The sequence below is a fragment of the Streptomyces sp. NBC_00659 genome (genome assembly GCF_036226925.1).
GTDB lineage: Bacteria > Actinomycetota > Actinomycetes > Streptomycetales > Streptomycetaceae > Streptomyces.
On the sequence record NZ_CP109031.1, the window covers coordinates 8613862 to 8840665 of the forward strand.

Sequence of the window (226804 nt, forward strand, 5' to 3'; positions counted from 1 at the left end):
CGCCTGTCGTACCGGTGGTATCCCGTCATCCTCTATTGGAGCCCGAACGGCGTAATCCGTCGCGTCGTGGGACGGTCGGGTTCGCCGCGGGAGGGGTCGCGTCCTGCGTGGGGCGGTCGTGCGCGCGCCGTCCGGGGCGTCATCCGGCGGTCCGGGAGGTCACCGAGAAGCGGGCCCCGTCGGGGTCGATGATGAGCGCCTCCACCGAGCCGATGCCCTGCTGGTGCGCGGCGCCGCCGTGGGCGCGCGCCGCGCGGACACAGGCCTCCACGTCGTCGACTGCGAAGTGGATCTGCCAGTGCGGCCGCAGACTCGGGTCGGGGGCGGCACCCAGCGCGCCGGAGTGGATCCGGGCCACCACGTCGCCGAAGCTGCGCAGGACGACCTCGCTCTCCTCGTAGTCGACCTCGCAGCAGCCCGGGACGGAGGAGGCCCAGCCCAGCACCTCGCCGTAGAAGATGGCGGCGTCGAAGGCGTCGCGGGTGTGCAGGCGGATGAAGGAGGGGGCCGCGTTGCGCCAGCGTTCCCAGCCGGACACCAGGTCGCCCTCCCAGATCCCGAAGACCGCGCCGTCCCGGTCGGCCAGCAGCGCGGCCCGGCCCGGGGGCAGCGAGATCGGGCCCACCGCGGTCGTGCCGCCGCGCTCCTGGCTGCGCGAGACGGTCTCGTCGGCGGAGGCCACGGCGAAGAACGCGGTCCAGGCGACCGCGGTGTTCGCCACGGAGCCGACCTCGGAGATCCCCGCGACCGGAACCCCGGCGACACTGGCGACGCGGTACTGCTCGCCCAGCCTGGTGCCCGGGGTCCACCTCCAGCCCAGAACCGCGGTGTAGAACTTCTGGGCGGCCATCAGGTCGCGGGTGGTGAGACTGACCCAGCACGGCGCGCCGAAGACCGCCTTGCTGGTGACGATACCGGTGTCGAGAGTTCCGTCGCTCTTCATCGCCGCCCGTCCTGACGCGATCGGCCGACAGCGGTCTCGCGGGGTGCGGGGCCCTCGTGGGGTTCCCGGACGTCGGTTCAGACCTGAGAGGCCCTCCGTGCCGGAAGGCCTCCGACGGCGTCAGTGGCACCTGCGGATCCGCTGTCCCATCACTCACAGCATCTCCCGCTTCGGCGCCGCGCGCACCACGCGAGCGTCAGGCGCGCGGTCGTTCCAGGGTGAGCAGCAAACCTTCCACGGCGCCGGGGCCTATGCGGCCCTTGACGTCCGCGGCCGTGATCGCCTTGAGCGCCCACCCGTCCTCGGCATGCTTGTTCAGGACCTTTTCCAGCTTGTCGCTGTCCAGCGCGTCGCCGATCAGCGACTCACGGAACGTGACGACCTTGTATTCGAAGGCGTACGGGGTGCTCATGGTTGCGGAGCTCTCCTGCGTGTTGGACGGTATGACCGGGCCCACCCAATCACTCTTCGCGGCCGCGGCACAGGGGCGAACCGGACGGTAGGCATACCTTTGTTGAAACTTCATGAAGTGCCGTGCCGGGAAGGCGTCCTGACGGCAGGCCGGAAGAGGAGCCGGGCCCGGGCGTCGTAGCGTGGACGCGGGTCGACGGGAACGGTGACGGCGGACGCAGGGGGCTCGATGTGCTGGAGTGCGACGGCCGATCTGGCGGCCGGTACCGGGGTGGCCGCGGTCGGCGTCGCCTGTGTGGTCCGGGCACGGCGCAGGACGGATCTCCCGCTGGCCGCGCTGCCGTTGCTGCTCGGCGCCCACCAGATCGTCGAGGCCCGGGTCTGGGACACCGGTGGCGGTACGGGTCCCGCCACCGTGGCCTGGGCCGTGATCGCCCTCCCGTTGCTGGCGGTGTGGGTACCGGCGGGCGTCCTGTGCGCGGTGCCGCGCCGCGCCCGGCGCCGGCTGCTGCTCCCGCTCGCCGCCGGTGTCGCTACCGCGGCCGTGCTCGCGCACTCCATGGCCGTCCGTCCCGTCAGGGCCGAGATCCGCGGCCACACCATGGGCTATGTCGTCGACCTGCCCCGGCCCGGACTGGTCATCGCGGGCTACCTCGTCGCCACCGTCGGCGCGCTGCTGGTCTCCGGCGACCGCGGGCTGGTGCTGCTCGGCGCTCTGACCGGGGCGGGCGCGGTGATCTGCTGGTCGCTGTGGGAGCTGGAGTTCGTCTCCACGTGGTGCGCGTGCGCCGCGGTCGTCTCGGTGACCCTGCTGGGCTGGGTGAACGCGCGGGATGCCGTCGGCCCGCCGGAGCGGGTGGATCACGCCTGATCCCGTCTCCCCGTCCGGAGCGGGTGGATCACGCGCGACGGCGCGGAGCCCGTCCGGGGACGAGCCCGGTGCCGTCCGGCGTCGAGCCCGGTGCCGTCCTGCGTCGCGTGGACTGCGGCTGATCCTGCGGAGGACCGGTGATCCGCCGCATCCTGGGTACGCGGCGAACCGTGGATGATCTGACGAGTTCCTCATATGTGTCGGCCAGGGTCGATACATGATCAACTCCGCACACCGTGTCCGGGCGACGGTCGTCGCCGCCTCCCTCCTGCTCGCCGGCTGCGGCGGCGGCCCGGCCGAGAGGCTCGGCCCCGGGGCCGGCGGCTCACCGTCGCGTCACGGCGAGGCGACACCGGCGCCCGGGCCGGCCGCCTCGCGCGCGGCGGCACCGGGGCGACTGCCGGGACTCGGCCCCAGGACGCTGGCCGCGATCCCGTCGCGGACCCGTCAGGCCGTCGTGGTGACCGGCCGGGACAGGAACTCCTCGCGGTCCACCGTGGTGCTGTACGAGCGCACGGAGGCGGGCTGGCGGGCCGGTCCGAGCCGGCCCGCGCACAATGCCCTCAAGGGCTGGACCGGCCACCATCGCGCCGGTGACCTGCGTTCCCCCATAGGCGTCTTCACCCTGACGGACGCCGGCGGGCTGCTGGCCGATCCCGGAACCCGGCTCCCGTACGACCGCTCGCGCGCCTTCACCTCACCCGGCACCGGCTTCGAGGGCGAGCCGCTGGCCGGCTCCTTCGACTACGTCGTCGCCGTCGACTACAACCGCAGGCCCGGCACCACACCCCTGGACTGGACCCGGCCGCTGGGCGCGGGCCGCGGCGGGGGCATCTGGCTGCACGTGGACCACGGAGGCCCCACCCACGGATGCGTCGGTCTGCGCGAGGACGACCTGGTGGAGCTGATGCGTGCCCTGGACCCCGCCCGGCACCCCGTGGTCGTCATGGGGGACGCCGCCTCCCTGGGGCGCTGACGCCCGCCGGGAGCCCCCAGGGCTGTCCCGGGATCCCCCGGGCCCGCGCCGGACCCCGGCCGCAGTGTCCTTCGAGGTTGTCAGGAAGGTGTCAGGGTGTGGGAAGCCCCTCTCACCGGCCGCCGCGCGGCCGGCAGGCCCTAGCATCGGCCGCGTGTGCGCATACGTGCTGGTGGCGGAGGACGACGAGAAGCAGGCGGAGCTGATACGCCGTTCGCTGCTGAGCGAGGGGCATACCGCGGCCGTGGTCCACGACGGCGCGGCCGCCCTCGCCGAGGTCCGGCGGCACCGGCCCGACCTCGTCGTCCTGGACCTGATGCTCCCGGTGGTCGACGGCTTCGGCGTGTGCCGGGCGCTGCGGGAGAACGACGACATCCCCGTCCTGATGCTGACCGCCCGCTCCACCGAGGACGACGTCCTGCTCGGCCTGGAGCTCGGCGCGGACGACTACATGACCAAGCCGTACAGTCCGCGCGAGCTCATGGCCCGTATCCGTACGGTGCTCAGACGCGGCGGCCGGCCCGCGGGCGGCCGGGAGGCCGATCCGGTCGTCAGGGCAGGGGGGATCGCGGTGGACCCGCGGCGGCACACGGTCCTGTGCGACGGCTCGCCGGTGGACTGCACCCCGGGCGAGTACGAGATCCTGCTCGCGATGGCCGCCGAACCCGAACGGGTCTTCTCCCGGCGGCAGTTGCTGCATCACACCCGGGGCATCGACCGGGCCTCGACCGAGCGGGCCATCGACGTGCACATCATGAACCTGCGCAAGAAGATCGAGGCGGACCCGCGCAGACCGGCACGTCTGGTCACCGTGTTCGGCGTCGGGTACAAGCTCAGGGGCGAGAGGGCGTGAGCCGTGCCGTGCCCCTGCGCAAGAGCCTGCTGGTCAGGCTGCTGATCACGTCCGTGCTCATCGCCGTGTGCTCCGTGGCCGCGACCGCCTGGCTCGCGGTGCAGACCACCACCCGGGCCATCCAGGAGGAGCAGGGTCAGGTGCTCGCCGAGGACATGGACATCCTCCGGCGGCTCAGCGGATACGCGGCCACCCACGACGACTGGTCCCATGTCGCCGGAACGCTGCGTACGATCTCGCAGCGGACGGGCCGGCGCATCGCGCTGACCGCCGGAGACCGCGTCCCCTTCGCCGACTCCGCGGCCCGCGGGACCTCCCTCCCGCCCCGCGCCGCCGCCACCGTCGATCCGCTGCGCACCGACACCTACACGGAACCCGGCGCACAGCTCACCGGTGTCGACCCACGTGTCGTCGGGCCGTACCGGCTGACCACGACCGAGCGTCTGTCGGTGGACAAGCTGGCCGTGGTGCGTCAGCTCTGCTTCTCCCGCAACGGCATACGGACCCGCACGGAGCGGATGCCCAGCGGCCGGACCGTGCTGAAGGGCGTGGACGGGACGGTCGACCCCGGCTATGTGCCGGCCGAATGCGCCGACGGCAGGCTCAACACCCCCACCCCGACCGAGCGGAAGGCCCTGGACGCCCTGTCGGCACTCACCCGGACCTGTCTGGACCGGCACAAGGTGCACCTCGACCACTTCGTGGCGCTGCCGCTGGAGGCCGCGAGCGGAGCCACCCCGGTCCCCTACCTGACGGGCAAGCGACTCGGCGACCAGGACGGGCCACTGGCCCGGACGGCGAACGCCTGCGTCGCCGAGGCCCGCCTCCGTCAACTCGACCCCTACGTCGCCCCGGCCGCCGAACTCTTCCTCGGCACGGGGGACAGGCCCGTTCCCCGCTTCGACATGTCGGCCGCCAACAAGGCCAAGGTGTTCGGTGTCGCCGGACTCGTCCTCGCCCTCACTGTGGCCGTGACCGCGCTGGTCGCCACCCGGCTCGTGCGCCCCCTGCGCGCGCTGACCCAGGCCGCGCGGCAACCCCTGGAGCGGCACGTACGCGTGCCCGTCACCACCCGGGACGAGACCGGCATCCTCGCCCTCGCCTTCAACGAACTGACCGAGCGCCGCGAGCGGATGGAGGCCCAGCGCAAGGCGATGGTCAGCGACATCGCGCACGAACTGCGCACGCCTCTCACCAACATCCGCGGCTGGCTGGAGGTGGCCCGCGACGGCCTCGTGGACCCCGACCCGGAACTGCTGTCCTCCCTGCACGAGGAGGCCGTGGTGCTCCAGCGTGTCATCGACGACCTCCAGGACCTCGCGGCCGCCGACGCGGGCACGCTGCGACTGCACCGCGAGGAGGTGCGCGCCGACGAACTCCTCGAACAGGTCGCCGCGGCACACCGGGTCGGTGCGCGGGCCGCCGGCATCCGGCTGGTGACCGAGGTGGCCGGTGCGCCGTGGCTGGACGCGGACCCCGTACGGATGCGGCAGGCGCTCGGCAATCTGGTGTCCAACGCGACCCGCCACACCCCGCCCGGAGGCACGGTCACGCTCTTCGCGCACCGCGAGGAGGACGAGGTCGTGTTCGAGGTGGCCGACACCGGCGGCGGTATCGCTCCCGGAGATCTGGCCAGCGTCTTCGACAGGTTCTGGCGGGCGGAGAAGTCCCGCAGCCGGCGTACCGGCGGCAGCGGTCTGGGCCTCGCCATCGTCCGTCAGCTGGTCGCCGCCCACGCCGGAACCGTCTCCGTCACCAGCGAGGTGGGCGCCGGTTCGGTCTTCACCCTGCGGCTGCCCGGCCCCCGGCCTCAGGCCTCGGCCACCGGCTCCGACTGAGGAACCGGAGGCGCCTCAGCCGGGCATCCGGGCTGCTTCAGCCGGTCACCCGGCTCCGGGTGCCCGGATTTTGCGCGCCTGGATTCCGGTCACCTGGATTCCGGTCACCTGGTTTCCGCGCGCCTGGATTCCGAGCGCGGGGAATCCGGTCACCGGAACACGTTGTCGGAGTCGTCCAGGATCGACGGGTCGCCGATCATCGCCTCCCGCGGAACCCGCGACGAGGTCTGGTACATCGCCTCGATCTCGGCCGCGTACCGCTGGGCGATCGCGTCCCGGCGCAGTTTCAGCGAAGGCGTCAGCAGCCCGTTGGACAGGTCGAAGGGTTCCGGGAGGACACGGAAGACCCGGATGGACTCGGAGCGGGAGACGGTGCTGTTGGCCGCCGCGACCGCGCGCCTGACCTCCTCGCGCAGCTCGTTCTCCTCCCGCGCGTCCCGGGCGGGTGTCTCCCCCTTGGCCCGGGCGGCGCGCCAGTGCGTCACGAACTCCGGGTCCAGGGTGATCAGAGCGCCCACACAGGGCCTGTTGTCGCCCACGACGGCCGCCTGATGGATGAGCGGATGGACCCGCAGGCGTTCCTCCAGAGCCGCGGGGGCCACGCTCTTGCCCCCGCTGGTGATGATGATGTCCTTCTTGCGCCCGGTGATGGTCAGATAGCCCTCGGAGTCCACCCGACCGAGGTCCCCGGTCGCCAGCCAGCCGTTGCGGAACGAGGCCGCCGTCGCCGCGGAGTCGTTGATGTAGCCCTGGAACACGGAGGGCCCCCACACGAGGATCTCCCCGTCGTCGGACACCTGGATCTCCGTGCCCGGCAGGGGGCGTCCGACGGTGCCGAACTTCTCCCGGCCGACCGGCTGGGCGGTGATCCCTCCGCTGGTCTCGGTGAGCCCGTATCCGTCGTGGACGAAGATGCCGATTCCCGCGAAGAACAGGGCGAGTTCACGGTTCAGCGGGGAGCCGCCCGAGACCGCGCCGCACACCCGTCCGCCCAGCGCGGCGCGCAGCCTCTTGTACACCGTCTTCTCGTAGAGCGAGTGCTGGAGCCGCAGATCGAAACCCGGACCCGGACCCGTGCCCAGCCGCTGCTTCTCCTCGGCGAGGGCGAAGTCCCGTGCCGTGCGCACGGCACGCTCGAACAGCACACCACGACCGGCTCGTTGGGACGCCCGCACGAAGTTCTTGTAGATCCTCTCGAACACGGACGGGACGGCGTACAGATAGGTCGGCCGGAACGAGAGCATGGCCTCGGAGAGGGTCTCCTCCCGCAGATCCGGTTCGTGGCCCATCAGGAGGCCGCCGCGCAGACAGATCCCCTGGACCATCAGCCCGTAGGCGTGGGAGAAGGGCAGGAAGGCGAGCACGGCCGGCTGCGTGTCCGGCGGAGCCGCCGTCTGCCTCCAGCCTTCGAGCAGCGTGTCGCAGGGGCTCGCCAGGCTGCGGTGGGTCAGGGCGCAGCCCTTGGACTGTCCCGTCGTGCCGGAGGTGTACGCGATGACCGCGGTGGAGTCGGCCAGCACGATCCGGCGCAGCGAGTCGACCGCGGTCGCGGGTATCGCCCGGCCGCGCTCCACCAGTTGGGCCACCGCCCCGGCGTCCAACTGCCAGACGTGGCGCAGGAACGGGAGCGCGGCGCACGCCGAGCCGACCGTCATGATGCCCTGCTCGTCCTCGACCACCACGCCCACGCAATGCGCGTCCTGAAGGATCCACGCGACCTGTTCGTGTGACGACGTCGGATAGACCGGCACGACCTCGGCGCCCACCGACCACAGGGCGTAGCTCAGCACCGTCCACTCGTAGCGGGTGCGCGCCATGATGGCCACACGGTCGCCCGGCCGGATGCCGGACCGGACGAACCCCCGTGCCACGTCGACCACTTCGGCCCACAGCTCGGCCGCCGTCACCTGGATCCAGCCACTCGAGCGGCCTTCGGCGCGGCGCGCGAGCTGCGGCAGATCAGGGGTGTTGAGCGCGGTTTCGCGGAGGCTGTCGGCGAGTCCCCCCTGGGTGGGCGCGGTCGGCGGTGCGGAAAGGTGGGACTGATGCATTCGCGCTCCGGGATTCTCCTCGACGCGACCTCACCCCCGGAGGCGCCGATGCCAAGGATTCCCGAATGTAGCCCACCCGGGCGCGGCCCGTGCCCTATTCCGGCATGCGTTCGCCCACCGCTGAGTCCCCGTTTCCCGGGGTGCAGGTTCGTCCGGCCGAAACCCGTCGGTCGCCGCCGGACACCGGCCCGGCGAAGGTGGCACCTCGCGCCGGCGCTTCATCCGTCACTCGGGCGACGGATCCCCCGTTCGCCCTATCGGGAAGCGGTCCCGGGCTGACAGACTCCGCTGGTGCGCGACTTCGACATGCTCGTCATCGGATCCGGCCCGGGTGGACAGAAAGCCGCCATCGCAGCGGCGAAGCTCGGCCGTCGGGTCGCCGTCATCGACCGCCCCGACATGGTCGGCGGGGTCTCCATCCATACCGGAACCATCCCTTCCAAGACGCTGCGTGAGGCGGTCCTGTATCTCAGCGGCCTCAGCCAGCGGGATCTGTACGGCCAGAGCTACCGGCTGAAGGAGGACATCACCGTCGCCGACCTGACCGCTCGCACCGAGCACGTGGTCAGCCGCGAGGTGGACGTCATCCGCAGCCAGCTCTCGCGCAACCACGTGTCCCTGTTCGCCGGCGTCGGCCGCTTCGTGGACGACCACACGGTCGCCCTGACCGAAGCGAACGGCAACGAGAAGCGGTTGAGCGCCGACCACATCGTCATCGCCACCGGCACGCGTCCCGCGCGGCCGGGCACCGTCGAGTTCGACGGTCGGACGATCATGGACTCGGACAACGTCCTGAATCTGGAGCAGGTGCCGCGCTCCATGGTCATCGTCGGCGCCGGTGTGATCGGCATGGAGTACGCCTCCATGTTCGCCGCCCTCGGATCCAAGATCACGGTGGTCGAGAAGCGGCCCGCGATGCTCGACTTCTGTGACGTCGAGGTGATCGAGTCGCTGAAGTACCACCTGCGGGACCTGGCCGTGACGTTCCGGTTCGGTGAGACCGTCGCCGCCGTGGAGCGCCATGCCCGGGGCACGCTCACGGTCCTGGAGAGCGGCAAGAAGATACCCGCCGACGCGGTCATGTACTCGGCGGGGCGACAGGGTCTCACCGACGAACTCGACCTCGGCAAAGCGGGGTTGTCCGCCGATCCGCGCGGCCGGATCACCGTCGACGAGCACTACCGCACCGAGGTGCCGCACATCTACGCCGTGGGTGACGTCATCGGTTTCCCGGCACTCGCGGCCACTTCGATGGAACAGGGCCGTACGGCGGCGTACCACGCCTGCGGTGAACCGGTGAACCGGATGCACGACCTGCAGCCCATCGGCATCTACACCATCCCGGAGATCAGTTTCATCGGCCGCACCGAGGACCAGCTCACCGAGGACTGCGTGCCGTTCGAGGTGGGCATCTCCCGCTACCGGGAACTGGCCCGGGGACAGATCATCGGCGACTCGCACGGCATGCTGAAGCTGCTGGTCTCGCCCGACGACCGCAAGCTCCTCGGCGTCCACTGCTTCGGCACCGGCGCGACGGAGCTCATCCACATCGGCCAGTCCGTGATGGGCTGCGGCGGAACGGTCGACTATCTGGTCGACGCCGTCTTCAACTACCCGACGCTCGCCGAGTCCTACAAGGTCGCCGCACTGGACGCGACCAACAAGATCCGTCAGATCGACCGGCTCAGGGACTGACCGCCGTACGGGACTTCGCGAAGGTACTGCGCGACACGGGCCGGGCATGGCACCGTGGACCCAGGGTCTGGCCCGTCGCTCCCCCCGTGGTGACGGGTCAGACCTCTTTGTCTTCCGCCGGCCGCCTTCCGCCGACCGCCGTATGCCCGCGGTCGGCCGTCGGCCGAAGACCGCCCGCGGCGGCGCGGGGCGCGAGCCCGGCAGGAAAGCCGCCGGTCCCGGAACTATCGTGAGGAACGGCCGGTCCGTGCCGGAGCACGAGGAACCGATGGGGACCGACTCGACGGAGGGCTGTGCCGTCCCGACGAGGAGGAACCGGATGAACGCCACGATGCACGCGGTACGCGGACATCGGCGCGGCGGGCCGGAGGAGCTGGTCTACGAGGTCGCGCCGAAGCCGGTCCCCGGTCGCGGGGATGTGCTGGTCGAGGTGCGGGCGGCGTCGGTCACCCCGGGCGAGCTCGACTGGGACGCGACCTGGACCGACAGCTTCGACGGCGGCAGCCCGCGCCTGCCGGTCGTGCCGTCCAAGGAGGTGTCCGGGGTGGTGGCCGAGCTCGGCCACGGCGTCACGGACTTCAGGCCCGGCGAGGCGGTCTACGGCCTGATTCCCTTCACCCGGGACGGAGCGGCGGCCGAGTACGTGACCGCTCCCGCGGCGGGGCTCGCCGCGAAGCCGGGGTCGCTCGACCACGAGCGGACGGCCGCGCTGCCGCTCGCGGGCCTGACCGCATGGCAGGGCCTGGTCGCCCACGCCGGCGTCACGCCGGGGCAGCGCGTGCTGGTGCACGGCGGAGCGGGCGGCGTGGGCTCGTTCGCCGTCCAGGTCGCGGCCGCGCTGGGGGCCGAGGTGACGGCCACCGCTTCGGCCGGGGACGCGGACTTCGTGCGGGGCCTGGGTGCCGAGACCGTGATCGACTACGCCGGACAGCGCTTCGAGACCGAGGTGAAGGACGCGGACGTCGTCTTCGACACCGTCGGAGGGGACACACAGGCCCGCTCCTGGGAGGTGCTGCGTCCGGGCGGAGTCCTGGTCAGTGTCGTCGAACCGCCGGCGCCGCCGGAGGGGGCGGACGCCCGCGCGGTGTTCTTCGTGGTCGAGCCGGACCGCTCCGGTCTGGAGGAGCTGACGGCCCTAGTCGAGGCGGGACGGCTGATCCCGCAGGTCGACCGGATCCTTCCCCTGGAGAGCGCCCCGGGGGCCTACGCGGCCCTCGAACGCGAGCACCGGCGCGGCAAGATCGTACTGAGGGTGTCCTAGGCAGGGTGTCCTGGGATCCGGCCTGCTTCCGGAGGCCGGGCCCCGACTGCTTCCGAAGGTCAGGGGCCGGGGTGCCGACTCTGCCGGGCACCGCTGCGTCGTGGGGGCCGTCACACGTGACAGCGAGGGTGAACAAGCGCTTAGATAGTGAGTCCGACCTCGCTCGCGCGTGCTGGAGGCCCCGTTGCTGTTCACATCCGTCGACGACGTCTGCGCACGCCTCGCCGACACGGGCTATCTGGCGTCGCCCGCCGTCGCGACCACGGTCTTCCTGGCCGACCGGCTCGGCAAACCCCTCTTGGTGGAGGGCCCCGCGGGCGTCGGCAAGACCGAACTCGCCAAGGCCGTCGCCCAGGTCGCCGGAGCCCGGCTGGTCCGCCTCCAGTGCTACGAAGGCGTCGACGAGTCACGGGCGTTGTACGAGTGGAACCACGCCAAGCAACTGCTGCGCATCACCGCGGGCCGGGACGAGTCGTGGGACGAGACGCGCACGGACATCTTCTCCGAGGAGTTCCTGCTGCCGCGCCCGCTGCTGACAGCCATCCGCGGCGACGACCCGAAGGTCCTGCTGATCGACGAGACCGACAAGGCCGACATCGAGGTCGAGGGCCTGCTGCTCGAAGTGCTCAGCGACTTCCAGGTCACCGTCCCCGAGCTGGGCACGATCAAGGCGACCAGCCGCCCGTTCGTGGTGCTCACCTCGAACGCCAGCCGCGAGCTGTCCGAGGCCCTGCGCCGCCGCTGCCTCTTCCTCCACATAGGCTTCCCCGACGAGGAGTTGGAGCGCAGGATCGTCCGGCTGAAAGTGCCCGGACTCGGCGAGGCGCTCACCGAGTCCGTCGTGCGGGTCGTCGGGGCGCTGCGGGAGATGGACCTGCGGAAGGTCCCCTCCGTCGCCGAGACCATCGACTGGGCCCGCACCCTGCTCGCGCTGGGCGCCGACACCCTCGACGAGAACGTCGTACGCGACAGCCTCGGCGTGATCCTCAAGCACCAGGACGACGTACTGAAGGCGGCGGCCAAGCTCGACCTGGGCGGCGTGTGAACGCCGTCGTGCCGGCGGACGGTGTCGCGGACCGGCTGACCGGACTCGTCGGCGCACTGCGCTCGCACGGCGTGCGGATCGGCACCGGCGAGACCGTGGACGCCGCGCAGGCGGTGGCGGTGCTGGGCTTCGCGGACCGGGACCGGCTGCGCGAGGGGCTGGCCGCCACCCTCCTCCACAACCCCGGACAGCGCCGGGTGTTCGACCCCGTCTTCGACGTGTACTTCCCGCGGGGCGTAGGGGCGCCGGACAGCGCGGCGCCTGCGGACCGGGACGAGCTGCGGGAGCGTCTCGCGGCCGCTCTGGCCGCCGACGACCAAGCCCTCATGGGGCAGTTGGCGATCGAGGCCGTCGACGGATTCGGCGGCTACGGCGGTACGACGGCGACGGACGGCTGGTCGTCGTACCAGACGCTCGACCGGTTGCGGCCGCAGACGCTGCTGGCCCGCGTTCGGGACACCGTCCGTGCGCGGGGCGGCGCGGAGGGATTCACCGACCGGTTGCTGGAGGACGAGATCCGCCGGCGCATCGAGGTGTTCCGCAGGCAGGTCGCGACGGAGGCACGGCGACGGATCGCCGAGCGGCGCGACCGGGACGAGATCGCCCGGCGAGCGGTGGCCCCGACCGCCGACCGTGTCGACTTCCTGTTCGCCGGACGCGACCGGCTCGCCGAACTGCGCAAGGCCGTCCAGCCGCTCGCGCGCAAACTGGCCACCCGCCTCGCCGCGCGCCGCCGCCGGGCCCGGCGCGGCACCATCGACCTGCGGCGGACCCTGCGCGGATCGCTGTCCACGGGCGGGGTGCCGATGCGCCCCGTGCTGCGCAGACGCCGTCCCGTGCGGCCCGAACTGGTGCTGCTGTGCGATGTGTCGGGATCGGTGTCGGGGTTCTCGGACTTCACGATGCTGCTCGTGCAGGCGCTGCACGACCAGTTCAGCAAGGTGCGGGTGTTCGCCTTCGTCAACCGGGTCGACGAGGTGACCGGTCTGATCGGGCCCGGCTCGGCCGACCCCGAGGGGCTGAGCGCCCGGATCCGCGCGGAGGCGGCGATCACGGGCTGGCACGGCAGCAGCGACTACGGCGTCGCCCTCGGCGAGTTCGCCGAGCGGTACACCGGCGCGGTCGGCTCCCGGACGACGGTCTTCGTCCTCGGCGACGCGCGGACGAACATGAGCGATCCCAACCTGCCCGCCGTCCGGCAGCTCACCCGGCAGGCCCGCCGCCTGTACTGGCTGAACCCCGAGGCGCGCTCGCAGTGGGGCACGGGCGACTCGGCCGCCCTCGCCTACGCCGGCCTCGTGGAGATGCACGAGTGCCGCAACGCCCAGCAGCTCAGCGCGCTGATCGGCCGGCTGCTGCCCGTCTGAACGCCCGCGGGCGCGACAGGCCCTAGGCCGTCACCGGGCCAGGAGCCTGCGCAGCCAGGCGATCCGGGCCGCGCGGGCGGTCCGGGCGAGCACGGTGCCCGGGGCGAAGGCGTCGAAGCCGTGGAAGCCGCCGGGCCACACATGCAGCTCGGCCACCCCGCCGGCCCGCCAGATCCGGGAGGCGTAGTCGACGACCTCGTCCCGGAAGGTCTCCGCGGAGCCGACGTCGAGGAAGGCCGGGGGCAGCCCGGACAGGTCCGAGGCCCGCGCCGGGGCGGCGTAGGCGGGCACGTCCGGGCCGCCGCGCGCCTCACCCAGCACGGCGGTCCACGCCGTCTCGTTGGCCGTACGGTCCCAGGCGCCGACGCCCGCCATCTGGTGCGCGGAGGGAGTGTCGTTGCGGTCGTCGAGCATCGGATACATCAGGACCTGCCCGAGCGGCCGGGGCCCCTCGCGGTCCCGGGTGAGCAGGGCGAGCGCCGCGGTGAGGCCCCCGCCGGCGCTGGCGCCCGCGACGACGATCCGCTCCGGATCGCCGCCGAGCTCCCCGGCGTGCCGCGCCGTCCACAGCAGACCGGCGTAGACGTCCTCCACCCCGGCGGGATACGGGTGTTCGGGCGCCAGCCGGTACTCCACGGACACCACGACCGCGTCCAGCTCCCTCGCCCACTCCAGGACGACCTCCACCCCGGCCCGGTTGTTGCCGAGAACCATTCCGCCGCCGTGGGAGTGGTAGATCACCGGGCGCGGCCCGTCCCCGGGCGGCGCCAGGGGCCTGACGACGAACAGCGAGACGTCGGGAGCGCCCTCGGGCCCCGGCACCGTCAGGTCCGTGGTCGTGAAGGCGCCGCCGTCGGTGAGGTCGTACGCGGGCACGACGGACTCCTGCACCCCGCGCAGGGCGGCGATGTCCGCCGGGCTCGGCCCGGACGGGTCGGACGGCCCGACCGCCGCGAGGGCGATCCCCAGTTCGGGGTCGAACGGGGGCGGTACCAACACCATGACGTCTCCTCGCACCGAGCACGGTGGCTCCCTGATCCCATGATCGGGCGCCGTGCTCCCGGACCGGGAGCCGCCGTACGGCGGAACCTGCCCCCGACCCGGCCTGCCATGCCCGCCGCGGTGACGCCCGAAGGTGTCACCGCGACGGACACGGGAACAGGTCGTGCGGAAGAGGGTCAGCCCACGATGCGGTGGGTCGTCCAGAACGACGTCAGGTCCGTGGTCGTGGCGGCCTGGGCGGCTGCCTTGAACTCGGCCGTGGTCGAGACGCCGTACCAGTGCGAAGTGGCGTAGCTCTTCAGCAGGTTGGCCATGGCCGTGTCGCCGAGCACGCGCCGCAGGTCGTGCAGCGCGCACTTGCCGTAGCCGTAGACGACGGTGGAGTAGCGGGACGAGTGCGTGTCCCAGTACGCCATCGAGTTGGTGATGTTCTCCGCGGTCGAGGCCCAGGAGACGCTGCTCCAGCAGCTGGTTCCGGTCTTGCCCTGGGCCAGGTCGGTGGCGTAGTCCGTGAACGACTCGTCGAGCCACGGGCTGGTGTACTCGTCGTCACCGACGATCCCGTAGAACCACTGGTGACCGATCTCGTGGGTGAGCGCCGTGGTGCTGACCAGGTCGAGGACGAAGCCGGGGTACTCCATGCCGCCGAACCAGTAGTTGTTGTCGATCACGGCGTCCAGCTCGCCGTACGGGTACGCGCCGAAGCGCGCGGCGTGGGCGTCCACCGCGGACTTGGCGGTGGTGAGCATCGACTGGGAGTCGGAGGAGCTGATGCCCGAGACGGAGTAGATGTTGATCGCGGTGCCGGCGGGGGAGGTGCCGGAGATCTTGGTGAACGGCCCGGCGGCCCAGGCGAAGTCACGGACCTTGGAGGCCGTGGCCGTGGTGACCGTACGGCCGCTCGATCCGGCGGTGTCGACCGAGGTGCCGGTGGCCGGGACGAGCAGGCTTGTCGGGTGGTCGAGGGTCACCTTGAAGTCGGCGGCCAGCGAGTAGAAGGACTCGCCGTTGTTGGTGTAGGGGTCCAGGTGCCAGCCGGTGCCGTCCTTGACCGCCAGGACGGGCAGGGCGTTGCCGATGTTGACGAAGGCGCCGTCGTAGCCGAAGCGGTCGGCGCCGCTGGGCACGGTGATGGCCAGGTCGAAGCCGATCGTCGCGCTCTGGCCCTGGGCCACCGGTGACGTCAGGCTGATCCGGAGGGCCGTGCAGCCGACCGAGAGGGCTCCGGCGGTGCCGCCGCTGACGTTGCTGACGGTGATGGGCATCGCGGAGCAGGTGCCGTGGTAGTTGTCCCACAGCCTCAGGTACACCTCGCTGAGCGCGGTGGAGGAGGCGTTGGTGAAGGTCACGCTCTCGTGACCGGTCCAGCCGGTGCCGCTCGTGTTGCTGGTCAGGCTGACCGTGTACCCCGGGGCGGCGGGTGTGCGGGTGGAGTCGGCCGGCGGGGTCGTGTCACCCGAGGTGTTGAGGGCGATGTCGTCGAGGACGAAGCTCGTCTGGAGGCTGGAGTCCTCGGTGCCGGTGAAGGCGAGGGTGACGGTCTGGCCCGCGAACGCCGAGACGTCGAAGGTCTTCTGGGCGTATCCCGAGGCCTTGTTGAGGTTCGAGTACGTCGCCAGGGTGGTGCTGCCGATCTTCGCCGTCAGCTTGTCGTAGGCCGTCGACGAGGTCGTCTCCGCCGTGTCGATGTGCAGCCAGAACGTGAGGCTGGCACTGCTGCACCCGGAGGGGATCGTGACGCTCTGCGAGAGCGTGTCCGTGTGGGTGCTGCCCACTCCGTCCAGCCAGGCGAAGGCGGTGCCGCCGTGGGCACTCTGGCCGGTCCGGCTGGTGATCACGGTGGTGGAGGACTGGGTCCAGGGCGAAGTGCCGCTCTCGAAGCCGCCGTTGGTCACCACCTGGGCGGGTGTGCAGGCGGCCGCGGCGGCCGGCGCGGTGCTCGGCGAGGCCCCCGCGGGGGTGCCGGGGAGCGAGACTGCGGCCAGGGCGGCGGCGACGAGAACGCGCGCCGCCAGGGCCTTGAGGGGGGTCGGTCTCACACGAAACTCCTTTGAGGCGGCCGGGATTCCGGCCTGCTCGGTGGCTGCCCGGGACGACTGGGGTGCGCCGCTGGGTGGCCGCGGGCCGCGCACGGGTGCGCGCGGTCGCTTGGTGAGATTTCCGTGCCGTCACCCTGGGGTCAGGGCGACGGCATCGGAAAGCCTCGCAGATTTGACCTAGACATGCCATCAAACCGGGGAAGGAGAGGTGAGCCGGAAGGCGGCCGGGGCAGGGGCCGCTCAGGAACCCGGATTGCTCAGGGCGGGCGTCAACCGCGACCAGGGGTTGGGGAGTTCGCCCGTCACTGGTCCGGCCACCGCCGCACCGCGGTCACGCGCGGTGCGAACGGCCAGTGGGACGAGCGTCTCGGGGACGCCGTAGACCAGATGACAGAACAGCTCGGGCGCGTGCCGCACGGTCCACGCCGGTCTGCTGAACGCCGTGACATAGGTGGACCAGTGGCCCTCGAACGTGACGAGCAGATCGGCGCAGCGGGCGTACCCCGGCGCCGGGTGGACTCCCATGTTCAGCACGACCGGAGCCGCGCCGAGCCCGCGCAGACTCCGCACCAGCCGCTCGCAGCCGGGAAGCGCCTTCGGAGTCGGCGCCACCCGGTCGAGGAAACACCCTTGCGTTCCGTACCAGTCCCGGTGCCGCAGGACCTCGTCCGCGATGAGATCCGGATCGCGCGCGCCGTAGTCGGTGTCGACGTACCCGAGCAGCCGGGCACCGGCCGAGCACAACGCGTCGGCCGCCGCGGCGAACGCGGGATCCGGGCCCTCGCCCGGCCCGTCGGCCGGGTTGATGACGACCCCGTACGTCCGGTCGGCCGTTTCGGTCAGCCGCTGCCAGGCGCCCGGGTCGTCGCCGGGGTGGACGTACAGCGGAATCAGCAGGCTCATGGGGTCCGTTCGCCTTCTCCCCGCGGGGTGGGACCGGTCCCCGTCGTGGCCGTCCAGAGGGCGGCCAGCGAGTCGTCGAGCGTCAGCTCCGGCCGCCAGCCGAGCGCCTCCCCGGCGGCGGTGATGTCGGAGCACTGCCACGACACGTCGCCCGAGCGGGCCGAACCGCCGCCGTTCTCCTCGATGCGCCCCCGGAACCCGGCGGCACGCGCCAGGCCGCACACCAGGTCACGTACCGGGACGGCCTTGCCGCCCCCGATGTTGAGGACCCGCGGCAGCGGCCCGGGGGTGGTCGCCGCGGCGGCCGCCGCCCGCGCCACATCGCGTACGTCCACGAAGTCGCGGTACGCCGAGAGATCGCCCAGCCGGATGACCGCGTCCGGGTCCGTCCCGGCCTCGCGGAGCAGTCCCGCGATCCGGCCCGGAAGCCCCGTGGACGGTGCTCCCGGACCCACGGGGTTGCCCACCCGCAGCACCACCGCGTCGAGGCCGGACGTGGTGACGGTGACCGTGCCCGCGAGCTTGGTGGCCCCGTACGGGGTGAGCGGACAGGTGGCCGCGGACTCGGTCGCGGCGGTGTCCCGGACGCCGGGACCGTATTCGGCGGCCGAGCCCAGATGGACCAGCCGGGCGCTCGGCGCCGCCTCGCGCAGCGCGGCGCAAAGGGCCGCCGGACCACGGGAGTTGACCTCGGAAAGGGTCACGGCGTCGCCGCCGGTCGCACCGGCGCAGTTGATGACGGCGTCGGGTGCGGCCGAGGCCAGGGCCGGGACCAGCCGCTCGCGGCGGGCGGTGGCCAGGTCGATGCCGAACTCGGCGGCGGGCGAACGCCCGCCGCCGAGCACCCGCACGCCCGGGAGCGTGCGCAGGTGCTCGACGACATGGCCGCCCAGATAGCCGGTGAAGCCCAGGACGAGAATGCGCATGCGGTGGTCAGGCTCCCTTGAGCAACAGCGACTTGCGCGTGGTGAATTCGGCGTTTGCCCGGTCGTAGTCGTCCGGGCGGCCGATGTCGAGCCAGTACCCGTCGAACGCGTAGGAGTGCGGCTCGCCGCCCTTCCGCAGCAGGTCGAGGACCAGCTCGTCGAAGCCCAGCGGCAGCCCCGGTGTGTAGCCCTCCAGCGCGGAGCGCGACAGACCGTACACGCCCATGGAGACGCGGTAGTCGATGCTCGGCTTCTCGGTGAAGGAGACCACCTTGCGGTCGTGGGTGGTCAGCACACCGAAGTCGATGCGTACCTTGCGCGCGTACGTCGCGATGGTCAGCGGCGCGCCCGAATCGCGGTGCCGCAGCAGGACGTCGCCGAAGTCGAGATCGGTGAGCACGTCGCCGTTCATCACGAGGAACGACTCGGGCAGCCGGTCGCGCATGGTCAGCAGCGGGCCCATGGTGCCGAGCGGGCTCTCCTCGGTGGAGTAGTCGATGGCCAGGCCCCATTGGGCCCCGTCGCCGACGTAGGCGCGGATGATCTCGCCCAGGTGACCCACGGCGATGGTGCAGCTCGTGAAGCCGGACGTGGCGAGCTGGCGGAGCACGATCTCCAGGATGGCGTGCTGGTCGCCGATGGGAACGAGCGGTTTGGGCAGGGCGGTGGTGTACGGCCGCAGCCGGACGCCCTTGCCTCCCGCCAGGATTACTGCGTGCATGGGGTTCTTCCTTCGTGGGACGTGCCGGTCGGGGTCAGATGTTGTAGATGCCGGTTTTGTAGCGGGCCAGGTTCGCCGGTTCGCGGAAGAACTCGACGGTCCGCGCGAGCCCTTGTTCCAGTTCGTGGGCGGGGCTCCAGCCGGTCGCCTCGGCCAGCCGGGTCGCGTCGGCGACCAGCCGCATCACCTCGGAGCCGGCCGGCCGGACGCGTCCCGCGTCCTCGCGCACGTCGAGGGCGGTGTCCATCACCTTGCCGATCAGCGCCACCAGATCGCCGACCGAGATCTCCCCGCCCGTACCGGCGTTGAAGGTCCTGCCCACGACCCGGTCCGCGGGCGCCGTGCCCACGGAGAGGAACGCCTGCGCGGTGTCCTCGACGAAGGTGAAGTCGCGCGTGGGCCGCAGATCGCCGAGGGTGATGGTGCGTTCGCCCGCGGCCACCTGGCCGATGACGGTGGGGATGACCGCGCGCATCGACTGACGCGGGCCGAAGGTGTTGAACGGCCGTAACGTCACCACCGGCGTGCCGAAACTCGCGTGGTAGCTGTCGGCCAGCCGGTCCGCGCCCGCCTTCGAAGCGGCATACGGGGACTGGGTGTTGATGGGGTGGTCCTCGGTGATGGGCACGGTCCGGGCGGTGCCGTAGGTCTCGCTGGTGGAGGTGTGCACGAGCCGGGGGGTGCCGAGCGCGCGCACCGCCTCCAGCACGTTGAGGGTGCCGGTGACATTGGTGTCCACATAGCTGTGCGGTGCCTGGTAGGAGTACGGGATCGCGATGAGCGCGGCCAAGTGGTAGACGGTGTCGGCGCCTTCGGCCAGAGCGCGCACCGAACCCGGATCCCGGACGTCGCCCAGGACGATGTCCACCTGGTCCAGGACATCGGGTCGCAGGGTCTCCAGCCAGCCGTACGAGGAGAAGGAGTTGTACTGCGCCATGGCCCTCACCCGGTGCCCGGAGGCGACCAGCGCCTCGGTGAGGTGGGAGCCGATGAAACCCTCGGCCCCGGTGACGGCGGCGAGCGGTTGGGTAGTCAACTCGTGGATCCTTCCGGTTGGTTGTTTCGTGTGATGGGTGTTGGGTGATGCGGACGAAGGCACGGTGGCCCTCCGGATCCGTCCGGAAGGGCTGTGCGGGGTGGTGGTTCAGGCGTGCGGGGCCGGTCGCCCCAGCAGCCGCACGGCACAGACCGCCAGACACAGGCAGGCCGTGCCGCAGGACAGGGCCAGCACGAGGGCGCCCGGCAGGGAACGGAGCATGATGGCCGCGGCGGCGCCGCAGGCCGCCGCCAGGCAGACCACGGCCGGCTGCCAGGCCGCCCCGAAGGCCTGGAGCAGCAGCGCGGTCCACAACGTGGCCGCGAGCAGCAGCAGCGGGACCGGCTCCGCGCCGGTGAGCAGGGCCGCGGGCAGCAGCGGGAGCACGTAGAGCAGCAGACAGAGGCCGAGGAAGCCGGTCGAACGCAGCAGGAAGGCGGCCGGAGTCGCGGTCGCCCGCAGCGCCGACACCGACATCCCGCGATACCGGTACAGCAGCCACTCCGCCGGACCCATGCTCACGGTCAGCACGACCACGGCGTACGGGTGCTGCCGGCCCTCCAGCAGCACCAGCACCCCGGCGGACAGTCCGAACAGGCCGTACGGCAGCGACCGCAGCAGCGGCGGACGGGACGCGTCCGGGACCGGTGAGGCGCCGAACGCGGACCGCAGCGCCCAGCCGGCCGCGGCGGCCGCGCCGAGCACGGACAGCAGCACCGGGGCGACGCGCCCCGCGGTCCCCGGGTCCCACCAGGGCAGCGCCGCCGCACCGGCGATCAGGGGGGTGAGCGCGGCCAGCAGCAGCCGCTCCCCGCCCAGGACGAGCAGCACCCCGGCCGCCGCCAGATACACCGACTGTGCCGCGGCGACCCCGATCGCGGTGCCGGACCCGGCGACCAGTGCCCCGGCCCCCGTCGCGGCGAGCGCGCCGAGCGGTGCCCCCTTGAGCAGGGTCCGGCCCGCTTCGCGACGGCCCGTGGCCATCCGCACATGGGCACGGTGCCCGAGTGCCTGGCCGAGCGCCCAGGAGACGAGGCCGGCCACCACCAGGACGTCGAGATCCCGGCCCGCGTGCCACAGCCGCCCGGTCAGCAGATAGGCCAGGCCCGGCAGAGCGAACAGCGCCCCGCGCAATCCGCAGCGAACAGCGTCCGGACGCCAGGGATCGGCCGGTCGCGGCGGCTCGGGAAAGGTGCGCGGCACCCGCTCGTACAGCGCGGAGGCGAGCGAGAAGAGGTCCGTGTGCCCGTACCGTTCCTGGATGATCTCGGCGGTCAGCCCCTCCGACTCCAGCAGGGCCGCCACCTCGTACGGGTGGACGGCCGGTCCGATCCCCTCCGCGAGCTCGGCGGCGAGCCGGTCGACGGCCTCCCCGTCCGCGCCGGGGCCGGACGCGGACCGGTCGGGCGTACGGGCGCCGGCGAGCCGCAGGGACAGCGCGTCACCCGCCGTGCCGCCGGGTTCCAGCGCCATGGGTCCGCTCATCCGGCGAGGCTCCTCGACGTGGACGCGGCGGCACGGCCACCGGGGACCGCGAGCGGGGCGTCGGCCGTCGCGGGGACGCCCGGGACGAGCCCGCCGAGCGCCGACAGTTCCCGGTAGATGGTCCGGAACGTGTCGACCGTCTGCCGCAGGGTGAACTGATCGATGACGCGCAGTCTGGCCGCCTCGCCCATCGAGGCGCGCCGCCCGGCATCGCCGAGCAGGTCAAGCGCAGCGGCGGCCATGGCGGCCGGATCGCGCGGCGGGACGACGAGACCGCTGTCCCCGACGGCCTCGCTCACCCCGCCCACGTCCGTGGACACGGTCGCCCGCCCGCAGGACATGGCCTCGATCAGGGTGAACGGGAAACCCTCGCTGATACTGGAGAGCATCACGACGCTGCCCGCGGCGTAGGCGTCCTTGATGTCGTCCACCCGGCCCTCGAAGGTGACCGCCTCCGCCTGCCCCAGCTCGGCGGCCAGCGCCTCGCAGCGTTCGCGGTAGGCCTCGCCCCCGCGCGGGGTGCCGCCGAACAACCGCAGCCGCGCATCCGGTAGTTGGGCCCGCACGAGAGCGAACGCCCGGATCAGGGTCTCCAGGTCCTTGATCGGGTCGACGCGTCCGGCCCAGCTCAGTGTCGGCCGCTCCGGCTCGGGACCGGCCGGCGGGAACGCGGCCGGGTCCACGCCGTTGTAGACGGTACGGATCGACTCGGGCGCGGCACCGCCCCGCTCCTCCCACAGCCGGTTGTAGCGGTTGCCCGGGGTGATCAGGGCCGCGCGCCGGTACGTCTCCTCGGCGAGCAGCCGGAAGAAGCCCAGCACGACCGCCTTGACCGGCCAGCGGTACGGGGCGGTGCGGTAGCCGAGGTAGCGCTCGCGCAGATAGACGCCGTGCTCGGTCAACAGCAGCGGGACGCCGTGCCGTTCGAGCGCGGCCAGACCCGGCAGCACGGCGACGCCGCCGCTGACCGCGTGCGCCACCCCGTGCTCGGGCAGCGGTGCGGTGAGCGGGCGCAGCGCGTGCTCCAGCAGAGCGGTCGCGGTGATGGCGTCGTGCAGGGTCGGCCGTGCCTCGCGGACGGCCAGACCCGGGCGGTTCCACACTCCGGTCAGGACGCCGATCGCCCGGTCGCCGCGCAGGAAGGGACTCAGCGTCCCGTCCGCCGCAGCCCGCGCCATCGCGTACAGGGCGGTGGCGAATCCGTCCTCGGCGCCCGGATCGACCAGTGCGGTCAGGAACTGCTCGTAGACGGAGGCGAGTTGCCTGCGGTGCCGCCCGCGCGGAGGGCGGCCTCCGGGCGCGGGTCCCCACATGGGGACCGTGACGATGTTTGTGATCTGCGCGGGGATGTCCCACACGATCGGTTCACGTCCGGTGCCGGTCACGGCGATGACGTCGAAGTCGAAGTCGGGCATCCCGTCGACGAGTTGGTCGCACCAGACACTGACGCCGCCGTGACTGTGCGGGTAGGTGCCTTCGGTGAGCAGGGTGACGCGCGTCGTACTGAGGCTGCGCGCGCCGCGGGGAACGTGCATGGATGTGCTCCACGGCCGAGGTTGGGGTGGTCGGGCCCGTCCCGTCCGCCGAGGCGCGGACGGGATCTTCGGTCGGTGCGCGGCTCAGTTGTCCGGGCTGTAGGGGACCTGCTCGGGTACTCCCGTCGGCAGGCCGTGGTTGTCGGGTACGTGCGCGGTGTTCGCGTGCGCCGTGCCGGCCGGTGGGCCGGACGCGATGAGCGCGCCTGCGATGGGCGCGGTCGCGCGAATGGTCCGCATCATGCGGTGAAGTCCCCTCCCCGGGCAGGGGTGAGTACCGCTCCCGTGGAGCCGACCACCCCCTGGCGCGACGCCACAGCCCCCTCAGACGTGGTCGTCGACGCGTTCGTCGGGTCACATAGTGGTGTCTCTGTGGAGCTTTCGTGTGCTTGCCGCGAGACATGACGGAAAAGCGCGTCCACCGAACGGGTGATCATTGAATGCCGCGATGACGATGTGATCGTCACCTTGGGCGTTCGATCGGCTACCCAGTGAAACGTTCCTGTGCTTGCGCGGCCCGGAGTCGACCACATCCGGAACGCCTTGGTCCGCCCTGTCGGGGTGTCGGTGGTCCAGGCCGAGACGAGTTTCGGCTGAGTCGTCGGATTCAGGCCACGCAAACCGCGCCTGTGAAGAACGTGTGTGCCGACGCAGCGCCCGTGACTCCTTTCCTGGAGCGCGAGGCGGGGGATGGCGCGAAGGTGTCCGCGGCGGCGAAGGGACTTCGGGGAATTTCCGGTGAGCGGGTGTCAGCGGCCCGGAAGGGGACACCCGTCGACTTCCGGCGGAAAGCGCGCCGGGACATGGTGACCGGGATCCGGTCACCGAAGGACGCGCCCGCGGATTCCTTCCGGGATCGCGGCGCGCGTCCGTGGACGAGTTGGAGGACTTCTTCGTGAACGAGAACCTTTGGGGTTACGGCCCGACCAGCGGGCACACGCCCGACGCCGATCTCTCCGGCTACCGGGTGGAGGCCGCCGACGGCCACATCGGGAAGGTCGACAAGCACTCCGACGAGGTCGGTTCTCAGTACATCGTCGTCGACACCGGCGTCTGGATCTTCGGCAAGGAGGTCCTGCTGCCCGCCGGAACGATCACGGCGATCAGTCACGAGGACAAGACGATCCATGTCTCCCGGACCAAGGACGAGATCAAGGCGGCTCCGGAGTTCGACAAGGAGAAGCATCTCGGCGATCCGCACTACCGCGACCAGCTCGGCGGCCACTACGGCTCCGGACACTGACGCGACGCCGACCGCCGGTGCCCCCAGCCCGGGGGCACCGGCGGTTTTTCGCTGTCTCCGGGCGACCGGGAAAGCGGGAGATCCGGGAAAGCGGGAGACCCCGGCTGGACGGGGGAGACCAGCCGGGGCCGCTTGTGTGCGGAGGCCGCTCCGCTCCACATGGGGGGAACATCGGGCGATATCCATCTATTCCGCCCAGGGTGACCGGAGTGGACGGGACACCGGCGTGGCCCGCATCCGCAGGGCGGGCCCGGCGGGAAGATCGGTTCAGGAGGGCGCGTGCGACGGCGCGGGGCCGCCGTCCTGTGCCCGGACCACCTCCGCGTGCCCACCGGCGCGCGGACGGACCGGCTGCTCGGAGGATGGTGCCCATGACCGCGAAGCGCGGTGTGCCCGATGTCCTGATCGTCGGAGGCGGGCTCGCCGGTCTGGCGTGCGCCCGCGATCTCGCCGGGTACGGCTTCGGGGTCCGGCTCCTGGAGGCCTCGGACGGGGTGGGCGGCCGGATGCGTTCCGACCCGCACGAAGGCTTCGTCGTCGACCGCGGCTTCCAGGTCTTCAACACGTCCTATCCACAGGTCCGGCGCCGGTTCGCCCTGCGCGATCTGAGACTGCGGCCTTTCACGCCCGGCATCCTCGTCCACACCGAGGACGGGACGCTGCGCTTCGAGGACCCGACCCGTGGCCGGCGGCGACCGGGTGACCTGCGCCCGGGGCGCCTCGCGGGAACCCGTGACCTGATCGCGCTGGCCGCGCTGTCCGGCCGGGACATGCTCGCCCCCGCCGGATGGCTCAGGCGCGGAGAGGACCGTACGACCCGCACCGCGCTGGCGGCGGCCGGATTCTCCGAGGAGTTCGTGGAGCGGTTCTTCCGGCCGTTCCTGTCCGGGGTCTTCCTGGAGGACCAGCTGGAGACGTCCAGCCGGGTGTTCCATCTCGTCTGGCGCAGCATGCTGCGCGGCACCCTGTGTCTGCCCGGCGCCGGCATCGGGGCGGTGCCGCGCCTGCTGGCCGAGGGTCTGCCCCCGGACGCCCTACGTCTCGGCACCCCGGTCACGCGGCTCACGGACGACGGGGTCGAGGTGGACGCCGGGGGCGAACTCACCGCGCGGGCCGTGGTCGTGGCCACGGGGCCGGGACCGGCCGCCCGGCTGCTGCCCGGGCTGAGCCTCCCCGGCTACCGCGTCGTGACGACGTACTACCACGCCGCGACCCGTTCACCACTGGCCGAACCCGTCCTGCTGACGGACACCAGAAGGCGTTTCCTCAACACCTGCGTCCTGAGCGAAGCGGTCCGCGGCTACGCCCCGCCCGGGATGTCGCTGATCGCCACCTCGGTCCTCGGGCACGACCAGGAGGGCCGGGAGACCTGGCTGCGCGACGCGCTCGCCGAGGTGTACGGCACCGACACCACGCGGTGGGACCTGCTGACCGTCCGCACCGTTCCCGACGCCCTGCCGGCGATGCCGCCCCCGCAGCCGCTCAGCCGGACCACCCGTGTGGCTCCCGGCCGCTATGTGTGCGGGGACCACCGGGCCACGGGCTCGGTCCAGGGCGCGCTGGCGTCGGGAGCCCGCGCGGCCCGCGAGGTCGCGGCCGACCTGGCAGCACGGTAGACGCCGCAAGCCGCAGGCCCCCCGCCCCCCGCACCCCGCATCCCGGACCCCGCGTCCCGTTCCAGACGCTGGCTGTCCGGCCCTGGGGAGCCCAGACCCTAGGGCAGCGTCTGTTCCGTCCAGATCGTCTTGCCCGGCGCCGAGTAGCGGATGCCCCAGTTGTGGCTCATCTGCGCGCAGATGAACAGGCCGCGGCCGCCCTCGTCGGCCGCGCGTGCGTGGCGCAGGCGCGGAGCCGCCCCGCCGGCGTCGCTGACCTCGCAGGTGATCGTGGCGTCCTTGATGAGCCGCAACCGGATCGGCGGCGCTCCGTACCGCAGGGCGTTGGTCACCAGCTCGCTGACGATCAGCTCGGTGGCGAAGGCGGTCTCCTCGCCCACCTGCCACCTGCGGAGCAGGTCCTGGGCGTGGTGCCGTGCCGCCGCCGGCGCCGTGGGCACGAAGTCCAGGGACCAGGTGGCGACGCGGTCCGGCGGAAAGGCGCGGGTGCGGGCCAGCAGCAGAAGGACGTCGTGATGGCCCGTCGTGTCGCGCAGCCGGTACAGGACATCGTCCCGTACCTCGCTGAGGGGGCGGTCCAGACGGGTCAGCGCGACGCGCAGCGCGTCCTTCGCCCGGTCGCCGTCCGGGCCCTCGGGAACCGGGAACGACGTCGTGCGCAGCGCGAGTACGCTGCCGTCCCGCACGGGCACGGAGGCGGTGGCGAAGGGAGGTCCGTCCTGGCTGCCCAGAAGGGGGCCCGTCGGGAGCTGCGGGACGTGCACGACACCGCCGGGGTGGGCCACGAGGGGCGCGGGATGGCCGGCGGAGGCCATGACGCAGGTCTCCTGGAGCGGGTCGTGGATCGCGTAGACACAGCCGGCTCTGAGCGGCTGCTGGTGCAGCGGATCGCTCGCCGGCAGGGACTCCCGCTCGTGGGCCAGCCGTACGACCGCGTCGTTGAGGCGGGCGAGCAGTTCGTCGGGGTCCAGGTCGAGCGCCGCGAGCGTGTGGATCACCGTCCGGATCTGGCCCATGGCGGTGGCGGCGTCGATACCGCTTCCGCTGACCTCCCCGATCACCAGGGCCGTACGGGCGCCGGGCAGACCGAAGGCGTCGTACCAGGTGCCCGCTCCCGCGTCGGCCGGGATGTGCAGCGGCGCGAATTCCACGGCTGTCTGCGACGGGGGCTCCGGCGGCAGCAGATGGCGTTGCAGCGCCGCCGCGATCGTGTGCTCGCGGGTGTAGCGGCGCGCGTTGTCGAGGCTCAGCGCGGTGTGCGCGGCCAGTTCCTCGGTGACGGCGAGATCGTTCTCGTCGAAGTCGTTGTGCGGTCGTACGCGATAGAGGCTCAGCAGCCCGAGTACGGCGCCCCGCAGCGTCAACGGGACGGTGAGCAGCACGCGGGCGCCGGAGGCGCGGATGGCGCGGGCCCGCTCCGGGTCGGCGTCCAGCCAGGGGGTGCCGCTGTCTAGCGTGACGGTTCGTGGCCGGAGATCGCTGAGCACCTGTGAGTACGGGGTCGGCGACGGCACGGCCCGCACGTCGCCGACGGGGTGGGCCTGCGCCCTGTGGGAGGGGCCCTCGATACGGAAGGCCGCGCGACGCAGCGGGATGTCGCGCCCGAGGGGGCTGAGCGGAGGATCCTCGCCCCGCACCACCGCGTCGACCACTTCGACCACCGCGATGTCGGCGAAGCCGGGCACCAGAGCGTCCACCAGTTCCTGGCAGGTCGTGACGACGTCCAGGCTCCGGCCGACCCGTTCTCGTACCGAGCCGAGTGCCTCCAGTCGCCTTCTGCTCCGCAGCGACTCCGTGACCTCGGTCATGGAGACGACCACGCCGCGCGCGTTCCTCAGCGGGAACGCCGAGACGTTCACGAAGCGCTCCCGCGAGGAGCCGTCCACCGGTTCGAGCTGTACGAGGCAGTCGCTGACGGACGTGCCGTCCGTGAGCACGCCCCGCAGGACGGCCTCGAACTCCTGTGGACGGGAGGGACGGCACACCTCGCCGACCGGCCGGTCGAGAGCCTGGTCCGCCGTGACGCCGGTCAGCGCGCGGGCCGCCTCGTTGACGCTGAGGACGCGCAGCGCGGGGTCCAGGACGAAGAACGCCTCGTGCGTGTTCGCGTGCAGGATGTCGAAGACCGCGGTCGGTGTGCCACGGAGGCGGGCATCGTCGCCGCCCGCCTCGAAGACGCCCCAGGCGACCGCGCCGTCGGAGAGCGGCATCACCCGGACGCGCAGGTCGACCGGGTTTCCGTCGACGTCATGGATGACCAGGGGTCCGGATCCGGGACTCGTGCCGTCGACGGAGTCGGCGCCGGCGGAGTCTCCGGTGTCGGGCGCGACCATGGCGAGGGCCGTTCGCCCCACGGCCTCGGAGTCCGAACGGAGCCAGATCTCGCGCGCTCTGCGGCTCCACCGGACGACGACGCCCTCGCCGTCGACGACCATCAGCGGAGTGGCGGCAGTCACCGGAGATCACCTCTGCTGTGCGTCCGGCTGAGCACCCTCGGGCCCGGGGACGACGTCGACGGCTGATTCACCGGGGAAGGCCGTATCGCGGACTTTGTCTTCTTTGTTCCCTGTGGTCCACAAAACCATCATTCTACGGCGCTGCTGAGCCGCACGCCGATGCGGACCGGCGCGTTCCCCGGAGGTTCCGCGCGGCAGTCGGCAGTCGGCCGTCAGTCGTCAGCCCCGGATGGCCCGGATAGCCGACCGCCGGCAGGGGGCTCGGGGGCGTGCTCGACGCCCGGGGGCAGCAGGGAGCGCAGGGCCATGTCCGTCAACCGGGCCTCCTGGGCGGCCCGGTCCGGCATCACCGCGGTGCGGAGCGGGCGTCCGGCGAGGAGCGAGATCAGCCACCAGGCTGCGGTGTCCGCGCTGATGTCGTCGCGGATGTCTCCTTCGCTCTGGCCGCGGCGGAGCAGGCCCGCGAGGGCTTCGGCGAAATTCCGGTGGATGTTCCGCGCCGCCTCGCCGAGGGCCGGATCGTGGGCCAGGGCCGCCGCGTCGGCGAAGAGGAAGCCATGGGCGCCACGCCGGTGGAAGCGGTCCATGTGGGCCGGGTCCAGGAAGGCGGCCAGTACGTCGGGGACGGGGCGCCCGGTGTCCGCGGCCTCGGTCAGGAGCGCGGTGACCGCCGTGGTCACGTGGTCGAGGGCCGCCTGGTAGAGGGCGGACTTGGACCCGAAGTTCTGGAAGACCACCGGTTCCGTGACTCCGACGCGCCGGGCGATGTCGGAGACCTTGCCCCGTTCGTAGCCGGTCTCGGAGAAGACCTCGGTGGCCGCGGCCAGGATCGAGGCGCGCCGCTCGGCGGCCGGCATCCGGGTGCGGGTACGGGCGGCCCTGCCCTGGCGGGCGGGAGCCTTGTCGGTGTCGGTCACACCCGCCATCGTAGGCCCGTTGCGAGTTTTCTTAGTCGAGACTAAGTTAGTGGTGTACTTAGTCGCAACTAAGTTAAGGGAAGTGGCCGGCATGTCCATCGGACGCCTCATGCAAGGAAAGCCGCACGCGGACACCCCAGGAGTGACGATCGGGGCCCCGCGCGCCTACGAACTGTGCGGCGCGTTCTGCTTCGCGGGCCGGCGGAACCGCGCCTTCTCCCGGCTGGCCGCGCTGAGCGGCGCCGAGAGGGGGGACCGCGTGCTCGACGTGGGCTGCGGCACCGGGTATCTGACCCGGCGGATGGCCGCCGTCGTCGGGCCGGAGGGAACGGTGACGGGCGTGGACCCGTCGTCCTCGGTGCTCGCCTACGCGCGACGCAGGAACAGGGCCGGACAGGGTGCCGTGTGCACCTACGGGGAAGGGGTCGCGGAGGACCTCGCCCACCCGGACGGGTCGTTCGACACCGTCGTCACCAGCTTGATGCTGCATCACCTGCCGGAAGAACTCCGGCCGGCCGCCCTCAAGGAGATGTGGCGTGTCCTGAGGCCGGGCGGGCGCCTGCTGGTCGTCGAGTTCCGGCCGCCGCGCAGCGCCGTCGGGCGCCATCTGGTGCACGGCGGCCTCGGTCACGCCATGTCCCACAACCGGACCGACCTGCTGGACGGGCTCGTCACCGGCGCGGGCTTCGGGATCCGGGGGAGCGGGGACGTCCGCCCGTGGCTGACGTACGTCCAGGGCGTACGGCCGACGTCCGAGGAGTCCGCGGAGCAGTCAGGTTAGGGACCCGCGGAGCGGCCGGGCCAGGAGCCCGGAGCCGTCGCCGCCGGACCGCGCGACCGGCCGCCGTCGCCCCCGGACACCCGGCCCGGCGGCGACTCCCGCACAGCGCCCCGCGGACGACGACACTCGCCGGTGCCGGTGCCGGTGCCGGTGCCGGTGCCGGTGCCGGTGCGGGGTCGGGCCGGGGTCGGGCCGGGCCGGCCAGGACGCGCCCTGGCCGCGCGAACGCCGCCCGGCATGGCGTCAGTCGTGAGCCATGTCCGACTCGGCGGAACTCGCCGCGGACTCCGCGCCGTCGACCAGCTTCTGCAGCCGGGCGACATCCGTGGACGCCGGGCCGGGCGACGCGGGGGCGTTCCCGATGTCACCGGTGCCGCCGCACGCGGTCAGGAGCAGCGCGGCCACGGCGAGGGCCGTCGCCAGACGTGCCGCGCGCATCAGGAACCGGCCCCGTCGTCGTGGCCGTCGCACCACTTCTCGACGTCCGCCAGATCCTTCTGGCGGCTCTCCAGCGTCGGGACGAGCGAACGCCGGAAGGTCAGCCGGTTGTCGAGATACTCCTCGATCTCCGTGTGCCCGGCGGACTTGGCATTGGCCACCCGCTGTTCCAGCCTGGCGATGGAACCGCGCTGAGAGGCGTCCCCGTTCAGCCGGTCGAGGATGCGGTCGATCCTCTGGTCGATCTTCGGCGCGCGCTTGCAGAGCGCCTTCGCGCCGTCCCCCGTCGGCGCGCCCGACGGCCGCGTCCCGGTGCCGTCGGCCGACGCGGCGCCCGCGGCGCCGAGCAGCGCGCCGACCGCCAGCAACGAGACGACGGTCGTCCTGGTCCTCGGTGCCGCCGGCTTCCTCGTTGTCCTCGTCATGCTGAACTCCTCATCTTTCCGGGGCGGTTGCCCGCACGTCCGGCACGCTAGGAGTCCTCTTTGTGCAATTCTTGTGGCCGGACACCGGCGGTCGTGATCACCCAGTTGCGCTGCGCCGGCAGCGTCGCCTCCATGCCGGCCCCGCCGCCCGGAAACGGGAGCAACGGGAGCACGACCTCGATCCGGGTCCCCGTTCCGGCCGGCGCGTCGAGGACGCGGACCCGGCCCCGGTGCAGGTCGATCTGCTGGGAGACCAGGGTGAGCCCGAGGCCCGATCCCGGACTGTCCGGGCGGCGCTCGAAGCGTTCGAAGACCGCGGCGCGACGCTCGGGCGCGATCCCCGGTCCCTGGTCGTCGACGAACAGGACGGCGCGGTCGTCGCTCGCGCGCAACGTGACCTCGATACGCGCGGGGCGTCCGTCGGCGCATCCGCCGTGCACCAGCGCGTTGGTGAGGAGATTGTCCAGGACCGTGCGCAGTCCCGGCTCCCAGCCGTGGACCCGCGGCCCCGGCGGACAGTCGACGGCGATGTGCGCGAGCGGATGGCGCCGCCGCTGCTCCCCCACGCTCGCCTCGACGACCTCCGCGAGATCCACCGGTCCGAAGGCGTCCGCCTCGACCAGGTCACCGCGGCCGAGCTCGCGCAGCATGACCAACAGCCCCAGCAGCCGGGCGTGTTCGAGGCGCAGGTCGCCGAGGACCTCGTCGCGGTCGGGAGCGGGCAGGGCCGGATGCTCGGTGAGGATCTCCAGGTTGGTCTGCATGCTCATCAGCGGAGTGCGCAGTTCGTGCGCGGCGGCCGAGGCGAACGAACGGGCGGTGGCCAGCGCCTCCTCGGTCCTCGCGGCCTGTTCGTCGTAGCGGCTCAGGACCGTCTGGAGGGTGTGCGCCAGATCGTCGACCTCGGCGATCCGGGCCGACGCGTGGTCGAGGCGGGCGGCGCTGGTCCGCGGATCCAGACCGCTCGCGCTGTCCCGCAGCCGTCGCAGCGGACGGCTCGCGCGCCCCGCCACCGCACCGGCCAGCAGCCCCGACAGTGGTGCGGCGAGCAGCGCCACCGTCACCACGCGCCTGCGCACCAGGCGCAGTTGGGTGTCCGCGGCGGTGTCCGGAGCGAAGAGCCACAGCGTGCCGCGCACCCCGGGGCGAGTACCGGAGACCCGCTGGGACAGGACCCGCCAGGAATCCCCGCCGGCCCGCAGCGTGACCGGCACCGGCGCGCTCGCGGGAAGCGCCGTCGCCCGGTCCGGCTGGGGACCGCCCGTGTACGTCTCCGACGGGCCGATCAGCCGTACGCCGACGTCCAGGGCGGAGGTGAACAGCCGCCTCTCGCGGGCCCGTTCGACCGCCGCCGACCGGTCCGCGGCGCTCGCGCGCAGCAGCCCACGGGCGTCCTTCGCCACGGCCGCCGCGCTCCGGCGCAGGTGTGCGTCCTGCTGGTCGTGCAGATCCGCCGCGACCAGCCGCAGCAGCAGCCAGCCGGTGGCCAGCACCAGGAGCGGCACGGCCGCTCCGACGGCGAGGGCGATGCGGGTGGACAGTCTCATCGTCCTCAACGTCCGGCCTCCGGCCCGTCGTCGCGCAGTACGAACCCCACGCCCCGGACGGTGTGGATGATCCGGGCCCGGTCCGGTGCCTCCAGCTTGCGGCGCAGATAGCTCACGAACGTGTCCACCGCGTCGGTGCGCACATCGAAGTCGTACCCCCAGACCCGGTCGAGGAGCTGATCCCTGCTGAGCACGATGCCCGCGTTGCGCGCCAGGACGTGCAGCAGCTCGAACTCCCGCCGGGTGAGCTCCAGTTGCCGTCCGTCCAGGCTGACCGTGCGGGCTGTCGGGTCCAGGGACAGTCCGCCCACCCGTACGGTGTCGGTGTCCCTCGGCGGCCGGCGCCGCAGCAGTGCCTGGAGCCTGAGCACCAACTCCTGGAGGGCGAACGGCTTCACCAGGTAGTCGTCCCCGCCGGCCTGGAGCCCCGCGATCCGGTCGGCGGTCTCGTCGAGCGCGGAGAGCATCAGGACGGGTACGTCGTTGTCCTCCTCGCGCAGCGTCCGGCACACGTCGATCCCGCTGAGACCGGGCATGGAGATGTCCAGCACGATCGCGTCCGGCGGCGTCCGCCGGGCCAGGTCCAGCGCGGGCCGGCCGCCGTCGGCGAGGTCCACGGTGAATCCGCCCAGCCGCAGTCCGCGTTCGAGTGACCGTCGTATCGCCGCGTCGTCGTCGACGACGAGGACCCGGCCCCGGTCTCCGCCCATCACCACTCCTCAGCTCGGAGCAACGGACCGGTCGGGCCGGCCCGTTTCGCCGCCCATGGTGCACCAGCGGCCTCGACGGAGGTCCCACGCGGGTCGCCTGGCGCGAATCTGTGGCCAGGCACGAAACGGTAACGAAGGACTTCGTGGCGGTTGATGACATGCCCGCGCGGCGTAATGTCCCGCATGTCCGGGCGCTCGTGGGGGGTGGCCCGGTGCGGGGAGGGGAGTGTCATGGCTGCCATGACGCGGGTTCGAAGAGTGCCCACAACTGTCCGGGTCCGGGTGGTCGCGACGGTCTGCGCGGGGCTCCTGTGCGCGTCCCTGGCCGGATGCGGGAACGACGGTACGGCGACGGCCGACGCCTCGACGGCGTCCGCCGACACGTTGGCATCCGCGGCGCCGTCGTCCGCCGCCGCGTCCACGCCCGAGGCGACGCCCTCGACGAGCGAGGCGGCGACGCCGACGGAGACACCGACCACGGAGGAGGCCACGACGGCCGCTTCCCAGGAACCGGTGTCGGCCGGCGGTTCGGAGGCGTCGGCCCTGTGGGGCAAGGCGTACAGCGGCAGCGCGAGCATCACGGTCGACGTCTACGACTACTGCTCCACCGACGGGTCCCGGCGCCTGGCGGGCAGCCAGACCTACTCGATGAACAGCACCCTCAACCTGGGCCGGCCGGAGTCCGGCGGCGACCAGACCGAGAGCAACCCGTTCTCGATGCTGTTCGCGGCGGGCTACGCCTCCCAGGCGGGCGCGGTGTCCTTCCAGTCGTCGGTGGTCAGCACGGTCTCGAGCCAGGACCTGGCGGGCAACTACCGGGATCCGAACCTCCTGCTGACGTACTGGAACATCGACTGGTCCGACGGCGAGCTCGACGCACGGCTCACGGATCCGCACGACCGGGAAGCCGTCGTCCCGAACCTGCTCAACTGGCCCGGCCTGCTCGTCGCCTGCCGCTCCGACCTCGGTCAGATGCCCGGCGGCTTCCCGCACGCGCTGGCCGCCGGCACGACGTTCACGGGCCGCCTCGACAGCTCCGGGGCGTCCCTCGCCGCCGAGGGAAGCACCACCGACGGCGTGGTCGCGTTCAAGTTCACCTTCGACGGCACGGCCTCGTGACACCCTTGTCGGCCCCCTTCCCGTGGACGGCCGTGACGGGACGGCGGGAAAGCGGGGCGACCGCACCGGGGGAGGCCGGATGACGACACCGGACCGGCTCGACACCTGGAGCATACGGATCGCCGAACGGGCCGCTCCCAAGGAGAGCGGGTTCGCGGCGCAGACCGCTCGCGCGTACGCCGCGGGCGGCGCTCCCCGCCGTAACCTCTTCTCCTCGCCCGGTCAGGCGGCCGGAGGCATGGGCGGCGGAGCGGTCGCCGTCCTTCCCGCCGTGCTGGACGGGCTCGCCTACGCCGCCGAGTCCCTCAAGTCGGCCCTGGGCAGCCCCGAGTTGAACAACCTGCTGTCCGCGACAGGACTGCTGGTCGGGTTACGGGCCCAGCGGCGCGCCGAGGCCGCGACCCGGCGACCGGGGGAGGACGACGGTACGGCCTTACCGGATGACGGCGCGCCGACCGGACCGCCACCAGCGCCGTCACCCGGGCCACCGCCGTCGCCGTCGTCGCCGGGGCCATCGCCATCGCCGCGGGCCGTGCCAGGCGACGACGAGGGCGGTGGGGGAGACCGGGACGGCGGGGCCGACGGCGACGAGGACTTGTCGTCAGCGTCGCCAGGAGCGAGACCCGGGGCCTTGCCGGGAACGGCCGCTCCCTCGGGCGGCGCGGCCCCCGGTTCGGACGCTCCCACCGTCGACGTCGTACGGGCCGCCCTGCGCATGAGCGGGCGGCTCCGGGCCCGGGGGCTGGCCCCGGCCGAAGCCGACGAACTGACGGCACGGCTCATCGCCCGGCTGGTCACCGAGGACGATCCGGAGGAAGCCGCGGCCTTCCTCGACGCACTGGTCGGCGACGAGGCGCCCCCGCCGCTGCGTGGCCCGGGCGCCCGGTGCGGGAAGCTGCGCCGACTGGGTTCGGCGGCGTCGGGCCTGCTCCTCCGCGCGGGCCGCCCCCGTACGACACCCCACGGGCCGCCGCCCGGTCCGGAGGGGACGAACCAGGGATGAGTACGCCGTCGGCCGCACGGATCCGCCGATCGTCCCGGCGCGCGGGCCGATCCGGTACGGCGTCATGACGAGGCCGCCGCCGCGCGGACCCGCCCGGTCGTGGGGGCCGCCGCCCTGGCTGTGGCTGACCCTGGCGCTCTTCCTCGCCCAGCTTCCCGCGCTGATCGGGCACGCCCTCGGTGTGGGCACCGATCTCGGCCGGTTCGGTGAGGCCGGACGCGGCCGCTTCGTCACCGCGGTGCTCAGCCTGGTCCAGCTCCTGCCCCAGTTCTTCCTGCTCGCCGCGGTCCTCGCGCTCCTCGCCCCACGGGCACGCTGCCGTCGCGTCGAGCGCCGTTACGGGCTCCTGGCCCCCGACGACCCGCTGATGGTGCCTCCGGCGGTGGTACCCGGGAGCCGGGACGGGAGTGCCGAGCCGCACTTCGCCGCCGCGATGACGGAGTTCGTCCACGCGCACGCCCCGGGTACCCGGCTGCGCCTGAGCACTCTGGACGGCCTCTCCGCCCGCGTCTACCCCGGCGGTCGGCGTGCCACTCGGATCGGGGTCTTCGCCCCGCTCGTCCATCTGTGGCACACGGACATCGAGGCGGCCCGAGCGGTGCTCCTGCACGAACTCGGCCATCTGCGCCGGGGCGAGCAGCACGTCACCGGGCTCGGCAGCCCCCTCACCGCCCTGGTCCGGGTCTGGCCGTACGTCCTCGCGGGCTTCGTCGTCCTGCCGGTCACGCTGCTGTTCGTCACGGGCAACGCGACCGTGGTCCTGACACTCGCCGAGGTCGTGCTGGTCCTCCAGAGCGTGCCGAAGGTGCTGCTCCTCGTGGTGGCGGCGTTGTGGTCCGCGGAGCTCGCCGCGGACCGCTTCGCGGCTGGGGCCGCGGGCGCCGACACCGTCGTACGCGCCCTGCGCAGCCTGGAGAAGGGCGATCGCGGCGGCCTCGCACGGCTCTACCACCCGCCCGTCAGGATGCGCGTCTGGTGTGTGTCGCGAGCGGAGACCACCCGGGGCCGGCTCCTGCCGACGCTGCTGTGGCCGCTGGCGCTGTTGGCCCAGCTTCTGCTGACGACGCTGGGGGCGTTTCCCGCGTACGTGCTGCTGGGCGCGTCCGGTGACCGGGCCGCCCGCCAGGTCCTCGCGCTGGCCCATGAGTCGCTGGCCGGGCAGCCCGCCTGGTGGGCGACGCTCGCCGTCGCACTGGTCTGGCCGTCGGCGACACGAGTGCGCCGGGCACGGGGGGACCGGTCGGGGAGGGTTCGGCCCGTATCGGCTCGGCCCGCGTTGGCCCGGCCAGCGACGGTCAGGCCCGAGCTGGTCAGGCCCGCGCCGGCCCGGTCAGCGGTGGTGTACGCGGCAGCCGTCCTCCTCCCGGCGGTCCTGCTGCTCCTCGGGCTGCTGCCCCTCGCCTCCCGCCCGGCGGGCGGAGTCTTCGCCGATGAACCGGCGGGGCCGACCGCCCCGGCCACGCGGGTACCGGGTGCTGGTGGAACCGGAACTGGAACCGGCATCGGTGGCGGAACCGGAGCCGAGAACGATGCCGGCGCCGGCACCGGGGCCGGCGCCGGGGCGACGACGACGGCGTGCCGCAGCCGTGCCGCACCGCGTGATCCGAGCCGTCCGCCGGGGCTCCCGACCTTCACGCCCGGGAAGCCGTCGTCGTCCGGCGGCGACCCGGATCACGCGCGGGGACCACGCACCTTCCGCACGCTCGGTGTCACATCCGCCGATCCCCTCTCGGGCACCCGCTCCCAGGCCCAGGAGGTGGCCGCCCGCCTGCGCGGGGCCCGCTGGACACTGCGCGACGACGGCACGCTGGCGGCCGACCTGGCCGAGGTCCCGGTCCTGCGCACCACGTCCGTCGACGCCACGACACGCCTGCTGACCGGGAAGCGCACCCGGCGCACGGACGTCAGCGCGACCACGACATGGACGGAGGCCCGTCTCGTCACCGGCGCGGGCCCGACGGTCCGGCTGGACCTCATCAGGGCCGCGACCGGGGTCACGCGGGCCGTGGTCGCCTGCCGGGAGTTCACCTCCACGTCGACCACCGCGCAGCGCCTGTCGCTGACCTTGGGAAACGACGAGCGGTCCGGTCCGAGCGAGCGGCCCCGGTGATCGGTACCCGGGGCGTCACCGTCGTGTCACAGGCCTGTACGCGCGTGAACCACGGAGGCCGTCCCGCGATCTACAGCGACGAGTGCCGGTGAACGTCCGGCACCTGAACATCGCCATCGGGGGACTTCATGCTGTACGGGATGCACTTCGGGTCGCGGGTCCGCGGGGCCGCACTGGCCATGGCGACCATGTCGGCGGCCACCCTTCTCATGACCGCGTGCCAGCCGGGCCCGGACAGCGCGGGTTCCGCCGCCTCGCCCTCGGGCACGGCGAAGAAGCCGACGGCCTCGTCCTCCGGCTCCCCGACTCCCACCGCGCCGTCCGGCGGGACGGGAGCCTCGGCCGAACCCGCGGGCGACTCCACGTCCAAGGCCCCGGCATCGGTCCCCGCCACCGCCACCGCGAAACCGGCGACGAAGACCAAGACGTGCGCGGCGGAGTCCTTGAAGGCGTTCATGTACCAGGCCGACGTACGGCCCCCGGGCACCGGAACCGGCGCCGCGATCGTCGAGTTCACCAACATGTCCGGAGCGACGTGCGCCCTCGAGGGGTATCCGACCGTGGCGGGGGCGGCGAACGGCTCCCCCGAGAAGAACCACCCGCTGACCGTGACCCGGACGGGCTCCTCGTCCAAGGTGACGCTCGCACCCGCCGCGAAGGCCTGGCTCAAGATGACGTTCGTCCAGGTGCAGGGCGAGGCCGACGGCTACTGCGTGTCCGGGACGACTCCGGTCACCTACCCGACCCTGGTGGTGGGTCTCCCCTCCAGCGGAGCGCACCAGCTCGCCCTCGAAGACGGCGTGCTGGCCGAGTGCGACAACAAGGTGACGGTCACCGCCGTCACCGCGACGAAGCCCTCCTGACCTGACCGTCACCGGCGCGCTGTCACAACCGTGCCGGAGGGTGGCCACGACCAGGGGGTGGGCCGCAAGAAAGGGGTGCGCCACGACCAGGGGGTGGCCCGCGACGGGGGTCGCTGAGGGGGTGTGCCTGCGAAGCCGTCCACAGGCTGCCGGAGCCGTGCCGTGCCGGTCAGGGCCCTGTGGGCGGTGAACGGCGCCGCCTGCCGGGGCCGGGCCTAGGGAACGGACCCGGCCCGGACCTGTGGAACGGGCGGGGCCGGTCACGTCGACGCGGCCCTCGGCGCGGTGACGGCCTCCGGCTGTGTCCGGGGTCCGGGAATGCCGGCACCGGGTGCGCTGTTACAGCTCACGTAACTGATTGGCATGCGCGAGTCAAGGCTCGTGTGTGGTGGACGAAGGAGAGCCTCATGGCACGCAGCAGCGCGCGCCCCGTCGTCACGCTGAGGTCGACGGCCGGTACCGGCGCCACGTATGTGACGCGCAAGAACCGAGGAAACGACCCCGACCGGCTGGTCCTGCGCAAGTACGACCCGCTGGCGGGCCGGCACGTCACGTTCCGCGAGGAGCGCTGACCTCACGACGGGCGTACCCGGCGGGTGCACTCGTCGCGTCACCGTCGTATCCGCAGACGAACCTGCCGTAAGCGAGGAGGGAACCCCATGAGGCCCCACATCCACCCCGAATCCCGTCCCGTCGTCTTCCGGGACCGTGCCGCCGGTGTCGCGTTCCTGACGCGATCCACCGCGCACTCCGCCCGGACGATCGAGTGGGAGGACGGGGCCGTCCATCCGGTCGTCGACGTGGAGATCTCGTCGGCGAGCCACCCGTTCTACACCGGGACCTCACGGGTCCTGGACACCGCCGGCCGGGTGGAGCGCTTCGAGCGCCGCTACGGCCGTACGGCGTCGAACTGGCACTGACCGCCGGAGCGCGCCGAGTTCGGCAGAAGGAGGACAGAACCATGAAGGTACGAGCGTCCTTGCGCTCACTGAAGTCCAAGCCCGGGGCCCAGGTGGTCCGCAGGCGCGGTGTGGTCTTCGTCGTGAACAAGAAGAACCCGCGCCTGAAGGCCCGCCAGGGCTGACGGTGTGTCAGGCCGAGGGCAACCGGTCCGGCGGACGCACCGCGCGTCGGCCGGACCGGCCGCGCGTGATGTGTGCCGGGAGTTACGATCACGATCGTGACGTGCCCTTCCTCCGCGGACGACGGATCGCCCGCGGAGGGTGGTGCGGTGGACACGCTGGATCCGATGCGTGAGGGTCGCGCCGGGCGAAGTACTCCGAAGGGAGCCGTTCGTGACCACGGCCAGGGACTTGTTCATCATCACGATGGACAAGGAGCCGGAACGCAGTGTCGGGCAGGGCGATCTGTCGCTCGCCCTCGCCGGAGCCGAGGTGATCGACCTTCTCGCGGATGAGGTCATCACGCTGGACGGTGACCGGATGACTCCGGCGAGGCAGCCCGCGACGGACGACCGTCTTCTGGGCGAGGCGGCGTCCTCGCTCGTGCGGCAGGTCCCGTACGAGCGGGTCGAGGACTGGCTCTGGCGCAGAGGCCGCGATCTGGCCAAGGCCTATCAGGCCGACCTCGAACAGGCGGGCCAGCTCACCCGGCAACGGCGGGGCCGACTGCCCTTCGGCCCCGACCGCATGGAGCTGGTGGACTCACCGGCCCGCAGCCGGGCCATGCATCGCTGGGCGGCGGACGAGCCCGTCCTCGCCGCGCTCGCCGACGTGGTCGGAATCCCCGCCGAGGAGAGCGACGACAGCTCGACGGTCGAGGACGAGGCGGTGACGACCGTCCTGGTCGCCGTGCACGACGCGGTGATGGAACTGGAAGCCGTCCGCCAGCGCCGGGCCATCGAGAACGCGGCCTTCGCCAACATCTGGCGCGGCGCCTGACGTGACCCGGGCCGGGGCCCGCGCCACGAGGGCCAGGTGACGGGCGCGGGGATTCCTGTTCCGGCGGGCACCGCTTCTTGCTGCACGTGCCTTGTAGAACAACGTATCGAGCATCACGCGCCCCGGGCGCAAGCGGTGGTCGGGGGCTCCCACGCCTTGATGATCGGCTCGACCGACGCCCAGGCCGCATCAGTCAACTCGTCCGGCACGAGCCGACCGCTCACCTTGAACCACTCAGCCATCGAGCACGCCACGCCGACAAGCGGTTTGGGCACGGCCCCGGTGATGGTGCCCGCACGTCCAGCAGCGCCAGTACCTCGGCCTGGCGCGCGGGGGTCCATGGCAGCCAGATGCTCACGGGCGACGGTGGCCAGGGCGGCAAGGTCTTCGGCGCGGCGCTCGGCGGCCCCGGTCTCCTCAAGACACGCGGTGGCCTCGTGGCGCATTGCCTGGAGCTGCTCCAGTTCCTCTGTGCGGCGTGCCTGCTACCGGTTGGCCGCGAGGAAGTCCTCCAGGATCTCGACAAACCGCGTCGGCTGCTCCTCGGCCGGGTAATGGCCGCAGTCGTCGAGGACGACCCCCGTGACGTCGTCGGCCGCCAGCCGCATCGTCTGGGCGGCATTCGCGCCGCTCCACAGCGCGCCGCCGAGGGCGAGCACCGGCAGCGTCAGCCGGGTCCTGCCGCGCTGCTCGTTCTGCGCGATCGTCTCGTCCAGCGCCCGGTAGTACGCGAAGCTCGCCCGCAGCGCGCGAGGATCCGCGGTGATCGCGTCGACGTAGACGTCGACGGCGTACGCGGGTATCGCGGTCGGCGTGGCGGCCTTGGTGGCGAACTGCCAGCCGAAGAAGAGCCGCTCCCGTCCCCGGACCAGTTCCTCGTTGAGGTCGGTGAGCCGGTTGAAGCCGAACTGCCAGAGCTTCAGGTTGACCGCAGCCGGGCCGAAGAACGGCGGGGACGGCGTGAGACCGGGGATCACCGCTTCGAGGACGGCGAGCCGGCCCACCCGCTCGGGGTGATCGGCGGCGAGGGCGTATCCGGTCCACGTACCGATGTCGTGGCCGACCACGTCGAACCGGTCGTGCCCGAGCGCGGCCATCAACGCGACCAGATCGGCGGCCAGCGTGCCGGCGTCGTACCCGTCGTCGGGCTTGTCGGAGAGCCCGGCCCCGCGCGAGTCGACGGCGACGACGGTGTGCCGGCGGGCGAGCGCGGGCATCACCTCCCGCCAGGCGTACCAGGTCTGGGGCCACCCGCCGATCAGCAGCAGCGCCGGGCCGTCCCCACCGGTGACCGCGTGCAGCCGCAGTCCGTTCACCTCCACGAGCCGGCTGGTGAAGACGTCAAGGAATCCGTCAGGCAGTCGCAGCGAACGCAAGCTTGTCATGCCGGTGACCATACCCATCTTTGAACGATCGGTACAAGATGTGTAGACTGACGGACCATGGCAGGCCGCAAGCAATTCGACGTGGACGAGGCGCTACGACGTGCGATGCACGTCTTCTGGCGCTGGGGTTATTCGGAGGCCTCGATCGATCGCCTGACCGAGGGCACGGGCCTGGGCCGGGGCTCGCTCTACGGCACCTTCGGCGACAAGAGCGCCCTCTTCCGCAAAAGCCTCCAACGGTACGCGCAGACCTACCACCCGCTGTACGAGCAGGCGCTGTCCGGCCCCCGCCCGAGCCCGAGCGCCGTTGTGGCCGCCTTCCTGCAGGTCGCCCTGAACCGCATCGCCGACCCGACGGTCCCGGATGGCTGCCTGCTCACGGTGTCGGCAACGCAGTTCCCGGCGCTTGACGCGGAGGGACGGGCGACGGTCCGCGCCATGATCGACGGTTTGCGGGCGATGCTGGAGCAGGCGTTGCTGGCGGCGGGGGCCGGCGAGCAGGAGGCGGCAGAGCTGGCGTTGTGCACGCTGGCGACGAACAAATCCCTGGCAGTGCTGAGCCGCGCCGGCTTCTCGGGCGAAGACCTGGCAACCGTCGCGGCAGCCGCCGCAAAGAATGCCGAGGCTCCGCCGAACCGGTCGGCCGAACCGTCGGGGCCGCGATAGGCGGGAACGACTCCGTCGCCAATGGATCTGTCTTCGAAGCGAAGCGTTCTGCTGTCAGCCAAGTCTGTCTCGCCTCCGACGGCATGAGCGACAGGATCGTCACATGCAGCCGATCTTCGTGCTCGTGCACAGTCCGTCCGTAGGCCCCTCGACCTGGCACCCAGTGGCCGAACACCTGACGACGGCCGGACACCAGGTACGGGTACCGTCCCTGCTGCACATAGGAACCGGCGCTCCGCCCTTCTGGCCCCGCATCGTCGACGCCGTCCGCGACGACCTCCGGCAGCTTCCGGCCGACAGTCCTGTCACGTTGGTGGCACACAGCAACGCGGGCCTGTTTCTCCCGGCGATCCGCTCGGGCCTCGACCATCCGGTGACCAGCTCCGTCTTCGTCGATGCCGCGCTGCCGGCCCGGACCGGACCGACCCCTGTCGCCACAACCGACTTGCTGGAGTTCCTCCGACCGATGGCCGTGAACGGCAGGCTGCCACGCTGGACCGACTGGTGGGACGAGGCAGACGTCGCACCCATGTTCACCGATCCGACGATGCGACAGACAGTCATCGAGGAGCAGCCCGCCCTGCCGCTGTCCTACTACGAGCAGCACATCCCGGTCCCCGACGGCTGGGACGACCACCCCTGCTCCTACCTGCTGTTCGGCCCTCCGTATGACGACCTCGCCGACCAGGCGGGCGAACGCGGCTGGCGTGTGGCACATCTGCCCGGCGCACACCTTCATCAGATCATCGACCCTGCCGGCACAGCCCGTCACCTCGTCGAGCTCGCCGCTACAACTTGATCCACTTCCGATGGACGCCGCAGTCGCTTCGAGGGAAATGTTTCGATCGCACGCAAGGCGGCAGCACACCGCAGGACCACCGAGATGCCCTGAGCAAGAGACCCGGCTCGGTCATCTGATCTGAAAGGTACCGAAACCGTTGGACGCGGCCGTGACGCTCGCCATCCTTGCCTTCTCGGGCGTGCTGTCGATGCTCCTCTTCGCCCTTCGCGGCTTCCTCGATCAGCTCCCCGACGTGTTCGCTTCCGCAGGGCGTGCCAGAGACGCTTGGCGTGCCCTCAAGCAAGCTCGCAGCGAGGAAGTGCAACGTGAAACGCTGCAGCCCGCCCCGCCCCCAGCACGCCAGGACGAGCAGCCACCCGCAGCGGCACAGGCCCGTCGTGGGGTCTCCGCCGCTCTCCCTGGACGCAGAAGACCCCCCGGCGCCCCCGGGTCACTCGGAAGCCTCGCGGGCCCGCCGCTCGCTCTCACGCGCCTCCTGGAGGTGGGCGTCGACGCGTTGTGCCCGTCGGGGCAGCAGCGAGTCCGTGACGCGCTGAAGCGTCTTCGCCAGCGGGTGCTTGTCCTGCCCCTGAGCGGAACCCCGCACGGCGGACGCGGCGTCGCGGTACTCGGCCATGTCGGAGAGCGCCGCGTGCGCGAGCTCGGTCGCCTCGCGGTACAGGTCGCGCGACTTCGTCATCGCGTCGAGGGCCTCGGAGTACGAGGCCACCAGAGCGCGTGCGTGCGTGAGTTCCTCTTCGAGGGTCAGCAGACTCCATTCCTCGCGCAGCGCCGTGAAGGCCGCCGCCGCGTCGTCCGGCAGCGGCCAGGGAAGCGCCGCGAACTGCACGACCTTGTCGAGGAGTTCCGTCGGTTCGGAGCCGTCGAGGAAGACGCTGCGCACCCTGAACGCCTGCTCGTCGAACCCGGTCCGGGCGGGGGTGCCGGACAGGATGACGGCGCCGCCACGCGGAACGGACGTCCCGAGGTCGCCGAGCGCCCAGTTGGCGGCGTGGAACTGCTCGGGCGTGGCCCGGTGTTCCACCACGCGATGCCGCAGCGCGGGCGGCAGCAGCCGGACCAGCGGGAGGCGGCCCTCGGCGTCGGGGGTCATGGCCTCGTGCACGACGACGTTGATGCTCCAGCTGTGCCGCGCGATGTCCTTGAGCAGGCGGCGCAGCGCGGCGTCGTCCTTCGGCAGCGGGTTGATGTCCTGGAGCAGCAGTCCGGCCGCGGCGTCACGGTCCCAGGAGAGGTCGCTGCGCTCGGGCCAGAGCAGGGCGGCGGGGGAGGGCCACCCGGGGTCCCAGGGACGCTCCGCCTCGGCCGCGAGTGTCCAGCGCCGTTCGCCGTCCACCTGCGCACGTCCGTCGGTGGTGAGCCGCGCCCGCACGGTCACATCGCGGTCGACGAACCAGCGCGCCTCGAAGACGTGCCCGTCCGGCGTCGTGTCGTTCTCCTTCTCCAGGAAGTCCTGGATCCTTTCACTGTTCTTCAGTTCCCGCAGGTGCTCCCGGAGAGCCGTCTGCGGGGCGGGACCGGTATGGCGCCCGGCGGCCAGCCAGACCGTTTCCGGGGCGGTGAGACGCTCTGAGGACTTCGGCATGAGTCACTTTGCTGGTGGGGTGAGGTGTGCCCTCCCAGTATGGTCACCTTTGGCCAAGAGCCGGGAGGCGAGGCCCCTTGAGATCACAGACCTCCGCCATCGGGTGACTATGCGAATTTCGTTGACGATTGACCGTATTGGGGTCATCGCGAAGAATTCGAGCGGGCCGTGGGTACGAGAGCGGCCTGCCGGGGCGGCCCGCGCCGCCGGGGTCGCGATGTGCGCGCCGGGGTGCGGTGGCGGTGGGCGTCCGGCCGGCCGAGGGTGCGGACCTGCGAGGACGCGAACCGGGGCGTGAACGGCCGGAGCTCGCCGGCCGGCGGGCGCCGGTAGGGTTGCGGTCGGAGAAGGGGCGGACGCGGATGCGGCAGCGGGTGACCATGAGTGACGTGGCGCGAGCCGCGGGAGTCTCGTCCGCCACCGTCTCGTATGTGCTGAGCGGAAAACGGCCGGTCACGGAGGAAACGCGCAAAGCGGTCGAATCGGCCATCGAGCAGCTCGGCTTCACCCTCAACCCCGTTGCCCGGAGCCTTCGTACGGGCAAGTCCACCATGGTCGCCCTCGTCGTACCGGACATCGCGAACCCCTTCTACGCGCTGCTCGCCCGCTCGATCCAGGACGAGCTGCGCGGCCGGGGCTACCACGTGCTGGTCAGCAGTACGGGAGCGCGGCGGGACGAGGAGGAGGCGCTGCTGCACGAAGCGGTGTATCAGAGGTTCGCCGGTGTGGTGATGACACCGTTCCGGCTCGCCACCGACGCCTTCGACGTCCTGCGCGCCGCCGGGATCCCGGCGGTGGTCAGCGCCGACGTCTCGTTCGGTGACGTCGATCTGGTGACTCCCGACGCCGACGACGCGGTCCGTGCGGCGCTGGCGCACGTGGCGGCCACCGGCCGGCGGCGCATCGGTGTGATCGCCGGGCCGCTGGATGCCGCCGGCGGTGATCCGCGCCTGGAACGCGTACGGGAGCACGCGGCCGAGGCGGGGCTGCGCATCGCCCGGGAGCACGTCGTCCACGGTGAGCACACGCGCGAGGCGGGGGCGGAGGGCTTCGAACGGCTGATGCGCGCGCGGCTCCGGCCCGAGGCGGTGCTGTGCGGCAACGACATCACGGCGGTCGGCGCGATGGACACGGCCGAGCGCCTGGGGCTCGACATTCCCGGGGATGTGTCGCTCGTGGGGCACGACGACATCGAGTTCGCCTCGCTGGTCCGGCCGCGGTTGACGACCATCCGCTATCCGGCGCGCGAGGTGGGCCGCGTCGCGGCCGGGCTCCTTCTGGAGCAGATCGACGGCCGGACGGCGCGAAGGACCGTGCGGGTCGCCACGACGTTCGTGGCGCGCGCGTCGGTCTGACGGCCGCGGCCTCCTCGGCCGCGCGGCCGTACGGCAGCCGTGAACCGCCGCCCCCGGCGCGCCTGTTCCCCGCACGCCTTTTGCCGGATCGATAGTCGAGGGACCGTAGCGTAATCGATTACGTTGCGCGAGACTGAGTGGCGGACGAACGCCGACCGAGGGCCCGCAGCCCCATGACATGCCATCAGTCTGCCGCATTCGGCAGGGAATGACCCGCTCGCCGATTTGTGCTGCCTGTAAACAAATTCAACCAGCAACTGTTTGTTTTTGAGCGGCTGTGTCGTGAAAGCCGACATCGTTGATGGAGGCGTGTGCCCCGTCGTGCGCGGGTTCGCGGACCGGGCGAGGTCGATGGGCTCGACGGGCGTGCCGGTCGCGCGCGAGTCTTTTCCTGGTCTCATGAGGGTAGTCCGTGACGTGTCGGTCACGTTTCGGGCAAGGCGAGTGCGAGGTCTTGACGCCGTGACGACATGAGGCTGTCATTACGGCCACGTTGTTCGGTCGAGTTGGTTTCTGATCGATTTCCGGCCTCCCCGCCGTCCAGCCTGACCGAACCCTGCCCTCAGGAGCCGTCATGCACCTTCCCCTCTCGGGTCTGTCCGCCCCAACGCCCAGTCGTCGCACCCTCATCCGTGGAATCGGCGGCGCGGTCGCCCTCGGCGCGGGCGTACCCCTGCTGAGCGCCTGCGGCGGCAGCGGCACGGCGTCGGACCCCAAGACGGTCACCGTCGGCTCCAACGCGTCCGACGCCGTGCCGAAGAAGGCTTTCGCCGACGTCTACGCGGACTTCAAGAAGCAGTCCGGCATCACGGTCGACGTGAACACGAAGGACCACAACACCTTCCAGGAGCAGATCAACTCGTATCTGCAGGGCACGCCCGACGACGTGTTCAACTGGTTCGCCGGGTACCGGATGCAGTTCTTCGCGGCCAAGAAGCTCGCCTCGCCGATCGACGACGTGTGGGCGAAGATCGGGGACAACTTCCCCGAGGCGATGAAGAAGCTCAGCAAGGGCGAGGACGGCAAGTACTACTTCGTCCCGATGACCACGTACCCGTGGGCCGTCTTCTACCGCAAGAGCGTGTTCCAGCAGTACGGCTACACGGTCCCCACCACCTGGGACGAACTGATCGCCCTGTGCAAGCAGATGAAGAAGGACAAGCTGGTCCCCATCGCCTTCGGCGACAAGGACGCCTGGCCCGCGATGGGCACCTTCGACCAGATCAACTTCCGTCTCAACGGCTACGACTTCCACGTGCAGCTCATGGCGGGCAAGACCTCCTGGACCGACGCCAAGGTCAAGGCCGCCTTCGACCACTGGGCCGAGCTCCTGCCCTACCACCAAGACGGCTTCATGGGCCGCACCTGGCAGGACGCCGCGCAGACGCTCGTGGCCAAGAAGGCCGGCATGTACCTCCTCGGCACCTTCGTGGCCCAGCAGTTCACCAACAAGGACGACCTGGACGACCTCGACTTCTTCCCCTTCCCGGAGATCAACTCCGCGTACGGCCAGGACACCGTGGAGGCGCCCACCGACGGCCTCATGGTCAGCAAGGCTCCCAAGAACCACGCCGGCGTCCTCAAGCTGCTGGAGTACATGGGCAGCCCGGCCGCCGAGGAGCTCTACCTCAAGGGCGACCCGAGCGTGGTGGCCGCCTCCGCCAAGGCCGACACCTCCGCGTACTCGGCGCTGCAGAAGAAGGCGTTCGACATGATCGGGGGCGCCAAGACCCTGACCCAGTTCATGGACCGGGACTCCCGGCCGGACTTCACCTCGACGGTGATGCAGCCCGGACTCCAGAAGTTCCTCCAGAACCCCAAGGGCGTGGACAGCCTGCTGGCGTCGATCGAGCGCCAGAAGAAGCAGATCTTCGCGACCTCGTGAACGACACCATGACCACCGACACCACGACGAAGTCCCCGGAGGCGGCCAGCGTGCCGCCTCCGGGCGCCGCCTCCGCGCCGAAGCGGGCCGCACGCGGCAGGCGCCGCCTGCTGACCCGCCGTGACCGGTTCACGCTCGCCCTCATGGCGGGCGTGCCCACGGTCCTGCACGTGGCCCTGGTCTGGGTCACCGCCCTCGCCTCCATCGCCCTCGCCTTCACCACCTGGGACGGCATCGGCTTCGACTCGATCAGATGGGTCGGCCTCCAGAACTTCGAGCAACTCTTCAACGACAACCCGCAGTTCTGGCCCGCCGTCCAGCACAACATCATCTGGTTCGTCGTCCTCATCCTGATCCCGACGCCACTCGGCCTCTTCCTCGCCGTCCAGCTCGACAAGAGGATCCGCTTCAGCCGCGTCTACCAGACCGCGTTCTTCCTGCCGGTCGTCATCTCGATGGCCTGCATCGGCTTCGTCTGGCAGCTCGTCTACAACCCGGACACGGGCCTGATCAACAGCCTCATCGGCGCCAACACGCCCGGCCACTACATCGACTGGATCGGCGACCCCGACCTCAATCTGTGGGCCGTCCTCGTCGCGGCCTCCTGGCGGCACACCGGCTACATGATGATCCTGTACCTGGCCGGCCTCAAGGGCGTCGACCCCTCCCTCAGGGAGGCCTCCGCGCTGGACGGCGCCAACGAGTGGCAGACGTTCAAGAACGTCATCTTCCCCACGCTGCGCCCCACCAACACGGTCGTGCTGGTCGTCACCATCATCGAGGCCCTGCGCGCCTTCGACCTGGTCTTCGTCTTCAACAAGGGTGCCCAGGGGACCGAGTTGCTCTCGATCCTGGTGACCAACAACATCATCGGCGAGTCGAGCCGCATCGGTTACGGCTCCGCGATCGCCGTGGTCCTGCTGGTCATCTCGCTCGTCGTGATCGTCCCGTATCTGGTGGCCACCTTCCGGAAGGAGCGGCGATCGTGAGCGCCCCCACCCTCGCGGCCGGCGCGCGCAAGCGGCGCGCGCCCGTCCGCCCCGCCCGCGTGCTCCTGCACGTCTTCCTCGCCGGTACCGCCCTGGCCTGGCTCGCCCCGCTGCTGTGGGCGGTCTTCTCGGCCCTGCGCCCGTACGGCGAGACCAGCGACAAGGGCTATGTGTCCTGGCCGGACACGCTGAACCTCGACAACTTCACGAACGCGTTCGAACAGTCGGACATGACGCACTACTTCGTCAACACACTGCTGATCGCGGTGCCGGCCGTGCTGCTCACGCTGTTCCTGTCGTCGATGGTCGCCTTCTACGTCAGCCGCTTCGACTTCCGCCTCAACCTCGCGCTGCTGCTGGTCTTCACGGCGGGCAACCTGCTTCCGCAGCAGGTCATCATCACCCCGCTGTACCGGTTGTACCTGCTGACCGACCTGCCCGGTATCACGGAGAGCGGCAAGCTGTACGACTCCGCGCTCGGCCTGGTGCTGATCCACGTCGCCTTCCAGTCCGGGTTCTGCGCGTTCGTGCTGAGCAACTACATGCGTTCCCTGCCGGACGAGCTGACCGAGGCCGCGCTCGTGGACGGAGCCTCGGTGTGGCGGCTGTACTGGCAGATCACCCTGCCGCTGTGCAAGCCCGCGATGGCGGCCCTCGCGACCCTGCTGTCGATCTGGATCTACAACGACTTCTTCTGGGCCCTCGTGCTGATCTCGACCGGCGAGAACATGCCCATCACCTCGGCCCTGAACAACCTCTCCGGCCAGTACTTCACGGACCCCAACCTGGTCGCCGCCGGCGCTCTGCTCACCGCGATCCCCACACTCGTCGTGTACTTCGCGCTCCAGCGGCAGTTCGTCAGCGGTCTGACCCTCGGCGCCAACAAGAGCTGAGACGACACCACCCGAGAACTCAGGCGGCTCCACGTGAAAGAGACCGACGTGCCCCAAGCCTTCACCCCCGTAGCCTCCGTACCCGTGGACCCGCGCACCGCACGGGTCCACGAGGAGGGCTGGCAGTCCTGGAGCCCCAGTGGCTCCTACGCCCTCGACGACGCTCCGCACCGCCCCACGAACGCCAACTGGGCGACCGTCTGCTACCGGCCCGGCCGCACCGCGGCGCCCGCCGGCTTCCAGGGCGAGGGACTGCTCGCGCTGGACCCAGGCGACGGCTCCCCGGTCCGGCTGTGGGCGGCGCCCGACCCGGCCGTCTCGGTCCCCTCGATCCGGCTGACCGTCCACAGCCGCACCGCGGCGCCCGCCGGCTTCCAGGGCGAGGGACTGCTCGCGCTGGACCCCGGCGACGGCTCCCCGGTCCGGCTGTGGGCGGCGCCCGACCCGACCGTCTCGGTCCCCTCGATCCGGCTGGCCGTCCACGACGGCCGTGCCGAGGTCAGCGCCGACGGCCCGGTCACCGAGTCCTCGTACTCCGGACCGGACGGAGTCCAGGGCGCGCTCGCCGCCTGGGCCGACGCCCTCGCGACCCCCGCCCCACGGCCGGCACCCACGGTGTGGTGCTCCTGGTACGAGTACTTCACCGCCGTCACCGAGGACGACATCCACGAGAACCTCCGCGCCATGGACACCCTCGACCTCCCCGTCGACGTCGTCCAGATCGACGACGGCTACCAGAGCGCACTCGGCGACTGGCTCACCCTCTCCGGCCGCTTCCGCTCCCGCGCGGCCCTCGCCGACGCCATCCGCGAACGCGGCCGGCGCGCGGGCATCTGGACCGCGCCGTTCCTGGTGGCCCCGCACAGCGAACTCGCCGGCCGGCACCCCGACTGGCTGGTCCGTGACCCCGCCGGCGCACCCCTGCACGCGGGCCACAACTGGAACCACGACCTGTACACCCTCGACGCCACGCACCCCGAGGCCAGGGCCTATCTGACCGATGTCTACGCCACCTTGCGCGCCGAGGGGTACGACTACTTCAAGACCGACTTCCTCTACGCGGGCGCCCTGGACGGCGTACGGCACTCCGGAGCCGACGCGCTGACCGCCTACCGCGCCGGAATCGCCCTGATCCGCGAAGCCATCGGTCCCGACGCCCACCTCCTCGGCTGCGGAGCCCCGATCCTCCCGTCCATCGGCCTGTTCGACGCGATGCGGGTCAGCCCCGACACGGCACCGCACCGGCGACCCGAGGCCGACGACTACAGCCAACCCGGCCAGGAAGCCGCCGAGTTCACCGGCGCCGGCCGCCAATGGCAGCACCGGCGCCTGTGGATCAACGACCCCGACTGCCTGATGGCCCGGCCCGCCGTCGAGACCCGCGAACGCTGGGCGGACCATGTCGAGGCCACCGACGGCCTGATGGCCTCCAGCGACCGACTGCTGTCCCTCGACGCGTGGGGCGTGGCCACCACCCGCCGCCTGCTGTCCCCGGGACACGCGCCGGCCCCGGGAGGAGCCGCATGACCCACGAACGCACCCTGTCCGTCCCCGGCATCGTCTACGGCGGCGACTACAACCCCGAACAGTGGCCCGAGGAGATCTGGGCCGAGGACATGCGCCTGATGCGCGAGGCCGGCGTCACCATGGTCAGCGTCGGCATCTTCTCCTGGGCGCTCATGGAACCCTCCGAGGGCCGGTACGACTTCACCCGCATGGACCGGCTCCTGGACCTCCTCCACGAGAACGGCATCGCCGCCGACCTGGCCACCCCCACGGCGGCTCCCCCCGCCTGGTTCTTCCGGGCACACCCCGAAGCGCTCCCGGCCGACCGCGACGGCCGGACACTGACCTACGGCAGCAGGCAGACCTTCTGCCCGAGCAGCCCCGCCTACCGCGAGGCCGCCCTGCGCGTCACGACAGCCCTCGCCGAGCGCTACGCCGCCCACCCGGCCGTGGTGATGTGGCACGTCCACAACGAGTACGGCTGCCACAACGCGGCCTGCTACTGCGACATCAGCGCCCGGTCCTTCCGCCGCTGGCTGCGCACCCGCTACGACGACGACCTGGCGGCCCTCAACCACGCCTGGGGCACCACGTTCTGGAGCCAGTGGTACCACGACTGGGAGGAGGTCCTGCCGCCGCGCGCCACCGGCGCCGTCCCCAACCCCACGCACCAGCTCGACTGGCGCCGCTTCTGCTCCGACGAACTGCTGTCGCTGTACACGGCGGAGCGCGACGTCCTGCGCGCGGCCGCCCCGTCGACACCGGCCACCACCAACTTCATGGTGATGGACACCTTCGACGCGCTCGACTACTGGCGGTGGGCCCCGGAACTCGACGTCGTCTCCAACGACCACTACCTGATGTCCACCGACCCGGCCTCCGAGATCGACGTCGCGCTCTGCGGCGACCTGACACGGTCACTGGCCGGCGGACCGTGGCTGCTCATGGAGCACTCCACCGGCGCCGTGAACTGGCAGCCCGTCAACAGGGCCAAAACCCCCGGGGAAATGCGCCGCAACGCCCTCGCCCATGTGGCCCACGGCGCCGACGGCATCGCCTACTTCCAGTGGCGGGCCGCGAGGGCGGGCGCCGAACAGTGGCACTCGGCGATGCTCCCGCACGCGGGCACGGACAGCCGCATCTGGCAGGACGTCGTCCGCCTCGGCGCCGACCTCAGGGCCCTGGCCGAGGTACGCGGCAGCACCGGCACGGCCGAGGTCGCCATCGTCTGGGACTGGAACGCCCGTTGGGCACTGGAGCTGCCCTCCCAGCCCAGCGGCGACCTCCGGTACAAGGATCTGGTCCGTGCCTGGTACGAGCCGCTGTGGCGGTCCGGCGCGGCCGTCGACTTCGTACGCCCGGACGCGGACCTCTCGGCCTACCGTCTGGTCCTCGCCCCGAGCCTCTACCTGGTGGACGAGGCGGGCGCGGCGAACCTGGCCGGCCACGTCGAGCGCGGCGGCACCCTCGCGATCGGCTTCCACAGCGGCGCCGTCGACGAGAACTGCCACATCCGACTGGGCGGTTACCCGGGAGCGTTCCGCGAGATCCTCGGCATCCGCGGCGACGAACTCTTCCCCCTGCTCCCCGGCGAGTCGGCCGGTCTGACCGGCCAGGTGCCCCCGGGCGCCACGGCCACCCTGTGGTCGGAGCGGGTGCGCCTGAACGGCGCCGAGGCGGTCGCCACGTACACGGACGGACCCCTGGCCGGCGTCCCGGCGGTCACGAGGAACAACCACGGACAGGGCACCGCCTGGTACGTGGCGACCCTCCCCGACGCGGACACGCTCACCGCCCTGCTGGACCGCGTCCGCGCCGAGGCAGGGGTCGCCGGCGCCGGTGACACACCACCGGGAGTGGAGATCGTCCGCCGGCGCGGCCGGGACGCCGACTACGTGTTCCTCATCGACCACGCGGGCCGAGGCGCGGAGCTCCCCGTCCCGCCGGGCGCCACCGAACTCCTCACCGGCAAACCCCTGTCGGGCTCGGTGAGGGTCGATCCCGGCGAGATCGCGGTGGTACGGGAGCCGCGTGCGGCGGGCGGGTAGCCCATGGGCGGTGACGGTCGGTGGCGGTGGCGGATCCAGGCCGGCCCCGCCACCGCTCGCCACACCAGGACGCGGGCCGAGGAGCAGCCGGTGGGCCCCGGTCAGTCGGGCGGCGGCAGCAGCGGGCCCAGGGGACCGAGGTCGAGGTTGAGGTCCTCCATGGTCAGACCGTGGGTCGCGCACAGGTCCTTCATCCGGTCGTGCAGGACCATGAGCGTCGCGCCCAGCCGCTCCTCGTCCTCCTCGCTGAGATCACCCTGGTCGACCCGGCGCAGCGCCTGCCGTTCCATGACCTGACGCAGCAGTTCGACCAGTGTCAGAACCAGCCGCAGAAGGTCGCGCTCGACCGTGTCCGGGTCGGTGTTGATCCGCCCGGCCGCGGCACGACCCCGCGCACCCGGCCGTGGCCGGTCCGAGGGCTCGGCCGGCAGCAGCCGGAAAGCTCGTGCCGCGGCCTCCGCCGCCTCTTCCAGGGGATCCGCGGCGCCCAGGGTGCCGTCGTCGTCAGCCGTCATCTCCGCCTCGCGAGGGAGCGGACTGTTCCCAGGGCGACGGGTTCTCCGCGCTGACGGACACGATCAGCGCGCGCAGCGAGATCCGCACGAGATCGATGTCGGCGACGGACAGCACCACGTCACCGGTCAGGACCACCCCTCCGGCGAGCAGCCGGTCCAGCAGGTCGATGAGCGCGACCTGACGGTCCGGCAGCGGTTCCACAGCGGTCGAACGGCCGGGCCCGGTCATGGCCCGACACCCCGGACCGAGTCGTCCCCGCCGTCCGTGCCGCCGGGGGCGTCCGTGTCGTTCACGGGCATCGCGAAGGAGTACGGCGCCCACGGGCCCGTGACCTCGACGCGGATCCCCGCCAGCCCCTGCCCCACGCGGGCGACTTCGGTGCGGAAGGCCTCGCCGCGCCCGCGGGGCACCAGAAAGGCGTCGTTGAACACGTTCTCGCCCGCGTCGCCGGCCAGGGCGCCTTGCTGGGGCCGGTGCGCCGCCCGGTCGGTCGCGTACGCGCGTGCCACGTTCCCCACACGCTCGGCCGCCTCCTGAGCCGCTCGGTGGACGGCCTCCCGGTCGCCGCGCTGTCGTCTTCGGGCACTCAGGTAGGCACGCCCCGGCGAGATGTCCGCCGACGGGGATTCCGGGGCCGCCGGGGTGGGAGGGGCGGTCGCCTCGACATAGATCTTCACCCCCCATTCGACCTGGTCGGCCAGGTGGTCCAGGCGCTCGGCGAACAGCCGTACCGCGGAGCGCAGCATGTCGCGGGCGCTGCTGTCGTCGAGGTAGACGGTCGCGAGCCGCAGCGGCAGCGCCGGGGCGAGGGCCGCGACCTCCTCGACGATCGCGTGGTGCGCCCGTGCGACCGCCTCCAGCCAGTCCAGGTCCTCCAGATGCCGTCTGAGCCCCTCCTCGCGGAAGTCCGCCGCCGGTACCGGGCTCACCACGAGAACGATGTCCGCGTCGCCGTGCTCCTTCCCGCCTTCGGCGATCAGGTGTACCGGGGCACCGGCCACTCCCGTGAGTCCGGTGAGGGACTGCGGCAGATCCGGGTGCGCGCGTGCCACGGCGTACGCGTAGGTGACCGGTTCACTCGTACTCGTCGTCATCGCGATCAGCTCTTCGGCGGGTGGTGCCGTGCGGTTCCGCGTCCACCTCGGGGATGCCCCTGTCCCGGCGCAGCGCGTTCAACTCGGCGCGCAGCCTGCGGTTCTGTTCGGCCAGCGATCGCTCGTCCCCGGCGCCCGACGTGAGCGACGGGTCGTGCTCCCACCAGTCGATGCCCATTTCCCTGGCCTTGTCGACCGAGGCGACGAGCAACCGGATCTTGATGGTGAGCAGTTCGATGTCGAGGAGGTTGATCCGGATGTCGCCCGCGATCACGATGCCCTTGTCGAGGACGCGTTCCAGGATGTCGGCGAGACTGGCGGAGGACCCCTGCGCGTACGGCGGAGCGGCTCGGGACGGATAGTCGCCCAGGCGGTTGGAGAGCGGTTGACTCACGACGGTGGCCTCGAGTTCTCTCGGATCCGGTCGGGGTTCGTTCGGGGAGACCGGGCCGGTCAGGGCGGTCCGCCCCGTTCGTGGATCCTGATCTCCTCCAGCCGGTCGAGCAGTTGGTCCTCGATCCGGTCGAACGTCTCCTCGTCGATCTCACCCGCGTTCAACTGCCTTTCCAGCTCGGCGAGTTGAAGCCGTATCGGTGCCGGGTCGTAGTACTCGTCCTCGGCGGCCTCCAGGACCCTGTCCATCACCCAGGCGACCCCGCGCACGGGCGCCAGGGGAAGCGTGACGAGTTGTGTGAACAGTCCCATGACATCTCCATCAGCTGAAGCTGTACGGAGGGAGCGGACCGTTGAGCCGGAACTCGAATCCCTCGCCCAGCTGGTGCGCGAGACTCAGTTCCGTGGCGAGGAAGAGCTCGTCCTGGTCGTCGCTCACCAGGAACGAGACGCTGAGGAAGTCCGTTCCGGCGGGCGGAGAGGAGTCGATCTCCCGGGCGAACGGGCGGAGCGCCTCGATCACGCCCGAGGCCAGTGCCTCCTGGCGGGCCCGCACCTCGTTGGCGACCAACTCGCCGAGCCGCACGGCCGCGTCGGGGGGCGCCGTGCCCTCGCGGACGGCGTCGTTGAGCTGCCGGGCCGCCTCCGACTGCACGAGGATCTCCCGCAGCAGCATCTCCTCGTCCTGCGACGCCTTCAGGTTGTACTCGGCGCAGTTCTCCAACTGGTGCAGGCGTTCGGCGTACTCGTCGCCGCGCTCCTCCAGTGCCTCCCTGACCGCGTCCTCGTCCGGGGCGGTGTAGCCGAACCTGAGAGGCAGCACGGTGCCGTCCGCCAGCAGACGCTGCTGGATCTCCTGGTGCCGGCCGATGTCTCTGCGTTTGGGGCGCAGTTCCTCCGGAGCGTCACTCACGACCGCGCAGAGCGGGCCCGCGGTCACCGTGCGCAGCGGGGAGGGCGAAGCGCCGACCCCGTCGAGACCGTCGAGCCGCAGCGGATGGTCCTTGAACGTGATCGAGTAGATGTATACGGCCATGGCTCACTCCTCCGCGCGAGACGCGCTTCTCTCCCGCCGGGGGGAGCGCCGGGCCGGCCGCCGCCGTCGCTGCACCGGCTCTTCCTCCGTCTCCTCTTCTTCCTCCGGCTCCTCCGTCTCCGGCTCGTCCTCCTCATCGTCGTCGCTGTCCTTGCCCGTCACTCCCCGGATGGTTTCGGTGACCGCTTCGGCGGCGCCGCTGAGGGCTCCCTTGGACTTGCCCCGCGCGCCGGATTCCATGGAGTCGCCGACAAGGTCGGTGAGCTGGGCCGGGGACTTGTCGCCGGACTCCAGATCGAGACGGTTGCAGGCCTCCGCGAAGCGCAAATAGGTGTCGACACTGGCCACGACGATGCGTGCGTCGATCTTCAGGATCTCGATGCCCACGAGGGACACCCGGACGAAGACGTCGATCACGAGCCCGCGGTCGAGAATGAGTTCCAGAACGTCGTAGAGGTTGCCGGATCCGCCGCCCTGGGCGAGGCCGCTGCCACTCTGCGGCACCACAGTCATGGTGCCTCCCTTCACCGGCTGTGATGACTCAGCGCCGGTCGATCTGTCCACGCGTATAGCGGCGCTTCCTCTCGTAGGCCACCAGGTCGCCCTTCTTGTCCAGGGTCACTCGGTAGGTGGCCATCACGCTGGTGGTCTCGGGGACGCGCTCCAGTTCGAGTACCTCCACATCCGCCTCCCAACCGTCGTCCGTGGGTCTGATCGCGGAAACGGATTCGGGGGCTCGGCCGAGCAACGAGCCGAGTTGCTTCACCGCCTCACGGATGGCCCGGGCGGGGCCTCCGGAGCGTGATGGGGCCGCACTGTCACCGGCGGGCCGCCGGCGCGCGGTACCGCGGTCGGCGCTCGGCCGCCGTTTGGCGGGTTCTGCTGCGGCCATGGTGTCTCCGGTCATCGAAACGGACGCCGTTTTCCCATGTAAGTAAGCAATCTCATCATATAGGGGTACTTAGAGCGTCAGATGTGGACAGTCTGGCCGCGTGGTCGGAAGGGAATGGGTTCATGAAGGTGACGACCAAGATTGCTCTGGCCGCGGCTGTCGCCGGGGGCTATCTCCTCGGACGTATGAAGAAGGGCCGCCTCGCGTTCGCGGTGGCCACCTATCTCGCCGGGCGCCGATTCGGGCTCGATCCGCAGCAGTTGGCCACGGAAGGGCTCAAGCGGCTCTCGGAGGTTCCGGCTGTCGCGGAGCTCCAGGAACAGGTACGGAGCGAACTGATGAACGCCGCCCACCAGGCCCTGGCTGCTCCTGCTCCGTCGGAGAAGACGGCTGCCGAGAAGATGCCTGCCAAGGAGGCGCCTGCCAAGAAGACGGCCGCCAAGAAGACGGCCGCCAAGAAGACGGCCGCCAAGAAGATGCCTGCCAAGGAGGCGCCCGCCAAGAAGACGGCCGCCAAGAAGGCGCCTGCCAAGAAGACGGCAGCCAAGAAGACCTCGCCGCAGGCGAAGAAGGCGCCCGTGAAGAAGGCCGCCGCGAAGAGATCTTCGTCCAGGGCGGACAGGAGCGCTTCCGGACGCCGGAGGTAGGAGGAAGCCCCGTCAGGTCTCGTCCTCCATGCGGATCACCCGCCTGAGATCCTCATGCGCCTTGCCGGGGGTACCTTCCTGCGCCTCCAGCAGTGCCGAGGCGATGGCGTCCAGCTTGCGCTGGATCGCCCGCTCGGACCGTAGCTCGGAGTTCTTCAGCAGTGCCAGGAGCAGCAGCGTCACCGCGGTCATCGCGTCGCCGGCGAGAAGGAGCCATTCCCCGGCGAGGCCGGCGATGTGGACGGCGACCGTCAGAGCGACCAGTCCGACGCAGAACGTGAAGAAGACGGGCGAGCTGGTGAACCTCGACCCGGACTCGGCGAGTCGCTCGAACCCGCCGCGTTCGTCGCCACCGCGGTCGGCGGGATGCTGAAAGGCCATGGTCAGTGCTTGGTCCACTGACGCACCCGCGCCGTGGCCTTCTCCGTCACCTCCTGCGCCTTGCCCCGCAGTTGCTCACGCCGGCCCGCCCTCTGGACCGACGTGTCGCCCAGCGCCTTCCCGACGGACTCCTTCACCTTGCCCTTGATCTGCTTGGCCTTCGCGTTGCCCTGGAACATCATCGCCACCGTCCTCCGGGTGTGCGCCGTGCCGCGACGCGGCGGGTCGCTCATCCCCTTCTCACCGTGTGACCTGGCGGGCGGCACCGCAAACCGGCCCGTCGGCCACGCCGACCGCGTCCGCCACGCCGGCCACGTCGTGCTGCCCGGCCGGTTTCCCCGCGCGCCGGAGGGGGACCCGATGCCGAAGCCCGGAACCAGCAAAAGGGACCGGATCCGATGGAGCCGGACGCGGTGGGAGCCGGGGCCGGACAGAGAAGTGATGAGAAGGAGCCATGGCTGCCGATATCGGGACCAGGAGCACCCAGCGACCGGAGACGGGATGGGCGAAGGCACGTCGTCGGCGGCAGACCGGGCCGAGGACCTGTCTGCCGGCGACGGCCGGCGCGTCGGCCCGCCAGGACCGGACCGCCCCCGAGTGGAACATCGTCAGGGGTGAGGACTGACCGGCCGTCACTTCTCCGTCCGGGGCCGCGCCGTCACGGGTGAGCCTCAGGAGGCGGAGTCCGTCTTGGAGCGCAGCCGGCGGATCTCGTCCTCCGGGGGACGGCGCTGACCCTCGTCCACCAGACGCTCGGGCATGTCGTCGTCCGGGATCAGGTGAACGGCCTCCTGCTCGGCGGGGTCGGAGTCGCCGTCGGCACCGACATCCTCGGCGATCATGTCGTGCTCGGCGTCCTCGTGGGCGCCCACGTCGAGGGCCAGGATTCTCTCCGCGGGATCCGTGTCCACCTCGTCGTCCAGGAGTTCGCCTCCGTCGGCCTCCAGGTCGTTTTCGCCGTCGTCCTCACCGGGGTCCCGCAGGGCCGGATCCGTCCGTTCCTCGGCCAGCTTCTCGTCCAGGCTCTCCCCCTCGCGCTGTTCACGCGCCGTGGTGCCCGGATGGTCCACCGCGAGCGGGCGCTCGGGCGGGGACCAACCGTCGTCGAAGGGGTCCGAGCCCCGGTATTCCAGGGTGTCCTCGGGGTCGAGGATGCCTTCGTCCTCGCGTATGTCGGGACCTCCCGGCTGGTAGACCTCATCACCCATGACGCCGTCCTCGCTCTGGCTGCCCAAGATGGGCGCGACCTTCGGACGGATCCGAGTGTCATCGGCCCATGTCTCCAGGCTCACCCAGCACACCGGTTCCGGCATGCCGGAGCGGCGCGCGATCACAGAGAGTCACCAGTAACGAGGTGATGATTCTCGATCTCCACGTTTGGCACCCGCGGGGAGGGTCACTCGATGAGTCGACACTCGAAGCCGATCGTGATGGGAAGTGAGACATCGTGAGTGGCGAGCAGAAGGCCAAGGCCAAGATGGAACAGGCCAAGGGCAAAACGAAGGAAGCGGCCGGGCACGCCGTGGGCAACGAGCGGATGACCGCCGAGGGCCGGGCCGAAAAGGCCAAGGGCGACGCACGGCAGGCCAAGGAGAAGACGAAGGACGTCTTCAAGGGCTGAACAGGGCTGAAGGGGCTGAACCGCCGAAGACCTGAAAGGGCCGACCGTTCAGGTCTCTCGTCTCAGGTCCTGGGGAGTCGGCGCGGCCGCCAGGCCGGCCATGTGGGGCCCGTTCCGGGGAACGGGCCCCACAGTCGTGCACGCGTCCGGCACGGTCGTGCACGCGGCTACCGGCCGGACCTCGTGTTGCCCCACGCCCCCGCGGGCCGAAGATGGTGGGGGTGGCGGAGAGGAGCCCCCGGCGTGGAACCGGACGCGCAGGCAGACGGGCGAGGGGACCGCTCGCAGAGGCCGGCCGAGGGAGCCGATCCGCGGCGGTGGCGCGCCCTGTGGGTCACTCTGACCGCCGGGTTCATGAGCCTGCTCGACGTCACCATCGTCGCCGTCGCGCTGCCCTCCATGCAGCGCGCCCTGCACGCCTCCGCCCCGTCGATCCAATGGGTCGTCTCCGGTTACGCCCTCACCTTCGCGCTGGTTCTCGTGACGGCCGGACGCCTCGGCGACGCGATCGGCCGGCGGCGGATCTTCCTGCTCGCCCTCGCCGCCTTCGTCCTGTGCAGCGCCGCTGCCGGCGCCGCGCCGACGATCACTCTCCTCGTCGTGGCGCGACTGGCCCAGGGCGCGGCCGCGGGGTGCCTGGCACCGCAGAACTCCGCCCTCATCCAGCAACTGTTCCGGGGAGCCGAGCGGGGGCGGGCGTTCGGGCTCTTCGGGGCCACCGTCGGCATCTCCAGCGCGGTGGGCCCCGTCATCGGCGGCCTGATCCTGATGCTCGCCGACGGGCCCCAGGGCTGGCGCTGGATCTTCTACGTGAACGTGCCGGTCGGAGCAGTCGCCTTCCTGCTGGGCCTGCGGCTGCTGCCCAAGGTCGCTCCGCGCCGCCGGGAACGGTTCGATCTGCGGGGCGTCCTGCTGCTCGGCTGCGGGGTGCTCGCCCTGATGCTTCCCCTGATCCTGGCCGAGTCCGGCGGTGTACGAAGGCTGTGGTGGCTCTTCCCGCTGGGGGCGGTCCTTCTCGCGGTGTTCGCCTGGTGGGAGCGGCGCCTGACGGCGGTCGGCGGGCAGCCGCTCCTGGATCCGCGCCTGGTGACGAACACGCGAGGCTACGCGGCCGGAGCGGCGATCGCCGCCCTGTACTTCGTGGGGTTCAGCGGCGTGTGGCTGGTGTTCGCGCTGTACTTCCAGAACGGTGAGGGCTTCTCCCCGCTGCGCTCGGGGCTCGCGGTGACCCCCTTCGCCATCGGTTCGGCCGCGGCGGCCGTGGTGGCCGGACGGCTTGTCGAGCGGCTGGGCCGGCTCCTGACCGTCTGCGGTCTCGCCGCCGTCGCCCTGGGGCTGGGCGGCGCCGTGCTGATCCTGCGCCTCGCACCCGGGGATCCGGCCGTGTGGTACGCGGCTCCGGCCCTGTTCCTCGGCGGGCTGGGCAGCGGCTGCGTCATCTCGCCGAACGTCACGATGACGCTCCGGGACGTGCCGGTGCGGATGGCGGGCGCGGCCGGCGGCGCCCTGCAGACGGCCCAACGGCTGGGCGGCGCGGTCGGTACGGCGGCGCTGCCGGGACTCTTCTACGTCGTGCTCGGCACGGGACGGCAGGACTTCCGCTCCGCCCTGGCGATCGCCGTGGGCTCCGGGATCGTGGCTGTCCTGTGCGCCCTCGCCCTGGCTGTTCACGACTGGCTGCGCGACTGTGAGCCCCGGCCACCGCGCCGCCGTTCCGAGACGCCGCACGAACACACCGACGTGAGTCGGCCCTGAGGCGCCTACGTGGGAAGCAGGCCGCGTGGAAGGCCGTGCCTTCGGCCATGCTCACAGTCATCGCACAGCGGCCGAAAAGGTGTGACGGGCGGATGAACTCGCAGTAGGTAATGGCAAGTTCAAGCCGAAGTCTTGTCCTCTCCATGACAAGGTCATCGGGTCGATGCCACTCTGCTGTCGACCAGGCACGCTTCGTGCACACGCTGTCGCCCTCATCCCCTCCGGCTCATCCCCTCCGGCTCATCCCCTCCGGCTCATCCCCTCCACATCGTCCCCTTCCAGCGCACCCGCACCCCGACGATTCACGCGCCGCCGACTCCGCGAGCGCCTTCGTGCGGCAGTCACTGCGGCGCTGCTTCCCGCCCGGCTCACCACGGACCGGCCGTACCCGACGGTCGGCCCGCCCGGGCCACCCCCCTCGCAGATGGAGATGACCTTGAACCGGCAACCCCCTTCCGCCCGTCGGCGCAGACGCGCAACTGTCCTCGCCCTCACCGCCGCGAGCTCGTTACTGGCGCTCGCCGTCCACCCGGCTCCCGCGTCCGCGGCCCCCGCTGATCCGTCGGCCGCCAGGGCCGTCGCCCGGATCGTCGCCGAGCCCAGGTCCGGCGCCCGCCAGGTTCCGCTGTCGCCCGCCCGGCGTGCAGCGCTGGTCGAGAGCGCGGGAGCGGCGGCGGGTGCCACAGCGAAGCGGCTCGGTCTCGGCGCCCGGGAGCGACTCGTCGTCAAGGACGTCTCCAAGGACGCGGACGGTACGACCCATACGCGATACGAGCGCACCTATGCGGGACTGCCGGTGCTCGGCGGCGATCTGGTCGAGCACCTGAGGAGCGGCCGGAGCACCGTGTCCGAGGCCGGCCGGGCCGCAGCCGTCACCCTGCCGAGCGTCAGGCCCAGGATCTCCGCCGGTGACGCCGCGGCCAGGGCCCTGGCGGTGGGACGAGCGGCGGCCGTCCGGCGAGCGGGCGTCGACGGGGAGCCCCGGCTCGTCGTCTGGGCCGCCGGCACCCGCCCGGTCCTGGCCTGGGAATCGGTGATCGACGGCGTCCAGCGCGACGGCACACCGAGCGAGCTGCACGTCATCACCGACGCCGCCTCCGGCAAGGTCGCCTCCCGGTATCAGGGAGTCGACACGGGCACGGGGACGGGCCAGTACGCCGGGACGGTGCCGCTCTCCACCACCCCGTCCGGATCGTCGTACCAACTGGTCGACGGCGACCGTGCCGGCCATCGCACCTTCGACCTCAACCAGGGAACCTCCGGCACCGGGACCCTGTTCACGGACGACAACGATGTCTGGGGCACCGGCGCCCAGAGCGACCGGCAGACCGCCGGTGTCGACGTCGCCTACGGAGCGGCCGCGACCTGGGACTACTACAAGGACGTCTTCGGCCGCAACGGGATCCGCAACGACGGTGTGGCCGCCTACAGCCGGGCCCACTACGGCAACAACTACGTCAACGCCTTCTGGCAGGACAGCTGCTTCTGCATGACCTACGGCGACGGCGCGAGCAACACGCACCCCCTGACGGCCCTGGATGTCGCCGCCCACGAGATGAGCCACGGCGTGACCGCGGCCACCGCCAACCTCACCTACTCAGGGGAGTCCGGCGGTCTCAACGAGGCGACGTCGGACATCTTCGCCGCGGCTGTGGAGTTCCACGAGAACCTCGCGGCCGACGTGCCCGACTACCTGGTCGGCGAGAAGATCGACATCCGCGGCACCGGCGCGCCGCTGCGCTACATGGACAAGCCCTCCAAGGACGGTTCCTCCCGCGACTACTGGGACTCCTCGCTGGGCGGCATCGACGTCCACTACTCGTCGGGACCGGCGAACCACTTCTTCTACCTGCTCTCCGAGGGGAGCGGCGCGAAGACCGTCAACGGGGTGTCGTACGACAGCCCGACCCATGACGGTCTTCCGGTGGCCGGCATCGGCATCGAGAACGCCGCCCGGATCTGGTACCGCGCGCTGACGACATACATGACGTCCACGACCAACTACGCCGGTGCCAGGACCGCGACCCTGCGAGCCGCGGGCGATCTCTTCGGGGCCTACAGCCCGACCTATCTCGCCGTCGCCGACGCCTGGGCGGGTATCAACGTCGGTGACCGCATCGCCCTGGGGGTCAACGTCTCCCCGGTCGCCGACCAGACCTCGGGGGTCGGCCAGCAAGTGTCCCTCCAGGTGAACGCGTACACCACCAACACCGACGCGAGCCTCGCCTACACGGCCACCGGACTGCCGGAGGGCCTGTCCATCGGTGACACCGGACTGATCACCGGGATCCCCGTCACCCCGGGGACCAGCGACACGACGGTCACGGTGACCGACAGCACCGGCGCGGCGGTGTCGGTGGCCTTCCAATGGCGGATCGCGTACGTCTACGCCAACAGCACCCGGGTCGACATCCCCGACGTCGGCCCGGCGGTCGAGTCGCCCGTCACGATCACGGGCCGGCCCGGCAACGCCTCGGCGACCACCGAGGTCTACGTCAACATCGTGCACACCTACCGCGGTGACCTGACGGTCGATCTGGTCGGCCCCGACGGCACCGTCTACTCGCTGCTGAACCGCAGTGGGGGCTCGGCCGACAACGTGGACCAGACGTTCACGGTGGACGCCTCCGCGCAGCCGGTCGACGGCACGTGGAAGCTGCGCGTCCGCGACCTCGCGTCGATCGACGTGGGGTACATCCAGGAGTGGCGGATCACCCCCTGATCCTCCACTGACCCGTGCCCGTCCGGACCGCCTCGCGGACCGGACGGGCAAGCCGTCCCCGCCGAGTGTCCGGGGGCGTCCGCCGTCACAACGGCGCGACGCCCCAGGGCACTCGGCTTCTTTCTGCCCTCGATCACGTTCCGCCGCGCTTCCTTCGCGCCTTCCGGGTCTTCCGTGCCGTCCGAGTCCTCCGCGCCTTCAAGCCTTGACGGATCCGGGCGGCCTCCCGCCTGTCCGCGTAGACCCCCATCCAGGTCAAACCCCTTGAAGTGGCCCACCAACACGGGCCCGACGCACACGAGTTGAAGAAACCCGTGTCACGGGACTTGCCACTCTGATGGTTCATTACTTAAATCAAACCGTGAACTAAGAGAGCCGGAAGGCCAGTTCACAGTGTTCCCACCCACATGGCAGAGCTGTGTCCACAGCTCTCGATCCACTGTGTCCGCTCCGCTCGTCACCCCACCCGCATGGAGTCACGGCATGAAACTCAGAACCCTGGGTGTCGCGCTGGCCGCTATGGCCGCGCTCGTCACCCTGCCCTTGCAGGGACCGGCCGCCGCGGCCGAACTCCCGCTGTCCCAGGGCAAGACGGCCACGTCCTCCTCGGACGAGAACGGGGGCACCCCCGCCGCCTACGCCGTCGACGGCGACACCGCCACCCGGTGGTCCTCGGCCGCCACGGACGCCCAGTGGCTCCAGGTCGACCTCGGCGCCTCGGCCACGATCACCAAGGTCGTCCTCAACTGGGAGGCCGCGTACGGCAGCGACTACCGCATCCAGACCTCACCGGACGGCAGCACCTGGACCGACATCAAGACGGTGACCGGCGGTGACGGCGGCACCGACACGCTCGACGTCTCGGGCCAGGGCCGCTACGTCCGGATGAACGGCGTCCACCGCGCGACCCCGTACGGCTACTCCCTCTGGGAGTTCCAGGTCTTCGGCACCGGCGGCACCGGCACCCCGACGACCTGTGGCACGGCCAACGCGGCGCAGGGCAAGGCGGCGACCGCCTCCTCCACCGAGAACGCGTCCGGCCCCGCCTCGGCCGCCTTCGACGGCAACACCGCGACGCGCTGGTCCAGCGCCTTCTCCGACCCGCAGTGGGTCCAGGTCGATCTCGGATCCTCCAGCGACCTGTGCCGGGTCGACCTCAACTGGGAGGCGGCGTACGGCAAGGCCTTCCAGATCCAGTCCTCCACGGACGGCCAGAACTGGACCGTCCTCAAGTCCGTCACCGACGGCACGGGCGGCACCGCCTCCTACGACGTCTCCGGCAAGGGCCGGTACGTACGGATCTACGGGACGACCCGGGGCACCGCGTACGGGTACTCGCTGTGGGAGGTCGCCGTCCACACCGGCACAGGGACCGGCACCCCGCCCGTGCAGGGCGGCGGAGACCTCGGGCCCAACGTCATCGTCGTGGACCCCTCGACGCCCGGTCTGCAGGGCAAGTTCGACCAGGTCTTCGCCCAGCAGGAGTCGAACCAGTTCGGTTCCGCCCGCTACCAGTTCCTGATGAAGCCGGGCACGTACAACGGGATCAACGCCCAAGTCGGCTTTTACACCTCGATCTCGGGCCTCGGCCTGAACCCCGACGACACCCACATCAACGGCGACATCACCGTGGACGCGGGCTGGTTCAACGGCAACGCCACCCAGAACTTCTGGCGTTCGGCGGAGAACCTGTCGATCACCCCGGTCAACGGCACGGACCGCTGGGCCGTGGCGCAGGCCGCGCCCTTCCGCCGTATCCATGTACAGGGCGGCCTCAACCTCGCCCCGAACGGCTACGGCTGGGCCTCCGGCGGCTACATCGCCGACTCCAAGATCGACGGTACGGTCGGCCCGTACTCCCAGCAGCAGTGGTACACCCGTGACAGCTCCGTCGGCGGCTGGACCAACGGTGTCTGGAACATGACCTTCACGGGCGTCCAGGGAGCACCGGCGACGAACTTCGACACCGGCCCGTACACCACCCTGGACACCACCCCGGTCTCCCGCGAGAAGCCCTACCTCTACCTGGACGGCAGCACCTACAAGGTGTTCGTGCCCTCCAAGCGGACCAACTCCCGCGGCGTCTCGTGGCCCAACACGGCCGGTACGTCGATCCCGCTCGACCAGTTCTACGTCGTCAAGGCCGGCGCGACCGCGCAGACCATCAACGCGGCGCTCGCCCAGGGTCTCAACCTGCTGTTCACCCCAGGTGTCTACCACATCGACCAGACGATCAACGTGACCCGGGCCAACACCGTCGTCCTCGGTCTCGGGCTCGCGACCGTCGTGCCGGACAACGGCATCGACGCGATGCACGTGGCGGACGTGGACGGCGTCAGGCTCGCCGGATTCCTCATCGACGCGGGCAGCTCCAAGTCCGACACCCTGCTGCAGATCGGTTCGTCGGGCGCCTCGGCCGACCACTCCGCCAACCCGACCACCATGCAGGACGTGTTCGTGCGGGTCGGCGGCGCGGGCCCCGGCCTCGCCACCAACTCGGTCGTGGTCAACAGCGACGACGTCGTGATCGACCACACCTGGCTCTGGCGGGCCGACCACGGCGAAGGAGTCGGCTGGGAAACCAACCGCGCCGACTACGGGCTCGTGGTCAACGGTGACGACGTCCTGGCGACCGGCCTGTTCGTCGAGCACTTCAACAAGTACGACGTGCTGTGGAACGGCGAGAACGGGCGCACGATCTTCTACCAGAACGAGAAGGCGTACGACGTACCCAACTCCGCCGCCATCACCCACGACGGCATCGTCGGGTACGCGGCCTACAAGGTCGCCGACTCCGTGGCCGTGCACGAGGCATGGGGACTGGGCAGCTACTGCAACTTCACCTCGGACCCGTCGATCGTGCAGGCACACGGCTTCCAGGTCCCGGTGAAGGCGGGGATCAAGCTGCACGACATTCAGGTGATCTCCCTGGGCGGCAAGGGCCAGTACGCCCACGTCGTCAACAACACCGGCGCGCCCACCTCGGGGACGGACACCGTCCCGTCCAAGGTCACGCAGTTCCCGTGATCCTGAACGGCGCCGGCTGACAGACAAGCGGGTGCCGGCACTCCCCCTGGTCCGGGGGAGTGCCGGCACCCGCGCGCGTTCGGCGTCACGCGGCGGCGTGGGCCGCCGCCGGCCCGGTCCGCCCGCTCAGACGGAGCGGTGCCCCGGGCCGAAGCCCCCAGCGGCCCCCGTCGTGCCGCGAGGTGTGTCGAGCCGCGTGTCATGAGCCCGGGGCGCTTCCTGGTCGGGCGGCCCCGCCGGCTCCACCCCGGCGGCGTGCGCGAGGAGGCGACGGGCCAGTTCACGTGCCTCGGCGGGGGTGAGCGAGGCCCACACCCCGTGCTCGTCGCCCTGGTCGGGACCCACGTCCAGCGTCACGCGGCCGATCGTCCGGCCCGGCGTGGGCAGCCGCAGCTCCTTCACGAGGATCCTGCGGCCGCACGAAGTCACCAGGGGCAACTCGCCCGCCCCGGTCGCGGGTATCCGCCGCTGTCCGGACGCCGTCATCGCTCTCACGCCTTTCCACGAGCAGAACCGCCGGTGGGTCCACCGCAGTCGGTGGAACTCCGTGCTCCGGCGTCTGCCGGACTGTTCAGGTCAGCGTCGAGTGGTACTGGTTTGTTCCCGGTCTCCGCGCGCCACACTCCCTCGTGACCGCGTCCCGCGAGCCGCCCGCCGGTGCCGTGGGACCCGAACACGGGGTGGTGTTCACGTGGTTGACGAAAGCCCCGCTCGGTACGCGGACGGGGAGCGCCCGGCGGACCGGGCGGCCCGCGACCGGTCCGTGTCAGCGCGGGGTGGAGCCCTTGGCGCGCAGGGCCCCGAGGCGTTCCAGGAGCAGACCCTCCCGGGTGGACCAGGGCGAGACCTCCACACTCGTGGCCCGGCAGGCCTCCATCAGCGCTTCCGCGACCAGCGCCCCGGCCAGGGACTGTCCGGCCCGGTGCCGTGAGATGCCGGGCAGACGGCCGCGGCCCGCGGACCCGTTCCTGGCGAGAACGCCCACCGCGGCCCGTACCTCGTCGAGGGTCAGCCGCTGCGGGGTCCGGGAGCGGTCGCTGCCGGCGGTGGTGTAGCGGGCGAGCTGGGTGAAGGTCTTGGAGCAGGCGAGCACGCGTCCGTCGGGATCGGCGCGCGGCAGGTCGGCCACCTCGGCGAGCCGGTCGCTCAGATGGTCGCGGACCTCGGCGAGCCGTCGCTTCGAGGACACGGCCTCGTCCAGCTTCCAGGCGCGGGTGACCGTGCGGGCGCCCAGCGGCAGGGAATGGGTCGTCCGGGGTTGCCTGGACGATCCGGACGCGACCTCCACGGTCCCGCCGCCGATGTCGAGCACCAGCAGGGAGCCGGCCCGTTCGCCCGCCCAGTGCCGTGCGGCCACGTAGGCCAGGCGGGCCTCCTCCTCGCCGGACATCACCCGCAGCCGGGTGCCGGTCGCGCTGGCCACCTGGGCGAGGACCTCGTCGCGGTTGGGCGCGTCGCGAATCACCGACGTGGCGAACGCGTACACCTCCGGCAGGGCTCCCCGGCTCTCGGCGAGCGTTTCGGCCACGGCCCGCTGCACGCTCCGTACGCCCGATTTGTCCAGCCGTCCCGTGGCGTCCAGTGTCTCGTGCAACTGGAGCCGTACCTTTCGGGACAGCACCTCCTCCATGGCGACTCCGGCGCGGCGCCGCGCCACGGTGAGCAGAGCGCTGTGACACCCGACGTCTAGTACACCTGCCTGACGCACTGTGTTAACCACCCGTTTCCTGCAGAAGGGGACCCCGCGAACTCACCATTGTCCCGCACGGTGGCCGTGGTGACGCGACACGATTTCGTTTCGGCTCGTCAGGAGCCTGTCGGGGACCTTCAGGGTGCCACGGCGGCGCCGGGCGGCCGACCGAAGGGACTTCACGCGCGCTGCCGCGCCCCCGCTGTCGCACGAGGGGCGGGAGCCGGCGTCAGATGGCGGAGCGGCTCATGTCACTGTCCGGCGTGTCGGCCAACGCCACCACGGCGGTGATCCGTTTGCCGACGGGTTCCCGGTGCGCCTCGAAGGCATGGCACACGGCCATGACGATCTCCAGTCCGTGCTGGCCGACGCGGCCCGCGTCGGCCGCGCGTGCCACCGGAAGGGTCGGGTCGGAGTCCCACACGGTCGCCCGGACGGCGCCCTGGTCGACCTCCAGCGACAACAGGCAGGGTCCGCCCGCGTACTTGACCGCGTTGGTCACCAGCTCGCTGACGACCAGGGGGACCATGCCCATCACCCGTCCGGAGACGGGCAGTCCGGCGACCGCCTGCACCCGTGTCAGGAAGTCGCGGGTGAACGCCCGCGCCTGAGCGATGCACGTGGAGTCACCGTCGTACGCGACTGAGGCCTCGATGAGTGCACCCCGCTGTTCCTGCTGTCCCGCTTCGCTCACCTGCTGACCCATACGATCCGTCCCGCGTCCACCTCTTCGACGTTCGGCGTCTGCCCCGGAAATCCGGCTTCACTCCACCCGGCCGCGTATTCGTCCGCGGGGCACCGCGACGGGGTGCCGCCGAGGTCAGGCGTCGGCGACCGTCACGGCGACGGGGGTGCCGGCCTCGATCGTGCGGCTGACCGTGCAGAGCCGGTCGTGCGAGGTCTTGACGGCGCGGGGGAGGATGGCACGGGCGCGGTCGCCGCTCTCGCCGTCCGGGAACGCCACCGAGAAGGTGACCGCGAGGCTGGTCATCCGGTTTCCGAGCTCGTCGCTGATCTTGTCGCCGGTCACCGTCAGGGTGAACCGCGTGGGCTCCGCATGGCGGCCGGTCGCGACATCGACATCGGCCGCGGTGCAGCCGCCGATGGCCGCGAGCAGCAGTTCGACCGGGGTGAACTCGTCCTCCCCGCCGGGTCCGGAACCGGTACCGAAGGCGATCGTCCCGCCCCGCGTGTTCGTCGCGGTGAAGTGTCCGGTGCCGGTCCGCTCGACGGTGACGCTGCGCAGCTTGTCGTCAGTCATACCGCCGACCCTAATGTCGTGCCGCGCCGCCCGCCTCGGACGTGCCGTCGGGTCAGTCGGGCGGGTTCGGCCGGACGACACCGAGGTCGTAGGCGAGGATGACCGCCTGGACGCGGTCGCGGACGCCCACCTTCGACAGGACGCGGCCGACGTGCGTCTTCACCGTCGACTCCGCCACGACGAGGCGGCCGGCGATCTCGCTGTTGCTCCAGCCCTCGCCGATGGCGACGAAGATCTCGTACTCGCGCTCGGTGAGGGCGTGCAGGCGAGGGTCGTCCTGCGGCCTCGCAGCCGACGGATCGTGCGGGAGGTGCCGGGCATAGGCGTCCAGGAGACGCCGGGTCAGCGCGGGGGCGATCACCGCGTCCCCCGCGGCGACCGCCCGGATCCCGGCGAGCAGTTCCTCCGGATGGGCGTCCTTGAGGAGGAACCCGCTGGCTCCCGCGCGCAGTGCGGCGTAGGCGTACTCGTCCAGGTCGAACGTGGTCAGGATCAGTACCCGGGAGCGGCCACCGGAGGCGACGACCCGGCGGGTGGCCTCGATGCCGTCCATCCCGGGCATCCGTACGTCCATGAGGATCACGTCCGGGCGCAGTTCGGCGGCCCTGCGGACGGCGTCGGCGCCGTGGGACGCCTCGCCGACGACAGAGGTGTCCGGCGTGCTCTCCAGGAGCATGCGGAAGCCCAGGCGTTGCAGCGGCTGGTCGTCGACGATGAGCACGCTGGTCACGCGGCACCGCCCGTGACGGCCGGCGGAGCGAGGCCGGTCCCGGCCGGAGGGGTGAGATCGAGGGTGGCCCGCAGCGTCCACCCGCCGTCGGGGCCGGGCCCCGCGACGACCGTTCCGTCGTAGAGGGCCGCGCGTTCTCTCATGCCGGGGATGCCGTGCCCTTCGTCGTCGTGCGGCCGGGAGCGCACGCTGCCGTTGCCCGGGCCGGTGTCGTGGACGTCGATGTGCAGCAGCGCTTCCTCGACGCCCACCGCGAGATCGACGCGTGTCCCCGGGCCTCCGTGCTTGAGGGCGTTGGTGAGAGCCTCCTGGACGATGCGGTACACGGCGAGCTGGACACCGCGGTCCAGAGTGCGCAGTTCGCCGCTGCTGCGGTGCACGACCACCGGACCGGCGGCCCGGATCCGCTCGCACAGGGCGTCGATGTCCCCGATCCCCGGCTGGGGACTCAGCTCGGGCGCGCTGGGAGTCGCGGGCTGCTCGCGCAGCACGCCGAGCATGCGGCGCAGTTCGCCGAGCGCCTGCCGTCCGGTGTCACCGATGAGCAGCAGGGCCTGCTTCCCACGTTCCGGCGCGAGGTCGTTCGCGTACGCGCCGCCGTCGGCCAGGGTGATGATGACGGAGAGGTTGTGGCCGACGATGTCGTGCATCTCGCGGGCCATGCGGGTGCGTTCGGCGGCGGCGGCCAGTCGGCTGCGCTGGTCGCGCTCGACCTCCAGCCGGGTCGCGCGGTCCCGCAGGACGGCGAGCTGGCCGCGCCGGATCCGGACGGCCAGTCCGAGCGCGACGGCCGCGGTTATCGTGCTGAAGAGGAAGAACAGCGCGTCCAGGACATGTACTTCGGGCGGCAGGCGCACGGCGACCAGCCCCAGCGCGCCGGCCGTGACCGCGCAGGCCAGGGGGAGCCGCCGCAGCTCGCCGTGCAGGACCAGGCTGTAGAGGGCGATCAGCACGGCGACGTCGGCGCGCAGCCACACCCCCAGCGCCAGCTGGAGGATGAACACCGCGATGATCACCCCGAAGGAGAGCGAGGGCCTTCTGCGCCGCCACAGCAGCGGGAGCACCAGTCCGGCCTGCAGCGCGAGCGTCCCCGGCAGGTCCAGGTGGGTGAACTCGGTGTCGAACGGATGGTGCCGGCCGTCCCCGTCGTGCACCAGGTCCGGCAGGCAGAACAGCAGCGCGACGACCGCCGTCACCACGGAGTCGAGGATCCATGGACGGCTGCGGTCACCCTGCTTGAGCCGACGGCCGAGACGGGACAGCGCACGGGCCAGCGGGTGGTTCCACGGCAGGTCTGCCTCGGCGAAAGGACGGTCGTCCGCCGGTTCGGGCAGGGCGGTGTCGTCGGCGTTCATGGGAGTCACCGGTCCACGCTCATGGGTCTCACCTGTCCATTGTGGGTCCGGACGCTGTGGGTCCGGCCGCGCCCCGTACGCGCCTCCTCGTGTCCTCGTACGGGCGTCACCGCGCGGGTCGGCCGTGATGCCCGGTGCCCGGACGGCACGACACCGGACCGGGTGATCCGGTCGGGTGCCGTGCCGTGCCGGTCGTGGCGTGCGGTGCGCGGTGTGTCAGGCGTCCGTGCGGACGAGACGGTAGGCGGCGCCCGCCAGCGCGAGCACGGTCCAGCCGAGGAAGACCACGAGCCCGGCGGTGGGCGACAAGGTGGTGGAGTCGTGGGTCAGCGCGAACATCGACTCGCCCGCGCTGCTCGGCAGGTAGGGGCTGATGTTGTCCTGCCACGAGCTGGGCAGCAGCGAGACCAGACCGGGCACCAGCATCAGCGAGGCGACCAGGACCGAGATGCCGCCGGCGACCGAGCGGAGCAGAGCGCCCAGGGCGGTGCCGATCACGCCGACCAGACCGAGGTAGAGGCCCGCGCCCAGCAGGCTGCGGACCACGCCGGAGTGGGACAGGGTGAGGGCCGCGGGCGTGCCGGAGACGATGCCGCTGTCGATCGTGAAGGCGACGAAGACGCCGACGGTGGCGACGACGAGGGCGACCAGGCCGAACACCGAGGCCTTGGACCACAGCACCGGCAGCCGGCGCGGCACCGCCGCCAGCGTGGAACGGATCATTCCCGTCGAGTACTCGCCGGCGGTGATCAGCACTCCCAGCACACCGAGCGCCAGCTGCGCGAAGTTCGTGCCGAACACGGAGAGGCTGAGCGCGGTGGCCGCGACGTCGTCCCGGTGCAGGGGGCGCCCGGAGTTGAGCTCGGACTTGTAGTGCGCGGCGGCGATCACGCCGAACGCGACGAGGAACAGCAGCCCGAGGCCGAGGGTGATCCAGGTGGAGCGCAGCGACCACAGCTTCGCCCACTCGGAGCGCAGCACCCGGCGCCCGGTGACCTTGTATGTCGGACGGGCCGCCCGTACGGGACCGGTCGTGGGACTGTCGGTGACGGTGACGGTGCTCATGCCGCCCTCCCAGAGGTCTCGACGGTGGCGCTGGCGTGGTACTCGACAGCGTCGCGGGTCAGATCCATGAAAGCCTCTTCGAGAGAGACGGTCCGGGAGCTGAGCTCGAACAGCGGGATGCCGTGCTCGGCGGCCTTGAGACCGATCGCCCGCGGGGTCAGCCCCGTCACCTGAAGCTCTTCGGATCCGGCCGTGCCGGTGATTTCGACACCGGGACCGGCCAGCACCTCGCGCAGCCGGGCCGCCTGGTCGGTGGCCACGGTGACCGTGTCACCGCCGGCTTGCTGGACCAGCTCCCGCACGGTGGTGTCCGCCAGCAGGCGTCCACGCCCTACGACGATCAGGTGGTCGGCGACCAGGGCCATCTCGCTCATCAGGTGCGAGGAGACGAACACCGTACGGCCGTCCGCCGCGAGGCCGGTGAGCAGATTGCGGATCCACAGCACGCCCTCGGGGTCCAGTCCGTTGACCGGTTCGTCGAGCATGATGGTGGCCGGGTCGCCGAGGAGTGCCGCGGCGATGCCGAGGCGCTGGCCCATGCCGAGGGAGAAGGCGCCCGCGCGCTTCTTGGCCACCGTCTGGAGGCCGGTCAGCTCGATGACCTCCTCCACCCGGCGGCGCGGAATGCCGTGGGTGTAGGCCTGGGCCATGAGGTGGTCGAAGGCGGACCGGCCCGGGTGGATCGACTTGGCCTCGAGCAGCGCGCCGACTTCCTGGAGCGGCGCGGTGTGCTGGGCGTAGTGCTTGCCGTTGACCGTGACGCTGCCGCCGGAAGGCGCGTCCAGGCCGACGATCATGCGCATGGTCGTGGACTTTCCCGCGCCGTTGGGGCCCAGGAAGCCGGTGACGGTGCCGGGCTTCACCACGAAGTCCAGCCGGTCCACCGCCGTCTTCTCGCCGTACCGCTTCGTCAGCTGATGTGCCTCGATCATCGATGGTCCCTTGGTTTCGGGGGCAGGCCCCCACCTGACTGCTCACCCACCACGCTAGGAGCCCGCGGTCCCGGATCCGTGGTACCGGAGAGCCCGGTCGAGGGGAGGCACGTAGTACCGCGGTATCACTCGGCTACGGCTCGCGGATGACAGGACGCGGGCGGGCGCCCCCGCCCGAGCTCCGGCGGGCGTGGAGTTCCCGGGCGTCCCCGGGCCCGCCGGACGGCTCTTCGCGCGCATAGGGGAAGCCTTCCTGGCGCGGCCCGACAGTGACACCCCGCTCGAAGCGGCCTGCGGAGGGGGCAGATGGCGAGAGCGCGTCGGGCCGTTTACTCGAACACCACGCGTCAACTCACAGCTGTGCTGGACTAGTTCGGACAGGATCGGATCGTAAGGGGCTTTTCCCCCGTGCCCCGGGCTGCCGAGTCGGTCGTCAGCGCGGGACGGGCCAGGTCTTGAGGAGTTTGCGGGCGGCTCCGCTGTTGCCGAGTTGGTAGACGGCGACGGCGGCCGGGTGGACGGGGAAGGCGTCGAACGGTTCGGCCTCGATGGTCTCGAGTTCGTCGAGGGTGGCGAAGCCGACGGTGACGTGGGCCGTGTACTTGCCCGGCCCGATCTGGGCGGGGACGTATCCCTCGACCCAGTCGCGGGTGCTCTGGCTGATGTCCTCGCCCGGGTCGGTGACGAAGGCTGCGGACGTGCCGCCGGGCTCGGTGAAGGGGGTGACGGCGGCGAGCAGTGCGGCCTGGAAGTCGAGCACCTGCTCGCTGGGCTGGACGAGGATGACCGCGAGTCCCTGGCCGGGCACGCCCCAGTCGGCGTGCTTGATCGCCACTGCCCGGTAGGAGAGCGCGCTCGTGTCGGTCGCGGCCAGGGTGTCACCGATGGCGGCGTAGACGCTTTCCAGCTGAGCTGTGCGCACGTAGCGCTGAAGGGTGGTGATGTGCGGCTGGTGGGAGGCGTCCAGCGCGAACCCGTCCGGGACGCTCTCGCGCATCCTGGCGTTCCGGTCGCGGGCGTGCCGGAGGGTGTTCTCGTCCGGGTCGACGAGTACGTCGATGGCGGTCAGGTCACTCACGGATCCTCCTGGTCAGAACACGGTGGTCCAGTCGTTCTTCATGCTCACGACCGTCCAGCCGAGCTCCTCGGCCTTCGCGAGCGAAGCCTGGGCGCCCTTGGTGTACGAGAACTCGCGCTGTTCGTCGTCGTGGTTGACGAGCAGCGCGAACCGGGCGCTCTGGAGCATCTCGATGTCCACGTCGGCGTTTCCGCCGGCGAGGACGGGCAGCCGGCCGGTGTGGGCGAAGATGTGCTCGGGCTTGCCCGAGCCCAGGTCCAGGTCGCCGAGGAGCTCATGGGAGCGGGTGAGCTTCCCGTCGGCGTAGGTGTACGCGGCCGCAGAGCCGATGACGTTCTCCTTGGGGATCCCCCAGGTCTCCTCCGCGAAGACGCGCATGAAGTCGCGGCCGCCGCCCGAGCACACGAACACCCGGAACCGGTTCTCGTGCAGGAGGTCGAACAGTTCCAGCATCGGGCGGTAGACCAGCTCGACGTAGGGGACGCCGAGCTTCGGCTGCTTCACCGTCCTCGTCCAGTCGCGCACCTGCGCGTCGAACTCCTCCGGCGTCGTGCCGGCCCACGAGCGGGCGAACGCCTCCACCAGGGTCGACACCACCTGCGGTTCCTGAGTCGCCAGACCCTCGAAGAACGCCTGGTCCTGTTCGATCAGCGCCTTGTACGGCTGCCGGGCGGCGAGCTGTGGGTCGGCCTTCGCCTCCTTCTCCCACCTGCGGAACACGAAGTCGAACTGCGGAGGCAGCGGCTGCTCGACCCACAGCGTGCCGTCGTTGTCGAACGTGGCGATCCGGTCGCCCACCTCGACGAACGCCGCCCCCGGCGTCGTCGCCGCGTGAACGAAGTCCAAGATCGCCCGCTTGGCAGGGCCGTCCTTCCAGCTCGCCAGCATCTCGGTCACGGGCACTCCTGGGCTCGGCGATCGCGCCACCGGCAGATGCGGCAGTCAGCCAGGGACCTTGCCCGGCTTGCAAGGGTTTTCAAAATGAATGGCATGGTTTGAAGCCGTTTGATGGCGTATGCCGGGTTGGTTGTCTCGCTACGATTGCGCCCGACGACCACGCGACGGGCGGCCGTCACGACGCGACGTCGAGGACCTCCTCCGCGCGGGCGCACGTCTCGTAGATCATCCGCCAAAGCGTCTTCTCCCGCAGGTGCGCCTCGCGCCGCGCAATCAGCCGGTCGATCGCCGTCGGCAACTCGCCGGAGGTGATCCACCGCCGGTACCGCGGCTGCATCGACGGTCACGAGGGAGCGGCCAACGCGAAGATCGCGAAGTCCCGCACCGAGGGCCTGGCCGCTCCGCCGGGAAGCGTCGATGTCGGGTCGCGCCGCTGTGGTCGTTATCATCCGATAGTGGTGTTTTCTTAACATTTCCTTCATGCGTGGCTTTTCCTCCGGGGTGGTCGATGTCCCGCAAGCTGCCGACGGGCGACGACGACGAGCTGCTCGCCAGGCTCGGATCGCTGACCGCCCAGGCACGTGAACGCGCGGAGTTCCAGCGCTCCCAGGTCGAACTGGCCATCGCGCTGCAGCGCGGCATGCTTCCGGGAGACCTGCCCTCCGCCCCGGGTTTCGACGTGGCCGTGCAGTACGCGCCCGCCTGCTACGGCCTCAACGTGGGCGGGGACTGGTACGACGCCTTCAGGCTGCCCGACGAGCGCATCGGCCTGTCCATAGGTGACGTGCAGGGCCACAACATCGAGGCCGCCGCCTTCATGGGGCAGGTCAGGGTCGGCCTGCGCGCCCTCGCCTCCGTCACGAGCGACCCCGGGGAACTGCTCGCCCGGACCAACGACCTCATCCTGTCCATCGGCTCCGACCTGTTCGCGACCTGCACCTTCATGCGGCTCGACCCGGTCACCGGCGTACTGGAGAGCGCGCGGGCCGGGCACATACCCTGCGTCTGGGCGACGGCGGACGGGAAGTCCGGCATCACCGAGGACGAAGGCGGGCCGCCGCTCGGCATCGAGGCCGGGATGCGGTACGCGGTGACCCGGCACCGCCTCACCACCGGCGGAGTGTTCGTCCTGCTGACCGACGGTGTCGTCGAGGGCCCGTCGATGAACGTGGACGAGGGTCTCGACCAGGTTGTCCGGCTCGCCGGAGTCGCCGCCGTCGCGGGTCTGTCGGCCGGTTCGCTGGCCGCCGCGGTCATCAAGGGCGCCGAGCGCGTGGGGCACGAGGACGACGCGGCCGTGCTCGTGGTCCGCCACGGCGTGCCCGCCGTCCGGTTCCGGTGACGTGTCACCTTCCGGTTCCGGGACGTGGCTGTCGTCCGCTTCCGGGTGTCGCGGCCACCGTCCGGTTCCGTTGGCGCGGCCGTCGTCCGGCACGGCTGACGCGCCCGCCGCCGCTCGCCGCACACGGGCGCTCGCCTCGCCGACAGGGCCCCGACGGTGTCTGATGACTCTGTGGTGGCTGCACAGAAGATGAGCCGACCGGCCGTCGGCGCCCTCCAGACCCTGGTGATCGCCGCCTGCTACTACGGAGCAGGGCGGCTGGGACTCATGCGGCGGCTCACTGTCGAAGGAGCGGTGTTCACACCCATCTGGCCGCCCACCGGCGTGGCCGTCGCCGCCCTGCTGCTCCTGGGGATCCAGGCGTGGCTCGGGATCGCGATCGGGGCCCTCCTGGTCGTCCTGTCCCTCTCCTCGTTCACCTCGCTCCAGCTCTCCGCGGCGGGCATCGTCGCGGGCAACACCGTCGCTCCGGTCTGCGCCTACCTCCTGCTGCTCGCCGTGCACTTCCGCACCGATCTCAGCCGGTTCCGTGACGGTCTCGCCCTGGTGTTCCTGGCGGCCCTGGGCGCCATGACGATCAGTGCGACCGTGGACGTCGGCCTGCTGGTGGTCACGGACAAACTCGCCCTGGGCGACTTCTGGCCGGTCTGGCTGGCGTGGTGGGTGGGCGACGCGATGGGCGTCCTGATCGTCGCCCCGGTCATCCTGATGCTGTACGCCGTACGAACCCCGGTGAGCCTGACACGGTGGAAGGAGGCCGCCGTGATCCTCGTCGTGGCCGCCGTCATGGTGCCGGTCGCCACCCGCAGTTCCATCAGCATGCTGTTCCTGATCTATCCGCTGCTGATCTGGGCGGCCCTGCGATTCGAGCTCCCGGGCAGTGTGGTGTGCGCCCTGTTCGCCTCGGTCATGGCCACCGTCGCGGCCACGGAGGCGGTGGGTCCGTTCTACCGGCTGAGCCATACCGAGGTCATGATCAAGCTGCAGGCCTTCAACGGAACCATGGCCCTGACGGCCCTCCTCCTGTCCGCCGTCATCACCGAGCAGCGCAACACCAGACGCTCCGTGGAACGGGCCTGCCAGGAACTGGTGGAGGTCCTCGAACATCTGACCGCCGGGAATCCCACCCCCAGACCGCCTCCCCTGGAGGAGGACGGACACACCTGACGGCGGCACGGTTCCGCCGCCCGGCCCGGTGCCGCCGCCCCGCCCGGTGGGGAAAGATGAGACCACCAGTGAAGAACCACCGATGCGGAGGTGCGGGCACATGCAGCACGAGCGAGCGGGCCGTCCGGCCGGCCCCGAGGATCTCGTCGACGTGGCCCGGTTGGTCACCGCGTACTACGCGCTCCACCCCGACCCGGGCGAACCCGGCCAGCGCGTCTCCTTCGGTACGTCCGGACACCGCGGTTCGTCCCTGGCGACCGCGTTCAACGAGGACCACATCGCCGCGACGAGCCAGGCCATCTGCGAGTACCGCGACGGCCGGGGCATCGACGGCCCGCTCTTCCTGGGTGCCGACAGCCACGCGCTCTCGGAACCCGCGAAGGTCACCGCCCTGGAGGTGTTCGCGGCCAACGACGTGTCCGTACTCCTCGACAGCGCGGACGGCTACACGCCCACCCCTGCGGTGTCGCACGCCATCCTCGCCCACAACCGCGGACGGTCCTCGGGCCTCGCGGACGGTGTGGTGGTGACCCCGTCCCACAATCCGCCGGCGGACGGCGGCTTCAAGTACAACCCGCCGAACGGCGGCCCGGCGGGCTCCGAGGCGACCTCCTGGATCCAGGACCGGGCCAACGAACTCATCAGGGACGGCCTCAAGGACGTACGGCGCGTCCCCTACGCCCGGGCGCTCGCCGCTCCCGGCACCGGCCGTCACGACTTCCTCGGCACCTACGTGGCCGATCTGCCGCAGGTGCTGGACCTGGACGCGATCCGGGCGGCCGGGGTCCGCATCGGCGCCGACCCGCTGGGCGGGGCCTCGGTCGCCTACTGGGGGCGCATCGCCGAACAGCACGCGCTGGACCTGACCGTGGTCAACCCGCTCACCGACCCCACCTGGCGGTTCATGACGCTGGACTGGGACGGGAAGATCCGGATGGACTGCTCCTCGCCGTACGCGATGGCCTCGCTCATCGAGCGGCGCGACCGTTTCCAGATCTCCACGGGCAACGACGCCGACGCCGACCGCCACGGGATCGTCACCCCCGACGGCGGGCTCATGAACCCCAACCACTATCTCGCCGCCGCCATCGCCTACCTCTACTCCCACCGCGAGCGCTGGCCCGCCGGTACGGGGATCGGCAAGACCCTGGTGTCCTCCGGAATGATCGACCGGGTCGCCGCCGATCTCGGCCGCCGGCTGGTCGAGGTGCCCGTCGGATTCAAATGGTTCGTGGACGGGCTGGTCGACGGCTCCCTCGGATTCGGCGGCGAGGAGTCGGCGGGCGCCTCCTTCCTGCGCCGCGACGGCTCGGTGTGGACCACGGACAAGGACGGCATCATCCTGGCCCTGCTCGCCTCGGAGATCACGGGAGTCACCGGGAAGACGCCCTCCGAGCACTACGCCGGACTCACTTCCCGGTTCGGGGAGCCCGCCTACGAGCGCATCGACGCCCCGGCGTCGCGCGAGGAGAAGGCCCTCCTCGCCAAGCTGTCGCCCGCGCAGATCACGACCGACGCGCTCGCCGGGGAGTCCGTCACCGCGGTCCTCACCGAGGCACCGGGCAACGGCGCGCCCATCGGCGGCATCAAGGTGACCACCGAGAGCGCCTGGTTCGCGGCCCGTCCGTCGGGCACCGAGGACGTCTACAAGATCTACGCGGAGTCGTTCCTCGGTGCCGATCACCTGCGCCGGGTGCAGGACGAGGCGAAGGCGGTGGTCTCGGCGGCCCTTTCCGGCTGACACCACGCTTCGGGCCGCAGGCGCCGTGGTCACCGCGACACGGCGCCGTCAGCCGTACATCGCCACCCGGAAGAGAGCCGCGAGGGCCTCGTCGATGGGATGGGGCTGCGGCAGGCCGGAGGAATCGAGCCTGTTCCAGCGCTGTGTGTTCACCGCGACCGCGAGCTGCCGCCCGCCGTCGGCACGCGTCATGGCCAGCGCCCCACCACCCCAGACCGTGCCGCCGTGGCCCCAGAAGGTGGCCCGGCCGGGACCCTCCATCGGATGCAGGCCGAGGCCGTACTCGATCGTCCTGAGCTCCTGGGACACGACCGGGACCGTACGGCGCATCTCCTCCAGCGACGACGGGCTGACGATCTCCCCGGCCAGCAGCAGGCCGTAGAAGCGGTTGAGGTCCGAGAGGGTCGATATCAGCGACGCCGACGGCCCCACCCAGGACATGTCGAACACGCTGTAGTCGCGGGGCGGGTCGATCATGCCGAACCACGCCTCGTAGAGCTGTGAGTGCGGCCCGTCGACGTGGGGCCCCGAAGGGAGTCCGGTGTCCCGGAGCCCCGCGCGCTCGATGACGTTCTCGGTGATGCAGCGCTCGGCCGAGGCGCCGGTCACCTGTTCCAGGAGCTGGGCGAGGAGCAGGTAGTTGGTGTTGGAGTACACCCCCGGGGTGCCGCCGGGGGAGCCGAACGCCGGCGCCGTGACCCCCATCGCGATCAGCTCGACGGGATCGAATCGCGTGAACCGGTGGTCGTCCAGGCTCTGGGGCCCGGTGTCCGCGATGGCGGGGTACGCCTTGAGCGAGGGGTAGGCGTACGGGAGGTACTCGGCGAGGCCGCTGGTGTGGTTGAGCAGCATCCGGACCGTGATGGCTTCGCCGCGTCCGCCGGGAACCAGCGCCGGAAGGTAGCGGCCGATCGGAGTGTCGAGACCGATCAGGCCCGCCTCGACCTGCTGCAGCACCGCGGCGGCGGTGAAGGTCTTGGTGATGCTGCCGACCCGGTGCCGCATGCCGGCGGTGACGGGGCGGCCGGTGGTGACATCGGCGACCCCGGCCGCGCCGCGCCAGACCTGGTCGCCGTCCCGCACCTCGGCGAACAGGCCCGGCACGCCGGCGCGGTGGACGTTCTCGACGGCCGCTTCCAGCGCCGCGGGATCCAGTGGGTTCTTCACGTCATGCGTCCTTTCGGCTTCCCCGGGCCGAGCTCCGCTTCGGGCGCCCGACCCCGGACAACAGGGCACGAGTGGTCTGCCGGCCCGACTCGTCGAGGTGCGCGGCAGGTCCCTGTCCTCATTATGCACGCGGTGCGTGCAACGCCAAGTGCAACACCAAGTGCGAAGGCGAGTGCAGAAGCGAGTGCATAGGCTAGGCTGAAAGGCGGCGAGAGGAGCGGGATGGCAGGCCGAAGGCGTTGGTCGACCGAAGAGATCCTGGACGTGGCCGCCGAGCTGCTGCGCACGAGCGACCCGGACTCGTTCAGCGTGCGCAAGCTGGCCGCGGCCCTCGGGACCGATTCCTCCAGCCTCTACCGGCACTTCCGCAGCAAGACCGAACTGCTGCGCGCGGTCGCCGACCGGATTCTCCTGACCGCCATGGACGGCTACCGCGCGGAAGGCGACTGGCGGCAGCGCATCACGGCCCTGGCGTTCCAGGTGAGGGACGCCTTCGGCCGGCAGCCCCAGCTCGCCGCGGTCTGGGGGCGGTACGCGTCGAGCGGCACCGGTTCCCGGCTGGTCATGGAGGAGGCGCTGCAGGCGCTGCGCGCGTCGGGACTGCCCGACGAACAGATCCCGGCCCGCTACCACCGGATCGCGGTCCTCGTCTCCGCGCTGATCGCATCCGAGGCGGGGGTCGGCACGGTGAGCCCCGAAGAGCGTGAACAGGGCCTGGAGCTGTTCCGCGTGGCGGTGCTCGGCGCCGACCCCGAACGCTTCCCGGCCCTGGCCCACTTCGCCCGTGACATCCGCCCGCTCGGGATGGACCGCCGCGCCGCGTTCGAGGAGATCCTCACCGCCCAGCTCGACCAGATCGAAGCCGCGGTCCGTTCGGTCCGGCCGCCCGGTCCGTAGGGGCCGGCCGGCGACTGAACCGCTGCGGGTGCGACGGGTGCCCCCTGGCGTTTCGACGGCATGATGGCCCGTATGCACATCCGTATCGACGCCGACGACCTGCCCGGCCTCACCTGCCCGGCCCCCGAAGGCCGCGGCACCGTCGCGGCGTACGACAACATCCACGTGGCGGTGCAACGCCGTGACCGTCCGGCCGAACTGCTCGATCCCCAGCCCGGCGACGGCGCCCTCGCGACCTGGACTCTCCCCTGCACGGCCGCGCCCTCGCCGACGGGGATCGAACTGAAGGGCCCCTATGTACAGGACCGCCTGGGGCACCGGTTCATCTATCTGTCGTGGGGCACGGTCGACGGGGCGGGTGTCTTCAGCATGTTCCGTCGCGCCAAACTCATGCTCGACGCCGTCCCCGCGGATGTACTCGACGCGGCCGCGCGCGAGGGCCTCCTCGTCGGGCGGCTGGGGCTGACCGACGCGCTCGGAAACCCGCGGTGCGCCCGCGTCGTGCCGCCGGACATCGAGTGGACGGCCGAATCCGCCCCGTAATCCCTGCGCGCACCCGAGGCGATGGCGGCCCCGACGGTGCCCGGCGACACCCTCCGAGTTAGAACCTATAACGAAAGCTCTTGACGCTCACGTCCATGAGTTATAGCTTCTAACTAAAGCGATAGCGAATAACTCGCGCGGAGCGCAGTGGAGGTCGTCATGAACGCCGAAGGGCTCGTCGAGGTCGTCCTGCCGGGCAAGGTGGAGCCGGAAGGGCTGGAGATCCGGCACGGCGCCGTGCCCGTCCCGGGCCCCGGTCAGGTCGTCGTACGGATGGAGGCGACCGGCGTCTCCTTCGCCGAACAGCAGATGCGCCGCGGGCGGTACTACGACCAGCCGCCCTTCCCCTTCGTTCCCGGCTACGACCTGGTCGGCACGGTTCTGACCACCGGCCACGGGGTCGACCCGGGCCTGACCGGCACCCGGGTCGCCGCGCTGGTCAAGGTGGGCGGCTGGGCCAGCCATGTGCGGGTGGAGGCGGCCGATGTCGTACCGGTGCCCGACGGCGTCGGGGCGGCGGAGGCGGAGACCGTGGTCGTCAACGGCGTCACGGCCTGGCAGATGCTGCACCGCAAGGCACGGATCGGCGCGGGCCGGACCGTCCTCGTGCACGGCGCCAACGGCGGCGTCGGTTCGGTCCTGGTCCAGCTCGCGCGCGCCGCCGGCGCCAAGGTGATCGGTACGGCCTCGGCACGTCACCACGACTCCCTGCGCGAACAGGGCGTCATCCCCGTCGACTATCGCACCGAGGACGTCGCGGCGCGCGTACGCGAACTCGCCCCCGGCGGGGTCGACGCCGTGTTCGACCACGTCGGAGGCCGCAGCGCCGTCGACTCGTGGCACCTGCTGGCTCCCGGCGGCACACTCGTCTCCTACGGCAGCGCCTCCACCCGGGACGACACGGGGTCCAAGCAGTGGCCCGTGCTCAAGCTGCTCGGCCGTGTCTGGCTGTGGAACGCCCTGCCCAACGGCCGTCACGCGTACTTCTTCAACATCTGGGCAGGGCGGGCCCTGTCCCGGAACCGGTTCCGGGCCCGGCTGCGCGCCGACCTCACCCAGGTCTTCGGCGCCCTCCAGCGCGGTGACGTCACCGCCCGGATCGCCGCCCAGCTGCCGCTGAGCGAGGCTGCCGAGGCGCTGCGACTGGCCGAGTCCGGCACCGTCGCCGGAAAGGTCGTCCTCAATCCGTAGCCCGGGACCGCCGCCCGGTGTCGCGGCGGCTGTCGGGCAGGCCTCAGGGCCGCTCCTCCACGGCCATCTCGCCCAGGAGGGACCAGTCGTCCTGGGGGACCTTCATGTTCACGATGCGCGGTGTCGTGGTCAGGTGCCGAGGCAGGGCCTGCTGGGCGGCCTTGAAGTGCGCGGACTGGACGTGGGACGCCCCGGCCTCGTCGTCCCGGAAGGCCTCGACCAGGACGTACTCCGTCGGATCGTCGAGGCTCCGGGACCAGTCGAACCACAGGCAGCCGGGCTCGGCCCGGGTGGCCGCCGTGAAGTCGGCCGTGATCTCCGGCCATTTCTCCGCGTCCTCGGGGCGGACGCTGAACTTGACGGTGATGAAGATCATGAGGGCTCCTCGGATCGGTGTCGAGCCATTCTGTGCCGCCCCCGCCAGGCGAACACCAGGGGCCTGTAGGCCGATCGGGGGAACCTCCCCGCGCCGAGGCGCAGCGAGCCCGGACGGACCGTCATGTGGCGGCCCGTTCCCCGGTTTCTCCGGGGGTCTCGGCTTCGGGCCGTGCGTCGGTGAGTTCGGGCTCCAGGCCTTCGCCGATGTCGGCGGGGGGCCTGCCCGTGTCGGCCCGCCAGGCCTCGAACGCCCAGGCGGTGAGGGTGACGACGGCCAGACCGAGCAGCCAGCCGCCCAGTACATCGCTGAACCAGTGAACGCCCAGCGCGACGCGGGTGAAGCCGACGCCGAGGACCGAGAGCACGGCGGCACTCCAGCACAGCGCGCGCAGGGAGCGCGGCACCATGGGCAGCAGGACCAGCAGCAGGACGGCGAACGAGGTGGTGGCGGTCATCGCGTGGCCCGACGGGAAGGAGAACCCGGGCGCCCGTGCCACCGGATCCTCCAGCGACGGACGTGCCCGCTCGACGACCGTCTTCACCAGGAGCCCGATGAACCCGCCGGCCACCGCTGTCACCGCGGCCCACGCTGCCAGACGCCAGGCCCGGCGGTACACCAGCCAGACGGTCAGCAGTGCGACAGCCGTGCGCAAGGTGACCGGATCCCAGACCCGGTCGGAGAGGAAACGCAGTGTGCTCGTCCAGGCGGGATGCTCCAGGGCGATCTCGTGCAGCCGGCGGGCGGCGCCGGCGTCGAGCCGGCGCAGGGGTTGCCACCGGCCCTCGACCAGGACGAGGAGCAGGCCGAACGGCACCGCCGTGATCGCGGCCACCGCGGCCGAGCCGAGCAGCCGGGCGCCGAACCGCCGGTCGGCCGCCCGGCGGCGGTCCCTCAGGTTCCGGACCGTGGCGCGCGCCGCCATTCAGACTCCCGGATCGGGTTGGACCGGACCGGGGCGCCGCGCGCGGGAGGCCTCCAGCTGGGCGGCGAAGGACAGTCCGAGGAACAGGGCGATCGAGGTCAGATAGGCCCACAGCAGCAGCGACATGAAGGCGCTGAGAGGGCCGTAGACCGTGTCGAAGGTGCCGCTGAACCCGAGATAGAGGCTCAACAGCCAGGTCAGTGCCGTCCACAGTACGAGGTAGACGGCCGCCCCGAAGGCCAGCCAGGTGTAGCCGGGTTGGCGACGACGGGGCGAGCGCCGGAACACCGCGCTGGCAGAGATGAGGGCGAGGAGCAGGCCGAAGGGCCAACGCAGCATGTCCCAGGCGGTCTTGGCGCCTCCGTCGACGTGATAGACCGTCACGACGGCGGACGCCAGGTCGCCGCCGGCCACCATCAGGACGAAACCGAGGCCGAGCGGGATGCCCGCGCTCAGGGACATGACCAGGCCGCGCAGATACTTCCGGTGGAAGACGCGGTCGCGCTCGTTGCCGTAGATCCGGTTGGCACCGCGTTCGATCTGGCACATCGCGGTGGTCACGTTGACCAGGGAGAAGGCCAGCCCGAACCACAGGGCGACCTGCGCCCCGTCGCCCGCCGTGTGCCGGCTGCGGCGCAGCGCGTCGTCGACGACGTCGGCGCTCGGGCCCGCGGCGATCTTGCGGATCGTCAGTTCGGCGACTCTGCCGATGTTCTCGGTGTGCAGGGCGGAGGACAGGCCCACGAACGCGATGGCGAGCGGGATCAGGGCCAGTACCGTCTGGAGGGCGAGCGCACGGGAATGGCTGAACCCGTCGGCGTAGCGGAACCGGATGAACGCGTCGCGCAGCAGCGGCCAGCCGCCGTACCGGCGCAGCGACGCCAGGGCCTCGTCGGCCGAGAGCTCGTCGCCGGACATGGCACGGGTCTCCGGGACCTTCGTCGCGGTACCCATTCACTTCTCCCGGGAGGGCAGCAGGACGGTCAGGGCGCCGGGCCGGACCTCGGCGGTGAGGCGCTGGCCGGGGCCCACCGGATCCCCGTCGAGCTCCCTGGACTGCGGCGCGTCGAAGGTGAGTTCGGCCCGTCGGAAGGTGAAGAACTCCACGGGGAGCCCGTGACGGTCGTCGCCCTCGGCCGTGAGGGTGCTCGCGGTGGACGGCCGCCGGGACACGGCGCGTCCGCGCAGCAGTGTCCGGACGGCCCGCAGCCAGCCGCCGGGTCCCCGCGGGTCGAGGACGAGGAGGTCGAGCAGCCCGTCGTCGGGACGGGCGGCGGGCAGCAGGGTGACTCCGCCCTGGACGGTTCCCACGTTGGCGACGAGCACCATGCGGGCCGTGCGGCGGAAGGCGGGGGACCCGTCCAGCCGAATCGTCACCCGCATACGGGGCGTGCGCAGCGTTCCGAACCCGGCCAGCGCGTAGGCGGGCCAGCCGAGGGCGGCCTTGGCGCGAGGATCGGTGTGCTCCATCATCGCGGCGTCGAGCCCGGCCCCGGCCATGGCGGCGAACCGGGTGGCGGGCAGGCCGTCGCCCTCGATGCTTCCGAGGTCGAGCCGGCGCGGACCGCCGCTCAGCGCGGCTTCGAGCGCGGCGACCGGGGAGAGCGGCAGACCGAGATTGCGGGCCAGCAGATTGCCCGTGCCGCAGGGGACGACGGCCAGGGGAACACCGCTGCCGGCCAGGGCGTCGGCGACCGCGCGGACCGTTCCGTCCCCACCGCAGACCACGACGAGTGTCGCGCCCTCGCGGACCGCGCGGGCGCTCTGTCCGGCCCCGGGATCGTCCGCGGTGGTCTCCAGGAACATGGGCTCGCGGTGGCCGTGCCGTTCCAGGGTCCGCCGCAGTTCGTGGCGCTCGGACTCGTCGGTCACCGTGGGGTTGAGGATCACGGCGGTCGTGCCGGGGGGACGCTCGGCGACGGTCCGTGCGGAGCGTGTGCCGGACGGCCGGGCGGTCACGGACCGGTCGGCGAGCAGGGCGCGCCCCACGATCAGCAGGGACAGCCCGCCGTTGACGAGGCCGCCCAGCACGTCCGTGGGGTGGTGCATGCCCCGGTAGAGCCTGGCCGCGCCCACGAGCAGCGGCAGGAGCAGCAGCAGCCCGGCCACGACCCTGCGCCACGGCCCGCGGACCCGGGACAGCACGAGAATCGCCAGACCCGCGTAGAGCGCGGTCGCCGCCCCGGTGTGCCCGGAGGTGTAACTCGACGTGGGCGGCGACGCGTCGAGGCGGTCCACGTCCGGCCGGTTGCGGTCCACCGACTCGGTGATGGCCAGGAAGACCAGCGACTGGAGCGAGACGGCGACGGCGAGGAAGACCGCCTGACGCCACATCGGGAGGCGGGGTATCAGGAGCAGCCCCAGGCAGGCCAGCAGCGTGAGGGCGACGACCGTGAGGGTGTTGCCGGCCTCCGAGGCGATGGAGGACAGCGTGGTGAGGGTCCCGGTGCGGGCCTGTTCGAGGCGCTCGTTGACCGTGTCCTCGGCGGTCAGTGGCCAGAGTCCGCGGGCGGGACCGGTGATCAGCAGTCCGAGGCCCACCATCGACGCGGCCTGGCCCGCGGTCAGTGCGGCGACGCGGGCGGTGGTCCGGCCGGTGCCCCGGGGCAGTGCGAACGAGCGGGCGGAGCCCACGGCTTCGGCGCGGCCGCCGGTCACTTCGGCGGCTCCGTCCGGTACGGCGGTCGGCATCGGGGACTCCCAGGGGCAGCGCACTGCGGCCGTTTGCCGCCCGGGACGCGCTTCCTCCCGGGTCCACGGCCGTCTGCCCCCGATGGCCCTGGACAGGCCTGTCACGGCGTGGATCGGGACGAAAGCCCCCGGTCCTCGCGGTCGTCCCGCCCCGGGGCGGAGCCACCGCGTCGCGCCGGGAACGGCTCCGCCCCGGGCGGAGCGACCACGCGGTCGCTCCGCCCGGGGCGGTCGTCTCCGGGCGGACGGTGCCCGGCGGCCGTACGGGGACCGGTCAGCGGGCTCCGGTGCTCGGCTCAGCCGTGGTACGAGATGTAGCCGTTGCCGTCACGGTCGTTGGCCGACTTGGTGTACGAGTGGACGTCGGCACGGGCGCCGGACGACTTGTACAGGTAGATGCTGTCCTTGTCGTTGTTCCAGATGAAGTTGCAGTTCTGGCGGTAGACGACGTTGCCGGCGTCCGAGGCCGTGCCGTGGCCGCCGCGGAGCTTGATGTAGTCCCCGGGCTCCAGGTAGTGGTTCGCCGTGAAGGTGAACTTGTTGCCCGTCGCGTCCTTGACGACGTAACCCTTGAGGTTGACGGTCGTGCCGGACGAGTAGTTCTTGATGGTCAGGTACTCGCTCTTGGTGTTGCCGCTGGAGCAGTTGTTGGAGTCCCGGCCGGGCGCGTCGTACTGGACGCCCTTGATCTTCAGCGCGGACGAGTACTCCGTGGCCTGGGCCGGAGCCGTGGCGATCGCGGTGAGCGTGCCGACAGCGGCTGCGGTGACGGCCAGGGCATTGCGGATACGCATGAGGAATCCCCCCTCAGTGGTACGGATGGAGCCCCAGGAGCATACCGATGATGTGATCAACATATGACGGAGATGTGTGGGACTCGTAAGCGTCCGCCGGTCCTGGGGGCGCTGTGACTTCGCCCACCTCCTCTTGTCCCGACAAGAAAGGCATACCTAAGTTCTCTCCCATGGCCCCACAGAACCCCTCGCTTCCCACCGGCCCCGCCTCCGGGCTGGTCGAGTTCTCCGTCGACCTCACGGCCCAGGAGGTCCTGCGGCAGGCCCAGGTCCTGGCCGCCCTCGGTCCCGACTGGGACCCCATGGAGGTGATGCGCCAGGAGGAGGCCGCGTACGCGCTTCTGTACTCCGGTCTCGACGAGCGGCAGCAGCGCGTGTACGACGACCTCGTCGCGGCCGGCGTACTTCCCCGTCGCGGAGACGGCCGTGCTGCCGCTTGACCCGCAGGCGGACATCGGGCGGCGCGCCTGGGTGACCTGCCCGAACTGTGCCGACAGCCGCGGATGCGCCTCCTGCGAGCAGCGGCGGTCGTGTTCCGACCACTGGCGCTACCTGCTCTCCACCACCGGAAGCCTGCTCCACCTCCAGTGCCCCTCGTGCACCCATGTCTGGGCCCACGAGACCGGATTCGGCGCCACCCGCTCCTGGTGGAGCCGCGTCACGGGCGGCCGCCCCGGACGCTGACCCGGCGGGCCGGTATCGCGGGCGCGGGATGCGCCCACCCCCGATGACCCGCACGTCACGGCGGGGTTATCCTCAAGGGCCCCAGGCGGGTCGAACTCGTCCGACGCGCCGCTGTGGGAAGATCGCAACCCCGCACGACAGCAGTCCGGGCCCGCGCACGCCATCGCTCGAAGATTCGAGGACGCTCGCGGCCCACCGGTGAATGACGGACCGGCCCGCGCGGGTAAAGAAACTCCATGCGCATCTGCGCGAACATCCCACTGCCGAAGGACTGCCGGTCTTGGACCTCCCATACTCAGAATCTCCTGCCGCGCGACGTCCGGGACGCACGTGGACCGTCCGCATCTCCGGCCACAGCGACCGCACCGCGTCGGTCACCTGCTCCTCTCCCTGCGCCATGCCGCCGCGGTCCCGTGACCTCGCCGCGCTGCGCCGCTTCGCCGAGGCCCACGTCGGGGCCCATGCCCGCGCGGCCACCGTGCACGCGGACGCCGCCTGCGCCTGCCGGCAGACGCAGTGCGCCTCCCACGAGGGCAGTCAGGTGCACTGCATGGGCAGTGTGCTGCTGGTGCTGCGCCATGATCCGGCCATTGCCCAGGTGTGGAACCTGATGGAAGTCTGCGCCGCCTGCGCCCCGTTGATGACGCACACCCGTGTCCTGGGCCGCGCGGTGCCGCGCACCCGGACGCCGTCCACGCCCCCCGCGCCGACGGCCGCCGCCGGTGCCCCCGCGGCCGCTCCCGCGGTCCCCGGCGGATTCAGCGCCCCGAGCGGCCCCGGTTTCAACAGCGCGGACGCACCCCCGGCACCGTCACGTCGCCGTGCCGGCGGACATGGCCGCCCCCAGCCCCGGCAGGGCCGGCGGGACCAGGGAAGATCTCGCGGCTGACCACCCGGCCGGCCCGCACCGGGCCGACCCGCGGTCCCACCGCCACCGGGCCGGCCCGCGCACAGGTCGTACCGGAGGGGGCGCAAGGCCCAGGTCGGGACATTTCGTGAACAGCACCTGATCGGTTGAGAGTTCACCATCGACTGAAAGGTGTTGCATGACTTTGCGCAATTCTTGCAGGCGTTGCAAGGTGGCACGCGGCGCGGCTCCACGGCCGCCGCTCTCGCCGACCTGAAGGACGCCCCCATGTTCACCAGCAGCCGCCTCATCCATCCGCGCGGGCTCAGGACGGCTCTGGGCCTGTCCGTCGCGATCGTGGGCCTGACGGGTGCCGCCGGGGCGCCCGCCGCCGCGCGAGACGCCGGACAGGGGTTCCTCGCGGGCGATGCCGTCGACGCGACCCCCGTTCCGGACTGCGTCCACTACTACAGCGACTGGCGCTACACGACCGTCGTCAACGACTGCGACACCACCGTGGACGTCACCGTCCAGTACACCGACGGCCAGGGCGCCCCGTGCCGCACCCTGCTTCCCCGGGCGATCGCCACCTTCGCCGGCTACGGCCCCCAGCTCAACTACGTCACCGGTCTGAGCGCCTGCACACCGTCGAGCGTGTGAAGCCGCCGCACACCCGGCCGGCCCGGGCGGCGGGATTCCCCGTGCCCGTGCCAGGGTCCGCGGTCCGCGCCGGCCGAACGCCGTCACGCCGCCGGGCGGGTGCCCGGCCCCGTCACGGGCAGTGGTACGTGAGCTTCGTCGACACCGTGCGGCGCACCGGCGACAACAGGTGCAGCTCGGCGCGTGCCGCGTAGCTGCCGTCGCCCTGGAACGTCCACAACAAGTGCAGTTCCGCCTGCTTCTGGTGACGCGTCAGATCCTCGTGCAGGACGTCCGAGGAGGTGCCGTCGCTGCGGACCCAGCGGTACGTGAGTTCGCCGGGAACGCCGTTGGTGGTGACGACGCCCGTGATGTCGGCGGTCTCGTCGCAACCGGGCGAGGGTGTCACGGCGGCGACCGCGACGCTTTCCACCCCGAGGGACGGCGCGGAGCGATGCCACAGGAGAAGGGCGACGACGGCCAGCAGCACCACGGCCGGCAGCGCGTGCCGGCGCCAGGTCCGGCGGCGTACCGGCACGGCCGCGGGAGTCACGGCGACCCGGCGCATGGTGTCGGCGTTCACGCCGGGGCCGAAACGCATCAGGGTGCCCTCGACCCGGTCGGGCGCGACGGCCCCGGCCTCGGTGCCCGACAGCGCGACCGTGGGCGAACTCCCGGTGAGGGCAAGCGTGTCGGAGGAGTCCGGCCGCTGGATCCAGTGGCTGCCGAGCACGGTCGCGCTGTAGTCGTCGTCGGGGGAGTGGGCGCCCGGGGCGCCGTAGTTGTCGTTCATCGCAGGGAGCACCGCCGGGTCAGGAGCTGTTGCCAGGCGCCGCCGTCGGCGGAGGCCGGCTGGGTGCCGGCCCGGACGCCCCAGTAGCAGCCCGCTCCCTGGAACGTGTGGTCGAGGACGATGGTGTACTGGGTCGAACCGCTGCGCCGGTACGTCTCGGCCGCCCCGTCCTGGGTTCCGGCCTGCCCGCTGACCTCACCGGTGAACCACGCGACCGTGAGGGTGACCGGCCCGGTGCCGTCGGTGGTGACGGTGGCCGTCGCCGCCGCGGTCGCCGTGCCCGTCTGCCGGAACTCGCCGAAGGTGACGGACTTGACGTTGACGGTGAGGGTGGGTGACGGGGACGTCGTGGTGGGCTCGGACGTCGTCGTGGCCGGTGGCGTCGGAGGCGCCACGGTGGCCGACGGGGACGCCGAACCGGACGCCGAGGCCGACGCCGACGGTTGCGCGGTGGCGTCCGTGGCCGAACCGGAGGGCGAGGGCGAAGCCGACGCGGACGGCGAGGAGGACGGCGTCGGGGACCCGGGGTCCGCCGTCGCCGTGGGGCCGCTGTCACCGGCCGGCTGCGCGCTGGTGGTGGCCAGTGCCTCCGCGGCCCTTCGGGGCGTGCCGAAGTCCGGGGCGTGCCGGTCGACGCCGTACGTCAGCAGGATGGCCGCGACGAGCGCGGCCCCGGACACGAGCAGCGCGCGCAGACTCGGCTGCCAGGCCCGGAGCCAGTCGGGTGCCCTGCCGAGGACCGTGCGCGCCGCGTCCGTGGCGTGGCGCGGCACGGAGGGGGTGGAGGGGACCAGCAGAAGGCACAGGGCCGCGAGCGCCGCGAGTCGTCGGCGGCCGCGCTCCTCCCAGTCCGGGCCGTACGCGCCGCCGGCCGTGGCCTCGAGTTCCGCGACGAAGTCCTCGGCGTGGGCGGGCCGTTGGTCGGGAGCCTTGGCGAGGCCGCGCTGGACGAGGGAGCGGACCGGCTCGGGGACCTCGTCGGCGGGGATGACCCCGTCCACGTGCTGGAGGGCGAGTTCGGCCAGGTTCTGGCCCGTGTAGGGCTTGCGGCCGGTCAGGCACTCGAAGAACGTCGCGGTCGCGGCGTACACGTCGGCGGCGGGTGAGGCGGGGGCGCCGGTCCACTGCTCGGGAGCCATGTACGACGGCGTGCCCGCGATGCCGGCCGTGGTGCCGTCGGAGGCGGCGATCCCGAAGTCGACGAGTTTCGACGTGCCGTCGGTGCGGACGAGGACGTTCTCCGGCTTGTAGTCACGGTGGACGACGCCGATGCGGTGGGCGTCGGCGAGGCCGAGCAGAGAACCCTTGAGAAGGACGAGGGCGGCTTCCGGATCGAGGGGAGCCTGCCGGCCGAGCAGGGCCCGCAGACACACCCCGTCCACCAGTTCCATGACGATGGCCGCGCCCTCGGGCCCCTCCACGTACTCGTAGAGGCCGGCCACATGGTCGCTGCGCAGCCCGCCGAGCAGCCGGGCCTCCGCCCGGAACTCCTGCACGAAGCCCGGACGCGTGCGCAGCGACTCGCTGAGGTACTTGACCGCGACCGGATGGCCGGTCTCCTCGTGCACGGCCAGCGCGACGCGTCCGCTCGCCCCCGAACCGAGCTCGCGGGACTCGGTGTAGCCCGGTACCGCCCAACCGCTCATGACCCATGCCTCCCCGGGACGTGGGGCCCGTGAGGCATTCCGGTGCCCCCGCGCTCCAGTCGTGTGCTGTGAGACACGATCGGGGCCGCTTCGGTTGCAGGCGGCGTGGAACGGATCGCCCGGTGTCCGTCACCCCAGTTCGGCGAGGTCCTCGGCGGTCAGTTCGAGTGCTCCGGCGGCGATGTTCTCCTCCAGGTGTGCCAGGGAGCCGGTGCCGGGGATGAGGAGGATGTTGGGCGACCGGGCCAGCAGCCAGGCCAGGGCCACCTGGGGTGTGGTCGCCCGGTGGCGGGCGGCCACGGCCTCCAGGTGCTCGGCGGTGACCGGCTGGAAGCCGCCGACCGGGAAGAAGGGGACGTAGGCGACGCCGGCCTCCGCACAGGCATCGACCAGGGGATCGTCACCGCGCTGGGACAGGTTGTAGAGGTTCTGGACACAGGAGATCGGCGCGGTCTTGCGGGCCTCGGCGAACTGGTCGGCCGAGATGTTGGAAACGCCCAGATGCCGGATCAGGCCCTCGTCCCGCAGCGCCAGCAGCGCTTCCAGCGGCTCGGCCAGGGAAGCCCCGCCGGCTTCGCCGACATCACCCATCCGGAGGTTCACCACGTCCATCCGGTCCAGGCCGAGTGAGCTGAGGTTCGCCTCGATACCACGGCGCAGATTGCCGGCGGTCAGGCCCGTCATCCGGTCCGCGGGCAGGGCGATGTCGGCGCCCTCCACCAGGGCGCCCACCTTGGTCACGATCACCAGGTCGTCCGGGTAGGGGTGCAGTGCCTCCCGGATCAGCTCGTTCGCCGACACCCCGTCACGTGCGTAGTAGTACGAGGTGTCGATGTGGTTCACCCCGAGCTCCACGGCACGGCGCAGAATGCCCAGTGAGGTGTCCCGGTCCGGCCGCTCGCCCCGCGGCCAGCCGGTCAGCTTCATCGCGCCGTAGCCGATGCGCGCGACGCCCAAGTCGCCGCCGAGTTCCCATCGTTCAGTCGTCACGACCACCACCCTAGGTCCTGTCGTCCGGCCTGCCGCGTACGGCCCGCGTCCGCACGGCGCGCGACACTCCGATGCGCGCCCTGTGCGAGGCGTTCCCGTGAGTCGGTCGAGGACAAGCCGGGGCATACACGAGACGCTGCCCCTGAGTACCGTCCGGACCCGACAACCGAGTCGCCTCCGTTTCCCGGCCCGCACCGCCGCGGCCCCGCACCAAGGAGTCACCCGTGACCGAGTCACCTTCGACCTCGGCAGCCGACGACGCGTACCGCTTCGAGGACCTGCGCGCGCTGTTCATCAACTGCACCCTCAAGCCGGCACCTCAGCTGAGCCACACCGAAGGGCTGGTCGACAAGAGCAGCGCGATCATGGAGGCGCAGGGAGTCACCACCGAGGTCGTACGCGCCGTCGACCACGACATCGCCCCGGGCGTCTACCCGGACATGACCGAACACGGATTCGCCACGGACGACTGGCCCGCCATTCAGGAGCGGGTGATGGCCGCCGACATCCTCGTCCTCGCCGGGCCGATCTGGCTCGGTGACAACAGCTCGGTCACCAAGCAGGTCGTCGAGCGGCTCTACAGTGGTTCGGGAGTGCTCAACTCCGCGGGTCAGTACGCCTACTACGGGCGTGTCGGCGGCTGTCTGATCACCGGCAACGAGGACGGTGTGAAGCACTGCGCGATGAACCTCCTCTACAGCCTCCAGCACCTCGGCTACACCATCCCGCCGCAGGCCGACGCCGGCTGGATCGGGCCGGCGGGGCCCGGCCCCTCGTATCTCGACCCGGGTTCGGGCGGTCCCGAGAACGACTTCACCAATCGCAATACCACCTTCATGACCTGGAACCTGATGCACATGGCGGCCCTGCTGAAGCGGTCCGGCGGCATCCCCGCCCACGGCAACCAGCGTTCGCGATGGGACGCGGGCTGCCGCCCGGACGCCCCGAATCCCGACTACCGCTGAGGCAGGGACTGCGGGCGGACGGTCCTGTGCCGGACACCGGCGGCGTCGACGGTTGTCCGGCACAGGGGCGTCGACGGTTGTCCGGCACGGGAACGGGAAACGCGGGCCGCCGGTGCCGCCGGCCGGCCGGGCGCCGGACTCAGGGCGCGGGCCAGTTGCGCAGCAGGGCGTCGAGGGCGTCCAGGACGCGCGCCCAGCTTTCCCCCGAGTCAGGGGCGCTGTGGCTGAAGCCTCCACTCGACTCCAGGCTCACATAGCCGTGGAACACACTGCCCAGCATCCGGACCGCGTGAGTCTCGTCCGGTTCCGTGAGGTCGTAGCCCCGCAGGATCGCCCGCATCATCCGCGCGTGCTTGACGCCCGCGCTCGCCGCCGCGGTCTCGGGGTCGAGCCTGAGCTGTGCGGCGGCGTAGCGGCCGGGGTGTTCCCTGGCGTAGTCGCGGTAGACGTTCGCGAAGGCGGTCAGCGCGTCCCGGCCGGCCCGGCCCGCCAGCGCGGCGGCACCCCTCTCGGCGAGTTCGTCCAGGGCGAGCAGGGCGATGCGGGTCCTGAGGTCCTGTGAGTTCCTGACGTGCGAGTACAGGCTCGCCACCTTGACGTCGAACCGCCTGGCCAGCGCCGAGACGGTCACCTGATCGAAGCCGACCTCGTCGGCCAGCTCCGCCCCCGCTTGTGTGAGGCGTTCGGTGTTCAGTCCCGCGCGGCCCATGTCCTTCCTCTCCCTCGGCGTAACCGATTATGCATTTGCCTAAAGCTTATAGGCAAATTACCGTGAGTTGTATGAAGCCGTTGACCGAGCAAGAGATCCGTACCGCGTTCGTGAACTGCACCAAGGGTGAGGCGAAGCGCCTCTCCGTCCCGCGCGATCTGGCGGAACGGCCCTGGGACGACCTGGACTACCTCGGCTGGCGGGACCCCCAGGCGCCCGACCGCACCTACGTCGTGGCCGAGTCGGGTGGCGGTCTGAAGGGCCTCGTGCTGCGCTGCCCCAGCGCGACGGTGGGGCAGTTGCGGCGCAGCATGTGCTCGATGTGTGTGACCACCCACACCGGAGGCGTCTCCCTGATGGTCGCGCCCAAGGCGGGCAAGGCCGGGCAGCAGGGCAACTCGGTCGGTGCCTACATCTGCAGCGACCTCGCCTGTTCGCTGTATGTGCGGGGCAAGCGGGACGCGGGCGCCGGAGGGCGGATGCACGAGTCGCTGACGCTGGAGGAGAAGATCCAGCGGACCGTGGCGAACCTCGCGGCGTTCATCGCCAAGGTGACGGCCTGACCGTGCGTCGGACGGCGGCGGGCCGCGGCGCGAACGCCGCGGCCGCGGCACCGGACTTCACCGGCTCCCGCGGGACCTCGTCAGGTCCTCGCGGCGGCGGGGACCGCCTTCGGGAGAGGGCGCATCAAGGGGGTGTGGTGCGTGGTCGCACGGGACACACGCCGAGGGTCCTCGCGAGCGCTTGACCGTTCGCCCACAGGGCCCGGGAGGCCGCGTGGACGCACAAGTCCCGCACGGCGAACCGGGGGCGATCCGTTCAGGCGCCGTCCGTCTTCGCCTCTGCCTCGACCTTCGCCTCCGCCTTCGCCGGCTGTTCCGTGCCGGGCGACGGCTCTTCGGCGTCGACGGCCGTGTAGAACACGGAAGTGCCCTGCTTGGCGCGGTGGGCATGGCTCTTGGCCACGAGGTTCTCGAGGGTGGTCCGGACGACATTGGTCTGGATGCGACGCTCGGGGTGGGTCTGGCCCAGTGCCGTGGAGACCTCGGCGGCGGAGCGCGGTTCCCGCTGCTCCGTGAGATAGCGGCGGATGAGTTCGATGAGGGTGGGCTGTGCCGAGGCGGCCTCGGCCGCGGGCTTCCCGGCCGCGGACGTCCGCGGCGTCGTGGCCTTCGCGCTGTCGGCCTTCCTGGTCCGTGCGCGCTTGCCCTCGGCGGACTTGCCGGGAGTCTTCTGACGGGGCACCGAGGTCGCCGCCGTCGGCTCGGGGCCGGTCTCGACGGGCGCGGTGGTGGCCCCCAGCGCCTGATGCAGGTTGGTCAGGACCGCGTGGTCGTGGCGCAGAGCGTTCAACTGCTCCTGAAGCGCCTCCATTTCCCCACCGATGCGCTCCTGTTCCTTGGCGTTGCGCTCCAGGTCGGCGACCACCTGGGCCGTGTACTGCGATGTCAGTTCGGTGGGAGTCTTGGTGTCGGGCACGATGGGACCTCTCTTCGATGCGCGGTCGCACATGAACACACCGGGAAGGTGCCGTGGGGCAGGGCGTGTTGGTGTCGACCGGGCTGCATGGCTGGGCGACCGCACGTGGTGCGTATGCCCCGGCTTACAGATAGTACGGACAGTGTTGGCCCGTTGTTCCTTTCGCGTGCGGGTTCGCCCCAAAGGGGAGTTCGGGTCGTTCCGCGGGACCGACTCCCTCCGCGCCGTCCGGGCCCGGTTCCGGGCACATGAGTGCCCTGCCCGAACTCCTCGGCTGGGCAGGCGTGGAGGGCCGCCGCGATGTGCCGAAGCGATCGGTGACGGTGCTGACTGTACGCATGTCCCGTGGGTACACGACCCGTACGGGAGACACGGACGACACCGGCGGAAGCGAGGTCGCGTCATGGCGGTCAAGGCGATGGGCTGGGCGCACTCGTTCCCGGTCTCCGGAGGGGTGAGCGCCGGGCGACGCTGGACCCGTGGGCACCTGGAGTCCCTGGCGTGGACGGCGGAGGAGCCCGAGACGGTGGACGCCGTCGTGCTGACGGTCTCCGAGCTGCTCACCAACGCCCACATCCACGCCCGGAGCGACGCCCACCTCGTTCTCACCTGGGACGGCGACTGCCTGCACGTGAGTGTCCACGACGAGGACTCCACACCGCCGCTCCAGCGTGACCCGGAGCCGGGAGCGCTGTCCGGCCGCGGGGTGGGCATCGTGCGGATGCTCGCCGACGGGTGGGAGATGAAATGCCAGCGGCACGGGAAGACGGTCACGGCGTGTTTCCGTCCGTCAGGCGCCCGGCAGCGCGGTGACGGCGGCTGAGGCCTGCTTCCTCCCCGCCGGCGCCCCGAACTGCGTACGGCGAGTCCGCCGGAGTCCGCCCGGACGGCCCCGCCCGCCGGGCGTGGCCCCGGCCCGCCGCCTATCGTGAACGGGTGAGTGGCTCCAGCGTTCCGCCCGAGCGCGGGGATGGCGCACACCGGCCGGAACATCAGCGGACCGACTACGCGGGTGCCATCTACGGCTCCATCCTGGCCGCCTCCGTGGTGGCCACGGCCGGAACGACGGGGGAGTACCCGCGGCTCGAGGCCGTCGTGCTGCTGGTGGTCACCGGCCTGGTGTTCTGGGCGACCCATGTCTACGTGCAGATCGTCGGGGAACGCATCGTCGGCCAGCGCTGGTCGCTGCGCCAGATCCGCCGGATCGGCACGCACGAGTGGTCCATCGTCGAGGCGGCCACCCTTCCCGCCGCCGCCGTGGCCCTCAGCGCCGTCTTCGGGACGAGCGTGGGCACGGGCCTGTGGATCGCCCTGGGCATCGCCGTGGCCCAGCAGATCATGTGGGCGTGCCTCGGAGCAGTCCGCGCCGGCGCCTCCCGCGGGCTGGTCGTCGCCGAGGGCTTCGTCAACCTGGCCCTCGGCCTGATCATCGTCGCCGCCAAGGTCGTCCTGCACTGAGCACGCGCGAACACCCAGGAACGATCATGAACACTCATGAACACCCCCGAACGCGGACGACTCGTTAGCCTGGAGCGGAGGGGGAGGCTCGGGTGACGGCCCAGAGGAGGCCGGTATGGCCAGCACGGCGGACATGAACTCCGGGGTCGGAGCCGACGGCGGGACCCATGGCGCGCCCGGTGGCCCGTACGGCACGGGCACCCCCCGCTACCTGCCGATCGCCGACCACGGCCTGATCGGCGACCTGCGCAGCGCTGCGCTGGTCGGCACCGACGGCACCATCGACTGGTACTGCTGCGCGCGCTTCGACGCGCCCAGCGTCTTCGCCTCGATCCTGGACGCCGACCGGGGCGGCCGCTTCGAACTCGCCGCGGACGTTCCGGCACGGACGAAGCAGTTCTACTTCCCCGACACGAATGTGCTGATCACCCGGTTCTTCGCGGACGACGGGGTCGGGGAGATCCAGGACTTCATGCCGGTCGTCGACGACTCGCGCGAGGCCGGCCGCCACCGCCTGATCCGCCGTGTGGTGTGTGTCCGCGGCACCCTGCCCTTTCGCGCGCGCGTCGCCCCCCGCTTCGCCTACGGGACGGTCCCGCACACCGTGCACGTCGAATCCGGCCAGGCCGTCTTCACCACACCCGCGCTCAAGCTGGCCCTGACGTCCACGGTGCCGCTCGAGGCCGCGGGGCAGGACGTGTGGTCGCTGTTCAAGCTGCACGAGGGTGAGTCCGCGGTCTTCGCCCTCGACCGGATCACCGACGAGGTGGCTCCGCGCTTCTGCGCCGTGACGGAGGCCGAACGGGACTTCAAGGCCACCGTGCGCTACTGGCGGCACTGGCTGTCGCAGTCGCGCTACCGGGGCAGGTGGCGGGAGATGGTGCACCGTTCCGCCCTCACACTGAAACTGCTCACGTACGCCCCCACCGGCGCCATCATCGCCGCGCCGACCACCAGCCTGCCCGAGCGGATCGGCGGTGAGCGCAACTGGGACTACCGCTACGTGTGGATCCGCGACGCCGCGTTCTGTGTGTACGCGCTGCTGCGCCTGGGCTTCACCGACGAGGCCGAGGCCTTCATGGGTTTCCTGTCCGAGCACGTCCAGGGCGGCGTACCGGAGAACGTCGGCCCCGACGGCCCGCTACAGATCATGTACGGCATCGACGGGCGCCGTGACCTGCCCGAACGCGAGCTGACCCACCTCGAGGGCTATCGCGGATCCGCGCCCGTACGCGTCGGCAACGGCGCCGTCGGCCAGCTCCAGCTCGACATCTACGGCGCCCTCGTCGACTGCCTCTACCTCTACGACAAGTGGGGGCAGCCCCTCTCCAGCGCGCACTGGGACAACATCCGCGGACTGGTCGACTGGGTGTGCGCGAACTGGGACCAGCCCGACGAGGGAGTGTGGGAGACCCGCGGAGGCCGTAAGCCCTTCCTCTACTCCCGCGTCATGTGCTGGGTGGCCATCGAACGTGCCATGCGGCTGGCCCGGCACCGTGGCCTGCCCGCCGACGTGCTGCGCTGGGGCGACGCCCGCGACACGATCTACCAGCGGATCATGAGCAAGGGCTGGTCCACCCGACGCAACGCCTTCACCCAGTGCGAGAACAGCGACATCCTCGACGCGTCGCTGCTGATGATGCCGCTCGGGAAGTTCATCTCCCCCACCGACCCCAAATGGCTCGCCACCCTCGACGCCCTGGGCGAGGACCTGGTCTCCGACTCCCTGGTCTACCGCTACGACCCGCAGACGAGCCCCGACGGTCTCCAGGGCGAGGAAGGCACCTTCTCGATCTGCTCGTTCTGGTACGTGGAGGCACTCACCAGAGCGGGCCGTCTCGACGAGGCCCGGCTCGCCTTCGAGAAGATGCTCACCTACGCCAACCACCTCGGCCTCTACGCGGAGGAGATCGGCCATACCGGCGAACAGTGCGGCAACTTCCCCCAGGCCTTCACCCACCTCGCCCTCATCAGCGCGGCCTTCAACCTCGACCGCAGGCTCGGCTGACCCGCGCGGGAGGGGCGTGGGAAGCGGGGCCCCGTGCGGGGGCGGTGCGCTCAGGGCGCGGTGAAGAGGCCGGGGAAGCGGGGCGCGAGCCAGGGCTTGCGGCCACGGACGAGGATGCGGCCGCGGAGGATGGGGCTCACCTGCCCCTGGCGGCCGAGTGCCATCAGGAGGAAGGTGACCGGCTCGATGGAGATGGTGCAGTCCGGTCCCGCCGGTGGCCGCTCGTCGACGGTCACCGCACCGTCGGCCAGTGTCACGCCGAACGCGCCGCCGCCCCACAGGCGTATGGCGTAGCGGGCGTTCATGCCGGCAGTGTTGCGCGGTTCGGCCACCCGCGGCATCGCCGTGAGCAGGAACGGCAGGGTCAGCTCCACCCGGGCCCGGTCGAGCATGTGCGGCCGCCCCAGCGCGCGGGCGAGGTCGTAGCCGTGGCCGAGCATGTGCGTGAGCAGGTACGCCCCGAGCTCCGCCGGACTCATCGGGCCCAGCGGAGTGACCACGGGTCCCTCCAGGACGCCTTCGCCCAGTGACGCGGCACAGGCGTCGGCGTGTTCGACGATCATCGCGGCGAGGGGTTCGGCCCGCCGCTCCCCGAACTCCGCCAGCGACCGTTCGTTGGCCCCGGCGAGGCTCTGCGGGGTGCCGTCCCCGTAGGGGCGCGCGTGTCCCGCCGCGAGCTGGGCCATCAGCTCGTTGGCCAGCGCCAGATGTGCGGCCGCCTCGCCGACACTCCACGTGGCCCCGGGGATGCGGCGTTCCATGTCGGCGTCGGCCCGCAGCAGCGCGGCGATGTCCTCGGCGGTCTCGTGCAGCGCCGCACCCAGTCCCTCGGGCAGCTGCCTCCGCACGTCCTGCCCAGCCACTGGGTCCACGTCGTTCGCCTCTCCTGCCGGCCCCTCCTCACCCGGGCTGCGGGCAGACCATGATGAGGCGAGGCGCCATTTGCCCACCGGACGTACAGAAGACCAGGCATCGGCGGCAGCGACAAGACCCTGAACAGGGAGAACGCTCTTCTGAGGCGGGCCCGCGGCGGAAAAACGGCCATTTGTGCTGTCGTCGTCGTGCGGTGTCAGTCGCACGACGGGCGGCTCTTGGCGCGCTGCCAGAGGAGCTTCACATGTTCCGTGGCGATGGAGTGCGCGCGGCTGACGGTCACCGTGACGCGTCCCCCGGTCCGGCCGGGAAGGTCGAAGGCGTAGAGGCGGCGTCTGCCGTCGAGGAAGGGGGCAGCGGTCGGAGTGCGAGGGGGGTGCCGTTGCAGGTCACCGACAGGACGGTTTCGCGGTCCGCGCCGATCACATGGTGCTGGTCGAGGATCCCGGTGGTGACCAGGGGGACGATCGTGGGACGGGCGGAGAAGGGGTGTTGCCGGGGGACGAGGTGCACGTGGTCATGACGGCGCCGCCGTCCGTCGTGGCCCGTGGTGAGGCGGCGCGGGCCGGCGTCCTCGTCCTCGTCGCCGTCGGAGTGGGTGCCTTCGCCTGCGATGGCTGGGCGCCGCCGGTGCACGCCGCCGCCGAGAGAAGCGCGGCTCCGGCCGGCACGAAGGAACGAAGCCTGTTCATGATTCCCCCCGTTGTCCAGGCAACGAGCCCAGCGTAACGGCGTCGCGGGTGCCGCGTCCGTGGCGGCGGGTGACCGTCACGGGCCCCGTTTACCTCTCGGGTAATCGACTCCTGTGGGCGCGGCTGCCAGGGTCGGTGAGAACGGAGCCCGAACGGCCGGAAGGGATGCCATGACCGCGTACGCCATAGCCCACCTGCGGGAAGCCGCACCGCACCCCGAGATCGCCGAGTACATCGAGCGGATCGGCGCCACCTTCGAACCGTACGGCGGCCGCTTCCTCGTGCACGCCACGCGGCACGAGGTGGTGGAGGGCGGCTGGCCCGGCCATGTCGTCGTGATCGGCTTCCCCGGCATGACCGAGGCGTGTGCCTGGTGGGACGCACCCGCGTACCGGGACATCGCCCCGCTGCGCTCGCGGCACATCGAAGGGGACATCATCCTGGTCCCGGGCGTGCCCGAGGGCTACGACCCGACGGCCGCCGCGACGGCGATGAGGGAGGCACTGCGTGCCGGCCCCGGGGCCACGTGGTGAGGGGACGGCGCCGCCCGGATCCCGGGTGACGCCGTCCCCTCAGAGGTACGGTCCTGCGGCGGGCCGAAGGCCGGCGGAGCCGGACGGGTGCCCGTGGGGCGCCCGTCAGGAGCCGGTCAGGAGCCGGTCAGACAGTCAGCAGGAGCCCTCGTCCTGCCACGGACCCCACTCGGCGCCGGTCGGTGCCTCGTTCTGGGTCCACCACTTGGCCTTCCAGTTGTGGTTGTTGTACGAAGCCTCGTTGCCGGCGGTGTAGACCGTGGCCGAGTTCCAGGCCGTCTTGCAGGCGCTGCTCGGCGGCGTGGGAGTCGGGGTCGGGGTGGGCGTCGGAGTGGGGGTACCGGTGGGCGGGGTCGCGCCGGCGAACTTCACCGAGTACTTCGCGAAGTCCCAGGAGTTCTGGGCCACGCTGGAGCAAGTGCCCGACGTACGGCCGCCGTTGTCGGCGGGGGAGCACTGGCGGTCGCGGTTGAGGGACCAGAAGGTGAAGCGGTCCATCTTGTGGCTCGTGGCGAAGTCCAGCACCGTCTGGAAGTCGGCCTGGGAGAAGTACTCGCCGGTGTCACTGCGCCCGTTCATGCCGGAGAAGCCCTCATGGGCGTAGGCGGTCGCCTGGTCCCAGCCGAAGGTCGACTGGAGGATCGTGTTGAAGTTGGCGAGCGCGCCGGTCTGGGACGCGGCGCCGTTGAAGCCGCCGTCGAACGGCATGATGGAGAAGTTGTTCGGGGTGAAGCCCTGCGCCTTCGCCTCCAGCAGCATCTGCTTGCCGAACCAGCCCGTTCCGTCCGCCGTGCCGGCCGTGGTGACGGACACGTACAGGCCCGGGTTGTTCTGCTGAAGGATCTTGGCGGCGCCGATCTCGTTCTTGATGGCCGCCGTGTTCTCGTACTCCGGCTCCTCGAGGTCGAAGTCGACCGCGTGCAGGCCGTACTTGGTGATGACCTGCTGGTACGCGGCAGCGGTGGAGGCCGCGTCCGAGCAGGTCTGCCCGAGCTTGGTGCCGCCGTAGCCGCCGATCGAGATGGAGACGTCGCCGCCCTTGGCGCGGATGGTGTTGATGACCGACTGCACGGCCGTGTCCGAGGACACCGCTGCCGTTCCGCCCCAAGTGGGCGAGCAGCCGCCGCCGTTGGGGGCGAGGACGAAAGCGAGCTGGAACGCCTTGAGGCCGGTCGCGTCCATGATGGCGGCCGCGTCCGGCGGATCGTTGTCCAGTGGCATCAGGTAAGGGGCGGCGGCGTACCAGCGGTTGCTGAGCGCGGTGGTCGCGCCCGAGGCGCTGCCCGCGACGAGCGCGGTCGTGCCGACCGCGGCCAGGCTCACGGCGGCAGCCGCGCCCAGACATGCGCGAAGACGTCTCACTGTGCCTCCAGAGGGGTGGGGGAGTCCCAGCTTCCGGGCTCTGTCGCGATCACGTCAATATGTTGGACTAGACCAAATGGGTCTTTGGACTAGACCAGGTGAAATCTTTACCCGGCCGCCGTTCCCGCGTGCATCGCATGCGGATCGCAGACCGTTCGCCTGTGGCCCGCGGCTCCAACCGGTGTGTCCTGACGGGGCGTTGACGGCGTCAGTACGGCAGGCCCTCCGATGCGGCGCGGAGTGCGGCGTGCATGCATGCGGCGAGGTCCTCCTCCGAGGACTGCGTCTCGTCGGCGAAACGTACGGCGAAGTCCTCCGCCGCCGCGCGCAGCGCGCCGTTGACGGTGGCCGCGTGCACCTTGACCCGCAGATCGTCGGTGCTCCCGCCGGAACGCCGGGCGAGGACCTCGGTGAGGACGGGCAGCGCGTCGTCATGGGCCTGGAGCCAGACGGCACGCAGCGCCGGCTCGGTGGGGGTCATGCGGATCAGGTCGAGCACCGCGGGGTCGGCGGACGGCAGTGTCCCGTGGCGGCAGGAACGGGTGAGGAAGTCCAGCAGGCCGGTCTCCGGCGGCCAGTGGCGCAGTTGATCCGTCGCCGCGTCGAGTCCCGCCGTCAGTAACGGGCGTACGCAGCTCTCCTTGGTCGGGAAGTGGCGCCACAGCGTGCGGGTCGAGACGCCCACCGCCTCCGCGATCTGGTCCCCCGTGGTGTTCGTGACGCCCTGGGAGACGAACAGGCGCACGGCCTCACGGGCTATGTCCAGACGGAGAGCCTCCTTGCGCCGTTCGCCCAGTGACGGCCGCGCGGCCGCCGCGGCCTGCGTGGCCCGGTCTGCGGGTGCCGCTTCGCGCACCGTCGCCCCACCATCCCTGTCCGTCCGACCGGAGGCAGCATAGCGAGCCGTTCGGAAATGACGCACGCAGACATCTTGTCACTGAGTGACATCCACTCCTACTCTCCTGATGTGACTCGGGAGTAACTAGTGGACGCCGAACGGGACTTCGGCGTCCGCCGCTGCCGGGAACCGATACAGGAACAGGGCGGCACGGGACAGCGGGACACAGCACGGAACGGCGGAGCCGCAGCCACGAGCCCCCGGGCTCCGCCGAACACGACCCCCGAGCCCTGCCGCCCCGCCCGCACGTCGGATGACGTGCGGGCGGACGCCGCACCACGCGCCGCCCGGCCGACGGCGCGTCGACGGTGTCTTCGTCCTGTCCACCTCCGCGATGCGGCCGGGCGGGGTCCCGTCCTGCCCGAACTCCGCATCCCGGCACCGCTCTTCCCCCCTCACCGACCCGTGACCGTCACCGGCAGTCCCGCGGTGACGGCCCCCGGCCGGCCCCCAGCCACACCCGGCGTCACGCCATTGACGCCGTCGGCCGCCCGCACGACCCCCACGTTTTGACGAAGCAGGGAGTGAGCCGCATGGAACGACCCCCCAGCACCCATCAGCCGCGTCCGGTGTCCGGCCGACGTCCGGAACGGGATCTGCCCTCCACACGCCCCGGGCCCGTCGCACGGAACCGCGGCCGCCTCCTCGCCACCGCACTCGCGGTACTCGCCTGTCTGAGCGTCCAGGCGATCCCCGCGGCGGCGGCCGGCACCGGCGACGTGGTGTCCCGTGGCGTGACCATCCCCGCGTTCTACACGCCGCCCGCGAACCTCCCCGCGGCCAACGGCGCCCTGATCCGCAGCGAACCCCTCCCCCTCGCGCTCAGCCTGCCCGGCCTCGACGGTCCGCTCCCCGGTACCGCGACCCGCCTGATGTACAAGTCGACCGACTCCAACGGACGGCCCGTCGCCGTGACCGGCGCCTACATCGAGCCCGCGGCCCGCTGGAAGGGCGACGGTCCGCGCCCCCTGGTCGCCGTGGCCCCCGGCACCATGGGCCAGGGCGACCAGTGCGCGGCCTCCATGGGTCTCGAACACCCGATCAGCCTGAACGACGAGACGGTTTCGGTCGGTTACGAGGACCTCTCCATCTACCGGCTCCTGGCCTCCGGCGTGGCGGTGGTCGTCACCGACTACGCCGGGCTGGGCGCGACCGACCGGCTCCACACGTACGTCGACCGTCTCGACGGCGGCCACGCGCTGCTCGACGCCGTCCGCGCGGCCCGCGCGCTGGCCGGAACGTCGGTCACCTCCGCCTCACCCGTCGGCCTCTTCGGCTACAGCCAGGGCGGCGGTGCCAGCGCGTCGGCGGCCGAACTCCAGCCCTCCTACGCCCCGGACATCACCCTGGCCGGCACCTACGCCGGCGCACCGCCCGCCAACCTCACCGAGGTGATCAAGGGCATCGACGGCAGCGCTCTCGCCGGTGCCCTGGGCTGGTCCCTCAACGGCTTCCTCCAGTCCGACCCCGATCTTCAGGGCTTCGCGGACGCCCACATCAACGCCGCCGGGAAGGCCGCGCTGAACGACCTCTCCACGATGTGCGTCGGCGACGCGATCCTCGGATACGCGTTCAAGAAGAGCACCTCCTGGACGACGGACGGCCACTCCGTCAGCGACCTCGTCGCGAGCACACCGGCCCTCCAGGCCACGCTCGCCGACCAGCGCATCGGCAATCTGAAGCCGGCCAGTCCGGTACGCCTGGTCACCGGCGTCCAGGACGACATCGTTCCGCACGCCCAGGCACGTCAACTCGCCGTCGACTGGTGCCGCAAGGGCGCCGACATCACGTACGACGCCATCGTCCTGCCGAACCTCGGCGACGGACTGCTCCTCAACCATGTCGCACCCCTCCTCACCGACCAGGGCGACGCCATCTCCTGGCTGACCGACCGTCTCTCCGGCAGGCACGCCTCCTCCAACTGCTGGACGATGCCCCTCCAGCCCTGACGTGTCCGGTGCGGGCCCCGGCGCCGATTCCCGGCGCCGGGGCCCGCACGCGTGGCCGCGAAAGAGAGCGTCGCGCGCACCCTCCGTCTCGCCGGCACGCTCGAATCGGCATCGCCGTAAGGGAGTTGAGAAGGAAGAACACCGCCGGCGCGAGGCAACCCCCCGGCCTCCTCCTCCGTCCTCGTGGGACGGGGGAGCCCGTCGGTACCGACGTGGCGACGGGGGCGCATGCCGACCAGGAGGAGAAGAATCTTGTTCCGTGTCCGGCGAATAGGGGTCGTCGCTGCGGTGTTGCTCGCAGCGGTCGCAGGATCGCCAGGATCGACCCAGGCACAGCACAACACCGCCGGCTCCGCGCGGTCCGTGGGATCGGCCTCGGCCGCGGACGCCGACGGCGGACTTCCCGCCGGATGGAGCCTCACCGGAGAGGGAGCGGCACGACAGTTGGTCTGGCGCTCGGCCGAGCCGGTGCCCATGAGCGACTCGGGCGTCGCGTTCTATTCCGGGGACCGCTTCCTCGGCCGTCCCGTCGGCGAGCCGGACGGCCGCTCCTTCCGGCTCACGCTGGGTGCGGCACAGTTCGGGAAGCCGTCCGACCTCCAGGCACGGACCGGCGAACGGCGCCTGGACGCGGCGGGCGCCGGGCGGAACCGGACCGTCGGGCCCAAGGAGCCCGGGGAACGGTCCGGGCTGTCGGCCCAGCCGGCGGCCCGGCTGCCGGTGAACGCCGTCGACCCCGGCAGGCCGGGCTCCTACCGGACGGCCACCGGTGACTACAAACTCCCCTCGGTCCGCCTGCCCGGCCTGCCCGAGCGCGTGGAGATGCGCGCCGTGGTGGTCGCGCCCACGAACGCCCCGGGACACCGGCCGCTGGCCCTGTTCCTGCACGGCCGCCACGCCACCTGCTACGGCCACGGCCCCGACCCGAGTGGCGAATGGCCCTGCCCGGCGGGCAGCAGGTCCATTCCGAGCTACCGGGGTTACCTCGCCGACCAGAAGCTGCTGGCCTCGCAGGGATATGTGACCGTGTCCATCGCCGCCAACGGCATCAACGGACAGGACTACGCGGCGGAGGACGGCGGCGCGCAGGCCCGGTCGTCGCTCGTGCGGCAGCACTTGGCCCGTTGGGCGGGCTGGTCCGCGGACCGGGCCTCCGCGCCCCCGATCGTACGGCGGGCGGCTCCGGCGGACCTGTCACGTGTCCTGCTGGTCGGCCACTCGCGCGGCGGCGAGGGCGTGAACCGGGCAGCCATGGACAGCCTGTACGGCGCCCCGGCCGACCAGGACGGTTATCACGGGCCGGTGCGCTGGCACATCCGCGGCACCGTCCTCATCGGCCCCACGATCTTCGGGCAGAACCCGGCGCCCGACGTCCCCTCCGCGACGATCCTGCCCGGCTGCGACGGCGATGTGACCGACCTCCAGGGCGAGATGTACGTGGACGCGACACGCGGAGTCAGCCGCGGCGCCGCTCTGCACAGCGCCGTCTACATGGTCGGCGCCAACCACAACTTCTTCAACGCCGAGTGGACCCCGGGCCAGGCCCAGGCACCGGCGGAGGACGACTTCTGGAACGGGGAGTCCGACCGGGTGTGCTCGCCCGGCACCGCCACGAGGCTGACGGCACGTCAGCAGCAGACCGCCGGCGCGACGTACATCGCCGCCGCCGCGCGGCTGTTCGTCGCCGGTGACGACCGTGTACGGCCGCTGCTCGACGGTTCGGGGCGGCGCGCGCCCTCCGCCGGTCCCGCCCGGGTTGTCACCCACGCGGTCGGCGGACGCCGGACTCCGGCGTTCCTGCCGGACGGACAGGTCTCCGTCGACGGCGGCAGGCTGTGCGACGAGGTGACCGAGACCGTGTCGGCGGCCTGCCTCGGCTCCGGCCGCAGCGGTGGCTCTCCGCACTTCGCCACCTGGGCGCCGTCGCAGGAGCCGGGCCGGCGTGCCGTGGCACTGCGATGGACGTCCGCCGGTCACGCGGTCCGGGTCGGTTCGGCGAGGCCGGTCTCGATCGCCGGCTCCCGGGATCTGGCGCTGCGTCTGATCGTTCCGCCGAACACCAGGGACGCCCGGTTCGACATCGGACTGACCGACACCTCCGGCCACCGGGCGACCTTGGGGCGGGTCCGTCTCGACGGTCTGCCCGGAACCGACCGAACCGCCTCCTTCTGGGGCCAGGAGGTCCGGCTGCCGCTGGCCGCCGCCCTCCGCGCGGGGGTCGATCCACACCGGGTGAAGTCCCTGGAGATCGTCCCGCGCACCGGCTCCGGACAGGCGTGGCTCATCGACGCGTGGGGATGGCGCGGCGGAACCCCCGCGGTCCGGGCGGCGGACCTGGTACGCGTCGACATCGGCCGGCTGAGCGTCGCGGAGGGCGGGTCGGGCGTGCGGACCTACCACGTGCCGGTGAAGGTCACCGGGCAGGGGAAGGGCACGGTCCGGCTGTTCGTCGCCGATCCGGACACGGGCCGGACCACCTCGCGCGAGGTGACCGTAGGGCCCGGCCAGAGCCCCGAGGTGCCGGTCGAGGTCCGGGGCAACACGCGCTACGGCTACGACGTCTCCCACGACATCTTCGTGAAGGCGGTCCACGGCGCCGTGACCGGTGCCTACCGGGGTGGTGTGACCGCGCTGAACGACGATCCGATGCCCGCCTTCACGGTGACCCCGCCCTCCGCCCGCGCGGCCGAGGGCCGGAAGCTGACCTGGCGGATCGACCTCTCCGCGCCGGCCGACGTGGACATGCAGTCCGACATCGCCGTCGTCCCCGTCACCGGCGGAAACGAACTGTCCACCACCGACGTGGATCCGCAATGGCTGCGGAACATGTCCGGCAAGGAACCGCTGCCGTCACGGCCGCTGTCCCAGGTGGACGGATTCTTCCTGTTCGTCGACATACCCGCGGGCCGGACGAGTACCGAGTTCACCGTCCCCACGGTCGGGGACCGGATCGCCGAGCCGGAGGAGACGGTACGGCTGCGTATGACCGTCTACGACGAGACGGGCCGGCCGTACGACGGACCGGAGTTCACCGGCACGGTGCACGACCCGGCGTAGCCCGCGCAAGGCCCGCGCCCCGGCCGGACCCGGACCCTCGGGATCCGGCTTCCGGCCGGCGCGCGGGACCCGCGCCCCGGCCGGAAGCCCCGGGACGCTTACGTCACCCCGCCCGGCAGCACGCGGCGTACGACGCGCGCTGTTCTACCCGGCGCCACCGACCGCGCCGCTCGCCGGCAGGAGCGGGGCCATGCCGGAGAGGTCGCGGGCGGTGACGCTGTTGCGGTCGCGGACGGACCGGCCGAAGGCGTACTGCGGCCACAGCCCGGCCGCGATCCGTCTGCCCCGCTCGCTCCACTCCCTGGCCGGTTCGCTGTTGCTCCTGTAGTAGTTGAGCGCGTAGCCGCCGGTGTGGACGCGCAGCAGAACGAAGCCACCCGGGTAGTCCTTCGCCGCGCCGACCTCCTGCAGGGTGACATGAGCGGCCTGCGGAAGAACGGTGCGCTTGTTGCGGTGGGTGTGCCCCGAGTGGTGCAGGAAGACGCCGGGGGTCGAGGCGTAGGCCTCGAGAATGCTCCGGGCCTGGCGCCGGTCGAGCCGCTGCCCGCTCGTCACGGGGAACGGCGAGTTCCGGACGGTCAGCGGATGATGCCCGAAGACCACGGTGGGCCGCTCGCGATCCTCCCTCAACCGTGCCCGGAACCAATGCAGTTGGTCGAGCGAGAGTCCTCCGGCGTCGCCGCCGTTGCCGCGTTTGTCGTAGGTGTCGAGGCCGATGATCCGCAGCCCGCCGAGACGCCGGGCGAAGTACGAGGGGCCGTCGCCCCCGAGGAAGCCGTCCCGGAAACCGTCGTCCGGTTCTCCGGTGCCGCGATCCCGGGGCCGGTCGTGGTTTCCCCGTACGACGAAGTAGTCCCGTCCGTGCCTGCCGAAGCCGTCCAGGATGCGTCTGGCCTCCAGCAGATCCCGCGGCGCGCCCCCGGCGGACAGGTCGCCCGCGGCCAGCAGACGGTCGGCGCCGCGCCGGCGCGCCTCGTCGACCAGGGCTCGGGCCATGATCTCCGGGTACGGGGTGAGGCCGTGCTCCTGTGAGATGCCGCGCAGCAGCGGGACCCCCGCCACCAGACCGGCGGTGGTCTCACCGAGGTGCAGGTCGTTGCAGAGCGCGATCGACATGACATGACGGCCCGGTGGCGCCTCCGGTGTGGTGAAACAGTACGGGCCGCCGGGGGAGCCGAGCCCGTGCGGGGAGGTTCCGACCGCGTTGCCCCGCACGAGATGCAGCGGAGCGGGGGTGGCCGCCGACCCCCGGGAGTGCGCCCGGTAGTAGTAGGTCTGGCCGGGTTCCAGATCCCTCAGTTCCACCGTGTGGTGGGCGGTGCGACGGCCTTCGGAGGCCGTGCGGTTGAGCCGCGCCGGGTGGGTCCCGTAGACGACTTCGCCCTCGGTGACGGCCGGGAGCATCGGACCTCGCCCGCTCTCGGTGGCGGGTGTTCCGGTGAACCAGGTGATGACCGCGCGGTCCTCGCGGAGAGTGACCAGCTCCAGACGCACGGCGGACACGGTGCCGGGTGCGCGCGGGGTGCGGGCGGGTGCCGTACGGCGTGGGGTGACGGCGGGAAAGCGTCGGCGTCGCATGCCTGTTGGGTGCCCGCGCGCGGTGAACGGCGACGGTGTCACCGGGGGCGGGAACCTGAAGGGAGACCGTGGGAAGGATGTCGTGTCCCGGTTCCGGGGGACCGCAAGGCACCTCGGCGACGGCGCCCCGCCGCGGACACCCGCCACGAGCGGGGCTCCGGGGCCTCAGAACTCCTCGTGTGTCGTGGGGTCGCCGCCGAGGCGCCGGTGCGGACGGTCGCCGACGGCCGTCATCTCGGCGGGAGTCAGCTCGAACCCGAAGATGTCGATGTTCTCCCGCTGCCGCCCGGGGTCGGCGGACTTGGGGATGGGCACCGCTCCGAGCTGTGTGTGCCAGCGCAGCACGACCTGGCCGGGCGTCACACCGTGGGTCTCGGCGATCTTTCCGAGCACGGGGTCGTCCAGGAGGGCGGAGCCACGGCCGAGGGGACTCCAGCTCTCCGTGATGATGCCCCTGTCATCGTGGAAGGCGCGCAACTCGTCCTGGGGAAGCGAGGGATGGAGCTCGATCTGGTTCACCGAGGGCACCACTCCGGTCTCCGCCTCCAGCCGGCCGAGATGTTCGGCCGTGAAGTTCGAGACACCGATCGCCCGCACCAGGCCCGCCGCGCGGAGCTCGATCATCGCCTTCCAGGAGCCCACGTACTTGTCGACGCGGGGCAGGGGCCAGTGGATGAGGTAGAGATCGACGTAGGAGAGTCCGAGACGGACCCGTGACTCCTCGAAGGAGGCGAGCGTCTCCTCGTAACCGTGGTGCCTGCCCGGCAGTTTGGTGGTGACGACGATCTCCTCACGAGGGACGCCGGAGCGGGCGACGCCCCGTCCGGTGCCGGTCTCGTTGCGGTAGTTGGCCGCCGTGTCGACGAGCCGGTAGCCCATGCCGAGCGCGCGGCTCACCGCTTCCTCGGCCTGCGCGTCGTCCATCGGCCAGGTGCCGAGGCCGACAGCCGGGACCTTCGTACCGTCGTGGGCCGTGCGGCCCGGGATGCTGATCACGAGGAGCCCTTCCGAAGCTGCGAGAGGTACCCGCCCATCGTGCACGGCTGCCGCCGCTGCGGCGACGCGGGCACGCCGTCACCGGCACGACCTGCGCCCCGCTCGGCCGGAAGCCGGAAGCCGGAAGCCGGAAGCAGGAAGCCGGAAGCAGGGGCCGAAGACCGGCGCGTCGCGCCACGCGTCCCGGACGGCTCGCGGGTGCACCGGCCCGCTCGGCGGACGAGCGGGCCGGTGCGGTCGGGTCAGGCCGTGTGCAGCCTGAGCCCGTAGCGGTTCAGGATCTCGTTCACGGGCTGGTACCAGGTCTCGCCTCCGCTGCTGCAGTTGCCCCAGCCGCCGGAGGTGACGCCCTGTGCCTGGTCGCCGCTGATGAACGAGCCGCCCGAGTCGCCGGGTTCGGCGCAGACACTCGTCTTGGTCATCTGGTGCACCGCGCCCTGGCTGTAGTTGACGGTCTCGTTCTTCGCGAGGACGGTGCCGCAGTGCCAGTGGGAGGTCGAGCCGGAGCGGCAGATCGACGCTCCGACGGGCGCCTCGCCCGAGCCGCGGACGAGCTGGTCGGACACGGTGCCCCAGCCGAGGACGACGGGTACCGTCCACCACCCGCTGCCCACGTTGACCCAGGCGTAGTCGTTGTCCGGGAACGAGGAGCCCTGGAAGTTGCCGATGTAGCTGCCGTCCCAGCCGCGGACGGAGGCGCCCGGCTGGGCGCAGTGCCCGGCGGTGACGAAGCCGCCGTACACGGAGAAGCCTATGGAGCAGCGGACGTTGCCGGTGTAGTAGGGGTCACCGCCCACCGTGCCGGCCGCGAACGTCGTCGGAGCCTTGTCCGTCTGTCGCACGAGGACGGGACCGGCCGCCCGGGCGCGGGCGACGAAGGACCGGACATCGTTGTCATCCTTGTGTGCGGACACCACATCGACGACGACGGAGCCGGCCTGGGGGTCGACGTGCCAACTGCCCACGCCGGTCGGTGCGTGGAGCGCGTCGATGCGGGCCATGGTGGCGTCGAGCTGCCGCTGGCTGTGTTCGACAAGGGTGACGCGCGCGCCCGTCGCCTCCACGGCGTCCCGGGACGCGGCTTCGGTGACGGCCACGACGAGCTTGCCGCTCTTCGCGTCGAACCAGGAGCCGCCGTAGGCGGCGCCGGCCACGCGCCGGGCGGTGGTCTCGACGCCGCGTGCGGCGGTTTCCTGGGCGAGCCGGGCGGTCGCCTGCCGCTCGGTGAGTCCGAGGTCGTGCTGCATGGCCGAGACGAGGGCCGCGGAGGCCGGTGCCCGGGATGTCGTGGTGGTGAGGGGGGCTTCGTCGGCCGCGGCCTGGGTGAGTCCGAGCGTCGCGGCGCCGACGAGCAGGCCGGCGGATAAGGCGGTGCGCAGAACTGTGGTGCGTCTCACGGGAGTTGCCTTTCGTCGATCCGATGGTCGGTGAGTGGGGCGAAGGGCAGGAGAGAGCGCTCTCAGAGTTGCGTGAACGAGGGTAGTGGGAGGTCCTCACCAGGTCCATACCAATGCACTGACCGCTCGCTCGGGGCGGCCCGAAGTGCGGGGCTTCCGGGGCGTCCGGCCGCCGGGGCCGCTTCCCGGGCCGTCGTCGGCCTGTCTTTCGAGCGGTTCTCGGAGTCACTTTCCGTCAGTGTCCGGTGGCGCAGCGAACGGTTCTCCGTGATCTTGAGGCCGAGGGTGAACAGCGTCTGATCACCGTCGTGTTGGCAGTAGGCTCAACCTGCTGCGGCGCCCCGATGATCACTCATGCTCGGTAGGGAATCGAACCGTGGCGATCGACGGAATCCCAACGGCGTGAGGATGAAGCACAAGTGCTGATAGCGGGGCGGTATCGGCTGCAGGCCACTCTCGGGCGGGGCGCGATGGGGGAGGTGTGGCGGGCCTATGACGAGATGATCGGCCGGTCCGTGGCAGTGAAGCTGCTTCTCTCCCAGGACGCCGACCCGACGGCCGCGGCCCGGTTCCGTCTGGAGGCCCAGACCGCGGGCCTGCTCAACCATCGCCATGTGGTGGGTGTTCTGGACTTCGGGGCCTATGAGAACCGGCTGTTCCTCGTGATGGAGCTGGTCGAGGGCGACAGTCTCGCCGGTGTCCTCAGCGACGCCGGGAGGCTTCCCGCCGACCGGGTCGCACGGATCGCGGCCGAGGCCGCCGCGGGGCTGGCCGCCGCGCATCAGCAGGGCATCGTGCACCGGGACATCAAGCCGGGCAACCTGCTCCTGGACGCCGAGGGAAGTCTCAAGATCGGCGACTTCGGGATCGCCCGTTTCATGGACGATCCGGCGGGCGGTCTGACCGCGACCGGGCAGATCGTCGGCACCAGCCTGTACCTGGCCCCCGAACGGGCCCTGGGCAAGACCGCCGGGCCGCCCTCCGACATGTACTCGCTGGGCTGCGTCCTGTACCAACTCCTCACCGGACGGCCTCCGTTCCAGGCGAGCAGCCCTGTCGCGGTCCTCCACCACCATCTCGACACCGCCCCCACCCCGCCGCGCGAGCTCGGCGCCGATCTGCCGCCCGCCTTCGAGAACCATCTGCTCGGCCTGCTCGCGAAGCAGCCCGAGGACCGGCCCACCGCGCTCGAGGCGGCCGCCTGGTACAGCTCGGGCTCCTGGCAGGGGCGTGCCGAGCCGCTCCCGGCGGTGATGCCGGAGCCGGGGCGCCACCGGCAGGCCGTCAGGGCCACGGGCCCCGCGACCACGTACGCTCTGCCGTCGGTGCTGAGGGACACCGCGGGCGGCGGGCACCGGTCGCGCCGACGCCCGCGCTCGGGGGTCTCCGAACTCCTCGCCGACCGGCGAAGAGTGGTGGGCGCGGCTGCCGGAGCCGTGGTCTTCCTGCTGGCGGTGCTCGTGGGCGTGGCGGTGTTCTCGCCCGACAGCAGCTCCGCGGAGACCCCGGAGCCGGGCTCGACCGGCGGAGTCAGCACGTCCGCTCCCGCCTCCACGGAGCCGGCCGGCACCCCCGCCGGCTCATGACGGGACCGGAGCCCGGCGAGGGTGCGGGGCGGGCGGCGCCGGGCACAGGCAGGCGGGCCTGAAGGTGCCCGGCGAGGGGGTGCGGGCGGGGCGTGACCCGGTGCGGGGGCGTGGGCCGGACGGCGTCCGGGAGGGGGACCGGCAGGGCCCGACCCGGCCGGTCGAAGGATGCGGCGAATGAGATAACTCCCATATGTTTGTGCGGAGTTCTTCGATCTGGCACATGTGAGACGTGGCGCTTTCGTGCCATCGGCCTGCTGTTCCCACCACAGGTCCGGGGCCGGTAGAAAGCGGTCCATGATCTTCCGCATACCTCCCAGCCGCAGCGGCCGAACGCCACTCGCGGCAGCGGTCGGCACCTTGGCCGTTCTGACGTCCCTGGCCTTGCCGCAGCCTCTCGCTGTGGCTGACAACTCATCAGCGACCGGTGCCGCGACCCCCGTTGCGGCTTCCGGTTCCGGGCAACACACCGTCACTCTCCTCACCGGTGATGTCGTACGCGTCACCGGCCTCTCGGGCGGCCGGCAGACCGCCGACGTGACCCGCCCTCCCGGTGCCCTCGGAGGTGTGCGCACCGAGACCGTCGGTGGCGATCTCTACGTCTACCCGGACGAGGTGATGCCCTACCTGGCGGCGAACCGGCTGGACCGGCGGCTGTTCGACGTCACCGCCCTGATCGAGCAGGGTTACGACGACGCCCACAGCGACGGCATCCCGCTGATCCTGGGCTACGGCTCCAAGACGGCGCCGTCGGCCCAGGGCACGCCCAGCGGCGCCACCCGCGTGCGCAACCTGCCCGCGATCCACGCGACGTCCGTGCGGGCCGCCAAGAAGCAGACCCGGAAGCTGTGGCGGTCCGTCGCGCCCGCGGCCTCCGCCACCGGCGCCTCCGCGGAGGCCCTGAACGGATCGGCGGCCGGTACTCCCAAGCTCAGCGAGGGGCTGTCCAAGATCTGGCTGGACGGCCGCGTCAAGGCCACCCTGAAGGACAGCACCGCGCAGATCGGCGCGCCCGCCGCCTGGGGCAAGGGCCTCGACGGCAAGGGCGTCAAGGTCGCCGTGCTGGACACCGGCGCCGACTCCCACCACCCCGACCTCGCCGACCGGATCTCCGGGTCGCAGAGTTTCGTCCCCGACGAGACCCCCGACGACGGCCACGGCCACGGCACCCACACCGCCTCCACCGTCGGCGGCAGCGGCGCCGCCTCGGACGGCGCCGAGAAGGGCGTTGCGCCCGGAGCCGACCTGCTGGTCGGCAAGGTGCTCTCCGACGACGGCTACGGCCAGGACTCCTGGATCATCGCCGGCATGGAATGGGCCGTCGACCAGGGCGCCAAGGTGATCAGCATGAGCCTCGGCTCCTCGGAGCCGTCCGACGGCACCGACCCGATGAGCCAGGCGGTGAACCGGCTCACCGACGACAGCGGCGCCCTGTTCGTGATCGCGGCCGGCAATTCCGGCAACGAGGCGAGCATGGGCAGTCCCGGCGTCGCCGACGAGGCACTGACCGTCGCGGCCGTGGACTCCGCCGACAAGCGCGCGTACTTCTCCTCACAGGGCCCGCGCCTGAACGACTACGCGCTCAAGCCTGACATCTCCGCGCCCGGCGTCGCCGTCCTGGCCGCCAAGGCGGGCGGCAGCGCCGAGGCCGGCTGGTACCAGTCGATGAGCGGCACCTCGATGGCGACGCCGCACGTCGCGGGCGCCGCCGCGATCCTCGCCCAGGAGCACCCGGACTGGAAGGCGCGCCAGCTCAAGGACGCGCTGATGAGCACGTCCAAGGAGCTGTCCGCCTACACCGCCTACCAGGTGGGCTCGGGCCGCGCCGACCTCGACGCCGCCACAGCCGCGACGGTCACCGCGACCGGCTCGGCCTATTTCGGCATCGACACCTGGCCGCACGACGGCGCGAGCTCGGTCGACCGCACCGTCACCTACACCAACACCGGCGACTCCCCCGCGGAGCTGAACCTCGCGCTGAACGCCACCGTCGGCGGCGGCCCGTACGACACCGAGCCGACCGCCGACAAGGGCAAGCCCGCCCCCGACGGGATGTTCACCCTCTCCGTCGACACCGTGACCGTGCCCGCCCACGGCACCGCGACGGTCACCGCCACCGCCGAGCCGGGTCTGGGCGCCGACGGCCGCCGCTACCTCGGCCAGATCACCGCCGCGGACGCCTCCTCCGGCGCGACGCTCGCCCGTACCCAGCTGGGCCTGTACCGGGAGGACGCTCGCCACACCCTGCACGTCACCCTGAAGGACCGTTCCGGCAAGCCGACGGCGGGCTGGGTCGAGATCCAGCGCTTCGGGTCCAACGAGGACCCGTACTCCCAGACCATCGACGACAGCGGCACGCTCGACCTGCGGCTGCGTGAGGGCACCTACAGCCTGGTGACCTATCTGGACGTGCCCGGCAGCCACGGCCCGGACTCGGTCGGCATGGCGCTGATGGGCGACCCCGAGGTCGTCCTCGACCGGGACCGTGACGTGGTCCTCGACGCGAGCCGCACCCGCGAGGTCACCGCGGAGGTCCCGCGCAGGACCGAGGACCGGGTGCTGTCCATGAACTGGTACCGCGCCGACGGCTCGGACCTCAACCAGTACGGGCTGGGCATCCTGGAGGTGCAGTACCTGCTGGCCGCCAAGTACGACAGCATGTTCGTGCTGCCCACCCGCAAGGCGACCACCGGCAGCTTCGAGTACGAGACCCGCTGGCGCAAGGCGGTCCCGTTCCTCACCCTCACCCACGACGGCCGTGAGATCCGGCCGACGGGCCAGGGCGGCTCCGCGCTGTACGACGGTCACAGGCGCCTGGACGTGGTGTACGCCGGGACCGGCACCGCCGCCGAGTACGCGAAGCTGAGCGTCAAGGGCAAGGTGGCGCTGGTGACCCGTTCGGACGCCATCTCCGCCGCCGACCGGGCACAGGCCGCGGCCGACGCCGGGGCCGGGCTGCTGATCGTCGTCAACGACCGGCCGGGCAAGCTGCTGGAGTACGTCGGCCTCTCGGGCAGTCGCTACAGCGCCGTGCCGGTGTTCTCCCTCACCGCGCGCGACGGCGCGGCCCTGATCGCCGACGCCAAGCGCGGCCGGGGACGACTGGAGGCCGAGGGTGTGCCCAACTCCCCGTACGTGTACGACCTCTCCGACGCCCACCCGGGACAGATCCCGTCCACCGGGCTGACCTACCGGCCCCGTTCGTCCGATCTGGCCACCGTGGACATGCGCTTCCACGGCACCACCACCACGCCCAGCGGCGAGTACCGGTCGGGCTTCCGTCCGTACCGCAAGTACGGCTCCGGGTACCTGCAGCGCCTGGACATCCCCGGCACGCGCACCGACTACGTCTCGACGCAGCCGGGCGCCCGGTGGGTGGAGAACCTGGCCACCGGGCCGGGAATGGTGCTCTCCTCGCAGAGCGTGCGGAACGCCTACCAGCCGGGATCGCGGCAGGTCCGTGACTTCTTCGGGGCGGTGACGCGGCCCGCCAACGGCGGCACCTACTGGTGGTCGCAGCGGCAGAAGGCCCAGATCGCGTTCAACGTCCAGCCCTGGGCCGACAGCAGTGCGGGACAGCACGCCGGCGTCATGCAGGGCACTGACAAGAAGAGCCTGAAGGTCTATCAGGACGGCACTCTGATCAAGACCAGCGCCTCGCAGGCCGCCACGATCTACCCCGCGCCGACGACCCCGTCGGTCTACACCCTCGACCTCACCGCCGAGCGTGACGCGGACACCTACCGGCTGTCCACCCGCACCCACACGGTCTGGCAGGTGAAGTCCGACCCGGTCACCGACCCGACGAAGATCGAACACATGGCCGTGCTCCAGATGGACTACGGCGTCGCCACCGACCTCGCGAACGACGCCCGCGGCGGCCGTCAGACGCTCACCCTGACGCCTCGCCACATCGACGACGCGGTGGGCACCGGGAAGATCCAGGGCGCCACGCTGTCGGTTTCGTACGACGACGGCACCACGTGGAAGCCGGTCAAGGTCACCGGCAAGTCCGGTACCTGGACGGCCTGCTACGACGCCCCGCACCACGGCTACGTCTCGCTGAAGGCCGAGGGCTGGGACGACGCGGGCAACCGCATCACCCAGGAGGTGATCCGCGCCTACGGTCTGAAGTAGTCCGCGAACGGAGGCTGTCGCCCCGGACCGCCTGTCGCCCGACCGGCGACCGAGCGGCGACAGCCTCCGTACGCATGAGTGATCGGAGCTGTGTTCCCACCGGAACGACAGACCGTGTCCGCGCTCTCCGGGCAACCTATACGGGTGCCCGGCCGTCCTTTGGACGAGGATCCCGGAAGGGGGCGCCGATGGGGCTGGTGCGTGTACTGCTGCCGTTGCCGCGCGCGGCGGCCCGGCTCGGTCCTGGTACGGGGCGGCGGCTGCTCGGCGCCGCGCTGACGCGCTGCGTGGCCCCCGGATGGGTGCTGCTGCGGCCGCCCCCGCCGTGGCGCCGGCTGGCCTGGGCCGAGGAGGCGACGGCCGTGTACCGGGCGCTGGCCGAGAGCAAGGGCGCCCGCCCGCGCGACCGTGACCTGCTGGCGCGCAGTCTTGTCTGGCACGCCTACACGCTGGTGCTCGTCAACCGCTGCGAGCAGGCGTGCACGGTGCTGGACGCGTCCTCGGCCGTACCGGGCGCCCGGTGGTCGCCGGCACAGCGGGCCATGCAGCTCCATCTCCGGGCGCAGGCACAGTTCGGCCTGGCGCGACCGGACGCCGCGCTCGCCTCGGCGGGGGAGTGCGTGGCCGCCTACCGTCACCTCGTCCTCACCCGACGGGACCGGACCCTCGGCACCCTGGCGGGCGCGCTGCGCACCTACGCCCTGGTGCTGGCGGCCCTGAACCGCAGGGAGGAGTCCGTGGCCGCCTACGAGGAGTGCGCCGGGCTGTTACGGAACATGTCGTTGCGCGAGGTGAGCCACGCGATCCTGGTGCGTGTGCGCGTACTGTGCGAACTCACCGCGGGGCTGGTGGTATTGGGCCGGTTCGAGGAGGCGCTGTCCGTCGGCAGGGAGGCCCGGGACGCCGCCGACCCGATCATGCTGCGGGTCGCGCCCGAGGCCGTACGGCCGCTGCGGGTGAGGCTCTTCGCGGACCTGGCCCGTTGCCTGGCGGCCACCGGGGACCTGTCCGCCGCGCGCACGACCGCGGAGGAGTCCGTGGCCGAAGCGCGGACCCTGGCGGACCGGGACCGGACGGCGGGTGAACCCCTGCTCATCCTGGCGCTGGACTGCCTTGCCGACCGGCTCGGCGAACTCGGGCGCCGAGAAACGGAGTTGAGCTGCCGACGGGAGGCGGTCGACCTGTCTGCCGCGCTCGTCGCCGAACGGCCGGACACCCACAGCTCTCTTCTCGCCGTCTGTCTCGAGCGGCTGGCCGACTGCCACACGGCGGCGGGCGACCGTGGTGAAGCGGTCCGGGCCGGTGAACGCGCCGTGGCCGCGTACCGGCGTGCGGCGGAGTTCGACCCGATGGCGCACGAGCCGCAACTCACGCGTGTTCTGGAGGACTTGAGCCGGCTGCGGCTGGACGACGGAGACCTCGACGGCGCGGTCGGGGCCGCGCGGGAGGCGGTCGCTCTCACACGCCGGCTGGCCGAGTCGGACTGGTCGGCCCACCACGCCGTGACGGCCCGCCGTCTACGGGTGCTCGGCCGCGCCCTCCGCCGCGCCGGCGACCACGGGGCGGCCGTCGCCTGCTACGCGGAGTCGGAGTCCATCCTCGTCGACGAGTCGGCGGGTCCCGAGACCGGCCCGTACGCGGCCTCCCTGGCCGCCGCCCGTTCCGGTCTCGCTCTGGCGCTCGACGAGGAGGCCCGCGCCCATCTGGCCGACGGCCGGGCCGACGACGCCGTCGCGGCGCTGCGCGCCCTGCTCGCACTCACCCGCCGCACCGGCCGGACGGACGTCCACGCCCGCTGCGTCACCGCGTTCGCCGACGCCCGCGCGGAATACCCGGACGCAGTCGTATCCGCCTGGACACGGGCGACCGGGCAGGACTTTCCGACGTTCGTGTACCGCTCGTCCGGGGCCGTGGGCGGGGACCCACCGCCGGGCGGGAACTGAGCGCGGCGGCCGATCGGGACGGATCCGCGACAGACCGGGCGGATCGCGCGCCAGAAGCGGAACCCTCCTTCTTAAGTGCGGGTTAAACGCGTCTTAAGCAACCATGGGGACCGCCTGCTTCAGCAAGTAGCCGCAGGTCAGGGCGATTTGGCGGGCCGCGGCGGCAGTTGGCCTCTCAACAACTCGTGCGTAGCATCGGTGCCCACCGGTGCCGTCCACCACGGGCGGAGAGCGCTCTCAACGCTTGCTGTCCCCCCCGGAAAAGACATCCCCCCACCCTCCCCCCACCGCCTTTCCCAGGCACAAGCACCAAGGAGTACACGTCACATGACGCCTCGTCACCAGCGGAACCTGACCCGTCGCAAGGCCCTGTTCGCACTCGGCGGTGCGGCCGTGGCCGCGCCCGCCATCGCGGCGATCGCGCCCTACGCCATGGCCGGGCAGACGGACGCGTCCACCAAGGCCGCCGCGGGTGCGCTCCCGCTGACGATCGTCAACAACAGCGGCTCGTTCGGCAACGGGTCGGTGTTCGTGTACATCGTCGGGAACCAGGACGGAAAGCAGGTCCGCGTCACCCAGGACGGCTCACTCGCGCCGATATCCCTCTCGGACAACGGCGCGGACGGATTCACCGACTACGCGCTCACCCTGGCCGCGAGCGGGGAGACACGGCTCAGCCTTCCGTTCATGTCGGGCCGCGTCTACGTGTCGCTGGGCGCGAAGCTGAAGTTCAAGGCGGTCCAGGACGGTAACGGCAACGCCGCTCTCCAGTTCCCGGCCGGCTGGGTCACCTCCGACCCCAGCTTCGGGGTGCTGCACGACTGCGCGGAGTTCACCTACAACTCCGCCGGGATGTTCTGCAACACGACCATGGTCGACATGTTCAGCGTGCCCATGAACATCCGGTTGAACGGGGCCAAGGAGCAGACCACCGGCACCATTCGCGACGGCGGACGGGCCGCCGCCTTCGCCGCGATCAAGCAGAACGAGGACTTCGCGCCCCTCGTGGTGGACGACCTCCGCATCATCGCCCCCGGCCACGGCCTGGACTCCGGCCTGTTCGCCAAGGACTACCTCGCCCCGTACATCGACGAGGTGTGGAGCACGTACACCGGCAAGGACCTGACCGTCACCACCAACGCGGGCACGTTCACCGGCCGGGTCCGCGGTGACCGGTTCACGTTCGACGGACCCGCCTCCGTCTCGTTCGCCAAGCCCTCCACCCGCGACGTCCTCTTCTGCGACGGCACCCTCGCCGCGCCCAACGACGGCACGACCGGCCCGGTGGCCGCCGTGCTCGGCGCCGGGTTCAACCGTTCCACCCTGCTCAGCAACCCGGCACAGCCGACCACCTCCGCGGCCGACTTCTACCGGACGGAGCTCACCAACCACTACTCCAAGACCGTTCACGCGGCCACCGAGGACGGCAAGGCCTACGGATTCGCCTTCGACGACGTCGCCGACTTCGCCTCCTTCATCCAGGACGGCGCACCCACGGCGATGCGGCTGACTCTGTCGCCCTTCTAGAGCCCCCGCGCCGCCCTGCCCGCCGCGGGCGGGGCGGCCGATCCGGCCGCGGCGGGCGCCCGCGGCCGGATCGGGGACCGCCGGGACGCACCGGCGCTCCGGTCGCGCGTCACCGGTGAGCGAATATGGTGGAACTCTGACAAAACGGAATGTATGGGTGGTTAACGGTCAACGGAAGTGTCATGGTTGCATCGCTGGGCGGACATGGCCGGCCGGACGCGGAGCTGGACGAGGCCATTCTCGGCGCGCTCTTCTCCGAGTCGACCGTGGGTCTGCACGTCCTCGACACACAGCTTCGTCTGGTGCGCTTCAACACGGCGGCCCGTTACGTCAAGGCGTTCGCCCTGGACGAGGCACTGGGGCGCCACCCGAGGGAGTGGGGTCGTGACTTCTACACCGGAAACTACGAGGCGACGCTGCTCGAGGTGCTGGAGACGGGCGTACCCGCGCTGGATGTGGAGGTGCGCGGCCATCTGAGTCCCGACCAGGCCGAGATCGTGCTGTCGGTCTCGTGTTTCCGGCTGGAGGACGCCACGGGCGGAGTCCTGGGGCTGGCGACGGCGGTGGTGGACATCACCGAGCGCAAGCGGGCGGCGGAGCGACTGGCCCTGCTGGAGCGGGCGGGCGGGCGCATCGGCACGACGCTGGACATCTTCCGTACGGCGCAGGAGTTCGCCGACGAGATGGTTCCCGCGCTGGCCGACACGGTGGTGGTCGAGGTCCTGGACTCCGTCCTGCGGGGCGAGGCCGGCGCTCCGGGCACCCTTTTCGAGTACGGGGCCCTGCGGTGCACGAGCCGTCGTTCCTCCGCCCTGGACGCCGAGCGGTACCTGCCCTCCATCGGCGAGGTGATGGGCCTGTCCATGGCGACGCCGTTCGCGCAGTGCCTGTCCGACCTCCGGCCACGCGTCGTCCAGCAGCTGACCCCGGACGCGGACTGGATGAACCGGGAGCCGGTGCGAGGGCGGCGTCTCACCGAGGCGGGGGCGCATTCGCTGCTCGTGCTGCCGCTCGCCGCCCGCGGCTCCGTGATCGGGCTGGCCCACTGCTACCGGGACCGCACCCCGCACGCCTTCGACGACGGTGACCTCGCGCTGGCCGCCGAACTCGCCGACCGGGTGGCCCTGTGCCTGGACAACGCCCGGCTGTACGCACGGGAGCGTTCGGCCGGGCGTGTCCTGCAGCTCAGTCTGCGGCCGGCCCGGGTCCTCGGCCACGACGCGGTCGAGACCGCGTACAGCTACTGCCCGCTGGGCGCGGGCGGCGACTGGTTCGATGTGATCCCGCTGTCCGGTTCACGGGTGGCCCTGGTGACCGGCGACACGGTGGGCCGGGGCCTGGAGGCCGCCGGCACCATGTGCGAGGTCAGGGCCGCGATCAGCGCGCTGGCCGTCCTCGACCTGGCCCCCGAAGAGGTCCTGGAACGGCTGCACGCCCTGGTGACCCGACTCCACGGGGAACGGCCGCGACGTCCGGACGCCGCGGTGGACGACGAGGGCCAGGACACCACCTGCCTGTACCTCGTCTACAGCCCTGTGACCCGCCGCTGCTCGGTCTCCAGCGCGGGGCATCCGCCTCCGGTGCTCGCGCTGCCCGACGGGACCGTCGAATACGCCGTGGTGCCCGCCGGGCCGCCGCTGGGCCGTGGCCTGGCGAAGTACGGCACCGCCGAGTTCGAACTCGTCGAGGGCAGCGTCATCCTGCTGTCCAACACCGCCATGCTGCGTGCCGTCTCGGACGACCCGCAGGAACTACTGGAACATGTCGGCGACACGTTGCGGCCGGTCGACCGGCCGCTTCAGGAGATCTGCGACGAGGTGCTCTACAAGCTGGCACCGGAGGAGATGGAGAACGACGCCGTCCTGCTGCTGGCGCGTACCCGGGGTCTGGGACCGGACCAGGTCGCCTCGTGGACGCTGCCCAACCACCCCGCGTCCGTCGGCGAGGCACGCGCCCGCGCCGAGCGCGCGCTGGCGGACTGGGGGCTGGAACGGCACGCCTTCACCGTCACCCTGGTGGTCAGTGAACTCGTCACCAACGCGGTCCGGTACTCGGACGGTCCCATCTCCGTGCGCCTCATTCTCGACGGATCCGCGGTCGCCTGCGAGGTGACCGACGACAGCAGCACCGTGCCGCACCTCCGGCACGCCGAGGAGGCCGACGAGGGCGGCCGGGGCCTCTATCTCACCTGGCAGGTCAGCCGGCGCTGGGGGACCCGGCCCGAGTCCCGCGGGAAGACGATCTGGGCGGAGATCGCCCTGTCCGAGGAGGAATGAGCGCGTCGAACGCCGGCCGGCCGCGGGGGACCGCCGGCCGGGTGGCTCCGCACGGGCCGCCCGGCCCGGACGCGGACGGCGGGCCGTGTCGGCCGTCCCGCCCGCGACGGCCGTCCGTTACGCTCGCAGCGCCATACCGGGCCCGATGACATGGAGGACAGGACGGCGGGGATCAATCGCGAGCGCCTCGTCAGGATGCTGACGTTCTGGCTGCGTCCCGCGTTCGCGCTGCGTGTCGTCAGCCGGTTCCAGAAGATCGTGGGCTTCGACCGCTCGATGGCCCTGGCGTCCAGCGCGCTCACCGCGCTCATCCCCCTCACGATTCTCATCGGCGCCGTGCTGAGCAGCTTCTCGGACTACGACGCCGCCGACCGGATCATCAAGCGCTACGGCCTCACCGGTCAGGGAGCCGCGGCGGTCAAGTCGCTCCTGGCCCCCGCCGAGAGCGCCAGCGCGAGCGTGGGTGTCTTCGGGAGCCTGTTCCTGATCATCTCCGTACTGAGCTTCGCCCGCGCCTCGCAGCGGCTGTTCGAGCAGACCTGGGAACTGCCCCCGCTGAGTGTCCGCAACACGAGGAACGGCCTGTGGTGGATCCTCGGTCTCGCCGGGTACGCGGCCGTCACCGGGTGGCTGCACGCGGTTCTCGGGGGGAGCAAGCTGGGCGTGGCGGCCTCGGTGTGCGAGATCCCGGTGAGCGTCGCCTTCCTCGTCTGGAGCGGCTGGGCGCTGTCCGCGAAGCGGATCCCCTGGCGCGACCTTCTGCCCTTCGGCGTCACGGCGGGCGTGGCGACCGCGCTCTACTCGGTGGGCGCGACCGTGTATCTGCCGCGCCTGTTCAACTCCTACGCCGCGCGCTACGGGGCGGTGGGCGCCGTCTTCGCGATGATCTCGGCGCTCTTCGCCGCGATGTTCGTCATCGTCGCGTCGGCGGCCCTCGGGCACGAGATGCGTGATGAACTCGTCCGGATCCGCGCGGGCGACCGCCCCTCCGACGACGAGGTCCGCCGCGAGTGGGACAGCGTGGTCGAACAGGCCCGGTCGCGGTGGCACACCACGCGCGACCAGGTCTCCTCCCGCCGGCGCTCCAAGGACACGAGGAAGGGGTAGGGCTGCTTCCCGCGTACGTCGCGCGGGCTACTTCGCGCGGGCGACGAGCAGGGCGACGTCGTCGTGGTCGTCTGAGTTGCGCAGTCCGTACAGGAGCAGGTCGCAGATCTCCTCGAGCGGTCGGTCCGCCTCGTCGAGGAAGCTGAGAAGGACGTTCAGGCGGTCGTCGATGGGATGCAGCCTGGTCTCCACGAGACCGTCCGTGTAGAGGACGAGCAGATCATCCGGGTTGAGTTCGACCGTGGTGGTCCCGAAGGGGATGCCACCGACACCGAGGGGGGCGCACGGCGGCAGGTCCAGCAGTTCGGGGGCGGCGCCGGAACGCACCAGGGCGGGCGGCATGTGCCCGGCATTGGCGATGCGGCACTGCCTGCTGTGGGGGTCGTACACGGCGTAGATGCACGTCACGATGTAGTGCTCCAGATCGCAGGTGATCTTGTCGAGGTGCTGGAGCACATCGCCGGGGTCGAGGTCGAGGTCGGCGTAGGCGCAGGTGGCGGTGCGCAGCCGGCCCATGGTGGCGGCGGCGTCGATTCCGTTGCCCATGACGTCGCCCACGACCAGCGCGGTCCGGTCGTCGGCCAGCGGAATCACGTCGTACCAGTCGCCGCCGACCTCGCTGGTGGCCTGCGCCGGCTGATATCGGGACGCGACCTCCAGACCGGTGAGACGCGGCGGATGCTGGGGCAGCAGGCTGCGCTGGAGCGTGACGGCCGTGTTGCGCACGCTCTGGAACCAGCGGGCGTTGTCGATGGCCACGGCGGCGCGGGTGGCCAGCTCACCGGCGAGCACCACGTCGTCCTCGTCGAAGGGGAGCGGATTGCGGGTGCGCTTGAGATCGAGGGCGCCGAGCACCTCACCGTGCGCGATCAGCGGAACCGCGAGGTACGAGTGGACGCCGGCCTGCGCCAGCAGGGCCGTGCCCTCGGCGTCGCGGGCGATGCGCGGCAGATCGTGCTCGCCGACGTGCCGCACCAGGACCGGCCTGCCGGTGTGGACGCACAGGGTCACCAGGCGGTCACCGTCGTACGTCGTCAGGTCGCCGGGAGGGTCGGCGGCGCGCAGGGCCACGGTGGGGTGCGAGGCCTTGAGGGCGAGGGCGCGGAAGAACTCCGGGCCGTTGTCCGGCCTGCGCTTGCGACGGCAGGCCAGGACGGAGTCGAGAACGTCCACGGCGACCACGTCGGCCAGTTCGGGGGCGGCGATGTCGGCCAGTTCGCGGGCGGTCTGCTCCACCTCAAGGGTGGTGCCGACACGGGTGGAGGCGCTGGCGACGAGCGCGAGACGACGCCGCGCGCGGTCGGCCTCGGCGGCCGCGCGATGGCGTTCGGTGACGTCGACGACCGAGACGGCCGCGCCCAGGATGCGTCCGCCCGGGTCCTCCAGCCGGTAGAAGGAGAGGGACCAGGCGTGTTCGTGGTCGGGATCGGAGGGAGGGCGGCCCACGTGGTACTGGTCGAGCAGCGGTGTGCCGGTGGTGAGCACCTGACGCAGCGCCGACTCGACGGTGTCCACGTCCGGGAACGGCAGTGTCTCCCGCAGATGACGGCCGACATGGTCCTCGGCGGGGATGCCGTCGATCCGTTCCAGCGCCGGGTTGACCATGAGATACCGCAGGTCGGGGTCCATCAGGGCCAGTCCGATGGGTGACTGGTTGATCAGCTGCTCGCACAGGGCGAGGTCGGTCTCGACGCGCTGGAGCAACGTGTGGTCGGCCGCGATGCCCAGGGCGTAGACGTCCCCGAGATCGTCCAGGAGCCGCATGTTGCGGAACTCCATGAGGCGGGTGCTGCCGTCCTTGTGCCGGATGGGGAACGCGCCCGCCCAACTGCGTCCCGTCTCCAGGACATCGGTGAACAGTTCGGTGACGGACTGCATGTGCTCGGGGTGGATGATCAGGCGCGCCGCGTACTTGCCGAGGGCCTCCTCCGCCGTGTACCCGATGAGCTCCTCGGCCTGCGGGGTCCAGAACACGATGCGCCCGTCGGCGTCGAGGACCAGGGCGCCCACGTTGAGGACGTCGAGCAAGCCGGTCGGCCGGGACCGTGCGGGTTCGGGACCGCCCGCACGGTCGGACTGCGTGGACTCGGCTGTCATCCCTGGCCCTCCTCCACCGGCCGGCGCGATGTGCCGGGCTCCGTGGCCGCTGCCGGGCACGTGTGTGCCGACTGCGGCCCTTCCATGCTGCGCCCTGCCCCGGGCCTTGCCCACTCCAGAGCGCCCCATTGGCATGTTCAGGGTGAGAGGTCGGTGCCGTGCGGTGCCGTGCCGGGGGGTGATCGTCCGGTGGGCCTGCACATCCGGCGGACAAGCAGGAACATGGTCGTGTAGAGGATGAGAGCTTCATGGTTTCTTCGCAGGAAGGTTCCGACGCGCCCGTGTCCCAAGGACCGGGCGATCCCCTTGACGCGTCCTCCGACGCGGCGGCGGTGGTGTCCGGCGAGGGGCTGGTGACGGCCTGGACCAGGGGGGCCGAGGCCCTTCTCGGCCATCCGGCGGCCGAGATGGTCGGCTCATCGGCCGCGCGTCTGCTCGCGCTGCCCAGGGACCCCTCGCGGGTGGCGGCGGTCGCCGAGCGCTGCCGCGGCGGAATGGGCTGGAGCGGACACATCCCCCTGCGGCACCGCGACGGCCGGCGCATCGACGCGGACCTGCGCGTCTCCGCGTCGTTCCGCATGGGCGGGAGCGAGTGCTTCCTGATCTCGGCACGGGACCGCAGACGGCCGTGGACGGTGGGCCCGGCCTTCCTCGACGGCTTCCTGACCCGGTCCCCGGTCGGCATGGCGGTGCTCGATCTGCAACTGCGCTACGTCTGGATGAACGACACCCTGGAACACCTGGGCGGTGTGCCCCGCGAGCAGCGGCTCGGACGCCGGCTGACCGAACTGCTGCCGGGGCTCCAGGCGGAGACCATCGAGGGGCTGATGCGCAAGGTCCTGGCGACCGGCGAGCCGATGATCGACTACGAGTACCTGGGATGGAGCTGGGCCGACCCGCACCGCCGGCACGCCTATTCCTCCTCCTTCTTTCCGCTGGTCGGTGTCGACAAGTCCTACACCGGCGTGTGCTACACGGTCCTGGACGTCACCGACCGATGGAACGCCCGGCAGATCCTGTCGCTCGTCAACGAAGCCGGGACCACCATCGGCGGGACCCTCGACGTCATGCGGACGGCCCAGGAGATCGCCGACTTCGCCGTTCCGCGGTTCGCGGACTTCGTCGTCGTCGACCTCCTGGAATCCGTCCTCAGCACCGAGGGCCACGGAGCCTGGCTGTCGGACGCGGGACCCGCACCCGCCAAGCCGATGATGCGGCGCGCGGGCATGAGCTCGGTGCGGGAGGGGTGCCCGGAGGCCGTGGCCCGGATCGGCGACCGGGCGGACTTCCTGCCGCCGCCCCACGACGTGCACCTGCTCACCAACGGCGAGCCCGTCCTCATCCAGGTCCTCGACCCGGACGACGACCTGTGGATCGCCGAGGAGCCCGAGAGAGCGGCCAGCATCCGCCGGTACGGGCTGCACTCCCTCATCTCCGTGCCGATGCGGGCGCGCAACACCGCCCTCGGACTCACCACGTTCCTGCGCTCGCTCAATCCGGTCTCGTTCCAGCCCGACGACGTCCTGCTGGCCCGCGAGGTGGTGGCGCGCGCGGCCCTGTGCGTCGACAACGCCCGCCGCTACACCCGCGAACACACGGCGGCGGTCACCCTTCAGCGCAGTCTGCTGCCCCACGCCCTGTCAGGGGGGACAGCCCTCGAGGTGGCCTCCTCCTATCTGCCGGCGGACCCGAGCGGCGGCGTCGGCGGCGACTGGTTCGACGTCATCCCGCTGTCCGGGGCCCGGGTCGGCCTGGTCGTCGGCGACGTGGTCGGCCACGGCATCACCGCGGCGGCCACCATGGGCCGGCTGCGCACCGCGGTGCAGACCCTCGCCGACATGGAACTGCCCCCCGACGAACTGCTGGCACACCTCGACGACCTCGTGCTCCGGCTCAGCGAGGAGCGCGGCCAGGAACAGCGGGCCGGCCTGACCACCACCGAACAGGACGCGGACCGGAGCACCACCGCGTCCTTCCTCGGAGCGACCTGTCTCTACGCCGTCTACGATCCCGTCACCAGGCGCTGCACGATGGCCCGGGCCGGACATCCGCCCCCCGTGTTCGTCGCCCCCGACGGGCGCGTCTCCTACCCCGAGCTGCCCGCCGGCCCACCGCTCGGCCTCGGCGGGATGGCCTTCGAGAGCCGGGAGATCGAGCTCGAGGAGAACAGCCTGATCGGCCTCTTCACCGACGGCCTCGTGGCGGGAGCGCACTACGACATGGAACGCGGCATGGCGCAGCTGGGAGAGCTGCTCGCCCGGCCCGGTCCCGACCTCGAAGCGCTGTGCGCGGACGCGGTACGGCACCTCGTGCCCGTACCGCAGCCCGATGACATCGCCCTGCTCCTGGCCCGCACCCACTCCCTGGGGGACGACCATGTCGTCTCGTGGGAGGTGCCGGTGGACCCGGCCGCCGTCTCCGAGATGCGGGCCCGCGCCACCCACGTCATCGAGTCATGGGGCCTCGGGGAACTGACCATGACCACCGAGCTCATCGTGAGCGAACTCGTCACCAACGCGATCCGCTACGCCGTACCGCCCATCCGGCTACGGATGCTCTGCGACACCCGGCTGACCTGCGAGGTCTCCGACGCCAGCAGCACCGCCCCACGGCTCAGACACGCCCGGAGCACGGACGAGGGCGGCCGCGGCCTGTTCCTGGTGGCCCAGCTCTCCCATCGCTGGGGCGCCCGTTACACGGCGGACGGAAAGATCATCTGGGCCGAACAGGAGATCCCCTGAGGGTTCCCGCCGCATGATCCGGACGACAGTCCCTAGGGTTGGAGATCAGCGTCCTCGTCGCCCGGATCGACGCCGTGGTCGCGGCACCAGGAACGGTAGGCGGCGACCGCCGTGGGCAGGGTGGGGAAGATCCGCTCCTCGCCGACGGACGCGCTCAGCCCGTAGGCGTCCAGGTCGTCCCGCAGATCCTGCTTCACCCGGGCCATCGCGAACTCGACGCCCCGCTCCCCGAGTTCCCGGCGCAGCTCGTCCAGTGCGTCCAGGGCGGTGATGTCCACCTCCACATTGGCCTCCGTGTTGAGGACGAACCACCTGACCGGGACCTCCTGTTCGGCCACCGCGGCGAGGGCGCTGCGCCGGAAGTCCTCCGCGTTGGCGAAGAACAGCGGGGAGTCGTAGCGGTAGACCAGCAGACCCGGGATCACCCGGGCGTCCGGGAAGTCGTCGACGTCGTGCATGCCCGCGAGGCCCGGTACCAGCCCCTGGACCGCGTCGTGCGGGCGCGCCACCCTGCTCAGCAGCTCGGCCACCGACAGACCCACGGCCACCAGCACCCCGTAGAGGATGTCGAGAGCGAGGACGCCGACGAGACAGCCGAGGGCCAGCAGGAGTTCCCGGATCCGGAAGCCCGCCAGCCGCCGGAAGCCCGCCAGGTCGATCATCCGGATCGCGGCGTAGACGACCAGCGCGCCGAGGACGGCCGTGGGCGTGTCGGTGAGCAGGGGACTCAGGAACAACAGCACGGCCAGCACGAGGAGCCCGGCCGTGAGCCCATACACCTGGGTGCGCCCGCCCGCCGACTGCGCGAGGGCCGTACGGCTGGCGCTGCTGCTCACCGGGAACCCCTGAAGGGTGCCCGCGCCGAGGTTCGCGGCGCCCAGGGCCAGCAGTTCCTGGTTCGCGTTCATCTCCGTACCGCCGTCGTCGGTCGTGAAGGCGCGCGCGGTGAGGATGAAGTCGGTGTACCCGACGAGCAGGACACCGACCGCGGGCAGCAGCAGCTGGGGCAGGGTGTCGAGCGGGGGGAGGTCCGGGCGGGGGAGCCCGGCCGGGATCTCCCCGATCACCGCGAGGCCGTGGTCCTCGAGGTTGAAGGCCGCGACCACGGCCGTACCGGCGACCAGGACCAGCAGCGGTCCGGGGACGCGCCAGCGGAAACGCGTGGCCAGGTAGAGGACGACCAGCGTCGCCGCGCTGAAGACCAACGTGGCGGGATGGACCTCGTCCAGGTTCCCGAAGAAGGAGGCCAGTTTCGGGAAGAACCCCGAACCGTCCGTCGGCACACCGGTGAGCTTCGTGAGCTGATCCACCATCATGATCAGTGCCACGCCCGCCAGATACCCGATCAGCACGGGCCGGGAGAGCAGATCGGCCACGAAGCCCAGCCGCGCCGCCCAGGCCACCACGCACATCAGCCCCACGGCGATGGCGAGCGCCGAGGCCAGTACCGCGTACCGCTCCGGATCGCCGCCGGCGAGCGGCCCGACGACGGTCGCGGTCATCAGCGCCGTCGTCGACTCGGGCCCCACCGACAGAAGCCGGGACGAACCCACGAGGGCGTACAGCACGAGGGCGGGCAGGATCGCCCACAGACCCACGACGGGCGGCAGCCCGGCGACACTGGCGTACGCCATCACCTGCGGCACCAGATAGGCCGCGACCGTCACCCCGGCCAGCAGGTCTCCGCGCAGCCAGCTCCGCCGGTAGTGCCTGAGCACCGGGAGACCGGGCAGCACCGGAACAGGGGGACGCCACCCTCCGCTCGCGGTGCCGTGGTGCTTCGACACGGGCCAGCCCTTCGGATCGCGCCGGCGGTTTCATGGACAAGGAGCCCGCGTGGTCAGTCGGTGCGCCGCGCCCTGCGGGCCAGGAGCTTACCCACCTCCCACACGACCAGGAACGCGACGGCGGACAGCAGGGCCCAGCCGAACTGCCGCAGGTCGATCTCCGTGGTGCCGAGGATGCGGCGGAACCCGTCCATCTGCGTCACCAGGACCGCGAGGACGAACTGCGCCAGTGCCGTCCAGTTCATCTGCTTGCTGTCGAAGGTGCTCGGCGTCAGCACCGAGTCCGTCTCGCTGCGGCATTCGAACGCGGCCACGATCAGGCACAGCGCGAACGCGGTGAACGCGATCGAACTGCCGGTCTGGACGCTGTCGTAACGGGTTTCGCCCAGCTTGATCAGCCCGAGCAGGATCAGGGTGATCGCCAGACCGCTGAGACCGACCGTCACCATCACCGGCCGGGTCAGCACCGACTCGCCCCGGGGCCGCGGCCTGCGCCGCATGAGCCCCGCGCTCTCCTTGTCGAAGCCCAGCGCGAAGCCGAACGAGGCGTTGACCACGAAGTGGATCCACAGCACCTGCGGCGGGGTGAAGGGTTCACCGGCCGCGATGTTGAAGATCGTCGCCCCGAGGAAGGTCAGGACGAACGTGACCAGCAACAGCAGCACGAAACGGATGTACTTGGTGAGGTTGTCGTAGAGCTTGCGGCCCTGTTCCACCGCGTAGACGATCGTCGTGAAGTTGTCGTCGGAAAGGATCATCCGCGCCGCGTTCTTCGCCACGTCCGTACCGCTGCCCATGGCGATGCCGATGTCGGCGGACTTGATCGCGGGGGCGTCGTTGACCCCGTCGCCGGTCATCGCGACGACGGCACCCTTCTTCTTGAGCGTGTCCGCGAGCATCACCTTGTGCTCGGGGGCGACCCGTCCCACCACACCGATGTCGTCGATCCGGGCCAGTCGCTCGCTCTCCGGCAGCGCCGCGAAGTCGGCTCCGAGGACGGCCTCGCCGGGAATGCCGAGCTGCCGGGCGATGGCGGCGCCCGTGGTGACGTCGTCCCCGGTCACCATGCGGACCCGGATGTGAGCCGCCTGGGCACTGGCCACGGCGGCCTTGGACTCCTCACGCGGCGGGTCGACCATCCCGACCAGACTCGTCATCCGCAGCCCGGTGACGTAACCGAGCAGGTCTCCGTCCGGATCGAAGTCGGCCGGGTCCAGGTCCCGGGTGGCCGCCGCCATCACCCGGCGTCCCTCCCCGCCCATGCGCTCGCCCTGCTCGTCGGCGCGCCGGCCGAGTTCCGCGTCCCACGGGACGGTCGCGCCGCCCGACAGCGCGGTCGTCGCGCGGGCCTGCACCGCGGGAGCCGCGCCCTTGACGAAGCAGCGCACCACGGGACGCCCGGACGGGTCCACCGTGGAGTTGAAGGTGGCCATGAGCTTGTAGCCGGGGTCGAAGGGCAGCGTGGCGAGCCGGGGGAGCCGCTCGCGGGTGCCCTCGATGTCCAGCCCGGCCTTGTGGGCCAGCACCAGGAACGCGCCCTCGGTGGGATCGCCCACGACCTCGCCGTCCACCAGCTTGCCGTCGTTCGCCACGAGGTACGGGAGGATCGCCTCCTCGATGCCCGCGGAGGAGCCCGCGGCATGGTGGATCCTGCCTTCGAGGCCGTAACCCGTGCCCGAGACGGTGTAGCGGTCGGTGGGCGTCACCACCTCCACCGCCGTCATCTGGTTCATGGTCAGAGTGCCGGTCTTGTCCGAGTTGATCGCCGACGTGAACGCCAGGGTCTCGACGGACGGCAGCTCCTTCACGATCGCGTTGCGCTTCGCCAGATTGAGGCTGCCGACGGACAGGATCGCCTGGGTCACCGTGGGCAGGGCCTCGGGAATGGCGGCGATGGCCAGCGAGACCGCGCTGACGAACAGGGCGTCCCACGCCTGGTCGCGGCTGCGCCCCAGCGCGAACATCACGATCATGGTCAGGCCCGCCGCGGCCGTGATCCACAGCGTCAGCGTGTCGAGTTCCTTGGTGAGCGGTGCCTCCTCCTTCTCGGTCGCCGACAGCATCTCCGAGATCTTGCCCAGCTCGGTGCCCTCACCCGTCCCGGTGACGATCACCAGACCGCTGCCGTGAGTGACCGGCGTGTGCATGAACGCCATGTTCGACTGGTCCCCCGGCCCCAGCATCACCTTCGGCAGGGTCGTGGCGACCTTCGACGCGGGGACGCTCTCGCCGGTGAGGGCCGACTCGTCGATCTGGAGCGCGTGTGCCTCGATGATCCGCCCGTCCGCCGGAACCTGGTCCCCGGCGGAGATGTGCAGGACGTCGCCCACGACCACCTGCTCCGCCGGGATCTCCGACTCGGTCCCGTCACGTCTCACCCGGGCCGTCGCCGTGAGCATGGACTGGAGCGCGTTCATCGCGCTCTCGGCCTTCCCCTCCTGCCGCAGTCCCACGACCGCGTTCAGCAGGGTCAGCAGGACGAGCAGGATGGCGGTGCTCCACTCGGCGATCGCCAGCGAGACGACCGCCGCCACCACGAGGACGATCTGCATGTAGCTGCGGTACTGCTCGGCGAACCGCCGCCACGCCGGCTTCGCCTTCTCCTCCGGCAGCGCGTTCGGCCCGTTCTCGGCCAGCAGTTCGGTGACCCGGGCGGCGGTGAGTCCGGACGTGGGGTCGACGCCGAAAGCCGACGCCACGTCCTGTGGGTCACGCGCGTACCAGAGCTCCGGAGCGACGCGCTCCGGAGCCTTCGGGCCGCTCGACTGCATCGCCATCTCAGCACTCCGATCTGGATCCGGTCCGCCGTCCCTGCCCCTGGCCCGGCCTGTCCCTGCCCTGCCCTTGTCCCTGTCCCGGGAAGTCGGGGACCTACTTCCGCTGGTGCTTCCCGGTCCGCGAGTCCGCGCCGGGTGCGTGCCGCCCCTTCGCGCCACGGCCGCCACGTCGCTGTCCCCCGCCCGCACCGGGAACCGGATGACGGGCCGCGTACGGATCGGCCGGCGCACCCTTCGGAGCGTCGGCCTCCAGTTCCCGCCTCGCGGCCCGGAGATCCTTGCGGGCCTCCTTGCCGACCACCGGGTAAGCGGGGTCGATGTCCATGAGCGTGTGAACCAGTACCGCCGCCGTGCAGATGCGCGCGAACCACTTCCGGTCCGCCGGGACGACGTACCAGGGCGCCCACGGCGTACTGGTTCGCGAGAGCATCTCGGAGAACGCCTGCTGGTACTCGTCCCACCGCCGGCGCTCCCGGACATCGGCGGCGGAGAACTTCCAGTTCCGCTCCGGCAGGTCGAGCCGCTTCATGAAACGGGTGCGCTGTTCCTCCTTGGACAGGTTCAGGAAGATCTTCACGACCTTGAACCCGTTGTCGGTGAGGTAGCGCTCCCAGTCGTTGACGGCCCGGTAGCGGCGGTCCCAGATGTCCGCTCCGCGCGCGTCCGCCGGCAGCCGCTGCCGGTCGAGGACCTCCGGATGGACCCGGACGACGAGGACCTCCTCGTAGTGCGAACGGTTGAAGATCGCGATGTCGCCGCGGGCGGGCAGCCTGGCCGCGTACCGCCACAGGTAGTCGTGGTCGAGCTCCTCGGCGGAGGGCTGTTTGAAGCTGCTCACCTTGACGCCCTGCGGGTTCACCCCGCTCATGACGTGCCGGATCGTGCCGTCCTTGCCCCCGGCGTCGAGTGCCTGCAGACACAACAGGACGCCGTACGTGTCCTGGGCCGCCAGCCGTTCCTGGTACTCGGCGAGCAGCGACACGCCCGTGCGCAGCAGCTCCACCCCCTGCTTCTTCTTCAGGCCGCCCTTGTACCGGGGGTCGAAGTCCTCGCCCAGGTCCACCCGTGACCCCGGCTCGACCCGCAGCGGCTCGATGAGCCTCGCGACGCGTTCGGCCCTGGCATCCGTCATGACGACCCGCCTCTTCTTCTGTCACGGTGAGCACCGCGCGGTCATGGGCCCTCACCGGCACCGCCCAGGTCGGACGCGGAGGCGGGCGCGGGCCGCAGCCTGGCGGGGATCAGCCGGCCCAGCAGGGGAGAGCGCCGCGGGCTCTCGGCGGACCGCTTCACCGGCCCCGCCGCCCCCGGCCCCCCGGCATCCGCGTCGCCGACGGCAGCCGGATCGGGGGCGGCCTCTTGTGCGCCGAGGCCGGCGAGCAGCGCGCGGACCCGGCGCTCGACCAGAATGGGGACGTACGTTCTGACCTTCGCCTGCCGGAAGGACCCGCGAGCCGTCGCGACCCCCTGGTCCACGACGGACGGGTCCACCGAGGGGTACGCGGCTTTCAGGCTCGCGGTCAGACGGCGGAGGGCGACCGCCTCGGCCAGGCGGGCGTCCTCGGGAGCCGTCGGGGCCGCTGTCGTGACAGGGTCCGCGGGCGGGGCGGGAGCGCGACTCGCCCCGCCCGACGATCTGCTCTCGTCGGCCGTGGCTTCCGGTTCGTCCGTCTTCATCGTTCGACCACCCGCGCGCTCGCAAGTCCCGGGCCTCAAGGGGCGGAGACCGCAAGGCCAACGGTCACGATCCGGCTGCCCCGAGACGGCTCGACGGCCGGGTCCACGAGGCCGTCCCACTCATTCTGAGTCCGGTCGGTCGAAACCGCCTCACGGACGATCCGCCCGTGCGGTGCCCGAGTAGTGGCCGGTCCGGTGAGGCGGGTGGCGGTTCGTCGCCGGATCGCTCGCGGAGGTCAGGTGGTGCGCAGAGTCCGCTGGGCGAGTCGGTACGCGGGAAGCATCTCTGTGTACTCCCCGGTGTCCAGTCCGTCGAGGTGCACGACGACCGGGCCGTCCTCGGTGGTGACGGCGAAGGCGGACTCCTTCGACGACTCCTGGAGGGCCTCGCTGGTGTAGACGTACTCCACCTCGGCGCCGGACAGGCCGTCCGTGTCGAACGTGCGGTAGACCGCCTTGCCCGCGCCGTGCTCGGCGGCCACGAAGGCCTTGAGCACCTTGGTGGCGTCGTCGGCGCCCGGTTTTCCGGTCCAGACCCGGAGGTAGCCGATGTTCCCGGCGGGCTTGGCGTCGATCTCGCAGACGAGGCTGACCGGTCCTTGCCGGAACAGCGGATCCGTGACGTCCCTGGTGCCGTCCGTTTCGATCGGGGCCTGCGCCGCCGCGTCGATGGACTGCGGCTTCCAGTCCTCGGCCGTGTCGAAGCTGACCGGCAGCTCGCAGGCCGAGCCCGCGGGACCGAGTGTGGCACCGCTCTTGGCCGTTGTGCCGGCGGCACCGGAGGCCTGGTCCGTGGATGTCACGCTCGTGCCCGCCTTCGGACTCTCGTCGGCGGTGGTCGAGCAGCCCGTCGCCACGACGGTCGACAAGGCCACGTACACCGCCACCCGCCACCCGCCCCGTATCCCTGCAGCCATGATGTGTTCCCCCTATGGTCCAGTGGATACACAAGGTAACCGAGGCACGGCTGGTGGGTGCGGGGCGGGTGGTGAGGGTCCAACTGCAGGCCGGGAAGGCGGCGCCCGCCGTGATGGGGCCGGTGGCTGACAATCCGTCATCGGTGTTCGGTCGGAGCGCAGTCGGCTCGAATCACACCGAGGTTCGGGCGGACACATGGCAAGTATGTCTGCGTGCTGTTGAGGCTCCCGGTGGTTCGGCGGAGGGTCAGCCGAGGGCCTTGACCGCCTGGTAGTAGGTCCAGGCCGTGCTGTTGCAACTGGTCTTCGTGGCGCCACTGTATGCGGCGCAGACCCGCTTGAGGTCTTCGTAGAAGGCGCTGTCGAGACGGGACTTGTTGGCATCGAAGGCGCCGGCGGCCTTGTAGTTGCGATAGCCGAAGTCGTGGCGGGCACATGAGGTGGCGAAGGGGAAGCCGAACGGGTTGTCCGGGGACGTGGAGCAGTAGTCGGTGGACCAGTCGAAGGCATACGCCGACCAGGCCGACTGGTTGGAGCGGGCGGCGACCCACGTGTTGTAGCTCGACGCGCTGGTCTGGGTCCAACTGGACAGGACTTGGGGCTTGTCGGCAGGGGCGGCGCTAGCGGCTGTAGCGGTCGCCGTGACGGCCACGAGGGCCATGACCGAGGCGGCGAAGCCTGTGGCGAGTCTTTGGTGCATCCCAACACCTCCATGAGGCTGCGACCCGCCCGTCGGGCTGCAGGTTCATGACACGAATGATCGGCATCGCGACCCTCCTTGCATAGAGCTGTGACCCCAACAATCAATTAACTCGCGGGAGTTGGGGGGTCATGTTTCATGCCTGCGACCACCATGGCCGACTATGGCTGGATGTGTTACTTGGGGTTAGGGGTGTCCTGATCGGATCCCATTGGCTCCCCGCTCGTCGCGCCTCGCCCGGCGCTCACGCCCGTTCCCGGACGTGCAACCGCAGGGTTGCGATGAAGGGCGGGACGTGCAACCCTGGAGTTGCATCATTGGTCGCTGTGAAGGAGTCCCTCATGTCCGAGGACCGGATCGAACGCGAAACCCTGATCGAAGCGCCACTGGAGCGGGTCTGGCCGCTGGTGGCCGTGCCCGGGTTCTGGGTCGCCGACGAGGAGAGCCTGCCCACCACGGAGGGCAGGGCGGGCGAGTCGACCGTGGTCAAGAACGCCGAGTACGGCGAGTTCCCGGTGCGGGTGGAGAAGGTCGAGCCGCCCACGTACGTCGCCTACCGCTGGACCAGCGCGTTCCCCGGGGCCCCGCTGAGCGACGGCAACAGCACGCTGGTCGAGTTCACCCTGATCCCGGAGGGTGCGAGCACGCGCCTGCGGGTCGTCGAGAGCGGCTTCGCGGCGCTGGCCGGCTCCGCCGAGCTGCGGCACAAGGCCCACGAGGACAACAACCACGGCTGGCCCCAGGTCCTGGACGCGTTCAAGAAGCGCGCCGCCCAGCCGTCGGTGTGACCGAGGAACGAGGCGAGGCCGAGGAGGTCGACAGCGTCCTCGCCGCGCTGGCCGACCCGACGCGGCGTCAACTGCTCGACCTGCTGGCGGCCAGGGGCGAGGTCACGGCCACGAGACTGGCCGAGGAACTGCCCGTGTCGCGGCAGGCGGTGGTCAAGCACCTCGCCGTGCTGGACGCCGCCGGGCTCGTCACCGGGAGCCGGGTGGGGCGGGAGGTGCGGTACACGGTACGGCCGGCCGCGCTGAACGCCACCGCCCGGTGGATGTCCGCCCTCGCCGCCGACTGGGACCGGCGCCTCGAGCACATCAAGCGCGTCGCCGAGGCCGCGGAGCGCGCTGCGCGCGGGTGATCGCCCTGCGGCGGTTCCCCGCCACCCGACTCCGGGCGGCGGGGAACGGCCGCATGTCCTCTGTTCATGGGCCGTGTTCTCGGGTGTTCATGTCCGTCCCCTGCTCATGTCCGTCCCCTGTTCATGTGTCCGGCGACCTCATGTTCATGGGTCCTGTTCATGTGCTCAGGCATATATCCAGTCATGTGTCTGTCCCCCTCGGACGGACGGACGGGCGGACGTGACCGGATCGGTCCGCTCCCGGACCCGATGAGGTCTGTCCCCGTGGCGCGTGCCCGGCCAGAGTGGGGACATGACCCGAGCACTGATCGTCATCGACGTCCAGGAATCCTTCCGTGCCCACCCCCTGTGGGACACCATCTCCAACCCGAAGATCACCGACCAGGTGGACCGGCTCGTCCGGCTCGCCCGCCGTGCCGGCGACACGGTGGTGTGGGTGCTGCACACGGAGCCCGGCAGCGGCGACGTCTTCGACCCCGCCCTCGGCCATGTCCGGCTGATGGACGAGCTCGAGCGCCGGGACGGGGAGCCGCTGATCCACAAGACCTCGCACAACGCCTTCACCACCACCAACCTCCAGCAGCTCCTCACCGAACGCGGTGTCCGCGAGCTCACGGTCTGCGGTATCCGGACCGAACAGTGTGTGGAGACCACCACCCGCCTCGCCAGTGACCTCGGCTACCAGGTCACCTTCGTCTCCGACGCCACCGCCACCAACCCCGTCCCGCACCGCGACGCCCCCGCCGGGCAGAGCGTGGCGGAACTCCTCGCGGACCCCCGCACCCTCGGCGCCGAGGACGTCATCAGGCGCACCGAGTACGCCCTGGCCGGACGCTTCGCCACGATTGCCACCGTCGACGATCTGGAGACCGCCGCCGCGTCTCGGGCATGATGACCGGATCGTGAGCCACATCGTCTTCTTCCTGGTGCCCGGAGTCCATCTGCTGGACCTGGCCGGCCCCGCGCAGGTCTTCTCCACGGCCGACGACTTCGGGCACCCCTACACCCTCGGCTACGTCGCCGAGGGGCCGCGGATCGTCACCGCCCAGGGGCTGCCGCTGGTGACCACGCCCGACTGGCCCGAGCTCGGCCCCGAGGACCTGATCGTCGTACCCGGCTGGCGCGCGCTCACCCTCGGCGACGGCCCTCCCATCGGTGGGGCGACCCTGCAGGTCCTGCGGGACCACCACGCGCGGGGCGGCACCGTGGCCAGTGTCTGCGCGGGAGCGGACGCGCTCGGCCGGGCCGGACTGCTCGACGGACGACGCTGCACCACCCACCACGACGTCCAGGACGAACTCGCCCACCGCTACCCCCGGGCGACCGTTGTCCGCGACGTCCTGTACACGGAGGACGACCGGGTCGTCACCTCGGCGGGCATCGCCAGCGGGATCGATCTCGCCCTGCACCTGATCGCCACCCGGCACGGCCCGGCGGTCGGCGCGCAGGTGGCCCGGGACATGGTCGTCTACGCGCGGCGCAACGGCCACGAACCCCAGGCCAGCGCGATGCTCCGGCACCGGTCCCACCTCGACGACACCGTCCACCGTGCCCAGGACCTGCTCGACGCCCGCTTCGACCGGCCGGTGCCCCTGCCCGAACTGGCCGCGGCCGTCGGCGTCAGCGAACGCACCCTCACCCGCCTCTTCGCCCGCGCGACGCAGGGCCTCACACCGCTGCGCTACCAGCAGTCCCTGCGGCTGGAGCGCGCCGAGCACCTCATCAGCCACGGCGTGACCCTCGACGCCGCCGCCCGCGCCGTGGGCTTCGAGGACGCCCGCATGCTGCGCCGCCTGCGAGCCCGCGCGGCCTGAACCGGATCCGGCGGCCCTCAGGTCTCCTGGCCCGCTCCGGTGAGCGTCGTCCGCTGGCGCGCGGCGCGCACGGCCGCCGTCAGGGAGGCGATGTCGTAGGCGCCGTAGTGACGGCGGCCGTTGACGAAGAACGTCGGTGTGCCCGAGACACCGCTGAGATCGGCCGACTCGACGTCCATGGCCACCCGGGCCGCGCCCGCTCCGTCCCTGAGGTCCTCGCGGAAGCGGCCGCTGTCGAGGCCGAGCCGGACGGCGTACCGGAACAGGTCCTTCGGCCCCAGGTCGCCCTGGTGTCCCATGAGGAGGTCGTGCATCTCCCAGTAGCGGTTCTGGCGGGCCGCGGCCTCGGCGGCCTGCGCGGCGAGCTGGGCGTTGGGGTGCACATCGGTGAGCGGCAGGTGGCGCCACACATAGCGGACGTCCCCGAAGTCGGAGAGCAGTTCGCGCACCACGGACTCGGCCAGGCCGCAGTAGGGACACTCGAAGTCCCCGTACTCCACGAGAGTCACCGGCGCGTCGAGCGGCCCGCGCACATGGTCGCGCTCCACGTCGACGGGCTCGCTCAGATCGACGATCGTCTGGCCGGTGCCGAGGAGGGCCTGCGCGCGCGAGCGCGCGGTGAGCCTGCCGATCACCAGGGTGACGACCCAGGTGAGGAGGAACGAGCCCGCGACCGCGGCCAGAATGCCGATCTTCGCCTGCTCCAGCCGGTCGCCGTCGAAGGCCAGCGACGCGATCAGCAGCGCCACGGTGAAGCCCACGCCGGCCAGGGTGCCGCCCGCGGTGATGGCGCCCCAGCCCACGGGCGGGTGCAGCCGTCCCCGGCCGGCGCGCGTGGTGAGCCAGGTGCCGCCGATGATGCCGACGGGCTTGCCGAGCAGGTAGCCGAAGAAGATGCCGAGGGTGACCGGCGAGGTGAAGGCGTCGGCCAGCTGACCGGCGCTCAGGGTGATGCCGGCGTTGGCCAGGGCGAAGAGCGGAACGATCACGTAACTGGTCCAGGGGTGGAACATCTGCTGGAGCCGCTCGTTCGGCGAGAGCGTCGAGGCGAGACCACGGCGCACCGTGCGCTCCAGCTCCGGCGTCGGCTGTTCGCGAAAACGCCGGAACAGCCGGCTGGCGTGCTCCAGATCGCTGCGCTCGGCCGCGTACGCGTAGGTCAGCATGCCCATCGCGAGCCCCGTCACCACGGGGTCGACGCCCGACTTCAGGAGCGCCACCCAGATCGCCACGCCCAGGACGCCGTACAGGGACGGAACCCGGGCGCCGATCGTGCGCCGCAGCAGCAGGACGACCACGAACAGGGCGAGCGCCGTCAGCAGCGCGGGCACCTTGATGGTGTCGCTGTAGGCGAAGACGACGATGGCCAGGGCCAGGAAGTCGTCCACGACGGCGATGGCGAGCATGAAGACCCGAAGAGTGCCGGGCAGACGGGAGCCGAAGACGGCGAGCATGCCCAGGGCGAAGGCGGTGTCCGTCGACATGGCGGCACCCCAGCCGTGCGCCGCCGAGCCATGGCCCGAGGTGATGGCCAGGTACACGACGACGGGGACGACCATGCCGCAGAGTCCCGCCAGGAGCGGCAGGGTGACCCGGCGCCGCTCGCGCAGCTCGCCCAGGTCGAACTCGCGCCGCGCCTCCAGACCGACGACGAAGAAGAACAGCGTCATCAGTCCGCTGTTCACCCACTCGCGCAGGTCCAGCGACACTCCGCCCGACCCGACGCGGATCGACAGCTCCGTGCTCCACACCCTCTCGTACGCGTCAGGACCGATGTTGGCCCAGGCCAGCGCCAGCAGGGCGGCGGCGAGCAGCACGGCGGCGCTGCCGGTCTCCGTCCGCAGGAACGCGTGCAGCGGACTGCGAGCGCGGTTGCCGCACTGCGTCCGGCCGGACATGGGCGACGTGTCGGAAGGCATGGTCACTCTCCGATTCTCGCCCCGGACCCGGAACTTCCCCAGACGACCGCCGATCCGACCGGTCAGGATTCGAGAAGCGCCGGGGGTCCCGCCTCGCCTAGCGTGGCGCACGGAGGCCGTCACCCCACGTCGGCCGGCACCGCCGACGACGTACGCCGTGGAGGGTGCCCGCGTCCGCGCGGACGGAGTCGGCGAAGGTGGACCCGGCGCGCCGCGCGAAGCTGGTTGGATCGAGGCAGGCGATGCCGGCGGAGACCGCGAAGGCGGCCCCGCCCGACAGATGGAGACACGATGAGCAAGGCCACGAGGACGGACCCGCGGCCGTCCGCGCCGCATGGTGCCGACAGCCACGATCTGATCCGCGTGCTCGGCGCGCGCGAGAACAATCTCAAGGACGTCAGCATCGAGATCCCGAAGCGCCGGCTGACGGTGTTCACCGGCGTGTCCGGCTCGGGCAAGAGCTCCCTGGTGTTCAACACGATCGCCGCCGAGTCGCAGCGGCTGATCAACGAGACCTACAGCAGCTTCGTGCAGGGTTTCATGCCCACGCTGGCCCGGCCCGAGGTCGACGTCCTCGAAGGTCTGACCACCGCGATCATCGTCGACCAGCAGCGGATGGGCGCCGACCCCCGGTCCACGGTCGGTACCGCCACCGACGCCAACGCGATGCTGCGCATCCTGTTCAGCAGGCTCGGCACGCCGCACATCGGGCCGCCCAGCGCGTACGCGTTCAACGTCCCCTCGGTCAGCGCGAGCGGTGCCATCACGGTGGAGCGCGGTGCCAAGAAGGCGGTGAAGGCGACCTTCAACCGCACCGGCGGCATGTGCCCGCGCTGCGAGGGCCGGGGCGCGGTCTCCGACATCGACCTCACCCAGCTCTACGACGACTCCAAGTCCCTCGACGAGGGTGCGATCACCATCCCCGGCTACGGCTCGGACGGCTGGAACATGCGCCTCTACAAGGAGTCGGGCTTCGTCGACCCGGACAAGCCGATCCGCAAGTACACGAAGAGGGAGCTGCACGACTTCCTCCATCACGAGCCGACCCGGATGAAGATCGCGGGCATCAATATGACCTACGAGGGGCTGATCCCGCGGATCCAGAAGTCGATGCTCTCCAAGGACAAGGAGGCGATGCAGCCGCACATCCGGGCGTTCGTGGACCGGGCCGTCACCTTCACCGCCTGCCCCGAGTGCGAGGGCACCAGGCTCAGCGAGGGCGCCCGTTCGTCGAAGATCAAGCGGATCAGCATCGCCGACGCCTGCGCGATGCAGATCAGTGATCTGGCCGAATGGGTCCGCGGTCTCGACGAGCCCTCGGTCGCGCCCCTGCTCTCCGCGGTCCAGCAGACTCTCGACTCGTTCGTGGAGATCGGCCTCGGCTACCTCGCGCTGGACCGCCCGGCGGGCACGCTGTCCGGCGGTGAGGCGCAGCGCGTCAAGATGATCCGCCACCTCGGCTCCTCGCTCACCGACGTCACCTACGTCTTCGACGAGCCCACCGCCGGTCTGCACCCCCATGACATCCAGCGGATGAACGATCTCCTGCTGCGGCTGCGGGACAAGGGGAACACCGTGCTCGTCGTGGAGCACAAGCCGGAGACCATCGTGATCGCCGACCACGTCGTCGACCTCGGCCCCGGGGCCGGGACGGGCGGCGGCTCCGTCTGCTTCGAGGGCACGGTGGAGGAACTGCGCAAGGGCGACACCGTCACCGGCCGCCACTTCGACGACCGGGCCCAGGTCAAGGAGACATCGCGCGAGCCCACCGGCACGCTGGAGATCCGCGGCGCGTCGGCGAACAACCTGCGGGACGTGGACGTCGACATCCCGCTCGGAGTGCTGGTCGTCATCACCGGGGTCGCGGGCTCCGGCAAGAGCTCCCTGGTGCACGGGTCCATCCCGGCCGGCGAGGGCGTGGTGTCGGTCGACCAGGCGCCGATCCGCGGTTCCCGGCGGAGCAACCCGGCGACGTACACCGGTCTGCTCGACCCGATCCGCAAGGCCTTCGCGAAGGCCAACGACGTGAAGCCGGCGCTGTTCAGCGCCAACTCCGAGGGTGCCTGCCCCACCTGCAACGGCGCCGGTGTCATCTACACGGACCTGGCCATGATGGCCGGCGTCGCCACCACCTGCGAGGACTGCGAGGGCAAGCGGTTCGACGCCTCGGTCCTGGAGTACCACCTCGGTGGCCGCGACATCAGCGAGGTCCTCGCGATGTCGGTGGACGAGGCCGGGGAGTTCTTCGGCGCCGGTGAGGCGCACACGCCGGCCGCGCAGCGGATTCTCTCGCGGCTCGCCGACGTCGGACTCGGCTATCTCACCCTCGGCCAGCCGCTCACGACCCTGTCCGGCGGCGAGCGGCAGCGGCTCAAGCTCGCCACGCACATGGCCGACAAGGGCGGTGTGTACGTCCTCGACGAGCCGACCACGGGCCTGCACCTGGCCGACGTCGAGCAGTTGCTCGGACTGCTCGACCGGATCGTCGACTCGGGCAAGTCGGTCATCGTCGTCGAGCACCACCAGGCGGTCATGGCACACGCCGACTGGATCATCGACCTCGGCCCCGGAGCCGGCCACGACGGCGGCCGGCTCGTGTTCGAGGGCACCCCGGCCGACCTCGTCGCCGCCCGCTCCACCCTCACCGGCGAACACCTGGCGGCGTACGTCGGCGCCTGACGCGGCCCGCACCGCCGCGTGGGACGGGTCCCGGCCGCTGCCGGAACCCGTCCCCACGCGGCGCCTTCGGCCAGGGACGCACGACGGCGTGCCGATGGTGATCCGATGAGCGCCGGACGCCGAACAGCACCTGCCCCGACCGCAGGTGGCGACCCGGCCGGGAACGTACGGAGCCGGGACGGGCTCCGGTCCGGTCAGGACGGGCGTGCCCTGCCCCGACGGCTCCGCGCGCGCCCGGCCCGGATCGCACCTACGGTTGACGCACACCGCGTGCCCGGGGACAGCGACTCCCCGGCCCGCGGCGCCCTGTCACCGCATCAGGAGGCCGGCCCCCATGAGCACAGCATCCGACACCCCCGTCCTGGACACCATCGCCGCCATGACCGTCGACTCCCTCGAGCGGTGCGAACTGCCCCCGGACCAGCTCCTCCTCACGCGCATCGCCGCGCTCGCGGCGTCGGACGCGCCTCCGATCTCCTACCTCGCGCACATCGAGCCCGCCATCCAGGCCGATCTGACCATGGCTCAGGTCCAGGACGTCCTGGTGGCCATCGCGCCCATCGTGGGCACGGCCCGTGTCATGACGGCGGCCGGCAACATCGCCGCCGCGTTCGGCCTCGCGATCGCGGTGGCCGAACAGGAGATCGAGGCCAAGGGCTAGGCCCCGCCGCTCCGCCCGGATACCCCGCCGCTCGCTGCCGTGACCGCGCGACCCCGCCGGCTCGCGGATCCGACCTTCCCGGTGCCACGGGTGCCCCGCGGCAGGCGCACCACGCGGTCACCGGGACGGCCGTGCGTCTCGAGTCGCTGCTGTGCGGCTGTTAGAGTCCCGGACCGACGGAGGGGGACCGCTCGTGGCCAAGGTCAACATCAGTCTCGATGCCGAACTCGTGGTGGAAGTCATGGTTCTGGCCGGGGTCGGCTCGCCCCAGGACGCCGTCGAAGCGGTCGTGCGTGACTACATCGCCCAGGGACATCGCACCGAGGCACGCACCGAACTCAAAGACCAGAGCCTGCGCGAGGTCGAGGTCAAACCGCAGGAGCCTCAAGGCTGACCACTGTGATCGCGTGACGTCGCTCCAGCTCCGTCGGCACGCGTCCAGGCATCAGGGCAGGTGGCGGTCAGGACGGGGTGGAACCATCATCGGTGGCCACGCGTTGACGCCGGTAGTGGCGAGCTGCTCGGGCACGGTTTCCGCACGACGGTTTGCACCATTCCTGCCGGCCGTGGCTCTTGACGAAGTAGCGCACGCAACGTGGCGCGGAGCAGGCTCGTAGTTGCATGCGCTGCGGGCCGCTCAGGAAGTCGATGGCGGCGCGGGCCAGGGCTGCCACGAGTCGAACCTTTGGGTCGTTCTCCGCCGACAGCAGACGGGCTGTGGGGGCACCACCGTCCGGCGGCCAGTCCATCTGCGGGACGACCGCATCACGGGCGGCAACCGTGTTGAGGTGGGCCAATGCCTGGTCGGCCGACATCAGTCGGCGGGCGTCCGCCGAGCTGGGGGGAGCGGGACTGACCGCCCGGGCGAACAGTGCCCGGACAGCCCGCCGTAGTTCGATGATCTCAACCCTGAGGTCGTCGTCCGCGGCCATTTCCCCGGCCGGGACATGGCCGGCCAGCAGGTCGGCCTGCGCCTGAATCCAGCGGGTTGCTTCGTGTGCCGTGCCGAGGTCGTCGGTGACGCCACCGTCCCCGTCGTGGCGGATCGTACTCGCCAGTTCCAGTGCCAGCCAGCGCTCCATCGGTCTCTCTCCCTCCGCCCGGTCGTCAACCACTTGATCACATTCCTGCGCACACCCTAGAGTCTCTAACGGAAAAACAAAAACTTCCGTTAGATGTCGGGTGGGGGTGACATCCCGCCTCGATGTGCACCGGCGGCCGGAGCCGCCATGGGAGGGGACAGAGAATGACGGTTCTGCTTGCCCAGATCAGTGACCTGCACCTGGACGGCAGCGAGAGGGCCACACGGCGCGCCGGCCGCGTCATGGACTACCTGCGAGCCCTGCCGCACCCGGTCGATGCGGTCCTGGTCACCGGGGACATCGCTGATCACGGTGAGGAAGCCGAATACGAGGAAGCGGCCCGCATCCTGTTGGCCCCCTTCCCCGTGCTCACCTGCCCCGGCAACCACGACGTGCGTCCGGCCTACCGCAAGGCCCTGCTCGGAGAGGCACCCGACCACGGGCCCGTCAACCGGATCCACCACATCGCCGGGACCGCCATCCTGATGTGCGACTCCACCATCCCCGGCCGCGACGAGGGGCGCCTCGACGCCCAGACGCTCGACTGGATCGACACCCAACTCACCGGGCTACCGCAGGACACCCCGGCGCTGATCGCGTTCCACCAGCCGCCGGTCGAACTCCACCACCCCCTGCCCGACTCCGGAATGCTCGATCAGCCCGGGCGACTGGCCGCCCTGCTGGAGGCACACCCGCAGGTTGTCGCTGTCCTTACCGGACACGCCCACACCGCAGCCGCCTCGACCTTCGCCGCCCGTCCCCTGATCGTCGGGCCGGCCGTCACCTGGACCCTGCGCATGCCCTGGGAAGGCGACCATCCTGCAGACCGCGACCAACCGCCCGGCCTCGCCTTCCACATCCTGGGCAACGGCCAGCGCCTGACCACCCACTACCGCGTCGTGCTCTGACCCCGCCTGCCCGCCCCGGAGACGTCATGGTCCACCCCTACGCCATCCTCGGGTTCCTGGCGGCGGTCCTTCCCCTGGTCGCCACCCCCGGAGCCAGCCTGACCCTTCTGGTCCAGCACGTCACCGACAACGGCCGCCGCCAGGCCCTTCCCGTCATCCTCGGTACAGCCACCGGCCTGTACATCCACGCCACCTTCGCCATAGCCGGCTTGTCGGCCCTGGTCATGCACTCCAGCCAGGCCTTCACAGCCGTCAAGCTCATCGGCGCGGCCTACCTCGTCGGGCTGGGCATATGGACATGGCGATCCGCCACGGCATCGGCGCGTGCTCCCGCCCGCCGGCATCCGCCAGTGCGGTCGGACTCCGTCTACACCCAAGCCCTGCTCGCCAACGTCCTCAACCCGAAGGCGGCCTCCATCTACTTGACTCTCGTTCCCCAGTTCATCGAAGCCGATCACTCCTTCGACGGTCAGATCCTTACCCTGGCCACCGCCCACGCGCTGCTGATGACGCTCTGGCTCCTCGCCTGGACCGTCATCATCCGGCGTGCCTCACGAAGCCTGCAGAAGCCCCGCTTCAAGCGCACGGCCGCCAGGATCACGGCCGTGGTGTTCGTCGCCCTCGGGATCCGAACCGCCGCGACGTAGGCCGGGACGGGCGAAGACCCCGCCGTCGGAAGTCGTACCGGTACGGGGTCTTCGTGGCGCGGGTCAGGCCGTCCTGATCGTGACCTCGATGTCGCCCCGGGTCACCTTGGAGTAGGGGCAGATCTCGTCCGCCTTCTCCACCAGGGTCCTGGCGGTGGCCTTGTCGACCGAGGGGATGTGCGCGGTGAGCTCGGCGACGATGCCGAATCCGGCGTCGTTGCGGCCGATGCCGACGCGGGCCGTCACGCTGGAACCGGTGATGTCGATCTTCTGCATCCGGGCGACGATCCCGATCGAGGCGTGGAAACACGCGCTGTAACAGGCGGCGAAGAGCTGCTCGGGATTGGTGCCGCCGCCCGTGCCGCCCAGTTCCTTGGGCTGGCTGACGACGATGTCGAGCTTGCCGTCCTCGGTGGAGATGCGGCCCTCTCGGCCGCCCTCGGCGGTGGCGACTGCGGTGTAGAGAGCATCACTGGGCTTGATGGGCATCTCTTGCGTACCTTCCGTCGGTTTCGTGTGTACCTGGACCGGATGGACGGCTGCCCGAGCGGGCGGCATCCGGCGCGCGCCGTTCCTCGGAGGTCAGTCGGTTCCCGGGGTCGTCCCGGCCGGCCGCGTGGCACCGGGCGCAGCGCCCTGGGCGGGCCGCTCCTGGGCCGCGGCGGGCGGAGCCTTGATGACGAGCCCGAGGCCCGCCAGCCCTGACAGGACCGTGACGATGGAGCAGAAGAGCAGGACGTGCCCGTAGTCGGAGGCATCCGAGTTCGTCCCGCCGAGAAGCGTGGCCAGCGTCGCGATACCGAAGGCGCCGCCGACCTGACGGGCCGTCTGGTTGAGCCCGGTCGCCGCCGCGAAGCGCAGCGGGGAGACCGAGAGCGCGGCGGCGGTCGACGTGCCCGTGGTGATCGCGCCCATGCCCGCGCCCGCCAGGATGCCGGTGGGCAGCCAGTAGCCGAGGAAGTTCGGCTCGTCGGGCAGGGTGAAGGCGAGGAAGAAACCGGTGCCCGCGAGGACGGCCGCGCCGGCCACCACGACGGCCCGCGGGCCGTACTTCGTCTGGATCCCGCCCGAGTACAGAGCCACCAGCGTCGCCGCGAAGGCGCCCGGGGTCACCGCCAGGCCCGCCTTCAGTTCCGACCAGTGCCAGACCGAGGTGACGTACAGGACGCCGACCAGGAGCCAGGCGAACAGGCAGGCACCGTAGAAGAAGACGGACAGGTTCGCCAGGGCGAAGGTCCGGCTGCGCCAGAGGCCGGTCTCCACGGCGGGGGCCTCGTGGGTCCGCGAGCGCAGCAGGGTGACCGCCATGGCGACGACGCCTCCGGCCAGGCAGCTCACCGTCGCCGCGTCGCCCCAGCCCCAGTCCTCGCCCTTGGAGATGCCGAGGCCGAGCAGGCCGATGCCGAGCCCGAGCAGGACGGTCCCGATCAGGTCCGGAACCTTGCTGCCCTCCGGGCGGGAAGTCCGGGGAACGATGTGCGCGCGGAGCAGGAGCAGCAGGCCGAACGGCACGTTGATCAGGAACAGCGACCGCCAGCCGAGGGTGTCGACCAGGACTCCGCCGATCGACGGGCCCACCGCGGCGGCGAACGCGGAGGCCGCGCTCCACTTGCCGATCGCGGCCCGGCGATCCTCGGGCGGCGTGTCCATCAGGACGATGGCGAGAGACGCCGGGATCATCGCGGCGGCTCCGGCGCCCTGGAAGGCCCGGGCGGTCAGCAGGACGGGGAGATTCGGAGCCAGCGCGCACATCAGGGACATCGCGGTGAAGACGGCGATCCCTGCGGTGAACAGGGAACGCCGGCCGATCACGTCCGCGAGTCGGCCCGCCGGCGCCAGCAGGGCGGCGAACACCGTGGCGTACGCGGTGATCACCCACGACAGGTCCGCCAGGGCGGAACCCTCGAAGTCCTTGTGCAGATCAGGGATGGCCAGATTGACGATCGTCACGTCGAGGACGGCCAGGAAGGTCGCACTCGACGCGAGGAGTAACAGGGGCATGTACCCCCGCCCGGCAGCCGCTTCGGCGGGCCCAGCGCTCATCGCTTACACCTCCAACATACCGATGGTTGGAATGTATCTGCGTGGGTTCTCGACCGTCAATCGGGTTGTCGCCGAGCGCTGCCAACTCGTCGCTCATCATCAACTTGGGATTGGCACCCCTGGGGCCGATGTCACATTCCAACCGATGGTATGTTAATGGGTCCAGGCTCGGTGAACTCTCGGTATGAGGGGGAGACGCTAAGATCGAACGGTGGATGTTTTCGCGGGGGCAGGAGGGCGGGTCGGATCCATGGGCAGTCAGCAGCGAGTGCGCCGATCGCAGGAAGAGCGTTCGCGGACGACGACGAACGAACTCCTCTCCGCCGCTCGTAAGCTCTTCGCCAGGGACGGGTACACCGCTACCTCGCTCGATGCGATCTGCGAGGAGATCGGGGCGAGCAAGGGCGCGCTCTACCACCACTTCAAGAACAAGCGAGACCTGTTCCGCGCCGTCTACGAGGCGGAGGAGAACCGGCTGTCGAGCGCGATCGCGCAGACGTTCACCCTCCACGAGGACCCCTGGGACGGTCTGTACGAGGGCATGCGTGAATTCCTGGTCATGTCGATGGAGCCGAGCACGCAGCGCATCACCCTCATCGACGCGCCGGGGGCCTTGGGCTGGGCGGAGATGCGGGCGATCCGCTCGGACTGCCGGCGCATGATCGCCTACGGTCTCGGTCAGCTCCTCGGCAGGGACCGTTCCCGCGCCGAAGTGACCGCCGTCGCCTCCATGGTGCACGGTGCCGCCTGCGAGAGCGCGGTCGCGCTGGCCCACGCCGACGGTGACGCGGACGAACTGCTCGAAGCCACGCTGCGCCAGTTCCGCCGGCTCTTCTCTTCCGTCGCCTCTTCCACCGACAAGGCCTGAAGACACTCCCGCCCGTCGGACCGGGTGGGAGAACCTTCCGGCCCGTCGGACCGGTACCGTGCGTGTCTTCCTCCCCTGGAACCGGCCGAAGGCTCGCGGCAAGGTGAATCCCAGGTGACGGGACGGCGTACAACCATGGGCGCCACGCGCGGGTCTTGTGGGGTACCGGGCGTCGGGACGCCCGTCGCGCGATCACCGTCCTTAAGGGGTCTGCCTTGTCCTCACGAAAGCTCCGCCTGCCGGTGGCCGCAGCGGCCGCCGTCGTCCTGTCCGCCACGGGCGCCGCCCCCGTCGTGGCCTCCCCGGGGAACGCGTCCTCGGGTGCCCCCATCGCCGCCGCACCCGGGTCGGCGCGGGCCGACTTCGACGGTGACGGATACCCCGACGTGGCGATCGGCGCCCCCGGCGGCACCGTCAACGGGCGGGCCGGCGCGGGATACTTCACCGTCGTCTACGGCATGGGCCAGGGCCCCGACGGCGTCAAGCGCCAGGTGATCAGCCAGAACCGCTACGGAATCCCCGGTACGGCGGAGGCCGGTGACCGCTTCGGCAGCGACCTCACCGCGGCGGACCTGGACGGTGACGGTTACACCGACCTCGTCGTCGGATCTCCCGGCGAGGACGTCGGCGGCGCCCGTGACGTCGGACGGCGGACCGTGCTGTGGGGCAGCGTGGGCGGGCTCGTCGCCGCCGCCGTCGTCGGCGAGGGACGGGCGGCGACCCGGGCCGGTGACTTCGACGGGGACGGCCACCTGGACCTCGCGACGGCGTACGAGACGCGGTACGGGCCCATCAGCCGTACCGGTGTCCCGGCCCGCACCGGCCCCCTCGTGGACCTGGACGTCCGTGTCTACGCGATGGCGGCGGGCGACGTGGACGGCGACGGCAGGACCGACCTCGTCGTCAGCAGCGGATCGTGGGACTCCGACGACGGAGGTACGGTCCCGCCGCCCCGCCTGCAACTGCTGCGGGGTACCAAGGACGGCCTCGTGGCGGGCCCGCTCATCGCCGCCGCCGACACCGTGTCCGCGGACAGCATCGCCCTCGGGGACGTCGACCACGACGGACACCAGGACGTCGTCTTCGGCCGCAGTACCGCCACCGGCGGCGGGCTCGTCGGCGTGGTGCGGGGCACGGCGGACGGATTCGCGGCGCGGGCCACCCTGATCGGTCAGGACACTCCAGGAGTCCCCGGCACGGGGGAGAGCGGCGACCGCTTCGGCACCGACGTCTCCGTCGGCGATGTCACCGGTGACGGATACGCCGACGTCGTCGCCGGGCTGCCCGGCGAGGACCACGCCGGACGGACCGACGCCGGCACCTTCGCCGTCCTGCGCGGGAGCCGGACAGGCCTTTCGGGCAGCGCGGTCCAGGTCTTCAGCCAGAACACGGCCGGGGTGCCCGGCACGGCGGAGAGCGGCGACGCGTTCGGCGGCCGCACCGCCGTCGTCGGCGGCCACGTGGTCGTGTCGGCACCGAAGGAGAACGCCGGTTCCGGGGGCGTCTGGGTCTTCGCGGGTACGGCCTCGGGCATCACCGCGACCGGATCGGTGAGTTACGGGCCGCACACCCTCGCCGCGCCCGAGAGCGGCGCACAGCTGGGGGCCGCCTTCCAGCGCTGATTCCGCCCGCGCCGTCCCCGGCCCCCACCGGCATCACCCCGCCCCGTCCCCGTAAGCGGCTCTGCTGGCCTCGATCTCGCCGATGTGCTCGATCGCCCAGCCGGCCAGCGCGAGGGCCGGCGGAATGAGGCTCTCTCCGGTGGGGGTCAGCGCGTACTCGACGCGGGGCGGGACCTCCGCGTGCACCGTCCTCGACACCAGGCCGTCGCGCTCCAGGTTCCGCAGAGTCAGCGTCAGCATCCGCTGGGAGATGCCGGGAATCTGCCGCTGCAGATCCGTGAAGCGGAGCCGGCCCCGTTCGAGGGTCGTCACGATCAGCAGCGTCCACTTGTCGCAGATCCGGTCGAGGACGGTGCGGATCGTCCGACCGCCGTCTCCGCGGATCATGCAGGTGTGCTCGTACTGCGACACGACAGCTCCCTGTGGGTAGCGCACATCCATGTGCCTTTTGCGGACCCCCCGACGGTGACTCATCATGGGGCAACTTACGCCTGGTAACCATTGTGCGAGGAGCCGTCATGAACGTCGCCTACTGGATCGTCGCAGCGCTGCTGGCGGCCTTCTACCTCTATGCCGGAGGCATCAAGGTCCTGCAGAGCCAGGAGCAGTTGCGGCCGATGATGGGATGGGTCGACCGCGTGCCCATGCCGGTGGTGAGGCTCATCGGGACGTTGGAGGTCCTCGGCGCGGCGGGCCTGATCCTGCCGCCGCTCACCGGGATCGCGCCCTGGCTCGCCGTCGCCGCCGCGACGGGTCTCGTCCTGATCCAGGTGGGCGGGATATCCCTCCACCTCTCGCGCGGCGAGGCACGGCTGATCGGACTCAACATCGCCCTGCTGGCCGCCGCGGCGGCGGCCGTCTGGCTCGGGACCACCTGGCTCTGACCGGACCGGACCGCCCTGTGCGACACCCGCCGAACGCAAAGGGCGGGAGCCCGGCACATGGTGCCGGCTCCCGCCCCAGGAACGCGACCGCTCAGGTGCGGTAGGCGTAGTACGCGGCGTTCGGGTACGACGCGATGATGCTCGCCAACGACCGGTTGTAGGTGTTGGTGGAGTGGTACGACAGGTACGGCACACCCTGCGGGCTGCGGTACGTGACGATCATCGTGTGGTCCTTGGACCCGTCCTTGTTGAAGTCCATCTGGACGACGTCACCGATGTCGGCCTGATAGACGTTCGCGAGGCTGGTGGTCCGCTTCGAGGACAGCGCGAACCACGAGAACTCGTTGACACCGACGAACGAGTCCGACTGGATGTCGGCGTTGCCGAACCACTTGTGGAAGTCGTACACGTAACCGGGAACGTGCTTCCAGCCGCCCGCCTTCAGGGACTGGCTGACGAAGTTCGTGCAGTCCCCGCCGGCGCCCTCCCCGTTGAAGTCCGGGTACGCCGGGTTGTAGGTCTTCCAGTACTTCGCGGCGTACGCGGCCATGGCCTTGTAGTCGTAGCCGGTGGCCGAGAAGTTCTTCGGCTTGGCCGGCGCCGGCTTCGTGATGGCTGCACGGGTCGCCGAGGGCGGCGTGCTGTCACCGGTCATGGGCGTGGCGACGAACGTCGTGGCCTCGACCTGGTTGACCGCGACCCCGTCGTCCGTGTCACGGACGCTCGTGAGCTGCCAGTCGCCGTCGTGGTCGGCCTTGAACGTCAGCGTGTGGTGCGCCTCGAAGCCGGTGGTCTTCGGCTCGGTGCCCGTGGCCTTGTCGTAGGCCAGCGTCGTCGTCTCGGTGACGTCGACCGTGGCGTGACTGCCCTTCACCCGCGTACGGTCCAGCGACACCGTGGTGTTGGCCGAACGGTACTTCTCGCCGAGCTCCGCCAGACGGGCCTTGCGGCTCTCCAGCTTCGTCAGCGCGGACTTCTCGGCACGCGACTGGGCCGAGGACAGACGGACCTCGCCGGAGAACCGGGACGTCTTCTGCTTCGTTCCGTCGTCGCCCACCAGGGCGTCGGTGCGGTCGGTGAAGACCGCGTCCGCCAGGCGCTGGAAGGTCGCCTTCGTGGCCGCGTCCACCTTGGGGTCGGCGTTGACACTCGCAGCGCCCGCCGACCAGTTGGGCAGCAGGGCCGCGCCGGCGACGACCGAGGCGGCCGCCGCGGTGACTATGGTTGCGCGTTGCCGCTTACGGCTCAGTTTCCTTGATTTCAATGGGGATCCCCTCTACACCGGTATTCGATACCGGAGCCGCATCCTCGCACGGCGTGTGTGTCTCCTGTGAAGGGGGTTGCCGAAGCGGTACCGAGCCACGGAGACGGAAAGCCGCAGCTCCGCGCTCGCGAGGGCAATACCGGCGGGCCCACCGGTGCTGCCGACGGTCGTTGGCCCCGCGCAGGGACTCCGGGACTGTGGCGGTGGGCCTACGCCGGTTGTGGTGCCGGGGCATCACATACGGGTGTGAGAAGGCCTGCTGGAGGAGCGTGCGCGCGGACGGCCCCGCGCGAAGAGTTGGTGCGAACGGCCCGCGTGAACGGCCGGTGTGAAGGGCCCCGCGTGAACGGCCCGCGTGAACGATCCGCGCGAGCAGGTCGAACAGGCAGGATCCGCCCGCTCGCGTACCCTCTTCACCGTGCCGGCATCCCCCTTGCATCGCGTCGCCGTTCTCGTCCTCGAGGGTGCCAAACCACTCGATGTCGGTATTGCCGCGCAGGTGTTCACAACCAGGGCGAGCATGCCGTACGAGGTGAGGGTGTGCGGCGCGGAACCCGGCCTCGTGACCGGCGGCGACGGACTGTCGTACCACGTCGCCCACGGGCTCGAACAACTCGCGTGGGCCGAACTCGTCTTTGTCCCCGGCTACCGGTCCCCGGACCGCGAGGACCCGCCGCCCGCCGTCGTCGACGCGCTGATCGAGGCCCATGAGAGGGGCGCCCGCCTCGCGGCCATCTCGACGGGCGCGTTCGCGCTCGCCGCCACCGGGCTGCTCGACGGCAGGCGGGCCACGACGCACTGGCACTACACACGGGCGCTCGCGGCGAAACACCCACTCATCAACGTCGACGAGAACGTCCTGTTCGTCGACGAGGGGAGTGTGCTCACGTCGGCCGGCGCCGCCTCCGGGATCGACCTGTGCCTCCACATCCTGCGCGGCGACCTCGGAGTGGCCGCGTCGAACCACGCGGCCCGCCGACTGGTCGCGGCCCCCTACCGCAGCGGCGGCCAGGCACAGTACGTCCCGCGCAGCGTCCCCGAACCGCTGGGGGAACGGTTCGCCGCCACCCGCGAATGGGCACTGCACCGGCTCGGCGAACCCCTTTCCCTGGAGACACTCGCCCAGCACGCGGCCGTCTCGCCGCGCACCTTCTCGCGGCGCTTCGCGCAGGACACCGGGTACACGCCGATGCAATGGGTCATGCGGGCCCGCATCGACATGGCCCGCGAACTCCTGGAGCGTTCGCAATGGAGTGTCGAGCAGATCGCCGCGGGCGTGGGCCTCGGCACCGGAGCCAACCTGCGGCTGCACTTCCACCGGATCCTCGGCACCTCCCCGAGCGAGTACCGGCGCACCTTCACCCAGGGCGAATAGCCCGTCTTCACCCGGGGCGAACAGCCCGCCGCGGACCGACCGCGGTGGCTGGCGCGATCCTTGCGGACCATGGCGATCTCGCCGCTGTCACCGCCCCGCACGGCGCGCGAACCTGGAAGGGAGCCGAAGGGACATCACTCATGACTCGTATCGCCATCAATGGATTTGGCCGCATCGGACGCAACGTTCTGCGCGCGTTGCTGGAACGCGACACGGACCTGGAAGTCGTCGCGGTGAACGATCTGACGGAACCCGCCGCCCTCGCGCGGCTGCTCGCCTACGACTCGACGTCCGGCCGGCTCGGCCGCCCGGTGACCGTCGACGGGGACACCCTTGTCGTGGACGGCAAGCGCATCAAGGTGCTGGCCGAGCGTGATCCGGCGCAGCTGCCCTGGGCCGAGCTCGCCGTCGACGTCGTCCTGGAGGCCACCGGTCGTTTCACCTCGGCCAAGGCGGCCGGGGCGCACCTCGACGCCGGTGCGAGGAAGGTGCTCGTCAGCGCGCCGGCCGAGGGCGCCGATGTGACGCTCGCGTTCGGTGTCAACAACGACGCCTACGACCCGGCCCTGCACACGATCGTCTCGAACGCGTCGTGCACGACCAACGCGCTCGCCCCGCTGGCCGCCGTGCTCGACGATCTCGCCGGCATCGAGCACGGCTTCATGACGACGGTGCACGCGTACACCCAGGAGCAGAACCTTCAGGACGGTCCGCACCGCGACGCCCGGCGGGCCCGTGCCGCCGCCGTCAACATCGTGCCGACCACGACCGGTGCCGCCAAGGCGATCGGCCTGGTGCTGCCGAACCTCGAAGGCAAGCTGTCGGGCGACTCGATCCGGGTGCCGGTGCCGGTGGGCTCGATCGTCGAGCTCAACACCACCGTGGCCCGCGACGTGACACGCGACGAGGTCCTCGCGGCCTACCGTGCCGCGGCCGAGGGCCCGCTCGCCGGCGTCCTCGAATACTCGGAGGACGCGCTCGTCTCGTCCGACATCACGGGCAACCCGGCCTCGTCGATCTTCGACTCGGCTCTCACCCGCGTCGACGGCCGCCACATCAAGGTGGTCGCCTGGTACGACAACGAGTGGGGCTTCTCCAACCGTGTCATCGACACACTCGGGCTTCTCACGGCCGGCTGAGCCGGGGTCAGGGCAGGGGCCGTCCGATCGGGGCATCGGGCGGCCCCTGATCCGTGCGCCGACCGTGGTGGGGCAGGATGGACGTATGAGCGTAGTCAAGATCAACGTGCTGACCGTCCCGGCCGAACAGCGGGAAACCCTCGAGAAGCGCTTCGCCTCGCGCGCCGGCGCCGTGGAGAGCTCCGACGGCTTCGAGTGGTTCGAGCTTCTCCGCCCCGTCGAGGGCACCGACGACTACCTGGTGTACACGCGCTGGCGTGACGAGGCATCGTTCCAGGCGTGGATGGAGGGTCCCATGAAGGCGGCCCACCAGGGCGGCGGCGACCGTCCGAAGCCCGCCGCGAGCGGGTCCTCGGTCTGGTCGTTCGAGGTCGTGCAGCAGGCGGCGCCCAAGAACGCCTGACACCCGCCACGGCGGGAACGTGCCCCGCACCGAGGGACCGGTGCGGGGCACGTTCCGTCATGGAATGCCGACCTCGAACAGGACGTACCCGGCGTAAGAGCCCGAGGCGAGTGCCGCGATCGTGAGGATCGTGCACAGGACCGGAAGGCTGAGCCGGCGCATGGCGGTGGCGCAGGGGATGAGGAGCGGGAAGGCCGGGAGCAGGTAGCGGGACACGTTGCCGAAGATCTGCTGGCTGCCCAGGACGAGTGCCATGGTCAGCAGGGTGCTGACGGTCAGCACGAGCGGCGGGCGCAGCCGGAACAGCAGGGGCAGGGTGATCAGGGCCAGCAGGACGGTGCCGGCGGCGATGACGTCTTCGTGGGGGTAGGCGAAGAGGTAGTCGTAGTGGCCGACCATCAGGGACGAGAGCACCTTGACGGTGTGGCGGCCGTAGTCGAACGAGTGGGCCCAGGCTTTGTCCTGGAGCGTGAAGTACCCGCCGTAGTCGCCCATCCGGTGTCCCACCCAGCCGAGGTAGCCGGCCAGACCGATGGGGGAGATCAGGACGGCCGCCACCGGGCGCAGGACCGCGTCCCGGGGCCGTGCCCATTCCGGGGCGGGGCGGTCCCTCCAGCGGCGCAGCGCGCGCCAGTGCTGGATCAGGTCCACGAGCGCGACGAGGGCGAGTGCCCCGATCAGTGCGGTGGCCGTCGGCCGGGTGAGGCCCGCGGCGCAGGTCAGCAGGCCCGCGGTGAGCCAGTTGCGGCGCATGACGGCGTAGCAGGCCCAGGCGGCGAGGGCGACGTAGAGGGACTCCGAGTAGCCGGACCACTCCGCACCGGATCCGGGCCACACGGCCCACAGCCCGGCGGCGGCCAGCCCGGCGCGCCGCCCGCTGATGTGGGCGGTCACGGCGTAGATGGCCAGGGCTGCCACGAACGAGGCGGCGACGGAGACCACCAGGCCCGCGCCGAGCAGACCGAGCCCGGTGCAGGAGGAGACCAGGCGCATCAAGGCGGGGTACAGGGGGAAGAACGCGGCGGAGTTGCCTTCGAGGGTGATCAGGCCGGTGGCGCCGCGCACCGGTACGAGGGCGGGGTGGTAGCCGTGCGCGGCGATCTGCTGGTACCACCAGCCGTCCCAGGTGGCCAGGACGTCCCAGGTGTGGGCGCCGCCCCCGAAGCGGGGGTTCTTCCGGCGGAAGTCGCCGGAGGAGTCGAGCAGGTACATGAACACGCAGAAGCCGACGAGCTTCATCGTGCCGTACAGGGCGAGGACCGGACCGTGCCGCTTCGCCGCCCGGCACAGCCGCTGCCGCCAGGCCGGGCCGCCGTCCGGGTTCGTGCCACCCCGGTTCGTGCCGTCCGGCCGTGTGATCGTGGGCCAACGGACCGCGTTGCGGGGCCTGTTGCCCTGGGGTGCCGAGGCGGCCGTGAGACCGGTCCCGTTCATCGTGGACCGTTTCCCGTGCCGTCGCCCTGGGCGGCGGCGAACACCCAGGTGCGCAGGAGCAGGAACCGCAGCAGTGTCGCCGCCAGGTTGGCGGTGACGAGGACCACGATCTCGGCGGAGCGTCCTGGTGTGTGCGTCCAGTGGTGCAGCGCGGCCAGTGAGCCGCTGGTGAGCGCGAGTCCGAGGCCGAAGACGGCCAGCCCCTTGGCCTGGTGGCGCAGTGCTCCGCCCCTGCCGTGCAGCCCGAAGGTGAGCCTGCGGTTGGCGGCCGTGTTGGCGACGGCGCAGACCAGCAGCGCCCAGGCGTTGGCGGCCTGAGGGCCCGTCACCGGGCGCAGAGCCGCGTACAGGAGGACGTACCCGATCGTGCTGACCGCGCCCACGGCGCCGAACCGCAGCAGCTGAGCCGTCAGGGAGGTCCGGGGCGCGCTCTCGGAGGCGCGCCCGAGCCGCGCCATGGGCAGCGTGCCACGGGCCAGCGCACGGCCGATCCTCGCGATGCCCCGCAGGTCGGCGACGGCGGTCGACAGCAGATCGACCCGGCTGTCGGGGTCGTCCACCCAGTCGACGGGTACCTCGTGGATCCGCAGCCCGGCGCGCTCGGCGATCACCAGCAGCTCGGTGTCGAAGAACCAGCCCGAGTCCTCCACCAGCGGCAGCAGGCGCTCGGCGACATCGCGGCGGACGGCCTTGAAGCCGCACTGCGCGTCGGAGAAGCCGACGGCGAGGGCGGAGCGCAACAGGGCGTTGTAGCAACGGGAGATGATCTCTCGGCGGGGGCCGCGTGTCACCCGGGAGCCGCGGGCCAGCCGGGTGCCGATGGCGATGTCGGAGTGCCCGGATATCAGCGGGGCGACGAGCGGCAGGAGCGCGTTCAGCTCGGTGGACAGGTCGACGTCCAGATAGGCGAGCACCGGCGCGTTCGAGCCCGACCACGCGGCGCGCAGAGCCCGGCCGCGCCCCTTCTCGTCGAGCCGTATCCACGTCGCCTCGGGCAGGTCGGCGGCCAGCCGGGCGGCTATCCGCGGGGTGGCGTCGGTGCTCGCGTTGTCGGCGACGGTGATGCGGAACGGGTACGGGAACGTCTCGCGCAGGTGGGCGTGCAGGCGACGCACGCTCGGTTCCAGGTCGGTCTCCTCGTTGAACACGGGGACGACCACGTCGAGAACGGGTTCGGTGTGGTCCGCCGGCAAGGGAAGCCGGACGGGCAGGCGGTCCACGAGCACACGGTCGGCGGGCGTGCGGTCGAGGGGAAGCCCTTCCGCGGACCTTCGCTCGCCCGGCCGTCGCTCCCGGGGTGGCCCGCTGTCGTGTTCCTCGATGTTCTCCACGTCCTCGCGGCCTTCGGAATCCGCGAAACCCTGGAAGCCCGTGGGCACGGACCGCATTACCTTCGTCATGGTGTGTCCTGTTCTGTGTGCTGTCGTGGGGCAGGCCGGAGACGTTCGCGGCCGAACCGCGTCGACGGGGTGCGGGTGGGGAATCGTGCGGCCGGGGACTGTGCCGGCGGAGCTGGTGCCGGGCCTAACCGGTGTTCGTCTCGGCCGACGACGAGGGTTCGAGGTGCGACGGAGGCGGCGAGGACGTCGGGGTCTCGCTCGGCGTCGCCGGTTCGGTGGCCGGTGCACGGGTCGTGGAGGTGGCCCCGTCGCCGGGGTCGGAGGCGGCCGAGGTCGAACTCTCCGTCGTGGTGGGCGTCTCGGGGGGACCCGAGGTTCCGGCGGTGTTCTCGGCCGTGCCGGTGGCCGACTCGCTGGGTGTCCCGCTGGACGACGGGGTCGGTGAGGGGGTGACGTACGGGGAGGCGGGGGTGGTCGTGGGCCGCGGCACGGGGCCCAGGGGGCGGTCGCGGTCCGGGGCGTGCGGCAGCAGGAACACGCCGACGCAGATCCCGGCGGCGGCCAGGACGCAGCTCGCCGCCTTCTGTGCCGCGCGGATCCGGCGGCGGACGCGGACGCCCTCCCGGAGGCTGTTCTGCTGTGCGGGCTCGAAGGGGGTCTGTTCCTGGGCGTCGCGCATCATCCGCGCCAACTCCCGCTCGAATTGGTCCATTCTTCTCTTCACCCCACCGGCTCGATGACATCCGCCAGGATCTGGCGCAGTCGCGCCACACCGCGTGACGCGTGGGAACGGGCGGTGCCCAGCGGGCAGCCCAGGACCTCCGCGACCTGTTTCTCGGGCAGGTCCTGGTAGTAGCGCAGCACTACGGCCGCCCGTTGCCGGGGCGGCAGTTGGGCGAGGGCCGCTTCGAGGCGCGAGCGCTCCACCACGGCGGCGGACTCGTCGCCGGTGTGCGCGACGTCCGGCAGTGCCTCCACGGGGCGTTCGCCCCACCACCGCCGCCGTGCGGAGCGGGCGGCGGCGCGGGCCAGGATTTTCCGTACGTACGCCTCGGGTGCCTCGTCGGCCACCTTCGGCCAGGCGAACCAGAGTTTGACCAGGGCCTCCTGGAGCAGATCCTCGGCGCGGTGCCGGTCGCCGGCGCAGAGCAGGCGCGCGAGGTGGAACAACGCCGACCAACGGGCCGCGACGAAGCCGTCGAAGCCGTCGGTCCCTTCGGCTCTTGTCTGTTCCATCCGCACCGTCCCCGCACTTGCCGGCTCGTACACCTGGGGAAAGACGCTGGGGGGTGCCCTGCTATGCACCGATGTCGCGTGATCTGGATCACGCGGGGTGAGGCCGAGGTGCGGGCGTGCGTCGACGATGCCTCGTCGGGCGGGGGGTGTGGGCGGGGCTGTGGGCTGCTTGGCGCGTGGCCTTCTCAGCGGCCGGTGGTACCCCGCCGAACCCGGGCCGTGCCCCTGCGCCGTTCCGTCCGCAGTTCCCGGAGATAGGCCTGCGCGTCCACCTGGATGGTGTGCCGGGTCGAGGTGACGTAGCGGTGTGCCAGCCTCGCGCGGTACGCGCCGGTCTCCTGGCGCATCCGCTCGGGTCCGGGCAGCGCGCAGCGGCCCTGGAGGAGATCGGCCACCCAGTGCGCCTGCGCCTCCGCGAGCGGCATGATCGCGCCGAGGGGCTGGACCAGTCCGATGAAGTAGAGGCCGGGACGGTCCGGCGCGACCACCCGGTGGTAGAGCTCGATGTCGTTGTCGGACGGATCGATCACCTCGTCCTCGAGGAACGGGAACGCGATGTCGTAGCCCGTGCAGTAGACGATCGCGTCGATCACCTCCTCGCTTCCGTCCTCGAACGTCACCCGGTCGCCCTCCAGCCGCACGGGAGCGGGTCTCACGGTGAGGTCGCCGTGGCCGAGGCGCGAGAGCAGGTCGTCGGAGATGGTCGGATGGGCGCCCAGCACGCGGTGCCGGGGCGTCGGCAGCCCGTAGTCCTTCAGCCGGCCCCGGCTGAGCCGCAGCAGAAGCCGCAGGCCTTGTTCCTGAACGGACAGCGGGGCCCGTGACAGCCAGGAGCCGGTGAGATGGTCGGTGGGCACGCCGAAGAGGTACTTGGGCAGGATGTGCGCACCGCGGCGCATGGCGAGGACCGTGCGCCGGGACACCCGTGAGGTCTCCACCGCGATGTCGCAGGCCGAGTTGCCGATGCCGAGGACGAGGACGCGTTTGTCGGCGAAGGGCTCCGGTGTCCGGTAGTCGTGCGAGTGCGTCTGCGAGCCGGTGAACTCCTCGGCTCCCGGAAGGGACGGCCGGGGCCAACGGGCCTTCCAGTGATGCCCGTTGGCGACGAGGACGGCATCGTAGACCCGTTCGGCGGTCTCACCCGAGTCCAGTTGGCGGGTCGTGACGCCCCACTTTCCGCCGGGCAGGGGTTCGGCGCGCACCACCTCGGTGCGGAACGCGATCGACGTCCGCAGCCCGAAGTGGTCCACGAAGCTGTCGAAGTACCGGGCGATGTGGAAGTGGCTGGGATAGACCGGACAGTCCTCCGGCATGGGGAAGCTCGCGTACTCCATGATCTGGCGCGAGGTGTTGATGTGCAGCGAGCGGTACGCGGACGACATCCCGTTGTCGTTCAGATAACGCCAGTTGCCGCCGACCTCGGAGCCGGTCTCGTAGCAGTCGTACGCGATCCCGCGCTCCGCCAGCACCTGGCAGGCGGCGATCCCGGACGAGCCCGCCCCGATCACACAGACCCTGTCCATGCCCGCCCCTTCCTGAACCCACGCCGGTGACCACCCGGTCACATGACCGGGCGGTCACAGGCTGCTGTCCGTCGGGCCGCCGTGTCAATGACCCTGACGAGAGCGGGAGTTCGGGCATGCGAAGGCCCGACGATGCCGGACGCCGCGATCTGTGCCCGTCGACTCCCTTTCCTGCCGGACTCGTTGACAGGGTGCGTCCACCGCACCGACGATGACCGGGCGGTCACATGACCGCCCGGTCATACGCAGGAGCACGCATGCCCACTTCCACCTGGACCCGGCTGTCACCCGTGCGGCGCGAACGGGTCCTGGTCGCCGCGATGGACGAGTTCGGCACCCACGGCTACTCCACCGGAAGCCTCAATGTCATCGCCCGCGAGGCCGGTGTGGCCAAGGGCTCGCTGTTCCAGTACTTCGAGGGCAAGCTCGACCTGTTCGCCTACGTGGCCGAGCAGACCTCCCTGCGCGTCTACGCCGCCATGCGGCCCTGGCTCGACGGATACGACGGCTCCACGGAGTTCTCCCGCCATCTCACCGACGCCCTGGAGGCGTGGTTCGACTACTTCGCCGGCCACCCGCTGGAACGAGGGGTCACCGCGGCCACCAACATGGAACTCGACCCGGCCGTCCGCAACGCCGTACGCGCCCCGGTGCAGGACATGTACCTCGCCGGTCTGCGCCCCCTGGTCGAGCGGGCGGTCGAGACCGGCGACCTGCGCAAGGGGGCCGACGTCGACGCCCTGCTGTCCCTGCTGCTCGTCCTGTTGCCGCACCTCGCGCTCGCGGCCCACACCCTGGGCCTCGAAGGACCGGTGCGCCTCGCGGGCGAACACCCGGAAGTCCGCCGGGCGAACATCGCCCGCCTGATCGGCCCGGTCCTCGCCGACTTCGTACCGAAGGGGCCCTGATGGACACACCCGACTACGACGTACTCGTCATCGGCTCCGGATTCGGCGGCAGCGTCACCGCGCTGCGCCTCACCGAGAAGGGGTACCGCGTCGGGATCCTGGAGGCAGGACGCCGCTTCGCCGACGACGACTTCCCCCGAACCTCCTGGCACGTGCGCGACTACCTCTTCGCCCCCCGCCTCGGCTGCACGGGCATCCTGCGCATGACGCTGCTCGGCGATGTCCTCGTCCTCACCGGCGCGGGCGTCGGCGGCGGCTCCCTCGGCTACGCCAACACGCTCTACGAGCCGCCGGACGCCTTCTACGAGGGCTCGCCGTGGGCCGCCATCACCGACTGGCGCGGCGAACTCGCGCCCTACTACGCCCAGGCCCGCCGCATGCTCGGTGTCACCGACAACCCCCTGTTCACCGACGCCGACCGGCTCCTGAAGGACACCGCGGACGACCTCGGCCGCGCGGACACCTTCAGGACCGTGCCGGTCGGCGTGTACTTCGGGCCGCCCGGCACGGCACCCGGCGCCCGCGTCGCGGACCCCTGGTTCGGCGGCGCGGGGCCGGACCGCAACGCCTGTCTGCACTGCGGCGCGTGCATGACGGGCTGTCGGCACAACGCGAAGAACACCTTGCCCAAGAACTATCTGGGCCTGGCCGAACGCGCCGGCGCCGAGGTGCTGGCCCTGCGCACCGTCACCGACGTCACCCCGCGCGGTGAGGGCTGGGCCGTCACCTCGGTACGCACCGGCGCGGGCCCGCGTCGCCGTGTACGGACCCTGACCGCCCGGCACGTCGTCTTCGCGGCGGGCGCCCTCGGCACCCAGCGGTTGCTGCACCGGCTGCGGGAGGGCGGTTCCCTGCCGCGGGTGTCCCCCCGCCTCGGCCGGCTGACCCGCACCAACTCCGAGGCCATTCTCGGCGTGAGGGCCAGGGACAGGACCACCGACTTCAGCCGCGGCGTCGCCATCACCTCCTCCGTGCACCTCGACGAGAACACACACGTCGAGGCCGTCCGCTACGGCCGCGGGAGCAATCTGCTCGGACTGCTCGGCGCCATGCTCGTCGACCCCGTCCGCGGCCGCTCCCGGCTGCTCACCGGACTGGTCGCGATGGCACGCAACCTGCGTGACCTGCCCAGCCTGCACAACCCGCGCCGCTGGTCCCAGCAGACCGTCGTCCTGCTGGTCATGCAGTCCCTCGACAACTCGGTGACGACGTACCTCCGCCGCACCCTGACCGGGCGCAAGCGGCTGACCAGCCGCCCCGGCGAGGGCACCCCCAACCCGTCCTGGATACCCGCCGGGCACCGGGCGGCCCGCACAGCGGCCGAGCGCATCGGCGGCCAGGCCTGCGGCACCTGGGGCGATCTGTTCGACATCCCCACCACCGGACACCTCATCGGCGGCTGCACCGTCGGCGAGACCCCGCAGACCGGTGTCGTCGACCCCTACCACCGGCTGCACGGACATCCGGGCCTGCACGTCATCGACGGCTCCACGATCTCGGCGAACCTCGGGGTGAACCCCTCCCTCACCATCACCGCCCTGGCCGAGCGGGCCGTCGCCCTGTGGCCCAACCGTGGCGAGGAGGACCCCCGGCCCGAACCCGGTCTGCCCTACCGCCGGGTGCGGCCGGTACCGCCGAGGCACCCCGCCGTGCCCACGGGCGCACCGGCGGCACTGCTGCTGGAACCCCCCACCGGAAAGGACACCCCGTGACGCCCTACCCCGAGGAACCCTGGCACCTGGCGGGCCAGATGTATCTGTCGCTGTGGCTGGTGCCGGCCCGCGAACTGCCCCCGGTGGCGGACGGCACCCGGCCGGTCACCATCGCCGGGCGCGGCGCGGTCGGCGCCGCCTGGGTCGTCTACGAGAACGACAGCGTCCTGCACTACAACGAACTGCTCCGGGCCGTCCTCGTACGCGACGGCCGCCGCCCGCGGGTCTGCGTCACCGACATCTGGGTGGACAGCGCCGCCTCGATGGCCGGCGGCAGGGAACTGTGGGGCATTCCGAAGGAGATGGCGGACTTCGAGATCGACCGGACCGCCGGCGTCCGGGCCGGCGCGGCGACGGACAAGGGCGTCCTGGCCGCCGCGTCCTTCGAACCCGGCCGCCGGATGCCGGGCCGCTGGCCCCTCACCTACCGCGTCACGCAGACCCTCGACGGCGCGCTGAAGACCAGTTCCGTCCGCTCGCGCTCCGCCGTCCGAACGGCACGGGCCCGCTGGAGCGCGCAAGAGGACGGCCCGCTGGGGGAGTTGGGCCGCCGTCCGCCCCTTCTCAGCCTGGCCCTGGACGACTTCACCATCCGGTTCGGCGACGCCGCCGCCGGCGCGTCCGCGCGGCAGGCACCCACGCCGTAGCCGCGCGGGACCGTGTCCCGGCCGGCGTGATCCGTCGCCCACCGTCACCCCCTGCTCATCGAGCGTACACACGCACGGTGAACCGGTGCGCGGGGGACGAGAGTTGGACAAGTGGAGGGCGATCAACCCCTGTTCCGGCGGCCTACCGGCCGGTATACAGACCAGGTTGGGTCTGCCGGGCAGGAGCCGTCCGGCCTGTCGCGGCGCCGCGAAAACCCGTGCGCCGCGGGACGCCGGTACCCGTTCAGCAGGCTGTCATGGCTTCAGGGGAGGGGCACGATGAACGATCACACGCGGCCGGAAAACGCCGGTTCCAGGCGACGGGGCGCCCTGGCGCTGGGGGCCGCGCTGAGCAGCTGCGCGCTCGTCGCGGGCGTCGCGGCGGCGGTCCCCGCCGAAGCGGGCGAAGGGCACACGGCGCATGGTGTGGACTACGTCGCGCTCGGCGACTCGTACACCTCAGGGCCCCTGATCCCTCAGCAGGTCGACGCGAACTGCGCGCGCTCCGACCACAACTACCCGTCGATCACCGCGGCCGCCCGCAAGGTCGCCTCCTTCACGGACGTCAGTTGCTCCGGCGCGAAGACCGACGAGATGTGGAAGGCACAGGGGACCAACGGACCCCAGCTCGACGCGGTGAAGCACGGCACCGACCTGGTGACCCTGCAGATCGGCGGCAACGACATGGGCTTCGGCCCGATCATCTCCACCTGCGCCGGGCTCAGTTCGAAGGACCTCGCGGGCAACCCCTGTCAGCAGTACTACGGCGCCGCGGGCTACGACCAGCTCACCGTGAACATCCTCCAGACGGCTCCCAAGGTCGCCCGGGTGCTGCGTGAGATACACGCCAGGGCGCCGCACGCCCGCGTGGTCGTCGTCGGCTACCCCGACCTCCTGCCCGACGACGGCAGCGGCTGCTACCCGACGGTGCCGTTCGCCGCGAAGGACTTCCCCTATCTGCGCGACACCGGCAAGCGGCTCAACCTGATGCTCCGCACCGTGGCCTTCCTGAACCGGGCCGAGTACGTGGACACCTACAGGCCCACCGTGGGCCACGACATGTGCAAGGCGCCCGCCGACCGCTGGATCGAGCCGCTGCGCCCGACCTCGCCCGCGGCTCCGGCCCACCCCAACGCCAAGGGCCAGGAGGCCATGGCGCGCGCGGTGCTGGCCGGGCTGGGCCGGGGAGCGGGCCACCGCGGCTGACCGGTCCCGGTCTGCGTACCCGCCGGGTGAACCTCCCTGTCGGCGAGCGCGCGTGCGCTCGCCGACAGGCCCTTCGGACGGCCGCGTCAGGGAGCCGGTACCTCGTCCACGAACGCGGTTCCGGCACCGCGGTAGGCGGCCACCTTCGAGGCGACCTGGGCCGGGGTGAGGACCTGGTCCTTGACGTGCAGGACGTAGTCGACCTGTTCGTTGTAGGCGCGGGCCCCGGTCGAGGTCTGCCCGGCGAGGTCGATCAGCCACTGGTTGAAGTTGATCGACATGGGCCGCTCGGGAAGGTACTGGGCGTCGTGGGTGCCGAACAGCTGTCCGTCGATGTAGTACTTGATGCTGCCGCTGTCGATCGTCAGGACCAGGTCGTGCCAGCCGGCGTAGCTCCGGCGCGCCTCGGTGTGCTGGTTGACGGCCTGCCAGGGATCGGGGTTGTACGTCTCCCAGGAGGTCGTGTAGAGGATGTTGCCCGGCTCGCCCCAGCCGCCGTTGGGCAGATACTCGAAGTCGTACTCGGCGTAGTCGTCGGCCATCGGCGCCGTGAGGTCGTTGATGGTGAAGAACGTCTGCACCAGGTGATCGCCGTCGGGGCCGGACTCGGGAGCGTCGGCGAACCTCACCCGCGCCGCGTAGGTGCCGTTCCTGAACTTCACGCTCCTGGAGACGACCTCGGTCTGCCGGGTGGACTCGGCGGTGCCCGAGGTCGACGTCTGGAGGTTCATCACCGTGTTGCCCGACACGACGGGGAACGTCACCTTGGAGGGGTCCCAGGTCGCGCCGGGAACCCCGGGACCGCCGGAGTTCGAGCGGACGTTCCAGCCGTGTGCGGAGATCGCGGGGTCGGTGTACGACGAGTAGGTGAAGTCGTCGAACAGCGCCTGGCCGCCGCCGGGCGGGTCGGTGGGGTCGGTGGGGTCGGTCGGATCCGTGGGGTCGTTGCCCGCGGGCGCCGTGCCCCACACGGTGGTTCCGGCGAGCTGGGCGGTGACCTTGCTCCAGTCCGCGTACGAGGTCTGCGCCCCGTTGAAGGAGTAGTCGTCCGCCTGTTTCACGGACTGCCAGTTGGACTGGTAGAAGCGCAGTTGCATGTCGCCGGTGTCGGCACCCGGAGCCAGCGCGCCGGCCGTGGAGGTGAAGCCGATCTCCAGGTACCTGTCCGCGGTTCCGGTGGGGTGGGCCAGTGTGCCGAACGTGCCGGTGATGTTCGCGCATCCCTTGACGGCCCAGGAACAGGCGAAGCGGTAGGCGGCGCCCGCCGAGTCCGCCTTGAAGTAGTAGCGGATCCTCACCTGGCTCAACTGCACCGACGCCGAGCCGGTGTTGCGCACCTTGAACCAGGGCTCGCTCTGGTCGGCGGTGGCACCGCTCGCGCTGGTGCGGTACTGGACGGCGAGGCCTCCGGCCGCGGCGGCGGGGGCGGACATCGGAACGGCCACCAGGGCGGTGCCGCCCAGGAGGGCCGACAGGGCGAGGGCCACGCGGCGGCGGCCTGTGGACGGGCGGTTTCTCATGTGAGTTCCTTCCGGTGGGCTCCCGCGGGGCGCGGGAGGTGGGGGTGCTCAGGAACACGTGGAGTCATGCCGTGCTTGACCAGTTGACCGGTCGGCCTTACCAGTTGACGTCGCCTGAAAAGTGGCATAGACCAATGCGTCCGTCAACCCCCTTGTATTCAAGGGAAGTTGGCTGAAGAGGGCGGTGTGCGTCACCGTTGGGTCAAGCGAGCCGGAACCAATTCACGGGAATCGGCAGACCAGTTAGGGTCAGGGGCCATACCAGTTGGCCGGCACAGACGACGAGAGAGGGTCCCGCATGGAGATCGACTCCGCCGCCTCCCGCGCGGTACTCAAGCGGGAAAGGGTCCGGGACACGATCCTCGAACTCATCGAGGAACGCTGCCCCGGCGACGCCATCCCCTCCGAGCGCACGCTCTGCGCCCGACTCGGGGTGTCCCGCCCCACCTTGCGGGCGGCCGTGGACCAACTCGTGGTGGCCGGGCTCCTGGTGCGTGAGCACGGACGGGGCATGTTCGTGGCCGCCGAGAAGATCACGCAGGAACTCGTCCCGGACCGGCGGACGTTCAGCCTGCCCCGGGCCGCGGGTACATGGACCAGCAGGATCCTGGAGTTCAGCACGGTGTCCGCCGGTGCCCGGGTGGGCCGCAGGCTGCGCGTCTCTCCCGCTGCCGACATCCGGTACGTGGCACGGCTCCGCCTCGTCGACGGCTCGCCCATGGCCATCGAGTACCTGCACGTCCCCGCCGGCCTCGTGCCCGACCTGACCAGTGACGAACTGGAGAACGGCGACCTTTACGAGCACCTCGGCGAACGGCACGGGATCCAGGTCAGCGAGGCGGTCCAGTCGATCGAGCCCACGGTCCTGACCCGCGACGAGGCGGGCCTGCTCGACGTGCCGGAGCTGTCCCCGGCGCTGCTGTTCGAGCGCCTCACCTCGGACGCCGCGGGCCGGCCGGTGGAGTACGTCCACTCGATCTACCGCGGGGACCGCTACCGCATCGTCTCCCGGCTGGCCCTCGGTCCCCGCTCCGGGCAGTCGTCATCCCGCGACGGACATCACCCCGGGATCCCGCCGGGTGACTTCCTGCCGGGTGAACCCGTCACCTTCTCCACCCGGGGCGTGGTGGCCCGCGGCCTCTTCGGGCAGGGCGAGGGCGGCGGCGCGACGTGACTGGCGAGCGGGGGTCCCGCGTCCGTCGCAGCGGCGCGCGGAGGCTCGGCCGCGGTGTCCGTCCGCCGCGACGCGGTGTGGCGCCTGGGCTAGTGTGAGCTGGACAACATACTCATCCCGGTCATTTCGTGCTGCCGATCGTTCTGTCACCCTCGTGCGTCCGCCGCTCGGTGCGGCCTGGCACGGAAGCTTGTGGCAGGCGGGACCCGAGGGCTGTCGCGGGGGAGTCTCCGCCGTACGCGTCGCCGATGCCACATGGTCCGACAGGGCAGGGGCGGGCCGCGCGCGAGGCCGACGGGTGCGGCGGAGCCGAAGCGACAGCGCCCGAAGCGCGGAATTCGGGACCAGATTCGAGAGGACCCGTACATGCCCTTCGCCACGGCCGAGGACGGCACGCAGATCTTCTACAAGGACTGGGGATCGGGTCAGCCGGTCGTCTTCTCGCACGGGTGGCCACTGACCGCGGACGCCTGGGACGCCCAGATGAAGGTGATGGCGGACAACGGCTTCCGGGCCGTCGCCCACGACCGGCGCGGTGGCGGACGCTCCGGCCAGCCCTGGGACGGCAACAACCTCGACACCTACGCCGACGACCTGGCGGCGGTCATCGAAGCACTCGACCTCCGGGACGTCATCCTGGTCGGCCATTCGACCGGCGGTGGCGAGGTCACCCGCTACATCGGCCGGCACGGCACCCGCCGGGTGGCCAAGGCGGTCCTGGTCGGCGCGATCCCGCCGCTCATGCTCAAGACGGCGGAGAACCCCGAAGGTCTGCCGGTCGACGTGTTCGACGAGATCCGCAAGGGCGTCGAGACCGACCGGTCGCAGTTCTACAAGGACCTCAGCGCCCCGTTCTACGGCGCCAACCGCGACGGATCGACCGTCACCCAGGGAACGCGCGACGAGTTCTGGCTCTGGAGCATGACCGTGGGCATCAAGGGCGCCTACGACTGCGTCAAGGCCTTCTCCGAGACCGACCTCACCGAGGACCTCAAGAAGATCGACGTCCCCACCCTCATCGTGCACGGCGACGACGACCAGATCGTTCCCATCGTGGCCTCCGGCGACAAGTCCTCGAAGCTCGTCAAGGACGCGGTCTACAAGGTGTACCCGGGCGCTCCCCACGGCCTCGCCATGGTGCCGAAGTTCGCCGAGGTGTTCAACGCCGACCTGCTGGACTTCGCGCGCAGTTGACCGCGGCACACCCGTAGTCGCCCCCGTGGCGCGGTCGATGCGCTGCCCACGGGGGCAACGCCCATGCGGGCGGGGGCGTTCACGGGCCTCACCGGCCGTTGCCCGGAGCCGAGGCGTCCAGGCCCGGCGCCTCGGGGCGGAGGGCCAGGTCGGCGCCTCAGGACGGAGGGCCGGAGGGCCCGGCCGGCCGGTCCTCGTCCGCCGGTTCCGCCGCGTCGGGAAGGGTCTGCTCGGTCCAGATGGCCTTGCCCTCCGGGGTGTAGCGGCTGCCCCAGCGCTCGCAGAGGGCGTTGATGAGCTGGAGCCCGCGGCCCCCCTCGTCGGTGTCCGTGGCACGCCGGATCCGGGGCATCGTCAGACTCGCGTCGGACACCTCGCAGACGAGCGTTCCGCTGCACAGGAGGCGAAGACCGATGGGGCCGCCCGCGTGCCGGATGACGTTCCCGACGAGCTCGCTGGCCAGCAGTTCCGTCGTCATGACCAGGTCGTCCAGATGCCATCGGGCGAGCTGCTCCCGTACATGGCGACGGGCCTCACCCGCGGCCTCCGGGCCCTCCGGCAGCGCCCAGGACGCCACCTGCCGGTCGGCGACGTGGTGCAGGCGCGCGATCAGCAGGGCGGCGTCGTCGGCCGTGGGCCCACCCGGGAGCAGCCCCGCGGTCACGGAGTCGCACAGGACCTCCAGATCGGGAGAACCGGCTTCACCCCTGAGCAGACCGGCGAGCTGGGCCATGCCCTGGTCGATCTCCCGCTGCGGTGACTCCACGAGCCCGTCGGTGTAGAGGACCAGAAGGCTCTCCGCCGGCAGTTGCAGCCGCGTCGTCTCGAACGGCGGGAACGCGGCGCCCAGGGGAGGGTTGACGGCGACCTCGGGGAAGTGCGCGCTTCCGTCCGGCCGGACGACGAGCGGCGGCGGATGGCCCGCCCGCACCATGGTGCACGATCCGTCGGTGGAGTCGTACAGCGCGTAGAGGCAGGTCGCGTACGCGTGCTCGCCCAGGCCGCCCACGATGTCGTTGAGGTGGCCCATGATCTCGTCGGGAGGCAGTTCCAGGGCCGCGAGTGTGTGCAGCGCGGTGCGCAGGCGCCCCATGGTCGCGGCCTCGGACAGCCCGTGGCCCATCACGTCACCGACGACCAGGGCCACCTGCCCCGCGGACAGCGGGATCAGGTCGTACCAGTCCCCGCCCACGTCGGAGGTCTCCCCGGTCGGCAGATAGCGTGCCGTCACGGTCGCCTCGGGCACGGTGGGGAGCTCACGGGGCAGCAGCGCCTGCTGGAGTTCCTCGGAGCGGGTGAGCTCGGCCTCGTAGAGCCGGGCCCGCTCCAGCGCGTGTGCCACCAGGGCACTGATGGTGATGAGGAGCGTGCGTTCCTCGGCCGTCAGGTGCCGGACGGTGTCGAAGGCGATGACACACACGCCGAAGGTGTGGCCGGAGGCCGTCAGGGGGAGGAACGCCCAGGCCTCCTTGTCGGTCGGAGGCATGCCGTCGGGGTCGGGGAAGGCCGTGGCCCATTCCTCGCGCGACGAGCAGAAGTAGGGTTCGCCGGTCAGGATCGCCTGCCCGGCGGCACCGGCGTCCGGCAGGTCCCTGCCGTGGGCTCCTTGCATGTGCTGAAGGAAGGAGCTCGGATAGCCGACGGATCCGATGTGCACCAGCCTCTGGTCCTCGAGGACGAGAACGAGCAGGCCCTGGGCGCCGAACGGGGGCAGGACGCGCTGGGCGACGGCCGTCACCACGTCCTCGGAGGTGGTCGCGGCCGCGAGCTGTGTGGTCAGCTCCGCCGTCCGGCTCGCGCGCTCGGCGGCGGCTCGGACGGCCTCCGCCTCCTCGGCCTCACGACGGCGGCGATCGGTGACATCGGTGAAGTACACCGTGAGGCCGCCGGGGACGGGGACGATCCGCAGGTCGTAGCGGCGTCCGGTGTCGGCCAGCGCGATGTCGAAGCCGGCTGCCGTGGACTGCGCGGCGCCGCGCCGGCACCGCTCCTCCAGGTCGGGCACATGGTGCAGGGCGGGCAGGTGCCACAGGTTCCGGCCGAAGAGCTGCTCGTCGGCCGGACCGAGGATGCGCTCCGCCTCCAGATTGGCGAAGGTGATCCGCCAGTCGTCGTCCACGGACAGGAAGGCGTCACTCATGTGCCGCAGGGCACGGCTGAGCGTGTCGCGGGTGGAGCGCGCGGCGTCGCTCGCCCAGCCTTTGCCGACGACGCGCGTGACCTGGCCCTCGTCGTCGAGCACGACGTGACCGGACGCGCGGGTCCAGGTATAGCCCCCGTCGCCGCGCCGCACCCGGTACTCGGCCTCGAACGGCGCGTGGGTGCGGATGGTGCGATCGAGGGCGGCCAGGGTGGTCGCGAGGTCGTCGGGGTGCACCACCTTCAGCCAGGTCTCGACACCGGGCGCGAAGTCCCCCGGCTCGGTCTGGTAGACCCTCATGGCCACCTGGTCCCACATCAGTTCGCCGGTGCGCACGTCCCACTCCCAGGAGCCGACCGGGGTGGCGTCGAGGTCGGTGCGCAGGAGTGCGGGCGCCGGCATCTTCTTCAGCCGGTTCGTGGTCCATTCGGCCACCGAGGTGAGGAACGTCCACTGCTCGGACGTGGGCTCCTCGTTGTCACCGGTCAGACAGGTGATCGCACCGATGACACGGCCCTCGTAGGCCAGGGGTACGGAGAACCAGCCGGACCGCGACAGCAGCGGCGCGCTGGGTTCGGCCACGTCGGCGGGGAGCGCGGCCACCCACACACGCTCACCGGAGCGTACGGCTCGGGCGGTCGCCGTGGGCCCGTCCTGGTCGACGATCTCCCATGCGCGCGTGACCGACGACGGCAGTCCGGTGGAGGACACCAGACGCAGGGCCGACACGGGGCCCCGCAGGTAGACGGCCCCGCCGACGCAGCCCAGCTCCGCGATGGAGTGCTGAAGGGCGAGCCGGAAGACCTCGCTTTCCGTGATGCCGTCGTCAGCGGTGTCGAGTAGGTCCAGCCGCCTGATCACAGACCCAATATAGGGTGCAATGCCGTAAATGACATTAAAGGGATGGTGTGCTTGTGGGAGTGCCACGGGCCGGAGACGGCGGCGTCCGGTCGGGCCGCCACCGTCTCCGGAAGTGCCCCGCCGTCGGCGCGGCGGTCGCGGCCGAGGACCGGGTGTTCTTCGGGTTGCGGGGTGCGGTGCGCGACACCACGCTGGCCAGGACGCCCGCGTGATCGACGGCCCGGGACCGGTCGCCCGCTTCCCCGAGGCCGGGCGGCGGTGCGCGTCCGGGCACGCGTGGCGGGTGGGCGCGACGACGGGAGAACGGTGGCACACAGGTGAACGCCGGATCGCGTCGTCCTCAGCGGCGGCCCGGCGCGCCCGGCACGGGTCGCGGCGGGCGCCGGACGCGTTACGTCGTGGGGAATCGCTCCTCCCGTGGCGTCTGGACGGTCACGCGGGCGCGAACGTCCGCTGCCTACGGGCGGCACGGCACCGGAGACGACCAGGGGGCCCTGGTGCGTCACGGGCTACGGGTGGCCGCGGCCTACGCGTGGCGGCTGCTCGTGGTCGGTGTGGTCGCCTATGCGGTCTTCGCCCTCCTGGGCAGGCTCCAGCTGGTCGCGGTGGCCCTGTTCCTCGCGCTCGTCGTGACGGCGGTCCTGCGTCCCCTGGCCGACCTGCTGGCACGGCGGATGCCGAGGACCGTGGCGGTGATCGTCAGCATCCTGGTCAGCATCCTGCTGGTGCTCGGCGTGATGGCGCTGGTCGGTCGTGTCGTGGCGGGCGAGTCCGGCAAGCTGGGCCATGAGTTCGCCGGGGGTCTGGGACGGATCGAACGCTGGCTGGAGGGCTCACCGTTCCATGTGAGCCACGCGGTGATGTCGAACCTCCAGGGCAAGGTGGCCACGTTCGTCTCCGAGCACCGTTCCGTACTGATCAGCAGCGCCCTCAGCGGCGCCGGCCGCGCGGTGGAGTTCGTCACCGGCCTGGTGCTCGCGCTGTTCTGCTCGCTGTTCTTCATCCGCTCCGGGGACCGGTTCTGGCGCTGGTTCCAGGACCTGATGCCGGAGAGCGCGCGGGACCCGTGGGACCGCGGCGGGCGTGCGGCCTGGCGGACCTTCGCCGGCTACACGCGCGGCATCATCATCGTGGCGGCCACCAACGCCATCCTCGTCGGCATCGCCCTGTTCGTCCTGGGCGTACCACTGGCGCTGCCGCTCACGTTGCTGGAGTTCTTCGCCGCGTTCATCCCCCTGGTGGGCTCGCCCGTCGCGCTCGCCGTGGCCACGGTCGTCGCCCTGGCCACCCGGGGGCCGGTCGTCGCGCTCATCGTGCTCGCCCTGATCGTCGTCATCGGCCAGTTGGAGGGGCACGTACTGCACCCGCTCGTCCTGAGCTGGGCCGTCCGGCTGCACCCCGTGGTCGTGGCCCTCTCTGTGATCGCGGGGAGCATCCTGGCCGGTGTGACCGGCGCCGTCGTGGCGGTACCGATGGTGTCGGTCGCCTGGTCCGTGATCACCGAGCTGCGGGCACGCCCCGAGCCGGAACCCTCCGGGCGCTCACCGGACCACCGGTCCGCCCCGGCCGAGCGGCGTTCCGGGCCGACGGGGGATGCCGGGGCAAGGGCCGGGAAGCCGTGACGGCGCCGGGTCGGCGGCGCCGCTACGTCGTATTCCTGTAGTCCTATGGCGCCGTGGCGCCGTGGCCCGTAGCCCTGTCCCCCGTCCTCCCGCTGTGCCTCAGGATCAGGAGGCCTCGACGGCTGCCTTGATCCGCTGGCCGAAGGCGTCCGCGTCCTTGCGGGCCGCACTCAGCGCCAAGCCCACCAGGAGTTTGCCGATGCCATGGCCCTCAAGGACGTTGAAGATCCGGACCCGGGTGGTCCGGGGGCCGGTGGACTCGAGGTCGTAGCCGCCCTCCTTCGCCATGACGGTGTTCTTCGAGATCTCGGCCCAGCGGATCCGGCGGGACGGCTCGAACTCGGTGATGCGGAACTCCCGGCCCGTCTTCATTCCGGCGTCCTTGACGGTGCTGGTGAAGACGGTGCCCACGGCCGTCGGGCCCTCCGGAGTCTTCGTGATCGCCTGCACCCTGGGGCTGAACCGGGGGTCGTTCGTGCCGGCGGCGAGGTAGGCGAACACCTCCTCGACGGGGCGGTTGATCTCGGTTGTCGCCTCGAACTGACCGGACACGGTTCCTCCTGTGCTGCGATCACGGACCGCCCGCTGAGGGCGCGCGGCCTTGCCGCGCCCGATCAGCCTAGGGGCCAGGAGCGCTGCGGGCGCGTCGCACGGGCTTGTTCAGTGGTCGAAGCCGTCGGACAGACGCACGGTGTAGCCGTCCTCCTCCATCAGGACGACGGTGACGCCGAAGGGGTTGGGATGGTCAAGCTCCATCGGGGTGAACGCGTACGCGACGGCGGCCTCGACGGGCGGCGGAAGTTCGCCGTCCGGTCGCGGCGCGGGGGCCTGGTCCCAGTCGAGGGCGGCCGCGGACTCGTCCGTGTTCCCGGAGCCGGTGGGCAAGGACTCCTCGGTGTAGGGGAACTGGTGCAGCACATGCCCGTCCGGGGTGGCGCGGACCATGTTCAGGCACGGGGAGGGGCCGGAGACCGGCAGCTCGCAGGCGGTGGCGACCTCCTGGGTCTCCCAGGCCAGCACGACCTCGTCCGCGCCGGCCGCCGCCGCGATGTTCGACAGCGCCGCGATGCCGGTGAGCGCGTCGGCCCCGGGCTCGGTCGGGCGGACCCAGACCAGCCCGACCAGCTCGCCCCGCACGAGCGGCATGATGACCGGCCGGGGTACCGCACCCTCGCGCACGCCCTTGACGTAGGCGCTCTTCATCGAGCCGACCAGCGTGTCCCACGTTCGCGTGTCCACGGAAGCCCCTTTGCCGCTGTTGTCTTCGATCACCGCCGACCCTGTCACGCGGGGTGTCCCCGTGTCAGCGGGATGTCCGGCAGGCGACCCCTTCGGTGCCGTTCGCCCGTACGGCGGCGCGGACCGCTCACGCGGACGTCCCTTAGGGTCGATGGGATGGCGCGTGTGGAAGTCCTTCAGCTGCTGGTCTCGGCCGTGCACCGGTTCGAGGGCCGACCGGGCGACGGGGTGCCCCCGCTGCCCGACGCGGAACTGGTGACGACCGCTCAGGTGCGCGCCGGACTCGGGATCGTCGGCGACCGCTACTTCAACCATCCGGCCCATCGGAACGCGTCGATCACCCTCGTGGCGGCCGAGCGCTTTCCGCAGGGGACGGCCGCGGAAGCGGACCTCCGGCTGACCCGGCGCAACGTTCTGCTCCGGGGCGTGGACATCGACGCCTGTGTCGGCGCGACGATCTCCCTGGACTGCGGCACCGGGCCCGTGCTGCTCGCCGTACGCGGCGCGGCCAGGCCCTGCGCCTGGATGGACACCACGCTCGGCCCCGGCGCGCGACGGGCGCTGCGCGACGGCGGGGGAATCCGCTGCCGCCCGCTGACCGACGGCACTCTCGCGGTGGGGCCCGCCGAGTTCACGGTGGTGGAGCCGGCACCCGCGAAGGACTGACCCGAGGGTGCCGAGGGTGGAGCGCGGTCGGCCGCCGCGACGGACCGGCTTGGACGGGCCGGCTTGGACGGGCCGGGTTGTGGGCGCGTCCAGTCCGGCGGCCGCGAAGCACCGGCCCGCCGAGGTATATCCAACCAGTTGGTTGACTAAGGCGGGGGCTGGGCATACGGTTATTCAACCAACTGGTTGATTACGTGAGGTGAGAGGTGTCCGACGAGCGGCTGTCCCGGGTGTTCTCGGCCCTGGCCGACCCGACGCGGCGCGACATCGTGGCCAGGCTGGCCGCGGGGGACGCCACGGTCAACGAACTGGCCGAGCCCTACGACGTGACGGTGCAGGCCGTGTCCAAGCACATCCGGGTGCTGGAGGACGCCGGTCTGGTCAGCCGCAGCAGAGACGCCCAGCGTCGGCCCTGCCACCTCGAAGGCGAGGTCTTCGACCTGATGACGCGATGGATCGAACGCTACCGACGCGAGGCGGAGGACCGTTTCCACCGGCTCGACGCCGTCCTCGAACGGATGGGGGACCAGCCGGGCGAAGGCACCTCCGGCAAGGAGGCGGCATCATGAGCACCGCGAACCGGAGCGACCGGCACGAGACGCGGATCGTGGCCGACCCGGCGCTGCCCACCATCCTCATCACCCGGGAGTTCGACGCCCCCGCGGAGCGTGTGTTCAGGGCGTACACCGATCCCGGTCTCGTCGTGCAGTGGCTCGGCCCGCGTCGGCTGACCATGCGGATCGACGTGTACGAGGCGCGCACCGGTGGCTCGTACCGCTATGTGCATCGCGAGGCGGACGGGACGGAGTACGGCTTCCGCGGCGTGTTCCACGAGGTGCGCCGCGACGAGCGCATCGTGCAGACCTTCGCCTACGACGGCTTCCCGGACGGCGTCAGCCTGGAGACCACGCTCTTCGAGGACCTCGGCGGCCGGACCCGGGTCACCACCACCTCGCTCATGGCGTCCGTCGAGGCCCGCGACGCGATGATCAGAAGCGGTATGCAACGCGGTGTCCGCGAGGGCCATGAGCGCCTCGACGAACTGCTCGGCGGCCGCCGGAGCGGGAACGCCTGAACACCCGAAGAAGAACCGAGACGGAAGGCTTGAGATCATGACGAGCGCAGCCGACGAGCACCGCACTGTCGCCGAGATCTTCACCGAACGGGTGCGCGGAGTGCGCCCCGGGGCCTGGGAGAACCCCGCGCCGTGCGACGGCTGGGTCGCCCGGGACGTGGTGCGTCACCTGGTCGAGTGGTTCCCCGACTTCCTGAAGGCGGGCGCCGGGGTCGAACTGCCGAAGGGGCCGTCGGTGGACGACGACCCGGTGAAGGCCTGGACGGTGCACAGCGACGGAGTGCAGGCACTCCTCGACGATCCGGCCACGGCGCACAGAACGCTGTCGAACCCGCACATCGGCGAGGTCCCGCTGGACCAGGCGGTCGACCGCTTCTACACCGCCGACGTCTTCATGCACACCTGGGACCTGGCACGCGCCAGCGGCCAGGACGAGCGCCTCGACCCCGCCAGGTGCGCCCGGTTGCTCGACGGCATGCTGCCGCTCGACGACGTGCTGCGCGGGAGCGGACAGTACGGGCCACGGGTCGAGGTCCCGGAGACCGTCGACGTACAGACGCGCCTGCTCGCCTTCATCGGACGCAATCCCTGAGGAACCCTCCGGGGAGGGGTGCGGTCCCGGAACAGGTGCCGCCCCGGAACGGCGCAGCTCCGGGACGGGAACCGTCCGGGTCGGGATGCTGTTCGGGACGGGACGCCGTCCGGGTCGGGACACTGTTCCTGAAGGGGAACCGTTCCGAAACGGTCGCCGTTCCGGCCGTGGGCACGTTCACCTTCCGACGCCGTCACCCTCCTGCAGCGGCCGCGGCATCGCGGCTGTACCGGCCGTGGCATCGCGGGCGGTCGCCGGTGGCGTTCCGTCGCCTCGGACCGGAGGCGGCGGCCCGTCCGGACGGCTTCCGCCGATCGCCGTCAGCTCCGCCGCGAGAGTCCGCAGCCAGGTGTCGATGTCGACCAGCGCGGGCAGGACGGGGGCCGGGGCGGCGGAGACGACCTCGTGCGGAAGGGGCACCGGCGCCGCCCGGACGCCACCGGGCGGGAAGGCCGCCGCGCTGTCCATCGCCGAGGCCAGTCGCCCCGCGGACTCCCGCGCCCACCGGACCGCTTCGGGCGGCGCCGGACCGTACGCCTGCCGGGGCAGCCAATGGGATCCGATCACCGCGTGGGAGACGCAGTTGAGCGCCAGGTGCCAGTCCGGTCCGCTGTCGACGGCGTTCCTGCCGCCCTCGGTCCGGTACTGCGCGTAGGCGCGCTCGGCGATGCGGAGCCGGTGCCGGGTCAGCCTGAGCGCCTCATCGGTGCCGCCGTGCCGAGGCCGTGCATCGCCGGACGTCCCCGACGTCCCGGACGCCTCGGGTGCGCCGGACGTCCCGGACGCGCGGACCACGGCGGACACGGTGACCCGCACCAGGGGCGCCGCGGAACGCAGCATGTCCGCCACGCCGCGCCGAACCTCGGCGTGGGCTCCCGCGGGCCAGGCGAGCACGCCGCACACCAGCCCGATCGTGCAGCCCGCCAGGACGTCGAGCAGCCGTGTCCCCGCCAGCCGCCAGTCGGCCGGGGCGAGCTGGCTGAAGGCGGCGGCGACGACCAGGGTGAACAGACCCTGCGCCCAGGCCGGTCCCGCGATCGGCCCCACCGAGAACGCCACGAACATGGCCGGCACCAGCACGGCGGCGTACACCTCGACGGTGCCGCCGGCCTCGAAGATCAGCACCCCGGCGGCCAGCGCGCCCACCAGTGTTCCGACCGCCGCCGAGCGCACCGTGGACCAGGTCGCTCCCGCGGTCGTGCGCCCCAGCGTCAGCACGGTCAGCAGCACCCAGAAACCGTGCGAGAGGTCCAGGGTCCCGGCCACCAGACGGGCGGCGCCGAGACCCAGGGCCGTGCGTACGGCGTTCTGGAACAGGACCGAGCGCAGGGTGAGGTTGCCGGTCAGACGCAGCGCGAGGAGCCGCGCCGTGGAGGGCCCCGCGTACCAGAACTGTTCGGGCGGCAGACCGGCCGCGTCGCGGCGCCCACCGATCGCCACGGCCACCGCCGCCTGGGCAGTCAGGGCCGAGGCCGCCGTGACCAGCAGGTCGGACCGGCACTCCAGCAGTCGCTGCGACGCTTTGGCGTCCGTGTCGGGCCCGCTGCCGGACGGACGTCCGCGGACGGCGACGAAGTCGGCGACCATCTCTTCCAGGGCCTCGGGCCCCGGGACGGCGCGGGCACCACGCAGAGCGTCCGCCGTCGCGGTGCAGCCGGCCGCGACACCACGCAGCAGCTCCTCGGAGGGCGGATCGGCGGCCGTGGCGGAGTCCGGCCGCTCGGCCATCCGGGCGAGCTGATCCAGTACCCGCCGTGTCGCGGCTCCGGCCTGCGCCAGCCCCCGGTCGGTGCGGCCCGCCCCCGTCGGACGTGAGCCCGGTGGCGCCTGTGACAGCCGCAGCGCCAGCCCTTCCGCGCGCAGGCGCCGGGCCCGCTCGGGAGAGCGACGGTGGCCCTGGGCGGACGCGAGCGCCGAAGCGGCCGCGAGGTCGAGGGCGGCGGCGATCCGTTCCCGATACGGCTGGACGGGCGGGGCGGGCAGGAGCAGCAGCTCGCACACGACCAGCAGGACGACACCGGCCAGCAGGCCGCCGAGGCGCTGCGGAAGGGTGTCCGGCGCGTACGGCGGGAAGCACGCGAGCACGTAGAAGAGCAGCAGCCCCGGGACAGCGCCCGCCGCGGCCGGTCCGTACGCGGAGGCGAAGGAGACGGCGAAGCCGACCACCAGCATCCCGGCGACGGCGGAGACCGTAGTCACGGCGAGAGCGGTGCCGAGGGCCGTCAGCGCCACGGCCACCGGCAGCACGATCAGCATGGTCCGAGCCCGGTCGCGGCCGCCGCCCGGGATCGGGGAGAGGACGCCGAGCGCGATCGGCGCGAAGAGGGCGTAGACGGCGACGACCGGCTGGTCCAGCACGTAGAGGGCCGAGTAGAAGCCCGTGGCGGACGCGACCGTGACCCGTACGGACTGCCGCGCGGCCCGTACGCGACCGGGGGAGGGGGGCCGCTTCGGCATGGACGTTCCTTCCCCGGCGCCTCCCCGGGCCCGTCCCCGCCGTACGCCCATTGTCGACCGGGACCGGGAGGGAGGCACGGGCAGCGCCGGCGCCGTGGGTCCGGATCCGCGGCGGGGACGGGACCCGCTCGGCCGTCCGCCCGAGTCGGTCGGCCGAGTTCCTGTGACGCGGGGGAGCCGAGGCCGCCGTCGGCCGACTTGGCCCGAGGCCGGCTTTCGGCTTCGCCTCGGCTGTCCGGAGGATCGGATCCGCGCGGACAGGAATCCGCGTCGGTTGAGACGACAACAGGGTTTTCTCGTAAGGCAGTTGAAGGGAGAGGCGGCGGCGGGCGGCCGGTCGGTGTCCGGGCCCGCGACACGGTCCGCAAGCGTCTCGTCACCCGGCGGTCGGGCGCGCGCCGTCTGATCAGGGGTTTCTCTACCCAGGAGGCGGGTGAGCGCATAACATCCGGACGGGAAGACACCCGGAAGGCATGTCGGGGCAACCTGCCGGGACGCGGGCCCGCCCCCGATTCGTTACAGCCCCCGACCCGCCACCGTCCCCGACCACCTGTCACATCTCCGCCTGCGCACCTGTTCAGTCCCGCACGAAGGAACCATCAGTGAGCGAATCCGGATCCTCCGGAAGAGTCCAGCCGGCTCAGGCCGGCGATCCCTCCCGAATAGGTCCGTACCGGATCGTCGGTCGTCTCGGTGCCGGTGGCATGGGTACCGTCCACGCGGGCGTGGCCTCCGACGGAACGCGTGTGGCGGTGAAGGTGATTCAGCCCTCGCAGGCCCAAGAACCGGAATTCAGGGCCCGTTTCAGGCGTGAGGTCGACATGTCCTCCCGTGTCACCGGCCCGTACCTGGTCCCGCTGCTCACCGCCGACGCGAACGCCACGCAGCCGTGGCTCGCCACCGAGTACGTCGCCGGGCCGACGCTGCACGAGCACGTGCTCGCCCAGGGGCGGGTCACCGGACCCAGTCTGTACGCTTTCGCGGCCGCCACCGCGCAGGCGTTGGCCGCCGTGCACGCCGTCGGCGTGGTGCACCGTGATGTGAAACCGCAGAACGTCATCCTCACGCCCTCCGGTCCCCGCGTCCTGGATTTCGGCATCGCGCACGGCGACGACGACACCAGAGTCACCCGTCCCGGAGCCACGACCGGTACCCCGGGCTGGATCGGTCCCGAGCAGTACCGGACGGGTGCCGCCGGGTCCGGGAGCGATGTGTTCGCCTGGGGAGTGCTCGTGGCCTACGCGGCCACCGGGAAGTCTCCGTTCGGGACGGGCGCGCCCGACGTGGTCGCGTTCCGCGTGATGTCGGGTGAACCCGACCTGGACGGTGTCCCCGCGCCCCTGCGCGAGATCGTGCTGCGGGCACTGGCCAAGGAACCGGGGGACCGTCCCTCGGCCGCCGACGCCGCCGAGGAGTGCTTCGAACTCCTGGCCGCGCAGCTGATCCAGGCGATGCGGGCCGACACGTTGTTCACGCGGGCGGAGGACATGATCACCGCGGTCTGGGACATGCCTCACGTGGACGATCCGGCGTGGCCACGGCCCGCGAGACGCGGGCGAAGGCCATGGGCGGGCGTGTTCGTTGTCGCGGCCGCGGTCATCGGGGGCCTGGCGGGCGGAGTGGTCGCCCTGATGCCCGGCAAACCGGAGAGCGGCCGCCACCCGACGTCGAACGCTTCCTCCCTCCCGGCTTCCTCCGCTCCCGGCGCTTCCGACCCCGCTTCCTCGGCTGCCGTCTCCTCCCCGGCCGGCATCCCGCAGCCGTCCGGGACGGGCACCGGGGCGAGCACGAGGGCGAGCGCGTCGGTGAAGCTCGAGCAGGCCACGAGCGGCCGTCCGGCGAGTGTGGAGAGCTGGGCCGACGCGAGGTCGGCACGGGGCGAGGGTGAACACGACGTGGCCCGTGCCGTCCTGCGCGACCAGGGCGTTCTCGTCCGGGAACTCGGCGGCGCCATCGGCCTCGTCCCGAACACCGTGAGGTTCCACGCGTCGCGCGGGGAGGTCTACCTGTCGTACCGGCTCACCTCCGACGAGGCGGGGACGCTGTACGCGGAGACGGAGGTCGCCGGTCTGATGTGCCGGACGCTGCGGGAGTCCGTTCTGCGTCTGCACCCGGAACTGCCGTACCGCGCCTTTGTGATGGTGAGGGAAGAGACCGGTCAGGACCCGCTGGTGACCTGGGACGACGACTTCCTCACCGACGCCCGATGCGCATCGGCCGACGACGACTTGAGCCCTGCTGCCGCCGCACTGGGCTGGGAACCGGACGAACCGGGCCTTGGCCAGGCCATGATTCCCAGCACCGACCGCGACGAGATCGGCGTCGCGGACCGTGCCACCCGAAGGATCATCGAGCGGACCAACGGGATGCGTACGGCGCTCGGTACGGATCGCGCGCTCGGCAACGCGGAGCTCAAGGTGGGCTTCGATCCGAGCCGCTCGGCGATGTATGTGTGGTCGGACTACGGGACGTGGAATCAGCAGCAGGCCGCGGCCTGGGCGGGCATGGCGGCGGGCGAGGCGTGCCGGGCCCTGGTGCGGCAGCGGGACAGCGCGGGCGACGCGTGGCCGTACTCCCGTTACGCCGTGGCGGAGAGAGGCGGCTCCGGCTATCTGATGATCCGCTGGGGCACGGCCGGAACCCTGGCCGACTGTCCGGCCTGACCCCCTGCCCTGCCGGGTCGGGTCTCCGAGCGCGGAGACGGCCCCGCGCCACCGCTGCCCGTCGCGGATCCGGCGCCGCTGTCAGGGCACGTCGTGACGCCTGAGCGCCCGGGCGAAGGGCTCGCCGGTGCGTCGCGCGTACGCCATCCGCTCACGGACTTCGCGCAGGGTCCGGGGGCGGTAACCGGGTCCGCCGCAGCAACTCTTGTGGAAGCGGACGCCCGCGTGGAGCAGGACGGAGAGTGTCCTCCAGGCCGCGGTGTCCCGACGCCTGGGCGCCGCGAAGGCCGACCCCACGTGGATGAGCGGCGAGGCGCACCGGGGGCAGATCCGCACGGGACGGTCCCCGTCGTACGGCTGCTTGTACGACGCCCGGCAGGGCAGGCACACGTACGACGTCTTTCCGGAAGGCATGCTCCGAGGCTAGGCGGCACACGTTCCGCACGCGACGGATTTACTCGCCCGGTACGACCCGGCGATCAGTGCCGCGGAGATGCGGCACGTTGCTCCGTGCCCGGATCGGGGCGGAGGGGTGTTACTCACTTTTGAGTGACCTGTGGGTGACCTGTGCTGACGGGCGGCATGACCCGAAACGCCCTAGTTGTTGTCTGTGTAAGGGAGTTGGCGATGACAGTCCATCACTTTTCAGCTTTCCGTAGTTAAAGGCCATATACAGACGCCTGTAACTGATATGTCCGCAATTGGTAACAGGGGTCGGGTGTCGCCCGTCCTGGGCGGGGATGTGCAGCAACTTATGAGTCCTCGGCCACCGGGCCGGGACTCGCACAGGGTCGCACCGTGCGGGTTCCCCGAGAGGGGGCCCGCACGGGGTGTGCCGGCTCTCGAACCTTGAGGAGCATTCATGTCCGTTTCCACGACTGTCACTGCCCGCCGTGTGGCGGCCGCGGTCATCGCGGCCGGCGCGCTGGTCGGCACGGCGTCCGTGTCGGCCTCGGCCGCCGAGCCGCGCTTCGACCGCTCATACGTCGCCATCAGCAGGGTCCAGAGCGACGCGCCGGGCTTTGACGACCGCTCCGCGCGTTCTCTGAACGCGGAGTGGGTGGAAATCACCAACTCCGGTCGCCACGGGGTGAACCTGAACGGGTGGACGCTGTCGGACGAGGACGGCAACCGCTACAGCTTCAGGCACTTCACCCTGGCCGGCCGTGCCACCGTCCGTGTCCACACCGGCTACGGCCGTGACACCAGCCGTGACCTCTTCCAGGACCGTCGCAACGAGGTCTGGGACAACCGTTCCGACGAAGCCACGCTGCGGACCGCCCGCGGCCGCTTCGTCGACAGCGTCTCCTGGGACCGGTACTACGACCGCAACCACGGCCGTGACGACCACCGTGGCCACGGCCGTGACGACCACCGGGGTCACGGCGACCACCGCAACCACGGCCGTGACGACCACCGCGGCCACGGCGACCACCGCAACCACGGCCGTGACGACCACCGCGGCCACGGCGACCACCGTGGGCACGGCGACCACCGGGGTCAGCAGGGCCAGCAGGGTCAGGGTCCGCGCCAGGGCCAGCAGGGCCAGCACGGCCAGCAGGGTCAGGGTCCGCGCCAGGGACAGCAGGGCCAGCACGGCCAGCAGGGTCAGGGTCCGCGCCAGGGACAGCAGGGCCAGCAGGGCCAGGGACAGGGCCAGCACGGCCAGCAGGGTCAGGGTCCGCGCCAGGGACAGCAGGGTCAGGGGCTGGGCCACCTCCTCGGTCACTGAACCGCGACCGCAGGCTCACCCACCTGGGGTGTACGCGGGTGGCATCCGGTCAGAACGTGGGGATGACCGGCTGTAGTCCGGGCCCGGTCGGACCCGACGAGGCACGAACCCGCAGGACGGCATCACCACAGAAGACCCGCACCGACCGGTGCGGGTCTTCTGTTTCCGCACCGGTCGGCGCGGCCCTCACAGCACCCGGCGTCTGCGTCCGAGCCAGGTCTGCGCGATGACGACGACGGCGAGGAAGGCACCGCTGACGACCTGTTGGTAGGCGGAGTCCAGGGAGCCGATCTGGTTGATCACGTTCTGGATGACTTTCAGGAGCAGCACTCCGACGAGTGAGCCGCTGATGAAACCGAACCCGCCGGTGAGCAGGGTGCCGCCGATGACGACGGCGGAGATCGCCTCCAGCTCCATGCCCGAGCCCAGGATCGTGACGCCGGACGCGAGCCATGCCGCGTTGAGCGCCCCGGCGAGTCCCGCGCACAGCCCGGACAGCGTGTAGACGGAGATCTTCGTACGGGCCACGGGGGCGCCCATCAGCGCCGCCGCGTCCTCGTTCCCGCCGACCGCGTACACGTACTGCCCGAACCGGGTGCGCCGCAGGACCACCGCACCGAGGACGAACAGCGCGACGGTGATCCACACGGGCAGGCCGACGCCGAGCAGCGAGCCTTGTCCGAGCTCCGCGAAGAACGACCCCTTGTCCACGAGATACGTCTTCGATCCCTCGTCGGTGACGGAGAGCAGAATGCCCCGGGCACCCAGCATCGAGGCCAGCGTGACGATGAACGGAGCGAGGCGCGAACGGGCGATCAGCAGTCCGTTGACGAGGCCGATCAGTCCGCAGACGGCCAGGGGGAGCAGCAGCGCGACGACCGCTCCGTACCGCGATCCCCAGGCCGCGAGCACACCGCCGAGCGCGAACAGCGAGCCCACCGACAGATCGATGCCGCCGGTGATGATGACGAAGGTCATGCCGAGCGCGACCACGGCGAGGAACGCCGAGGAGAGCGCCATGTTCTCCAGGTTGTCGCCGGTCAGGAAGGTGTCGAAGCTGAGGGACGCCGCGGTCATCGCGACGACCAGCGTGACCAGCGCGCCGTGCTGCTGGGCGAGGGCGCTGAGCCGTTCGGAGCGGCCGGCGCCGGTCGGTTCCTCCTCGGCCGTGTTCTTCGCGCGCACCGGAATGTCCACGTCGGTCGTCATCGCTTTCCTCGTTCCCGGGCCGCGTAGACGGCGAGGACGATCACCACGGCCTGGGCGATCTGGGTCCACGACGGCGGCAGATCGTGCTTGATGAGCGTGGTGGTGAGCAACTGGATGAGGACGGCGCCGGCGACCGTGCCGCCGATCCGGATACGGCCACCGCTCAGCGGTGTCCCGCCGACCACGACGGCGGTGATGGCGGACAGTTCCATCAGGTTGCCGAGCGAGGACGGGTCGCTCGCGGTGAGGCGGGCGGTGGCCAGGACGCCCGCGACGGCCGCGAGGACGCCCGAGCACACGTACACCAGGATGAGGACGCGGCGTACCGGCAGTCCGGCGAGCCGGGCCGCGGGGCGGCTGTCCCCGATGGCGAGGAGGCTGCGGCCGAAGGTCGTGCGGCGTACGACGAAGCCGACGAGCAGGGCGAGGGCCGCGGCGATCAGGACGACGTACGGGACGCCCAGGACGTCGCCGGAGCCGAGTTCCGCCATGGCCGGGTCGTGGACGTCCTTGAGCTGGGGGAGGAGTACCAGGGCCAGCCCGCGCCCGGCGACCATCAGGGCGAGTGTCGCCACGATCGGCTGGACGCCGACGAACGCGATGAGCGATCCGTTCGCGACACCCACCACGGCACCGCCCACGAGCGCGATCAGGACGGCGATCCCGGGTCCGTAGCCGAGATAGAGGGACAGGAGCGAGGTGGACAGGGCCATCACCGAGCCCACCGCCAGGTCGACGCCCTCGCTGCCGATCGCCAGTGCCATGCCGAGTGCCACGATGAGGACCGGTGCGACCTGGACCGCCTGGGTGCGGAAGTTCTCCGTGGACAGGAAGTGCGGGGTGAAGACGGTGTTCACCAGGAAGAGGACCACGACGCCCAGGTAGACGCCGTACTCCTGGAGCAGGGCCAGCAGACGGTCGCGGTCGGCGGAGACCCGGCCGAGGGTCAGGTCAGTCATCGTGGCCTCCCGGTCCGGTGCCCTTGTCGGTGGCCGCGGCTGTGACGGCGGTGGCGGCGGCTGTGACGGCGGTGGCGGCAGTGACGGCGGGTGCGGCGGGTGCGGTGGCGATCGCGCGCATCAGCCGGTCCTCGGTGACGGCGTCGCCCGTCAGTTCCTCCACGACCGCGCCGTCCTTGAGGACGATGACCCGGTCGCTGCCCTCGATCAGTTCCTCGGGGTCGGAGGAGATGAGCAGGACGCCCAGCCCGTCGCCGGCCAGTTCGTCGATCAGTTTCTGCACCTCCGCCTTGGCGCCGACGTCGATGCCCCGGGTCGGCTCGTCGAGAAGCAGGACCTTGGGCTGCATGGCCAGCCAGCGGGCCAGCAGCACCTTCTGCTGGTTGCCGCCGGACAGTTCGCCCACCTTCTGGTGGGGGCTCGCGGCCTTGATCCGCAGCCGCTTCATGAACGTCTCCACGATCCGGTCGATGCGTGCCTCGTCGACCAGACCGAAGCGTGAGAGCCCCGGCAGCGCGGCGAGCGCGATGTTCTCCCGGACCGAGAGGCCCGGCACGATCCCCTCGGCCTTGCGGTCCTCGGGCAGCAGGCTGATGCCGGCCCGGATCGCGGCGGGCGTCGATCCCGTGCGTACGCGCACGCCCGCCACCACGACCCGCCCGGAGTCGGTGGGGAGCGCACCCGCGATGGCCTTGGCGGTCTCGGTACGCCCCGAACCGAGCAGCCCGCCCAGTCCCACCACCTCACCGGGCCGTACGGAGACGGACACGCCGTGCAGCTGGTGACGTACGGTCAGTTCCCTTGCGTCCAGGACAGGTTCGGCCTCGGTGTCGTGACCGCCCGAGAACTTGGTCAGGCCCTCCTGCCGTACGTCCGCGATCTCCCGCCCCAGCATCAGCCCCACGAGCCTGAGCCGGTCGAGTTCGGCGATCCGGCCCGTGTGGACGACCTTGCCGTCGCGCAGCACGGTGACCGCGTCGCAGATCTCGTACAACTCGTCGAGCCGGTGGCTGACGTAGATCACCGCGATGCCCCGCTCGCGCAGCATCCGGATCACCCCGAACAGGGTCCGCACCTCGCGCGGTTCGAGCGAGGAGGTCGGTTCGTCCATGACGACCACCCGGGCGTCGACCGAGACGGCCCGGGCGAGAGCCACCATCTGCTGTGCGCCGACGCCCAGTTCACGCAGTGGCCGGCGTACGTCGACCCGCAGGCCCAGGTCGCGCAGTGCCTCCTCGGCCCTCCGGTGCATGCTCCGGAAGTCGATCAGGCCGAGGCGGCCGCGGGGTTCACGGCCGAGGAAGAGGTTGCGGGCCACGCTCATCAGCGGGACCAGGTTGACCTCCTGGTAGATGGTGGAGATTCCCGCGTGCTGCGCCTGGAGCGGGGTGGCGAAGCGGACCGGGGCGCCGTCGTACGCCACCTCGCCCTCGTCGGGCTGGTAGACGCCGGTGAGAACCTTGATGAGGGTCGACTTGCCCGCGCCGTTCTCACCGATGAGGGCGTGCACCTCCCCGGCGCGGGCCGTGAAGTCCACGAGGGACAGGGCCTTCACGCCGGGGAAGGTCTTCGACAGGCCGGTCACCGACAACATGTCAGAAGGCCTTGCCCAGGTCGGCCTTGGCGTTGTTCTTGGTGTACGCGCTGTCCTGGATGACGATGTCCTGGGAGACCTTCTCGCCCTTGGTGAAGGTGTCCAGGGTCTGGAAGGCGAGCGGCCCGAAGCGCGGGTTGGACTCGATGACCCCGTCGATCCAGCCGTCGACGATGCCCTGGACGGCGTTGCGGGTGCCGTCGATCGTCACGATCTTCACCGCGCCGGGCTGCTTGCCGGCCCCCTTGAGGGCGTTCACCGCGCCGAGGCCCATCTCGTCGTTCTCGGCGTAGATCCCGGTGATGCCGGGCTTGGACTGGATGAGGTTCTCGGTGACCGACTGGCCCTTCTCCCGGGCGAATTCACCGGTCTGCTTGAAGACGATCTTGAGGCCGGGAGCCTTCTCCTTGATGCGGTCCTCGAAGCCCTGGGTGCGTTCGGTCGTCACGTTGTTGCCGGCGGCGCCGAGCAGGATGGCGATCTCGCCCTTGCCACCGGTCGATTCGATCATCTGGTCCGCGGCCCGCTTGCCCTGCTCCACGAAGTCGGAGCCGATGAAGCTCACATAGTCCTTGCAGGCGGTGGCGTTGATCTTGCGGTCGATGGTGATGATCGGGATGTGCTTGGCGGACGCCGAGCGCAGGACCGGCTCCCAGCCGTCGGAGTTGAGCGGAGCGATCACGAGGAGGTCGGCGCCCTTGGCGATGAGGTCCTGGACATCGCTGATCTGCTTGGAGAACTGCGACTGGGCGTTGGCCGTCAGCAGTTTCACGCCCAGCTTGTCCGCCTCGGCCTTGATCGACGCGGTCTCGGCGATCCGGAAGGGGTTGGCCTCCTTCTCGGACTGGGAGAAGCCGACGGTGGCCGACTTCAGGTCGGTCTTCTTGGCGCCGTAGGCGTCGATGGCGCAGGCCGGTCCCGAACCCGAGGACGGTGAGGCGACGACCTGCCCCTGGTCGCCCTGGCTCGCGGAGCTCTTGTCCTTGCCTGCGGTGTCGTCCTCGGACTTCGCGCATCCGGAGACGAGCGCGAGGCTCGTGATGAGGCCGGTGGCGAGGAGGGTCCTGGCGGAGGTGCGGTGACGTGGTGCGAGCGGCTTCATGGAGTCCCCAAACGGCGCGGCCCCGGCGCTGAGAGCGCTCCCGGGGAAGTTCGGCTCTTGCGGTCAACTCGGTGTACTCGTCGTTCCGGGGAGGTTTTTACATCGTTGGAAGAGGCCTGTAAACCCCTCCGTCCGAAATCCCGTCAGCGCCGACCCAGCGTGCTCTCGCGCTCAACCAGCTTGAAATCCGCGGTCAGTTCACGTCCGCCGGGTTCGGTCCGGCCCGACAGGCTCCGCAGCAGGGAGGCCACCGCCATCCGCGCGATGGCCTGCTTGTCCGGCGAGATCGTCGTCAGGGTCACCGCCCCGAACCGCCCCTCCTCGATGTCGTCGAAACCCACCACCGCCACGTCCCACGGCACCCGCAGACCTCGTTCGTGCAGTACCCGCATCGCACCGATCGCGACCAGGTCGTTGTACGCGAAGACGGCGTCCGGACGCACCCCGGAGTCCAGCAGCCAGGCCATCGCCCGCGCGCCCTCGTCGCGGTCCCAGCCACCGACCGGAACCACGAGTTCGTCGGGCGCCGGCACCCCGGCCTCCGTCAACTCCGCCCGCCAGCCCGCCAGTCGCAGATGCGCGGGCTGGTTGGCCGAATCCGTGCGGGCCCCCAGGTAGGCGATCCGCGAGCGTCCGCGGCTCAGCAGATGGCGTACCGCACTGCGCGCGGCCGACACGTTGTCGATCGCGATGTGGTCGTAGGGCAGTTCGTACTGCCGCTCGCCGAGCAGTACGAGCGGTACGTCGTCGGTGCGGGAGCGCAGGTCCTCGTCCTCGAGCTCCAGCGGACTGAGGATCAGACCGTCGATGACATTGGCCCGGAAACCCTGGCTCACCAGTACTTCCTGCTCCCGGTCGCCGCGGGTGTGGTCGAGCAGGACGGTGAACTCGTGCTCGGCGGCGGCGTCGATGACGGCTCCCGCCAGCTCCGCGAAGTACGGGTTGCCCAGCTCGGGGACGGCGAGGGCGATGATGCCCGTGCGTCCCTTGCGCAGGTGGCGTGCCGTGAGGTTCGGCCGGTAGCCCAGCTCGTCGATGGCCTCCTGGACCCGGGCCCGCATGGCCGGGGTGACGTGCGGATAGTTGTTCACGACGTTCGAAACCGTCTTGATCGAGACGCCGGCGTGCTCCGCGACGTCTTTCAGGCTGACCCGCAAGGGATCTCCTCTTCATCGATGTGCGCCTCTGTCACCTGGGCATTTGTCATGACCCTGGACAGAGATCGGGACCCGTGCTGTGATGCCCACTCCCGCTACTTCCAACGTTGTACAGACTGAAGCAACGAGCCGCCACCCTTCCTCAGCCAAGGAGGATCCGTGCGCAACAGCAGACTCCGAACCCACATGGCACTCTTACTCACCGCGGTTCTCGGCCTCGCGGGACTCACCGCGGCCCCGGCCGCCACCGCGGCCGACGACCCCGTGGAAGTCCACGGCCTGAAGGGCGAGTACTACACCCAGTCCGCCCCCGGCGCCTTCGACTTCCACGAGCTCAAAGCCACCGGATTGGACACCAACCTCGACTTCGACAACCTGGAGCCCCGGCTCGCCTTCGCCACCGGACGGTCGGACGACGTCAACGTCCGCTGGACCGGCCGGATCGTCCCCGAGAAGACCGGCCCGCACACGTTCTCGATCATCGGGGACAACGGCTTCAGGCTGTGGGTCGACGGACACCTCGCCATCGACCACTGGGTCGACGACTGGGACCGCGAACAGACCGCCCAGCCCATCGACCTGACCGCCGGACAGGCCTACGACATCAAGGTCGAGTACTTCGAGCACTTCGGCGGATCCAACCTCCATCTGCGCTGGACCCCGCCCGGCGGCACCAGGACGGCCGTCCCGCAGTCGGCCCTCCGGCTGCCCGACGGATACGCCTACGACGGCGCCATCGCGACCACGGTCCAGGGCGACGGCCGCAGCCTGCGCCTCGACTTCGCCCAGCCGCTCACCGCACCCCCGGCGGGTCTGACCGACCACGTCGAAGCCGTCATCGGCGGTGCCAAGTGGCCCTTGGCCACAGCGAAGTTGGACCCCGCCGACCCCAAGTCCCTGATCGTCGGCCTCAAGGAACCCGTCGTCGGCAACAAGACCGGCACGGCCAAGGGCACCGCCGACCTGCGCTACGACGGCCAGGGTGGCCTCTCCGGGACGAACGGCAACGTTGTCAGCGCCTTCTGGAGCAGCGGACCCAACCACTCCACCCATGAGCTGCGGACGAAGTGGGCCGACGAGGTGGAGGCGGGCAAGGCCCGCACCGAGTACCCCCGGCCCCAGCTCACCCGGGCCGACTGGCGCGACCTGAACGGCTCCTGGCAGTTCGCCCCCGCCCAGGCCGGCGAACAGCCCCCGGTCGGCAAGAAGCTCGCCGAGAAGATCCGCGTGCCCTACCCCGTGGAGTCCCAGCTCTCCGGCATCGAACGGCACGAGGACCGCATGTGGTACCGCCGGACCTTCACCGTCCCGTCCGACTGGAAGGTCGGCTCCGGCAAGCGCCTCCAGCTCAACTTCGGCGCCGTCGACTGGCGGGCCGAGGTCTATGTCAACGGCACCAAGGTCGCCGAACACCAGGGCGGCTACGACAAGTTCAGCGCCGACATCACCGCCGCGCTGAAGCCCGGCCGCACCCAGGAACTGATCGTCGGCGTCTACGACCCGACCGACGCGCAGGGCGGCGAGAACCCGCCGGTCGGCAAGCAGCGCCTGGACCCCAGCGGCATCTGGTACACCCCGTCCTCCGGGATCTGGCAGACGGTGTGGATGGAGCCCGTGGCCTCCGACCACGTCGACTCCCTCAAGCTGACGCCCGACGTCGGGAACAGCCGGCTCACCGTCGAGCCGAAGGGCGTGCGGGACGGAGTGCCGGTCACCGCGACCGCGTACGCCGGACACCGCGAGGTGGCCACCGTCAAGGGCCGTACCGGGCAGCCGCTCGTCCTGAAGATCACCGACCCGCACCTGTGGTCACCCGACGACCCCTTCCTCTACGACCTGAAGGTCAGCGTCGGCGCCGACCGCGTCGCAAGCTACTTCGGCATGAGGTCCATCGCCGTGGAACAGGTGAACGGAACCCCGCGCACCGTCCTCAACGGCAAACCCGTCTTCATGATGGCCACCCTCGACCAGGGCTTCTGGCCCGACGGCCTGCACACCGCACCGACCGACGAGGCCCTGGCGTACGACCTGAAGATGCACAAGGAGATGGGCTTCAACTCGGTCCGCAAACACATCAAGGTGGAACCCGACCGCTGGTTCTACTGGGCGGACCGGCTCGGCCTGATGGTCTGGCAGGACATGCCCGCCATGACCGCCGGGGTCAACCCGAACGCCGCGTCCCGCGCCGAGTACGAGCGCGAGATGAAGCAGATGATCGACGAGCACATCAGCAGCCCGTCGATCGTCATGTGGGTCACCTTCAACGAGGGATGGGGGCAGTACGACGAAGCCCGCATCGCCGACCAGGCCAAGGCCTGGGACCCGACGCGCCTCGTCAACTCCATGTCGGGCATCAACCTCGGCGTGGACGGCGGCACAGGCGACATCATCGACGAGCACGGCTACCCGAGTCCCGCGCTGCCACCGAACCCGGACGGGAAACGGGCCCTGGTCAGCGGCGAGTACGGCGGTCTCGGACTCGCGGTGCCCGGACACGCCTGGTCCGTCCAGCAGTCCTACGTCGACGTCGACCCCTCGGCGTACACCGACGACTACCTGGCCCGCCTCGCCGAGGTGCACAAGCTCGCCTGCAAGGGCGGCAACGGCGCCGTCTACACCCAGATCTCGGACGTGGAAGGAGAACTGAACGGCCTGATCACCTACGACCGCACGGTGGTCAAGCCCGACGTGGCCCGGCTGAAGGCCGCCCACGACGCGCTGATCCACGACGCGTCACAGGCCACACCGGCCGGCTGCTCCTGACGACGAGGCGCCCGGCGCACGCCTCCCCGTCGCTCCGTACGCGCCTCGCACCGGCCCCCTGACGGGTCGTCGGCGCGGTCCGCCCTCCCGCCGAGGAGGGCGGACCGCGCACAGCCGCACCGCTCACCCACGAGGAACGAGCATCCGGAAACGCCCATGCCGCTCCACGGCCTCCGCCGGTTCCGTCCGGCGGCACGTCGGGCCGGATCGCGGCGGCCACGACGCTACTGTCGGTGCCATGGACGGTGATCGCCGAGGGTGGAGCCAGTGTTTGCTCAGCGGGGCGGTGTTCGCCGTCTGCATGGCCGGCACCACGCTGCCGACCCCCCTCTACGGCCTCTACCAGGAGAAGTTCGGCTTCTCCGAGCTGACCGTCACCGTCGTGTACGCCGTGTACGCCTTCGGAGTCATGGGCGTGCTGCTGCTCGCGGGCAACGCCTCGGACACGGTGGGCCGGCGTCCGGTGCTCCTGTGGGGCCTCGGTTTCGCGGCGGCGAGCGCCGTCTGCTTCCTGAGCGCCACCGGTCTGGGCTGGCTGTACGTGGGGCGGCTGATGTCGGGCCTGTCCGCGGGCCTGTTCACCGGGGCCGCCACCGCCTACGTGATGGAGCTGGCACCGCCGGGCGGCGCCGCCCGGGCCACCTTCGTCGCGACGGCCGCCAACATGGGCGGACTCGGCTGCGGTCCGCTGCTCGCGGGCCTTCTCGCGCAGTACGCCCCCTGGCCGCTGTACCTGCCGTTCGCCGTCCACCTCGCCCTGGTGGCACTCTCGGCCGCCGTGCTGCTGCGGCTTCCGGAGACCGTACGCGAACGCCGGCCACTGAGCACCGTACGACCGCAACGGCCGGGCCTGCCCCCACAGGTGCGGCCGGTGTTCGCGCCGCCCGCGATCGCCGCGTTCGTGGGGTTCGCCCTGTTCGGGGTGTTCACCTCCGTCAGCCCCGCGTTCCTCGCCGAGTCCCTGGACGTGACCAACCACGCGGTGAGCGGACTGATCGTCGCACTCGCCTTCTTCGCCTCGACCGCAGGTCAGCTCGCCGTCGGCCCGGTCGGAGCGCGACGGTCCCTGCCCCTGGGCTGCGCCGCGCTCCTCGGCGGCCTCGTACTCCTCGCGGGCGCGCTCCGATGGGACCTCCTGGTCCTGGTGGTCCTGAGCGCGATCGTCGGCGGCGGCGGCCAGGGTCTGGCGTTCCGCGGGGCCCTGACCACCGTCGCGCAGGCCTCTCCCGAGCATCAGCGCGCGGCGGTGATCTCCACCCTGTTCGTGGTCGCCTACGCGGGCATCTCGGTGCCGGTGATCGGGGTCGGCGTACTGGTGGGCCCGATCGGCCTGGAGGGCGCCGGGCTCGTCTTCATCGCCTGCATGGCGGTACTGGTCTCGGTCGCGGGCGTGTACCTGCTCAGGCGGCCGGTTTCGGTGGAGTCGTAGGTTTTGACGTTCCGCCCCAGGCACGCCGGGTCCAGCGGCGGACCGATGGCCTGACGGCACCGATGCGTGACTCACCCCTGGAGTTTCATGCCCTTGGGCGAGGTGAGGCCCTTGTCGGGGTGGGCACGGAAGGTCGCTGTCCAGGCGATGGGCCCGCAGGATGTGCCGTTGGGGTGCTGGTCGGTCAGCCTGGCCCGCGTGCTGTCCTCGACGATCGTGTCACCGCTCTTCGTCGACGTCACGGTGAGTCGCACCGGCAGGGTGGACGCGCCGACGCCGTCGGGGAGTCGGACTGACAGCGAGAGAAACGGGTCGTCGGGACTGCCCGAACTCCGCTCGTCGCAGCGGCTGTTCACACACAGCCTGATCTTCGCCGCGTCCTGGCCGCCGAAGTCGGCGGGCCGCCACACGGCGGAGACCCCCGAGTCCGCGTCGGCCAGGGTGCACGGCGTGTCCCGGCCGAGAAGCGAGCATCCGGTGAGAGCCGCCGCCAGCAGCGGTATGAGAAGGGTGCGGCGCATGCCAGTGCCGTTTTGCGTCATTTCCGCTCCGACCAAGATCTGTTGGAGGACGGACTCTAGTACGGACCCCCGCGGAAGAGCAGGCTGCCGTGGTGGCGCGGGCGGTCGCCGCGTTCGTGGGCCGCGTCGGAACGGTCCGCGGGGGCCGACCGGCCCGCCAGGACGCGGAGGGCCGCCAGGCCGGCCAGCACCTCGTCACGATGCCCGGCGGACTTCATCCAGGCCGGCAGCCGGGCGAACATCGCCCTCGTCGGTGAGGCGCGACGCTCGCGCAGCCGGGCGCCCACGAACGCGGCGAGGGCGTCGACGTGTTCCACGTCGTAGGCCCACAGAATGCGCCCGGCGCAGCGGGTCTGAAGCCAGAGCGGCCGCCGGAAGAAGGGGTCCTCCGTGCCGCCGGGCACCGCGCCGACCAGGGCGGTGTCCCGCTGCTCGGCCGACCAGTCGGCGACGGCGCCGCAGCCGGAGCACGTGAGGCGGCGGGGCCGGAAGAGCAGGTCGCTGAAGTACTTCTGCGACCCGATGCCGGGCAGCGGAACGACGAGCGCGCGGCCGCCGCACTTCGGGCAGACCACGAGGATCCTGCCGGTGAACCGGACGAGCCATGTCCCGTGATCGCGGTGACGGACCGGGTTGGGGCGCGCGGGCTCGGAGCTCATGACGCACACCCTGCCAGGCCCGTCCTGTCCCCGGCGACCGAGATACGAGGCGAGGCCACCGGCGGTCAAGTCGGGAGAAAAGGTCTCGGCGGCAGGCGCCGCGCTGGATGATGCACGGTTATGGGGACATGGGGGCGCTGGGGTGTGCGGGCCGCGATCACGCTGTGTGCGACGGGTGGCGTGTGGCTGCTGGTGGTGACCCTTCGGCACGGATCCGGTGCCGCGGACCCGGTGGCGAGCGTGTGGGGATCGGTCGCCGGACTGGCGTCCTTGGTGGTGTCCCTGCGTCCGGTGCCCGAGCCGCGCCCCGCCGTTGCCAGGCCGACGCCTCCGGTGATCCCGGAGGGATGGGTGGACCGGGACGAAGCCGATGAAGTCATCAGGGCCGTACTTCGAAACACCCGCGCGTGGCGGGACCGGGGGCCGGTCGGCATCACGGCCGGCCTGCACGGGGCCGGAGGATTCGGCAAGACCACCCTGGCCAAATACGTCGCGTCCCAGCGGTCGGTGCAGCGTCAATTCCCGGGTGGCGTTCACTGGATCACGATCGGGCGGGACGTTCGCGGCCCTGCGGCCGTCGCCGCGAAGGTCGCTGTGGAGACCCGTTTGATCACCGGCAACACCACCGAGACCGGTTCGGACCCCGAGCGCGCCGGAAGCCACCTCGGCGGCCTGCTCGAGCAGATGCCCCGCACCCTCCTGATCATCGACGACGTGTGGGAGCGCGAACAGCTCACCCCGTTCCTCCGCGGAGCGGAGAAGTCCTGCGTTCGGCTGGTCACCACCCGCAGGCCCGACGTACTTCCGGCGACGCGAACCACCACCATCCATGTGGACCGCATGACCGAGCGGCAGGCCCACGCGCTGCTCACCCGGCGACTGACCGTCCCGCCCCGCCCCGATGCGGCGGAGGCGTTGGTGAAGGCGACAGGACGATGGGCGCTGTTACTGGGTATCGCCAACAAGTTCATCGCGGACCAGGTGGCCACCGGTGCCGATCCGACGGAGACGGCGGCAACGCTCCTGCACCGGCTGAGCGCCGGCGGTCCGGCTGTCCAGGACCCCGACGGCACACTCGACCTCAACGACCCGGATCGCCGCAACACCGCCGTACGGGCCAGCATCCAGGCGGCGACCACCCTTCTGCGGTCCGACGATGCCGAGCAGCGCTTCAACGAACTCGGCATCTTCGCCGAGGACGAAGCCGTGCCCATGGCCCTGGTGACGGCGCTCTGGCAGGCGACCGGCGCTCTGGACGAGACAGCCGCCCGCTCGCTGTGCAAACAGATGGCCGACCTGTCCCTGCTCGCCATCGACACGACGCTGCCCGGCGGGGCCGTCACGCTTCACGACGTGGTGCGCGACTACCTGCGCGCCGAGTTGGGCACCACCGGCCTGGCGGCCGCCGACACCGCCCTGCTCGATGCCACGGCGGCCACCCTGCCCCCGGCCGAGGACGGCGGCGTGGCATGGTGGCAGACCACCACCGGATACCTCCAGGACCACCTCATCGAGCACCTGCTCGATGCCCGGCGCACCACTCAGGCGATGGCTGTGGCGGGAGACTTCCGGTGGATGCGCGCCCGTCTGCATCAGCGCGGTCCCACCGCCGCGTGGCGTGACCTCGACCGCGTCGGCGCCCCCACCGGCACTCTGGCCCGCCAACTGGCCAGTGCCGCCCACCTGCTCACCCCCACGACGCCACCGGACGCCCTCGACGCCATCCTGCTGAGCCGTGTCCCCGACGCACTCAACCGGCCGACCAGCCCTCGGCCCACAGATCCTCCCGCGCTCATCGACCGGTGGATGCCACCCGACCTGCCCGACCCCGCCCTGCTGCGCCGGCTCACCGACGACGCCGGACCCGTGGCCGCGAGCCGGGACGGGGCGTGGCTGGCCACCCGACGCCACGAGACCGTCCGGATCTGGGATCCCACCGCAGGACACGCGCTTCGCACTCTCTCGGGGCACACGGCCTCGGTGACCTCGATGGTCGTCAGTCCGGACGGCGCCTGGCTCGCGACCACCAGCTACGACGGAACCCTCCGGATCTGGGACCCGGCCGCAGGACGACAGCTTCACCGCCTCGTCGGCCACACCAACAGGGCGGACGATTTCATCTCGCTGGTGGTGGGGCCGGACGGCACCTGGTTCGCCACGTCCGGCAGTGAGGGGATCGTGCGGATCTGGGACCCGTTCGCCGGGAGCGTGCTGCGGACCCTGCGCGCCGGCACAGCCTCCGCCGGCATGCGGGTGGAGGCGAGTCCGGACGGCGCCTGGCTCGCCACCACGAGCGACGACAGGACCGTACTGATCTGGGACGTCGCCACCGGAAGCATGCTGCGTGCTCTCACGGCTCGCTGCATACGCGCGGTGACCTCGATGGCGGCGGGTCCGGACGGCGTCTGGCTCGCCACCGCGAGCGACGACGGGTACGCGCAGATCTGGGACGTTGCGACCGGACGCGTCCTGCACACCCTGCCCGTCGTCAACATTCGCTGGGTGGTGAAGGGTTCGGGGAGAACGTGGCTTGCCACGGTCGGTAACGACGACGCCCTGCGGGTCTGGGACGTGGCGACCGGACAGGAACGGCTCGCCCTCCCTTCCTCGGTCACTCACGGGGTGACCGAGGTGGAGGTGAGTCCGGACGCGTCGTGGCTCGCCACCACCGGCCACGACGGGGCCGTCCGGCTCTGGGACGTGGCGACCGGAGAGGAACGGCTCGTCCTGAATGCCGAACTTGCCGTGGGAGTACCCCTGATGACAGTGGGCCCCGGCGGCGCCTGGCTCGCCACCACCACGTCCGAAGGGACCTTGCGGATCTGGGACACCACGCCCCGCCAGGCGCCCCAGAGGCCCAGCACCCGCGTCGGCCGGGTGACTTCGGTGGCGGTCGGTCCGAACGGCGCCTGGGTCGCGACCGCGAGCGACGAGGCTGTGCGGATCATGGACACCGGCACCGGCCGACGCATGCGGGCCCGCACCGGACACCCTCTTGTGGTGACCGAGATGGCGGACCGCGTGGCGGTGAGTCCGGACGGTACGTGGTTCACCACGGTCGGCTTCGGCGGAGGTGTGGGGATCTGGGACTGCGCCACAGGCGAAAAGCTGCGTACCATCGCCACCCACAGCGATGCGATCACCGCGGTGGCGATCAGTGCCGACGGAGCCTGGCTCGCCGGTGCGGGCAGCCGGGGGACCGTGGGGATCTGGGACCCCGTCACCGGGGAACAGCTTCGTGCCTTCACCTGCCCCACGGGTTCGGTCACCGCGGTGGCGTTCAGTCCTGACGGCGCCTGGCTCGCCCGCGCGGACAGCCGGGGGGCCGTGGGGATCTGGGACCCTGCCACCGGGCAACAGCTTCGGGTCCTCGACGACCGTCCAGGCCACACGGTGGCGATCAGTCCCGACGGCGCCTGGCTCGCCGGTGCGGGCAGCCGGGGGGCCGTGGGGATCTGGGACCCTGCCACCGGACAGCGACTTCGTACCTTCGATGGCCATGAGGGTTCAGTGACCGCGGTGGCGATCAGCCCCGACGGTGCCTGGCTCGCCAGCGCGGACGACGAGGGGACGCTGCTCATCCGGAGCCCCATGACCGGCCGGGTGCTGACCATGATGCGCACCGACAGCGCCCTGCTCACCTGTGCCTGGGATCCCGATGGCAACGGGCTCATAGTCGGCGGGAACGCGGGGCTGTTCGCCTACAGACTTCACCAGGGTGCCCTGAGGTGACCCCGAGCCAGGTCTTGTCGGGCGGGGCGTCCACGACGTGTCGGAGATCTGGCCGGGTGGACGGACCGAGTACCGGTGGGTTCTCCCGTCTGCGGTGGTCATAGGGTGGGTTTTCCCCCGTCTCCGGTGTGCAGGAGCTCGTTGACGAGGTGTTCCGTGTCGGTCTCGGGCACACCCGCCCGGTCAAGAGGAGTTCGCCGTGCCACCCCGGTTCGAGACCGCCCGCTTCCACGTCGAGTCGGGCCCCGATTCCCTCTTCGTACGCGTCCGCCACATCCTGCGCGAGCCGGTACGGTTGACGGCCCGTGGAGGTCATGTCACCGAACGGATCCGCCAACGCGAGGCTCCCGTGGAGGAGTTGGTGTCCTTCGACCCGACGAGCTGGGAACTGGTCTCGGCCGAGGTGCGTACGGACACCGGCAAGTGGGTGAAGTCGACCTGGCGGGTACGGGCGGACGGGCGGGACTGGTGGGTCGTCGTCGGGTTGGGCAACGCGCTCGTCACGGTGATCGACGTGGACCCGTGGCGGCGAGGGAGGGGCCAGGACGTCGTTGTCGAGGGGCCCTTGTACGCCAAGGTCGACGCGGTCAATGCGGAGCTCATGCGAGGGGCCTGAAAGCTGGACCGGAGCCGGTACCGACGGTCCGGCCTCGAGCCGTGAACGTCCACGTGGCGCGGGCAAGTTGCAGATTTCACGGGTGCGCGGGCAACTGATTATGATCTTGGCCATGTCTGTGCAGAACTCGAACTCCGACAGAGCCCTTTCGCGCAAGCAGCGCCTCCAAGAGAAGCAGCGCCGTCAACTGGCGGTGGTCGACACCGTCGACAAGGCCGAGGCCAAGGTCCGCAAGGCCGAGGTCGAGGTGGCCATGGCGGTCACCGAGGCGGTGCAGGTGTTCGGCGGCATGCAGGAGGCGTCGGAGGGGCTCGACATGCCGATCCAGACGGTCCAGCGCTTCCTCGGCATTGCGCAGGACGAGGCGGCCGCCAGCAGCAACGTCGTCGAGTCCGTCGTTGGATCCTGAGCACCCGGCGTTCGTAGCGGGCCCTCGCGGGAGAGCGTGGGCCCGGCTTCGGTGTGCGGCGGCCTGTGGAGGATTTCTTGGGTCCGGGCCGTACCCCCACCGGTCCCAACTGGGGTAGCGGCGTGCCGTTTGCACGTGGCGCGCGGGATGGCGCCGGGCGGAGACACTGAGCGTTTTCAACGTGGCCACCGATCGGGTGACGGAGGCGGCATGAGTGAAGTGTTCGCCACTTGCTCCGACCTGCCCATACTCAGCCTTGTGCAACACCTTTTAGGATGACCGGCGCCGACGGGCCCGCCGCTGCGAGGCGATGCTGTGACGCCGTGTCGCCCAGGGTGCCGCCGTGCCAGCGGCGAGCAGAGCAAGGGCCAGAATCCAGAACCCCGCTGATGTGCCTACGAAGAAGATGGCTACGCAGCCGACCAGCACACCAACTGGGAAGCCCAGCGTTGGACGCCAATCGACAGCGTAAAGATCCAGTTTGAACGGCACCACCAGCAGCCACGGCGGTACAAAGAAGGCTGTGAAGTACCAACCGCCACCGTCAGGTACTCCGCAGGCTGTCCTGCCGTTTGACCGGTGCCAGTCGCAACCTAAGTCGACCAAGCCAGCCAGGCCCCATCCGACAGCCGCTAGCCCCACCGCGTTGACCACGGCCCCCACCCATTTCCACTTCACACTCGGATCATAGGAGCAGACTTGGCGGCGTGGCTCTGGGTTGGAGTTGCCTTGGCATCAGTGGGCGTTTTCAGGGTGGCTACCGATGGAGTGACGGCGGCGAGAGCGCAACGCACGAGGCGCCCGCGCCGTTGAGGGAGATGTTCGAAGTCTCAACTCATCAGCACAGGTGCATCGTTGGTCTCCTGTCCTGCCGCACTCGACCTGGAGTCGCGCCGCGCGTGATTTGGCTGTCGGTCCTCGGCGGGGTGCCGTGTGCGTGCTCGTCACCCTCGATGAGATGGGCTTCCGCCGGCCTCCGGTGAGGCTGACACTCCCTCCCGGATTTCGTGCAACGCCTCGTCGAACATGGCGCGGGCGCGGGTGAACCAGTCCGCCAGCACGGCGATCTCATCCGGCCCGTAGTCACCGAAGAGGGACGCCAGGCGCTCGTAGACGGGGCCGTAGATCGCGAGAATGCGTTCTTGAGCGGTCTCCTCCATGACCACGTACACGCGGCGGCGGTCGCCCGGGTCCGTGGTGCGCCGGATGTATCCGGCCTTCTCCAGGCGGTTGAGCACTCCCGTGACCGCTCCCGTGGTCAGCCTGGCCCGTTCCGCGAGTTCCCCCGCGACCAGTGACTCGCCGGCCATGGACGCCTCCATGAGAAAGCCGAGGCAGGTGAGGTCCGTGACGTTCAGACCCATCCGGCGGGCGATGTCCTGCTGTCCGAACTGGGCGGTGGCGATCATCCGGTCCATGGCGTAGAGAGCCTGGTCCACCGTGGCGGCCGGGCGCTCCTTGTGATCACTCACGAGTCCTCTTAGTATCTAAGATAATTAGCTCGCGAGATAAGAGATCTCGCGATGCTGTCAGCCCTACCATTTTCACAGCTCTCAAGGAGCGAGATCTTGTTCATCCACGGTGATGACGACCACGACCTGGGCCACACCGTTGCCGGCTGGAGCGGCGCGGGTACGGCGACGCTGGGATTCGGGCTGTGCGGACTCGCGATGGCCGAGGGGTCGGGGCTTCTCGCGCTTGCGGGAGCGGCGGTGCTGGTCCTGGCCGTGCCGGCCACGTGGGCGCTTCACCTGGCGGGCTGGGGCAAACCGAGCGGCCCGCGCCCGGTCGCCCAGTGGAACTGGCGCGTCAGGGACGTCACGGCCCGCGACGGCCACAGCGACTGTCTCGGCTGCAGCCTCGCGGGGCGCCGGAAGCCTCGCCCGCACGTCGCGGAACGCCCCGCGGAGACGGCCGTCGCCGACATCTGAACGGGGCAGGTGCTTGGGTTTTCGTTTCGGCGCGTCGAACTTTCAGTACGACCCGACTGCGGCACCGATTCCACCGCGTTGTCCGACTCTGCCTCGTGGTATCGCCTCAACCGCAAGGATGAGGGACGTTACGCGACACGGAAGTGGTGACCATGGGCAGGGCACAGAACGACGCCCCGGCAATCAGTCTGTCCAAGATGCAGGCGCAGGCCCCGGATCTGGTGAGTCTGTACAAGGCGGCCGGATCCAGCGTGCGCGCGCACGGTCTCGAGGGGGTGCGTGCTGCTGTGTATCTGGTACTGGACCGCTCTGGTTCGATGCGGCCCTACTACAAGGACGGCACCATGCAGCATCTCGGTGAGCAGGTCCTCTCCTTGTCCGCCCACCTCGATGACGACGGCACGGTACCCGTGGTGTTCTTCTCCACCGACGTCGACGGATCCACCGATCTCAGGCTCGGAGGGCATCGTGGCCGCATCGACAAGCTGCACGAGAACCTCGGTCACATGGGACGGACGAACTACCACTGGGCGATGGACGAGGTCATCGACCACTACCTGGCTTCCGGCAGTGACGTCCCAGCCCTGGTGATCTTCCAGACCGACGGCGGGCCCACCAGCAAGTCCGCCGCCGAGCGGTACCTGTGCAAAGCTGCGCGCTTGCCGCTGTTCTGGCAGTTCATCGGGTTCGGCGACCCCGATGACAACGAGTTCGCCTTTCTCCGCCGCCTCGACGACCTGGCAGTGCCCGGACACCGCGTCGTCGACAACGCGGGCTTCTTCCATGCCGGCCGTGATCCGCGCAAGGTGCGCGACGAGCTGCTCTACGACCGGCTGTTGCAGGAGTTCCCCAGCTGGCTTTCGTCGGCCCGCACCGCTCGGGTTCTGCGGTGAGCGCTCCCGCGGCCGGGTCACTTCGAGCGGCGAGGCGCGACCGGAACGTCGACCGGTGGGAGCGGTCTGAGCGCTGTCCCGGACTCTTCCGCGAGCAGCGTCACGCGGTGTCGTATGCATGGGTGATCGCCAGCAGTGCCAAGTCGTCGGCTCTGCGGCCGCCGGTGTGCTTGTGCACTTCGGACAGCAGGGCGTCGAGGAAGGCGTCCGGACGGGCGTGCCGAAGCCGGTTGAACCTACCGAGAGGGTCGTAGAAGTCGCCCTTCGAGTTCCGGGCCTCCGTGAGTCCGTCGGTGTAGAGGAGCAGAGTGGCGCCCTGCGGGAACGTCACCGTGTCGACGCGCTCCGGGCCGGTGGCCAGCGCGGTCAGGCCCAGGGGCAAGGCCGGCCGGCTGGGTTCGACGTACCGCACGGCGTCCGGAAGGACCAGCATGGGTGCGGGGTGGCCGCGGTTGATCATGCGGACCTCGTTGCCGTGCCGGGGAAACTCCGCCACCACGCACGTGATGAACCCTTCGAGTTCGGTCGCACCCCCGTACTGCTGGATCTCGAGGGTGACGGCTCGTTCCAGCCGTTCCACGAGCGCGGTGAGACCGGGTTCTTGCAGGGCCGCCTCACGGAAGGTGCCGATGCTGCCCGCGACCGCCCTGACCGCCTTCAACCCCTTGCCGCGCACATCGCCGATCAGACACCGCACGCCGAACGGCGTATCGACCACCGCGTAGAGATCTCCGCCGATCTGCGCATCCGTCTGCGCGGCCTGATAGCGAGCGGCGAACCGCAGGGGACCGCTCGCTTCCGGCGGGTCCCGCAGGACGGCCTGCTGGACGGCGGCGGCGATGTCACGCGCCGACCGCAGTTGGGTGTGCAGGTGATACAGAAGGCGATTGAGGAAGATCGCGATCACGGCCACCGTCGCGACCATGGACAGTTCGCTGAACTCGGTCGCGGTTCCGTGGAAGCCGAAGTACCCGAACATGGCCAGGTCGAGGAGGAACGCCGCCGCCCCGGTGATGACGGTCCCGCTCAGGGACAGCAGAGCAGCGGACGTCAGGATCGCGGCCGTGTAGAGAGCGGCGGCGCTGACCGCGGGCGGCGTGACGAAGTCGATCACCACGGCCGCGAGGAGCAGGACCGCCGGCAGCAGGCGTCTCCACTTTCCCAGCCGCTGCCACACATCCAGCCCGGCCACGTGCTGCTCCAGACGTCGACTGATCTCCCGGTCGGCTCAGGCTATGGTCCGCCCGTCCGCCCCGCCGCCGCATCGTGCCTCGGCTCGCGCGCGACGCCATGGCTATGACCCGAACGCCGCACACCGGGGGACACACCGCGGGCGGTCCGCAAGCGGGTCCCGCCGGCGCGAGTCCGTAGCACGCGGGCTGCGGTCCGCCGGGCAGTTCCCGATTTCGTGCCCCTCGGCGTCCCAACCGGCTGAATAATTCGGCGCCCGGTACAGACGAAGAGGGGATCCGGTGGCTCGTCGCACCAACACGTCCTGCCTGGGCATGGCCGTCAAGGGCTATCTGCTGCTGAACCTGTGGGTCGCCGTCGGCTACGCCCTGGCCCTGCCGGTCACCCTGCCCGACCTGATGGCGTCTCAGGATCCACCCCTGCACGTGCAGGGTCCGGTGCAGTACGCGGTCGTCTACGGCATACCCGTCGCCGCCGCCGTGGGCGTGGCCTTGTTCGCGAGCCGGCGGCGTCCCGTCGCCCGATGGGTCGTCGGCGCTCGCGCGGCAGGGGTGCTCGTCCTCGGCCAGATCGCCGCCCATTGGGCCGCGGCCCGGTTCGACGCGCCCGAGTGGAGTGCGCGCGCGATGGCGCAGTGCGGTGCCGCCGGTCTCACCGCGTACCTGTGCCGGGTGGCGGTGCGCTGGTGGGACAACGGCGGCCTCACCTCGGGAGGCCGCCGCCCTGGTCCGGGCGAGATCTGGCACGCGGCGGTTCCGTTCCGGGACACCGAGGGCAGCAAGGAACGCTACTGCGTGGTCATGCGGAGCCGTCCCCACTACGCGGAAGTCCTCAAGATCACCAGCCAGAACAAGGACCACCGCCACGACCACATCCAAATGCCCAGCGACGGCTGGGACCTCACGTCGGGTAAGGATCACTGGGTCGAGATCGGCCTTCAGCCGCTCAGAGTTCCCTACCAGGATTTCACCGACGGCCGCCCCAAGGGCCGTTGCCCCCGATCGGTCTGGCGGCGGTTGCAGTCCCAGCACCCGGCACCCACGGCGTCCCGGGCGTGAGGGCCGGCGTCGCCGCGGGCAGCGTTCGCCCGTCACGACGCCGGCCCCTAGCCGACGAGGGTCGCCTTCGGGCGTACCACGCAGAACTCGTTCCCCTCCGGATCGGTCAGCACGGTCCACGACTCCTCGCCGCTCTGCCCCACGTCCGCCCTGCGCGCCCCGAGCGCGAGGACGCGCTCGATCTCGGCCTCCCGGTCCTCGGCCGGGGAGGTCAGATCGAGGTGCAGACGGTTCTTGACGACCTTCCGGTCCGTGACCGGCATGAAACAGATGCCCACCGGCGCTGTCTCGTCCGGCCCGATCACGACCTCCCGCTCCCGCTCGGAGAGGATCCGCCAGCCCAGGACCGCGGCCCAGAACCGCGCCAGTGAGGGGAGGTCGTGCGCGTCGATGACGATGTGATGCAAGGAAAGGGGCATGTTCGCTCATGTGCCCTGGCGTCAGCATCGGCACACCGGCGTCAGCAGCATCGGCAAACCGCATCGGCACACCGCGAGCCCCGGCCCACCGGCCCACCGGCCCACCGGCCCACCGGCCCACCGGCCCCCGGCACGGCGTCCGGCGGACGGCGTTGCGTGAGCCGACCGGCACGACCGGCGGTCCCGGTGTCCGGTGTCCCGGTGTCCTGAGCCGGTCGTGGCGGCCGTGGCTCTACTGCCCGCCGGCGCGGAAGTAGTGCCCCTTGTCGAGGTCCTCGATCAGGCCCGGCTCGGTCGGGTGCCAGTCCAGCAGGTCGCGGGTCCGCTCGCTGGAGGCCGGGCTGTCGAGGCCGAGGAATCCCGACAGCCACGTGAAGTGCTCGGCCGCCTCCTCGGCGGGGACGGAGCGGGTGGGTACGTCGAGGTGACGGCCGATGACCTCGGCGACCGAACGGATCGGAACGCCGTCCTCGGCGCTCGCGTGGAGGACCGATCCCGCCGGTGCGCCTTCCAGGGCGAGGCGGAAGAGGCGGGCGGCATCGCCGCGGTGCGTGGCCGGCCAGCGCTGGGTGCCGTCGCCGATGTACCCGGCGACGCCCTTGTCGCGGGCGATGCCGATCAGGGCCGCCATGAATCCGTAGTCACCCTCGCCGTGCACGGTCGGGGGGAGCCGTACGACGGAGGAGCGGATGTTCCGGTCGGCGAGGGCGAGGGCCACGTGCGCGGTGCCCATCCGGGTGCGCGGGCCGCCCGGCAGATGCGCGGACTGATCGTCCGGGGTCCGTCCGTCCGCTTCCGTGCTCGGGCGGCCCGAGGCCACGCCGATCAGCCCAGACGCGATGAGCAGCGGTCGCCCGGAACCCGCGAGTGACTCGCCGAAGAGCTCGACGGTCCGGCGGTCCGCGTCGGCGGCGTCCTGGAAACCGCCGGAGAACGCGAGGTCGTGCTTGAACGCGAGGTGGATCACGCCGTCCGACGCCTCGGCGGCCTCGCGCAGGACGTCGGAGTCGTCGAGGGTGCCGGACACCGTGTCCGCCCCGGCCTTCTTCAGGGCCGCGGCCGAGGCGTCCGAGCGGGCGAGCCCGACAACCTGGTGCCCCGCGCCGATGAGCTCGGGGACGAGTGCGGAGCCGATCCATCCGGATGCCCCGGTGACGAAAACACGCATGAGAAAGCCTCCAGCCTGGGGTGGCCCATCCGTGCACCAGGGCACGCAGGAGGCCACCAAGCGATGTCAGTGACTGTCATCAAACGTAGCACTCGATGTCAGGGACTGTCATCGAGTACGATGCCGGGCATGGGTCGATGGGAGCCGGACGCGCGCGGCCGCCTGGCACGGGCGGCACTGGAGCTCTACGTCGAGCGCGGCTTCGACCGCACCTCGGTGGCGGAGATCGCCGAACGGGCGGGGCTGACGGAGCGGACGTTCTTCCGGCACTACGCCGACAAGCGCGAGGTGCTGTTCGCGGGTTCGGGAGAGCTGAACGACGTGCTCGCGCGTGCCGTCGCGCAGGCTCCCGAGTCCGCCACCCCGTTGGATGCCGTGGCGGCGGCCCTCGAAGACGCCGCGGGTGTGCTGGAGGCGCGCCAGGAGCACGCTCGGCAGCGGCAGTCCGTCATCGACGCCAACTCCGACCTTCAGGAACGCGAGCTGATCAAACTCGCGTCGATGTCCGCGACGCTCGCGGACGCCTTGCGGCTGCGTGGTGTCGACGATGCCTCCGCGGGCCTTGCCGCGGAGGTGGGGATCGCCGTCTTCAAGTTCGCTTTCCGGCGCTGGGTCGAGCGGACCGAGGAGAAGGAACTGGTCCGGTTCCTACGGGAGTCGTTGGCCGGCCTGAGGGCAGTCGCCGCGGACGCGTGACGTCGGATCCCGCTGATGGCCGCACCCGGCCTGCCGTCGGTCGTCCCGGCGGCCGGGGTCAGGGCAGGAGCACGATCTTGCCGTGGGTCTTCCGCAGTTCCAGCTCGCGGAACGCGTCCCGGACCCGCTCCAGCGGGTAGGTGCGGGCGATCGGTACGTCCAGCTCTCCGCGCGCGGCGAGCCGGGCCAGCTCGCCGACCACCACCGCGCATGCCGCCGCACCCTCGCCGTAGGTGTGCGCGCCGACCCGGGCCGCCGCCTCCCAGTCGCGGATCGTGTTGATCCGCTCGGGCCGCACGCCCAGCTCCACGGCCAGATCCACATATCCGTCGCCGAAGGTGTCGATGAACGCGTCGACCCTCCCGCCCGAAGCCTGCCGGATCCGTTCGGCCGCGCCCTCACCGTAGGGGAGCGGGACGACCCCCTGCTCCTTCAGCCAGGCGTGGTTCCACTCGCTCGCCAGACCGATGACCGTGGCACCGCGCCGCCGTGCGAGCTGCACGGCGAGAGATCCGACGCCGCCGGCCGCACCGGAGACCACGACGGTGTCGCCCGGGCCGGGGTCCACCGCGAACACGGTGGCGTACGCCGTCGTGCCGGCCACGTACAACGAGCCGGCCACCTCCCAGGGGAGACCCTCCGGGCGCGATACGAGCTTCACGTCCTCCGCCACGACGAACTCCGCGTGGCTCGCCCTGTTGTGAGTGAAGCCCAGGACCTCGTCACCCACCGCGAAGCCCCGCACGTGCGGACCCGCCTCCACCACGATGCCGGCCAGATCGCTGCCCTGCCCGGAGGGGAAGACCGCCGGCCAGCGTCCGTGCCGTGCTCCCTCGCGGATCATCGTCTCGCCGGGCTGGATCCCGGCCGCGCGGACCTCGACGAGCACCTCCCCGGGGCCGGGCGTCGGCCGCTCCACCTCCTCCACCCGCAGCACGTCGATCCCGCCGTACGCGTGGAACCGGACCGCCTTCATCCCGTGATCACCGTACTTCCTTCGCTCGGACAGGCCTGGGGTGCGGGCCCCTGGAAGGGCCGCGCAGCGCCCGTGACGTCGAACTCAACCCAGCGGTAAGGCAGTTGTGTTCCCAGGGCCGGCCGGCTCACGCCGGGAAGGGGATCACGCCTGGAACTCGGTGAGGTCGATCGCGTGGATGGTCAGGGGGAAGTCGTACACGGGGTGGGAAGTCTCCCTCTCGGGCTTCATGCCGAGCTTGCGGACGACGTTCAGCGAGGCCTCGTTGCTGATCCGGTCGACGCTGATCACACGGTCGAGGCCGCGGTCCTGGAGGGCGAACTCCAGTGTGGCGTGGGCGGCTTCGGACGCGTAGCCCTGGCCCCAGAACGGTGAGCCGAACCGCCAGCTGATCTCCACGGCGGGCATGACCTCGGGCAGGTACTCGGGCACCGACAGCCCCGCGACGCCGGCCAGCTCTCCCGAGGCCAGCAGTTCGACGGCGAAGACGCCGAAGCCCTCCTCGTCCCATTCGTCCTCCCACCGCTCGATCTCCTCGGCGGTGGCGTCGAGGTCGCGGACCGAACCGTCGCCGATCCAGCGCATGACCTCGGGGTCCGCGTTGATGTCCGCCATGGGGGCGAGGTCGTCGTCGTACCAGCGGCGGAGGAGGAGGCGGGGGGTGCGGATCTCGGTCATGGCACCCATCCTGCCTTACGGACGAGGCACCGGCCGGTGGCCCCGCACCGCGGCGTACCGCCGGGGAGTCCCCGGGCCCGGGCGGACCCTTGTTTCGGCCCCGTCGACCGGGGCAACCGGCCGTCATGGAGACCAACGACGGCACGGACGAAGTGATCGAGACCCAGGGCGACGAGCATCACGTCGTCCTCAGCGCCGATACCAACGGCGACGGAAAGACCGACGTCTGGATGACCGACACCACAGGCGACGGCAAGGCCGATCTCTACCAGTTCGACACCAGCGGTGACGGGCGGATCGACCTGACGATGGTCGAACGGGGCGACGAGCCCGGCGTCGACCGGGTCGTCGTCGAGGGCGACGGCGGCCACCCGTTGGAGACCTGAGCCCTCGTCGCGGCGCCGTGCCCGGCCGGTTCGAGCGACACGCTCCCGGCCCGGACGAACGGACACCCCGGACCGTGCCGGCGTCGAGGGACGGGGTCCCCCACCGTGCCTACGGGGTACCCGTCAGAGGCCGCAGGGCGGCGGCGCCGACACGCAGGATCGCGGACACGGGCGGCCCCACCCAGCGGGTCAGTCCGTCCGGCAGCGCGGGGTCCAGTTCGATCGTCACCCGGACATATCGCGTGTGCAGCCGCGCGACCTTGGTGTGACGGGGCGCGGCGGCATCGGGTTCCCGTTGCAGGGCGGCCCGGTAGGTGTCCTTGCGCTGGTTCACATCGCGTCCTGACGCTTGATGAGTTCGTCCGCGAGATCCATGTACGCCGATCCCTTGACCGTGACAGGGCTGCCGAACGACTGGGAGTACAGGTCGAGTCGGGGAATGTGGGTGGACAGCACGTCGAAGCCGCGTTCCGTGAGCGCTTCGCGGGCATCGGCGTCGGGGCCCGTGCGGGTGGCGTCCGGACGGTTCGTACGGTTCAGCAGTACGGCGGAGCGGGCCGGCCGGGCCCGCAGGGACTGGACGTCGCCCATCTCGCGGCCGATGGGCGCCATGCGGTCCAGTTCGATGGGGGACGGTGTCACCGGCACGATCCACTCGCTCGCGTACCGCATGACACTCCGGGCGATGTGGGCGTGATCCTCCATCTGCGGGGCGTCGAACACCACGGCCTGCCGGTCGCCGAGGAAGTCGTTCACTCGCCGGTGCACGTCGCCCACCGGGAGGGAGAACACGGGGAAGGGGAAACCTCCCGCCAGTTCGCTCCACCGCAGCGCCGAGGACGCGGGGTCACTGTCCACCAACAGGGGTGAGAAGCCCGACTCGTGCAACGCGTGGGCCAGCCACACCGCGCTCGTCGTCTTGCCCACTCCGGGTTTCAGGTTCACAAAGGCATAGCTCATCGACACAGGGAGCCACGCTAGTGACCACGGGGGACCGGCGGTCGCCCAAGCGGCGGCTACCGTCCCGTCGTTCACCCCGCCGCGCCCGTGAATCATCCCAATGGATCAACGTGCTGTGCCGCCGCACAGACCCGCACCGCGGCCGCTGTGCGCGCGACGCCCGAACGCGCCGTCCCCTGTACGCGCCCCCGGCGCGGTTGATGCCATGCCAGGCATGTCTTCCGCAGCTTCCGCGCCTCCCGCATCCTCCGTATCGCCCTCACGTCACACATCTCCGGCATCTCCCGCATCTCCGTCCGCTCCCGTTCCGGGCGCAGGGACGAGGCTGTGCGCAGGGACGAGGCCGTGCGCGGCAGTGCCGTCGGAGGACCGCCGATGAGCTCCGGCGACGGAGAGTCGCTCGCCGTCATGGTCTTCCTCGGCTTCGTCGCCGTGTCCCTGCTGTTGTGCGGCCTGGCGGCTGCCGATCTGGACGACCCCGAGCACTTCTACGCGGGCGGCGGCGCGGCCTTCGGGCCGGTCGGAGGCGGGCTGGCCATCGCCGGTGACTACATCTCCGCGGCCACCCTGCTCAGTACCACCGGCGCGGTAGCCCTCGACGGGGCGGACGGCATCCTGTTCGCCTGCGCCACCGTCGTCTCGCTCTATCTGATGATGCGATTCCTGGGTGAACCCCTGCGCAGGAAAGGGGTGTTCACCCTGGGGGACTTCGTCGCCGACCGCCTCGGCGCTCCCTCCGTGCGCCGGGCGCTCGGCGTCGCCTCTCTCGTCGTCCTCACCCCGCTGCTCCTGGTGCAGCTCTCCACCGCCGGACGCATCATGGCGGCCATGTTCGGGCTCCCGGACGGCGCGCTCACCGGATGCACCGTCGCCGGAGGAGCCCTGATGGTCTGTTACGCCGCGTTCGGCGGGATGCGCGGCGTCGGGTACGTACAGATCCTGAAGGTCGGTGTGGTGCTCATCGCCATGCTGCTGCTGGCCGGGGTCGTTCTCGCCCGGTACGGATGGTCGCCGCCGGCCCTGTTCGGTGCCGCCCGGGAGCATTCCGGAGCGGGCGCCGCCTACGCGCGCCCCGGACTCCACTTCGGCCACTCCGTCGCCGGGCGCCTCGACCTGATCGGCTTCGAGGCAACCCTCCTGGTCGGAGCCGCCTGTCTGCCGCACATCACCATGCGGCTGCACCCGGTCCGGGACGCCCGCACCGCGAGGCGTGCCGTCGGCTGGGCGGTCGGCCCGGTGGCGGTGGTGTGCGCCGCGGTCGTGGTGGCCGGGCTGGGTGCCTGCGCCCTGATGGGCCGGGGCCCGGTGCGGGCCGCCGACCCCGGGGGAGCGACCGCCCTGCTGATGGTGACGGGCGCGCTCGACCCGGTCGCCGGGGGCGCCCGGCACAGCATGCTGTTCGCGATCGTCGCCTGCGCCGTCTTCGCGACCACCCTCGCGGCCGTCGCGGGCATCACGCTGGCGGCCGCCTCCAGTCTCGCCCGTGACTTCGGCGGGCGGCCCGCGCACGGGGGCGGGGGCCGTTCGCCCGCCGGGGAGATCCGGCGGGCACGGCTGGGGATCGTCCTGGTCGGAGCGGTCGCCGTCGTCGTGTCGGCGGCCCTCGGGGACCGCGGCAGACTCACGCTGATCTCCTTGTCGTTCACCGTCGCGGCCTCGGTGCTCGCCCCGGTTCTGCTGTACGCGCTCTTCCTGCCCGGTCACTCCGCCACCGGGGCGCGCTGGACCGTCTACGGGACCCTTCCCCTCATCGTGCTGCTGCTCGCGGGATCCCCCGCGGTGTCGGGCACCCCGTTCGCGGTCTTCCCCGATCACGACGTCCGCTGGTTCCCGCTCCAGACACCGGGGCTCGTCACCGTTCCGGCCGGCTTCCTCCTCGGGCTCGTCGGCCGCACGCCCACGCGCACCCGCGCTCTTCGGACCTCCTGGCCTCGGTCCTCAACCGCCGTGGGCGCGGGACCTCTTGACGGAGTTGGTGCAGACCTTTAGCGTCACGGCACATGAGGTTCACAGGTGAACTCGATGTTCATCCATGTGAACCTCGCCTTTCCCCACCGTCTGCTCCATCCGACCAGACGAAAGGCCCTGACCGTCATGGTGAACAAGCGACCACATACCCGAACCCCCTCCCTCCTTGCCGGACGTGCCGCGCCTCGGCTCCTGACGACGGCCACCGTCGCGGGCGTCGTCGCCGCGGTCACCGTCCTGGGCACGTCCAGCGCCGGCGCCGCCGACCCGAACGTCGCGCCCGGTGGCAACTTCGACCTGTCGGTGTGGCAACTCCAGGAGCCCGTGGGCTCCCCGGGCTCGCCCACCACCATCTCCTCCGCCCGGCTGCAGGGCGCGAACGGCTACCAGGACGCGTACTTCTCCACCGACACCCGCGACGGCGCGATGACCTTCTGGGCGCCCGAGAAGGGCGTCACGACGCCGAACTCCCACTACGCCCGCTCCGAACTGCGGGAGATGAACCGCAGCGGCAGCGCGGCGAACTGGTCGCTCAGCGGCAGTCACCGGCTGAGCGCGACACTTCGGGTGGTGTCGGTCACCTCCAACGTGTGCGTCGGCCAGATCCACCTCGGCTCCGGCGGATCGTCCACCAAACCGCTGGTGGAGCTGTACTACCGCGCGAGCGGTGACATCGTCGTCGGCACCGAGAACTCGCCCTCGGGCGGCCAGACGACCCACACGGTCGGACACGTGGCGGTCGGCAAGACGTGGACGTACACGATCGCCGTCTCCGGAGGCGACACCATCGACCTGACCGTCAACGGCAGCACCACGCACTACGCGATCCCGTCGTCGTTCTTCCCCTACAAGCAGTACTTCAAGGCCGGCTCGTACAACCAGTCGTCCTCCGAGAGCACCACGAAGGGGGCGAGGGTCGCCTTCTACGGCCTGAAGGTCTCGCACGGCTGAGGGGCGTCGGACACGGCAAGGGGGTGAGCCCGGCGCGATGCCGGGCTCACCCCCTTGCCGTGGGGACATCCGCTCAGAGCGACGTCATCACGTGCTTGATCCGGGTGTAGTCCTCGAAGCCGTAGGCGGAGAGGTCCTTGCCGTAGCCGGACTGCTTGAACCCGCCGTGCGGCATCTCGGCGACGAGTGCCATGTGGGTGTTGATCCACACACAGCCGAAGTCGAGCCTCTTCGACATCCGCATCGCCCGCGCGTGGTCCTTGGTCCACACCGAGGAGGCCAGCGCGTAGTCCACGCCGTTGGCGTATGCGACGGCCTGGTCCTCGTCACTGAACGACTGGACGGTCATGACCGGGCCGAAGACCTCGTTCTGGACGATCTCGTCGTCCTGCCGCAGACCCGAGACCACGGTCGGGGCGTAGAAGTAGCCCTTGTCGCCGACCCGGTGGCCGCCGGCCTCGACCTTCGCGTGCTCGGGCAGCCGCTCGATGAAGCCGCTGACCTGGGCGAGCTGGTTCGCGTTGTTGAGCGGCCCGTAGAGCACGTCCTCGTCGTCCGGCTGCCCGGTCTTCGTCCCGGCAGCGGCCTCGGCGAGGGCGGCGACGAACTCGTCGTGCACCGACGCGTGGACCAGGACGCGGGTGGCCGCCGTGCAGTCCTGACCGGCGTTGAAGAAGCCGCCGACCACCAGGTCCTCGACCGCCTTCGCCAGGTCGGCGTCCTCGAAGACCACGGCCGGGGCCTTGCCGCCGAGCTCCAGGTGGACCCGCTTGACGTCCTTGGCCGCGCTCTGGGCGACCTGGATGCCGGCGCGCACCGAGCCGGTGATGGAGGCCATCGCCGGGGTCGGGTGCTCCACCATCAGCCGGCCGGTCTCGCGGTCGCCGCAGACCACGTTGAAGATCCCCCGGGGCAGGCCGAGCTCCTCCAGGACACCGCCGATGATCTCCGCGATCAGCACCGTGGAGGCCGGAGTGGTGTCCGAGGGCTTGAGCACCACCGCGTTGCCCGCCGCGAGGGCCGGGGCGAACTTCCACACCGCCATCAGCAGGGGGTAGTTCCACGGCGCGACCTGGGCGCACACGCCGACCGGCTCGCGGCGGACGATCGAGGTCATGCCCTCCATGTACTCGCCGGCCGAGCGGCCCTCCAGCATCCGTGCCGCGCCCGCGAAGAAGCGGACCTGGTCGATCGCCGGGGCGAGTTCCTCGCTGAGGGTGAGGTGCAGCGGCTTGCCGGTGTCGCGGCTCTCCGCGGCGACCAGTTCCCCGGCCCGCGCCTCCATCGCGTCGGCGATCTTCAGCAGCGCGCGCTGCCGCACGGACGGTGTCGCGTCGCGCCAGACGGGGAACGCCGCGGCCGCCGCCGCCATCGCCGCGTCGACATCGGCCGCCCCGGACAGCGGGGAGGTCGCGTAGACGTCACCGGTGGTCGGGTCCACCACATCGAGAGTCCGGCCGTCGGCGGCATCCGCGAACGTACCGTCGATGTAGTTGCGGAACGTGCTGCTCATGGAACGTCTCTCCTGGTCAGGCGGTGGTACGGGGGGACAGGTGCTCGTGTACGGCGAGCCAGGCGCCGTCCGCGGAGCGGGCGAAGACGATGGTCTCCCGCTCGTGCACCGTCTCCTCGCCGGCGTTGGTGGCGACGCGGGTCTCCACGTCATGGCTGAAGACAGCCGTGTCACCGAAGGGCTGGACGAGCTGTGCCGACGAGGTGCAGCCGAGGACGCGGAAACCGTCCTGCTCCACCCACCGCCGCCACAGGTCGCGGTACTCGGCCGTGGAGCCGAGACGCCCCGGCGTGGTGTGGAAGACGAACGTCGCGTCCGGTGCGAAGGCACCGAAGTAGTCGTCGAGGCGGCCCTCGGCGAAGGCGGCGACGAGCGCGTCCGCGGCGGCCCGGACTTCCTGCACGGTGGTGGTGCTCATGCACGGCTCCTGGTCAGGGGCGCCCGGCGGTCAGGGCCGGGCGCCCAGTCGGGGATGTCGGTGACGGTGAGGACTCAGACGGCCGCGGCGGGCTCGGGGGTCTTCTCCTCGGTGCCACCGGTGATCGGCGCGATGTCGGCGTCGGACGCCCCGACGAAGCGGGGTCCGTCGGGCCCGTACACGGCGCGCGGCTCGGGGAACAGGGCAAGTGCGGCGAGGTAGAGCACGACCGCCAGACCGAGGCCGACCGGCAGCGAGATGTCCGCGCCGTTCGCGAGGTTGCCCAGCGGACCGACGAACTGGCCCGGCAGATTGGTGAAGAGGAGGGCCACGACGGCGCTGACGAGCCACGTGCCCATGCCGCGCCAGTTCCAGCCGTGCGCGAACCAGTAGCGGCCACCGCGCTGACGCCGGTTGAAGACCTGCAGTGCCTCGGCGTCGTACCAGCCGCGCCGTGTGACGTAGCCGAGCGCCATGACGACCATCCACGGCGCGGTGCAGGTGATGATCAGCGTGGCGAAGGTGGAGATGGACTGCGTGAGGTTGAGCGCGAAGCGGCCGAGGAAGATGAACCCGATGGACAGGACACCGATGAAGAAGGTGGCCTGGACACGGTTGAAGCGCGGGAAGACGCTGGCGAAGTCCAGCCCCGTTCCGTAGAGGGACGTCGTGCCGGTCGACAGGCCACCGATCAGGGCGATCAGGCAGAGCGGCAGGAAGTACCAGCCGGGGGAGATGGCCAGCAGTCCGCCCACGTAGTTCGGGGCGGCCGGGTCGACGTACTTCGCGGCCTTCGTCGCGATGATCGACGCCGTGGCCAGGCCGAAGACGAAGGGCAGCAGGGTGGCGATCTGGGCGAGGAACGCGGCGCCCATCACCCGGCGGCGCGGGGTGTTCGCGGGGATGTAGCGGGACCAGTCACCGAGGAACGCGCCGAAGGAGACCGGGTTGGAGAGCACGATCAGCGCGGCGCCGATGAACGACGGCCAGAACAGCGGGTCGGCGGTCGAGGCGAAGGCACCCGCGTATCCGGGGTCGAAGTCACCGGCGAAGGCGAAGGCGCCGAGCACGAAGAGGGCCGAGGCCGCCAGCACCGCGATCTTGTTGACCAGCAGCATGAAGCGGAAGCCGTAGATGCAGACGACGAGCACGAGTCCGCCGAAGATCGCGTACGCGATGCCGTAGGTGACGTCCGACTCGGGGACGTTCACGAGCCGGTGCGCGCCGCCGACGAGCGCGTCTCCCGAGGACCACACCGAGATCGAGAAGAACGCGATGGCGGTGAGCAGGGAGAGGAAGGACCCGACGACCCGGCCGTGCACGCCCAGGTGCGCCGAGGAGGAGACGGCGTTGTTCGTGCCGTTGGCGGGGCCGAACAGCGACATCGGGGCCAGCAGCAGCGCACCCGCGACCAGTCCGAGGACGGTCGCCGCGAGCCCCTGCCAGAAGGAGAGCCCGAAGAGGATGGGGAACGCGCCCAGTACACAGGTCGCGAAGGTGTTGGCGCCGCCGAAGGCGAGCCGGAACAGGTCGATCGGCCGGGCCGTGCGGTCCTCGTCCGGGATTCGCTCGACGCCGTATGTCTCGATTTCGGTGACCGAGCTCGTCACGGGCCCTCCAGTGTCCGTTAGTGCACCGTTCAATCGGTGGCATCCACAGTGTGCGGCCCCCCGTGACCTGCGGCAATGGTCTCCATCACAGATGCGTACGATGTCATTTGTGGCCAGCAACAAACTCACCATCCGGGACCTGCTCGCCTCTCCGGCGCTCCAGCTCTCGCTGAAGGCCGGCGGCGGTCTGGAACGGTCGGTCTCCTGGGCGCACGCCAGCGAGCTCGTCGACCCCACGCCCTGGCTCCTGGGAGCCGAGCTGATCATGACCGCGGGCCTGGCGATCCCCCGTACCGCGGCGGAACAGCGCGCCTATCTGGAGCGGCTGGACGACGCCGGGGCGTCCGGGCTCGCGCTCTCGGCGCAGCTGCACATGCCACCGCTGCACGACGCGTTCTTCCAGGCCGCGCGGGAGCGGGACTTCCCGGTCCTCGAAGTGCCGCTCGCCGTTCCCTTCATCGCCGTCGCCCAGGAAGTCGCGGCCTCGGCCCAGGAGGAGGCGCGGCACCGGCTGGGCGCGCAGCTCCAGGTCTTCGGCGCGCTGCGCTGGCTGGTCACGGAGGATCTCGACACACCGACACTCCTGCGCCGTCTGGAAGGCCTGTCGGGCTACGACGTCTTCCTCTGCACTCCTCAGGGGCGCCCGCTCCTGCCCGGGGTCCCGGTGCCCGACCCGGCCGTCCTGCCGGCGTCCGTCGACGCCCCGCCGACCATCCCCGGCGGATTCGTCCTCCCGGTGCCCGCGCCCGGCGGCCCGGCGGGCTTCCTCGTCGCGTACGAGCGTGAGGGCGCCCGGCCCGCGGGGCTCGCCGTCGTCCAGCACATCGCCACCGTCGCGGCGCTGCGGCTGGCGATGGTGCGCAACGAGCGCGAGACACTGCGCCGCGAGGGAGCGGAGACGTTCGCCGAACTGCTTCAGGAGGTGCTCGACCCGGAGGCGGCACGGCGTCGGCTCGCCCGGCACGCGATCGAGGGCGACACCGTGCTGCTGATCGTGCGCCGCACCACCGACGAGGCGCTGCTGCGCTTCCTGGAGGACCGGCCCCATCTGCTGCTGACCCGGGGCGAGGACCGCTATGTCCTCGGGGCGCCGGAGCTGGCGGCGGCCGTCGGTGAGCTGCCCGGCGTGGCAGCCGGGGCCAGCCGCCCCTTCCTGCCGGGGGACGCGCTGAAGGTCGCGCAGCGCGAGGCTCTGTGGGCGGTGTCCAAGGCCGTCGAGTCGGGCCGTGCCGTCGTCCACTACGGCGACGACGGGGCGGGCCGGTGGCTGCCCGACGATCCCGTCGTCCTGGCGGCACTGGTGGAGCACGTGCTCGGCGGCGTGCTGCGTTACGACGAGAGTCACGACTCGCGGTTGCTTGTCTCGGCCCGCACCTGGATGGAGCGCGACCGTCGCACCGAGACGGCGGCCGCGGCACTTCACATCCACCCCAACACCCTCGCCTACCGGCTGCGCCGCTTCGGCGCGCTCACCGACCGTGATCTGACGTCGACGGCGGCTCTGGCCGAGGTCTGGCTGGCGATCCAGGCGGCGGGAGCGCTGGGCCTGACCGACTGAGCCGGGCCGGGAGTACGCCCTGACTTGCCCGTCCGGGTCCTACCTGCCCGATTCCTACCTGCCCGACGGGGCACGGATCACCCCTCGCGCCGGGCGACCGCCTCGACCAGTCGCACGATGTCGGCGAGATCGGCCTCGAACTCGGCGGTGAGGTCGAGGGGAAGATCCAGCCACGGCCCGAGCGCGCTGTGACCGGGGAGTTCACTGTCCGGAAGATGACCCCGGCGGCTGCGCGGGTCGCTGTCGCCCGGAGTGAACCGGCCCGCGGCCTCGGAGGCGGCGAAGCCGATGACGAAGGTGCTGATCAGGCGTTCCAGCCGGGGCACCTGGGGCTCGGGGACCCCGGCCTCGATGAGCGCCGTGTAGATGATGTCCACCGCCCGCGCCCCGTCCCCGGTGACGGCGGGGCGTGAGGTGAGCAGGTTCGCGGCCCAGGGGTGCCGCTGGGCCACCTCACGTGCGGCGTGCGCCAGGGCGGTGAGTCGCTCCTCCCACGTCCGCTCTCCGGCCCGGCCGGATGACGCGATCGCGGCGAGCAGACGTTCGACCATGCCGTCCAGCAGCGCCGACTTGTCCTTGACGTGCCGGTACAGCGCCATCGGCGTCACCCCGACGCGATCGGCGAGGGCGCGCATCGAGACGGCGTCGAGCCCGTGCTCGTCGGCGATGGCCACGGCCGCGTCCAGGATCTCTTCCCGTCTCCCACTCATGGGTCTACAGTGTAGACGTATACGCCGTAGACGTGTACGGCGTATACATGTTTACGACGTAGACCTCCTGGAGGACGGACGATGCTGATCGCGGAGGGTTTGGTGAAGCGCTATGGCTCACGTCATGCGCTCGACGGATTCGACCTGGCGGTCCCGGCCGGCGAGATCGTGGGCCTGATCGGTCACAACGGTGCGGGCAAGACGACGTTCGTCGAGATCGTCGCCGGTCTCGTACGTCCCGACGCGGGCCGGATCAGCGTCGCGGCGCTCGATGTGCTGCGGGAGGGCCGGGCCGCGCGGCGCCTCCTCGGCGTGGCCCCGCAGGAACTCGCCCTGTACGGCAGCGCCACCGTGCGGGAGAACCTGCGGCTGTTCGCCGGACTGGCGGGACTCCGTGGACGGCGCGGGGTCGCGGAGATCGCCCAGGTCCTGGACGAGCTGTGCCTGACGGCCGTGGCGGACCGGCCCGTGGTCGCCCTGTCCGGAGGTCAGCGCCGCCGGGTGCAGGCGGCCACCGCCATGGTCGGTTCACCGCCGCTGCTCCTGCTGGACGAGCCGACCGCCGGCGCCGATCCGGAAACCCGCTCGGCCCTGTTGAGCGCGGTCCGGGCTCGGGCCGAAGCGGGCGCGGCCGTCGTCTACACGACCCACTACCTGCCGGAACTCGTCGATCTCGGCGCCACACTGGCACTCGCGCGGGCCGGACGGATCATCGCGCGCGGCACGCAGGACGAGCTCACCCGCCACCTGCCCGGCGAACTCAGAGTCACCTTCGCCGACGCGGGCGAACCCGAACTGCGCCGGGCGACCATGGACCCCGGTGCCGATCTGGCGGCCCTGCTCGCGTCCGGTCGTACCCCTGTGTCCGTCGACGTGCGCCGCCCCGGGCTGGACGATCTCTACCGGTCCATGGAAGGCGCGGAGACCGCGACGTGGACGGAGGTCCGTGATGCCGCGTGAGTCCGCCGCCCGCGTGGCCGTGCTGGTGCGCCACAACGTGCTGCTCATGGCGCGCGAACCCGGTCCGGTGCTGAGCCGGATGATCCTCCCGCTCGTCTTCGTCACGCTGCTGCGTCCGCTCTACCTGGCCGGACAGGGCCGCGTGGCCGGCACGGAACAAGCTGTCGTCGGCACGCTGGTCACCTTCTCGCTGCTCGCCCTCAGCATCTGTGGCAGCGCGATCCTCACCGAACGGCTCGGCCGTACCTGGGACCGCCTGCGCGGAACCGCTCTGCGTCCCGCCGAGCTGCTCGTCGCGAAGGCCGTCCCGGCCTTCGCGGCCCTGCTCGCCCAGCAGTTGCTCATCGTGGGCTTCGCCGTGTGCGTCTTCGGACTGCGTGTCCCGCACCCCTTCCTGCTGCTGGGTCTCCTGCTGAGCTGGAGCTGCGCACTCCTCGGACTCGGCACCCTGGTCGGCGTTCTGGTCCGCAGCCTGGGGGCGCTCTCGGCCGCCTTCGACATCGGCGGAATGCTGCTGAGCAGTGTCGGGGGCGCGCTCGTGCCGCTCGCCGCCCTGCCGACCTGGGTCTCGGACGTGGCCCCGGCCTCGCCCGGTTACTGGGCCGCGCACGGCATGCGTGCGGCTCTGTCCGGCGACACGTCCGCCGTGGCGCAGGCCTGCGGCACGCTCCTCGGCGTGGCACTGGCCTGTGGTGTCGGGGCATCGGTACGGCTGGTGGGCCGCAGTGGCAGGCTGGTGGCGTTCTAGCCGACCGGCCCCTGAACTCGCCTGTCAGGATGGCGAGTTCAGGGGCCGGCATGACATCCGGCCGGGCGGTCGCGGTCCTTCGGGCGGGTGGGGCCCATCGGGCGGTCAGGGCCCTTCGGTTCGGCGCAGGCCCGCGACGAGTGTCTCGACCAGTCGGCGCGCGTCGTAGCGGGGGTCGTTGTGGGCGCCGATGCAGAGGTTGCCGATGCCGCGCATCAGTTGATAGGCCGTCAGGCCGGGGCGGATCTCGCCGGATTCGGCGGCGGCGTCGAGGAGCCGGGTGCACACGGGGAGCAGTCGGTCGATGAAGTACCTGTGCAGTGCGTCGAACGCCGTGTTGTCGGGCTGCAGAACGGCGGCGAGCCCGTGCTTGGTGACGAGGAAGTCGACGAACAGGTCGATCCATCGTGACAGCGCGGCGTAGGGGGACGCGCAGTCGTTCAGCAGGGCCGGACCCGCCTCGGCGCAGGCCTCGACCTGGTGACGGTAGACGGAGACGATGAGATCCGCCCGCGTCGGGAAG

At 71.2% G+C, this 226804-nt stretch carries 207 protein-coding genes and 1 pseudogene (1 of these 208 cut by a window edge); 102 read left to right on the forward strand and 106 right to left on the reverse strand.

The window, feature by feature from the left end; translation table 11 throughout:
* Positions 1-139: 139 nt before the first annotated feature.
* Both OG410_RS37595 and OG410_RS37600 read right to left on the reverse strand, forming a co-directional pair.
* Positions 140-943, reverse strand: coding sequence for a VOC family protein (locus tag OG410_RS37595; RefSeq protein ID WP_329303240.1), 804 nt, complete (start codon positions 941-943; stop codon positions 140-142).
* A gap of 196 nt (positions 944-1139) precedes the next feature.
* Positions 1140-1355 (reverse strand): DUF4177 domain-containing protein, encoded by a 216-nt coding sequence (locus tag OG410_RS37600; protein ID WP_329303241.1) that lies wholly within the window; start codon positions 1353-1355, stop codon positions 1140-1142.
* A gap of 228 nt (positions 1356-1583) precedes the next feature.
* On the opposite strand from OG410_RS37600, the gene OG410_RS37605 reads away from it, so the two are divergent.
* From OG410_RS37605 to OG410_RS37620, 4 genes are all read left to right on the forward strand, one after another.
* Positions 1584-2225: a DUF6629 family protein gene (locus OG410_RS37605; protein ID WP_329303242.1), complete on the forward strand. Its 642-nt coding sequence runs from the start codon at positions 1584-1586 to the stop codon at positions 2223-2225.
* Positions 2226-2442: 217 nt separating this feature from the next.
* A complete protein-coding gene (locus tag OG410_RS37610) occupies positions 2443-3201 on the forward strand; it encodes a L,D-transpeptidase family protein (RefSeq protein WP_329303243.1) in 759 nt (252 codons plus the stop codon).
* Between the two features lie 154 nt (positions 3202-3355).
* Positions 3356-4054 (forward strand): response regulator transcription factor, encoded by a 699-nt coding sequence (locus tag OG410_RS37615; RefSeq protein WP_328444978.1) that lies wholly within the window; start codon positions 3356-3358, stop codon positions 4052-4054.
* Positions 4051-5892 carry a sensor histidine kinase gene (locus OG410_RS37620; RefSeq protein ID WP_329303244.1) on the forward strand — a complete coding sequence of 614 codons (1842 nt, stop codon included), beginning with the start codon at positions 4051-4053 and terminating at the stop codon, positions 5890-5892. Before OG410_RS37615 ends, OG410_RS37620 begins: the two co-directional genes overlap by 4 nt.
* A gap of 149 nt (positions 5893-6041) precedes the next feature.
* On the opposite strand, the gene OG410_RS37625 is transcribed toward OG410_RS37620, so the two are convergent.
* Positions 6042-7943, reverse strand: a complete 1902-nt coding sequence (locus OG410_RS37625) for an AMP-dependent synthetase/ligase (protein ID WP_329303245.1) — start codon at positions 7941-7943, stop codon at positions 6042-6044.
* A 291-nt stretch (positions 7944-8234) separates the two neighbouring features.
* Between OG410_RS37625 and sthA the strand changes: the two genes are divergently transcribed.
* The 4 genes from sthA to OG410_RS37645 all read left to right on the forward strand — a co-directional run bounded on the left by sthA (position 8235) and on the right by OG410_RS37645 (position 13311).
* Positions 8235-9638 (forward strand): Si-specific NAD(P)(+) transhydrogenase, encoded by a 1404-nt coding sequence (gene sthA, locus OG410_RS37630; RefSeq protein WP_326783865.1) that lies wholly within the window; start codon positions 8235-8237, stop codon positions 9636-9638.
* 319 nt (positions 9639-9957) lie between these two features.
* Positions 9958-10899 carry an NADP-dependent oxidoreductase gene (locus tag OG410_RS37635; protein ID WP_329303246.1) on the forward strand — a complete coding sequence of 314 codons (942 nt, stop codon included), beginning with the start codon at positions 9958-9960 and terminating at the stop codon, positions 10897-10899.
* Between the two features lie 187 nt (positions 10900-11086).
* Entirely contained in the window at positions 11087-11944 is an 858-nt protein-coding gene (locus OG410_RS37640; protein ID WP_329304414.1) for an AAA family ATPase, read from the forward strand.
* The gene (locus tag OG410_RS37645) at positions 11941-13311 is read left to right on the forward strand and encodes a VWA domain-containing protein (protein ID WP_329303247.1); all 1371 of its coding nucleotides are present in this window, start codon (positions 11941-11943) and stop codon (positions 13309-13311) included. The genes OG410_RS37640 and OG410_RS37645 overlap by 4 nt, the downstream gene beginning before the upstream one ends.
* 30 nt (positions 13312-13341) lie before the next feature.
* Here OG410_RS37645 and OG410_RS37650 read toward each other — a convergent pair whose 3' ends face one another.
* The 9 genes from OG410_RS37650 to OG410_RS37690 form a co-directional block, all read right to left on the reverse strand.
* Complete coding sequence (locus OG410_RS37650; protein WP_329303248.1) at positions 13342-14313, reverse strand: alpha/beta hydrolase; 972 nt, start codon at positions 14311-14313, stop codon at positions 13342-13344.
* Positions 14314-14489: 176 nt separating this feature from the next.
* Positions 14490-16352: a M1 family aminopeptidase gene (locus OG410_RS37655; protein WP_329303249.1), complete on the reverse strand. Its 1863-nt coding sequence runs from the start codon at positions 16350-16352 to the stop codon at positions 14490-14492.
* A gap of 240 nt (positions 16353-16592) precedes the next feature.
* The gene (locus tag OG410_RS37660; RefSeq protein ID WP_329303250.1) at positions 16593-17255 is read right to left on the reverse strand and encodes a spherulation-specific family 4 protein; all 663 of its coding nucleotides are present in this window, start codon (positions 17253-17255) and stop codon (positions 16593-16595) included.
* Positions 17252-18181, reverse strand: a complete 930-nt coding sequence (locus OG410_RS37665) for an NAD-dependent epimerase/dehydratase family protein (protein ID WP_329303251.1) — start codon at positions 18179-18181, stop codon at positions 17252-17254. Before OG410_RS37665 ends, OG410_RS37660 begins: the two co-directional genes overlap by 4 nt.
* A gap of 7 nt (positions 18182-18188) precedes the next feature.
* Complete coding sequence (locus tag OG410_RS37670) at positions 18189-18902, reverse strand: sugar phosphate nucleotidyltransferase (protein ID WP_329303252.1); 714 nt, start codon at positions 18900-18902, stop codon at positions 18189-18191.
* Between the two features lie 34 nt (positions 18903-18936).
* A complete protein-coding gene (locus OG410_RS37675) occupies positions 18937-19938 on the reverse strand; it encodes an SDR family NAD(P)-dependent oxidoreductase (RefSeq protein ID WP_329303253.1) in 1002 nt (333 codons plus the stop codon).
* A 108-nt stretch (positions 19939-20046) separates the two neighbouring features.
* Positions 20047-21423: a hypothetical protein gene (locus OG410_RS37680; RefSeq protein ID WP_329303254.1), complete on the reverse strand. Its 1377-nt coding sequence runs from the start codon at positions 21421-21423 to the stop codon at positions 20047-20049.
* Positions 21420-22958, reverse strand: coding sequence for a GT4 family glycosyltransferase PelF (gene pelF / locus OG410_RS37685; protein WP_329303255.1), 1539 nt, complete (start codon positions 22956-22958; stop codon positions 21420-21422). Before pelF ends, OG410_RS37680 begins: the two co-directional genes overlap by 4 nt.
* Positions 22959-23042: 84 nt before the next feature.
* Complete coding sequence (locus OG410_RS37690) at positions 23043-23201, reverse strand: hypothetical protein (RefSeq protein WP_329303256.1); 159 nt, start codon at positions 23199-23201, stop codon at positions 23043-23045.
* 652 nt (positions 23202-23853) lie between these two features.
* On the opposite strand from OG410_RS37690, the gene OG410_RS37695 reads away from it, so the two are divergent.
* Both OG410_RS37695 and OG410_RS37700 read left to right on the forward strand, forming a co-directional pair.
* A complete protein-coding gene (locus tag OG410_RS37695) occupies positions 23854-24201 on the forward strand; it encodes a PRC-barrel domain containing protein (protein ID WP_329303257.1) in 348 nt (115 codons plus the stop codon).
* A 371-nt stretch (positions 24202-24572) separates the two neighbouring features.
* On the forward strand, positions 24573-25817 hold the full coding sequence (locus OG410_RS37700; protein WP_329303258.1) for an NAD(P)/FAD-dependent oxidoreductase: 1245 nt from the start codon (positions 24573-24575) through the stop codon (positions 25815-25817).
* A gap of 98 nt (positions 25818-25915) precedes the next feature.
* On the opposite strand, the gene OG410_RS37705 is transcribed toward OG410_RS37700, so the two are convergent.
* Together OG410_RS37705 and OG410_RS37710 are read right to left on the reverse strand one after the other, a co-directional pair.
* Positions 25916-28273 (reverse strand): SpoIIE family protein phosphatase, encoded by a 2358-nt coding sequence (locus tag OG410_RS37705; protein WP_329303259.1) that lies wholly within the window; start codon positions 28271-28273, stop codon positions 25916-25918.
* A gap of 212 nt (positions 28274-28485) precedes the next feature.
* The gene (locus OG410_RS37710; protein ID WP_329303260.1) at positions 28486-29190 is read right to left on the reverse strand and encodes a TetR/AcrR family transcriptional regulator; all 705 of its coding nucleotides are present in this window, start codon (positions 29188-29190) and stop codon (positions 28486-28488) included.
* Positions 29191-29281: 91 nt separating this feature from the next.
* Between OG410_RS37710 and OG410_RS37715 the strand changes: the two genes are divergently transcribed.
* A complete protein-coding gene (locus OG410_RS37715) occupies positions 29282-29971 on the forward strand; it encodes a class I SAM-dependent methyltransferase (RefSeq protein WP_329303261.1) in 690 nt (229 codons plus the stop codon).
* A gap of 243 nt (positions 29972-30214) precedes the next feature.
* On the opposite strand, the gene OG410_RS37720 is transcribed toward OG410_RS37715, so the two are convergent.
* The 4 genes from OG410_RS37720 to OG410_RS37735 are packed head-to-tail and all read right to left on the reverse strand — an operon-like array spanning position 30215 to position 33091.
* Positions 30215-30409, reverse strand: coding sequence for a hypothetical protein (locus OG410_RS37720; RefSeq protein WP_329303262.1), 195 nt, complete (start codon positions 30407-30409; stop codon positions 30215-30217).
* Positions 30409-30834, reverse strand: coding sequence for a hypothetical protein (locus OG410_RS37725; RefSeq protein WP_329303263.1), 426 nt, complete (start codon positions 30832-30834; stop codon positions 30409-30411). The genes OG410_RS37720 and OG410_RS37725 overlap by 1 nt, the downstream gene beginning before the upstream one ends.
* A 47-nt stretch (positions 30835-30881) precedes the next feature.
* On the reverse strand, positions 30882-32381 hold the full coding sequence (locus OG410_RS37730; protein ID WP_329303264.1) for a sensor histidine kinase: 1500 nt from the start codon (positions 32379-32381) through the stop codon (positions 30882-30884).
* Between the two features lie 5 nt (positions 32382-32386).
* Positions 32387-33091: a response regulator transcription factor gene (locus OG410_RS37735; protein ID WP_329303265.1), complete on the reverse strand. Its 705-nt coding sequence runs from the start codon at positions 33089-33091 to the stop codon at positions 32387-32389.
* A gap of 231 nt (positions 33092-33322) precedes the next feature.
* Here OG410_RS37735 and OG410_RS37740 point away from each other — a divergent pair, with 231 nt between their 5' ends.
* The 3 genes from OG410_RS37740 to OG410_RS37750 all read left to right on the forward strand — a co-directional run bounded on the left by OG410_RS37740 (position 33323) and on the right by OG410_RS37750 (position 37323).
* A complete protein-coding gene (locus tag OG410_RS37740) occupies positions 33323-34210 on the forward strand; it encodes a hypothetical protein (protein ID WP_329303266.1) in 888 nt (295 codons plus the stop codon).
* A 79-nt stretch (positions 34211-34289) separates the two neighbouring features.
* Positions 34290-35213: a hypothetical protein gene (locus OG410_RS37745; protein WP_329303267.1), complete on the forward strand. Its 924-nt coding sequence runs from the start codon at positions 34290-34292 to the stop codon at positions 35211-35213.
* A 64-nt stretch (positions 35214-35277) separates the two neighbouring features.
* Complete coding sequence (locus OG410_RS37750) at positions 35278-37323, forward strand: hypothetical protein (RefSeq protein WP_329303268.1); 2046 nt, start codon at positions 35278-35280, stop codon at positions 37321-37323.
* Positions 37324-37393: 70 nt separating this feature from the next.
* Here the strand turns inward: OG410_RS37750 and OG410_RS37755 are convergent, their stop codons facing one another.
* Positions 37394-37780 (reverse strand): hypothetical protein, encoded by a 387-nt coding sequence (locus OG410_RS37755; RefSeq protein ID WP_329303269.1) that lies wholly within the window; start codon positions 37778-37780, stop codon positions 37394-37396.
* On the opposite strand from OG410_RS37755, the gene OG410_RS37760 reads away from it, so the two are divergent.
* From OG410_RS37760 to OG410_RS37780, 5 genes are all read left to right on the forward strand, one after another.
* Complete coding sequence (locus tag OG410_RS37760; protein WP_329303270.1) at positions 37779-38186, forward strand: DUF4232 domain-containing protein; 408 nt, start codon at positions 37779-37781, stop codon at positions 38184-38186. The genes OG410_RS37755 and OG410_RS37760 overlap by 2 nt on opposite strands.
* Positions 38187-38593: 407 nt before the next feature.
* Positions 38594-38758, forward strand: a complete 165-nt coding sequence (rpmG, locus tag OG410_RS37765) for a 50S ribosomal protein L33 (RefSeq protein WP_329303271.1) — start codon at positions 38594-38596, stop codon at positions 38756-38758.
* Between the two features lie 87 nt (positions 38759-38845).
* The gene (locus OG410_RS37770) at positions 38846-39106 is read left to right on the forward strand and encodes a type B 50S ribosomal protein L31 (RefSeq protein ID WP_329303272.1); all 261 of its coding nucleotides are present in this window, start codon (positions 38846-38848) and stop codon (positions 39104-39106) included.
* Between the two features lie 41 nt (positions 39107-39147).
* Positions 39148-39270, forward strand: coding sequence for a type B 50S ribosomal protein L36 (ykgO, locus tag OG410_RS37775; protein WP_326783839.1), 123 nt, complete (start codon positions 39148-39150; stop codon positions 39268-39270).
* Positions 39271-39481: 211 nt separating this feature from the next.
* Entirely contained in the window at positions 39482-40087 is a 606-nt protein-coding gene (locus OG410_RS37780; RefSeq protein WP_329303273.1) for a GOLPH3/VPS74 family protein, read from the forward strand.
* Between the two features lie 113 nt (positions 40088-40200).
* Here OG410_RS37780 and OG410_RS37785 read toward each other — a convergent pair whose 3' ends face one another.
* Both OG410_RS37785 and OG410_RS37790 read right to left on the reverse strand, forming a co-directional pair.
* Complete coding sequence (locus OG410_RS37785; protein WP_329303274.1) at positions 40201-40533, reverse strand: hypothetical protein; 333 nt, start codon at positions 40531-40533, stop codon at positions 40201-40203.
* 39 nt (positions 40534-40572) lie between these two features.
* Positions 40573-41472: an alpha/beta fold hydrolase gene (locus OG410_RS37790; RefSeq protein WP_329303275.1), complete on the reverse strand. Its 900-nt coding sequence runs from the start codon at positions 41470-41472 to the stop codon at positions 40573-40575.
* Between the two features lie 57 nt (positions 41473-41529).
* On the opposite strand from OG410_RS37790, the gene OG410_RS37795 reads away from it, so the two are divergent.
* Both OG410_RS37795 and OG410_RS37800 read left to right on the forward strand, forming a co-directional pair.
* The gene (locus tag OG410_RS37795; RefSeq protein ID WP_329303276.1) at positions 41530-42138 is read left to right on the forward strand and encodes a TetR/AcrR family transcriptional regulator; all 609 of its coding nucleotides are present in this window, start codon (positions 41530-41532) and stop codon (positions 42136-42138) included.
* Between the two features lie 103 nt (positions 42139-42241).
* A complete protein-coding gene (locus OG410_RS37800; protein ID WP_329303277.1) occupies positions 42242-42937 on the forward strand; it encodes an alpha/beta hydrolase in 696 nt (231 codons plus the stop codon).
* A gap of 433 nt (positions 42938-43370) precedes the next feature.
* Here the strand turns inward: OG410_RS37800 and OG410_RS37805 are convergent, their stop codons facing one another.
* Positions 43371-44525, reverse strand: coding sequence for a hypothetical protein (locus tag OG410_RS37805; protein WP_329303278.1), 1155 nt, complete (start codon positions 44523-44525; stop codon positions 43371-43373).
* Positions 44526-44905: 380 nt separating this feature from the next.
* Here OG410_RS37805 and OG410_RS37810 point away from each other — a divergent pair, with 380 nt between their 5' ends.
* The 6 genes from OG410_RS37810 (at position 44906) to OG410_RS37835 (ending at position 53201) form a co-directional block, all read left to right on the forward strand.
* Positions 44906-45880: a LacI family DNA-binding transcriptional regulator gene (locus tag OG410_RS37810; RefSeq protein ID WP_329304416.1), complete on the forward strand. Its 975-nt coding sequence runs from the start codon at positions 44906-44908 to the stop codon at positions 45878-45880.
* Positions 45881-46454: 574 nt separating this feature from the next.
* On the forward strand, positions 46455-47765 hold the full coding sequence (locus OG410_RS37815; protein WP_329303279.1) for an ABC transporter substrate-binding protein: 1311 nt from the start codon (positions 46455-46457) through the stop codon (positions 47763-47765).
* Between the two features lie 8 nt (positions 47766-47773).
* Positions 47774-48754, forward strand: a complete 981-nt coding sequence (locus tag OG410_RS37820; protein ID WP_329304418.1) for a carbohydrate ABC transporter permease — start codon at positions 47774-47776, stop codon at positions 48752-48754.
* Positions 48751-49647, forward strand: a complete 897-nt coding sequence (locus tag OG410_RS37825) for a carbohydrate ABC transporter permease (protein WP_329303280.1) — start codon at positions 48751-48753, stop codon at positions 49645-49647. Before OG410_RS37820 ends, OG410_RS37825 begins: the two co-directional genes overlap by 4 nt.
* Before the next feature lie 48 nt (positions 49648-49695).
* Positions 49696-51174, forward strand: a complete 1479-nt coding sequence (locus OG410_RS37830) for a glycoside hydrolase family 36 protein (RefSeq protein ID WP_329303281.1) — start codon at positions 49696-49698, stop codon at positions 51172-51174.
* Entirely contained in the window at positions 51171-53201 is a 2031-nt protein-coding gene (locus OG410_RS37835) for a beta-galactosidase (protein WP_329303282.1), read from the forward strand. The genes OG410_RS37830 and OG410_RS37835 overlap by 4 nt, the downstream gene beginning before the upstream one ends.
* Before the next feature lie 101 nt (positions 53202-53302).
* Here OG410_RS37835 and OG410_RS37840 read toward each other — a convergent pair whose 3' ends face one another.
* Genes OG410_RS37840 through OG410_RS37875 form a run of 8 tightly spaced genes read right to left on the reverse strand, consistent with a single transcriptional unit; the run spans position 53303 to position 57132 of the window.
* Positions 53303-53716 (reverse strand): gas vesicle protein K, encoded by a 414-nt coding sequence (locus OG410_RS37840; RefSeq protein ID WP_329303283.1) that lies wholly within the window; start codon positions 53714-53716, stop codon positions 53303-53305.
* Positions 53706-53945 carry a gas vesicle protein gene (locus OG410_RS37845; RefSeq protein ID WP_329303284.1) on the reverse strand — a complete coding sequence of 80 codons (240 nt, stop codon included), beginning with the start codon at positions 53943-53945 and terminating at the stop codon, positions 53706-53708. The genes OG410_RS37840 and OG410_RS37845 overlap by 11 nt, the downstream gene beginning before the upstream one ends.
* Positions 53942-54811 carry a GvpL/GvpF family gas vesicle protein gene (locus tag OG410_RS37850; protein ID WP_329303285.1) on the reverse strand — a complete coding sequence of 290 codons (870 nt, stop codon included), beginning with the start codon at positions 54809-54811 and terminating at the stop codon, positions 53942-53944. The genes OG410_RS37845 and OG410_RS37850 overlap by 4 nt, the downstream gene beginning before the upstream one ends.
* On the reverse strand, positions 54792-55205 hold the full coding sequence (locus OG410_RS37855; protein WP_328444896.1) for a gas vesicle protein: 414 nt from the start codon (positions 55203-55205) through the stop codon (positions 54792-54794). The genes OG410_RS37850 and OG410_RS37855 overlap by 20 nt, the downstream gene beginning before the upstream one ends.
* 59 nt (positions 55206-55264) lie before the next feature.
* Positions 55265-55516, reverse strand: coding sequence for a gas vesicle protein GvpG (locus OG410_RS37860; protein WP_329303286.1), 252 nt, complete (start codon positions 55514-55516; stop codon positions 55265-55267).
* A 10-nt stretch (positions 55517-55526) separates the two neighbouring features.
* Positions 55527-56240: a GvpL/GvpF family gas vesicle protein gene (locus tag OG410_RS37865; protein WP_329303287.1), complete on the reverse strand. Its 714-nt coding sequence runs from the start codon at positions 56238-56240 to the stop codon at positions 55527-55529.
* 3 nt (positions 56241-56243) lie between these two features.
* Positions 56244-56753 carry a gas vesicle structural protein GvpA gene (locus OG410_RS37870; RefSeq protein WP_329303288.1) on the reverse strand — a complete coding sequence of 170 codons (510 nt, stop codon included), beginning with the start codon at positions 56751-56753 and terminating at the stop codon, positions 56244-56246.
* 28 nt (positions 56754-56781) lie between these two features.
* Positions 56782-57132, reverse strand: coding sequence for a gas vesicle protein GvpO (locus OG410_RS37875; protein WP_329303289.1), 351 nt, complete (start codon positions 57130-57132; stop codon positions 56782-56784).
* 122 nt (positions 57133-57254) lie between these two features.
* Between OG410_RS37875 and OG410_RS37880 the strand changes: the two genes are divergently transcribed.
* Complete coding sequence (locus OG410_RS37880) at positions 57255-57779, forward strand: histone H1-like repetitive region-containing protein (protein WP_329303290.1); 525 nt, start codon at positions 57255-57257, stop codon at positions 57777-57779.
* A 12-nt stretch (positions 57780-57791) separates the two neighbouring features.
* Here the strand turns inward: OG410_RS37880 and OG410_RS37885 are convergent, their stop codons facing one another.
* The gene (locus tag OG410_RS37885) at positions 57792-58160 is read right to left on the reverse strand and encodes a low affinity iron permease family protein (protein ID WP_329303291.1); all 369 of its coding nucleotides are present in this window, start codon (positions 58158-58160) and stop codon (positions 57792-57794) included.
* 2 nt (positions 58161-58162) lie between these two features.
* Entirely contained in the window at positions 58163-58393 is a 231-nt protein-coding gene (locus OG410_RS37890; RefSeq protein ID WP_329303292.1) for a CsbD family protein, read from the reverse strand.
* 221 nt (positions 58394-58614) lie between these two features.
* Between OG410_RS37890 and OG410_RS37895 the strand changes: the two genes are divergently transcribed.
* Positions 58615-58785 carry a hypothetical protein gene (locus OG410_RS37895; RefSeq protein ID WP_329303293.1) on the forward strand — a complete coding sequence of 57 codons (171 nt, stop codon included), beginning with the start codon at positions 58615-58617 and terminating at the stop codon, positions 58783-58785.
* A 46-nt stretch (positions 58786-58831) separates the two neighbouring features.
* Here the strand turns inward: OG410_RS37895 and OG410_RS37900 are convergent, their stop codons facing one another.
* On the reverse strand, positions 58832-59368 hold the full coding sequence (locus tag OG410_RS37900; protein ID WP_329303294.1) for a DUF5709 domain-containing protein: 537 nt from the start codon (positions 59366-59368) through the stop codon (positions 58832-58834).
* 239 nt (positions 59369-59607) lie between these two features.
* Between OG410_RS37900 and OG410_RS37905 the strand changes: the two genes are divergently transcribed.
* The 4 genes from OG410_RS37905 to OG410_RS37920 all read left to right on the forward strand — a co-directional run bounded on the left by OG410_RS37905 (position 59608) and on the right by OG410_RS37920 (position 67285).
* Positions 59608-59781: a CsbD family protein gene (locus tag OG410_RS37905; RefSeq protein ID WP_329303295.1), complete on the forward strand. Its 174-nt coding sequence runs from the start codon at positions 59608-59610 to the stop codon at positions 59779-59781.
* Positions 59782-60024: 243 nt separating this feature from the next.
* Positions 60025-61536, forward strand: coding sequence for an MFS transporter (locus tag OG410_RS37910; RefSeq protein WP_443063849.1), 1512 nt, complete (start codon positions 60025-60027; stop codon positions 61534-61536).
* A 430-nt stretch (positions 61537-61966) separates the two neighbouring features.
* Positions 61967-64258 (forward strand): M4 family metallopeptidase, encoded by a 2292-nt coding sequence (locus OG410_RS37915; protein WP_329304422.1) that lies wholly within the window; start codon positions 61967-61969, stop codon positions 64256-64258.
* A 483-nt stretch (positions 64259-64741) separates the two neighbouring features.
* Positions 64742-67285, forward strand: coding sequence for a discoidin domain-containing protein (locus tag OG410_RS37920; RefSeq protein ID WP_329303296.1), 2544 nt, complete (start codon positions 64742-64744; stop codon positions 67283-67285).
* Between the two features lie 126 nt (positions 67286-67411).
* Here OG410_RS37920 and OG410_RS37925 read toward each other — a convergent pair whose 3' ends face one another.
* From OG410_RS37925 to OG410_RS37975, 11 genes and pseudogenes are all read right to left on the reverse strand, one after another.
* Positions 67412-67771: a hypothetical protein gene (locus tag OG410_RS37925; protein ID WP_329303297.1), complete on the reverse strand. Its 360-nt coding sequence runs from the start codon at positions 67769-67771 to the stop codon at positions 67412-67414.
* A gap of 280 nt (positions 67772-68051) precedes the next feature.
* Positions 68052-69005, reverse strand: coding sequence for a Ppx/GppA phosphatase family protein (locus tag OG410_RS37930; protein ID WP_329303298.1), 954 nt, complete (start codon positions 69003-69005; stop codon positions 68052-68054).
* A 199-nt stretch (positions 69006-69204) separates the two neighbouring features.
* Positions 69205-69681, reverse strand: coding sequence for an ATP-binding protein (locus OG410_RS37935; RefSeq protein ID WP_329303299.1), 477 nt, complete (start codon positions 69679-69681; stop codon positions 69205-69207).
* 114 nt (positions 69682-69795) lie between these two features.
* Entirely contained in the window at positions 69796-70236 is a 441-nt protein-coding gene (locus tag OG410_RS37940; RefSeq protein WP_329303300.1) for an OsmC family protein, read from the reverse strand.
* 52 nt (positions 70237-70288) lie between these two features.
* Complete coding sequence (locus OG410_RS37945) at positions 70289-70966, reverse strand: response regulator transcription factor (RefSeq protein WP_329303301.1); 678 nt, start codon at positions 70964-70966, stop codon at positions 70289-70291.
* Complete coding sequence (locus OG410_RS37950) at positions 70963-72321, reverse strand: sensor histidine kinase (protein ID WP_329304424.1); 1359 nt, start codon at positions 72319-72321, stop codon at positions 70963-70965. Before OG410_RS37950 ends, OG410_RS37945 begins: the two co-directional genes overlap by 4 nt.
* Before the next feature lie 216 nt (positions 72322-72537).
* Entirely contained in the window at positions 72538-73386 is an 849-nt protein-coding gene (locus OG410_RS37955; RefSeq protein ID WP_329303302.1) for an ABC transporter permease, read from the reverse strand.
* Positions 73383-74318: an ABC transporter ATP-binding protein gene (locus tag OG410_RS37960; RefSeq protein WP_329303303.1), complete on the reverse strand. Its 936-nt coding sequence runs from the start codon at positions 74316-74318 to the stop codon at positions 73383-73385. The genes OG410_RS37955 and OG410_RS37960 overlap by 4 nt, the downstream gene beginning before the upstream one ends.
* 433 nt (positions 74319-74751) lie before the next feature.
* Positions 74752-75396, reverse strand: coding sequence for a hypothetical protein (locus OG410_RS37965; RefSeq protein ID WP_329303304.1), 645 nt, complete (start codon positions 75394-75396; stop codon positions 74752-74754).
* A gap of 12 nt (positions 75397-75408) precedes the next feature.
* A complete protein-coding gene (locus OG410_RS37970) occupies positions 75409-76284 on the reverse strand; it encodes an HAD family hydrolase (RefSeq protein ID WP_329304426.1) in 876 nt (291 codons plus the stop codon).
* Between the two features lie 193 nt (positions 76285-76477).
* Positions 76478-76582, reverse strand: a pseudogene (locus OG410_RS37975) (site-specific integrase); the annotation flags it as partial.
* A gap of 219 nt (positions 76583-76801) precedes the next feature.
* Between OG410_RS37975 and OG410_RS37980 the strand changes: the two are divergent.
* The 3 genes from OG410_RS37980 to pgm all read left to right on the forward strand — a co-directional run bounded on the left by OG410_RS37980 (position 76802) and on the right by pgm (position 80543).
* On the forward strand, positions 76802-77635 hold the full coding sequence (locus OG410_RS37980) for a PP2C family protein-serine/threonine phosphatase (protein WP_329303305.1): 834 nt from the start codon (positions 76802-76804) through the stop codon (positions 77633-77635).
* Positions 77636-77806: 171 nt separating this feature from the next.
* Positions 77807-78802, forward strand: a complete 996-nt coding sequence (locus tag OG410_RS37985; RefSeq protein WP_443063850.1) for an MASE1 domain-containing protein — start codon at positions 77807-77809, stop codon at positions 78800-78802.
* A gap of 100 nt (positions 78803-78902) precedes the next feature.
* Complete coding sequence (pgm, locus tag OG410_RS37990) at positions 78903-80543, forward strand: phosphoglucomutase (alpha-D-glucose-1,6-bisphosphate-dependent) (RefSeq protein ID WP_329303306.1); 1641 nt, start codon at positions 78903-78905, stop codon at positions 80541-80543.
* Between the two features lie 48 nt (positions 80544-80591).
* Here the strand turns inward: pgm and OG410_RS37995 are convergent, their stop codons facing one another.
* A complete protein-coding gene (locus OG410_RS37995; protein WP_329303307.1) occupies positions 80592-81710 on the reverse strand; it encodes a serine hydrolase domain-containing protein in 1119 nt (372 codons plus the stop codon).
* A 222-nt stretch (positions 81711-81932) separates the two neighbouring features.
* Between OG410_RS37995 and OG410_RS38000 the strand changes: the two genes are divergently transcribed.
* The 3 genes from OG410_RS38000 to OG410_RS38010 all read left to right on the forward strand — a co-directional run bounded on the left by OG410_RS38000 (position 81933) and on the right by OG410_RS38010 (position 84341).
* Positions 81933-82607, forward strand: a complete 675-nt coding sequence (locus OG410_RS38000; RefSeq protein WP_329303308.1) for a TetR/AcrR family transcriptional regulator — start codon at positions 81933-81935, stop codon at positions 82605-82607.
* Between the two features lie 72 nt (positions 82608-82679).
* Positions 82680-83150 (forward strand): DUF5990 family protein, encoded by a 471-nt coding sequence (locus OG410_RS38005; RefSeq protein WP_329303309.1) that lies wholly within the window; start codon positions 82680-82682, stop codon positions 83148-83150.
* Between the two features lie 159 nt (positions 83151-83309).
* Positions 83310-84341 carry a medium chain dehydrogenase/reductase family protein gene (locus OG410_RS38010; RefSeq protein ID WP_329303310.1) on the forward strand — a complete coding sequence of 344 codons (1032 nt, stop codon included), beginning with the start codon at positions 83310-83312 and terminating at the stop codon, positions 84339-84341.
* Positions 84342-84384: 43 nt separating this feature from the next.
* On the opposite strand, the gene OG410_RS38015 is transcribed toward OG410_RS38010, so the two are convergent.
* The 5 genes from OG410_RS38015 to OG410_RS38035 all read right to left on the reverse strand — a co-directional run bounded on the left by OG410_RS38015 (position 84385) and on the right by OG410_RS38035 (position 89127).
* On the reverse strand, positions 84385-84717 hold the full coding sequence (locus OG410_RS38015; RefSeq protein WP_329303311.1) for a putative quinol monooxygenase: 333 nt from the start codon (positions 84715-84717) through the stop codon (positions 84385-84387).
* Positions 84718-84838: 121 nt separating this feature from the next.
* Positions 84839-85642, reverse strand: coding sequence for a phosphatase PAP2 family protein (locus OG410_RS38020; protein WP_329303312.1), 804 nt, complete (start codon positions 85640-85642; stop codon positions 84839-84841).
* Positions 85643-86596, reverse strand: a complete 954-nt coding sequence (locus OG410_RS38025; RefSeq protein WP_329303313.1) for a YihY/virulence factor BrkB family protein — start codon at positions 86594-86596, stop codon at positions 85643-85645.
* Positions 86597-88333 (reverse strand): diacylglycerol kinase family protein, encoded by a 1737-nt coding sequence (locus tag OG410_RS38030; RefSeq protein WP_329303314.1) that lies wholly within the window; start codon positions 88331-88333, stop codon positions 86597-86599.
* A 296-nt stretch (positions 88334-88629) separates the two neighbouring features.
* Positions 88630-89127, reverse strand: a complete 498-nt coding sequence (locus OG410_RS38035) for a lamin tail domain-containing protein (protein ID WP_329303315.1) — start codon at positions 89125-89127, stop codon at positions 88630-88632.
* Positions 89128-89297: 170 nt separating this feature from the next.
* Between OG410_RS38035 and OG410_RS38040 the strand changes: the two genes are divergently transcribed.
* The 4 genes from OG410_RS38040 (at position 89298) to OG410_RS38055 (ending at position 91318) form a co-directional block, all read left to right on the forward strand.
* Positions 89298-89567 (forward strand): DUF6400 family protein, encoded by a 270-nt coding sequence (locus OG410_RS38040; RefSeq protein ID WP_329303316.1) that lies wholly within the window; start codon positions 89298-89300, stop codon positions 89565-89567.
* Positions 89554-89811, forward strand: coding sequence for a hypothetical protein (locus OG410_RS38045; protein ID WP_328444843.1), 258 nt, complete (start codon positions 89554-89556; stop codon positions 89809-89811). Before OG410_RS38040 ends, OG410_RS38045 begins: the two co-directional genes overlap by 14 nt.
* 397 nt (positions 89812-90208) lie before the next feature.
* Positions 90209-90700, forward strand: a complete 492-nt coding sequence (locus tag OG410_RS38050; RefSeq protein ID WP_329303317.1) for a hypothetical protein — start codon at positions 90209-90211, stop codon at positions 90698-90700.
* A gap of 246 nt (positions 90701-90946) precedes the next feature.
* Positions 90947-91318 (forward strand): alpha-amylase, encoded by a 372-nt coding sequence (locus OG410_RS38055; RefSeq protein WP_329303318.1) that lies wholly within the window; start codon positions 90947-90949, stop codon positions 91316-91318.
* 112 nt (positions 91319-91430) lie between these two features.
* Here OG410_RS38055 and OG410_RS38060 read toward each other — a convergent pair whose 3' ends face one another.
* The 3 genes from OG410_RS38060 to OG410_RS38070 all read right to left on the reverse strand — a co-directional run bounded on the left by OG410_RS38060 (position 91431) and on the right by OG410_RS38070 (position 94663).
* Positions 91431-92090 (reverse strand): hypothetical protein, encoded by a 660-nt coding sequence (locus OG410_RS38060; RefSeq protein WP_329303319.1) that lies wholly within the window; start codon positions 92088-92090, stop codon positions 91431-91433.
* Positions 92087-93736, reverse strand: coding sequence for a serine/threonine-protein kinase (locus OG410_RS38065; protein WP_329303320.1), 1650 nt, complete (start codon positions 93734-93736; stop codon positions 92087-92089). Before OG410_RS38065 ends, OG410_RS38060 begins: the two co-directional genes overlap by 4 nt.
* A gap of 129 nt (positions 93737-93865) precedes the next feature.
* On the reverse strand, positions 93866-94663 hold the full coding sequence (locus OG410_RS38070) for an oxidoreductase (protein ID WP_443063938.1): 798 nt from the start codon (positions 94661-94663) through the stop codon (positions 93866-93868).
* A 287-nt stretch (positions 94664-94950) separates the two neighbouring features.
* Between OG410_RS38070 and OG410_RS38075 the strand changes: the two genes are divergently transcribed.
* Positions 94951-95691 carry a flavodoxin family protein gene (locus OG410_RS38075; protein ID WP_329303322.1) on the forward strand — a complete coding sequence of 247 codons (741 nt, stop codon included), beginning with the start codon at positions 94951-94953 and terminating at the stop codon, positions 95689-95691.
* 139 nt (positions 95692-95830) lie between these two features.
* Here OG410_RS38075 and OG410_RS38080 read toward each other — a convergent pair whose 3' ends face one another.
* On the reverse strand, positions 95831-96400 hold the full coding sequence (locus tag OG410_RS38080; RefSeq protein WP_329303323.1) for a TetR/AcrR family transcriptional regulator: 570 nt from the start codon (positions 96398-96400) through the stop codon (positions 95831-95833).
* Positions 96401-96471: 71 nt separating this feature from the next.
* Between OG410_RS38080 and OG410_RS38085 the strand changes: the two genes are divergently transcribed.
* Positions 96472-96963, forward strand: a complete 492-nt coding sequence (locus OG410_RS38085; RefSeq protein ID WP_329303324.1) for an FBP domain-containing protein — start codon at positions 96472-96474, stop codon at positions 96961-96963.
* 256 nt (positions 96964-97219) lie between these two features.
* Here OG410_RS38085 and OG410_RS38090 read toward each other — a convergent pair whose 3' ends face one another.
* Positions 97220-97879, reverse strand: a complete 660-nt coding sequence (locus tag OG410_RS38090) for a hypothetical protein (protein WP_329303325.1) — start codon at positions 97877-97879, stop codon at positions 97220-97222.
* A gap of 403 nt (positions 97880-98282) precedes the next feature.
* On the opposite strand from OG410_RS38090, the gene OG410_RS38095 reads away from it, so the two are divergent.
* From OG410_RS38095 to OG410_RS38105, 3 genes are all read left to right on the forward strand, one after another.
* Complete coding sequence (locus OG410_RS38095) at positions 98283-98702, forward strand: ATP-binding protein (protein WP_329303326.1); 420 nt, start codon at positions 98283-98285, stop codon at positions 98700-98702.
* Between the two features lie 113 nt (positions 98703-98815).
* On the forward strand, positions 98816-99337 hold the full coding sequence (locus OG410_RS38100) for a hypothetical protein (RefSeq protein WP_329303327.1): 522 nt from the start codon (positions 98816-98818) through the stop codon (positions 99335-99337).
* A 115-nt stretch (positions 99338-99452) separates the two neighbouring features.
* Positions 99453-101345, forward strand: coding sequence for a glycoside hydrolase family 15 protein (locus tag OG410_RS38105; protein ID WP_329303328.1), 1893 nt, complete (start codon positions 99453-99455; stop codon positions 101343-101345).
* 50 nt (positions 101346-101395) lie between these two features.
* Here the strand turns inward: OG410_RS38105 and OG410_RS38110 are convergent, their stop codons facing one another.
* Both OG410_RS38110 and OG410_RS38115 read right to left on the reverse strand, forming a co-directional pair.
* Positions 101396-102217, reverse strand: coding sequence for a maleylpyruvate isomerase family mycothiol-dependent enzyme (locus tag OG410_RS38110; RefSeq protein ID WP_443063851.1), 822 nt, complete (start codon positions 102215-102217; stop codon positions 101396-101398).
* Between the two features lie 280 nt (positions 102218-102497).
* The gene (locus tag OG410_RS38115; RefSeq protein ID WP_329303329.1) at positions 102498-102854 is read right to left on the reverse strand and encodes a hypothetical protein; all 357 of its coding nucleotides are present in this window, start codon (positions 102852-102854) and stop codon (positions 102498-102500) included.
* Positions 102855-103080: 226 nt separating this feature from the next.
* Between OG410_RS38115 and OG410_RS38120 the strand changes: the two genes are divergently transcribed.
* Positions 103081-103443, forward strand: coding sequence for a DUF1330 domain-containing protein (locus OG410_RS38120; RefSeq protein WP_329303330.1), 363 nt, complete (start codon positions 103081-103083; stop codon positions 103441-103443).
* A 135-nt stretch (positions 103444-103578) separates the two neighbouring features.
* On the opposite strand, the gene OG410_RS38125 is transcribed toward OG410_RS38120, so the two are convergent.
* Complete coding sequence (locus OG410_RS38125) at positions 103579-104805, reverse strand: carbohydrate-binding protein (RefSeq protein WP_329303331.1); 1227 nt, start codon at positions 104803-104805, stop codon at positions 103579-103581.
* 208 nt (positions 104806-105013) lie between these two features.
* Positions 105014-105661, reverse strand: a complete 648-nt coding sequence (locus OG410_RS38130; protein WP_329303332.1) for a TetR/AcrR family transcriptional regulator — start codon at positions 105659-105661, stop codon at positions 105014-105016.
* A gap of 575 nt (positions 105662-106236) precedes the next feature.
* On the opposite strand from OG410_RS38130, the gene OG410_RS38135 reads away from it, so the two are divergent.
* Positions 106237-107652 (forward strand): alpha/beta fold hydrolase, encoded by a 1416-nt coding sequence (locus OG410_RS38135; RefSeq protein WP_329303333.1) that lies wholly within the window; start codon positions 106237-106239, stop codon positions 107650-107652.
* A 252-nt stretch (positions 107653-107904) separates the two neighbouring features.
* On the forward strand, positions 107905-110709 hold the full coding sequence (locus OG410_RS38140; protein WP_329303334.1) for a hypothetical protein: 2805 nt from the start codon (positions 107905-107907) through the stop codon (positions 110707-110709).
* 144 nt (positions 110710-110853) lie between these two features.
* Here OG410_RS38140 and OG410_RS38145 read toward each other — a convergent pair whose 3' ends face one another.
* From OG410_RS38145 to OG410_RS38155, 3 genes are all read right to left on the reverse strand, one after another.
* Complete coding sequence (locus OG410_RS38145; RefSeq protein WP_329303335.1) at positions 110854-112287, reverse strand: metallophosphoesterase family protein; 1434 nt, start codon at positions 112285-112287, stop codon at positions 110854-110856.
* A gap of 165 nt (positions 112288-112452) precedes the next feature.
* The gene (locus OG410_RS38150; protein WP_329303336.1) at positions 112453-113283 is read right to left on the reverse strand and encodes an aldo/keto reductase; all 831 of its coding nucleotides are present in this window, start codon (positions 113281-113283) and stop codon (positions 112453-112455) included.
* 242 nt (positions 113284-113525) lie between these two features.
* The gene (locus tag OG410_RS38155; protein ID WP_329303337.1) at positions 113526-114680 is read right to left on the reverse strand and encodes a S1 family peptidase; all 1155 of its coding nucleotides are present in this window, start codon (positions 114678-114680) and stop codon (positions 113526-113528) included.
* A gap of 419 nt (positions 114681-115099) precedes the next feature.
* Between OG410_RS38155 and OG410_RS38160 the strand changes: the two genes are divergently transcribed.
* The 6 genes from OG410_RS38160 to OG410_RS38185 all read left to right on the forward strand — a co-directional run bounded on the left by OG410_RS38160 (position 115100) and on the right by OG410_RS38185 (position 127256).
* Entirely contained in the window at positions 115100-116266 is a 1167-nt protein-coding gene (locus OG410_RS38160; protein ID WP_329303338.1) for a serine/threonine-protein kinase, read from the forward strand.
* A gap of 402 nt (positions 116267-116668) precedes the next feature.
* Entirely contained in the window at positions 116669-120403 is a 3735-nt protein-coding gene (locus OG410_RS38165; protein ID WP_329303339.1) for a S8 family serine peptidase, read from the forward strand.
* Between the two features lie 188 nt (positions 120404-120591).
* Entirely contained in the window at positions 120592-122346 is a 1755-nt protein-coding gene (locus OG410_RS38170; RefSeq protein ID WP_329303340.1) for a hypothetical protein, read from the forward strand.
* Positions 122347-122673: 327 nt separating this feature from the next.
* Entirely contained in the window at positions 122674-123873 is a 1200-nt protein-coding gene (locus tag OG410_RS38175) for a glycoside hydrolase family 64 protein (RefSeq protein WP_329303341.1), read from the forward strand.
* Between the two features lie 182 nt (positions 123874-124055).
* Positions 124056-126149: a SpoIIE family protein phosphatase gene (locus OG410_RS38180; RefSeq protein ID WP_329303342.1), complete on the forward strand. Its 2094-nt coding sequence runs from the start codon at positions 124056-124058 to the stop codon at positions 126147-126149.
* Positions 126150-126299: 150 nt separating this feature from the next.
* On the forward strand, positions 126300-127256 hold the full coding sequence (locus tag OG410_RS38185; RefSeq protein ID WP_329303343.1) for a YhjD/YihY/BrkB family envelope integrity protein: 957 nt from the start codon (positions 126300-126302) through the stop codon (positions 127254-127256).
* Positions 127257-127283: 27 nt separating this feature from the next.
* Here the strand turns inward: OG410_RS38185 and OG410_RS38190 are convergent, their stop codons facing one another.
* Positions 127284-129353: a SpoIIE family protein phosphatase gene (locus OG410_RS38190; RefSeq protein WP_329303344.1), complete on the reverse strand. Its 2070-nt coding sequence runs from the start codon at positions 129351-129353 to the stop codon at positions 127284-127286.
* A gap of 248 nt (positions 129354-129601) precedes the next feature.
* Between OG410_RS38190 and OG410_RS38195 the strand changes: the two genes are divergently transcribed.
* On the forward strand, positions 129602-132094 hold the full coding sequence (locus OG410_RS38195; protein ID WP_329303345.1) for a SpoIIE family protein phosphatase: 2493 nt from the start codon (positions 129602-129604) through the stop codon (positions 132092-132094).
* Between the two features lie 32 nt (positions 132095-132126).
* Here the strand turns inward: OG410_RS38195 and OG410_RS38200 are convergent, their stop codons facing one another.
* The 6 genes from OG410_RS38200 to OG410_RS38225 all read right to left on the reverse strand — a co-directional run bounded on the left by OG410_RS38200 (position 132127) and on the right by OG410_RS38225 (position 139952).
* On the reverse strand, positions 132127-133881 hold the full coding sequence (locus OG410_RS38200) for a SulP family inorganic anion transporter (RefSeq protein WP_443063852.1): 1755 nt from the start codon (positions 133879-133881) through the stop codon (positions 132127-132129).
* A gap of 53 nt (positions 133882-133934) precedes the next feature.
* A complete protein-coding gene (locus OG410_RS38205; protein WP_329303346.1) occupies positions 133935-136658 on the reverse strand; it encodes a cation-translocating P-type ATPase in 2724 nt (907 codons plus the stop codon).
* Between the two features lie 94 nt (positions 136659-136752).
* Positions 136753-137790, reverse strand: coding sequence for a polyphosphate kinase 2 family protein (locus OG410_RS38210; protein ID WP_329303347.1), 1038 nt, complete (start codon positions 137788-137790; stop codon positions 136753-136755).
* A gap of 41 nt (positions 137791-137831) precedes the next feature.
* Positions 137832-138335, reverse strand: coding sequence for a three-helix bundle dimerization domain-containing protein (locus tag OG410_RS38215; RefSeq protein WP_329303348.1), 504 nt, complete (start codon positions 138333-138335; stop codon positions 137832-137834).
* A 236-nt stretch (positions 138336-138571) separates the two neighbouring features.
* Entirely contained in the window at positions 138572-139252 is a 681-nt protein-coding gene (locus tag OG410_RS38220; RefSeq protein ID WP_329303349.1) for a lipoprotein, read from the reverse strand.
* Between the two features lie 247 nt (positions 139253-139499).
* Positions 139500-139952: a phospholipase gene (locus OG410_RS38225; RefSeq protein ID WP_329303350.1), complete on the reverse strand. Its 453-nt coding sequence runs from the start codon at positions 139950-139952 to the stop codon at positions 139500-139502.
* A gap of 341 nt (positions 139953-140293) precedes the next feature.
* On the opposite strand from OG410_RS38225, the gene OG410_RS38230 reads away from it, so the two are divergent.
* The 4 genes from OG410_RS38230 (at position 140294) to OG410_RS38245 (ending at position 142904) form a co-directional block, all read left to right on the forward strand.
* Positions 140294-140740, forward strand: coding sequence for an SRPBCC domain-containing protein (locus OG410_RS38230; protein WP_329303351.1), 447 nt, complete (start codon positions 140294-140296; stop codon positions 140738-140740).
* Positions 140737-141090, forward strand: coding sequence for an ArsR/SmtB family transcription factor (locus tag OG410_RS38235; RefSeq protein WP_329303352.1), 354 nt, complete (start codon positions 140737-140739; stop codon positions 141088-141090). Before OG410_RS38230 ends, OG410_RS38235 begins: the two co-directional genes overlap by 4 nt.
* Positions 141091-141382: 292 nt before the next feature.
* On the forward strand, positions 141383-141982 hold the full coding sequence (locus OG410_RS38240) for an isochorismatase family protein (RefSeq protein ID WP_329303353.1): 600 nt from the start codon (positions 141383-141385) through the stop codon (positions 141980-141982).
* A gap of 10 nt (positions 141983-141992) precedes the next feature.
* On the forward strand, positions 141993-142904 hold the full coding sequence (locus OG410_RS38245) for a GlxA family transcriptional regulator (RefSeq protein WP_329303354.1): 912 nt from the start codon (positions 141993-141995) through the stop codon (positions 142902-142904).
* A 17-nt stretch (positions 142905-142921) separates the two neighbouring features.
* Here OG410_RS38245 and nhaA read toward each other — a convergent pair whose 3' ends face one another.
* Positions 142922-144823 carry a Na+/H+ antiporter NhaA gene (nhaA, locus tag OG410_RS38250; RefSeq protein ID WP_329303355.1) on the reverse strand — a complete coding sequence of 634 codons (1902 nt, stop codon included), beginning with the start codon at positions 144821-144823 and terminating at the stop codon, positions 142922-142924.
* A gap of 291 nt (positions 144824-145114) precedes the next feature.
* Between nhaA and OG410_RS38255 the strand changes: the two genes are divergently transcribed.
* From OG410_RS38255 to OG410_RS38265, 3 genes are all read left to right on the forward strand, one after another.
* The gene (locus OG410_RS38255) at positions 145115-147502 is read left to right on the forward strand and encodes an excinuclease ABC subunit UvrA (RefSeq protein ID WP_329303356.1); all 2388 of its coding nucleotides are present in this window, start codon (positions 145115-145117) and stop codon (positions 147500-147502) included.
* Between the two features lie 334 nt (positions 147503-147836).
* On the forward strand, positions 147837-148163 hold the full coding sequence (locus OG410_RS38260) for a carboxymuconolactone decarboxylase (protein ID WP_326783754.1): 327 nt from the start codon (positions 147837-147839) through the stop codon (positions 148161-148163).
* Positions 148164-148356: 193 nt separating this feature from the next.
* A complete protein-coding gene (locus OG410_RS38265; protein WP_329303357.1) occupies positions 148357-148557 on the forward strand; it encodes a type II toxin-antitoxin system VapB family antitoxin in 201 nt (66 codons plus the stop codon).
* A gap of 67 nt (positions 148558-148624) precedes the next feature.
* On the opposite strand, the gene OG410_RS38270 is transcribed toward OG410_RS38265, so the two are convergent.
* Positions 148625-149245 (reverse strand): CGNR zinc finger domain-containing protein, encoded by a 621-nt coding sequence (locus OG410_RS38270; RefSeq protein WP_329303358.1) that lies wholly within the window; start codon positions 149243-149245, stop codon positions 148625-148627.
* A 164-nt stretch (positions 149246-149409) separates the two neighbouring features.
* Between OG410_RS38270 and OG410_RS38275 the strand changes: the two genes are divergently transcribed.
* Together OG410_RS38275 and OG410_RS38280 are read left to right on the forward strand one after the other, a co-directional pair.
* A complete protein-coding gene (locus OG410_RS38275; protein WP_329303359.1) occupies positions 149410-150153 on the forward strand; it encodes a metallophosphoesterase in 744 nt (247 codons plus the stop codon).
* Between the two features lie 26 nt (positions 150154-150179).
* Complete coding sequence (locus OG410_RS38280; RefSeq protein ID WP_329303360.1) at positions 150180-150800, forward strand: LysE family translocator; 621 nt, start codon at positions 150180-150182, stop codon at positions 150798-150800.
* A 63-nt stretch (positions 150801-150863) separates the two neighbouring features.
* Here the strand turns inward: OG410_RS38280 and OG410_RS38285 are convergent, their stop codons facing one another.
* Both OG410_RS38285 and OG410_RS38290 read right to left on the reverse strand, forming a co-directional pair.
* Positions 150864-151289, reverse strand: coding sequence for an organic hydroperoxide resistance protein (locus OG410_RS38285; RefSeq protein WP_329303361.1), 426 nt, complete (start codon positions 151287-151289; stop codon positions 150864-150866).
* A 93-nt stretch (positions 151290-151382) separates the two neighbouring features.
* Complete coding sequence (locus tag OG410_RS38290; RefSeq protein ID WP_329303362.1) at positions 151383-152843, reverse strand: DHA2 family efflux MFS transporter permease subunit; 1461 nt, start codon at positions 152841-152843, stop codon at positions 151383-151385.
* A gap of 250 nt (positions 152844-153093) precedes the next feature.
* Between OG410_RS38290 and OG410_RS38295 the strand changes: the two genes are divergently transcribed.
* Together OG410_RS38295 and OG410_RS38300 are read left to right on the forward strand one after the other, a co-directional pair.
* Positions 153094-153711 carry a TetR/AcrR family transcriptional regulator gene (locus OG410_RS38295; protein ID WP_329303363.1) on the forward strand — a complete coding sequence of 206 codons (618 nt, stop codon included), beginning with the start codon at positions 153094-153096 and terminating at the stop codon, positions 153709-153711.
* A 215-nt stretch (positions 153712-153926) separates the two neighbouring features.
* Complete coding sequence (locus OG410_RS38300) at positions 153927-155333, forward strand: FG-GAP-like repeat-containing protein (protein WP_329303364.1); 1407 nt, start codon at positions 153927-153929, stop codon at positions 155331-155333.
* 33 nt (positions 155334-155366) lie between these two features.
* On the opposite strand, the gene OG410_RS38305 is transcribed toward OG410_RS38300, so the two are convergent.
* Positions 155367-155744, reverse strand: a complete 378-nt coding sequence (locus tag OG410_RS38305) for a winged helix-turn-helix transcriptional regulator (RefSeq protein ID WP_329303365.1) — start codon at positions 155742-155744, stop codon at positions 155367-155369.
* Positions 155745-155851: 107 nt separating this feature from the next.
* Here OG410_RS38305 and OG410_RS38310 point away from each other — a divergent pair, with 107 nt between their 5' ends.
* On the forward strand, positions 155852-156217 hold the full coding sequence (locus OG410_RS38310; protein ID WP_329303366.1) for a DoxX family protein: 366 nt from the start codon (positions 155852-155854) through the stop codon (positions 156215-156217).
* Between the two features lie 91 nt (positions 156218-156308).
* Here the strand turns inward: OG410_RS38310 and OG410_RS38315 are convergent, their stop codons facing one another.
* Positions 156309-157481 carry an amidase domain-containing protein gene (locus tag OG410_RS38315; RefSeq protein ID WP_329303367.1) on the reverse strand — a complete coding sequence of 391 codons (1173 nt, stop codon included), beginning with the start codon at positions 157479-157481 and terminating at the stop codon, positions 156309-156311.
* A 418-nt stretch (positions 157482-157899) separates the two neighbouring features.
* Between OG410_RS38315 and OG410_RS38320 the strand changes: the two genes are divergently transcribed.
* The 3 genes from OG410_RS38320 to OG410_RS38330 all read left to right on the forward strand — a co-directional run bounded on the left by OG410_RS38320 (position 157900) and on the right by OG410_RS38330 (position 160398).
* A complete protein-coding gene (locus tag OG410_RS38320; protein WP_326783743.1) occupies positions 157900-158856 on the forward strand; it encodes a GlxA family transcriptional regulator in 957 nt (318 codons plus the stop codon).
* Between the two features lie 140 nt (positions 158857-158996).
* Entirely contained in the window at positions 158997-159995 is a 999-nt protein-coding gene (gene gap / locus OG410_RS38325) for a type I glyceraldehyde-3-phosphate dehydrogenase (RefSeq protein WP_329303368.1), read from the forward strand.
* 85 nt (positions 159996-160080) lie between these two features.
* Complete coding sequence (locus OG410_RS38330; protein ID WP_326783741.1) at positions 160081-160398, forward strand: antibiotic biosynthesis monooxygenase family protein; 318 nt, start codon at positions 160081-160083, stop codon at positions 160396-160398.
* A gap of 57 nt (positions 160399-160455) precedes the next feature.
* Here OG410_RS38330 and OG410_RS38335 read toward each other — a convergent pair whose 3' ends face one another.
* From OG410_RS38335 to OG410_RS38355, 5 genes are all read right to left on the reverse strand, one after another.
* Positions 160456-161637, reverse strand: coding sequence for a hypothetical protein (locus tag OG410_RS38335; protein ID WP_329304434.1), 1182 nt, complete (start codon positions 161635-161637; stop codon positions 160456-160458).
* A 191-nt stretch (positions 161638-161828) separates the two neighbouring features.
* Positions 161829-163052: a bifunctional glycosyltransferase family 2/GtrA family protein gene (locus OG410_RS38340; protein WP_329304435.1), complete on the reverse strand. Its 1224-nt coding sequence runs from the start codon at positions 163050-163052 to the stop codon at positions 161829-161831.
* A 304-nt stretch (positions 163053-163356) separates the two neighbouring features.
* Positions 163357-163884, reverse strand: a complete 528-nt coding sequence (locus OG410_RS38345) for a hypothetical protein (RefSeq protein ID WP_329303369.1) — start codon at positions 163882-163884, stop codon at positions 163357-163359.
* A gap of 8 nt (positions 163885-163892) precedes the next feature.
* On the reverse strand, positions 163893-164408 hold the full coding sequence (locus tag OG410_RS38350; RefSeq protein ID WP_329303370.1) for a SigE family RNA polymerase sigma factor: 516 nt from the start codon (positions 164406-164408) through the stop codon (positions 163893-163895).
* Positions 164409-164593: 185 nt separating this feature from the next.
* Entirely contained in the window at positions 164594-165931 is a 1338-nt protein-coding gene (locus OG410_RS38355; RefSeq protein ID WP_329303371.1) for an NAD(P)-binding domain-containing protein, read from the reverse strand.
* Positions 165932-166188: 257 nt separating this feature from the next.
* On the opposite strand from OG410_RS38355, the gene OG410_RS38360 reads away from it, so the two are divergent.
* From OG410_RS38360 to OG410_RS38375, 4 genes are all read left to right on the forward strand, one after another.
* Positions 166189-166839, forward strand: a complete 651-nt coding sequence (locus tag OG410_RS38360) for a TetR/AcrR family transcriptional regulator (RefSeq protein WP_329303372.1) — start codon at positions 166189-166191, stop codon at positions 166837-166839.
* Positions 166839-168551: a GMC family oxidoreductase gene (locus tag OG410_RS38365; RefSeq protein ID WP_329303373.1), complete on the forward strand. Its 1713-nt coding sequence runs from the start codon at positions 166839-166841 to the stop codon at positions 168549-168551. Before OG410_RS38360 ends, OG410_RS38365 begins: the two co-directional genes overlap by 1 nt.
* On the forward strand, positions 168548-169198 hold the full coding sequence (locus tag OG410_RS38370) for an acetoacetate decarboxylase family protein (protein WP_329303374.1): 651 nt from the start codon (positions 168548-168550) through the stop codon (positions 169196-169198). The genes OG410_RS38365 and OG410_RS38370 overlap by 4 nt, the downstream gene beginning before the upstream one ends.
* Before the next feature lie 279 nt (positions 169199-169477).
* Positions 169478-170404, forward strand: coding sequence for an SGNH/GDSL hydrolase family protein (locus OG410_RS38375; RefSeq protein ID WP_329303375.1), 927 nt, complete (start codon positions 169478-169480; stop codon positions 170402-170404).
* A gap of 86 nt (positions 170405-170490) precedes the next feature.
* Here OG410_RS38375 and OG410_RS38380 read toward each other — a convergent pair whose 3' ends face one another.
* Positions 170491-171924: a cellulose binding domain-containing protein gene (locus OG410_RS38380; RefSeq protein ID WP_329303376.1), complete on the reverse strand. Its 1434-nt coding sequence runs from the start codon at positions 171922-171924 to the stop codon at positions 170491-170493.
* Positions 171925-172222: 298 nt separating this feature from the next.
* Between OG410_RS38380 and OG410_RS38385 the strand changes: the two genes are divergently transcribed.
* Complete coding sequence (locus tag OG410_RS38385; RefSeq protein ID WP_329303377.1) at positions 172223-173098, forward strand: GntR family transcriptional regulator; 876 nt, start codon at positions 172223-172225, stop codon at positions 173096-173098.
* A gap of 366 nt (positions 173099-173464) precedes the next feature.
* Positions 173465-174292, forward strand: coding sequence for an alpha/beta fold hydrolase (locus tag OG410_RS38390; RefSeq protein WP_329303378.1), 828 nt, complete (start codon positions 173465-173467; stop codon positions 174290-174292).
* Between the two features lie 157 nt (positions 174293-174449).
* On the opposite strand, the gene OG410_RS38395 is transcribed toward OG410_RS38390, so the two are convergent.
* Positions 174450-177293 (reverse strand): SpoIIE family protein phosphatase, encoded by a 2844-nt coding sequence (locus OG410_RS38395; RefSeq protein ID WP_329303379.1) that lies wholly within the window; start codon positions 177291-177293, stop codon positions 174450-174452.
* Positions 177294-177346: 53 nt separating this feature from the next.
* On the opposite strand from OG410_RS38395, the gene OG410_RS38400 reads away from it, so the two are divergent.
* Positions 177347-177505: a hypothetical protein gene (locus OG410_RS38400; RefSeq protein ID WP_329303380.1), complete on the forward strand. Its 159-nt coding sequence runs from the start codon at positions 177347-177349 to the stop codon at positions 177503-177505.
* 105 nt (positions 177506-177610) lie between these two features.
* Positions 177611-178915, forward strand: coding sequence for an AI-2E family transporter (locus OG410_RS38405; RefSeq protein WP_443063853.1), 1305 nt, complete (start codon positions 177611-177613; stop codon positions 178913-178915).
* Between the two features lie 105 nt (positions 178916-179020).
* Here the strand turns inward: OG410_RS38405 and OG410_RS38410 are convergent, their stop codons facing one another.
* Positions 179021-179467: an SRPBCC family protein gene (locus OG410_RS38410; RefSeq protein ID WP_329303381.1), complete on the reverse strand. Its 447-nt coding sequence runs from the start codon at positions 179465-179467 to the stop codon at positions 179021-179023.
* 108 nt (positions 179468-179575) lie between these two features.
* Positions 179576-180154 carry a hypothetical protein gene (locus OG410_RS38415; RefSeq protein WP_329303382.1) on the reverse strand — a complete coding sequence of 193 codons (579 nt, stop codon included), beginning with the start codon at positions 180152-180154 and terminating at the stop codon, positions 179576-179578.
* Between the two features lie 156 nt (positions 180155-180310).
* On the opposite strand from OG410_RS38415, the gene OG410_RS38420 reads away from it, so the two are divergent.
* From OG410_RS38420 to OG410_RS38435, 4 genes are all read left to right on the forward strand, one after another.
* Entirely contained in the window at positions 180311-180820 is a 510-nt protein-coding gene (locus OG410_RS38420) for a molybdenum cofactor biosysynthesis protein (protein ID WP_329303383.1), read from the forward strand.
* A 206-nt stretch (positions 180821-181026) separates the two neighbouring features.
* A complete protein-coding gene (locus OG410_RS38425; protein WP_329303384.1) occupies positions 181027-181389 on the forward strand; it encodes an ArsR/SmtB family transcription factor in 363 nt (120 codons plus the stop codon).
* Positions 181386-181895 (forward strand): SRPBCC family protein, encoded by a 510-nt coding sequence (locus OG410_RS38430; protein ID WP_329303385.1) that lies wholly within the window; start codon positions 181386-181388, stop codon positions 181893-181895. Before OG410_RS38425 ends, OG410_RS38430 begins: the two co-directional genes overlap by 4 nt.
* 37 nt (positions 181896-181932) lie before the next feature.
* Positions 181933-182487 carry a TIGR03086 family metal-binding protein gene (locus OG410_RS38435; protein ID WP_329303386.1) on the forward strand — a complete coding sequence of 185 codons (555 nt, stop codon included), beginning with the start codon at positions 181933-181935 and terminating at the stop codon, positions 182485-182487.
* A gap of 177 nt (positions 182488-182664) precedes the next feature.
* Here the strand turns inward: OG410_RS38435 and OG410_RS38440 are convergent, their stop codons facing one another.
* Positions 182665-184944: an FUSC family protein gene (locus OG410_RS38440; protein WP_329303387.1), complete on the reverse strand. Its 2280-nt coding sequence runs from the start codon at positions 184942-184944 to the stop codon at positions 182665-182667.
* Positions 184945-185546: 602 nt separating this feature from the next.
* On the opposite strand from OG410_RS38440, the gene OG410_RS38445 reads away from it, so the two are divergent.
* Positions 185547-187607, forward strand: coding sequence for a serine/threonine-protein kinase (locus tag OG410_RS38445; RefSeq protein WP_329303388.1), 2061 nt, complete (start codon positions 185547-185549; stop codon positions 187605-187607).
* A gap of 81 nt (positions 187608-187688) precedes the next feature.
* Here the strand turns inward: OG410_RS38445 and OG410_RS38450 are convergent, their stop codons facing one another.
* Positions 187689-188021 carry a deoxyxylulose-5-phosphate synthase gene (locus OG410_RS38450; protein ID WP_329303389.1) on the reverse strand — a complete coding sequence of 111 codons (333 nt, stop codon included), beginning with the start codon at positions 188019-188021 and terminating at the stop codon, positions 187689-187691.
* Positions 188022-188469: 448 nt separating this feature from the next.
* Here OG410_RS38450 and OG410_RS38455 point away from each other — a divergent pair, with 448 nt between their 5' ends.
* On the forward strand, positions 188470-189339 hold the full coding sequence (locus tag OG410_RS38455) for a lamin tail domain-containing protein (RefSeq protein WP_329303390.1): 870 nt from the start codon (positions 188470-188472) through the stop codon (positions 189337-189339).
* Between the two features lie 186 nt (positions 189340-189525).
* On the opposite strand, the gene OG410_RS38460 is transcribed toward OG410_RS38455, so the two are convergent.
* From OG410_RS38460 to OG410_RS38480, 5 genes are all read right to left on the reverse strand, one after another.
* Positions 189526-190548 (reverse strand): ABC transporter permease, encoded by a 1023-nt coding sequence (locus OG410_RS38460; protein ID WP_329303391.1) that lies wholly within the window; start codon positions 190546-190548, stop codon positions 189526-189528.
* The gene (locus tag OG410_RS38465; protein ID WP_329303392.1) at positions 190545-191507 is read right to left on the reverse strand and encodes an ABC transporter permease; all 963 of its coding nucleotides are present in this window, start codon (positions 191505-191507) and stop codon (positions 190545-190547) included. Before OG410_RS38465 ends, OG410_RS38460 begins: the two co-directional genes overlap by 4 nt.
* Positions 191500-193101 carry a sugar ABC transporter ATP-binding protein gene (locus OG410_RS38470; protein ID WP_329303393.1) on the reverse strand — a complete coding sequence of 534 codons (1602 nt, stop codon included), beginning with the start codon at positions 193099-193101 and terminating at the stop codon, positions 191500-191502. The genes OG410_RS38465 and OG410_RS38470 overlap by 8 nt, the downstream gene beginning before the upstream one ends.
* Before the next feature lies 1 nt (position 193102).
* Positions 193103-194203, reverse strand: coding sequence for an ABC transporter substrate-binding protein (locus OG410_RS38475; protein WP_329303394.1), 1101 nt, complete (start codon positions 194201-194203; stop codon positions 193103-193105).
* A 143-nt stretch (positions 194204-194346) separates the two neighbouring features.
* A complete protein-coding gene (locus OG410_RS38480; RefSeq protein WP_326783712.1) occupies positions 194347-195360 on the reverse strand; it encodes a LacI family DNA-binding transcriptional regulator in 1014 nt (337 codons plus the stop codon).
* Positions 195361-195519: 159 nt separating this feature from the next.
* On the opposite strand from OG410_RS38480, the gene OG410_RS38485 reads away from it, so the two are divergent.
* Together OG410_RS38485 and OG410_RS38490 are read left to right on the forward strand one after the other, a co-directional pair.
* The gene (locus OG410_RS38485) at positions 195520-198123 is read left to right on the forward strand and encodes a PA14 domain-containing protein (RefSeq protein ID WP_329303395.1); all 2604 of its coding nucleotides are present in this window, start codon (positions 195520-195522) and stop codon (positions 198121-198123) included.
* Positions 198124-198361: 238 nt separating this feature from the next.
* Positions 198362-199552, forward strand: coding sequence for an MFS transporter (locus OG410_RS38490; protein WP_329303396.1), 1191 nt, complete (start codon positions 198362-198364; stop codon positions 199550-199552).
* Positions 199553-199623: 71 nt separating this feature from the next.
* Here OG410_RS38490 and OG410_RS38495 read toward each other — a convergent pair whose 3' ends face one another.
* Positions 199624-200073: a hypothetical protein gene (locus OG410_RS38495; RefSeq protein WP_329303397.1), complete on the reverse strand. Its 450-nt coding sequence runs from the start codon at positions 200071-200073 to the stop codon at positions 199624-199626.
* Positions 200074-200129: 56 nt separating this feature from the next.
* Positions 200130-200732, reverse strand: a complete 603-nt coding sequence (locus OG410_RS38500; protein ID WP_329303398.1) for a hypothetical protein — start codon at positions 200730-200732, stop codon at positions 200130-200132.
* 120 nt (positions 200733-200852) lie between these two features.
* Between OG410_RS38500 and OG410_RS38505 the strand changes: the two genes are divergently transcribed.
* From OG410_RS38505 to OG410_RS38515, 3 genes are all read left to right on the forward strand, one after another.
* On the forward strand, positions 200853-204464 hold the full coding sequence (locus tag OG410_RS38505; protein ID WP_329303399.1) for an NB-ARC domain-containing protein: 3612 nt from the start codon (positions 200853-200855) through the stop codon (positions 204462-204464).
* Positions 204465-204663: 199 nt separating this feature from the next.
* Positions 204664-205080 carry a hypothetical protein gene (locus tag OG410_RS38510; RefSeq protein ID WP_329303400.1) on the forward strand — a complete coding sequence of 139 codons (417 nt, stop codon included), beginning with the start codon at positions 204664-204666 and terminating at the stop codon, positions 205078-205080.
* A gap of 112 nt (positions 205081-205192) precedes the next feature.
* Positions 205193-205489 (forward strand): hypothetical protein, encoded by a 297-nt coding sequence (locus tag OG410_RS38515; protein ID WP_329303401.1) that lies wholly within the window; start codon positions 205193-205195, stop codon positions 205487-205489.
* A 944-nt stretch (positions 205490-206433) separates the two neighbouring features.
* Here the strand turns inward: OG410_RS38515 and OG410_RS38520 are convergent.
* The gene (locus OG410_RS38520) at positions 206434-206907 is read right to left on the reverse strand and encodes a MarR family winged helix-turn-helix transcriptional regulator (protein ID WP_329304440.1); all 474 of its coding nucleotides are present in this window, start codon (positions 206905-206907) and stop codon (positions 206434-206436) included.
* Positions 206908-207057: 150 nt separating this feature from the next.
* Between OG410_RS38520 and OG410_RS38525 the strand changes: the two genes are divergently transcribed.
* Both OG410_RS38525 and OG410_RS38530 read left to right on the forward strand, forming a co-directional pair.
* The gene (locus OG410_RS38525; RefSeq protein WP_329303402.1) at positions 207058-207420 is read left to right on the forward strand and encodes an HGxxPAAW family protein; all 363 of its coding nucleotides are present in this window, start codon (positions 207058-207060) and stop codon (positions 207418-207420) included.
* A 152-nt stretch (positions 207421-207572) separates the two neighbouring features.
* Positions 207573-208313 (forward strand): vWA domain-containing protein, encoded by a 741-nt coding sequence (locus OG410_RS38530; protein ID WP_329303403.1) that lies wholly within the window; start codon positions 207573-207575, stop codon positions 208311-208313.
* A gap of 100 nt (positions 208314-208413) precedes the next feature.
* Here the strand turns inward: OG410_RS38530 and OG410_RS38535 are convergent, their stop codons facing one another.
* The gene (locus tag OG410_RS38535; protein WP_329303404.1) at positions 208414-209505 is read right to left on the reverse strand and encodes a PP2C family protein-serine/threonine phosphatase; all 1092 of its coding nucleotides are present in this window, start codon (positions 209503-209505) and stop codon (positions 208414-208416) included.
* A 280-nt stretch (positions 209506-209785) separates the two neighbouring features.
* Between OG410_RS38535 and OG410_RS38540 the strand changes: the two genes are divergently transcribed.
* Entirely contained in the window at positions 209786-210562 is a 777-nt protein-coding gene (locus OG410_RS38540; RefSeq protein WP_329303405.1) for a hypothetical protein, read from the forward strand.
* 47 nt (positions 210563-210609) lie between these two features.
* Here OG410_RS38540 and OG410_RS38545 read toward each other — a convergent pair whose 3' ends face one another.
* Complete coding sequence (locus OG410_RS38545) at positions 210610-210981, reverse strand: VOC family protein (RefSeq protein WP_329303406.1); 372 nt, start codon at positions 210979-210981, stop codon at positions 210610-210612.
* Positions 210982-211213: 232 nt separating this feature from the next.
* Positions 211214-212149 (reverse strand): SDR family oxidoreductase, encoded by a 936-nt coding sequence (locus tag OG410_RS38550; RefSeq protein ID WP_329303407.1) that lies wholly within the window; start codon positions 212147-212149, stop codon positions 211214-211216.
* Between the two features lie 129 nt (positions 212150-212278).
* Between OG410_RS38550 and OG410_RS38555 the strand changes: the two genes are divergently transcribed.
* A complete protein-coding gene (locus OG410_RS38555) occupies positions 212279-212845 on the forward strand; it encodes a TetR family transcriptional regulator (protein WP_329303408.1) in 567 nt (188 codons plus the stop codon).
* A gap of 58 nt (positions 212846-212903) precedes the next feature.
* Here the strand turns inward: OG410_RS38555 and OG410_RS38560 are convergent, their stop codons facing one another.
* Together OG410_RS38560 and OG410_RS38565 are read right to left on the reverse strand one after the other, a co-directional pair.
* On the reverse strand, positions 212904-213821 hold the full coding sequence (locus OG410_RS38560; protein ID WP_329303409.1) for an NADP-dependent oxidoreductase: 918 nt from the start codon (positions 213819-213821) through the stop codon (positions 212904-212906).
* A 144-nt stretch (positions 213822-213965) separates the two neighbouring features.
* The gene (locus OG410_RS38565) at positions 213966-214499 is read right to left on the reverse strand and encodes a GNAT family N-acetyltransferase (RefSeq protein WP_328673529.1); all 534 of its coding nucleotides are present in this window, start codon (positions 214497-214499) and stop codon (positions 213966-213968) included.
* 125 nt (positions 214500-214624) lie between these two features.
* Here OG410_RS38565 and OG410_RS38570 point away from each other — a divergent pair, with 125 nt between their 5' ends.
* Complete coding sequence (locus tag OG410_RS38570) at positions 214625-214885, forward strand: hypothetical protein (RefSeq protein ID WP_326783698.1); 261 nt, start codon at positions 214625-214627, stop codon at positions 214883-214885.
* A gap of 109 nt (positions 214886-214994) precedes the next feature.
* Here OG410_RS38570 and OG410_RS38575 read toward each other — a convergent pair whose 3' ends face one another.
* Both OG410_RS38575 and OG410_RS38580 read right to left on the reverse strand, forming a co-directional pair.
* Complete coding sequence (locus tag OG410_RS38575; protein WP_328673532.1) at positions 214995-215219, reverse strand: hypothetical protein; 225 nt, start codon at positions 215217-215219, stop codon at positions 214995-214997.
* The gene (locus tag OG410_RS38580; protein WP_328673534.1) at positions 215216-215845 is read right to left on the reverse strand and encodes a ParA family protein; all 630 of its coding nucleotides are present in this window, start codon (positions 215843-215845) and stop codon (positions 215216-215218) included. The genes OG410_RS38575 and OG410_RS38580 overlap by 4 nt, the downstream gene beginning before the upstream one ends.
* A 375-nt stretch (positions 215846-216220) precedes the next feature.
* On the opposite strand from OG410_RS38580, the gene OG410_RS38585 reads away from it, so the two are divergent.
* Both OG410_RS38585 and OG410_RS38590 read left to right on the forward strand, forming a co-directional pair.
* Positions 216221-217834: a sodium/solute symporter gene (locus OG410_RS38585; protein ID WP_329303410.1), complete on the forward strand. Its 1614-nt coding sequence runs from the start codon at positions 216221-216223 to the stop codon at positions 217832-217834.
* 33 nt (positions 217835-217867) lie between these two features.
* Positions 217868-218764, forward strand: coding sequence for a polysaccharide lyase family 7 protein (locus OG410_RS38590; protein WP_329303411.1), 897 nt, complete (start codon positions 217868-217870; stop codon positions 218762-218764).
* Between the two features lie 73 nt (positions 218765-218837).
* Here the strand turns inward: OG410_RS38590 and OG410_RS38595 are convergent, their stop codons facing one another.
* From OG410_RS38595 to OG410_RS38605, 3 genes are all read right to left on the reverse strand, one after another.
* The gene (locus tag OG410_RS38595) at positions 218838-220277 is read right to left on the reverse strand and encodes a gamma-aminobutyraldehyde dehydrogenase (RefSeq protein ID WP_329303412.1); all 1440 of its coding nucleotides are present in this window, start codon (positions 220275-220277) and stop codon (positions 218838-218840) included.
* Between the two features lie 16 nt (positions 220278-220293).
* Positions 220294-220695 carry a YybH family protein gene (locus OG410_RS38600; protein WP_329303413.1) on the reverse strand — a complete coding sequence of 134 codons (402 nt, stop codon included), beginning with the start codon at positions 220693-220695 and terminating at the stop codon, positions 220294-220296.
* 74 nt (positions 220696-220769) lie between these two features.
* Positions 220770-222305, reverse strand: a complete 1536-nt coding sequence (locus OG410_RS38605; protein WP_329303414.1) for a purine-cytosine permease family protein — start codon at positions 222303-222305, stop codon at positions 220770-220772.
* 100 nt (positions 222306-222405) lie between these two features.
* On the opposite strand from OG410_RS38605, the gene OG410_RS38610 reads away from it, so the two are divergent.
* Positions 222406-223863 (forward strand): PucR family transcriptional regulator, encoded by a 1458-nt coding sequence (locus OG410_RS38610; protein ID WP_329303415.1) that lies wholly within the window; start codon positions 222406-222408, stop codon positions 223861-223863.
* 77 nt (positions 223864-223940) lie between these two features.
* On the opposite strand, the gene OG410_RS38615 is transcribed toward OG410_RS38610, so the two are convergent.
* Entirely contained in the window at positions 223941-224573 is a 633-nt protein-coding gene (locus tag OG410_RS38615; protein ID WP_329303416.1) for a TetR/AcrR family transcriptional regulator, read from the reverse strand.
* Between the two features lie 81 nt (positions 224574-224654).
* Here OG410_RS38615 and OG410_RS38620 point away from each other — a divergent pair, with 81 nt between their 5' ends.
* Complete coding sequence (locus OG410_RS38620; protein WP_329303417.1) at positions 224655-225533, forward strand: ABC transporter ATP-binding protein; 879 nt, start codon at positions 224655-224657, stop codon at positions 225531-225533.
* Positions 225523-226281: an ABC transporter permease gene (locus tag OG410_RS38625; RefSeq protein ID WP_329303418.1), complete on the forward strand. Its 759-nt coding sequence runs from the start codon at positions 225523-225525 to the stop codon at positions 226279-226281. Before OG410_RS38620 ends, OG410_RS38625 begins: the two co-directional genes overlap by 11 nt.
* Positions 226282-226386: 105 nt before the next feature.
* Here OG410_RS38625 and OG410_RS38630 read toward each other — a convergent pair whose 3' ends face one another.
* A protein-coding gene (locus OG410_RS38630) for a TetR/AcrR family transcriptional regulator (RefSeq protein ID WP_329303419.1) crosses the window boundary here: on the reverse strand, positions 226387-226804 show its 3' portion. 182 nt of this gene lie beyond the right edge of the window; 418 of the gene's 600 nt are visible here — the last part of the coding sequence; the start codon falls outside the window, past its right edge — the gene reads right to left on this strand; it ends in the stop codon at positions 226387-226389.

What these genes read in the sequence shown, in the direction of transcription:
- OG410_RS37595 (WP_329303240.1), bottom strand. Translation starts at nt 943, where the DNA reads ATGAAGAGCGACGGAACTCTCGACACCGGTATCGTCACCAGCAAGGCG.
- OG410_RS37600 (WP_329303241.1), bottom strand. Translation starts at nt 1,355, where the DNA reads ATGAGCACCCCGTACGCCTTCGAATACAAGGTCGTCACGTTCCGTGAG.
- OG410_RS37605 (WP_329303242.1), top strand. Translation starts at nt 1,584, where the DNA reads ATGTGCTGGAGTGCGACGGCCGATCTGGCGGCCGGTACCGGGGTGGCC.
- OG410_RS37610 (WP_329303243.1), top strand. Translation starts at nt 2,443, where the DNA reads ATGATCAACTCCGCACACCGTGTCCGGGCGACGGTCGTCGCCGCCTCC.
- OG410_RS37625 (WP_329303245.1), bottom strand. Translation starts at nt 7,943, where the DNA reads ATGCATCAGTCCCACCTTTCCGCACCGCCGACCGCGCCCACCCAGGGG.
- OG410_RS37635 (WP_329303246.1), top strand. Translation starts at nt 9,958, where the DNA reads ATGAACGCCACGATGCACGCGGTACGCGGACATCGGCGCGGCGGGCCG.
- OG410_RS37650 (WP_329303248.1), bottom strand. Translation starts at nt 14,313, where the DNA reads ATGGTGTTGGTACCGCCCCCGTTCGACCCCGAACTGGGGATCGCCCTC.
- OG410_RS37660 (WP_329303250.1), bottom strand. Translation starts at nt 17,255, where the DNA reads ATGAGCCTGCTGATTCCGCTGTACGTCCACCCCGGCGACGACCCGGGC.
- OG410_RS37665 (WP_329303251.1), bottom strand. Translation starts at nt 18,181, where the DNA reads ATGCGCATTCTCGTCCTGGGCTTCACCGGCTATCTGGGCGGCCATGTC.
- OG410_RS37670 (WP_329303252.1), bottom strand. Translation starts at nt 18,902, where the DNA reads ATGCACGCAGTAATCCTGGCGGGAGGCAAGGGCGTCCGGCTGCGGCCG.
- OG410_RS37680 (WP_329303254.1), bottom strand. Translation starts at nt 21,423, where the DNA reads ATGAGCGGACCCATGGCGCTGGAACCCGGCGGCACGGCGGGTGACGCG.
- pelF (WP_329303255.1), bottom strand. Translation starts at nt 22,958, where the DNA reads ATGCACGTTCCCCGCGGCGCGCGCAGCCTCAGTACGACGCGCGTCACC.
- OG410_RS37690 (WP_329303256.1), bottom strand. Translation starts at nt 23,201, where the DNA reads ATGATGCGGACCATTCGCGCGACCGCGCCCATCGCAGGCGCGCTCATC.
- OG410_RS37700 (WP_329303258.1), top strand. Translation starts at nt 24,573, where the DNA reads ATGACCGCGAAGCGCGGTGTGCCCGATGTCCTGATCGTCGGAGGCGGG.
- OG410_RS37715 (WP_329303261.1), top strand. Translation starts at nt 29,282, where the DNA reads ATGTCCATCGGACGCCTCATGCAAGGAAAGCCGCACGCGGACACCCCA.
- OG410_RS37720 (WP_329303262.1), bottom strand. Translation starts at nt 30,409, where the DNA reads ATGCGCGCGGCACGTCTGGCGACGGCCCTCGCCGTGGCCGCGCTGCTC.
- OG410_RS37725 (WP_329303263.1), bottom strand. Translation starts at nt 30,834, where the DNA reads ATGACGAGGACAACGAGGAAGCCGGCGGCACCGAGGACCAGGACGACC.
- OG410_RS37730 (WP_329303264.1), bottom strand. Translation starts at nt 32,381, where the DNA reads ATGAGACTGTCCACCCGCATCGCCCTCGCCGTCGGAGCGGCCGTGCCG.
- OG410_RS37735 (WP_329303265.1), bottom strand. Translation starts at nt 33,091, where the DNA reads ATGGGCGGAGACCGGGGCCGGGTCCTCGTCGTCGACGACGACGCGGCG.
- OG410_RS37740 (WP_329303266.1), top strand. Translation starts at nt 33,323, where the DNA reads ATGGCTGCCATGACGCGGGTTCGAAGAGTGCCCACAACTGTCCGGGTC.
- OG410_RS37745 (WP_329303267.1), top strand. Translation starts at nt 34,290, where the DNA reads ATGACGACACCGGACCGGCTCGACACCTGGAGCATACGGATCGCCGAA.
- OG410_RS37750 (WP_329303268.1), top strand. Translation starts at nt 35,278, where the DNA reads ATGACGAGGCCGCCGCCGCGCGGACCCGCCCGGTCGTGGGGGCCGCCG.
- OG410_RS37760 (WP_329303270.1), top strand. Translation starts at nt 37,779, where the DNA reads ATGTACCAGGCCGACGTACGGCCCCCGGGCACCGGAACCGGCGCCGCG.
- OG410_RS37755 (WP_329303269.1), bottom strand. Translation starts at nt 37,780, where the DNA reads ATGAACGCCTTCAAGGACTCCGCCGCGCACGTCTTGGTCTTCGTCGCC.
- rpmG (WP_329303271.1), top strand. Translation starts at nt 38,594, where the DNA reads ATGGCACGCAGCAGCGCGCGCCCCGTCGTCACGCTGAGGTCGACGGCC.
- OG410_RS37770 (WP_329303272.1), top strand. Translation starts at nt 38,846, where the DNA reads ATGAGGCCCCACATCCACCCCGAATCCCGTCCCGTCGTCTTCCGGGAC.
- ykgO (WP_326783839.1), top strand. Translation starts at nt 39,148, where the DNA reads ATGAAGGTACGAGCGTCCTTGCGCTCACTGAAGTCCAAGCCCGGGGCC.
- OG410_RS37785 (WP_329303274.1), bottom strand. Translation starts at nt 40,533, where the DNA reads ATGCGCCACGAGGCCACCGCGTGTCTTGAGGAGACCGGGGCCGCCGAG.
- OG410_RS37790 (WP_329303275.1), bottom strand. Translation starts at nt 41,472, where the DNA reads ATGACAAGCTTGCGTTCGCTGCGACTGCCTGACGGATTCCTTGACGTC.
- OG410_RS37795 (WP_329303276.1), top strand. Translation starts at nt 41,530, where the DNA reads ATGGCAGGCCGCAAGCAATTCGACGTGGACGAGGCGCTACGACGTGCG.
- OG410_RS37800 (WP_329303277.1), top strand. Translation starts at nt 42,242, where the DNA reads ATGCAGCCGATCTTCGTGCTCGTGCACAGTCCGTCCGTAGGCCCCTCG.
- OG410_RS37805 (WP_329303278.1), bottom strand. Translation starts at nt 44,525, where the DNA reads ATGCCGAAGTCCTCAGAGCGTCTCACCGCCCCGGAAACGGTCTGGCTG.
- OG410_RS37810 (WP_329304416.1), top strand. Translation starts at nt 44,906, where the DNA reads ATGAGTGACGTGGCGCGAGCCGCGGGAGTCTCGTCCGCCACCGTCTCG.
- OG410_RS37815 (WP_329303279.1), top strand. Translation starts at nt 46,455, where the DNA reads ATGCACCTTCCCCTCTCGGGTCTGTCCGCCCCAACGCCCAGTCGTCGC.
- OG410_RS37820 (WP_329304418.1), top strand. Translation starts at nt 47,774, where the DNA reads ATGACCACCGACACCACGACGAAGTCCCCGGAGGCGGCCAGCGTGCCG.
- OG410_RS37835 (WP_329303282.1), top strand. Translation starts at nt 51,171, where the DNA reads ATGACCCACGAACGCACCCTGTCCGTCCCCGGCATCGTCTACGGCGGC.
- OG410_RS37840 (WP_329303283.1), bottom strand. Translation starts at nt 53,716, where the DNA reads ATGACGGCTGACGACGACGGCACCCTGGGCGCCGCGGATCCCCTGGAA.
- OG410_RS37845 (WP_329303284.1), bottom strand. Translation starts at nt 53,945, where the DNA reads ATGACCGGGCCCGGCCGTTCGACCGCTGTGGAACCGCTGCCGGACCGT.
- OG410_RS37850 (WP_329303285.1), bottom strand. Translation starts at nt 54,811, where the DNA reads ATGACGACGAGTACGAGTGAACCGGTCACCTACGCGTACGCCGTGGCA.
- OG410_RS37860 (WP_329303286.1), bottom strand. Translation starts at nt 55,516, where the DNA reads ATGGGACTGTTCACACAACTCGTCACGCTTCCCCTGGCGCCCGTGCGC.
- OG410_RS37865 (WP_329303287.1), bottom strand. Translation starts at nt 56,240, where the DNA reads ATGGCCGTATACATCTACTCGATCACGTTCAAGGACCATCCGCTGCGG.
- OG410_RS37870 (WP_329303288.1), bottom strand. Translation starts at nt 56,753, where the DNA reads ATGACTGTGGTGCCGCAGAGTGGCAGCGGCCTCGCCCAGGGCGGCGGA.
- OG410_RS37875 (WP_329303289.1), bottom strand. Translation starts at nt 57,132, where the DNA reads ATGGCCGCAGCAGAACCCGCCAAACGGCGGCCGAGCGCCGACCGCGGT.
- OG410_RS37880 (WP_329303290.1), top strand. Translation starts at nt 57,255, where the DNA reads ATGAAGGTGACGACCAAGATTGCTCTGGCCGCGGCTGTCGCCGGGGGC.
- OG410_RS37885 (WP_329303291.1), bottom strand. Translation starts at nt 58,160, where the DNA reads ATGGCCTTTCAGCATCCCGCCGACCGCGGTGGCGACGAACGCGGCGGG.
- OG410_RS37890 (WP_329303292.1), bottom strand. Translation starts at nt 58,393, where the DNA reads ATGAGCGACCCGCCGCGTCGCGGCACGGCGCACACCCGGAGGACGGTG.
- OG410_RS37895 (WP_329303293.1), top strand. Translation starts at nt 58,615, where the DNA reads ATGGCTGCCGATATCGGGACCAGGAGCACCCAGCGACCGGAGACGGGA.
- OG410_RS37900 (WP_329303294.1), bottom strand. Translation starts at nt 59,368, where the DNA reads ATGGGTGATGAGGTCTACCAGCCGGGAGGTCCCGACATACGCGAGGAC.
- OG410_RS37915 (WP_329304422.1), top strand. Translation starts at nt 61,967, where the DNA reads ATGACCTTGAACCGGCAACCCCCTTCCGCCCGTCGGCGCAGACGCGCA.
- OG410_RS37920 (WP_329303296.1), top strand. Translation starts at nt 64,742, where the DNA reads ATGAAACTCAGAACCCTGGGTGTCGCGCTGGCCGCTATGGCCGCGCTC.
- OG410_RS37925 (WP_329303297.1), bottom strand. Translation starts at nt 67,771, where the DNA reads ATGACGGCGTCCGGACAGCGGCGGATACCCGCGACCGGGGCGGGCGAG.
- OG410_RS37935 (WP_329303299.1), bottom strand. Translation starts at nt 69,681, where the DNA reads ATGGGTCAGCAGGTGAGCGAAGCGGGACAGCAGGAACAGCGGGGTGCA.
- OG410_RS37940 (WP_329303300.1), bottom strand. Translation starts at nt 70,236, where the DNA reads ATGACTGACGACAAGCTGCGCAGCGTCACCGTCGAGCGGACCGGCACC.
- OG410_RS37950 (WP_329304424.1), bottom strand. Translation starts at nt 72,321, where the DNA reads ATGAACGCCGACGACACCGCCCTGCCCGAACCGGCGGACGACCGTCCT.
- OG410_RS37955 (WP_329303302.1), bottom strand. Translation starts at nt 73,386, where the DNA reads ATGAGCACCGTCACCGTCACCGACAGTCCCACGACCGGTCCCGTACGG.
- OG410_RS37960 (WP_329303303.1), bottom strand. Translation starts at nt 74,318, where the DNA reads ATGATCGAGGCACATCAGCTGACGAAGCGGTACGGCGAGAAGACGGCG.
- OG410_RS37970 (WP_329304426.1), bottom strand. Translation starts at nt 76,284, where the DNA reads ATGCTGGCGAGCTGGAAGGACGGCCCTGCCAAGCGGGCGATCTTGGAC.
- OG410_RS37980 (WP_329303305.1), top strand. Translation starts at nt 76,802, where the DNA reads ATGTCCCGCAAGCTGCCGACGGGCGACGACGACGAGCTGCTCGCCAGG.
- pgm (WP_329303306.1), top strand. Translation starts at nt 78,903, where the DNA reads ATGCAGCACGAGCGAGCGGGCCGTCCGGCCGGCCCCGAGGATCTCGTC.
- OG410_RS38000 (WP_329303308.1), top strand. Translation starts at nt 81,933, where the DNA reads ATGGCAGGCCGAAGGCGTTGGTCGACCGAAGAGATCCTGGACGTGGCC.
- OG410_RS38005 (WP_329303309.1), top strand. Translation starts at nt 82,680, where the DNA reads ATGCACATCCGTATCGACGCCGACGACCTGCCCGGCCTCACCTGCCCG.
- OG410_RS38010 (WP_329303310.1), top strand. Translation starts at nt 83,310, where the DNA reads ATGAACGCCGAAGGGCTCGTCGAGGTCGTCCTGCCGGGCAAGGTGGAG.
- OG410_RS38015 (WP_329303311.1), bottom strand. Translation starts at nt 84,717, where the DNA reads ATGATCTTCATCACCGTCAAGTTCAGCGTCCGCCCCGAGGACGCGGAG.
- OG410_RS38020 (WP_329303312.1), bottom strand. Translation starts at nt 85,642, where the DNA reads ATGGCGGCGCGCGCCACGGTCCGGAACCTGAGGGACCGCCGCCGGGCG.
- OG410_RS38025 (WP_329303313.1), bottom strand. Translation starts at nt 86,596, where the DNA reads ATGGGTACCGCGACGAAGGTCCCGGAGACCCGTGCCATGTCCGGCGAC.
- OG410_RS38030 (WP_329303314.1), bottom strand. Translation starts at nt 88,333, where the DNA reads ATGCCGACCGCCGTACCGGACGGAGCCGCCGAAGTGACCGGCGGCCGC.
- OG410_RS38035 (WP_329303315.1), bottom strand. Translation starts at nt 89,127, where the DNA reads ATGCGTATCCGCAATGCCCTGGCCGTCACCGCAGCCGCTGTCGGCACG.
- OG410_RS38040 (WP_329303316.1), top strand. Translation starts at nt 89,298, where the DNA reads ATGGCCCCACAGAACCCCTCGCTTCCCACCGGCCCCGCCTCCGGGCTG.
- OG410_RS38050 (WP_329303317.1), top strand. Translation starts at nt 90,209, where the DNA reads ATGCCGCCGCGGTCCCGTGACCTCGCCGCGCTGCGCCGCTTCGCCGAG.
- OG410_RS38055 (WP_329303318.1), top strand. Translation starts at nt 90,947, where the DNA reads ATGTTCACCAGCAGCCGCCTCATCCATCCGCGCGGGCTCAGGACGGCT.
- OG410_RS38060 (WP_329303319.1), bottom strand. Translation starts at nt 92,090, where the DNA reads ATGAACGACAACTACGGCGCCCCGGGCGCCCACTCCCCCGACGACGAC.
- OG410_RS38065 (WP_329303320.1), bottom strand. Translation starts at nt 93,736, where the DNA reads ATGAGCGGTTGGGCGGTACCGGGCTACACCGAGTCCCGCGAGCTCGGT.
- OG410_RS38070 (WP_443063938.1), bottom strand. Translation starts at nt 94,663, where the DNA reads ATGAAGCTGACCGGCTGGCCGCGGGGCGAGCGGCCGGACCGGGACACC.
- OG410_RS38080 (WP_329303323.1), bottom strand. Translation starts at nt 96,400, where the DNA reads ATGGGCCGCGCGGGACTGAACACCGAACGCCTCACACAAGCGGGGGCG.
- OG410_RS38085 (WP_329303324.1), top strand. Translation starts at nt 96,472, where the DNA reads ATGAAGCCGTTGACCGAGCAAGAGATCCGTACCGCGTTCGTGAACTGC.
- OG410_RS38095 (WP_329303326.1), top strand. Translation starts at nt 98,283, where the DNA reads ATGGCGGTCAAGGCGATGGGCTGGGCGCACTCGTTCCCGGTCTCCGGA.
- OG410_RS38105 (WP_329303328.1), top strand. Translation starts at nt 99,453, where the DNA reads ATGGCCAGCACGGCGGACATGAACTCCGGGGTCGGAGCCGACGGCGGG.
- OG410_RS38120 (WP_329303330.1), top strand. Translation starts at nt 103,081, where the DNA reads ATGACCGCGTACGCCATAGCCCACCTGCGGGAAGCCGCACCGCACCCC.
- OG410_RS38135 (WP_329303333.1), top strand. Translation starts at nt 106,237, where the DNA reads ATGGAACGACCCCCCAGCACCCATCAGCCGCGTCCGGTGTCCGGCCGA.
- OG410_RS38145 (WP_329303335.1), bottom strand. Translation starts at nt 112,287, where the DNA reads ATGCGACGCCGACGCTTTCCCGCCGTCACCCCACGCCGTACGGCACCC.
- OG410_RS38170 (WP_329303340.1), top strand. Translation starts at nt 120,592, where the DNA reads ATGGGGCTGGTGCGTGTACTGCTGCCGTTGCCGCGCGCGGCGGCCCGG.
- OG410_RS38175 (WP_329303341.1), top strand. Translation starts at nt 122,674, where the DNA reads ATGACGCCTCGTCACCAGCGGAACCTGACCCGTCGCAAGGCCCTGTTC.
- OG410_RS38180 (WP_329303342.1), top strand. Translation starts at nt 124,056, where the DNA reads ATGGTTGCATCGCTGGGCGGACATGGCCGGCCGGACGCGGAGCTGGAC.
- OG410_RS38185 (WP_329303343.1), top strand. Translation starts at nt 126,300, where the DNA reads ATGGAGGACAGGACGGCGGGGATCAATCGCGAGCGCCTCGTCAGGATG.
- OG410_RS38190 (WP_329303344.1), bottom strand. Translation starts at nt 129,353, where the DNA reads ATGACAGCCGAGTCCACGCAGTCCGACCGTGCGGGCGGTCCCGAACCC.
- OG410_RS38195 (WP_329303345.1), top strand. Translation starts at nt 129,602, where the DNA reads ATGGTTTCTTCGCAGGAAGGTTCCGACGCGCCCGTGTCCCAAGGACCG.
- OG410_RS38205 (WP_329303346.1), bottom strand. Translation starts at nt 136,658, where the DNA reads ATGGCGATGCAGTCGAGCGGCCCGAAGGCTCCGGAGCGCGTCGCTCCG.
- OG410_RS38210 (WP_329303347.1), bottom strand. Translation starts at nt 137,790, where the DNA reads ATGACGGATGCCAGGGCCGAACGCGTCGCGAGGCTCATCGAGCCGCTG.
- OG410_RS38215 (WP_329303348.1), bottom strand. Translation starts at nt 138,335, where the DNA reads ATGAAGACGGACGAACCGGAAGCCACGGCCGACGAGAGCAGATCGTCG.
- OG410_RS38220 (WP_329303349.1), bottom strand. Translation starts at nt 139,252, where the DNA reads ATGGCTGCAGGGATACGGGGCGGGTGGCGGGTGGCGGTGTACGTGGCC.
- OG410_RS38225 (WP_329303350.1), bottom strand. Translation starts at nt 139,952, where the DNA reads ATGCACCAAAGACTCGCCACAGGCTTCGCCGCCTCGGTCATGGCCCTC.
- OG410_RS38230 (WP_329303351.1), top strand. Translation starts at nt 140,294, where the DNA reads ATGTCCGAGGACCGGATCGAACGCGAAACCCTGATCGAAGCGCCACTG.
- OG410_RS38240 (WP_329303353.1), top strand. Translation starts at nt 141,383, where the DNA reads ATGACCCGAGCACTGATCGTCATCGACGTCCAGGAATCCTTCCGTGCC.
- nhaA (WP_329303355.1), bottom strand. Translation starts at nt 144,823, where the DNA reads ATGCCTTCCGACACGTCGCCCATGTCCGGCCGGACGCAGTGCGGCAAC.
- OG410_RS38255 (WP_329303356.1), top strand. Translation starts at nt 145,115, where the DNA reads ATGAGCAAGGCCACGAGGACGGACCCGCGGCCGTCCGCGCCGCATGGT.
- OG410_RS38260 (WP_326783754.1), top strand. Translation starts at nt 147,837, where the DNA reads ATGAGCACAGCATCCGACACCCCCGTCCTGGACACCATCGCCGCCATG.
- OG410_RS38270 (WP_329303358.1), bottom strand. Translation starts at nt 149,245, where the DNA reads ATGGAGCGCTGGCTGGCACTGGAACTGGCGAGTACGATCCGCCACGAC.
- OG410_RS38275 (WP_329303359.1), top strand. Translation starts at nt 149,410, where the DNA reads ATGACGGTTCTGCTTGCCCAGATCAGTGACCTGCACCTGGACGGCAGC.
- OG410_RS38280 (WP_329303360.1), top strand. Translation starts at nt 150,180, where the DNA reads ATGGTCCACCCCTACGCCATCCTCGGGTTCCTGGCGGCGGTCCTTCCC.
- OG410_RS38285 (WP_329303361.1), bottom strand. Translation starts at nt 151,289, where the DNA reads ATGCCCATCAAGCCCAGTGATGCTCTCTACACCGCAGTCGCCACCGCC.
- OG410_RS38290 (WP_329303362.1), bottom strand. Translation starts at nt 152,843, where the DNA reads ATGAGCGCTGGGCCCGCCGAAGCGGCTGCCGGGCGGGGGTACATGCCC.
- OG410_RS38295 (WP_329303363.1), top strand. Translation starts at nt 153,094, where the DNA reads ATGGGCAGTCAGCAGCGAGTGCGCCGATCGCAGGAAGAGCGTTCGCGG.
- OG410_RS38310 (WP_329303366.1), top strand. Translation starts at nt 155,852, where the DNA reads ATGAACGTCGCCTACTGGATCGTCGCAGCGCTGCTGGCGGCCTTCTAC.
- gap (WP_329303368.1), top strand. Translation starts at nt 158,997, where the DNA reads ATGACTCGTATCGCCATCAATGGATTTGGCCGCATCGGACGCAACGTT.
- OG410_RS38330 (WP_326783741.1), top strand. Translation starts at nt 160,081, where the DNA reads ATGAGCGTAGTCAAGATCAACGTGCTGACCGTCCCGGCCGAACAGCGG.
- OG410_RS38335 (WP_329304434.1), bottom strand. Translation starts at nt 161,637, where the DNA reads ATGAAGCTCGTCGGCTTCTGCGTGTTCATGTACCTGCTCGACTCCTCC.
- OG410_RS38345 (WP_329303369.1), bottom strand. Translation starts at nt 163,884, where the DNA reads ATGGACCAATTCGAGCGGGAGTTGGCGCGGATGATGCGCGACGCCCAG.
- OG410_RS38350 (WP_329303370.1), bottom strand. Translation starts at nt 164,408, where the DNA reads ATGGAACAGACAAGAGCCGAAGGGACCGACGGCTTCGACGGCTTCGTC.
- OG410_RS38355 (WP_329303371.1), bottom strand. Translation starts at nt 165,931, where the DNA reads ATGGACAGGGTCTGTGTGATCGGGGCGGGCTCGTCCGGGATCGCCGCC.
- OG410_RS38360 (WP_329303372.1), top strand. Translation starts at nt 166,189, where the DNA reads ATGCCCACTTCCACCTGGACCCGGCTGTCACCCGTGCGGCGCGAACGG.
- OG410_RS38365 (WP_329303373.1), top strand. Translation starts at nt 166,839, where the DNA reads ATGGACACACCCGACTACGACGTACTCGTCATCGGCTCCGGATTCGGC.
- OG410_RS38375 (WP_329303375.1), top strand. Translation starts at nt 169,478, where the DNA reads ATGAACGATCACACGCGGCCGGAAAACGCCGGTTCCAGGCGACGGGGC.
- OG410_RS38380 (WP_329303376.1), bottom strand. Translation starts at nt 171,924, where the DNA reads ATGAGAAACCGCCCGTCCACAGGCCGCCGCCGCGTGGCCCTCGCCCTG.
- OG410_RS38385 (WP_329303377.1), top strand. Translation starts at nt 172,223, where the DNA reads ATGGAGATCGACTCCGCCGCCTCCCGCGCGGTACTCAAGCGGGAAAGG.
- OG410_RS38390 (WP_329303378.1), top strand. Translation starts at nt 173,465, where the DNA reads ATGCCCTTCGCCACGGCCGAGGACGGCACGCAGATCTTCTACAAGGAC.
- OG410_RS38420 (WP_329303383.1), top strand. Translation starts at nt 180,311, where the DNA reads ATGGCGCGTGTGGAAGTCCTTCAGCTGCTGGTCTCGGCCGTGCACCGG.
- OG410_RS38430 (WP_329303385.1), top strand. Translation starts at nt 181,386, where the DNA reads ATGAGCACCGCGAACCGGAGCGACCGGCACGAGACGCGGATCGTGGCC.
- OG410_RS38435 (WP_329303386.1), top strand. Translation starts at nt 181,933, where the DNA reads ATGACGAGCGCAGCCGACGAGCACCGCACTGTCGCCGAGATCTTCACC.
- OG410_RS38440 (WP_329303387.1), bottom strand. Translation starts at nt 184,944, where the DNA reads ATGCCGAAGCGGCCCCCCTCCCCCGGTCGCGTACGGGCCGCGCGGCAG.
- OG410_RS38450 (WP_329303389.1), bottom strand. Translation starts at nt 188,021, where the DNA reads ATGCCTTCCGGAAAGACGTCGTACGTGTGCCTGCCCTGCCGGGCGTCG.
- OG410_RS38455 (WP_329303390.1), top strand. Translation starts at nt 188,470, where the DNA reads ATGTCCGTTTCCACGACTGTCACTGCCCGCCGTGTGGCGGCCGCGGTC.
- OG410_RS38460 (WP_329303391.1), bottom strand. Translation starts at nt 190,548, where the DNA reads ATGACGACCGACGTGGACATTCCGGTGCGCGCGAAGAACACGGCCGAG.
- OG410_RS38465 (WP_329303392.1), bottom strand. Translation starts at nt 191,507, where the DNA reads ATGACTGACCTGACCCTCGGCCGGGTCTCCGCCGACCGCGACCGTCTG.
- OG410_RS38470 (WP_329303393.1), bottom strand. Translation starts at nt 193,101, where the DNA reads ATGTTGTCGGTGACCGGCCTGTCGAAGACCTTCCCCGGCGTGAAGGCC.
- OG410_RS38475 (WP_329303394.1), bottom strand. Translation starts at nt 194,203, where the DNA reads ATGAAGCCGCTCGCACCACGTCACCGCACCTCCGCCAGGACCCTCCTC.
- OG410_RS38490 (WP_329303396.1), top strand. Translation starts at nt 198,362, where the DNA reads ATGGACGGTGATCGCCGAGGGTGGAGCCAGTGTTTGCTCAGCGGGGCG.
- OG410_RS38495 (WP_329303397.1), bottom strand. Translation starts at nt 200,073, where the DNA reads ATGCGCCGCACCCTTCTCATACCGCTGCTGGCGGCGGCTCTCACCGGA.
- OG410_RS38500 (WP_329303398.1), bottom strand. Translation starts at nt 200,732, where the DNA reads ATGAGCTCCGAGCCCGCGCGCCCCAACCCGGTCCGTCACCGCGATCAC.
- OG410_RS38505 (WP_329303399.1), top strand. Translation starts at nt 200,853, where the DNA reads ATGGGGACATGGGGGCGCTGGGGTGTGCGGGCCGCGATCACGCTGTGT.
- OG410_RS38515 (WP_329303401.1), top strand. Translation starts at nt 205,193, where the DNA reads ATGTCTGTGCAGAACTCGAACTCCGACAGAGCCCTTTCGCGCAAGCAG.
- OG410_RS38520 (WP_329304440.1), bottom strand. Translation starts at nt 206,907, where the DNA reads ATGGACCGGATGATCGCCACCGCCCAGTTCGGACAGCAGGACATCGCC.
- OG410_RS38530 (WP_329303403.1), top strand. Translation starts at nt 207,573, where the DNA reads ATGGGCAGGGCACAGAACGACGCCCCGGCAATCAGTCTGTCCAAGATG.
- OG410_RS38545 (WP_329303406.1), bottom strand. Translation starts at nt 210,981, where the DNA reads ATGCCCCTTTCCTTGCATCACATCGTCATCGACGCGCACGACCTCCCC.
- OG410_RS38550 (WP_329303407.1), bottom strand. Translation starts at nt 212,149, where the DNA reads ATGCGTGTTTTCGTCACCGGGGCATCCGGATGGATCGGCTCCGCACTC.
- OG410_RS38555 (WP_329303408.1), top strand. Translation starts at nt 212,279, where the DNA reads ATGGGTCGATGGGAGCCGGACGCGCGCGGCCGCCTGGCACGGGCGGCA.
- OG410_RS38560 (WP_329303409.1), bottom strand. Translation starts at nt 213,821, where the DNA reads ATGAAGGCGGTCCGGTTCCACGCGTACGGCGGGATCGACGTGCTGCGG.
- OG410_RS38565 (WP_328673529.1), bottom strand. Translation starts at nt 214,499, where the DNA reads ATGACCGAGATCCGCACCCCCCGCCTCCTCCTCCGCCGCTGGTACGAC.
- OG410_RS38570 (WP_326783698.1), top strand. Translation starts at nt 214,625, where the DNA reads ATGGAGACCAACGACGGCACGGACGAAGTGATCGAGACCCAGGGCGAC.
- OG410_RS38580 (WP_328673534.1), bottom strand. Translation starts at nt 215,845, where the DNA reads ATGAGCTATGCCTTTGTGAACCTGAAACCCGGAGTGGGCAAGACGACG.
- OG410_RS38585 (WP_329303410.1), top strand. Translation starts at nt 216,221, where the DNA reads ATGAGCTCCGGCGACGGAGAGTCGCTCGCCGTCATGGTCTTCCTCGGC.
- OG410_RS38590 (WP_329303411.1), top strand. Translation starts at nt 217,868, where the DNA reads ATGTTCATCCATGTGAACCTCGCCTTTCCCCACCGTCTGCTCCATCCG.
- OG410_RS38595 (WP_329303412.1), bottom strand. Translation starts at nt 220,277, where the DNA reads ATGAGCAGCACGTTCCGCAACTACATCGACGGTACGTTCGCGGATGCC.
- OG410_RS38600 (WP_329303413.1), bottom strand. Translation starts at nt 220,695, where the DNA reads ATGAGCACCACCACCGTGCAGGAAGTCCGGGCCGCCGCGGACGCGCTC.
- OG410_RS38610 (WP_329303415.1), top strand. Translation starts at nt 222,406, where the DNA reads ATGTCATTTGTGGCCAGCAACAAACTCACCATCCGGGACCTGCTCGCC.
- OG410_RS38615 (WP_329303416.1), bottom strand. Translation starts at nt 224,573, where the DNA reads ATGAGTGGGAGACGGGAAGAGATCCTGGACGCGGCCGTGGCCATCGCC.
- OG410_RS38620 (WP_329303417.1), top strand. Translation starts at nt 224,655, where the DNA reads ATGCTGATCGCGGAGGGTTTGGTGAAGCGCTATGGCTCACGTCATGCG.
- OG410_RS38625 (WP_329303418.1), top strand. Translation starts at nt 225,523, where the DNA reads ATGCCGCGTGAGTCCGCCGCCCGCGTGGCCGTGCTGGTGCGCCACAAC.